Source organism: Rhizobium leguminosarum (assembly GCF_004123835.1).
Taxonomy (GTDB): Bacteria; Pseudomonadota; Alphaproteobacteria; order Rhizobiales; family Rhizobiaceae; genus Rhizobium; species Rhizobium leguminosarum_M.
Genome location: NZ_MZMU01000024.1, coordinates 1 through 225278, shown reverse-complemented (window position 1 = coordinate 225278; position 225278 = coordinate 1). Strand labels below are relative to the sequence as shown.

The following is a 225278-nucleotide window of genomic DNA, read 5'->3' as shown; positions in this document are numbered from 1 at the left end:
GAAGGAGGCGTAGTTGATGCTCATAGATACCCTTTAGCAGCGTCCTTGGTTTCAGCCCCGTCCATCGTCGAAAAGATTGACAAAATTTATAGTTAGGTGAGATTGCACCAACACAACGCGCGGTCACAATGCCAAGTCCCTTCCTATATTCGACAAATCCATGGTTTGCTTTGGAAGTCTCTCGGAGGTATCGAAATGGAGAAACATATGCATGGTGCAGTGAATATTTCTCCTCGGCGGATCAGGCGATTGGTACAGCGGCTAGTTTGATAGCGGCGTCGTCAGATCCCAAGACTATTTATGAGCAACTGGCGCATGCGATTGATACTGACGATGCACACGATGCCAGGATCCGGGGATATAAGAGCACATTCAGAAAGCTGGCTGCAAACTGGCTGGTTGAGGGTTCTATTTCACAATCGTCTTGTGACGAAATTAAAGCATCTTGCCGCTCCCAAAGTTTTAGAATTTGGCGGCCGGTCCTCTACATAATACCAAGGTATCGGGTTGAAGCTCGCCTGCAAGAAGTTCCACTTAGGAAAAGGGCTGGGCAAGGTATGGAGTATATTCTTCCTTCGCTCGACTTGGGCGAGATCGACGTGATCGAACTTCCCCGACTGGGGCGAAGATGATGGATTTCGAAAGCCTAACGAACCTAAGCAGACTGCAAGCGCAGGGCTTTTTAGCGCGTGCAGGACTTTATCTTTCGAGTGACGGTACGAATCCTGCTGCGAAGTCGGTTCTTGATAACGAAGAAAATATGCGCGCCGAACTTTTATCGTCTTTGCGTCAAAGAGCGCGCAGCCGTCTCGGCAACGCCAGGCTTGAGGAGGTCGATAAGCTAGTTGAAGAGTGGATTGACGAACAGATTGAGGCTGTCAGTGAAAAGCCCGATGAGGAGGCTGCTCTCGAGCGCCTTACCCGTGACGGTGTATTGCCCTTGGACGCATATACTCTGGAATTCGGAGAGCAGTACCTTCGGAGTCAAGCGAGATTCTCTATTGATGATAGAGCACTCGTAGCAGAAGCCACGCGACACCCTGATTTTGAAGAACAATTTCAAAACCCTAATGGCAGTGTGTCCCTCGTAGGGAAGTGGGTAAACACGGGCACACCTGACGCCTTCTTTTTGATAGCGACTCTGACGCTCGCAGATAGAAAGAGTTCAGTTATTGGTAGTTGGAGGCTTTATCCGGGAGACGTATCATTTTTGCACGTTCATTCGCTTCCAGATGCACTAGAACGATTTGCCCTAGCATTTGGAGTAGATTTCCAAATGGGGACGGAGCGTGGCAAATTCATCCGGCATGCCTATTTACCGGTCGGGTCAAAAATATCCATCGCGCATTCGGATGAGGTTGAGGTTTCAAGCATCGCCCGCTTCGATCAGCCATCCAATTCGACTGAAATATATTTTGCTTTTTCGGTAAACATTGATCGATATCGGAAGATGCTCCAACGAAGGACCAAACGACACCAACAGCGTAACGAACGAAATTAGCCTGCTCCATTGCTTTTTTGGCTGAGCAGAAGCACGTCTTTGGCTCGTCAGCTTCATGCATTGTGACCTGGGATATATCGACCTGGAGCAGAGGACTTTGTAAACCATCGACAACCCATTCGGCACGTGGTTGTCACCCATGTCTTAGGTACGCTCTGATACTTATGTCTTCGGGACAATTTGGAAAACTGGAGCGGGCGAAGGGATTCGAACCCTCGACCCCAACCTTGGCAAGGTTGTGCTCTACCCCTGAGCTACACCCGCTCAATCCGCATCGGTCCGGGGTAGTTGTTGGACCGTGGGCGCCGCCTCGCGGCGACCGGCGCTATATGGCCTAACGGGTTTTCAAATGCAACAGAGAAATGACGGGGAGGCGAAGAAAAATTCTGGTGTTCGCAGACGCCCGGCGGAAAGGCCGCAAATGCGGGGCAAAGCGTCGGTCGCAAAGATTGCCAAACGATGTGGACCGACTTAATCAGGACGCCTCGCTTTTTTCCCTTCCTGTCCAATGGATTGCCCCATGTCCGAAAATGCCCCGAAGACAAGAGAAGAATTGTTTGCCTTTCTCGATGGCCTCGGCATTGCCCATAAGACGATGGACCATGCGCCGGTCTTCACTGTCGCCGAATCGGTGGCCCTGCGCGACGAGATCCCCGGCGGCCACACCAAGAATCTTTTCATCAAGGACAAGAAGGACAGGTATTTTCTGCTGACCGTCGAGGAAAATGCTGCCGTCGACCTCAAGCAGGTGCATAATGCCATCGGCGGGTCCGGCCGGGTTTCCTTCGGCAGGCCGGAGAAACTGATGGAGTATCTCGGCGTCGTTCCGGGTGCGGTGACGGCCTTCGGCGCGATCAACGATACTGCGGAGAATGTCACCTTCGTGCTCGATGCCGAGCTGATGGCGCACGAGATCGTCAACTGCCATCCGCTATCCAATGATGCGACGACCTCGATTGCGAGCAGCGACCTTATCCGTTTCATGGAAGCGACGGGACATAAGCCGCTTGTCTTGAAAGTGACGTCCTGACATACGATTTTAGCGCTAAAGCGCGTCGCGATCTTTTAGATTCGCTTGCCGCGCTTTAGTCTTTGGTTTTGCGCGTGTCTTTATCGCAAAACCGCCACACAGTTTTGCGCGACATGCTTTAGCAAAGACGCCGGCAGGATCGGCGCGGCGGGAGATACCTATGAGCGGCAGCGACAACCCCTATAACGGTTCCTTCGGAAATCAGATGACGGCGACGACAAGCTTTAGTGCTGCGCCGGAACCCGCGGCTGCGGCCGGCAGCTACATCACGGAGACGACGACCGCGAATTTCGCCAAGGACGTCATCGAGGAATCGCGCAAGCAGCCGGTGCTGGTCGATTTCTGGGCGCCCTGGTGCGGTCCGTGCAAGCAGCTGACGCCGGTATTGGAAAAGGTGATCAACGAAGCCAAGGGCCGCGTCCGGCTGGTCAAGATGAACATCGACGATCATCCCTCGATCGCCGGCCAGCTCGGCATCCAGTCGATCCCCGCTGTCATCGCCTTCGTCAACGGCCGTCCTGCCGACGGTTTCATGGGCGCGGTGCCGGAAAGCCAGATCCAGCAGTTCATCGACCGGATCGCCGGTCCGGCCGGCGCCGACGAGGCGGCCGAAATCGAAGCCGTGCTTGCGGAAGCGGCGGAACTGCTTGCCGCCGGCAATATCAACGAGGCCGCTCAACTCTACGGCGCCGTGATGCAGGCCGATCCCGAGAATGCCAAGGCGCTTGCCGGCATGGCCGAATGCATGATCGCTGCCAACCAGCATCAGCGGGCACGCGAAATTCTGACGGAATTGCCGGAAGAGCTGGCGAAAGACGCCGGCATCCAGGCCGTGCTGATGAAGCTTGAGCAGATCGAGGAGGCCCGCAAGCTCGGCGATCCTGTTGCGCTCGAGCGCGAACTGGCCGCCAATCCCGACGATCACGAGGCACGGATCAAGCTTGCCAAGATCCGCAATGTCGAAGGCCGGCGCGACGAGGCCGCCGACCATCTGCTGCTGATCATGCGCAAGGACCGCGCCTTCGACGATGATGGCGCCCGCCGCCAGCTGTTGCAGTTCTTCGAGGTCTGGGGCTTCAAGGATCCGGCGACGGTTGCAGCACGCCGCAAGCTTTCGGCGATGCTGTTCTCGTAGGGCGCACCGCGGACGGTCTATCGCATTGAATCCGGGCATGATCCTTTCCGAAAACCGATTCCGATTTTCGGGGTATTCGCCACTGCATAATTCCTTAAATCGGAATCGATTTAAGGATTAAATTATGCAGCGATTCAAAGTGTTACAGCGTGTTTTGCGCGTCTAAAAAGACGCGCGGCGCTGTAAGTTCGAGCATCTGCCCTTGCGTTTTCGGACGAGGGCACCACATTCTCGTCAGGACGGGCAAGCCCGTTACAAGAATGCGGGACGGTTTCATGCAAGTCGGGAATGCCAGATACCTGAAGCCGGGCGATCTGCCTGATTCAATCGCTGTCTTCCCCCTGACCGGCGCCCTTCTCCTGCCGGCCGGGCAGCTTCCCCTCAACATTTTCGAGCCGCGCTATCTGGCGATGCTGGATGCGGCCCTGACCGGAAACCGGCTGATCGGCATGGTGCAGCCGGCACTCGGCGAACACGAGGACAAGGGCGGCGAGCCCAACCTTGCCGCTGTCGGTTGCCTCGGCCGCATCACCTCCTTCGCCGAGACCGGCGACGGGCGCTATATCGTATCGCTGACCGGCGTCTGCCGCTTCCGGTTGCTGGAGGAGAAATCGACCAGCGATCCCTTCCGCATCTTCCGGATCGCCCCGTTCATCGCCGATCTCTCGGCCGCAAACGAGGAGGAGGCGGTCGACCGCGCAGCGCTTCTCACCGCCTTCAAGGCCTATCTCGATGCCAACAAGCTGGAGGCAGACTGGGAGAGCGTCGAGCGGGCGAGCAATCTGACGCTCGTCAATTCGCTGGCGATGATGTCGCCCTTCGGGCCGGCCGAAAAACAGGCGCTGCTGGAGGCGCCCGACCTGAAGACGCGGGCCGAGACGCTGATCGCCATTACCGAAATCGTACTGGCGCGCGTCTTCGGTGACTCGGACACGGTTCTGCAGTAGACTTCAGCGATGGACGAAAAACTCAGCCGCGTCGATCCAAAGCTGCTCGATCTCCTGGTCTGCCCGCTCTCCAAGGGCCGGCTTTCCTATGATCGCGAGCAGAATGAGCTCGTGTCGGAAAAGGCGCGGCTTGCCTATCCGATCCGCGACGGCATTCCGATCATGCTGGTGTCCGAGGCCCGCCGCCTCGACGACTAAAACGCGTCGCGGTTTTCCGTCCGGAATTGCGTAAGAACAAAGGTTAAATCGTCTGGCCGGCAAGCAGGCGCGGATTGTCCTTTGCCGTCGTTCCGGCCGCCTGGCCGATGAAGAAAGATTTGAGACGCGGCAGCCGGTCGACGATGCCGAGGCCGACGTCGCGGGCGATGCGGATCGGCGTCGAGTCGTTGGAGAAGAGCCGGTTCAGCACGTCCGTCGTCACCCCCATGCGGAAAGTGTCGAAGCGCCGCCAGGTCTGGTAGCGCTCGAGAATGTTGATCGAGCCGATATCGAGGCCGAGGCGGTCGGCCTCGACCACGGTTTCGGCGAGTGCCGCCACATCCTTGAAGCCGAGATTGAGGCCCTGACCCGAAATCGGGTGGATGCCGTGGGCGGCATCGCCGGCCAGCGCGAAACGCGGCGCGACGAAGGAACGCGCCAGCGTCAGGCCGAGCGGGAAGGCGCGCTTGTCGCCGATGACTTTCAGGCTCCCAAGCTTGTGGCCGAAGCGGCGTTCGAGCTCTTCCTCGAAGATCAGGTCGTCGGCGGCGACCAGCCGGTTGGCATCCGGCGTGCGCTCCGTCCAGACGAGCGAGGAGCGGTTGTTCTTGAGCGGCAGGATGGCGAAGGGGCCGGCCGGCAGGAAATGTTCCTCGGCGCAGCCGTCATGCGGCCGCTCGTGTTCGACGGTCGCAACGATGCCGGACTGGCCGTAGTCCCAGGTGACGGTCCTGATGCCGGCGAGATCGCGCAATTTTGAGCGCACGCCGTCGCAGGCAACCAGCAGGCGGGTTTCCAGCGCGCTGCCGTCCGAAAGCGTGACGGTGACATGGGTGTCATGGGTCTTCAGCTCCGTGGCGCCGAGCCCATGGCGGATATCGATGCCGAGCCGGTCGCAGGCGCCGCGCAGTGCTGCGACCATGGCAACATTCGGGACCATGTGGGCGAAGGGCCGGCCCTCGGCCACTTCGCCGTCGAAGGTCAGAAAAACCGGACGCACCGGATCGGAGGTCTTGGAGTCGGTGACGATCATTTTGGTGATCGGCTGGGCTTCCGGCTCGATCTCGTTCCAGATGCCGAAGACCTCGAGCATCTTCGCCGCCGCCGCGATGATGGCGGAAGCGCGCGTATCATTTTTCCAGACATGCTCGGGGGCCGCCTCGACGACGGCGACATTCAGATGCGGCGCGGCCTGTTTGACCGCGACAGCGGCGGAAAGGCCGACGTACCCCCCGCCCACAACCAGCATGTCCAGCATCGCGCCGCTCCCGTACCTTGTGCCTCAGATGTGCTCTATATAGATCATCGCAACTTCACTTCCTACCGCTGGGAGACATAGAAAATGACGGGCGAAACGACCGGGCCTTCGGCGATGGAGACGCTGCTTTCGACGCTCGACCTGGAGCCGATCGAGGTCGACATCTTCCGCGGCCGCAGCCCCAAGGTCGGCTGGCAGCGGGTCTTCGGCGGCCAGGTGATCGGCCAGGCGCTGATGGCGGCGCAGCGCACCATCGAGGGCGAGCGTTTCGTCCATTCGCTGCATGCTTATTTCATGCGTCCCGGCGATCCCTCGGTGCCGATCATCTACCAGGCGGAGCGCATCCGTGATGGATCGAGCTTCAACACGCGGCGTGTCGTCGCGATCCAGCACGGCAAGGCGATCTTCGCTCTGTCGGCCTCCTTTCAGGTGGAGGAGCCAGGCTTCGAGCACCAGATCGCGATGCCTGAGGTCGAGATGCCGGAGGCGCTGCTCGGCGAGCAGCAGATCAAGGAACAGTATCTCGCGCACGCGCCGGAGGCGATCCGAAAATACTGGCAGCGTGAGCGGCCGATCGAGATTCGGCCCGTCTCGCTGACGCATTATTTTTCCGACAGGAAGCTCGATCCGAAGCAGGACGTCTGGGTGCGCGCCACCGGTCCGGTTCCCGACGACCGGCTCTATCAGGCGGCGGTGCTTGCCTATCTTTCGGACATGACGCTGCTCGATACGTCGCTCTATGCGCACGGAACGTCCATCTTCGACCAGAGCCTGCAGGTGGCGAGCCTCGATCATTCCATGTGGTTCCACAGACCCTGCAAGCTCGACGACTGGCTGCTTTATACGCAGGATAGTCCGTCGGCTTCAGGCGCCAGAGGATTAACCCGGGGTAGCTTGTTTACACGATCGGGTAGCCTGATCGCATCGGTCGCGCAGGAAGGCCTGATTCGGAAAAAGGCAAATGAATAAAAAGTGTGCAACTTTGTAAATTTGCGCGTTATTTGTGCGCTTATTGGCCGATCATTTGCCTGTTTATTGGCACTCTTTATTATAACCTTTATTTTTCAATAACTTACGACCTGCCTTGAATCTGGCACGCCCCTTGAATGTGTATTGGCCGGTCGCTGTTCAGGAACGTCAGCGGCAAGGAGAGTCGGCTCCGCGCCGAGGATAACGAAGGATGGGAAACCAGATGAAAATTGTGATGGCCATTATCAAGCCGTTCAAGCTCGATGAGGTCCGCGAAGCCCTTACGGCGATCGGTATTCAGGGGCTGACCGTAACCGAGGTGAAGGGCTACGGGCGCCAGAAGGGGCACACCGAAATCTATCGCGGCACCGAATATGCAGTCAGCTTCCTGCCGAAGCTCAAGATCGAAATCGCGGTTGCATCGGAACTCGTCGACAGGGCGGTCGAGGCCATTGCGGCATCGGCCAAGACCGGCCAGATCGGTGACGGCAAGATCTTCGTCTATTCGATCGACCATGCCGTGCGCATCCGTACGGGCGAAACCGATTCAGAAGCGCTGTAAGAACGGCAGATCAAGGAGCTTTTTCCAATGTCAATTTCGAAGTTTTCTTCCACCTTTGCGCGTCTTTGCGCAGCTTCAGCCGCCCTTCTGGCGCCGGCCGTCGCTTTCGCGCAGGAGGCTGCCCCAGCCGCGACCGCCGCTGCTGCTCCTGCTCTCATCATGGACAAGGGTGACAATACCTGGATGCTCGTCTCTTCGGCGCTCGTCCTGCTGATGACCATCCCCGGCCTTGCGCTTTTCTACGGCGGTCTCGTCCGCGCCAAGAACATGCTCTCGGTGCTGATGCAGGTCTTCATGATCACGGCCGTCGTGGCGCTGATCTGGGTGACCTACGGCTATTCGCTCGCCTTCACCGACGGCGGCTCGCTGAACAGCTTCGTCGGCGGCTTCTCCAAGGCGTTCCTCGCCGGCGTCAACACCTCGTCGCTCGTCGAAACCTTCTCGAAGGGCGTCGCCATTCCGGAATACACCTTCATCGTGTTCCAGATGACCTTCGCCTGCATCACGCCAGGCCTGATCGTCGGCGCATTCGCCGAGCGCATCAAGTTCTCGGCTGTCATGCTCTTCGTCGTGCTCTGGGTCACCTTCATCTACTTCCCGATGGCACACATGGTCTGGTTCTGGGGCGGTCCGAGCTCCTACACTTCGCCGGCTGGCCTGATCTTCTCCTATGGCGCAATCGACTTTGCCGGCGGCACGGTCGTTCACATCAATGCCGGTATCGCGGGCCTCGTCGGCGCCATCATGCTCGGCAAGCGCACGGGCTATAAGAAGGAAATCATGGCTCCGCACTCGATGACGCTGACCATGGTCGGCGCCTCGCTGCTCTGGGTCGGCTGGTTCGGCTTCAATGCCGGCTCCAACCTCGAAGCCAATGCCTACGCTTCTCTCGCCATGATCAACACCTTCGTCGCAGCGGCTGCCGCCGCTGTGTCCTGGTGCATCGTTGAAACCCTCACCCGCGGCAAGGCTTCCATGCTGGGTGGTGCTTCCGGCGCCGTCGCCGGTCTCGTCGCCATCACCCCGGCGGCAGGCTTTGCCGGCCCGATGGGCTCGATCGTTCTCGGCCTCCTCGTTTCGCCGGCCTGCTACTTCTTCGTCGATGTCGTGAAGAACAAGTTCAACTACGACGACAGCCTCGATGTCTTCGGCGTCCATTGCGTCGGCGGCATCATCGGCGCTCTCGGCACCGGTATCCTGGTCAACCCGGCGCTCGGCGGTGCAGGCATCGTCGATTATTCGACCGCCGATTTCGCAGCCTCCTATGCCGGCACGGCAACCCAGGTCTGGAACCAGGCCAAGGGCGTGCTGACGACGCTGCTGTGGTCGGGCATCGGCTCGGCGATCCTCTACAAGATCGTCGACGTCGTCATCGGCCTGCGTGTCACCGTTGAAGCCGAACGCGAAGGTCTCGACCTTTCGACCCACGGCGAAGCCGCCTACCACTCTTCCTGATCACAGGGTTTGCGGCGCCCGGCAGAAGGGCGCCGCTTCACAGCCCGTCGCGGCCTATTTAACCATAGACCGCATTTGGCCCGAACCTTTCAAGGTTCGGGCTTTTTTCATTTCCCGGTTCGGAACGCACGTCCAGGCATGCATGGTTAACATCGCTTTAACCCGGCTCTGATTAGGTAGAGCGGACGCATTTTGGCATGGCGAAGCTTCGGCGATTCGCCTGCCCAGGCATTGGACGGGTTAGACACATGGCAAGAAGCACGTCGCCGGCGATGGATGGCCGTCCGGATCGGTTCTCCTTCTCGGCATTCATGCTGCGGCAGATCCAGGCGCTCATCGGCTTTGCGATCTTTCTGCTGCTGGCGTTCTGCGTCGCGGCGCTGGCGACATGGAATGTTGCGGATCCGAGCTATTCCTATGCGACCGCCAACCTGCCGACGAATATTCTCGGTTACAGCGGTGCCGCCTTTGCCGATATCGTCATGCAGTTCCTCGGGCTTACCAGCGTCGTTTCGATGCTGCCGATCGTCGCCTGGGCGCTGACGCTGATCTCGGGCCGCCGCTTCAGCCGTATTCCTGCCCGTGCCGGCGCCTGGTTCGGCGGTTCGGTGCTTTCCTGCGCCGTCCTCGGCTGCTTTCCGCCGCCGCTCACCTGGCCGATCCCGAACGGCATCGGCGGTGTCATCGGCGACATGATCCTGCGTTTTCCCGCACTCTTCGTCGGCGCTTATCCGACTGGCACCTTCGCCATGGTCGTCGGCTGCATCTTCGCCGCGCCGACCGCCTGGCTGATGCTCTTTGCATCAGGGCTCGTCGGCCGCAGCGACGCCGACGAGGAGATCGAGGAGGATTACGTCGATACGCGCAGTAGCAAGGCCCGCGTCGTTGGAGACGAGGACGAGGAGGAGGACGAATCCCGCTGGGTCGCTCTCAGCGGCGCCGTGACGCATGCCTGGTACATGAGCCAGGGCCGACTGCGCCGGCTCTTCGGCATGGGGCCGCGCAAGCGGCGCCAGGGCGATTACGAATCACCTTATGATTTCAACGATGACGAGTTCGGCACGCTGAACGAACCCGTCCGCGCCAAGGCGCCGACCGTCCGCGGCGAGCGCATGGAGCCGTCGATGGAACCATCGATGGGGGCAAGGGCGGCTTCGCCGCGGCGCATCGTCTCCGCACCGTCGCTGTCGATCGATGACGACGATGATAATGACGACGACCTGCCCTTCGATACCGATATGCCGCCGCGCCCGGCCGATATCCTGCCCGACGACGATGACGACGACTGGATGATCCGCGCGCCGGCAAAGGCGGCCGGCAAGCCGGAACCCCGCGTCGTCCCCGTGGTCGCGCGTCCGAAGCCCAGTGCCCGCATCGAGCGGGAGGCGCAGGGCTCGTTCATCCGTCCCGAGGGTTTCCAGCTTCCGTCGATGCATCTGCTCGCCGAACCGAAGAATGTGGTGCGCGACTCCACGCTTTCGGCAGATGCACTGGAGCAGAATGCCCGCATGCTCGAAGGCGTGCTCGAAGATTTCGGCGTCAAGGGCGACATCATCCATGTCCGCCCCGGTCCCGTCGTCACGCTCTACGAACTGGAGCCGGCGCCCGGCATCAAGTCGTCGCGCGTCATCGGCCTTGCCGACGACATCGCCCGCTCGATGAGCGCGATTGCCGCGCGCGTCGCCGTCGTGCCCGGCCGCAACGCGATCGGCATCGAATTGCCGAACCAGACGCGCGAGACCGTCTATCTGCGTGAACTCATCGCCTCCCGGGATTTCGAGGGCAGCAAGGCGAAGCTCGCCATGGCGCTCGGCAAGACGATCGGCGGCGAAGCCGTCATTGCCGATCTCGCCAAGATGCCGCATCTGCTCGTCGCCGGCACCACCGGCTCCGGCAAGTCGGTCGCCATCAACACGATGATCCTGTCGCTGCTCTATCGCATGACGCCAGAACAGTGCCGGTTGATCATGATCGACCCGAAGATGCTCGAACTCTCCGTCTATGACGGCATCCCGCACCTGCTTTCGCCTGTCGTCACCGATCCGAAGAAGGCCGTCGTCGCGCTCAAATGGACCGTGCGCGAGATGGAAGAGCGCTACAAGAAGATGTCGAAGATCGGCGTGCGCAATATCGACGGCTTCAACACCCGCGTCGAGCAGGCGCTGTCGAAGGGCGAGGCGATCTCGCGCACGGTGCAGACCGGATTCGACCGCCATACCGGCGAGGCGATGTACGAGACCGAAGAATTCGATCTGCGGCCGATGCCCTATATCGTCGTCATCATCGACGAGATGGCCGACCTGATGATGGTCGCCGGCAAGGACATCGAAGGCGCCGTCCAGCGTCTGGCGCAGATGGCGCGTGCGGCCGGCATCCACGTGATCATGGCGACACAGCGTCCGTCGGTCGACGTCATCACCGGCACGATCAAGGCGAACTTCCCGACCCGCATCTCCTTCCAGGTGACCTCGAAGATCGACAGTCGCACCATCCTCGGCGAACAGGGCGCCGAACAGCTGCTCGGCATGGGCGACATGCTCTATATGGCGGGTGGCGGGCGTATCCAGCGCGTGCACGGTCCGTTCGTTTCGGATGTCGAGGTGGAAGAGATCGTCTCCTACCTGAAGACCCAGGGCTCGCCGCAATATCTCGACGCGATCACCGCCGATGACGACGAAGACGGCGATTACGGCGGTGGCGGCGGCGGTCCGGCCGGCACGTCCAATCTTTCCGAATCGGAAGATCCCTACGACCAGGCGGTCGCCATCGTGCTGCGTGACGGCAAGGCGTCGACCTCCTACGTCCAGCGCCGGCTCGGCATCGGCTACAACCGCGCCGCCTCGCTCGTCGAGCGTATGGAGAAGGAGGGCATCATCGGACCGGCCAACCATGCCGGCAAACGCGAGATTCTCGTTCCGACCGAAGGCGACATCCTCGACCGCTGACATAACAGGCATATATTTCCGATGCAGCCGCTTTTGCGGAAACCTGATAGCATCGAAGCCGTTACCTCTCGCAGGCCGATCGCAACGCCTTGAAGACGCCGCCTTTCGGCAGCATGCAGATCGCATAAAGGAGATTTAGATGAGTCACTCCGATACCTTCCTCTCCGGCCTGACGGTAACGCGCCGCGACCTTCTCGGCGCCTTTGCCGTCGCGGCGATGGCGAGCGCCATTCCCCTCGGTGCTTACGCGCAGGCGGCAGCTCCCGCCTCCGGCACCGCGCAGGCGATCGCCGATCATTTCTCCGGCGTCACGACGATGCAGGGCGAATTCGTGCAGTTCGGTCCGCGCGGCGAGCAGACCGGCGGCAAGTTCTTCATCCAGCGCCCCGGCAAGCTGCGCTTCAACTATGACGATCCGTCGCCGATGCGGGTGATCGCCGACGGCAAGAACGTCGCCATCGGCAATACGAAGCTGAAGACCTGGGATCTCTATCCGCTGTCCAAAACCCCGCTCAGCCTGCTTCTGGCGCAGCGTATCGATCTGTCGGCCGGCATGGTGAAGGGTGTGAAGGAAGAGTCCGACCTGACGACAATCGCGCTCGGCAACAATACGGTGTTCGGAAACTCGACCATCACCATGATGTTCGACCCGAAGACTTACGACCTGCGTCAGTGGACGATCACCGACAATCAGGGCAAGGACACCTCGGTGATGATCTTCAACGTCAAAACCGGCATGCAGTTCGACGATCGCGTCTTCCGCGTGCCCTATGAGACCATTCCAGGCACGCCTCAGTCGCGCGATTGAAACCTTTTCGGTTGATCGCTTGATGCTTTTGCGCGCGTCTAGTTCCTTCGCGCCCGCCTTTGTTTTAAAGCCCTTTCATGAAAGCGCGTCGCGTCGAGCCGGGGTTCGGCCGGCATGCGGGGCATTGGACGCGAGAGGGTATGGGGCATGGGTTTTTCGATCACCACCTGGAACATCAATTCGGTGCGGCTGCGCATGCCCATCGTCGAGCAACTCGTTCTCAAGCACAGGCCCGATATCCTCTGCCTGCAGGAAACCAAGGTGACGAACGAGCTGTTTCCGGCGGCGCCGCTCAGGGCGATGGGCTACAATCACATCATCATCCATGGCCAGAAGGGCTATCATGGCGTGGCGATCGCCTCGCGCATTCCGTTGACCGAGGATCACCGCCAGGATTATTGCGGCGTCGGCGATGCACGCCACATCTCGGCGATCTTCGAGCACGGCAATCGTCGCGTTCGGCTGCACAATTTCTATGTCCCGGCCGGCGGCGACGAGCCGGATCGCACGATCAATCCGAAATTCGGCCACAAACTCGATTTCATCGAAGAGATGAAGCTGCTGAAAGCCAATGGCGAGGCCAACACCTCAGCCATCCTCGTCGGTGACCTCAACATCGCGCCGCTGGAGCATGACGTCTGGTCGCACAAGCAGCTTCTGAAGATCGTCAGCCATACGCCTGTCGAAACCGAGGGGCTGCTCGAGGTGATGAAGCGCGGCGCCTGGCTCGATCTGATGCGCCAGCATGTGCCTGCCAGTGAGAAACTCTACACCTGGTGGAGCTACCGCGCCAAGGATTGGGAGGCCGCCGACCGCGGCCGCCGTCTCGACCATATCTGGTCGTCGTCGGATCTCGGGCCGCATCTCAAGCGAATCGAAATCCTGAAGGAGGCGCGCGGCTGGGACCGGCCCTCCGACCACGTACCGGTCACGGCGCATTTCGATTTCTAGAACGATGCGGTTCAGCTTTTCGTAAAAGCGCAAACCGCTCTACAGGGATCAGCTGAAGCGGTAGAACTGGCTTGCGGCCTTTGCCGCGAGTTCGGCGAGATTATCGCGGATCCGGTTCTCGATCAGCCGGGCTGCGTCCGGATATTCTTCGATCAGCCGGTGGAAGAGAGCGCGAGTGATGCGGATGATGCTGGTATCCTCGCGCGCTACCGCGGTGAACTTGCGCTCCACCAACGTCACCAGCGCCAGCTCGGAAACCAGGGTTCCCGGACCGGCGATCCCCCCTGTCCTCTGCATGCCGTCGCTGCTCGTCGCGCTCAGCTCCAGGCTGCCGCTGAGGATGACATACGCGCTCTCGGCGGGCGAACCCTGGCGAAACAGCATCTGGCCGGCAGCGATCATGCGCCGGTCGGCGCCGAAGGCGATCAACCGCAGCTGATCCTCGTTCATGTCCTTGAACAGAGGAAGCTGCGCGAGCATGTGGATGTCGTCGGTCAGCGCCATGCGGGCTTTTCGCCTTAGAGCAATTCCAGCAGAAGTGCGTCGCGGTTCTGCGTTCAGAATTGCGTGAAAACAAAGAGATAGGGCATTTCCGTGATTCGGAGAAAAACGGAACTGCTCTAGGGTATGATCTTGTAGCCGCCGTTTTCCGTGACGAGGATTTCGGCATTGGAGGGATCGCGCTCGATCTTCTGGCGCAGGCGGTAGACGTGGGTTTCCAGCGTATGCGTCGTCACGCCGGAATTATAGCCCCAGACCTCTTCGAGCAGTATGTCGCGGGTGACGACCTTCTGTTCGGCGCGGTAGAGATAGCGGATGATCGCCGCTTCCTTTTCCGTCAGCCGGATCTTCTGGCCGTTGTCGGTGGTCAGGAGCTTCTGGCTCGGCTTGAAGAGGTAGGGGCCGACGGTGAAGGTCGCGTCCTCGCTCTGCTCATGCTGGCGCAGCTGCACGCGGATGCGCGCGAGCAGCACGGCGAACCGGAAAGGCTTGGTGACATAATCGTTGGCGCCGGCTTCGAGACCGAGGATCGTGTCCGAATCGGTATCGTGGCCGGTCAGCATGATGATCGGCGCCTTGAAACCGCCCTTGCGTAGCAGCTTCACTGCCTCGCGGCCGTCCATATCGGGCAGGCCGACATCCATGATCAGCAGGTCGATCGGCATCGAGCGGGCGGTCGCGACACCTTTGCCGGCGTTGGCTTCCTGCAGAACCGTGAATTCCTCATACAGCGACAATTGCTCCGTCAGCGTCTGTCGAAGGTCATCGTCGTCATCCACCAGAAGAATGGTGCGTGCGGTCATGCCGTTTGCGTCCTCATGTTAAGTCCCCTAGTCCTACGCCAAATTCCTGGTTTGGCAAGGATCGGGCAGCGGGCTGTTGCCGGGTCGGTTTCGATATGATTTCAATCGAAGCCCCAGACAAGGCACGACATGCGAGAAAAATGGAAAAAGCAAGGCAGAGGCGAGGTATGACGCCGTCGACGATCATGGTGCGTCCTGCGCCGGGGCGCAAGAGCCGGGCGATCGTCCGGCTTGGCGCCATCACCGTGCCTGCTGCGATCGGCCGCTCCGGCCGCACCGTGATGAAACGCGAGGGCGACGGCGCCACGCCGATCGCCTCGATGAGGCTGATGTCCGGCTTCCGGCGCGGCGAGCGGAACGGCCGGCTCGTCACTCCGCTTTCCATCCGCCGCATTCGCCCCGACATGCTCTGGTGCGATCAGTCTGACAGTGCCAGCTACAACCGCCTCGTCAGGGCACCGTTCAGCGCAAGTCACGAGGAGATGCGGCGCAGCGACGGGCTCTACGATATCTGCCTGGTGATGGACTGGAACATTTCCTCGCGTGCGCGCAATCGCGGCTCGGCGATCTTCTTCCATCTCATCAGGCCAGGCTACGAGCCGACGGCGGGCTGCGTGGCTGTGAGCCTGCGCGACATGCTCCGCCTGCTGCCGCACATTCGAAAGGGAACGATTGTCCGCGTCCTTTGATTGTCTTCCGGATGCGGCTGCCTATATGTTTCCAGTGACCGAACGCTCCGGCTGAAATGCGTTCCGGGACGTCCGCGCGCGCGGGCGCAAATCATGCCTCGTCCAATTCTTCAAACTCCCGGAGATATATTGTGACCGCTCAACCCATCATCACTTTCCATGACGGACATTCCATTCCGCAGGTCGGCCTCGGCGTCTGGCAGACGCCGCAGGACATTGCCGCTCCCACCGTGCGCACGGCGATCGCCGCCGGCTATCGTCACATCGATACCGCTTCCGGTTACGACAACGAAGAGGGCGTCGGCGAAGGCATCCGCTCTTCCGGCCTCGACCGCAAGGACATCTTCGTCACCACCAAGCTCAGGAATACCGATCAAGGCTATGACAATACGCTGCGCGCCTTCGACGGCAGCCTGAAGAAGCTCGGTTCCGAATATGTCGACCTCTACCTCATTCACTGGCCGTCGCCGCATCGCGGCCTTTATACGGAGACCTGGAAGGCTTTCGCCCGCATCCGGGAAGAGGGCCGCGCCCGCTCGATCGGCGTGTCGAATTTCAATCCTGAACATCTCGAGCGCATCATCGGCGAAACCGGCGTCGTTCCCGTCATCAACCAGATCGAGCTGCATCCCGATTTCCAGCAGAAGGCGGCGCAGGAGGTTCACGAGAAACTGAATATCGTCACGGAATCCTGGAGCCCGCTCGGCCAGGGCAAGTTCATCTCGAACGCTGATATCGGCGAGATCGCCAAAAAGCATCAGAAGACGCCGGCTCAGGTCATCATTCGCTGGCACATCGATACCGGCCTCGTCGTCATCCCGAAATCGGTGACGCCGTCGCGTATCGAAGAGAATTTCCAGGTGTTCGATTTCAAGCTCGATGCCGACGACATGGCCGAGATCGCCAAGCTCGACAGCACCAACGCCCGCATGGGACCGGATCCGATGACGGCAACCTTCTGATCGTCGTCTCGATTTATTGCCAGGCCAATGAAGGGTCGTCCCGCAAAAGACCGCATGCGGTAGCCGTTTTATAAGGCGACCGAGGCGGGCGGCATAAAATGTGAAGCCCACCGATGCGCCGCGGCATCGGTGGGCTTTTGATTGTCATCCGTTTTGACGGATCAGTTCCACTCACGGATATCGACGAAGTGCCCGGCGATCGCGGCTGCGGCGGCCATTGCCGGCGAGACGAGGTGCGTGCGGCCCTTGAAGCCCTGACGGCCCTCGAAGTTGCGGTTCGAGGTCGAAGCGCAGCGTTCGCCCGGCTTCAGGCGGTCGTCGTTCATGGCAAGGCACATCGAGCAGCCCGGCTCGCGCCAGTCGAAACCGGCGGCCTTGAAGATCTTGTCGAGGCCTTCGGCTTCCGCCTGTTCCTTGACGAGGCCGGAGCCCGGCACGATCATCGCGTCGACGGTTGGGGCAACCGTCTTGCCTTCGACGACCTTGGCGACTTCGCGCAGATCCTCGATGCGGCCGTTGGTGCAGGAGCCGATGAAGACGCGGTCGAGCGTGATGTCGGTCATCTTCGTGCCCGGCTTCAGGCCCATATAGTCGAGCGCGCGCCACTTGGATGTGCGCTTGGTTTCGTCCGGAATGTCGTCCGGGTTCGGAACGATGCCCTGAACGGAGATGACATCCTCGGGCGAGGAGCCCCAGGAAACGATCGGCGGCAGGCTGGCGGCATCGAGCACGACGACGCGGTCGTAGTGAGCGCCCTCGTCGGTCTGCAGCGTCTTCCAGTAGGCGATCGCCTGTTCCAGTGCCTCGCCCTTCGGTGCACGCGGCTTGCCCTTGATGTATTCGAAGGTCTTTTCGTCAGGGGCGATCAAGCCGGCGCGGGCACCGCCTTCGATTGTCATGTTGCAGATGGTCATGCGGCCTTCCATCGACAGCGCGCGGATCGCTTCGCCGGCAAATTCGATGACGTGGCCGGTGCCGCCGGCCGTGCCGATCTCGCCGATGATGGCAAGGATGATGTCCTTGGCGGTAACATGCGGCGGAAGCAGGCCGTCGACCCGCACCAGCATGTTCTTCGCCTTCTTCTGGATCAGCGTCTGGGTCGCCAGCACATGCTCGACCTCAGAAGTGCCGATGCCGTGCGCCAGCGCGCCGAAGGCGCCGTGCGTCGAGGTGTGGCTGTCGCCGCAGACGATGGTCATGCCGGGCAGGGTGAAGCCCTGTTCCGGACCGACAATGTGGACGATGCCCTGGCGCTTGTCGCTTGCCGAATAATATTCGACGCCGAATTCGGCGGCATTGGTGGCCAGCGCTTCCACCTGGATCCGGCTTTCCTCGTTCTTGATGCCGAGATGGCGGTCGGGCGAGGTCGGAACGTTGTGGTCGACGACGGCGAGCGTCTTTTCCGGCGCGCGAACCTTGCGGCCGGTCATGCGCAGGCCTTCGAACGCCTGCGGCGAGGTCACTTCGTGGACCAGGTGGCGGTCGATGTAGAGAAGACAGGTGCCGTCTGCCTGTTCGTCGACCAGATGATCGTCCCAGATCTTGTCGTAGAGGGTACGCGGTGCGCTCATGGCGTTAAGTCCGTTTTTCTAAAGCTTTTGGAAAATCGAGAAATGGCAGATCAGGCTCCGCCGGCCGTCATTCGATCAACGAAGTCGGCTGTTGAGCGCACCGGACACGCACGCAAAAAACCGCGCCGGCAGGCGATAATGGTCCTGCAGCACGAAAATATGCGCACCAATGCATCTGAACTTGGATTCCATGGCCCTGCATATAGCGATTTTTCGCGGCGGCTTCAATTTGAATCATCAGCAGACGCTCTGCGGCCTCTCAGCGGCGCGGCGGCTATTGATCGCTTACCGCGACTTCATCCATTTCTCCGTCCGCCGCAGCGCCAGCGACAGGCCGATCGTCAGGATCAGATAGATATAGGTGACGATCGAATAGGTCTCGAAGAAGCGGAAGGAGCCGGCGGCATAGACCTTGCCCATCTGGGTGATGTCGGCGACGCCGAGCACGGAGACGAGCGAACTGTCTTTCACCATCGAGACGAAATCGTTGGAGAGCGGCGGGAAGATCACGCGGATCGCCTGCGGGAAGACGACGGAGCGAAAGCGCCGATAGCGCGACAGGCCAAGCGCCTTGGCCGCCTCAATCTGGCCGAGATCGACCGACTGGAAACCGGCCCGGAAGATTTCGGCGATGAAGGAGGAATAACCGACCGTCAGCGCGATGATCGCTCGCCACATCAGCGACAGATCGCGCACCAGGATGGGCTCGGCCACGCCGGATGTCACCAGCGGTGAAATCAGGAAATTATAGCCTGCAACCAGAGCCGGCGCGCCGACGAAGGCGACGTAGAACAGCAGCACGAGGATCGGTATGCCGCGGATGATCTCGATGTAGAATCGCGCAATCTGACGCAACACCTGGCTGTCGGCCATGCCAAGCAGGCAGATGCCGAGACCGAGCACGGTGGCGAGCACGAAGGCGACCAGCGTGACGAAGACGGTGATGCCGACACCGTTGACAACGGTGCGGAAGACCTGGGCGTATATATCGTTGGCGACGATGACGGCGGCAAGCACGATGCCGATCGTGACAAGGGCGACCAGCCACCAGGGATAGTCGTCCTTGACGTGTCTGTCGGGAGATGGTCGCAGGGCCATCAATAGTTGCTCGGCGTCATTCGCCCATCTTGTAGTCGAGGAACCACTTCTTGTTCAGCCCATCCAGCGTGCCGTCGGCTTTGAGTGCGGCGATGGCGGCATTGACCGGGGCGACAAGGTCGGACCCTTTCGGGAAGATGAAGCCGAAATCCTCGGTGCCGAGCGGTTCGCCGATCAGCTTCAAGGCGCCGTTCGAGGCATCGACATAACCTTTGCCGGCAGTGCCGTCGGTCAGCACGACGTCGACGTCGCCGGCCTTCAGGGCCTGGACGGTGGCGCCGAAGGTTTCGAAGAGTTTGATGCGCGGGTTCTGCTCGTTGCCATCCAGCACTTCATAGACGGCGGTGTAGAAGGGCGTGGTGCCGGGCTGCGCGCCGACCAGGCCATCCTTGAATTCGCCAAAGGACTTGGCATCGGTGAAGCGGTTCTCGTCGCCGCGCACCAGCATGAACTGCTGAGAGCGCATATAGGGATCGGAGAAATCCACTTTCTGCTTGCGGTCTTCCTTGATGGTGATGCCGGTCATGCCGATGTTGTACTGGCCGTCGGACACGGCCTGGATCATCGCGTCCCAGCTGGTGTTCTGGTATTCGACCTTGAAATTCAGCCGCTTGGCGATCTCGTTCATCGCATCATATTCCCAGCCGATCGCCTTGCCGGATTTCGGATCGACGAATTGCAGCGGCGGATAGGCATTCTCGGTGACGACGACGACGCTCTTGCCGCCGAGATCGGGCAGCTCGGCGGCCGATGCGGCGAGGGGTAGAAGAGCAAGGGCGGCGAAGCTCGCAAGAACGGTACGGCGAAACAACATTGAACGGTTCCCCAAAATTGAACGGCAAAAACTGTCACGGAAGGCCTGCCGAAGGCAAGGCCGCCCACTGCGTGCCCGAGCAAAAAATAGAAAAGGCGACCCGAAGGCCGCCTTTCCAAGCAAAGAATTTTGCGTAGCGCAGATCTTATTCTGCTGCCGGTTCCGCTGCAGCGGCGGCTGCTTCTGCGGCGGCCTTTTCAGCAGCGGCCTTGGCTTCCGCAGCTTCTGCTGCTGCCTTCTCGGCGGCGAGCGCCTGGGCGGCTGCAACCTTTTCAGCTTCGATGCGTGCCTTTTCCTCGGCAATGGCGGCGCGCTCGGCGTCGTTGAGCTTGCGGGCGCGGACGCCGGTGTCTTCAACGATACGGGCAGACTTGCCGCGACGGTCGCGCAGGTAATAGAGCTTGGCGCGACGGACCTTACCGCGGCGAACGACGTCGACGCTTTCGATCATCGGCGAGTAGACCGGGAATACGCGCTCGACGCCTTCGCCGTAGGAGATCTTGCGGACCGTGAAGTTTTCCTGCAGGCCGCCGCCGGAGCGGGCGATGCAGACGCCTTCATAGGCCTGAACGCGGGTACGGGTGCCTTCCGTGACCTTCACGTTGACGCGGACGGTGTCGCCCGGGGAAAATTCGGGAAGCGTGCGCTTGGCTTCGATCTTGGCGGCCTGTTCGGCCTCAAGCTGCTGAATGATGTTCATCGTCTTAACCTTTGGTTCTTCTGAAACAGCCAGAGCGCTCGACACTGATCCTTCGGAACTGGCCTCAGGACTTTGCCCGTCAAGGGCGGGAGCGGATTCGCCATTCTTTGTTTGCTGGCAGACGGGGATAAACCCCATTTCCGCGTGCGCCAATACACGAAAGGCCAGGGCTTGTCATCCCTTGGACGGCATTTTTGTGAAAAGGGCTGCGAAATCAGCCGTTTTTCTCGCTTTACAGCGCCGTGCGTCGTTTTCAGCCGCGCAAAGGACGCTGTAACATTTTGAATCTACGCATCGTGCTTTGCGAAATTCGATCCCGATTTTCCGGGCGATGGGCTAGCCTTTTTCCAGCAGATCTGGCCGCCGCTCCCGCGTCAGCCGCACGGCTTCCTGATGCCGCCACTTTTCGATGGCGCCGTGGTTGCCCGAGGTGAGGATCGAGGGGATTTCCCAGCCTTCCCATTCCTGCGGCCGGGTATAATGCGGATGTTCCAGCAGTCCGCCTTCGAAGCTTTCGTGCAGGCCGGAAAGAACGTTGCCCATGACACCAGGCAGGATGCGAATAATCGCATCGAGCACGACCAGCGCCGCCGGCTCGCCGCCTGATAGGACGTAGTCGCCGATCGAGACTTCTTCCAGTCCGCGCGCCTCGATCACCCGCTGGTCGACGCCCTCGAAGCGGCCGCAGACGATGATGACGCCGTCGCCCGCCGCGAGCTCGCGCACACGCTCCTGCCTCAGCGGCCGGCCGCGCGGGCTCATCAGCAGCCGCGGGCGGGTATCGTTTTCTGAGGCGCTGTCGATTGCGCGGGCGAGAATGTCTGGTTTCAGCACCATGCCGGCGCCGCCGCCGGCGGGAGTGTCGTCGACTGTGCGGTGTCTATCGGTGGCGAAGTCGCGAATCTGTACCGTGTCCAGCGACCATTGCCCCCGCTCCATCGCCTTGCCGGCGAGCGAGAAGCCCAGATGCCCCGGAAACATTTCCGGATAAAGTGTCAGCACGCTCGCCCGGAAAGCCATGGCGTCACTTCTTCTTTTTCGGCTTGTCCGCGGTGAATTTCGAAAGCTCTTCGGGATCGTCGGCCAGACCCGCCGCCAGCGGATCGATCAGCAGCGTGCCGGCCTCGAGGTCGATCTCCAGCACCGAGGCTTCCGAGAAGGGGATCAGCACCGGGCGTTTGCCCGGACCTTTGAGTTCCAGCAGGTCGCCGGCGCCGAAATCGAAGACGCCGGTGACGGTGCCATAGCTGACACCCTTGTCGTCGCGCGCCTCGAGCCCCTCGAGATCGGCATAGTAGAACTCGTCTTCGTCCAGCTCCTCGTCCGGCAGGTTGTCCCGCTCGATATAGAGTTCAAGCCCGTTCAGAGCCTCGGCGGCATTGCGGTCGTTGACGCCGCGGAAACGGACGACGACGACATTCTTCATCTCGCGGATTTCGAGGACTTCGAAGCTGCGGCCATCCATGCTGTGCAGATGGCCGTAATCGCCAAGCGCGCCGGGATCGGCCGTATAGGCCTTGGCGCGCACCTCGCCCCGGAGGCCCTGCGCGCCACCGATCGTCGCCATCAGAACGGGGTTTTCAAGCTTGGTCATGGGTTCCTTCATGTGAAGCCGAAAGACAGGTTTCTCATAAACGAAGTGCGTGCGATTGGAAACGAAAACGGGCGGCATGTCGCCATGCCGCCCGCTCTAAGGAAAGTCGCGATTATTCCGCGGCGTCGGCAGCAGCAGCGGCGTCGGCAACCTTCTGAGCCTTTTCGGCGGCGCGTTCCTGGGCGCGCTTGCCAGGCTTTGCCTTGACCGGGTTGTTCTTGACTTCGCGCTTGGCAACGCCGGCCTCATCGAGGAAGCGCAGAACGCGGTCGGTCGGCTGGGCGCCGTGTTCGATCCAGTGCTTGATGCGCTCGGCGTTCAGCTGAACGCGCTTCTCATCGTCCTTGGCAAGCATCGGGTTCCAGGAACCGAGGTTTTCGAGGAAGCGGCCGTCACGCGGGCTGCGCGCATCAGCGAGAACGACGTGGTAGTACGGGCGCTTCTTGGAACCACCGCGGGCGAGACGAATTTTCAGTGCCATGTTCTTTACTCCTTGGGCTTTTCTTGACCGCTTTCTTGAGCGGTACGGTTATCGGGCTGCAGCGCTCTGTTCAGCGTGATCCGCAGCGATCTGCTCATGATGCCGGATGACTTCCTTTATGACGAAGTTCAGGAACTTCTCGGCGAAATCCGGGTCCAGATTGGCGTCTTTCGCCAGCTGGCGAAGGCGTTCGATCTGGTATTCCTCGCGCGCCGGGTCGGCCGGCGGCAAATTGTATTTGGCCTTCAGCACGCCGACCTCTTTGGTGCAGCGGAAGCGTTCGGCCAGCATGTGCACGAGAGCGGCATCGATATTGTCGATCGACTGACGATAGCTCGCGAGCTGGGCTTTGACGTTTGGATCAATCATGGGGCAAGCGATCCTTTCACTTCTTCTTCGGCAATCCGGGCAATCCCGGGAAACCACCGCCAAGGCCCGGCAGCTTGGCGCCGCCGAGGCCCGACAAACCACCCGGCAGACCGCCGAGACCGGGCATACCCCCACCCGGCTTTCCAAGCCCCGCCGCTTCCGCCTGCTTCTGCAAGGCCTCGAGCTGTCGGGGATCGATATTCGAGAGATCGGGCATGCCGCCACCCATGCCGCCCATGCCGCCGCCGAGCCCCATCTTGCCGGCAAGGCCGCCCATCATCTGCTTCATCATGCCGCCTTTGCCCTTGCCGCCCATCATCTTCATCATGTCCGCCATCTGGCGGTGCATCTTCAGAAGCTTGTTGATGGCGGCGGCATCGGTGCCGGAGCCGGCAGCGATGCGCTTCTTGCGCGAATGCTTGAGCAGGTCGGGATTGGTGCGCTCGGCCTTGGTCATCGACTGGATGATGGCGATCTGGCGGCCGAAAAGCTTGTCGTCGAGGCCGGCTGCGGCCATCTTGTCCTTCATGCCGGCCATGCCGGGCATCATGCCCATGATGCCGCCCATGCCGCCCATCTTCTGCATCTGGCGCAGCTGGTCGGCGAGGTCGTCGAGGTCGAACTTGCCCTTGGCCATCTTGGCGGCCATGGCGGCCGCCTTCTCGGCGTCGATGTTCTCCGCCGCGCGCTCGACGAGCGAGACGATGTCGCCCATGCCGAGGATGCGGTCGGCGATGCGGCGGGGATGGAATTCCTCCAGCTCGCTCATCTTCTCGCCGACGCCGATCAGCTTGATCGGCTTGCCGGTGACGGCGCGCATCGAAAGGGCGGCACCGCCGCGGCCATCGCCGTCCATGCGGGTCAGCACCAGACCGGTGATGCCGACACGTTCGTCGAAACTGCGGGCGAGGTTGACGGCGTCCTGACCGGTGAGGCTGTCGGCGACCAGCAGGATTTCATGCGGGTTCGAGCGCTTCTTGATGTCGGCCATCTCGACCATCAAGGGCTCGTCAATATGCGTGCGGCCGGCGGTATCGAGGATGACGACGTCGTGGCCGCCGAGCTTTGCCGCCTGGACGGCGCGGGCGGCGATATCGGTCGGCGACTGGCCTGATATGATGGGCAGCGTGTCGATATTGGCCTGCGCACCGAGCTGGCGAAGCTGCTCCTGGGCTGCCGGACGGCGCGTGTCGAGCGATGCCATCAGCACCTTCTTCTTTTCGCGCGTCGACAGGCGATGGGCGATCTTGGCCGACGTCGTCGTCTTGCCGGAGCCCTGCAGGCCGACCATCATGACGACGACCGGGGCCGGGGCATGCAGGTCGATGCCGACGCCTTCGCCACCCAGCATCTCGATCAGTTCGTCATGCACGATCTTGACGACCATCTGGCCGGGCTTGATCGACTTCAGGATCTCGGCGCCGACGGCCTTTTCACGCACGCGGTCGGTGAAGGAACGCACGACGTCGAGCGCGACGTCGGCCTCCAGCAACGCACGGCGAACCTCGCGCAGCGCTGCGGAAACATCGGCTTCCGAAAGCGCGCCACGGCCTGTCAGTCCATTCAGAATGGATCCAAGACGGTCCTGGAGGTTTTCAAACATCGGCTCTTCCTTGATACGTTTCGGGCGGGTTCTTACCTGCCCGGAAACGTCGTGCTTTTCCTTGACGAAAACAAGACGCAAAGCCAAAAAGCACCCGAGGGCGCATCGCGCTGTCGGGTGTTGACCTCCGGGATCTCAGGTCCCGGTCGGCGGCTCGGAGTCATGTGGCTCGTCGCGGATTGGGCGCGATAAACAGGAAAGCCGCGCGAAAGTCAAGGCGATGCGGACAAATGACCGCATGACGGACTTCTCAGAAGCCGTATCACCTAGTGGTTGCAGCCAAAGTACATATTCAAACAAACCGATGTATCAGCCTGAGTAGTCCGCCATACTTCCAGCTTTTGCCGATAATTATTCCAGTCGGGGCCCGAATTCGCTGTCAACGCCAGTTGCAAATTATTCGGCTTATGATTCTACTTTCTACTTAAGTGCGTCCTGTAAAATGATTCGTGAATATCCTTGATGCCGAATGAATCGGCGGAGATATCGAATGCTAAATGCTGATATTGAGAGCTGGGCGCTGGCGCGGGCCCATCATATTGTCCTGAACGAAGGCCTGAATCTTGCGAAGGCGGCACAGGATCTGGATCGCAAGCGGTCCCGTTCGCTGGTCTACGAGCTGAGAAAGGTCATCACCGCAGCTATTGTCGAAGCCCATGCTGCGTCCTTCGATCCCGACGGGGCACAGCGGTAAAAGCCGAACTGCCTCGAAAGGGTCGGCAGACCGCACGCCTGTCCGGCACCCACCCACTGGTAATTCCTTCGCATTTCCGCCATATACACCGGAAAGACAGACGGAATGGTACCATGAGCGCAACGGTCGAATTCGCGAGGATGAACGGGCTTGGCAACAAGATCCTGGTCGTCGATATGCGCGGCCGGCCGGATAAGGTGACGCCGGCGGCGGCGGTCGCGCTCAATGCCGATCCGCAGACTGAGTTCGATCAGATCATGGCGATCCATGATCCGAAGGCCGAAGGCACCGATGCCTTCATCGATATCCTGAATTCAGATGGCTCGAAGGCGCAGGCCTGCGGCAACGGCACGCGCTGCGTCGTGCAGGCGCTTGCCGCCGAGACCGGCAAGAAGGCCTTCACCTTCCAGACGGTTGCCGGCATCCTGAATGCCGTCGAGCACGAGGACGGGACGATCTCCGTCGATATGGGCCGGCCGGTCTTCGATTGGGACAAGATCCCGCTGGCGGAAGAATTCCACGACACCAGCCGCATCGAGTTGCAGATCGGCCCGATCGACAATCCGGTGCTGCATTCGCCTTCGGCAATGTCGATGGGCAATCCGCATGCGATCTTCTGGGTGGACAGGGACGTGATGTCCTATGATCTCGCCCGCTTCGGACCGTTGCTCGAAAACCACCCTATGTTTCCCGAGCGCGCCAATATCACGCTGGCGCAAGTGACCTCGCCGACATCGGTGACGACGCGCACCTGGGAGCGCGGCGCGGGACTGACGCTTGCCTGCGGCTCGGCTGCCTGTTCCGCCGCCGTCAGTGCTGCGCGCACCGGCCGCACCGGCCGCAAGGTGACGATCAATGTGGCAAGCGCCAAGCCGCCGGCCACGCTTTCCATCGAATGGCGCGAGCGCGACGATCATGTCATCATGACCGGCCCGGCCGAATGGGAATGGTCGGGCAGGGTCGATCCTTCGACCGGTCTCTGGTCGCGCGATGGTACCCGAGAGGCGGAGGCGCAGTGAGCGGCATCGAGGTCATTACCTTCGGCTGCCGCCTCAACACATATGAATCCGAAGTGATGAAGGCGCAGGCTGAAAAGGCCGGGCTCAACAACGCCATCCTGGTCAATACCTGTGCCGTGACCGGCGAGGCCGTGCGCCAGGCTCGCCAGGCGATCCGGCGGGCACGGCGGGACAATCCGCATGCCCGCATCATCGTCACCGGCTGCGCCGCGCAGACGGAAAAGCAGACTTTCGCGGCGATGGCAGAGGTCGATGCCGTGCTCGGCAACGAGGAGAAGCTGACGAGCGCTTCTTATCGCAGCCTGCCGGATTTCGGCGTTTCGGCCGAAGAGAAGCTCCGCGTCAACGACATCATGAGCGTCAAGGCGACGGCGCCGCAGATGGTCAGGCATATCGACGGCCATGTGCGCGCCTTCATCCAGGTGCAGAATGGCTGCGACCATCGCTGCACTTTCTGCATCATTCCCTATGGCCGCGGCAATTCCCGCTCCGTACCGATGGGAGCCGTCGTCGATCAGGCCCGCAAGCTCGTCGACGGCGGTTATTGCGAGATCGTGCTGACCGGCGTCGATGCCACCAGCTATGGCGGCGATCTGCCGGGCACCCCGACGCTCGGGCTTTTGGCGAAGACGCTGCTGAAACAGATCCCCGATATCCGCCGCCTGCGGCTTTCCTCGATCGACAGCATCGAGGCCGATGCCCATCTGATGGATCTCATCGCAGACGAGCCACGTTTCATGCCGCATCTGCATCTTTCGCTGCAGCATGGCGACGACATGATCTTGAAGCGCATGAAGCGCCGGCATTTACGCGCCGATGCGTTGCGTTTCATCGAGGATGCGCGCCGCCTCCGCCCCGAGATGAGCTTCGGCGCCGATATGATTGCCGGCTTTCCCACCGAAACCGAAGAGATGTTCGAGAATGCCGTGAGGCTGGCCGAAGATGCTGGCATCGCCCATCTGCATGTCTTCCCCTACAGTCCGCGTCCCGGCACGCCCGCCGCCCGCATGCCGCAGCTCGACCGGCCGCTGGTCAAGGATCGCGCCGCAAGGCTGCGCGCCGCTGGACATAGGCTGCATCAATCCCATCTCGATGGGATGATCGGAACCCGGCAATGGCTGCTTGTTGAAAACAATGGCCTGGCGCATACGGAGAACTTCACGCTGGTCGCTGCCCCCGGCCTCCGTCCCGGCGAACTTGTGCCGGTCACGATCACCGGCCACAATGGCAAACATCTCGACATGCAATTGACGGCCGCAGCCGCGGCCTGACTTTCACGGAATCCCCATGGCGCTCAGTTTCATCAAAAAGGTCTTCACCTTCGGCAAGCCGGCTGAAGAACCTGTGCCTGCGGCCGTGGAAAGAGAGCTGGAGCGGCGTTCGCGCGACGAAGATCTGCCGGTTGCCGACGATCCGGTGCTGGCCGAGGAAATGGATACGGCCGGCGGGCCGGCCGCCGATATTGACGAGGGCGGGGTCGAAGCACCGGTTGCTGACGATGATGTCGAATCCTCAATGCTGCCAGCTGCGGACCAGCTGAGCGATATGGGTGTCGTACCGCTTTCATTGCTGGAAGCCGAGGCGGCAGCGGAGGTGGAGGCTGAAAGCCAGACGGTCGCCGAACCCGTTACGGAAATACCCGCTTCTGTCCCTCCGGAACATTTCCCCGACGAGGCGGGAGATTCTCTGGAGACCGGAGCGCTAGAACAGCCGGCTGACCTCGAAGAGATCGTCGAAAAGCTTCCGGAAGAGATTCCGACTGAGCCGGAAGAGTTTCCAGCTGAGGATGATGCAGGGCTGGATTCGCCCTCCCAGCCAATCTCCCCATCTGTGGGGGAGATGCCCGGCAGGGCAGAGGGGGGTAGCCCCGCGGCAGAACCGGAGAGTGGCTCTCCCATCCTCCCCAAAGGCTTCGCCACCGGCCCGAAGGTCGTCGAGCCGGAGCCGGTTGCCCTGCAGCTGAGGCTCAGCTGGTTCCAGCGTCTCCGTAACGGCCTTGCACGCACATCCTCGCAACTGACCAACCAGATCACCGCGCTCTTTACCAAGCGCAAGCTCGATGACGAGACGCTGCAGGATCTTGAGGATCTGCTCATCCAGGCCGATCTCGGCGTCGAGACCGCGATGCGCGTCACCGATACGCTCTCTTCCGAACGCTACGGCAAGGATGTCACCGGCGAGGATGTCAGCCGGATCATGGCGTCCGAAATCGCCAAGGTCCTGAAGCCGGTCGCCAAGCCGCTGCAGCTCGACCTCTCGCACAAGCCGCATGTCATCCTCGTCGTCGGCGTCAACGGCACCGGCAAGACCACGACGATCGGCAAGCTTGCGGCAAAGCTTTCCGGCGCTGGGCTGAAGGTGATGCTGGCTGCCGGCGATACTTTCCGTGCGGCGGCGATCGAGCAGCTGAAAATCTGGGCCGACCGGACGAAATCCGAATTCATCGGCACCAGGCTCGGCGCCGATGCCGCCGGCCTTGCCTATGATGCCTTCGAACAGGCAAAGGCGAAAAAATGCGACGTGCTGATCGTCGATACCGCTGGCCGCCTGCAGAACAAGGCAGAGCTGATGGCCGAGCTCGAGAAGATCGTGCGCGTGCTCGGCAAACTGGATCCCGATGCACCGCATACCGTGCTGCAGACGCTCGATGCCACGACCGGGCAGAACGCGCTCAGCCAGGTCGAGATCTTCCGCAACGTCGCCGGCGTCAACGGGCTGATCATGACCAAGCTCGACGGCACGGCGCGCGGCGGCATCCTTGTCGCCATCTCCGCCAAGCACAAGCTGCCGGTCTATTTCATCGGCGTCGGCGAGGGCGTCGAGGATCTGGAACCGTTCGAGGCCGAGGATTTTGCCCATGCCATTGCCGGACTTGGGCAATGATGCCACAGATATGCCGCCGAAAGCCTGCAGGCCACGGCCGGAAACAGGTTTCCAGGAAAACAGGTTTGAAGAACGCATGAGCACCGAAAGCGATATTACCCCGTCTGCTGCCGACCGGCATCATCCGCTGCTGAAACTGGCGCTGGAACTCGGGCCGCTGATGATCTTCTTCTTCGCCAATCTGCGTGGCCAGTGGCTGGTGGAGACGTTTCCTGCTCTTTCCGAATTGGGCGGACCGCTGTTCGTCGCGACCGGCCTCTTCATGGCGGCGACGATCATCTCGCTGATCGTTTCGAAGATCGTGCTCGGCCATCTGCCGATCATGCCCTTCGTCTCCGGCATTGTCGTCGTCATCTTCGGCTCGCTGTCGATCTGGCTGCAGAACGAGACTTTCATCAAGATGAAGCCTACCATCGTCAACGCGCTCTTCGGGGTGGCGCTGCTCGGCGGGCTGGCCTTCGGCAAGTCGCTGCTCGGCTATGTCTTCAACGCCGCGTTCCAGCTCGACGCCGAGGGCTGGCGCAAGCTCACCATCCGCTGGGGCATCTTCTTTCTTTTCCTTGCCGTGCTGAACGAAGTCGTCTGGCGCAATTTTTCCGACGGTACCTGGGTCGCCTTCAAGGTCTGGGGCACGATGCCGATCACCATCATCTTCACGCTGGCGCAGATGCCGCTGGTGCTGAAACATAGCGTCAAGCTGGAAACGGAAGGCGAGAAGTGAGCGCTGTCGACGTAGAGTCTCGCGTAAGACACCAGAACTTCTGGTTTGTCGCCTGCCTTGCGGTGCTGATCATTCAGATCGCTGCCGAATTTATGATGGGCCGCGTACCGATCTGCGCCTGCGGTTATGTCAAACTGTGGGAGGGTGGGGTCAATACCAGCGGCAATTCGCAGCATCTGTCGGATTGGTACACGCCGTCGCACATCATCCACGGATTCCTGTTTTACGGCCTCGCGCATCTCATCCTGCGCCGCAAGCCGCTGGCGGCAAAGCTGCTGCTGGCGCTCGTCATCGAATCCGGCTGGGAGCTGCTCGAAAACTCCCCTCTCATCATCGACCGTTACCGTACGGCGACGATCGCGCTCGATTATTACGGCGACAGCATCCTGAATTCGGCGATGGACACCGTCTTCATGTGCGTCGGCTTCTTCTTCGCGCGTCGCGCACCGGTGGCGCTCACGGTTGCGATCGCCATCTTCTTCGAGATTTTCACCGGCTACATAATCCGCGACAACCTGACGCTCAATGTTGTGATGCTGATCTGGCCGGTGGAGGCGATCAAAGTCTGGCAGGGCGGGGTGTAGGGTTTCTTTGTTCTAACTTTTGTGGATCACTCAGTCAGGAAGCCGGCTTCCCGAGCGCCTTTTCCATCGCAGGAAAAAGCCCTTCCTTCAGGCTGATATCGTCGAAGGGGCCGACGCGCTTGTAGAGGATCGTGCCGTCTGGCCCGACCAGATAACTTTCCGGAATGCCGTAGACACCCCAATCGATCGCTGCCTTACCGTTCGGATCGATGCCGATCGCCCGAAAGGGGTTGCCGAGTTCGCCGAGGAAACGCAGGGCGTTGTCGCTCTGGTCCTTGTAATTGATGGCGACGATGTTCAGCCGTCCGTCTTTTGCCAGCTCTTTTAATAGCGGATGTTCGTCCCGGCAGGGGAGGCACCATGAGGCGAAGACGTTGACGAGGGTCAACTTGCCCTTGATTGCGACATCGGTCAGCGCCGGCAGGTTGGCGCCGTCGAGCGGCGGCAGGTTGAGCGCCGGCGCCTTGGTGCCGATCAGGGCGGAGGGAATTTCGGCGATATTCTTGCCATGGAAATCCTGGTCGTAGAGCATCTTTGCGGCCGTGGCCGCAATACCGCCGAAGACGACGAGCGGCAGCAGCGCCAATGCGTAGCGGCTCAGCCCTCGCGGCTTGGCGGCGGTGTTTTCGGGCGTGTCGTTCATTCGCCATCCCCCACACTGTCCTTGGGGCGCGCCGAACGGCGGCGGATGCCGGCAGCCTCAAGGGCTGCAAGTTCGCTGCGGCGGGCGCGGCCATCGGCCCAGGTCCAGACCGTGACGGCGATCGTCACCAGGGCTGCAAAGCCATAGGAGGCGTAGACGTAGAAGGCATGCGTCACGATTATTCCTCCCGGCTCGCCATGCGGGCGGCAAGACGGCGCTGGGCGGCAATGCGGCGGCGCCAGATCTCGTTCCTCATCGCCATGATGTGCAGCGTGAAGAAGAGCAGAGTGAAGGCGATCGCCATGACGAAGAGCGGCCGCAGGAATTCCGGATCGATCGCCGGGCCGTCGAGGCGCAGCACGCTTGCCGATTGGTGCAGCGTGTTCCACCACTCGACCGAGAATTTGATGATCGGGATGTTGACGAAGCCGACGAGGATGAGCACGGCGCTGACGCGCGCCGCCTTCGACGGATCGTCGATGGCGCGGCTGAGCGCGATCAGCCCGAGATACATCAGGAAGAGGACGAAGACGGAGGTCAGCCGCGCATCCCAGACCCACCAGGTGCCCCACATCGGCTTGCCCCAGAGCGAACCGGTGACGAGTGCGAGCAGGGTAAAGGCGGCGCCGAGCGGGGCTGCGGCCTTGGCGGAGACATCGGCCAGCGGATGGCGCCAGACCAGCGTACCGATCGCCGAGACGCTCATGATTGTATAGCACATCATCGAAAGCCAGGCCGAAGGCACATGCACATACATGATGCGCACGGTCTCGCCCTGCTGGTAATCGCCTTCGGTGGCGAAGCTCAGATAGAGGCCGACCGCGAAACAGAGGGCGGTGATGCCGGCCAGCCACGGAATGGCGCGCGCCGCCAGCGTCAGAAACCGCGTCGGGTTGGCGAGATCACTGAATTTGCTGATGGCAAGGCTCGTTTCGCTCATGTCCGCTTCCTTACCTTGATCCGGCTTTTCCCGCAATCGAATGGCCCATCAATCCGCTGTGTTTCGCAGCGCCAGGGCGGCTGCTGCCGGGCCGATGACGGCGAAGAAGAGTGTCAGCGCAATGAGGATCAGGAAGGGCGGCAGGAAGGGGGCGGGATCCTCGACTGCGGCATAGGTGGCGCTGACGCCGAAGATCAGCACCGGAATGGTCAGCGGCAGCACGAGGATCGAGACCAGCAAGCCGCCGCGGGGCAGCGCCACGGCAACGGCAGCACCGACGGCGCCGATGAAGGTGATGGCGGGCGAGCCGACCAGCAGCGTCAGCATGGTCGCGCCGATTGCCGTCTCGTCCATGTTCATGAAGAGGCCGAGCAGCGGCGAGGCGATGACGAGCGGCAGGCTGGTGGCCGTCCAGTGGGCGAAGCATTTGACCAGCACCGTCAGGACGAGCGGTGTTTCCTGCATCAGCATCAGGTCGAGCGATCCGTCATCGCGCTCGGCCTGGAACAGGCGGTCGAGGCCGAGAAGGGCGGCGAGCAGCGCGCCGATCCAGACAATGGCGGGCCCGATGCGCGCCAGCAGCTTGAGATCGGGACCGACGCCGAAGGGAATGACGGCGACGATGGTCAGAAAGAACAGCACGCCTATCAGCGCGCCGCCGCCGGCGAGAATCGAGAGCTTCAGGTCACGGAGGAAGAGGGCGGTCATGCGGGGCGGCTCTCTGCATGTGCGGTTAACGGGGTAGCTACGTCGAGAAGCATCAACCCCAAATCCCCGCATCCACGCCGGCAAAGCCCGTCATCTTCAATTCCTGCGAATTCCTCAGCCCCAACGGTTGGTGCGTCGCCACCAGCACGATGCCGCCCTTTGCCAGATGCGCCGCGATCAAATCGGCAAGCAGCCGGTCGGCGCTGGCATCGAGTGCCGCTGTGGGTTCGTCGAGGATCCAGACGGGGCGGTGGGCGACGAGCAGTTTGGCGAAGGCGAATCGCCGCTGCTGGCCGGCGGAGAGATAACCGAAGGGAAGGTGGGTGATGCCGGAAAGGCCGACCGCTTCGGCGGCGTCCTCGACGGCAAGGCCGGCGTCGCCGCCTGTATTGCCGAGAAAGGCGCGCCAGAAATCGAGGTTTTCTGCAACCGTAAGTTCATTCTTCATCGCATTTCTATGGCCGAGGTAGTGGCTTACTTCGCCGGCATGTCCGTCTGCCCCGCTCTCTCCATCGTGGAAGATGACGGTGCCTTTTTCCGGCCTCAGCAGGCCGGCGGCCACACGCAACAAAGTGGACTTTCCCGATCCATTTCTACCGGTCAGCACAAGCGCCTCGCCGGCTGCCAAGTGAAAGGAAATGTTAACGAAAATGAGTTCCTCACCGCGCCTTGCAGCCAGATTTTCGGCGGTGAGATGCATGCGTCGGCTCTTTCCTGGTTTCGGCTTGCTGCGGGGTCAAAAAATGTCCGATTTTGACTGTGCTCGGGTATGGCAAGTTTTTAGGAAATTATCTATAAGACCTGCAACCACGCCAGCGGTCGGCGTGAATTTCATCCTTGCGCCGAACTTGGAGCGTCTGTTCCACGTGCGGACAGCGGAAATGGCCGTACCCGCATCCTGATGTGCATTAAGTGCATAGGCGTTCGCACGACTGTGTTGGCTATCAGAAACGGGGTATCTCGTGTCTAAATCTCTTGACAGTTTCAATTGTCGTTCCACGCTTTCCGTCAACGGGAAGGACTATGTCTATTACAGCCTGCCCAAGGCTGAGGCAAACGGTCTGGCCGGCGTGTCGAAGCTTCCCTATTCGATGAAGGTGCTGCTCGAAAACCTGCTGCGCTTCGAAGACGGCCAGTCGGTCACCAAGGAGCACATCCTGGCCGTTGCCGAATGGCTGAACAATAAGGGTGCGGTCGAAAACGAAATCGCCTATCGCCCGGCGCGCGTGCTGATGCAGGACTTCACCGGCGTTCCCGCCGTCGTCGATCTTGCCGCCATGCGCGACGCGATGGTGTCGCTTGGCGGCGATCCCGAGAAGATCAACCCGCTCGTTCCCGTCGATCTCGTCATCGACCACTCCGTCATCGTCGACGAATTCGGCACGCCGCAGGCTTTCGCCAGGAATGTGGAGCTGGAATACCAGCGCAACGGCGAGCGCTACCGCTTCCTGAAGTGGGGCCAGCAGGCCTTCAAGAATTTCCGCGTCGTGCCTCCCGGCACCGGTATCTGTCATCAGGTCAATCTCGAATATCTCGGCCAGACCGTCTGGACCAAGGAAGAAGACGGCGAGACGATCGCCTATCCGGATACCTGCGTCGGCACCGACAGCCACACGACGATGATCAACGGTCTCGGCGTTCTCGGCTGGGGTGTGGGCGGTATCGAAGCGGAAGCTGCGATGCTCGGCCAGCCGGTCTCGATGCTGCTGCCCGAAGTCATCGGCTTCAAGCTGACCGGCAAGCTCAAGGAAGGCGTCACGGCGACCGACCTCGTTCTCACCGTCGTGCAGATGCTGCGCAAGAAGGGCGTCGTTTCGAAGTTCGTCGAATTCTTCGGCCCCGGCATGGACAACATGCCGCTCGCCGACCGCGCGACGATCGGCAATATGGGTCCGGAATACGGCGCCACCTGCGGCTTTTTCCCGGTCGACGGCGAAACCATCAATTACCTCACTATGTCCGGCCGCACGCATGACCGGATCGCCCTCGTCGAAGCCTATTCGAAGGCGCAAGGCATGTGGCGTGACGGCGACGGTTCCGAGCTCGTCTTCACCGATACGCTGGAACTCGATCTTAGCGACGTCGTGCCGTCGATGGCCGGCCCGAAGCGTCCGGAAGGCCGCATTTCGTTGGAGAACATCGCGACCGGTTTTGCCGGCTCTATGGATGCCGACTACAAGAAGCCCGGCCAGCTGAACAACCGCTATGCGGTTGAAGGCACCGACTTCGATCTCGGCCACGGCGACGTGGCGATCGCGGCCATCACGTCGTGCACCAACACCTCCAACCCGTCAGTGCTGATCGCCGCTGGCCTTCTTGCCCGCAACGCCGTTGCCAAGGGCCTGAAGACGAAGCCGTGGGTGAAGACCTCGCTGGCACCTGGAAGCCAAGTCGTCGGCGAATATCTCGCCAAGTCGGGCCTGCAGGCCGATCTCGACAAGCTTGGCTTCAACCTCGTCGGCTTCGGCTGCACCACCTGCATCGGCAATTCCGGCCCGCTGCCGGCACCGATCTCGAAGACGATCAACGACAAGGGCCTTATCGTTTCCGGCGTTCTCTCCGGCAACCGCAACTTCGAAGGCCGCATCTCGCCCGACGTGCAGGCGAACTACCTCGCATCCCCGCCGCTCGTCGTCGCTTACGCGCTCGCCGGCACGGTGCAGATGGATCTGACCAAGGAGCCGATCGGCGAGGACCAGAGCGGCAATCCTGTTTATCTCAAGGACATCTGGCCGACCTCTAAGGAAGTCCAGGAATTCATCCTGAAATACGTGACCCGCGAACTCTACGAAAGCAAATATGCCGATGTCTTCAAGGGCGACGTCAACTGGCAGGCCGTCCAGATCCCGCCGGGTCAGACCTATGCCTGGGACGACAATTCGACCTATGTGCAGAACCCGCCCTACTTCGTCGGCATGGGCAAAAAGGGTTCCGGCGTCTCCGACATCAAGGGCGCCCGCGTTCTCGGCCTGTTCGGCGACAAGATCACCACCGACCACATTTCGCCGGCCGGTTCGATCAAGGCGGCATCGCCGGCCGGCGCCTATCTCATCGACCACGACGTCGCCGTTGCCGACTTCAACCAGTACGGCACGCGCCGCGGCAACCATGAAGTGATGATGCGCGGCACCTTCGCCAATATCCGCATCCGCAACCATATGCTCGGTCCGAACGGTAAGGAAGGTGGCTACACCATCCACTACCCGTCGAAGGAAGAGACTTCGATCTACGACGCCGCGATGCAGTACAAGCAGGAAGGCGTGCCGCTCGTCATCTTCGCCGGTGTCGAATACGGCAACGGCTCCTCGCGCGACTGGGCTGCCAAGGGCACCAACCTGCTCGGCGTCAAGGCGGTGGTCGCCCAGTCCTTCGAGCGCATCCATCGCTCGAACCTGGTCGGCATGGGCATCATCCCCTTCGTCTTCGAAGAGGGCACGACCTGGCAGAGCCTCGGCCTCAAGGGCGACGAACTCGTCACCATCGAAGGTCTGGAAAAGATCAAGCCGCGCGAGAAGAAGATCGCCAGGATCACCTATGGCGACGGCACCGTGAAGGAGGTTCCGCTGCTGTCGCGCGTCGATACGCTCGACGAGGTGATCTACCTCAACAATGGCGGCATCCTGCAGACGGTTCTGCGCGATCTCGCTGCCTGATTTTCAGAGCATGATGCCGAAAAGTGTGAGCGGTTTTCGGACGACATCATGCTCTTCTTCTTTTATGTAGATCCGGATTCAGATTTTAGGCCGGGTCGGCCTAAAATCATCCGGATCTAAGAGACTCACACGATAATCGCCGCCGGAGAGCAGTTTTCCGGCGGCTTTTCTTTGCGGCGACAGTATTTTAACGGGGCTCACGATGATTTGTTTTACGCAAGTTCCTGTCGAGCTACGTCTCACCCGTTCGTGACTTTTCGTTTGGACCCGGAAGGATTATTCGTACGTTCATATGTCAGGGCCCCCGGTTCAAACATGCCGTCGGCGCTGAAAAAGAGGTGCAGGTGAATGTCCCCCCGTTTTTTGATTCCGCTGATCGCCGGCGTTGTTCTCTCAGGCCCGCTGCAGGCCGAAGACGGCACGCCGAAAGGTGTCGTCGAACTCTTCACGTCGCAGGGCTGCTCCTCCTGTCCTCCCGCTGATGCCGCTTTCCGCAAGCTGGTGAACCAGGGCGATGTCATCGCGCTCGCCTATCATGTCGATTACTGGAACTATCTCGGCTGGGCCGATACGCTGAGCTCCAAGGAAAACACCGAGCGGCAGTATGGCTATGCCAAGACGATGGGCCGCAGCAACGTCTACACGCCGCAGGCCATCGTCAATGGACGCGACCATCTGGCCGGCGCCGATCTGAATGGCATCAACAGCAAGATCGACACCTATAGCAGCGAAGGCAACGGGCTGACCGTTCCGATCAGTGCCGCGATGCGCGGCGACGAGCTGGAGATCAAGATCGGCGCGGGACAGGGCAAAGCCAATGTCGTGATGGTCTATTTCGATAAGGAAAAGACGATCGACGTCGAAAAAGGCGAGAACAGCGGCCAGAAGCTCTCCTATCTGCACAGCGTCACCAATGTCGAAACCGTCGGCATGTGGGATGGCAAGGCAACCAGTCTGACGCTGCCGGCCAGCGTCCTGCAGCGGCCGCAGCTCGAGGGCTGCGCCATCCTGCTGCAATCGGCGACCGCAGACGGCGATCCGGCTGCGATCCTTGGCGCGACCGTGGTGATGGCTGGCAAAAATATCTGAGATTCCATCCGGTTTCGGATGAAGTGCCGGGCGGCCCGGCTGAGCGTATTCGGGGCTGGGGTTAAGGTCGATACGCTCCGCCGGGCCCTTTGGCGCGCTGGCGCCAAACCCGAATTCATAAATCTCCTGCAAATGAGGCGCTGTTTTGACTGAAATGCGGCGCTGCCGAGAAAGCGTTGACCTGTCCAGCGCATCATACTTTCCGAAAATCGAACCCAACTTTCGCAAGGCATGATGCGCTGACTCGAAGTGCTAAAGCGTCCTTGCGCGAGAGACGTGCGGCGGAATGTGACGGCCGGCACTCTTGCAATTTGCGGCGGCTCGGGCAAACTGTCACCCTCCTGTCACATGTGGAGGCCTTGTGAGACTGATGACAGATCAGCCGGATTTGCGACACGGCGAAAGCCGTTCCGTCGACCACAGTTCCTCAGTCGTCGTCGATCTCAGGGAATACAAACAAAGCAAGGACCCGCTTCCGGTGACCTTCCACCGGCGCGAACTGGACGCGATCCTCTGGATCTACGGCCGGATGGTCGGTGATGGTGAATGGCGCGACTACGCCATCGATCACCTGAAGGACAGGGCGGTCTTTTCCGTTTTCAAGCGTTCCGGCGAAATGCCGCTCTTCCGCATCGAGAAAAACCCGAAGCTCGCCGCCAAGCAGGGCGCCTATTCCGTGATCAGCGTCAACGGCACGATCCTGAAGCGCGGTCACGAGCTGAACCAGGTGCTGAAGGTCTTCGACAAGGCCCTGAAGCTCGTCGACAAGTAAGCCGAATCAACCAGTAAACAGCGTGCCGGGATAGGCTGACGGGTCCGGATCGGTGCTCATGCCTTCGCCGAGGACGCGCTGCATGAACATCGTATCCAGCCAGCGGCCGTGCTTGTAGCCGGTGCCCTTCATCAGACCAACCTCCTCGAAGCCGGCCGTGCGATGGAGCGCGATCGATGCGGGACTGGCGCCACCGATGACGGCCGCCATCTGACGAAAGCCGAGGGTGGTGCAGCGGATGATCAGTTCGGCGAGCAGCGCCTTGCCGATGCCGTGGCCGCGGGCTTGCGGCGCCAGATAAATCGAATCCTCGACCAGCCAGCGATAGGCAGGACGCGTGCGGAAGGCCGAGGCATAGGCGTAGCCGAGCAAGGCCCCGTCCGTGCCGATGGCTGCGATATAGGGATACTGGCTGACGATGGCCGCAAAACGTTGCGCCATCTCGGCCTCGGAGGGCGGGACGATCTCATAGCTGGCGACGCCGTTCAGGACCGATTCGCGATAGATATCGGCAATGGCGGGAATATCGGCGTTCGAAGCATCGCGCAGGAGGAAGGACATTTCAGCAGCATATCCATAAGGGCGGCAAGGGCTTTCTAAAACCATTCCGTGAAAGCCTACGCAACAAAAAAGGCGGCCGAAGCCGCCTTTTCGATCTCAGTCGGTCCTGCTTATTTACGGTTGCCCATGAACTGCAGCAGGAACATGAAGAGGTTGATAAAGTCGAGATAGAGCGTCAGCGCACCCATGATCGCCTTGCGACCGGCCACGGCGACGTCATCGGCTTCCAGGTACAATTCCTTGATCCGCTGCGTATCGTAGGCGGTGAGGCCTGCGAAGATCAGCACGCCGAGCACCGAGATCGCGAACTGCACGGCAGACGATGCCAGGAAGATGTTGACGATCGAGGCGATGATCAGGCCGAACAGACCCATGATCAGGAACGAGCCCATCGCCGACAGGTCACGCTTCGTCGTGTAGCCGTAAAGCGACAGCGCGCCGAAGGAGGCAGCGGTGACGAAGAAGGTCTGAACGACGCTCTGGCCCGTGTAGATCAGGAAGATCGACGAGAGCGACAGGCCGACGAGCGCGGCGTAGACCGCAAAGGTCGTCTGGGCGGCGGCCACCGTCATGCTATTGATCCGGAAGCTCAGGAAGAACACCAGAGCCAGCGGCGCCAGAATGACCACCCACTTCAGCGGGCTCACATAGATCGCCTGACCGAAAGCGGTCAGCTCACCATTGGCGAAGGCGAATTGGAACGACAGATATGCGGCCACCCCGGTGATCGCCAGACCCAGCGCCATCAGGTTGTAGACCTTGAGCATATAAGCGCGCAGGCCTTGATCAATCATCTCGCCGGTCTGAGCGCGGCTTTGATAGTTACGAAGATCAGCCATAGTTTCCTCTTACAAGCTCCGATGGAGATACGGTGTCGGGGTTTTCGACCCGGGCGCCGCTGCGGAGCTCCAGCATGCCTGTGGATAATATGAGGCTTTCGCGCATCGCAAACAAGAGGCTTGCAAAGGCTCGGCTGGTTAAATCGCCGTAAGGTGAAGGGTTTGGGTGCCGCTGGCCGGTCAAAGCTCGCGCAAGACGGGGGCCGCCTTCTGCCCAAGGATGCGCCAGGTGCCGATAAGACCGATGCCGACGGTGAGGACGAGCGCGGTCACCAGCGTCAGTCCCGCCACGTCGGGCAGAAAGGCCGAGGGCAGGCGCATGATGCGGGCGACGATGAACCAGGCGGCGGCGCTGCCAGCGATCAGCGCGAAGATCGCGGTCGCCAGCCCAAGGATCAGATATTCGTAGCTGAAGGCGCGGATCAGCATGGCGCGCGTGGCGCCGAGCGTCTTCAACACCACCGCGTCGTGGGTGCGCGCCCGGTTTCCGGCGGCAAGCGCGCCGGCAAGGACGAGGATCGAGGCGATGAGGGCAACCGAGGCTGCGGCGCGGATCGCGGTCGCAAGCTGTGCGACCAGCTGGTTGACGATATCGATCGCGTCCTTGACGCGCACACTGGTAATCGTCGGATAGGTGTTGGTGACGGATTTCAGGATCGCCGCATCTTCGGCCGGTGTCGAAGAGGGATCGGTCAGCGTCGCGAGCCACGCATGCGGGGCGCCGCGGAAGGTATTCGGCGAGAAGACCATGACGAAATTGATCGACAGCGATTCCCACTCGACGCGGCGCAGATTGGCGATCTTCGCCGTGATGTTGCGGCCGAGCACGTTGACGGTCACCGTATCGCCGATCTTGAGGCCGAGCTCATGCGCCTCTTCCGAGGAGAAGGAGACGAGCGGCTCGCCGCTGTAATCCTTGTCCCACCATTTGCCTTCGGTGACGGCGGCGTTCTCCGGCAGGGTTTGGGCATAGGTGATGCCGCGATCGCCGTTCAGCACCCAGCGGCCGGCTGCCGGCACGTTCATCTTGGTGACGTCCTCGCCGTTGAAGGCGATGATCCGGCCGCGCAGCATCGGCACTTCGACGAGCTTGCCCTGGGGCGCTTGGCCCTGGACGAGATCGCGGAAGGCACCGACCTCGGCGCTCTGGATATCGACGAAGAAGAAGTTCGGCGCACCCTCGTTCATGCGGCCGGTCAGCTGCTGGCGCAGGTTCCCGTCGATCAGGGTCAGCGTCACCAGCAATGCCAGGCCAAGGCCGAGCGAGAGCACGACCGAGGGCGTCAGTGCGCCGGGGCGGTGGATGTTGCCGATCGCAAGCCGCAGCGCCGGCGAATTGACGCGCGGGCTGCGGCGCGCGAGCCAGGCGATCAGGGCGGCGACGAGGCGCAGGACGACGAAGGCGAAGACGATCGCGCCGACGAAGACGACGGCGATGAAGCGGTCATAGGCGGTGAGGATGGCAAGGCCGGCAAGGGCGGCCATGAACAGGGCGGCAAGCAGGATGTAGGGCCAGGAGGGCAGGTGGCGGGCCTCGAAGCCCTGCTCGCGGAAGAGTGCGGTCGCCGGCACTTCGCGGGCATGGCCGAGCGGCAGGATGGCGAAGGCGAGCGTCGTCAGAATGCCGAAGAGCGTGGCAAGCAGCAGGGCGCCGGGATAAAGGGTCGGCGCGGTCGAGACCGGCAGGAAATGTGCCAGGAATTGCGCGGCGAGCATCGGCGACAGGGCGCCGATGACGAGGCCGATCAGGATGCCACCGAGAGCGATGATGGCGATCTGGAAAAGATAGATCAGAACGACGACCTGCGCCGGCGCGCCGAGACATTTGAAGGTGGCGATGGTGGTGCGCTTGGCATCGAGGAAGGCGCGCACCGCATTGGCGACACCGACGCCGCCGACGATCAGCGCGGTGAGGCCGACCAGCGTCAGGAACTGCGAGAAGCGGGTGATGTTTTCGGTGAGCGAGGGCGCGGCGCGGTCGCTGGTGCGGATCGCCCAGCCGGCGGAGGGAAACTCCTTGGAGGCGCGCGCCTGGATGCCCGACATCGCGCCCTTGTCGTCCAGCCGGATCTTATAGGCATGTTCGACCAGGCTTCCGGTCTGGATCAGCCCGGAGGCTTGGAGCGCCTGGCGGCTGACGAGCAGACGCGGCGCAAAGCCAAAACCTTCCGACAGTGCATCCGGCTCGGTTTTCATCGTGCCGGTGATGCTGAGCTTGACGTTGCCGAGCAGCAATTCGTCGCCGACCGCAAGCCCGAGCCGATCGAGAAGCAGTGGGGCTGCGACCGCACCATAGGTGCCGCTTTGGCCCGAAAGCAGAGCTGCAAGCGGATAGTCCGGCTCGGCGACGAACTTGCCGTAGAGCGGGTAGGCGTCATCGACGGCCTTGACCTCGACCAGCGCCTGATCGGAACCGTCGGGCTTGCGGGCCATCGAGCGCAGGCCTGTTGACAGCGAAACGGTGCCGAGGCCTTCGAGGAAACCTATTTCCTGAGGTGTGGCTTCGCGGTTGTTGAGTTCGAAGCGGACGTCGCCGGCCAGCAGTTCCTGTCCCTGCGAGGCGATCGTGTCGGTGATCGACTGCGAAACGGAATTGACGGCGGCAATCGCGCCGGTGCCGAGCGCGATGCAGGCAAGGAAGATATAGAAGCCGCGGATGCCGCCGCGCAGCTCGCGCAGCGCCAGGCGAAAAGCGAGCGAGACGCGTGGCGTGATGATCCTCATGCGATCGCCGCTTCGCTGCGGCGGGCGGCGCTGTCGCCTTCGATCCTGCCGGAGCGGACGCGAATCTGGCGCGAGCATCGGTTTGCAAGCGAGACGTCGTGGGTGACGAGAAGTAGGGTCGTGCCGCGTTCGGCCTGCTTGGAGAACAGAAGGTCGGCGATCTGGCGGCCGGTCTCGGTGTCGAGATTGCCGGTCGGCTCGTCGGCGATCAGCAGGGCAGGCGAGGGGGCGAGCGCCCTGGCAATCGCCACGCGCTGCTGTTCACCGCCGGAAAGCTGACCGGGATAGTGGTTCAGCCGTTCGCCGAGGCCGACCGATTTCAGCTCGCGATGAGCGATCTCGAAGGCGTTGGCGACATTGGCGAGCTCGAGCGGCACGGCGACGTTTTCCAGCGCCGTCATGTTGGCGATCAGGTGAAAAGACTGGAAGACGATGCCGATGTTGCGGCCGCGGAAATCGGCGACCTGGTCCTCGCTGAGGCTATGGAGCGGCGTGTCATTGATGTTGATCTCGCCGCTGTCGAGCCTTTCCAGCCCGGCAAGCACCATCAGCAGGGTGGATTTGCCGGAACCGGAAGGGCCGACGATGCCGACGGATTCGCCGGCCGCAATATCGAGATCGATGCCCTTCAGCACATGGACGGAGGCGGCTGCGCTGCCAAGGGTCAGATCGGCGCCCTTCAACTCGATAATGGTTTTTGCCAACAGAAATCGCCCTATATAAGTCGGTAATCGAAAGGCCGCATAACGGCACTTCGCCAATCTAGGGAAGCTAGCATGAGATTTAAAGTTGCCGCCCTTCAATTCACCGTCATCGCCGTCTCGCTGATCCTTGCCACTGCAGCCAATGCCCGGACGATCAATCTCGTCGGTTTTGGGGATAGTTTGATGGCGGGCTATCAATTGCCGCTCGGCGACGGCTTTCCGGAAAAGCTGCAGGCGGCCCTGAAGGCGAAGGGGCTCGATGTCACCATCGCCAATGCCGGGGTCTCCGGCGACACGACGACAGGGGGCCTTGCACGCATCGACTGGTCGGTACCCGACGGCACCGATGGGGTCATTCTCGAACTGGGCGCCAATGATGCGTTGCGTGGTATCCCGCCGGAGGAGAGCGAGAAGAATCTCGATCAGATGATTACCCGGCTAAAGGAGCGCGGGATTGCCGTGCTGCTCGCCGGTATCATAGCGCCGCCGAACATGGGAGCGGATTATGCCGCACGATTCAACCCGATCTATCAGAAGCTTTCGGAAAAACATGGGCTTCCCCTCTATGCCTTCTTCCTCGACGGCGTCGCGCTGGAGGCTGAGTTGAAGCTCGAAGACGGCATGCATCCAAATGCGAGAGGTGTCGACGTCATGGTCGAAAAGATGGAGCCTGCTGTCACAAATTTCGTCGAAGCGATTTCTTCTGTGAAGAATTAGGGGCTTGCGCGGTTGTTGATTGCATGATTCCGTGTGAGCACCTGCAAAAGATTCGGGGAGTGCTCGTGATGCCGAGACTGTTTACCGCCCTCGAAATTCCGCGCAATGCGGCGATGAGTCTTTCATTGCTGCGCGGTGGCCTCCCCGGAGCACGATGGATCGATGTGGAGAATTACCACATCACCCTGCGCTTCATCGGTGATGTCGATGGCCGGACGGCCGATGAAATCGTTGAACGCCTCGACCGGATCGACCGACCGGAATTCCAGTTCCGCCTCGAAGGCATCGGTTCGTTCGGATCGAAGAAGCCGCACTCGGTTTGGGCCGGCGTCTCGCAATCGCCTGAAATGCATGCGCTGCAGGGCGAGATCGAGCGCATCTGCCAGCGCATCGGCCTGCCGCCCGATCCCCGCAAATTCATGCCGCATGTAACGCTGGCGCGGCTCAAGTCCTCGCGGCTCGATGATGTCGTGCAATATCTGGCGGGGCGCGGTAACTTCCATACTTCAACGTTCACCGCGCCGCGCTTCGTGCTGCTTTCGTCGCGCGAATCGGTCGGTGGCGGGCCTTACCTCACCGAGGAAGTATTCCCGCTGCACGAGGCGCGCTCGACGCCCAGCGTTTCGAGCAGGCTGCTGCAGCCGGTCAAGAGCCTGGTGTAGACCAGCTCGAAACCACCTGGGCCGCCATAATAGGGATGGGGGATATCCTCTCCGGTTCCCAGCGCGATATCACCAAAGAGACGGATATTCGCCCCAGGCGGTGCGCTCTTGCTAAGAGCCGCCAGGTTGTCGCGGTCCATGGCGAGGATCAGATCGAAATCCCTGAAATCCCTCGGCTGGACGCGGCGGGCGCGCTGTCCCGATATGTCGATGCCGTGACTTTTCGCGGTGGCGATCGAACGCCGGTCGGGCGGCTCGCCTTCATGCCAGCCGCCGGTGCCGGCGGAATCGACCGTAAAACCGCCGGTCAAGCCTGCCTTGGCGACGAGATGGCCAAAAATTCCCTCCGCGAGCGGAGAACGGCATATATTGCCCATGCAAACGAAGAGGATGCTGATGCGTTTCATCGGTAACCTGTCGACAGAGAAGAGGACCATGGCATGAAACGGGAAAGACTGGAACGGGCGGCGGCCGAGGCGGAACTGGCCGAGCTTGCAGGCTGGGCGCTCAATGATGCGAGTTCTTCGATATCGAAGACGTTCAAGTTCGCAAATTTCATCGAGGCTTTCGGCTTCATGACGGAGGCAGCACTTGCGGCCGAGAAGCTCAACCACCATCCCGAATGGTTCAATGTCTATTCCAGGGTGGATGTGACGCTGAACACGCATGATGCCGGCGGGCTGACGGAGCTGGATTTCAAGCTCGCCAAAGCCATGGAGAAGGCTGCGGCGCGCCGTATCGATTGAAAGCGGGGCCGATTGAAAGCCGAAGCGCCATCACCATATGTTCGCTTGGACGAAAGGGATGCAGGGATGGACGAGGTCAAATTCGGGGAAATCCTCTTGCCGGGCGACGAGGACACCCAGAGCCGGCGCGAGAAAACCGTAAGGCAGAAATTCTGGCCGACGTTCCGGCGGGCGGTGCGGCAGATCCCGTTCTCGCGCGATGTCGTCGCCGGTTTCTATTGTGCGCTCGATTCGCAGACGCCAACGAAGGTGCGCGGCGTGCTGCTTGCGGCACTCGCCTATTTCGTCATGCCGGTCGACATGATCCCGGATATTTTCGCCGTCATCGGCTTTTCCGACGACATCGCCGTGCTTTCGGCGGCCTTCGCCATGGTGCGCGGCCACATCCGGCCGAGCCACTACGAAGCGGCCGACCGCGTTCTCGCCGATCGGCCGGAAGAAGCGATGAAGACGATTTAACGCGTGTCGCGTCCAACCGGGATGCGACCGCTTGTTTCATGCGTGTCGTCCTCCCAAAACCGCTGCACACTTTTGGGCGACATTGCATCAGGCGATTTCGCGTTCCAGCACCTTGCGGAGCTTGCCGAAGGCAAGCCGGATACGTGACTTCACCGTGCCGAGCGGCAGCCCGGTTGATTCGGCGATCTCCGAATGCGATTGACCGAGGAAGAAGGCGGCGCGCAGCATGTCGCGCTGTTCCTCCGGCAATTGACCGACGGCGGCGCGTATCTTGGCGTCGCGATCGTCATTGGCGATGATTTCTTCCGCGCCGATATCGGCCGGCGGCTGCAGGGCCGGATCAGTCTCATCGAAGACGCGGGTATTGGCGCGGCGCTGCATGTCGATGCGGCGGTTGCGGGCAATGCGGAAAAGCCAGGTCGAGAGGGAAGATCGCGTGGCATCGTAGAGCTCTGCCTTGTGCCAAAGAACGATCATGATCTCCTGGACCAGTTCCTCGGCCTCGCCTGATGTCATCCTCTGGCGCATCAGCCAGGCCTTCAGGCGGGGTGCGAAATAGTCGAACAGGATGGAAAAGGCCTGCTGGTCGCGATCGTCCGCGACGGCCTTCGCGAGGGCAGCGAAACGCTGTCTTTCCTCGGCATCCATATCTCCTCACCAGCCCCCTGCGGCAATAATTTCGTCCCGGATTTCCAAGTCTTACTGAGGTACAACGGATTTTGGAAAGGTCAAACTCTTGCCTGAATCTTTGTGTCTTAAATTCAGCCGAACGGACGGCCAGTGCCATCGGGGCACGGTGTCGCGGCCGATACCGTCAAAGGGACGAAAATTGACACTCGAGCTGAAATGACACAGGCAGATACAAATCGCAGCTATTGTTGACCATTTGGTAACCTGAATTAAGTCAAAATAAAGCAGATCGTGATTATGCGGCGCCCGCTATGATCGCTTCGGGCCTTGAATCGCAAGAACCGGCAGGAATCCATGTTTGTAAAAAGTATCGTATCCGCTCTCGCACTCACCCTCGTCATGGCCGGAGTTGCGACAGCGCAGCAGGCCGCGCCGAACCGCATCCAGCAGTTCCAGGCATGGGGCGCCTACTCCTACAAGTCGGGCAACAGCACCGTCTGCTACGTGCTGTCCGTTCCGACGGCAAAGCAGCCGGCAAGCGTCGACCACGGCGACAATTTCTTCATCGTCTCGCAGCGTCCGGGCCAGAACATCTCCTACGAACCGCAGGCGATGATGGGCTACACGGTCAAGGAAAATTCGAAGATCAACGTCGTCATCGACAACAAGACCTTCGTGATGTTCACCAAGGACAAGGCCGGCTGGGTCGAGAATGCGGCGCAGGAGCCAGCCCTCGTCGCGGCGATGAAGACCGGTCATTCGATGACGGTCAATGCCGTTTCGCGCAAGGGCACCGGCACCTCCTACAGCTATTCGCTCTCGGGCATCTCGGCTGCGCTGAAGCAGATCGAAACCTGCAAGTAAGCGGTCCTTTAGGCCGAAGAGTTTCATGGGCCGGCCTTGCGCCGGCCCATGCCGTTTCCATCTATGGTGACGCGCGGGCAAAATGATGCTAAAGCCGGCGCCAACAGCGGACAGATCGCGATTTCAGTCGCCGTTCCGCCATTCAACTTCTGCCGATGTGCTGTCATGCGCCCGCAGGTCTTCCGGCTTACCGCTGAAGTCCGCGGGGTTGCGAGGAGCAGCCACATGTTTGAAATCGGGATGAATGCCTATGTCCGTCATGGATGCGATCGTTGTCACCAAGCCGCAGGCGCGCACGTCCGCTAACCTCGAGAAGCCTTCCCTGATCGGGCTGTCGCGCGAGGAGATGGGGGCGGCACTCCGGGAAAAGGGTGTGGCCGAGAAGCAGATCAAGATGCGCGTCTCGCAGCTGTGGAACTGGATCTATGTGCGCGGCGTCTCCGACTTCGACCATATGACGAATGTCGCCAAGGACATGCGGGAGATGCTGAAGCAGCATTTCACCATCGCACGTCCCGAGATCGTCGAGGAGCAGGTTTCGAACGACGGCACGCGCAAATGGCTGCTGCGCTTTCCGCCGCGGGGCGCCGGGCGTCCCGTCGAGATCGAGGCCGTCTACATTCCGGAAGAGGGCCGCGGCACGCTCTGTATCTCAAGCCAGGTCGGCTGCACGCTCACCTGTTCCTTCTGTCATACCGGGACACAGCGTCTGGTGCGCAACCTGACGGCGGAAGAAATTCTTTCACAGCTGCTGCTCGCCCGCGACCGGCTTGGGGACTTTCCGGACCGTGAGGCGCCGCAGGGTACGATCATGCCTGCCGAGGGCCGCAAGGTCAGCAACATCGTCATGATGGGCATGGGTGAGCCGCTCTATAACTTCGATGCCGTCAAGCAGGCATTGCTGATCGCCACGGATGGTGACGGCCTGTCGCTGTCCAGGCGCCGCGTGACGCTTTCCACCTCTGGCGTCGTGCCGGAGATCTTCCGCACCGGCGAGGAGATCGGCGTCATGCTGGCGATTTCGCTGCATGCGGTGCGCGACGATCTGCGCGACATTCTGGTGCCGATCAACAAGAAGTACCCGCTGAAGGAGCTGATCGAAGCCTGCCGGACCTATCCGGGCCTTTCGAACGCGCGGCGCATCACCTTCGAATATGTGATGCTGAAGGATGTCAACGACAGCCTGGAAGACGCCAAGGGGCTGATCAAGCTCTTGAAGGGCGTGCCGGCGAAGATCAACCTCATTCCGTTCAATCCCTGGCCCGGCACCAATTATCAGTGTTCCGACTGGGAGCAGATCGAGAAGTTTGCCGATTTCATCAATTCGGCAGGTTATGCCTCGCCGATCCGCACGCCGCGCGGCCGCGACATTCTTGCCGCCTGCGGCCAGCTGAAATCGGAATCGGAACGCATGCGCAAGACCGAACGTCTGGCCTTCGAGGCGATGATGATCGCCAATCACGGCGCCGACGACTGATCAGCAAGTTTGATCCTCGCTACAATTCTCCGCGATTGATTTCAGGGGGCGCTTTTCCTAAAAGTGCCCCCAAAATCATTCAGGAGGATCCCCATGCGCCCGATTTTGCTCGCTCTTGCTGCCACTTTGGCCCTTTCCCTGCCCGCGAAGGCTGATGACGTCACCGTCGCCGTGACGGCGATCGTCGAACATCCGGCGCTGGATGCGGCGCGCAAGGGTGTTCTCGATGCGCTGACGGCTGCGGGCTACAAGGAAGGGGAGAACCTGAAATTCGTGTTCGAATCGGCGCAGGGCAATCCGGCGACGGCAGCCCAGATTGCCCGCCAGTTCGCCGGCGACGAGCCCAATGTCATCGTGCCGATCTCGACGCCCTCGGCCCAGGCCGTCGTCTCCTCGACGCGTGACATTCCTGTCGTTTTCACGGCCGTCTCCGATCCGCTCGGCGCCCAGCTCGTCAAGAATATGGACAAGCCGGGCGGCAATGTCACCGGGCTTTCCGACATGTCGCCGGTCGGCGAGCATCTAGCGCTGATCAAGGAAATCCTGCCTGATGTGAAAAGCATCGGCTATCTCTACAATTCCGGCGAGGCGAATTCCGTTTCGCTGCTCGCCGTGTTGAAGACTGAAGCCGAAAAGGCTGGCCTGAAGGTGGTCGAATCGGCCGCCACCAAGTCGGCCGAGGTCCAGGGTGCTGCACGCGCGCTCGTCGGCCGCGCAGATGCGATCTACATTCCGACCGACAACACGATCATCTCCGCGCTTGAAGGCGCTGTCGCGGTTGCCGAAGAGAGCAAGCTGCCGCTCTTTACCGCCGATACGGATTCGGTTTCACGCGGCTCGATCGCTGCCCTCGGCTTCAACTATTATGATGTCGGCAAGCAGACCGGCGAGATCGTCGTGCGTGTGCTGAAGGGCGAGAACCCGGGCGACATCGCGGTCAAGACTGCCGCCGGCAGCGACCTCGTCGTCAACAAGGCGGCGGCCGTGAAGATGGGGGTTACGCTGCCGCAGAGCGTGCTTTCCCGCGCTACCAAAGTCATCGAATAAACAGGGCGACTGCTGCAGTCGCTGATCGAGTTTGCAGCCGCTCCCGTTCCACACGGGGGCGGCTGATAGTATTAAAAGCCTGATGTTTCGCGCAGGGCGCGGAGCGGAAACGGATAGAAGAGGGGCGGAAGCCTTGAGCCAAATCGCATTCTGGGGGGCCGTCGAACTCGGACTGGTCTATTCCTTCGTCGCCCTTGGGGTCTATCTCGCCTTCCGTGTTCTGGATTTCCCCGACCTGACGGTCGATGGCTCCTTTCCGCTTGGTGCGGCGGTGACGGCCGTGCTGATCATTGCCGGCGTCAATGCCTGGCTTGCGGCTCTGATCGCCATGGTGGCCGGTGCCGCCGCGGGCATGGTGACGGCACTGCTCAATGTGCGCTTCAAGATCCTCAATTTGCTCGCCTCGATCCTGACGATGATCGCACTGTTTTCCGTCAATCTGCGCGTGATGGGCAAACCCAATGTCGCCCTCATCAATGCCGACACGATGATCAGCCCGTTCTTCGGCCATGGCCTTCGCGATTTCTACGTGCGGCCGCTCTTCGTCGGTGTTCTTGTCGTCATCGCGCTCATCCTGGTCTGGCGTTTCCTCGAGAGTGATGCGGGACTGGCAATGCGGGCGACTGGCGCCAATGCAAGGATGGCGCGGGCCCAGGGCGTCGATACCAGCCGGCAGATCTATCTCGGCATGGCGATCTCGAATGCGCTGGTGGCGCTCGGCGGCGCGCTGTTTGCCCAGACAAACGGCTTTGCCGATGTCACCTCGGGCGTCGGCACGATCGTCGTCGGGCTTGCTGCCGTCATCATCGGCGAGACGCTGCTCGGGCGACGCGGTCTGCTGATTGCGTTGATCGGCTGCGTGCTCGGATCGATCCTCTATCGCATCGCGATCCAGCTGGCGCTTTCGAGCGACGTCATCGGCCTGCAGGCGTCCGACCTCAATTTCGTCACCGCCGTGCTGGTGACCGTGGCGCTCATCCTTCCCCGTTTGCGCGGAGGTGCCGCGTCGTGATCAACCTCAAGAACATCAAGGTCGTTTTCGGGCGCGGCACGCCGCTGCAGAAGCAGGCGCTCTCGGGCGTCAGCCTGACGATCGAGGAAGGCTCCTTCGTAACCGTCATCGGTTCCAACGGCGCCGGCAAATCGACGCTGCTCGGCGTGCTCGCCGGCGATGTGCTGGCAAGCGAGGGGCAGGTGCTGATCGGCAATGCAGACGTCACGCGCAAGACGACGGCGGCGCGCGCCGGGCTCGTCGCCCGTGTCTTTCAGGACCCGTTGACCGGAAGCTGCGGTGCCTTGTCGATCGAGGAGAACCTGGCGCTTGCGGCGCGCCGCGGCGAACGGCGCGGGCTTGCTTCGGCGCTTGGCGCAAAACGGCGCGACCATTTTCGAGAGAGGATCGCCGAGCTCAATCTCGGGCTCGAGAACCGCATGAAGGACCGCATGGACCTGCTCTCCGGTGGCCAGCGGCAGGCGGTCTCGCTCGTCATGGCGACGCTGGCGGGCTCGGAAGTGCTGCTGCTCGACGAACATACGGCGGCGCTTGACCCCGGCATGGCGGAATTCATCATGGGCCTGACCCAGAAGATCGTTTCCGAGCGCAAGCTGACGACGCTGATGGTGACGCATTCGATGCGCCAGGCGCTCGATTATGGCCACCGCACCGTGATGCTGCATGGCGGCGAGATCGTGCTCGATGTCGCCGGCGACAGCCGCAAGACGTTGCAGGTCGAGGACCTGATCGCGATGTTCCGCAAGATGCGCGGCCAGACGCTGGATGACGATGCCTTGCTGATCGGTTAGCGGGCAGCTGATCGTTTCACGACCCGCGGGCGGATCGACCAACCGACCGCGGGCGAATTGCTGCTGAAACACGAATGGCGCTGCGATCCAAATATCAGATCCTCTGCTGAAAGAAGATGATATCGGTGATCACATGCCGCTCGTCCTCAGAGGCCAGCCGGACCGTCATCAAGAGCAGACTTCCACCAGCACGCGATGGCCGTACTGGTTGAGCCATTCCGGCTGGCACTGATCCGGGTAATAGTCGTCATCGCCGAAGAACAGACGATTTCTATCATGGAAGGCGAAACGGCCGTCGCGGTGTCCGCCAAAATGATGCGCTCCGAAGCCGCGATGGGCGAAATTGCCGCCGCCCATATGCGCACCACCGCCGAAGTGGCCGCCGTCATGCGAGAAACCGCCACCGCCATGGCCTCCGCCGCCGTGAGCTAAGGCAGGTGTTGTCGCTGTAAGGGACGTGGCGGCAAACGTCAGCGCAACAACTCCTGCTGTTATGATATTGCGGAACGTAATCATGGACTTATCCTTTCAAGGTAGCTCCTCGTGAGCCGTAAAGGATATGTGGGCAGCGAAGGTGGCGTGGCCTAGCCACAATTGGCGACTTACGATCATATGTTGATCACAAGTAATCGCGCGAAAGGCATGGAATAATTTTGGACGACGACGAAATTCGCGGCCACTCCCTGCTCCGGCGTGGCGTCTCGCGAATGTTGGTGTCGTTGGCGGCGGATCGTGTCACGACCGCGGGCGGATCGATAAGCCAACCGCGGGCGGTTTGCTTCGCAACCGCGGCTATCTCGCCTGGGTGAGCAGGATCTTCGCGGCAAAGATCGAGAAGACGCCGGCGAAGGTATAGTCCATGCCGCGCAACACCTTCCTGTTGTTCTGCAGCCAGGAGGCCAGCCAGTCGGCGGCAAAGACGACGCTGGCGTTGACCGGCATGCCGATCAGGATGAAGCAGAAGCCGAGGAAAAGCAGCTTGTGTGTCACGGCGGGATCACCGGCGCTGACGAATTGCGGCAGGAAGGTCATGAAGAAGATGATGACCTTGGGGTTCAGAAGATTGACCCAGAAGCCCGACGAGATGTTCGAAAGGGCGGTGCCCTTCTGCTCCTCGACCTTGGCGACTGTGAGCTTCGAACCGAAGCGGATCGCCTGCACCGCCAGCCAGAGCAGATAGGCGGCACCCCCGGTCTTCAGGATCAGGAAGGCGGTCGGCGAGGCGGTGATCAGCGCCGAAATGCCGAAAGCGACCAGCATGGTGTGGACGACGATGCCGAGGCTGGTGCCGACGACAACGAAGAGCGCTGCCTTTTTGCCCTGGGCCAGCGCGCGGCTGATCGACAGCGTCATATCGGGGCCTGGGGTCGCCGCGAGCAGCAGCGTCGCGGCGGCAAAGGCGAGAAGGGTCGGCAGGCTGGGCAGGAAGTCCATGACACACTCTGAAAGCCGGAAAGGATCTGGGGATCTCTTACCCGGCTTTCAGAAAATTACCAATCAAACCTTCTAGATTCGAATGATTTTAGGCCTGATCGGCCTAAATCATTCGAATCCAAGTCAGAGAAGTAGAGCATGATGTTACCCGAAAACCGCGCACACTTTTCGGCATCATGCTCTGGTGCCGATTACTTCTGTTCGAGAAACGCCTTGAACTTGTCAGCATAGTCCTTGTGCCAGCGTGACAGCGGCGGTCGGTTCTCGATGATATCGCCGGCCGCCCAGGCCATCCGGCGTTCGTCGACCGGACGCGCCACGTCATTGTCAGGGCACAAAATATAGAAATCGCCGCGTTCCAGGCTTTCGACCATGAAATCGACCGTCTGCTCGGCGGTCCAGGCGGCGGCCGGTTTTTCAGCGCGGTCGCCCTTGGTGAGGCCGGTGAAGACGAAGCCGGGGATCAGAAGATGGGCGGAGATCTTTCCGCCTTCGGTGTTGCGAAGCTCATGCTGCAATGCTTCGGTGAAGACTTTCACGCCAGCCTTGGAGATGTTGTAGGCGGGGTTGCCGGGCGGCGTGGTGATGCCCTGCTTGGAGCCGGTGTTGATGATCAGGCCCGGCTCGCCATGCGACAGCATCTTCGGGCCGAAGGTGCGGGTGCCGTTGATCACGCCCATCAGGTTGACGGCGAAGATATTGTCCCAGTTCGCCTGCGGGCTGAAGATCGAGGTTTCCGGGCCGATGCCGGCATTGTTCATCAGCACGTGCACACGGCCGAAACGCTGGAGTACGGCGCGCTCGAGCGCCTCCAGGGATTCCTTGACTGCGACGTCGGTCTCGACCGCCATCACATTTTCCTCGCCGGCAATGGCCTTGAGTTCGTTGGCGGCGTCGGCCAGCCGATCGCCGCCGAGATCGGCGATGGCGACGCTCATGCCGCGTCCGGCGAAATATTTCGCCGCGGCAAGGCCGATGCCGGAGGCGCCTCCGGTGATGACGGCAACATTGGATGTCTTGAAAATGTCTTGAATATTCGTCACGGGGCAGCCTCTCCTCGAGCATTTGCGGACGCTGGCGAATATGGGCTCCGCTTTCGCGCTGTCAAACGCTATCGACACCATCACCGTCGCACTTGGCCTTGCGTCACGCGCCAATCTCGCTAAAAGTGCCGCGACACCGGGTTTTGCCGGCCTTTTATGCAACGGACCTCATCATCATGGCATCATACAAAGACGTGAAGAAAGTCGTTCTCGCCTATTCCGGCGGCCTCGACACCTCGATCATCCTGAAGTGGCTGCAGACGGAGCTCGGCGCCGAAGTCGTCACCTTCACCGCCGATCTCGGCCAGGGCGAAGAGCTGGAGCCGGCGCGCAAGAAGGCCGAGATGCTCGGCATCAAGGAGATCTATATCGAGGATGTGCGCGAGGAATTCGTGCGCGATTTCGTCTTCCCGATGTTCCGTGCCAATGCCGTCTACGAAGGCGTCTACCTACTCGGCACCTCGATCGCCCGTCCGTTGATTTCCAAGCATCTGATCGATATCGCCAAGAAGACCGGCGCCGATGCGATCGCCCACGGCGCGACCGGCAAGGGCAACGACCAGGTCCGTTTCGAACTGTCCGCCTATGCCTTGAACCCCGACATCAAGATCATCGCGCCGTGGCGCGACTGGGCGTTCAAGAGCCGCACCGATCTGCTGGCCTTTGCCGAACAACATCAGATCCCTGTTGCCAAGGACAAGATGGGCGAGGCGCCGTTCTCCGTCGACGCCAACCTTCTGCATTCCTCTTCCGAAGGCAAGGTTCTCGAAGACCCCTCCCAGGAGGCGCCTGAATATGTGCATATGCGCACGATCTCCCCGGAAGCCGCACCCGACAAGGCAACGACCATCAAGGTCGGCTTCGAAAAGGGTGATGCGGTTTCGATCAACGGCGTGCGCATGAGCCCGGCGACGCTCTTGGCGACACTCAACAATTACGGCCGCGACAACGGCATCGGCCGTCTCGATCTGGTCGAGAACCGCTTTGTCGGCATGAAGTCGCGCGGCGTCTACGAAACTCCAGGCGGCACGATCCTGCTCTCGGCGCACCGCGCCATCGAATCGATCACGCTCGACCGCGGTGCTGCCCATCTCAAGGACGACATCATGCCGCGTTACGCCGAGCTGATCTATTACGGTTTCTGGTTCTCGCCGGAGCGCGAGATGCTGCAGGCGTTGATCGACAAGAGCCAGGAGCATGTCGAAGGCGAAGTGACGCTGAAGCTCTACAAGGGCAATGTCATGGTCATCGGCCGCGAAAGCGACAAGTCGCTCTATTCCGACAAGCTCGTCACTTTCGAGGACGATCAGGGCGCCTACGACCAGAAGGATGCGGCCGGCTTCATCAAGCTCAATGCGCTGCGCCTGCGCACGCTCGCCAAGCGCAACCTCGTGAAGTAATCACGGTTCGCCTTCGAACCGGAATGAGCCCGCCGGCATTGCCGCGCGGGCTTTTTCGTGGGGTGAGGTAGCAAACGCCACCAAACTCTTAGAGCGTTCCGGATGGCCGGATTGCACCAACAACGGACATCGGCTCGGCTTGGATAGACGACCGCTAGGGGGCCAGCGGCTTTCGGTGCCGCGACTTTCGAAAGTCGCCATTGCGACATTGCTGTCTCCAGCGGGGTCGGAATTCTGTCCAGGGATTCGCGCCGGGGACGCCTCGAGGGGCGTCCCGATGGCGCATCTGGTTATCCCAATCGTCGCCGTTCAGCGGCCACCCATGACGGACACCATCGGCTGTCCGGTGCCCCAATCCTTGTAGAAAATCTGCGCGCCGTCTTTCGTCTTCTGTCGTATCGATGATGCGCATGTGACCAAAGATCTTCAGACGCTGCCGGTGCGCATAGTCCATCAGGAACAGTGAGACGCGGTCATTCGCGCGCACATTGCCCGTAGTGATGTATTGCAGGTTACCGCGAAAATCCGCAAAGCCCAGTGTCGATACATCGACGGTGGTGAGAAAGCCCGCGGGCCCGCCACGGTATTGGACATAGGGCCATCCGGTGTCCGAGACACTGCCGAGATAGAAACCATCGCGCGCCCTGATGAAGGCCGTTTCCGACGGACCGAGGCGCTGGCTCTGCCGAGTATTGGCGGCGTGGCCGCGCGCCTATCTGCGCCCACTGCGCCGCGCTGCCATAGTGTTCCTGCGTTGCCGCGACGGAGGCCGTCGTGGCGATACTGAGATATCTGGTGCTCATACCGTTTCTACCCTCGCGACTGCCGGAGCGGACTTCAGTTCTGTAGGGCCCAGTCCGCCACTTGCCAGCGCATCTGCCCGCGGTCGGCGACGACACGGCCGAGCCCTGGGAAGGGCATGTGCGTGGCGGCGATGAGCGCGCCTTCCGAAGCGGCGCGAGAAAAAAAGCGGTCGCGCATCGCTTTGGCCGCTGCAGGGTCCTGCTCGAACAGGAAGAACACATCGGTCGCCCCGGGATGCACGACCGGAAAGATCATATCCGAAACCATGATGAGGCTCTGCCCGTCATCTTCGACCCGCACGCCGATATGGCCGGGTGTATGGCCGGTAAGGTCGACAATTGAGACGCCCTGCACAATCTCACGCTCACCGTCAATCGCCTGGAGTTTCGGGTAGAGGCGCACGACCTCCTCCGCCATCTTGAAGCTGGTCTGCAGATAATCGGGCGCGCCGCTGCGCTTGGCCGGATCAGTCCAATGGGTGACGTCGCGGCGATCTATATAGAGTTCCGCCTTGGGGTAGTTGTTCTTGCCTCCGAGAATCAGACCGCCCATGTGGTCCTGATGCATATGCGTCACGATCACCGCGTCGATCTGGTCGCGCTGCAGGCCGAGCGCGGCGAGCGCCTGCGGCAATTGCCCGGTTTGCCCGATCGAGCCTGCCGCACCGGCATCGATCAGGATGCGGCGCTCGCCATCCTCGACGAGATACTGGTTGAAAAGGAACCGCACCCCACTCGGCCGGGCGGTGAACTGCGCGACTGCCGCCTGTTCGACCTCCGCCGCGGTGCGCCCCGGAAAATAACCATAGGGCATATCGGCATACCCATCCGTCAACGCCGTCACCGTAAAGCGACCGATGCGGATCTGCGCGAGCGGCGTAACGCTCACCGGCGCGTTGGCGGTATCCTGCGTCGCGGCAAACGCAGACGCGCCTCCAATCATTCTTCCGCCGAAGAGGCTCCCCCCGAGGAGGCCGAGAGGGAGAGCGCTTGTAAAGGCACGACGCGAAAGTTGGGGCATGACGTCTTTCCTGATCATTGGCAATACGGGAGCCGGGCAGCGCCCTTGGACGACGTGAAAGCTATGATATCCACAAACAATAGGGTATCCTACCATTTTTGGAACTTTCCTCTCAGTTTGCGGAAGGATTGGATGGATCGTTTTGAAGCGATGTCGGTACTGCTGGCGGTGGTCGATGCCGGCAGCCTTTCTGCCGGGGCGCGGCGACTGCATGCACCGCTCGCCACGGTCAGCCGCAAGGTCGCCGATCTCGAAAAGCACCTTGGTGTGCGCTTGGTCCTGCGCACCCGCCGCGGCCTCGCCGTGACGGAGGAGGGGCGCGCCTTCGTCGCCGCGTCACGTCGCATTCTGGAGGAACTGGACGCGGCGGAGCGGCAGGCCAACGGCGATTATGGCGCGCTGCGTGGCGGGCTGCACGTGACCGCACCGATTGCCTTCGGCGAGCGCCATCTGCTGCCAATTGCGCTGGAATTCCTGAAGGAGCAACCCGATATCAACCTGCGCCTGACCCTGGTCGATCGGCAGCTAAGTCTGGCGGATGAGCACGTCGATGTGGCCCTGCGGATCGGGCATCTCGCGGACAGCGCGCTTATCGCAACGCGCGTGGGCACCGTCCGCCGGGTGATCTGCGCGAGCCCCGACTATCTCGCCCGCCGAGGAGTGCCTCGTCAGCCGGATGACCTCGCCCAGCACGACGGCATAAGTTTCCAGGGCTTCGCGACCGCGCCTGAATGGCGCTACCGCCGGGATGGCGCGGCCTTTGCCGTCGAGCCGCGCTCCAAACTCGCGGTCAACACGACGGAGGCTGCCATTCAGGCTGCGCTGGCCGGTATCGGCATTATCCGCGTTCTGTCTTACCAGATCTCCGATCAGTTGCGCTCCGGCGCGCTGCAGGAATTGCTGACGGAGTTCGCACCGGAACCGCTGCCGGTGAACGTTGTCCATGGACCAGTCGACCCCCTGCCGCTGAAGGTGCGGTGCTTCCTCGACTGGATCAGGCCCCGCCTACGCGCGCGGATGGCTTACTAGCGTCCCCGCTATCCAGGCGCACCTCCGTTGATGGCGGTCAAGTACACCGTGCGAATGCTGCAAGGTAGCTCGCCTTCCCTAAGCACCTAACATGGCGGCTTTCCAGAAAGATCCAAAGCGTTCTCTAGGACTGCAACGAGGGCGCAGAACTGCCGTTGATTGGAGGTGGGAACATAATCTTCGGACAGGCAGCGGAAATAATTTCCGGGAAGGCGCAATGGTCCCCCAGGTTCTGAGCTCTGGCCTGATGGCATGGGGACTTGTACCTTCGGTGCTTCAAGAAGACATTCAGCATTGCTGCCACAGGCCCCGGAGCGGACCCCGCAGCCTGCACGTCGGCTGCTCTTGTCGATCGATCTGCGATGTATTTCACATGTGATATTGGTTATTGTCCTGGGGCTGTGAGCGGTTTCATTAAGCGATCGTTCACGTATTCAGAAGCCTGTGCGTTTGCGTCCGGAGATTCGGCCGTGCTTTCATATTCCTTTGGTCCGTATGTGCTTGTGCCAGAGCGGCAGTCGCTGATGCGTGATCAAACGACCGTTCGTGTCGGTAGCCGCGCGCTCGAAATTTTGGCAGCGCTGATCGAGCGTCCGGGCGAACTGGTGGGCAAGGCTGAGCTTGTGTCGCGCGCCTGGCCGGATACCTTCGTCGAGGAAAGCAATCTGAAGGTGAACGTTGCAGCTCTTCGTCGGGCGCTCGGCGATGCTCCGGACGGCACGCAATACATAGCGACAGTGAGCGGTCGGGGCTATCGTTTCGTCTTTCCCGTAAGTGTTTCCGGGCAGAGTGACGCTTCCGCGACGGCGAGGTCTCAGGATGCCCGTGCGCATAACCTGCCGGTTCCAACAACCCGTTTAGTGGGAAGAGACCATTCTGTTGATGCGATCCGCCGCACTCTTGAGGCATCGCGCCTCCTGACGATCGTTGGCCCGGGTGGCGTTGGCAAGACGAGGCTGGCTCTCGCAATCGCTGGTCGACTGACCGCGGCCTTTGAGCATGGAGTATGGTTCGTTGATCTGGCGGCCGTGAACGACGCAACGCTCGTACCGACGTCGATCGCAACGGCGATGGGGTTGAGGGTCCACTCGGCAAACATCAAGGCGGCGATCGCCGCCTTCGCGGCCGACCGGGAGTTCATGCTTGTCCTCGACAATTGTGAACATGTTATCGAATCGGTGGCCGCCTGCACAGAAACGTTGCTGGCCGCTGCAGCAAGGGTGCGTATTCTCGCCACAAGCCGCGAACCGATACGGGTTCCCGGGGAGCAGGTCTATCGCCTGCCGCCGCTCGATGCACCGCCCGAGATGTCCAGACTGTCCGCGGCCGAGGCTTTGACGTTCCCTGCAGTCGAGCTCTTCGTCGAGCGCGCAGCCGGAAGTTGCGACGATTTCATGCTCAACGACGGGAATGCGCCGGTCGTGGCCGAGATCTGCCGCAGGCTCGACGGGTTGGCCCTTGCGATCGAACTCGCCGCGCCTCGACTGGATGCGTTCAGCGCAAGCGAGCTTCTTGGTTTTCTTGCCGAACAATCTCATGTGCTGAGCGATAGGCGGTGCGGCGACTCCCGTCACCACACCTTGGCAGCGACGCTGGGCTGGAGTTATGGCCTGCTCGCCGAGCCTGAACGCGTTCTGCTGCGACGCCTCTCGGTTTTTGCCGGCGCCTTCAGTATCGAATCCGCCTGCGCCGTAGCGGTCGACAGGGGGCGCGCCCGCTCCGATTGCATTCACGCCGTCGCGAACCTCGTTGCGAAATCGCTTGTGTCGACAGAACGAGGAGAATTCGGGACGCAGTATAGATTGCTCGATACAACCCGCACATACGTGCAGCAGAAACTGGCCGAAAGCGGCGAAGACGACAGCCTGCGCCATCGCCACGCCGAACACCTCCTCGAACTCGCCAAACGCGCCGAGGCCGAATGGAAAATCCGACCGACGGCCCACTGGCTCGCCGACTATGGGCGAAAGATGGATGATATCCGCAGTGCCTTGCGCTGGGCGCTTTCCGGGAACCGCAATGCTGCCCTCGGCGTGGCGCTCACGGTCGCCGCTCTCCCGTTCTGGGAACATCTTTCACTCATGGAGGAGTGCCGCGCGGCGGTGGAAATCGCGCTCAGCAGCCGCTTCACAAAACTTCGAAATGCAGGTGACGATATGAAGCTGCAGTTTGCATATGGCACGGCGCTGCTTCACACCCGCGGCCCGCTGCTGGAGGTCCAGGCAGCTTGGACCAAAGCGCTGGGCTGCGCAGAGTCGCTCCGCGACACCGACTACCGGCTCAGATGCCTCTGGGGATTGTGCGACTATTTCACATGGACGGGCGACCATCGCTCGGCCCTTGCGATGGCGGAAAAGTTCAGAGTGCTGGCAACGGATCGTGGCGACGTCGATGCCCGCAATAATGTCGACAGGCAGACGGGAACCGCTCTGCGGTACCTGGGCGAGCTTGCTGAGGCGCAGCGTCACCTCGAACGAATGATCGCCCGATACATTCCTCCTGTGGCTCGCTCGGACATCGCGCGGTTTCAGTTGGACCCGCGATCGGCGGCGCGTGGAACTCTTGCGAACGTCACCTGGCTGCAGGGGCATCCAGAAAAGGCGGTTGCCATGGCGCAGCGTCAATTGGAAGAGGCGCGGGCGGCGCAGCACGCCCTCGCGCTCTGCAATGCCGTGGTCCACACGACCTGCCCCATCGCGCTACTGACGGGAGACCTCGCCGCCGCGGAGCGCCTGCTTGTCGGCATCGAAGCACATGTCGCGGAACACGCGATGACAGTTTGGAGTGCCATGAGCCGATGCCTACGCGCGGAGTGGCTCCTGCAGAGTGGCGATGCATCGGGACTGCCAATGTTGAGAAGCGCGCTCGATGAGCTTCTTGCGGTGCATTTCCGCATGCGGTGCCCATTCTACATGGGCATTTATGCTGCGGCTCTGGGAACGCGTGGAGACGTTGATGCAGGGAGAACCGCCATCGACGAGGCAATCGCACTTTCGGCATCAACTGGCGAGACTTGGTGCATGCCGGAACTGTTGCGCATAAAGGCGGATTTGTTGAGCAAGGAAAGCACCCACCGGACGGCAGAAGCCGCCGAAGCACTTTATATGCAAGCACTCGATCTGGCGCGGCGCCAGGGCGCGCTGTCATGGGAACTGCGGGCAGCAACGGCTCTGGCCGATCATTGGCTTCGGACGGATCAAGGCGCAAAGGCTGCCGGAGTTCTGGCGCCGGTCTACCGACGTTTCAAAGACGGGTTCGCCACCTGCGATCTTCTCAAGGCGCGCACGCTTCTCAATGGTTTGGGAGACGCCGGCAAGAGACGCGTTGCCACCGCCTCCTACGCTCCGTAGCGGTAACACATCTAGTCCCGAGCAGTAAGCGATCGCGTTCGACGATCCAGGATCAGCAACACCGGTGCGATCACGGCAATGCCTGCAAAGATCGAGAAGGCCTTGAAATAGCTGGCGCCATCGGCCGCTGCGATATGTAGCAAGGCCGGTCCGAGACCTGCGCCAAACGTCAAAGCCATGTAATTGATCCCGAAGAGCTTGCCGAAGCTTCGCATCCCGAAGCGTTTCGCCAGAAGATAGCCGATCGCGTCGCCCTCCGCTCCAGTGGCGAGGCCGAAAAAGACGGCGCTGACATAGACCGGGATCAGGCCATCGGAATTCAACAGAACAAGATGGCCGACAACGGGTGACAGAAAGGCCAGGCTGGTCAATGGGACGGGAGGAAATCGATCAAGCAAGGCCCCGAAACCGAGACGCATGACAATGAAGGACACACCCACAAAGCTCATGACCAAGGCCGCCGTTGCCGGATCGGCTCCGCGATCCGCTAGCACGACAGGGAGTGAGATAGACCCGGCCGCAGCGGCGAAGTAGTTGAGAAAGAACGCGCCCAGCATCAACCAGAAGCTTGCCGTTTCCACCGCTTGGCGAACAGTGTGGCCCTCGCCCCCTGCGCGGTCGGGTCGCTGAAGCACGGGTGGATCACGAATAACGAAAAGCGCGACGGGAAGCGTGACCGCCATCGATATCAGACCGGCTGCCATGAAGGCAAAGCGCCAGCCCCACTCGGAAATCAGGAATGCAAGGAACGGAGGAACCGTTGCGATCCCAAGCCCCACGAAGGAAAGCATGACACCCAGTGCGAGACCGCGTCGCGCGGAGAACCATCCGACCACCACATAGGTGTAGGGCACGCCGGTCTGCGCGGCACCCACAAGGCTTGCCACGGCGACGGCCACGATGAATGTGGTCAGATTCTGCGATGCAATTCCGACCCCGATCAGGCCGATCGCCATCGACACGGATGATACGGCAAGCACCCGGCGCGGACCGAACCGATCCGTCAACGCCCCTACTACAGGCGACATAAGACCGTTTACGATGGCTATCGGTGCGACGACCGCCGCCACCACGGTCCGATCCCAGCCGGTATCCGCGGTGATTGGCACGATGAAAACGCTAAAGCCATAGATCAGCACGATCCCGATGCTGAAATACATCCCCGCGCCGGACCCCAGCACGATTGCAATCCGTCTGGCCCGCCCCGCTGTCGTGTCCATTTCCATGTGAACCCTTGTTGGCGCCGGTCGGGGGCCGCAGTCCGCTTGCAGCAAGACACCAGGTTGTCGGCATCGTGCTTAGCGGATCGCTGCTCGATTCACCAAATTTCACCGATCTTAACGCCCCTCGCAAGTGCTGGAGCGCTAATATTCGGGCAGTCACCCCCCGAACAACAGGAGGCATCGATGTCTCGCGAGCAAAGACCAGATAACCAACCGGACGACCCGAAGCGCCGCGCCATCCTTCGCGCCGCCGGAGGAGTTGCGATCGGCGGAATTACCGGTGCCCTCTCGGTCAACGCAACTGCGTCCGCGCAAGAAACGTCCGTCGCAACCCGCGATTCAAATTCGCTCGGTGCCCGGCTCCAGGGCGTACAGCATTTCGGCTTGACCGTGCAGAACATGGAACGCGCGTTCGAATTTTACACGGCCGTACTCGGTGGGACCGAAGTCTTTCGCCATGGAGACTTTCAAGGCGACGCCGTGCAGAACACGCTGCTTGCCGACCAGGAAATCTTGGCCAATCAGCTCGGCGTCAATCCGCGGACAATCGGCGTGCCCGATCTGAGGGGCGGCGCTCAACGGCTCGATGTGCGATTCATCCAGTTCGACAACGTCGTGATCGAACTCCTGCAGTATCGCGATGCCGACCAACCGATGGGCGGCCCCAAGGCTTTCGCTGAACCCGTGGAGCACATGAGCCCGGCATTTCCCCGCATGATGCACATCTGCTTCTACGTCCGGGACGATGTCGACTTCAACCAGTTCATCGCCGATCTCGAGGCGGAGTCCGCGCAGCGCGGCATGACGCAGGTGCGGGCAAATCGCATCATACGTGTTTCGACTGAAGACGAACGAAAGGAGGCCCCCCAGAGCGCCAACACCAATAAGGTGACCGTTGCGCCATCGGACGGCTGGGAACTGATCTATTGCAAGGGGCCGGAGGGGGAGCAACTAGAATTCGTGAAGGCGCTTGGACCCGTGAAAAAGCGGTTTGCCGATGCATTGGCGGCGCATCTGCAACTTGCAAGCGCGAAGTAAGCGCAAAAGGCATCAGCATCACTTTGCAAGCCAGCACCCGGATTTGGCCAGCGGGCCATCTTACCGCGCTTGGCAAGATAAGGAGAAACGACATGATCACAACGCTGCGGCTGCAGGCTTCGGCTATTCTGCTCGGGGGCCTGCTCGCGGGACCCGTTCTCCAAACGGAAGCGCTCGCACAGGAAGGCCCGGCCCAGGGCTATGCCAAAATTGCAAGCGGGGCCTATTCGGTTGTTGCCGAGGTCCGTGCCAAACCGGGCAAGGAGGCCGAACTACGGGCCGTCACGCTTCCTCTCATTGACCTTGTCCGCAGCGATCCCGCAAACCTCGTCTATTTTCTTCAGGAGAATCGTGAGATCCCCGGACACTTCATCTTCTACGAGATATTCGCCAACGAAGCCGACTTTGAGGCTCATAACGCCATGCCATATGTGAAGGAGTGGTTTGCCAAGCTGCCCGAACTCGCCGATGGCGGAGTGAAAGTGATGCGAATGCAGATCCTCGCGCCGGCTGGCGACTAGCACACTTCCCACGAAACTAGACGTCGGCGAACGAGGGCCATCGCGGATTGCTCGGAGAAGAACACGCCGCGCCGCAGGCGCCGCTTTTGCACACGACACCATCAAGCCAAGAAGGAGCTGCGAGATGAGACTCAAGGGCAAGGTTGCATTGGTCACAGGAGCCGCAGGTGGTATCGGTTTCGCAGTCGCGGATCTGTTCAATAGCGAGGGCGCCATCGTCGTCGCCGGCGACATCAAGCCGTCCGAAAAACTATATCCCGACGCAGTCGAAGCAATGACGCTTGATGTGACCAGCGAAGAGCAATGGGCAACGGTCGTTGCCGCGATCGTCAGGAAACATGGCCGACTTGACGTGCTTGTAAACAATGCCGGCATTATCGCCTACGAGCCGCTCGACAAGCTGGAGATGAAGGACTGGCTGAAGATGATCGCCGTCGACCAGACTGGTGTCTTCCTCGGCATGCGGGAAGCAATTCGCGTCATGCGCAAGCAGCAAGCAGGTTCGATCGTCAACATCTCCTCGATCTGGGGCAGTGCAGCGGTTGCGGGTGCGCATTCCTACCATGCCGCCAAAGGTGCTGTCCGCAACATGTCGAAAAACGCGGCGATGACGTACGTATCCGACGGGATCCGGGTCAACTCCGTGCATCCGGGCTTCGTACACACGCCGCTGACGGATGCACAGGCGCCAGAGCTCAATGAAGCTGTCATCGCGGCAACCCCGATGAAGCGCGGTGGCAGGTCGATCGAGATCGCCTATGGCTGCCTGTATCTAGCTTCCGAGGAGGCAAGCTACGTTACCGGCGTCGAGTTGAACATCGACGGCGGTTACCTTGCCCAGTAGCGCAAGAGACATGCGGGTCATCGCGGACGGCTCTGTCTTGCGAGCCGCAGAAGAAGCGGCAGCGGTGCGCCGAGATCAGTCAGACAACTTGATCCTGACCGGGATCCTTGTTCCCTCCATTTTTCGGGAGCGTCTTGGGGCAAGAGTCGGGAACGAATCCATACGCGCAGTCGTGCGCGTCAGCAGTGAATGTCTGCTTTCGATTCCGTTAGCGCAAACGCCAATGACTGGATTGAGGGCGCAAGGCCGCCATCTCTTCGACAACGAAAAAAGTCCGCTACGAGCCGAAAGCCGCCGCCAGGTAGCGCTTGCTACCTTACCTAATCCCGCATTTCATTGCAGTGCAACTACCCTTGACGGATGGCCGTGATCGCTTAGTCTGCTGTCATCATCCTCCGGAGCATTTCCATGACGCAGTCTTTGCTCTTCGGCGCCTTTCTGGCGGCGCTCTTTTACGTGCTCATTCCGGGACCCGCCTTTCTACAACTGCTCGGCATCGGCGCGGGGCAGGGCCGCAAGGCCGGCGCCCTCTTTATGATGGGGCATCTGGTCGGGGACCTCATCTGGTCGTCGCTGGCGCTGATCGCGATCGTCGGCGCAAAAACGATCGGAACCTTCGTCTTCGACCTGCTCGGCCTTGCCTGCGGTTTCTACCTCGCCTGGATCGGCTGGAGCGCCGTCAATGCCAAGCCGAAAGCGGAGGGGCAGGCGCTTGTTGTGGTCGAGCGGCCGTTTCGCCGCGGTCTGATCTTCGGCGTCACCAATCCGAAGGGTTATCCGGTGGCGCTCGCCACCTTCACCGCACTCGTTGCAGGCTCGGCCGGCGCGCTCGATTTCGAGGCGTTGCCGGTGCTGCTCGTCGTGTCGTTCGTCGGTTTCGTGACTGCCGACATCATCCTGATCGGCATCATCGGCGCCGGTACGGTGCGGCGCTTCTATCGTGCCCATGAGCGGTTGATCGTGCGCTGCTCGGGCGTGCTTTTCATGGGATTTGCCGCGCAGGCGCTCTGGCACGCAACGCCCGGCCTGCTCGGCTGGCGCAAGGCCTGACCTAGATTTTCGGCATCATGGTCCGATCAGCCATCCAGGAAATTGACGATCGATTTCAACGTCTGGACCTCATTGGGATCGCCGATCGACATGGCGATCTGCAGCTGATTCTTGTAATAGTCGAGGAAATTGAAGCTGGTGCCGTCGGTGACGCTGGAGAGATCGATGATGTTGCCGAGCGGATCGATCGCATGCATCGGTAGCGGTTCGGAGATCGCGGCGTAGGTATTCTGATCGATCAGGCCGCTGTCGAAACTCTGGCGTGCGTAATTGCGCAGCTCTCCAGGGCTGACCGCGGTGAAATCCGGGCCTTCGCCAACATCGTCTTCGATCTGGAACGAGGCCAAGGCGGGAGCTCTGGTCTCGATTTCAATATCAGAGGTCTTCGAACTTTTTGCGTTATTAGGATTGTTCTTAAAAAGCAAACTCTGAGAAGACCGCACAGAAAAAATTTCCATGGCGCATGTCCCCTTACAAGAAGAACATCAGAAAACTAGCGCCTGCGCGTGATTCGCGTCAATCGTTAACGATTGGTTAATTTTCACGTATCAATTGTTGTCCACCAGAATTGGCAGGCGCCCGCCAAATTTGGCAGGCGGGGCAAAAGGTCCTTCCCGGCAACATACCAATTCTACGACAGCCCTCCTATATTGACGATCCATCTGCATGCCAAAAGGAATTCTCCGATGCCTTCTCCACATGACTTTAATTCGGCGCTGGTGACCTGGGACGGTCTTCACGGCCTGCCGCGTTTCGATGCTGTTGATGACGGTGATTTTGCCGCCGCCTTCGAAGCCGCGCTTGCCGCGCATGAAAGGGAGATCGACGAGATCGCCGGAAACGGCGATGCGCCGACATTCGACAATACGGTCGTGGCGCTGGAGATTGCCGGCGACGCGCTGTCGCGTGTCTCCGCGCTGTTCTGGAACAAGGCGGGCGCGCATACCAATGATGTGATCCAGGCTCTGGAGCGGGAGATCTCGCCGAAGATGTCGCGCCACTATTCGAAGATCGGGATGAATGCAGCGCTTTTTGCCCGCATCGACACGCTCTGGGAGAACCGCGAGAGCCTTGGCCTGACGCTCGAACAGACACGCGTGCTGGAACGCCACTGGAAAGGCTTCGTCAAATCGGGCGCCAAGCTTGATAAGGCCGAGCAGGAAAAACTCGCGGCGATCGATGAAAAGCTTGCCGGCCTCGGGACGCAGTTCGGCCAGAACGTGCTGGCCGACGAAAAGGCCTGGGCACTGGTCCTTTCGGACAGCGCCGAGCTCGAGGGCCTGCCGGAATTCCTTCGCGACGCGATGGCGGCAGCAGCGCGCGAACGCGGCGAAGAGGGCAAATATGCGGTGACGCTGTCACGCTCGATCATCGAGCCCTTCCTCACCTTCTCGGAGCGCCGCGATCTGCGCGAGCAGGCTTTCAAGGCGTGGGTGGCGCGCGGCGAAAATGACGGTGAGACGGACAATCGCGCCGTCGTCAGGGAAACGCTGGCGCTGCGCCACCAAGTGGCGACACTGCTCGGCTACGGCAATTTCGCCGAGCTGAAGCTCGACAACACGATGGCGAAGACGGCGGATGCGGTGAACGGCCTGCTCAAGGCCGTCTGGGCGCGGGCGGTGAAACGCGCCGGCGAGGAGGAGGCCGATATTGCGGCGCTGATCACCGAGGAAGGCCGGAACCACGAGGTGATGCCCTGGGACTGGCGCCACTATGCCGAAAAGATCCGGGCGCGGAAGTTCGATTTCTCCGAGGCCGAGCTCAAGCCTTATCTGCAGCTCGAGAAGATCATCGAAGCCTGCTTCGACGTGGCCGGCCGGCTGTTCGGCATCTGGGCCGTCGAGAAGAAGGGCGTGGCCGCCTATCACCCGGATGTCAGGGTGTTCGAAATCAGGGACCGCGAGGACAAGCTCGTCGCCCTGTTCCTTGGCGATTATTTCGCCCGCAGCTCGAAACGCTCAGGCGCCTGGATGAGCTCGCTGCAATCGCAGCACAGGCTGGAGCTGAAGAACGGCCGCCACGGTGAATTGCCGATCATCTATAATGTCTGCAACTTCGCCAAGCCGGCGGAAGGCAAGCCGGCGCTGCTGTCGCTCGACGATGCCCGCACGCTATTCCACGAATTCGGCCATGCGCTTCACGGCATGCTTTCGAACGTCACCTATCCCTCGGTTGCGGGCACCGGCGTCTCGCGCGATTTCGTCGAGCTGCCGTCGCAGCTTTATGAGCACTGGCTGACGGTGCCCGATATTCTGAAGCGCTATGCCGTGCATGTCGAAACCGGCGAGCCGATGCCGCAGGCCCTGCTCGAGAAGGTGCTTGCAGCCCGCACTTTCAACGCCGGCTTCAATACGGTCGAGTTCACTTCGTCGGCACTGGTCGACATGGCGTTTCACACGAGAACAACCGTCGAAGACCCGATGGCGGTGCAGGGCGAGGTGCTGGCCGAGATCGGCATGCCGAAGTCGATCGTCATGCGCCATGCGACGCCGCACTTCCAGCACATCTTCTCCGGCGGATATTCGGCCGGCTATTACTCCTACATGTGGTCGGAGGTGCTCGACGCCGATGCCTTTGCCGCCTTCGAGGAGACGGGAGACGCCTTCAACGGAGAGATGGCGCGCAAGCTCAAAGAGAATATCTATTCCGTCGGCGGTTCGGTTGATCCGGAAGACGCCTACAAGGCGTTCCGCGGCAAGCTGCCGAGCCCGGATGCGATGCTCGTCAAAAAGGGACTTTCGACCTTCGAGCAATTGACAGGCAGCGACGCCTAAGACAATTTGATGACACGCTATGATGCGGCGGGGCGACAGCCTTGCCGCAGCTTTTGCGCGTTCCCCCCTTTCGCAACCGCAAAAAAAACTGTATGGACGCCCCAAACTAATAGGCGCGCCCTCTAGAGCGTGCGCCCCAGCCTCAGAGATTTCACATATGTCACTTCGCAATATCGCGATCATCGCGCACGTTGACCATGGCAAAACGACCCTGGTGGATGAGCTTCTCAAGCAGTCCGGCTCGTTCCGCGAAAATCAGCGTGTCGCTGAACGCGTGATGGACTCGAACGATCTCGAAAAAGAACGCGGCATCACCATTCTCGCCAAGGCGACCTCGGTGGAATGGAAGGGTGTCCGCATCAACATCGTCGACACCCCCGGCCACGCCGACTTTGGCGGTGAAGTCGAGCGCATTCTCTCGATGGTGGATGGCGCGATCGTTCTCGTCGACTCCTCTGAAGGCCCGATGCCGCAGACGAAGTTCGTTGTCTCCAAGGCGTTGAAGGTCGGTCTTCGTCCGATTGTCGCGATCAACAAGATCGACCGTCCTGATGGCCGCCACGAAGAAGTCATCAACGAAGTCTTCGATCTTTTCGCCAACCTCGACGCGACCGACGAGCAGCTCGACTTCCCGATCCTCTACGGTTCCGGTCGCGACGGCTGGATGAACGTCAATCCGGAAGGTCCGAAGGATCAGGGTCTTACGCCGCTTCTCGACCTGGTGCTCAAGCATGTTCCGGAGCCGACCGTCCACGAAGGTCCGTTCACGATGATCGGCACGATCCTCGAAGCCAACCCCTTCCTCGGCCGCATCATCACCGGCCGTATCAATTCCGGTTCCATCAAGCCGAACCAGGCCGTGAAGGTTCTCCACGCCGACGGCAAGACGATCGAAACCGGCCGTATTTCCAAGATCCTCGCCTTCCGCGGCATCGAGCGCACGGCAATCGACGAAGCGCATCAGGGCGATATTATCGCGATTGCCGGCCTTTCCAAGGGCACGGTTGCCGACACCTTCTGCGATCCTTCGATCACCGAGCCGCTGCAGGCGCAGCCGATCGATCCGCCGACTGTGACCATGTCCTTCATCGTCAACGATAGCCCGCTGGCCGGCACCGAAGGCGACAAGGTGACGAGCCGCGTCATCCGCGACCGTCTCTTCAAGGAAGCGGAAGGCAACGTCGCCCTGAAGATCGAAGAAGCCGAAGGCAAGGATTCGTTCTACGTATCCGGCCGTGGCGAACTTCAGCTCGCCGTTCTCATCGAAACCATGCGTCGCGAAGGCTTCGAGCTTGCCGTGTCGCGTCCGCGCGTCGTGATGCACAAGGATGAAAGCGGCCAGCTTCTGGAGCCGGTCGAAGAAGTCGTCATCGACGTCGACGAAGAACATTCCGGTGTCGTCGTGCAGAAGATGTCCGAGCGCAAGGCCGAAATGGTCGAGCTGCGTCCGTCGGGCGGTAACCGTCTCCGCCTGCGTTTCTACGCACCGACCCGTGGCCTGATCGGCTACCAGTCGGAGCTGCTGACGGATACGCGCGGCACGGCGATCATGAACCGCCTGTTCCACGACTATCAGCCCTACAAGGGTGTGATCGGTGGCCGCGTCAACGGCGTGCTGCTCGCCAACGCTCCCGGCGAAGCTGTCGCCTATGCGATGTTCAACTTGGAAGATCGCGGCCCGATGATCATCGAGCCGGGCGAAAAGGTCTATGCCGGCATGATCATCGGCATCCATTCGCGCGACAACGACCTTGAAGTCAACGTCCTGAAGGGCAAGCAGCTCACCAACATCCGCGCCGCCGGCAAGGACGAAGCGGTGAAGCTGACGCCGCCGATCCGCATGACGCTTGATCGCGCGCTCTCCTGGATCCAGGATGACGAGCTGATGGAAGTGACACCGAAGAATATTCGTCTGCGCAAGATGTATCTCGACGCAAACGATCGCAAGCGTTTCGAAAAGACGAAGGCGGCGCTCTGAGAGCCTAGAGCGCGTCGCAATCTTTCAGAAATCCTTAGAAACCCCGGCCTTCGCGCCGGGGTTTTTTATTGTGCGCCGCGTCGATTCCATCTTGTGACAATCGTTAAAAAAGCGTTAACTTTTGATCATCGTCCACATATCAAGTCTGTGGGCAATCGATCACAATGCCTTTGTGCATATGGTTAGTTGCCTTCGGCGGGACCAGAGTAAACGTTATGAAGACGTTGTCGATCGATGTCCGGCGGGCCGAGCCGCAAGATGCCCGAGCCATATCGGAAACACACAGGCTTGCCTGGCAACACACCTATGCGGGCATCATTCCGCATCGCGCACTGACGCAGATGATCGAGCGGCGCGGCGAAAGCTGGTGGCGCAAGGCGACGCGGGGACCCGCAACGCTGCTGGTTCTCGATGTTGCCGGAACGGTCGCCGGCTATGCGACGCTCGGCCTCAACCGCGCCCGCGCTCTGCCGCAGGAAGGCGAGATTTACGAGCTTTACCTTCGCCCCGAGTATCAGGGCATCGGCCTCGGCAGAATGCTGTTCGGCGAGGCGCGCCGGCTGTTGAAGTCGCTCGGCTGCAACGGGCTGGTCGTCTGGTGCCTCGAGGATAACGAGACCGCCAGCCACTTCTACCGCAATCATGGCGGTGTCGATTTCTGCGAAGGCATGGAAAGTTTCGACCACAGGCAATTGAAGAAGATCGGCTTCATCTGGAGCTGAACGGTCTACGCACAATTCAAAGTGCTGCAGCGCCCTTTGGTGTCCGAAAAGACGTGCGGTGCTGGAGTCAGCGGTCGCCTATCTCCTATTAGAAACTTTTGATGTGAATGTGACCCGGTGCAGTCAAGCATTGGTGCTGTGCCATGTTGCGTTGCCACATGAAACTGATTATCTGGCTGCCAGCACATTCAACCTCGCGGGAGTTTCTTATGCGCATCGACGCCATTTCAATCGGTAATAATCCACCTGAGGACGTCAACGTTATCGTCGAGGTTCCGGTCGGCGGTCATCCCATCAAGTATGAGATGGACAAGGAAGCCGGCACGCTGGTGGTCGATCGTTTCCTCTATACGCCGATGACCTATCCGGGCAATTATGGTTTCGTGCCGCACACGCTGTCGGAAGATGGCGACCCGATCGACGTCCTGATCGCCAGCACCCGCCCGCTGGTTCCCGGCTGCGTCATCAACGTGCGTCCGATCGGCGTCCTGAAGATGGAAGACAATTCCGGCAAGGACGAGAAGATCATCGCCGTGCCGTCGCCGAAGCTGACGCTGCGCTATGAGAAGGTGAAGGATTACACCGATCTTCCCGAGATCACGCTGAAGCAGATCGAGCACTTCTTCGAGCACTACAAGGATCTGGAGCCTGGCAAGTGGGTGAAGATCTTCGGCTGGGGCGACTCCAAGGAAGCCGGCGAACTCATCCTCGAAGCCGTCGAGCGCGCCAAGAAGACGAAAGGCTGATTGTTCAGCCTAAAGATATCTCGAGCTTTTTTACCAAATCCTCCGGATCGCCGTCGATCCGGAGGATTTTTTTGCGCGCGGTCTCACCCGAGACGAGACTGACGCTTGATTTGGGAACGCCAAGTGATCCGGCGACGAGCAGGATGAGGGCCTTGTTGGCCTTGCCTTTCTCGGGCACGGCGGTGACGCGAACCTTCAGATGCGGATCGCCTTCACCGTCAGCCTCGACGCCATCGATTGCGTCACGCCCGCCATTTGGCGTCAACCGTATGGCGAGGCGGACATGGTCGTCAAATTGCTTCCAGGGACGGTTCAAATGCGAACGCCGAAGAGCGGCGCGATGCTGGTGGCCAGCAGCATCCGGATGAAGAAGATTATCAACAGCAGAATGATCGGCGAAATATCAATGCCCCCGAGATTGGGCAGCAGGCGGCGGATCGGACGTAGAACAGGCTCGGTGACGTTGTACAGGAACATCCCGATCTGATTGACGAACTGGTTGTTGGAATTGATGACGTTGAATGCGAAGAGCCACGAGAAAATAGCGCTGGCAATCAAAATCCAAATATAAATTTGCAAAGCTAAATCAATGGTTGCCAACAGCGCATACATCGTCATCTCCAAATCGTTGTTGACAGACATGTAGACATTGGCGACTAAACGGGCAAGTGCCGTGTGGAAACGCGCGGTGAATCATGTTTAACGGGCGGCTTTGCAGCTATTTCGGCGCCCGTCTCCTCGGAAAACCTCCATGTCGTTTTCGCCCACCGGAGACCGTTTTGCCGCGTTCCGGCATTCGTCCTACACGCGGTTCTTCTTCGCGCGCTTCCTGCTTTCCTTCTCGCAGCAGATCGTCAGCGTCGCCGTCGGCTGGCAGATGTACGACCAGACGGGCAGCGCGATCTATCTCGGCTTAATCGGTCTCGTGCAGTTCCTGCCGTCGCTGCTGCTCATCCTCGTCACCGGTTCGGTAGCCGATCGGTACAATCGCCGGGCGATCGCGGCCCTCTGCTCGATGGTGAGCGCGCTCTGTACGCTGGCGCTGCTGGTTATGACTTTAATGGGAACCTTTACGCCGCTGCCTGTCTTCGCGGTGCTTTTGATCTTCGGCATCGAGCGCGCCTTCATGTCGCCGGCGGTACAGTCGCTGGCGCCCAATCTCGTGCCGGAGGAGGTACTCTCCAATGCGATCGCCTGGAATTCGTCGTCCTGGCAGCTCGCGGCAATCACCGGGCCGGTGCTCGGCGGTCTGCTCTACGGTGTCAGTGCGCCGACTGCCTATACGGTAGCGGTGATCTTTTCCGTGCTCGGTGCCGCCCTTCTCTACATGATCCCGAAACCTGTGCAGAAGACTTCGGGCGAGACCAAGAGCTGGGCGATGATCCTCGGCGGCTTCAGTTTCATCCGAGCTGAAAAGGTGGTGCTCGGGGCGATCTCGCTCGATCTCTTCGCCGTGCTGCTCGGCGGGGCCACGGCGCTGATGCCGATTTTTGCGCGCGATATCCTCACCCTCGGTCCCTGGGGCCTCGGACTGCTGCGCGCCGCACCCGGACTTGGCGCCATCGTCATGGCGATCTTCCTTGCTGCCTATCCGCTCAAATATCGCGCCGGCATCTACATGTTCATCGGCGTCGCCCTGTTCGGTGTCGGAACGATCATCTTCGGCATATCGACCAATACCGAGGTCTCGATCGCGGCGCTGGCGCTGATGGGGGCGGCCGACATGGTGTCGGTCTATGTGCGCGAGAGCCTGATTGCGCTCTGGACGCCGGATCAGCTGCGCGGCCGCGTCAATGCGGTCAACATGGTCTTCGTCGGCGCTTCTAACGAACTCGGGGAATTCAGGGCGGGCACGATGGCGGCGATCTTCGGCGCGGTGCCGGCGGTCGTCATCGGTGGGGTCGGGACGCTTGTCGTGGCGGCGATCTGGGCGTCGAGTTTCCCCAAATTGCGCCGGATCGATACGCTCGACGCGCCTACCCCAGCGCAATCGATTTAAGGATTAGAGCCTTTCCTGGTCAGCTTGAACCATTCTGTTGGCTCAAACGGAGTCGGATGGTCGACCGGCCGGCGCGTCGTAGCCCAGCTCTACGGCCAAGCCGGCCGGTCGATCAGCCGGCCCGTTTCAGCCAACCTCCCGCAGATTTGCGTGGCAAATCTGCAAGACTTAAAATCGCCGGACGCACTTGTCGCTTCGCATGGCGAAGCGGTGCGGCCGGTGGGCCGGGCATCTTTCCGCCAGGATCAGAGGCGATCGGCTCGGACGTACCAAGAGGTATGCCTTTCGCCAATCGCCTCTGCCCTAACGAAAACCTGCTCCGGCAGAATGCTTCAATCTGACCAGGAAAGGCTCTAAGCGCGAAGAGCGATAGAGGACGCCGCCTTCGCCGTCTTTCCTTCGAAGACGATGTCGAGGAATTCGGTCAGCCAGGCTTTCAGCGGCGCGTCGAACAGCATGCGGCCTTCGAGATGTTCGCGGCCCTGCTGGGCATTCGGCAGGATGAAGCGATGGGCGCCATGCACGACCCAGCGATGCATCATCACCCGGGTCAGTTCGGCATGGAATTGCAGGCCCCAGGCGTTGCCCTCGTAGCGGAAGGCCTGGTTGGGATAGGCATCGCCTTCGGCCAGCAGGTCGGCGCCGCGCGGCAGCTCGAAGCCCTCGCGGTGGAAATGATAGACCATCTTCGGCCAGTGCATCAGCAGGCGGCCCTTCTCGGTCGGGTGCAGCGGATACCAGCCGATCTCCGTCGAGCCGTCGGCATTCGACTGCACCTTGCCGCCGAGATGACGGACCAGCATCTGCGCGCCAAGGCAGATACCGAGATAGGGGCGCTTTTCCCGGAGCGGAATGTCGATCCAGTCGATCTCCTTCTTGACGAAGTCATCGGGATCATTGGCACTCATAGGCCCGCCGAAGACGACGGCGCCGGCATGGTCTTTCAGTGTTGTCGGAAGGGGCTGGCCCAGAACCGGGCGACGGATATCGAGGCGGTAGCCCTTTTCGACGAGCAACTGGCCGACGCGGCCGGGGCTCGACCGCTCCTGATGCAGGACGATGAGGATCGGGCGCCCGTCGCGGTTCGGGTTTTGCTCAGTCGGCATCATCTTGCGCAACCTGGACATCCGTCACCCTGGCGGCGGCCTCCTGCCGCTTCTGGATGCGCTCGCGCGAGGAGACGCCGAGCAGATCGGCGATACGCCAGATCACATGGTCTTCCATCTCGCTGCGTTCGCCATCGGCATAGACGATGTCCCAGAGGATGCCGATCAGCTCCAGCCGTTGCTCGGTATTGAGATGGCGCTTCAGGTCGGCGGTGAAGCGATAATAGTCGACGGCGGAGCTTTCGGCCTCGAGGCCGGCGGCCATCAGAGCATCGAGCTGCTTGCCGTCGAGCGCATACTGCTCCTTCAGGAGCTTGCGCAGCCGTTTCTTCTCGCTGGCTTTGATCTGGCCGTCGGCCTCCATGACCTGCATGCAGAGCGCTGCCACTGTGATGCGCGGATCATCAGGGGCAAAACCTTTCTTCGGGTGGTCGGCGGTGAGATTCTGGAAGAATGCCTGAAAGCGTTCGAACATGCGGTTTTCGTTCCATTTCAGAAAAGACGGAGCCGTGTCTTGGGTTCCGGTTCCACCCTGGGATCGCGAACGCCGGGATCATCCGGCAGTCCGCCAAAGAAAGGTTTCGCCTCGCTCGGCGCCGGCGCTTTATCGCTCACGGCCGGTTCGGCGGGTTTCGGTTTTGCCGATGCCGGTGCTGGTGCCGGCGTGGGGCGCACAGCCTCGGCAATCGTCGCGGCGCGTTCCAACTCAATGATGCGATGGTCGTTGACCGGGCTTTCCGGCCTGACGTCACGCAGCGGCGGCAATGTCTTCAAAGCCGTTTCGATCGAGGCTGGCGCCGAACCGTCTTCGAGTGCACCCTCGATCTGGCCGAAGGGCGCCTTCCATTCGAAGGCGTCGAGACGGCCGGTCACCGGCGACACCGGCAGCCACTTGTCGGATACGAAGCCGTCTGCCACCCAGGCCGGATCGCGCGGCGCCTTGAGCGCCTGGGCCAGCCAATGGCGCACGCGGCCCTGGTCTCCGGTCTCGGCTTCTTCGATGTCGGCCAACAGCAGGTACGCGGCTTCACGCGGCTGCATGCGCGCCGCTGCCTCCGCCTTCGCGCGAGCCTTGGCGAATTCCTGCGCGTCGAGGGCTGCCTGGGCGACGACGAGAAGCGATTCGACGTTGTTCGGGCGCTGCCCTTCCAGCCGTTCGGCGCGCTTCAGCCGGTCGAGCGTGGAATCGCCGCTGCGGGCCCTGACATAGGCTTGGCCGATCTCAGGATGAGGTGCCGATTTCCATGCCTGTTCGAGGATCGAGGCGGCCTTGCGCACGCCGCCTTCGCGAAACAGCGCCTTTGCGGCGATGAGGGCGGCCGGAATGAAATCGGCGGCAAGCTTCAGCGCCTGCAGAGCGTCGTCGCGGGCACCCGTCGGGTTGCTTTCCAGCTTCTCGCCGGCGCGCGCCGTCAGGAGCACGGCGTGCAAACGGTTGGCTTCGGCCTTTTCGACGACGCGGGCGGCCTTCTGCTGTTCGAGCAGGCGGATCGCATCGTCCCAGCGGCCGGCCTGGCTGCGATATTCGAGCGTCGCCTGTGCGGCCCAGGGAAGATATGGCGCGTTGTCGGCAGCCTTTTCGGCATATTGGCGGGCGGCCTCGTTGGCCCCGAGACGGCGGGCTTCCAGATAGAGGCCGCGCAGGCCGAGTTCGCGCGTCTCGGGATCGTTGGCCATGGCCTCGAACTTGGCGCGCGCCTCATCATGGCGACCTTCGATCAGGGCGGCCTGGGCCTCGAGCAGGTTGATCAGCGGTTCCTGATCGGCGCGGATGAGGCCACGCGAGCGGGCGGCCATCTTGCGGGCAAGCAGCGCATTGCCGGCGCCGGCGGCGATCAGGCCGGTCGACAGCGCCTGATACCCGCGGTCCCGCTTACGGGCGCGGAAATAACGCGTCACCGAATACGGCGAGGTCCAGACCAGGCGGACGAACCACCAGGCGATCATCACGGCGGCCACGAGGGCGATGATCGCGCTGGCGGCGACGATCAGCTTCGTCTGGTAGATCTGACCCTCCCAGATCAGCGAGAGGTCACCGGGACGATCGGCGAGCCAGGAGAAGCCATAGGCGAGAAGCAGCACGAAGAGGGCGAAGACGACAAGGCGGATCAGCATGGTCTTATCCTTCCTTGCCGGTGCCGGAAACCGCTTTCGACAGCGCCCCGCCGACCAGCTCCTCGACGCGAATGCGGGCTTCGAGCGATTGCTTGAAGGCGGCGGACGCCTGTTTGCCGAGAGCCGGCAGGTTGTTCCATTCGGCGGAGGCGCCGGGCAGGTCGCCGCTTTTCACCTTGTCCTCCATACGGGCGGCAATGGCTTCGACGCTTTCGCCCTCGATATTGCCGACGGGACGGACGCTCACCAGCGACTTGGCGCTCGACATTAGCCGGTCCGACCAGCTTTGGTTCGGGTCCGGCTGGTTGACGGCTTCGACGATCGCGGTGGCGACATCGGGAACCTCGCCCACCAGCTCGGTGCGTGAGGGAATGCCGGTCTCGGCAAAGGCTTTGAGGTCGGCGACGGCTGGATCGTCGGGCGCGACGCCGGCGAAAGTGTCGAGTTCGGCCAGGAACGGGCCACCGCGATCGATCGCCGCCTTCAGGGCGGCAGCGGCGATCGCCCGGGCAACGGCGACGTCCTCGCGCGGCTCGTTCAGCTTCTTTTCGGCCTCTTCGAGGCGCTTGCTGATATCGGCGCCGCTCGTCGTCTGCTGCTCGGATGACTGGGCAAGCGTCGAGCGCAGCTGGTCGACCTGACCGGTCAGTTCCGCAATCTTCTGGTTGAGTGCATCGACATTGACAGGATCGGCCGGCGTGTCGGCCGCGGGAGCCCTTGCAGCCGTTTCCAGCGCAGCGACGCGTTTCGCAAGCTCACCGTCATCCGTGCTCGCCGGATTGGCGGCAAGGTTGGCGACGGCCTGTTTCAGGCCGTCGATCTCACCGGCAAGATCGGCAGTCTCCGGCGAGGTCGTCTGCGGCGCAGAGGAGCCCGGGAGGTAACCGGCATACTGGATGGCGCCGGCGCCAAGCAGCGCTACGAGGCCGCCGAAGATGCCGGCGGCAATCAGACCCGAGGTGCCGGCGCTCTTCGGCGCGGGCTGTTCAGGAGGAGGAGGGGTAAAGGAGGGTTGCGGGGCTACCGGTTCCTCTTCCGGCACATCCGTTCCAGGCTCGTCTTCATGTTCGGCATGCGACGCAGCTTCGGATTCGGGCGGCAGGCCGACATCGGCAGCGGCGGTCCCGTCGGCATCGCCGGTTTCGTTGTCTAACGGTTTTTCTGTATCGGCTGCAGCGGCAAATTCCTGTGCATCGAGGTCGATCGTGACCGGCTCGTCGGCGCTCTTCGAATGGCGTGGCGGGTTTCCCGATACCATGAGGTCCTCTTTATTCTGCATTGCAACGAAACTAGACAGTGATGCCAGTTAAGGGAAGAGGTTAGATCAAATTTGGGCGGTTAGAGCCTTCAAAGGAGCGACAAAAGGCTTTTCTCATCCGGCATCGGCGAAATCACTACGTTTTTTCGGAGTGCCGCCGGAACGCCCTCCGCCACCGCCTCGCTGAGGCAGAAAAGGCAGATTTCGCTGTGTTCCGGCACAGCGGATCGCAGTTTCGGCACGCGAAAGAAATCCTCGGCCGTCTGCCGGGAATAGAAGAGTATGGCCTCAGGGCGAGACCTTGAGAAAATCGCTTCGATCTCGGCCGGGCCGGGAACGACCGGCTGCATGCGATAGCATTCGGTGACGGAAAAACGGATGCTGCGTTCGCGCAATCCTGCTTCGAAGGTTTCGGCGCGCGGCATGCCGGCAAGATAGAGTAACCCGTCGGTTCCTCGCGCCGCGACGAGATCGGCGAGATCACGGCCGTTGCCCTGGGATGAGGCGACGGATCGGAAGCCAAGGCTGCGCGCCTCTTCCGCCGTCGTTTCCCCCACTGCAAAAAGCAGGCGGGCAAGATGCGGACGAAGTTTCTCCCCGAGAGCGGAGAGGACCCTGATGGCTTCGGCGCTGGTCACGGCGATTGCGCCGCTGGTGGTTGCAAGCGCGGCTAGGGCGGCGGCGCTGTCGTGCAGCGGCTGACGCAGCGGCAGCAGCAGCGGCTCGTGGCCCATATCGCGCAAACGTTGTGCGGTTCTAGTCGCCGAATGCGCGGGGCGGGTGACGAGCACACGCATGGCCGCTTCAGTGCCAGTCGTCGAAAAAGGCGCTGCCGGCTCTGGCACGTACGTCCTGGCCGGCGCGGGTGCCGAGCGCTGCCGCATCGCGGCGGTGGCCGTCGGTCGTCACCGCATGCTGGCTGCGGCCGTCGGGGGTGATGATGAGGCCGGAGAACCGGATCAGGTCGCCTTCGCAGACGGCATAACCGCCGATCGGCGTGCGGCAGGAGCCGTCGAGTGCGGCGAGGAAGGCGCGTTCGCAGGAGACGGTGTCGAAAGTCGGCGAGTCGTTGACCGGCGCCAGCAGATCGTCGACCCTGGCATCGCCGATGCGGCTTTCGATGCAGATCGCTCCCTGCGCCGGCGCCGGCGGGAAGGTGTCGGGATCGAGGATATCGGTCAGCACGTCGACCTTGCCGAGGCGTTTCAGGCCGGCAAGCGCCAGCAGGGTCGCATCCACCTCGCCCGCTTCGAGCTTGCGCAGGCGCGTTTCAACCAGGCCGCGGAAGGTGATGACGTTGATATCCGGCCGCATGCGGCGGATCAGTGCCTGGCGGCGGAGCGAGGATGAACCGACGGTGGCGCCATGCGGCAGGTCGATCAGTTTGCGCGCGGTGCGGCCGATGACGGCGTCGCGGATATCTTCACGCGGCAGGTAGGCGGAGAGATAAAGCCCCTCGGGCAGCTTCGTCGCCATATCCTTGGCGGAATGCACGGCGAAATCGAGCTCGCCGGCGGTAAGCTTCTGTTCAAGTTCCTCGGTGAACAGGCCCTTGCCGCCGATCTCGGAAAGCGATCGGTCGGTGATACGGTCGCCCTTGGTCGTCAGCACGACGATCTCGAACATGTCCTCGGGCAGATGATGCGCCGCCATCAGCCTGTCGCGGGCCTCATGCGCCTGGGCAAGCGCCAGCGGGCTGCCCCGCGTGCCGATCCGGAAAGGTTTTGTTTGCATCCGCTCTATTCCGTTGTTACCGGAGTTCTCGTAAACGGGTTTCCATCCCATCGCAATCAACGAACAGGCTCTATGGTTCCCTTTCTGCGCATCCTTGGCATCGAAACGAGCTGCGACGAGACCGCCGCCGCGGTTGTCGAGCGCGATGCGGAGGGGCATTCCAACGTGCTGTCGGACGTCGTGCTTTCCCAGCTCGACGAGCATAGCGCCTACGGCGGCGTGGTGCCAGAGATCGCCGCACGCGCCCATGTCGAAGCGCTGGACGAGCTGATCGAGGAAGCGCTGAAGCGCGCCAATGTGTCGCTCAACGATGTCGACGCCATCGCCGCCACGTCGGGGCCGGGGCTGATCGGCGGGCTGCTGGTGGGGTTGATGACCGGCAAGGCGATCGCCAGAGCCGCCGGCAAGCCGCTCTATGCGATCAACCATCTCGAGGGCCATGCGTTGACGGCGCGGCTGACGGACGGGCTTTCATTTCCCTATCTGATGCTGCTCGTCTCCGGCGGCCATACCCAGCTCATCCTGGTGCGTGGTGTCGGGCAGTACGAGCGCTGGGGCACGACGATCGACGATGCGCTGGGCGAAGCCTTCGACAAGACGGCAAAGCTGCTCGGCCTGCCCTATCCCGGCGGCCCGGCGGTGGAGCGGATGGCGCAGGCCGGCAATCCCGATCGCTTCGACTTTCCGCGGCCGCTGGTCGGCGAGGCAAGGCTCGACTTTTCCTTCTCCGGCCTGAAGACAGCGGTGCGACAGGCGGCGCAGGATATCGCGCCGCTTAGCGATCAGGACGTGGCGGATATCTGCGCCTCGTTTCAGAAGGCGGTTTCGCGGACGCTGAAGGACCGTATCGGCCGCGGCCTGCAGCGGTTCAAGACGGAGTTTCCGACGACATTCCCTGCTACTGGCCCTGCTACTGGCGAAAAGCCGGCGCTCGTCGTTGCCGGCGGTGTCGCCGCCAATCTCGAACTGCGCGGCACGCTGCAGGCGCTGTGCGACAAGAATGGCTTCCGCTTCGTCGCGCCGCCGCTCAGGCTTTGCACCGATAATGCCGTGATGATCGCCTGGGCGGGATTGGAGCGGATGGCGACCGGTGCCGCGCCGGATACGCTCGACGTGCAGCCGCGTTCGCGCTGGCCGCTCGATTCCAATGCGGAAACGCTGATCGGTTTCGGAAAACGAGGGGCCAAGGCATGAGCGAAAACATCGCCGTCGTCGGATCGGGGGCTTTCGGCACGGCGCTTGCCGCCGTCATCGCGCTTGCCGGCCGCAGCGCCGTGACACTTGTCGGGCGTAATCCGTCACTGATTGCCGATCTGAAGGCGGAACGGCTGCATGATGCGGTGCTGCCCGGAATTCTCCTGCCCGATGCGCTGGAATTTTCCGCCGAGGCGGATGCGATCGCTGGTGCCTCCATCGTGCTTTTTGCAATGCCGTCGCAGGCGCAGGCCGATGCGGCGCGGCAATACGGTCCTTATCTTTCCAAGGATGCTGTCGTCGTTACCTGTGCCAAGGGTATCGAACGGGCGACCGGCAATCTTTTGACCGACATGCTGGAACGGGAACTGCCGGACCATCCCGTCGCCGTCCTCTCCGGCCCGGGTTTTGCCGCCGATATCGCCAAGGGCCTGCCGACGGCTATGGCGATTGCCGCAGCCGACATGGAAATCGCGGAACGGCTCGCTCAGGCGATTTCCGGGCGGACCTTCCGGCTCTACGCTTCCAACGACCGGATCGGCGTGCAGCTCGGCGGCGCGCTGAAGAATGTGCTGGCGATCGCTTGCGGCATCGTCGAAGGCCGTGGCATCGGCGATTCCGCGCGTGCGGCGCTGATTGCGCGCGGTCTTGCCGAGATGTCGCGTTTCGTCGTCGCCCAGGGCGGGCAGGCGGATACGGTGCGCGGGCTTTCCGGCCTCGGCGATCTGGTGCTGACGGCAACGAGCCATCAATCGCGAAACCTGCGCTTCGGCATCGCGCTCGGGCGCGACGAAAAGACCGATCCCCTGCAGGGTGCGCTGGTGGAAGGCGCGTTTGCCGCCTCCGTCGCCTCGCGGCTTGCGGCGGAATTGAAGGTCAGCATGCCGATCACCGATGCCGTTTCCGCCATCATCGACGGCAGGCTCGATATCGCAGAGGCGATAGAGCAGCTGATGACGCGTCCGATCACCACCGAATAGGAGACAGACATGCTTTTCGCCCTTCTTTGCAAGGACAAACCGGGACATCTGAACGTGCGCATGGATACGCGTCCGACGCATATCGAGTATCTGAACAAGCTGAATGCGGAGGGCACGCTGAAGATCGCCGGCCCGTTTCTCGATGACGACGGCAAGCCCTGCGGCAGCCTGATCATCGTCGAAGCGGAATCGAAAGAGGCGGCGCGTGCGCTTGCCGATGCCGATCCCTATGCCGAGGCCGGGCTGTTCGAAAGCGTCGACGTGAAGGCCTATAACTGGGTCTTCAACAAACCGGAGGCGTGAGCATGGCGCATTGGCTCTATAAATCCGAACCCGCCTCCTGGTCGTGGGAGCAGCAGAAGGCTGCCGGCGAAAAGGGCACGGAATGGACCGGCGTCCGCAACTATCTGGCGCGCAACAATATGCGGGCGATGCAGATCGGCGACAAAGGCTTCTTCTATCATTCCAATGACGGGCTGGAGATCGTCGGCATCGTCGAAGTCTGCGCCCTGTCGCATCCCGATTCTTCCGCCAAGGGTGATCCGAAGTGGGATTGCGTCGATATCCGCGCCGTCATGGACGTGCCGAAGCCGGTGACGTTGAAGGACGTCAAGGCGAGCGAGAAGCTTGCCAAGATGGCGCTCGTCACCTCGATGCGGCTTTCGGTGCAGCCGGTGACCGAGGAAGAATATCTCGAAGTCTGCCGCATGGGCGGATTGGACAATCCGCCGCGTTGAAGACCGATCCGCAAGCCTTCATCCGCGCCAATACCAGCCTGATGCCGCCGCCGCATGTGCCGGAGATTTCGCTCTATCTGGCGAGCGAGGCGCATGAGCTCTGGTTGAAGACCGAGGAGGAGTTGGAGGCGATCGGCCTGCCGCCGCCCTTCTGGGCTTTTGCCTGGGCAGGCGGGCAGGGACTGGCGCGCTACATTCTCGATCATCCGGAAACGGTGCGCGGCAAGCGCGTGCTTGATTTCGCCAGCGGTTCCGGCCTTGTCGGCATTGCGGCTGTGATGGCCGGCGCCCGGGAAGTCACGGCCGCCGATATCGATCCCTGGACGGAAGCCGCAGTCCGGCTGAATGCCGCAGCCAACCGCGTTTCGCTCGGATTTACCGGCGCCGATCTGATCGGGCAGGCCGTCGATGCGGATATCGTGCTTGCCGGCGACGTCTTCTACGACCGCACTTTCGCCGATGCGCTCGTTCCCTGGTTCGCCAAGCTGGCAGCCGACGGCAGGTGGGTGCTGGTCGGAGACCCCGGACGCAGTTACCTGCCGCGGGATCGGCTGGAATTCTGCGCGGTTTATGAGGTGCCTGTAACGCGGGCGCTGGAGGATAGCGAAATCAAGAAGACGACGGTGTGGCGCTTCGCTCCTTAGGTCGGATCGACATTCAGGTTTCGATCATTCGCGATCGCCCGGACCAAAAGACGTCAGCCGGCGATCAAAGCTGTTTCATACACCATCGTCGCGGCGGCTAGATCGGCCAACGCCGTTCCGACTGCCTTGTAGAGAGTGATCTCATCGTTGGACGTCCGCGCTGGAATATCCCGGCGACACAGCTCGTCAAGTGTCGCACGCACTGCATCCGTAGAAATGACGCCGGCCCTGATCGGCTGAACCAGATCGCCTGCTTCGTGAAGAGCTTCGTGAGTGTCGATATAGACCGATGAGCGCCGAAGCGCCTCGTCATCGGCCTCGCGCATCGCCGGGGTGAAGCCGCCGATCAGATCGACATGGGTGCCCGGCCGCAGCCATTCGCCCCGGATAAGCGGTGCTGTCGCCAGCGTCGCCGCGCTGACGATATCGGCTTGCCGCGCCGCGGTTTCCAGATCCGTGACGGCAGTGGCCTGGAGCCCCTTTTGCCGGAGGCTCTGCGCCAGCCGTTCCGCACTGGCGGGATCGATATCCCAGATATCGACATGCGTGATCGGCCGGACGGCGCGGTAGGCATCGGGGATGAGGCTCGCGACGCGGCCTGCGCCGATCACCAGCAGACGGCGTGCGTCTTTTCGAGCAAGATAGTCCGCGGCAAGGGCTGATGCCGCTACCGTGCGGCGCGTGGTGATCGTGTTTCCGTCAAGTAGCGCAAGCTGCATCCCGGTCCGACCATCATAGAGCATGTAAGTCGAGGTCAAACCGGGAATGCCGCGCACCGTATTGCCGGGAAAGACGGTGACGATCTTGATGCCAAGGTAGCGCTCCGACCGGTGCGTTTCATGCCAGGCAGGCATCAGAAGCAGCGTCGCATCCGGCTCGCCGCTATTGGCTATCGTGTGGTGATGCCGTACCGGCACAACGCAGCCTTCGGCAAATGCTTGCCGCAGGGTCGCGACCAGCGTGCCGAATGGTAGGAGCTCGCCCGTTGTCCGGGCATCGAGAATACGGATTTGGGTGTCGGTCATTGAAGCGATCTCTCAGGAAGTTCTGACTGCTGGATAAAGCGAGTTCTGTGTGATTGAACGAGAGCCGCGTCGCCGCTGCGCGGCGCACCAGCTTTTCAACCGGCATCGGCCCTTTGGACACTCTGTTGCGATCGGAATGCGGAGCTACTCGGCACCGCTCAGCCAAACGCCGCTTTCTTCTCCAGAATTCTGGCGTATTGCGTCAGCGGATAGCACAGGGCGAAGAAGATCACCGCGACGAGACCGTAGACCTTGAAAGGTTCGAAGGTCGCGTTGTTGATGGCGTTCGCGGTTTTCAGCAGTTCGTCGAAGCCGAGGATCGAGGCCAGTGCGGTGCTCTTGATCAACTGGACCAAGAACCCGACAGTCGGCGCGCGCGTGATCCGGAAAGCCTGCGGCAGGATGACAAGGCGAAGTTCGAGGAGACGATGCAAGCCCAGGCTGGCTGCGGCGTCCCATTGCCCGCGCGGCACCGCCTCGACGCCGCTCCGCCAGATTTCGGCAAGATAAGCGCTGGCGTAGAATGTCAGGCCGCAGACGGCGGCGGTCCATGACTCAATCCGGAAGCCGAGCATCGGCAGGCCGAAGAACATCAGAAACAGCTGCATGAGGAGCGGGGTTCCCTGAAACAGGGCAATGTAGCCGGACGCGAAGCTGCGCGGCCAGCGCGTTTTCGATATGCGTGCAGACAGGATCGCCAGGCCAACGATGGCGCCGCCGGCAAAGGCTGCGAGCGAAAGCATAAGGGTCCAGCGTGTCGCGAAGACAAGATTGCGCAGAATGTCCCAGAAGGTGAACTCAATCATGCCAGACCGGCTCCCAGAAAACGGCGCTTCCCGGCGAAAAGGAGCCGGCGAAGTGCGGCGGACATCGAAAGGTAGATCAACGTCGCCACCAGATAGGTCTCGAAGGAGCGGAAGGTGCGCGACTGAAGCAGATCGGCCTCCTGCGCCAGCTCGCGGACGGATATTTGCGAAACAACCGCCGATTCCAGCATCATGATGATGATCTGGCTCGTCAGCGCCGGAAAGATGATGGCGATCGCTTGCGGCAGGATGATCTTGAAGAACACCAGCCGAGGCCTGAGGCCGAGTGCCTGCGCCGCCTCTTTCTGGCCTCTCGGTATGGCGTCGAGCCCGGCCCCGACCACCTCGATCGTGTAGGCCGCCATGTTGAGGGTCATGGCAAGGACGGCGGCAGTGATCGGATCGAGGCGAATGCCGAGGCTAGGTAAGCCAAAGAAGATGAAGAACAGCTGCACCAGGAATGGCGTGTTGCGCATGATTTCCACATACAGGCCGACAGCCTTGCGCAACCATGGATAAGGCCCCCGGCGCGCAGCCGCGCCGAGAACACTGAGAACGATCCCGAGGACCGATGTGGAGACCGTCAGTGCAAGCGTCGTGCCTGCGCCATAAGCCAGAGCTCCCATTCCGTCCCAAAGCCAATTGAAATCGAGGCTGTATCTCATCGCTTGTCCTTTGGAGCCGGATGATCCGGGCCGGGCCGGCCCGAAATCTCGATCCGCCTCTCAACCAAAGAATTGAAGCATGATGCCACCGCAATCGCTTGCAGTTTTCGGCATCATGCCCTGGTGAGTAGGAGGCCGTCTTCGTCAGTCCTTCAGGTTTTCAGGGTTGAGCGGCGCTTTCAGCCAGCTCTTCGAGCTTGCGTCGAGCGAACCATCGGCGATCATTGCGGCGACGCTGTCATTGACAGCCTTCTTCAGGCCTTCCTCGCCCTTGCGGAGCGCGATGTGCGAGGGGGAGCTGAGGAGCTGGAATTTCTGCTCCGGCTTCAGTTCGTCCTGTCGTGCCAGAACCTGCGCACCAACATCGTTGCCGACCACCATCAACTGGGTCTGGCCGGATATGAAGGCCTGGATGACCGAATTATAGTTCTCGAAACGCTGGATCGCAGCCGAGCCGGGGGCGACGGCCGTCAGCGACGTGTCTTCGAGCGTCCCACGATTGACGGCAACGGTCTTGTCGGCGAGGTCTTCCTTGCCACTTACCTTCAGCGCAGCCGGGCCGATAACGGCGATGTAGTAGGGGGCGTACGCGGCGGCAAAATCGATAACCTCTGCACGCTCCTTCGAATAGCCGACGCTCATCAGCAGGTCGACACGGTCGTCGTTCAGGTAGGCGATCCTGTTCTGGCCAGTAACGCTCACGAGATTGAGTTTCACGCCGAGCCCGTCGGCGATCTTCTGGGCGACGTCGACGTCATAGCCCTTGATGCTCATATCGGCGCTTGCCGAAGAGAAGGGCGGGAAATCGGAGAAGATGCCGATGTTGATCTCGCCTGCGGCCTTGATATCGGCAAGTTCGTCGGCCTGCGCGGCCCCTGCCAGGATGCCGAACACGGCAATTGCCGCGGTGGCGGTGTAGCGCAATTTCATAAGAGCAGTCATGTCGTTCCCCTTTTTGAGACGTGTTGTGCGACAGGTGATGGATGGCAGCGGGCACGAGGCACGCTGCCGTTGTGGAGCTGGTTCTCAGGTCACCTTTGTCCTGACCGCGGGACTGAACATCGCGAGGCACAGGAGTTCGAAAAGGACCTGCGCGGCGATCTGCGCGGTGTTGGTGGTGTTGTCGTATTGCGGCGCGATTTCCACGACGTCGCCACCGACGAGGTTGATGCCCTTGAAGCCGCGCAGCAGGGTTAGGGCCTCCCTCGGCTGAAGCCCGCCCACTTCTGGCGTGCCGGTTCCCGGAGCGAAGGCCGGATCGAGGCTGTCCACATCGAAACTGAGATAGGTCGGACCGGCGCCGACAACCTCCAGAGCCTTTGCGATCACGGCCTTGAGCCCCATCTCCGCCACCTCTTCCGCGTGGATGACGGTCATGCCGGAGGCAAAGGAGAACTCCCAGAGATATTCGGCGCCGCCGCGGATGCCGATCTGGATCGTACGCTTCGGATCGAGCACGCCCGCCAGAACCGCCTCGCGGAAGGGCGCGCCGTGGTGGAACTTGGAGCCCTCATAGGGACCAGCTGTGTCGCAATGAGCGTCGATGTGGATCATGCCTACCGGCCGGCTGGCCGCCAGGCCCTTGAGAATGGCGCCGGAGATCGAATGGTCGCCGCCGACCGACAGCGGGATAACCCCGGTTGCCGCGATCATCCGGTAGCAGGCCCCGATGTCGGCATGGCACTCGGCCAGGCCGAACCGGCTGCGCATCGGCACGTCGCCGACATCGGCGACCTTTAGCCCTCCCATCGGCGCGACACGCAGAACATGCTCGTAGGGGCCTATACGCTCGACAGCCCGGACGGCTCGCGGCCCCAGCCGCGCGCCGGCGCGATTGGTGACGCCGAGGTCCATCGGCACGCCGATCAGAGCCACGTCAAGCGCCTCGAGCACCTCGGGCCGCAAGCCGTTCTCGATGAAACGGGCGTCCAGAAAGGTCGCAGGATCGGCGAAGGGCCATTTGCGGCTGTCGCCGTCCTTGAATACGCTCGCCGCCACGGCGCGGAAGTGCGGATCTTCCATCTCCCCGCCTGCAGCGCTGCCGAAGCGCTTTCTCAAGTCTTCCAGAAAATCCCGGTCAATGGTCAAGGCAGGCTCCCACGGTCTTGATGCTGACATCATCATCAGCGCCGCCCGCTTCTCTTGGAACCGCGAAAATTCGAGAGGGGATATAACGATTCTTGATAGACCAGGTCTGCCGAGGCTCCGCGATGCGGCTAGCGCGTCCATCGGTATATTCAGAAAACTTTATAACCCGGCGAGAATTTCCCACTACCGCGGTTGGCAACCTCCAAGCAGTCTGCCGACGTCGTGACACTCGGTGCCTTCAGACATGTCGTTCTAGAGCTCGTCAGTGGCGACCGCATAATCTCGGCTTGCCCGAACCGTCCAGACATAGCCTTCGCTCGCGGGCAGGAGATCAGTGTTTCCATTCCGCCCGAGGCATGCGTTCTCTTCGCACGATAAGCTGGCATTGATGGGGCCGCAGCCTGCACTGCGCCCGGGGGCTAAGGGTCACCAGTTGCCGGAAGGACATGGTTCGTCCAATATCCACTTACGGGCAGAGAGGCCCTCGGCTCTCGAGCGCCACAAAGTATGGAATGCGGCTTCTGATGCTTGATCTTGATTCCTATCTGCTTCGTGCATTTCTGACCGTCGCGGAAATCGGCACCGTCAATGGAGCAGCCGTCAAGCTGAACAGAACACAGGCGGCCGTGAGCATGCAGATCCGCAAGCTGGAGGAGCTTGTCGGCGTTACGCTGTTTTCGCGTTCGTCAAAGGGCCTCGAGCTTACGAGTCATGGGCAGATCATGCTGGCTTATGCCCGCGAAATGGTCGCCCTCAGCGACGAGGTCGGGAAAAGGCTGACAGGCAAGATGATCGAGGACCGCATTCGCCTCGGCGTCGTTGAGGACTTCGCAGCCGGCCACCTGATTGACATCCTTAGTGCCTTCAGAGCCCAGAACCCGAAGGTCGAGATCGACATCATCGTCGAGCCGAATCGCCGCCTCGCCAGCCTGTTTGAAGACAGGAAGCTGGATCTCGTGGTTTGCGACATCACCTGCCTCTCGCGAAAACCGACCCTGATCTGGACCGAATATTTGATGTGGACGGTCAGATCCGACTTCGTGGTGGATGCCGAAAAACCGCTTCCCATCATCATGTTCGAGGAGGAGTGTCCCTGGACGCTTCCGACGATTGCGGCTCTGTCCCAGCGGAACATCAAGTGGAAGACGGCGTGCGTCGCATCGACGCTGGTCGCCATGGCGACCGCGGTTCGCGTCGGTATCGGTATCGCACCAATGATGCTCACGACGAAACCGGAGGGCTGCCGGACACTTGACCGATCGGCGGATCTGCCCGGTCCGGTGCGCATCGAGATCGGTCTGTATGCTCAGTCCGAGACGGCCGAAGGCGCGCGCTATCTTGTGGACTTCATTTCGCGGCATACGGCCATATTGTCCAGCTAGAGCATGATGCCGAAAAGTGTGATCGGTTTTCGGACGACGTCCTGCTCTAGGAGCGTTCAGCTTCCATTATATCGGGTCAATTTAATTCCCTCTACCGGAGTGGTCAGCGAAGCCCCACAGTGATCGGATGAAGGGTCGACGGCCCAATCTCGAGCATTCATGGAAGTCTGCGAATACGATGATGGGGCAAGCCAAAGTTGACGAAACTCTCCTCGCGGATGCCGCCTATCTGCCCGGCCAGGTCGCAAACCTGACGAGGGGAGCGAGCGTGACGGCGCAGACCAACGAAATACTGGAGCGCATCAATGACATGCTGCTGCGCGAAGGTACCGACAAGTCAGAAATCATTCTCGCCAACATCTGGCTCAGGGATCTTGCCTCATTCGAGGAAATGAACAGAGCCTGGGATGCTTGGATGCCGGATAGCGGAACGCCACGGCGGGCGACGTTTGAGGACAATAATCTCCCGCCGATGTGCGCCATCCGTATTGACGTAGCCGCGTCGCGAAAGAGTGGGGCCGGGCACATTTGAGCCGCCTGTGTTCGTCATCGTGCCCTAAAGCGCGTCGCAATCTTTCAAATTCGCTCCTCGCGCTTTAGGTCTTTGTTCTCACGCATGTCGTTGTCGCAAAACCGCTGCACACTTTTGCGCGACATGCTCTAAGGCCGGATGACGCAGACATTGGCCTCATAGTCGCAGGGATCGTCCTGCACGGCGACGTCGATGACCTTTGCTTTCGGTGCTAGCAGCTCCGACCGTGCTGTGGGATAGCCATAGCTGTCGCCGCCGACATAGGTTCCGCCATCGGCCTGATAGACGTAAGACGTGCCGGCATAAGTGTCGCCACCACCACCCCGCGCCTGGGGTACGACGACGATGAGATTGTTGCGGGCGACGCGATTGGTCGCCGGCGATGAAAACTGTTTCAGGAACGGCATCCGTTCTTTGCGGTTCCGATATCGATAGGCGTTGTCGAAACGGACGCCGCGATCGCGCCAGCCGATACGTTCGCCGAGGAGTAATCCGCCGTGGAAAGCGTGACGATGGCCGGGAAAGCGATGATCGTTGCGGCGGTCGCCGGCTTCGGCGGGAAGTGCAGTAAGCACGGACAGGGCAAGCAGGGCGACTGCGGACAGACTGCGAAACATGGGTGGCCGGCCTCCGGAATTCTGATCCCTAACAAATCGTTAACGCCAGATTGCGCCAAAAGCCGAAGCTTGTCTATTCAGGTCGGACAACCGGCACAAAATTTGAGCGGAAAGGGCCAGTTTTGTTAGCCCGCAAACTTCCCGGTAACGCGAATCGATTAAATTAAAAGCAGACAGCGATTGTGCTTGTCGTCGGCGTTCCCGGTGATTAAACGTCGCAATTGATGCAACGCACACAGAGAATTTTGTCATTCGTGTGGTTGACTGAGCATGCTCCGAAATCCGGGAGCGCAGAGAAGCCGCCGCGAGGTTCTGATGGCGAACGTGACAAATAACCGGCCCCTATCGCCGCATCTGCAAATCTACAAACCTATTCCCACCATGGTCATGTCCATCGTCCACCGCATTACCGGTGGCGCGCTCTATGTCGGCACGCTGCTCGTCGCCTGGTGGCTGATCGCGGCGGCAAGCGGCCAGGGCTCCTACGACTGGGCCAACTGGGTGCTCGGCAGCCTTCTCGGCAAGCTCGTGCTTCTCGGCTATACTTGGGCGCTGATGCACCACATGCTCGGCGGCTTCCGCCACTTCATGTGGGATCTCGGCTATGGCTTCGGGAAGGAATTCTCGACCAAGCTCGCGATCGCCAACATCATCGGGTCGCTCTGTCTGACCGTGCTGGTCTGGGTGGTCGGCTTCCTCATTCGCTTCTGAAGGTCCTCTCATGGATATGCGCACCCCCCTCGGCAAGGTTCGCGGGCTCGGCTCCGCCAAGGACGGCACGGATCATTTCTGGCGCCAGCGGCTGACGGCCGTCGCCAATGTTCCGCTCATCCTCTTCTTCGTCATCTTCATGCTCGCCTATGCCGGCGCGCCCTATGCGGATGTGGTTCGCGCCTTGTCGAACCCCTTCGTCGCGGTCGTCATGGGGCTGATGGTGATCTCGGGCGTCATCCACATGAAGCTCGGCATGCAGGTCATCATCGAGGATTACGTGCATGGCGAGTTCGGCAAGATCGTTCTCCTGATGCTGAACACGTTCTTTGCGACCCTGATTGCCGGCCTCTGTCTCTTCGCCATTCTGAAAATCGCATTCGTAGGATAAGCTGACATGGCACCGACTTCACCCGCCCAGAATGGCAAGGCCTACAAGTATGTCGATCACTCCTACGACGTGATCGTCGTCGGCGCCGGCGGCGCCGGGCTGCGCGCCACGCTCGGCATGGCCGAGCAGGGTTTCCGCACGGCCTGCATCACCAAGGTATTCCCGACCCGCTCGCATACGGTCGCGGCCCAGGGCGGCATCGCCGCTTCGCTGCGCAACATGACACCGGATAGCTGGCAGTGGCACCTCTATGACACCGTCAAGGGTTCCGACTGGCTCGGCGACGTCGACGCCATGCAGTATCTCACCATGGAAGCGCCGAAGGCGGTCTATGAGCTCGAGCATTACGGCGTGCCGTTCTCGCGCAACGAGGAAGGCAAGATCTATCAGCGCCCGTTCGGCGGCCATATGCAGAATTACGGCGAAGGCCCGCCGGTACAGCGCACCTGTGCCGTTGCCGACCGTACCGGCCACGCCATCCTGCATACGCTCTACGGCCAGTCGCTGCGCAACAATGCCGAATTCTTCATCGAGTATTTCGCGCTCGACCTGATCATGTCGGAAGACGGCAGCCGCTGCACCGGCGTCGTCGCCTGGTGCCTCGATGACGGCACGATCCATCGCTTCGCCGCCAAGATGGTGGTGCTGGCGACCGGCGGCTACGGCCGCGCCTATTTCTCGGCAACATCAGCCCATACCTGCACCGGCGACGGCGGCGGCATGGTGGCGCGTGCCGGCCTGCCGCTGCAGGACATGGAATTCGTCCAGTTTCACCCGACCGGCATCTACGGTTCGGGCTGTCTGATCACCGAAGGCGCGCGCGGCGAAGGCGGTTACCTCGTCAACTCCGAGGGTGAGCGCTTCATGGAACGTTACGCCCCTTCGGCCAAGGATCTTGCTTCGCGCGACGTCGTTTCGCGCTGCATGACACTGGAAATCCGCGAGGGCCGCGGTGTCGGCAAGGCGAAGGACCACATCTTCCTGCATCTCGATCATCTCGATCCGGCCGTTCTTCATGAACGCCTGCCGGGGATTTCCGAGAGTGCCAAGATCTTCGCCGGCGTCGACGTCACGCGCGAGCCGATCCCGGTTCTGCCGACCGTTCACTACAATATGGGCGGCATTCCCACGAATTATTGGGGCGAAGTGCTGAACGCCGACGGTGCCAATCCGGAACGGATCATCCCCGGCCTGATGGCTGTGGGTGAAGCTGGCTGTGCCTCGGTGCATGGCGCCAACCGTCTCGGCTCCAACTCGCTGATCGACCTCGTGGTCTTCGGCCGGGCCGCGGCGATCCGCGCCGGCGAGGTCATCGACCGCGCAGCGCCGATCCCGCATCTCAACGTCGCAGCCTGCGACCAGATCATGGACCGTTTCGACGATCTTCGTCATGCCAGCGGCGGCACGCCGACGGCGGAACTGCGCGAGAAGATGCAGCGCGCCATGCAGGAAGACGCCGCCGTCTTCCGCACGCAGGAATCGCTGGAATCCGGTTGCCAGCGTATCTCGGCAATCTGGGGCGAGATGAAGGACATCAAGGTCACCGACCGTTCGATGATCTGGAACTCGGATCTGGTCGAGACGCTGGAGTTGCAGAACCTGATGGCCAACGCCATCACGACGATCTACGGCGCCGAGGCCCGCAAGGAGAGCCGCGGTTCGCATGCACGCGAAGACTATACCGAGGGTGCATTCGCCGGTCGCGACGACGTCAACTGGCGCAAACACACGCTCGCCTGGGTGAACGAGGCAGGCGACGTGAAACTCGATTACCGGCCGGTCCACACCGAGCTCATTGCCGAAGGCATCGATCCGCACAAGATCGAGCCGAAGGCGCGTGTATACTGATCTCAAGAGGAACCGGACATGGTTGAACTCGCTCTCCCCAAGAATTCTCAGATGCGCGAAGGCAAGGTCTGGCCGAAGCCGGCGGGTGCCAAGAACACCCGCGAATTCCGCGTCTACCGCTGGAGCCCGGATGACGGTCAGAACCCGTCTATCGATACCTTCTATATCGATATCGACGATTGCGGGCCGATGGTGCTCGACGGTCTGCTCTACATCAAGAACAAGATCGATCCGACGCTGACGCTGCGCCGCTCCTGTCGCGAGGGCATCTGCGGCTCCTGCGCGATGAATATCGACGGCACGAACACGCTCGCCTGCACCAAGGGCCTCGACGATATCAAGGGCGCGGTGAAGATCTATCCGCTGCCGCATCTGCCCGTCGTCAAGGATCTGGTTCCAGACCTCACCAACTTCTATGCCCAGCATCGTTCGATCGAGCCGTGGCTGAAGACGGTGTCGCCGGCGCCGGCCAAGGAATGGAAGCAGAGCCACGAGGACCGGCAGAAGCTGGACGGCCTCTATGAATGCATCCTCTGCGCCTGCTGCTCGACCTCCTGTCCGAGCTACTGGTGGAACGGCGACCGTTATCTCGGTCCGGCCGTTCTGCTGCAGGCCTATCGCTGGCTGATCGATTCCAGAGACGAGGCGACCGGCGAGCGCCTCGACAATCTCGAGGATCCGTTCCGCCTCTATCGCTGCCACACGATCATGAACTGTGCGCAGACCTGCCCGAAGGGCCTCAACCCGGCCAAAGCGATCGCCGAAATCAAGAAGATGATGGTCGAGCGCCGGGTTTGATCAGCATGCATGCCGATGGCGGAATGACGGCTTCAATCCCGAAGCCGTCACCGAAATCTGCTCGCGGCTCCTCAGTGGTGCGCGGATAGGCAGCCGATCGGCCTGCACAACTCTCTGTAGCGCTAGTCCGAGACATTACGCGGGTTCGAGCGCGATCCGGACAGAGATGAACGCGCGCAACACCTTGCTGACAAATTCTATGTGCAGGAAGTTTTGCAGCGGGACAGTTGAACTGTATCGTTTTTCGGTTAGTTGTTGTCACGGGCAATTTATGCAGCACGACTTGATTAACCAAAGCGAGTTACGATAATCGGACTTGTCTCACGCCCGTTTCTCTACGGCGATAGCCGAATTCAGGAGTATGATGATGCAGTTGCGATATGCGATGACAGGTCTGGTGGTGGTTCTGTCGCTAGCCGGTTGTCAGCGTACGGCATATGATTACAGCTCCAACGCCAGTGCCGGCCCGGCGCCGTTGACGGCGCAGCCGGTGCCCTCGGTGCAGGGTGGGCAGCTTCCACCGCCGACCGGCAGCTCGCAATTTCCGGCCGCGCCGACGACGACGGCACCGATGCCGGGCGCTCAGCCCGGCGCAATGGCCGCGAATGCGCTCGATATCACCAAGGAATCGATGGTCGGAAGCTGGCGTGTCAACGGCAGCTGCGACATGTTCCTGACGCTGACCAATCTCGGCAGCGGTTCGCGCGGCGGAACGCGTGGCTGCGTCGGCGAGCTGACGGCGATGGGCTCCTGGGAGGTCGCCGGCAAGCAGGTGCTGCTCAAGGACCGCTCGGGCAACCAGCTCGGAAGCGTCTACAAGACGGCCGACAACCGCTTCGAGGGACAGACGAGCACAGGCCAGTCGATCAGTCTCAGCCGGTAAATGTTCCGGCGGGTCTGCGCCATTTACTGACAGGCGGATATGCCCTCATGCAACCAATGCCGGATTATGCGCTCAGCGTCTGCGAACAGCTTAAAGCGCTGACCGCATCGGGCGCGCTTCAGGTCGATTCGGCCCAGATGGACGTGGCAAAGAGCCTCGACCGGGTGCTTGCCGGGCTGAAGCAGCGGCGGCCGGCGGCAAAATCGAGCGCGCTCGGCTGGCTGTTTGCCGCCAAGAAGAAATCCGCCGACGGCATCAAGGGGCTTTATATCCACGGTAGCGTCGGGCGCGGCAAGACCATGCTGATGGACATGTTTTTCGCCATGGCACCGTGCAGGAAGAAACGTCGGGCGCATTTCCACGAATTCATGGCGGATGTGCACAACCGGATCGCGGCGCACCGGCTGAAGCTCAAGAACGGCGAGACGAGGCAGGCCGATCCGATGCCGCCGGTCGCCGCAGCGCTCTACGACGAGGCACAACTGCTCTGCTTCGACGAGTTCACGGTCACCGACATCGCCGATGCGATGATCCTGTCGCGGCTGTTCTCCGAGCTTTTCGCGCGCGGATGCGTGCTGGTCGCGACCTCGAACGTCGAGCCCGACAATCTCTACCGGGATGGTCTCAATCGCGGCCTCTTCCTGCCCTTCGTCGCCTTGCTCAAGCAGCATGTCGATGTCGTCACCCTGGATTCGCCGACCGACTACCGGATGGAGAAGCTGAGCAGCCAGCCGGTCTATCTGGTGCCGATCAACGAGCATAACGACATGGCGATGGACGCGTCCTGGACGCAAGCGCTGCATGGGCGCAAGGCGCAGCCGCTGGATATCCCGATGAAGGGGCGCCACATCCATGTGCCGCTCGCCGTCGACCGCATGGCGCGGTTCTCTTTCGCCGATCTTTGCGACAAACCGCTCGGGGCGGTCGACTTCCTGGCCATCGCCGAACGCTTCGATACGGTCTTCCTCGATCACGTTCCGTTGCTCGGGCCGGAAAAGCGGAACCAGATCAAACGGTTCATCATACTTGTCGATACGTTCTACGATCATGCCGTACGGCTTTACATTTCCGCGGCGGCCATGCCGGAGGAACTGCTGCTGCACCGCCGGGGCACCGAGGGCTTCGAATTCGACCGCACGGCATCGCGCCTGTTCGAGATGCGCAGTGCGGAATATCTTGCGCTGCACCATGAAAAACGCGCCGCAGAGTAACAATTTGATGACAGAATACCTTACGTTTACGTAAGAATTTTTGTATCTAAACGATTGAAAACGCTGCATCAAAATTAATGGATTGCCATTTTTGGGCTTTGGGTCTATGCGATTGCGTCATTGGGCGGTGCCTTGCGCGTCCGTTCGACGAATTTGATCGCAAAGGAAACAGCGAAAATGGCGCGTAACAAGATCGCACTCATTGGTTCTGGCATGATTGGTGGCACGCTGGCGCACCTCGCCGGCCTGAAGGAACTGGGCGACATCGTTCTCTTCGACATCGCGGACGGCATTCCCCAGGGCAAGGGTCTCGATATTTCCCAGTCGTCGCCGGTCGAAGGCTTCGACGTCAATCTGACGGGCGCCAGCGACTATTCCGCGATCGAAGGCGCTGATGTCTGCATCGTCACGGCGGGTGTCGCCCGCAAGCCCGGCATGAGCCGCGACGATCTTCTCGGCATCAACCTCAAGGTCATGGAGCAGGTCGGCGCCGGCATCAAGAAGTATGCGCCGAACGCTTTCGTGATTTGCATCACCAATCCGCTCGACGCCATGGTCTGGGCGCTGCAGAAGTTTTCCGGTCTTCCGGCCAACAAGGTCGTCGGCATGGCCGGCGTTCTCGACTCCTCGCGCTTCCGTCTTTTCCTCGCCAAGGAATTCAACGTGTCCGTCCAGGACGTCACGGCCTTCGTTCTCGGCGGCCACGGCGACACGATGGTGCCGCTCGCCCGCTATTCGACGGTCGGTGGCATTCCGCTCACCGATCTCGTCACCATGGGCTGGGTCACCAAGGAGCGCCTCGAAGAGATCATCCAGCGTACCCGTGACGGCGGCGCCGAAATCGTCGGCCTGCTGAAGACTGGCTCGGCTTATTACGCCCCGGCCGCCTCGGCGATCGAGATGGCCGAATCCTACCTCAAGGACAAGAAGCGGGTTCTGCCCTGCGCGGCCCATCTCTCCGGTCAGTACGGCGTCAAGGACATGTATGTCGGCGTTCCCACCGTCATCGGCGCCGGCGGCGTCGAGCGCATCATCGAGATCGATCTCAACAAGACCGAGAAGGAAGCCTTCGACAAGTCCGTCGGCGCCGTCGCCGGTCTCTGCGAAGCCTGCATCAACATCGCGCCTGCCCTCAAGTAGTCGCTGGGCTGAAGTAATCGAAACAGGGATACACCCATGAACATTCATGAATATCAGGCCAAGGCTCTGCTGAAGGGCTATGGCGCGCCGGTTGCCGAAGGTGTGGCTATTCTCAAGGTTGAAGAAGCCGAGGCCGCCGCCAAGTCGCTTCCCGGTCCGCTTTACGTGGTCAAGAGCCAGATCCATGCCGGCGGCCGCGGCAAGGGCAAGTTCAAGGAACTGTCACCGGAAGCCAAGGGCGGCGTGCGTCTCGCCAAGTCGATCGACGAAGTCGTCGCCCATGCCAAGGAAATGCTGGGCAACACGCTGGTGACGGCGCAGACGGGCGAAACCGGCAAGCAGGTCAACCGCCTTTACATCGAAGACGGCGCCGACATTGCTCGCGAGCTCTATTGCTCGCTGCTGGTCGACCGCTCGGTCGGTCGCGTGGCTTTCGTGGTCTCCACCGAAGGCGGCATGGACATCGAAGCTGTCGCCCACGACACGCCTGAGAAGATCCAGACGATCGCCATCGATCCGGAAGCCGGCGTGACGGCTGCCGACGTTGCTGCGATCTCCAAGGCTTTTCAGCTCGAGGGTGCTGCCGCTGAAGACGCCAAGACGCTTTTCCCGATGCTCTACAAGGCCTTCGGCGAGAAGGACATGGCTCTGCTGGAGATCAATCCACTGATCGTCATGAAGGACGGCCATCTGCGCGTCCTCGATGCCAAGATGTCTTTCGATGGCAATGCGCTTTTCCGTCACGACGACGTCAAAGCGCTGCGCGACGAGACCGAAGAAGACACCAAGGAAATCGAGGCCTCGAAGTGGGACCTCGCCTATGTTGCGCTCGACGGCAACATTGGCTGCATGGTCAACGGTGCAGGCCTTGCCATGGCGACCATGGACATCATCAAGCTCTACGGTAAGGAGCCGGCTAACTTCTGCGACGTCGGCGGCGGCGCCGGCAAGGAGAAGGTTGCTGCAGCTTTCAAGATCATCACCGCAGACCCCAAGGTCGAAGGCATTCTCGTCAACATCTTCGGCGGCATCATGAAGTGCGACGTCATTGCCGAGGGCGTGATTGCCGCGGTCAAGGAAGTCGGTCTCAAGGTTCCGCTCGTCGTGCGTCTCGAGGGCACCAATGTCGAGCTCGGCAAGAAGATCCTGAACGAGTCGGGTCTGGCGATCACGGCGGCTGACGACTTGGACGATGCGGCCAAGAAGATCGTCGCGGCGATCAACGGCTAATTTTGAAGGATCTGAAAGAATGTCTATTCTCGTCAATAAAGACACCAAGGTCCTCGTTCAGGGTCTGACCGGCAAGACCGGCACGTTCCACACCGAACAGGCGCTTGCTTACTACGGCACCCAGATGGTCGGTGGTATCCATCCGAAGAAGGGTGGCGAAACCTGGACCGGCGCAAAGGGCGAAAGCCTGCCGATCTTCGCAACCGTTGCCGAAGGCAAGGAAAAGACCGGCGCCAACGCGACCGTCATCTATGTTCCGCCGGCAGGAGCCGCCGACGCGATCATCGAGGCGATCGACGCCGAGATCCCGTTCATCACCTGCATCACCGAAGGTATTCCGGTCATGGACATGGTGCGGGTCAAGGCTCGCCTCGACCGCTCCACGTCGCGCCTGCTCGGTCCGAACTGCCCGGGTATCCTGACGCCGGAAGAATGCAAGATCGGCATCATGCCGGGCTCGATCTTCCGCAAGGGTTCGGTCGGTATCGTTTCCCGCTCGGGCACGCTGACCTATGAAGCCGTGTTCCAGACCTCCAACGAAGGTCTCGGCCAGACGACGGCCGTCGGCATCGGCGGCGACCCGGTCAAGGGCACCGAGTTCATCGACGTCCTGGAAATGTTCCTGGCCGACGAAGCCACCCAGTCGATCATCATGATCGGCGAAATCGGTGGTGCGGCTGAAGAAGACGCAGCCCAGTTCCTCAAGGACGAAGCCAAGAAGGGCCGCAAGAAGCCGATGGCCGGCTTCATTGCCGGCCGTACGGCCCCGAAGGGCCGCACCATGGGCCATGCCGGCGCTGTGGTTTCCGGCGGCAAGGGCGATGCGGAATCGAAGATCGCGGCGATGGAATCGGCGGGCATCAAGGTATCGCCCTCTCCGGCCCGCCTCGGCAAGACGCTGGTTGAAGTCCTCAAGGGCTAAGCCACCTATATAGACCGGGCGGAGGAACGGCATCTGCGCCTTCCGCCCGGCCTCGACAACACGAGACCAGCAGATGCGCCGCGGACAGGCGGCAATCGGAATGCGGCAGCCGGCCATCAAGCCGGCAAATTCATCAAAGTCAGGAGGCGGACGGAAGCGTCCGCATATCACCATGGCACGGCAAGAAGCCAACGAGCAGTTTCAGATCACCTCGTTTCTGGATGGCGCCAACGCTGCCTATATCGAGCAGCTCTACGCGCGGTACGAAGAGGATCCGGCATCGGTCGATGATCAGTGGCGGTCCTTCTTCAAGGCGCTGGAGGAGGATCCCAGCGATGTGAAAAGGGCGGCCAAGGGCGCTTCCTGGCGCAAGAAGAACTGGCCGCTTCAGGCAAGCGGCGATCTGGTATCGGCTCTCGATGGCGACTGGGGCATCGTCGAGAAGGTGATCGAGACCAAGGTCAAGGCCAAGGCCGAAGCTCAGGGCAAGCCTGCCGACAGCACCGAAGTGTTGCAGGCGACGCGCGATTCCGTGCGCGCCATCATGATGATCCGCGCCTACCGCATGCGCGGCCACCTGCATGCCAAGCTCGACCCGCTCGGCATCGCCGCTCCCGTCGACGACTATCGCGAGCTGTCGGCGGAGAATTACGGTTTTACGGCCGCCGATTACGATCGAAAGATCTTCATCGACAACGTGCTCGGCCTGGAATACGCGACCATCCGCGAGATGATCGAAATCCTCGAGCGCACCTATTGCTCGACGCTCGGCGTCGAATTCATGCATATTTCCAATCCTGAAGAGAAGGCCTGGATCCAGGAGCGTATCGAAGGACCGGACAAAGGTGTGGCCTTTACGCCGGAAGGCAAGAAGGCGATCCTTGCCAAGCTCGTCGAAGCCGAAGGCTACGAGCAGTTCCTCGACGTCAAATTCAAGGGCACGAAGCGTTTCGGTCTCGACGGCGGCGAATCGCTGATCCCGGCGCTGGAGCAGATCCTCAAGCGTGGCAGCCAGCTCGGCCTCAAGGAGGCCCTGTTCGGCATGGCTCATCGCGGCCGCCTGAACGTGCTCTCCCAGGTCATGGGCAAGCCGCACCGGGCGATCTTCCACGAGTTCAAGGGCGGCTCGGCCGCTCCCGACGAGGTCGAGGGCTCGGGTGACGTCAAGTACCATCTCGGTGCGTCCTCAGACCGCGAATTCGACGGTAACAAGATCCACGTTTCGCTGACAGCGAACCCGTCGCATCTCGAAATCGTCGACCCTGTCGTCATGGGCAAGGCACGCGCCAAGCAGGATATGAACGCCACCGTCTGGGACGGTGACATCATCCCGCTTTCCGAACGCGCCAAGGTTCTGCCACTGCTGATCCACGGCGACGCGGCCTTTGCCGGTCAGGGTGTCATTGCCGAAATCCTCGGCCTTTCCGGTCTGCGCGGACACCGCGTCGCCGGCACCATGCATGTGATCATCAACAACCAGATCGGCTTCACCACGAACCCGGCCTTCTCGCGCTCGTCGCCCTATCCGTCCGACGTCGCCAAGATGATCGAGGCGCCGATCCTGCACGTCAACGGCGACGATCCGGAAGCGGTCGTTTATGGGGCCAAGATCGCCACCGAATTCCGCATGAAGTTCCACAAGCCTGTGGTGCTCGACCTGTTCTGCTACCGCCGCTACGGCCACAATGAAGGCGACGAACCGTCCTTCACGCAGCCGAAGATGTACAAGGTGATCCGCGCCCACAAGACCGTGCTGCAGCTCTATGCGGCCCGTCTCGTCGCCGAGGGCCTGCTCACCGAAGGTGAAGTCGAGAAGATGAAGGCCGATTGGCGCCTCCATCTCGAGCAGGAGTTCGAAGCCGGCCAGCAGTACAAGCCGAACAAGGCCGACTGGCTGGACGGCGAGTGGTCGGGCCTGCGTACGGCCGACAATGCCGACGAGCAGCGCCGCGGCAAGACCGCCGTGCCGATGAAGACGCTGAAGGATATCGGCCGCAAGCTGTCGGAGATTCCTGCGGGCTTCAATGCGCACCGGACGATCCAGCGCTTCATGGAAAACCGCGCCAACATGATCGCCACCGGCGAGGGGATCGACTGGGCGATGGCCGAAGCGCTCTCGTTCGGCGCGCTCTGCGTCGAAGGCAGCAAGATCCGCCTCTCCGGCCAGGATTGCGAACGCGGCACCTTCTCGCAGCGTCACTCAGTTCTCTATGATCAGGAAACCGAAGAGCGTTACATCCCGCTCGCCAATCTTTCGCCGACGCAGGGTCGCTACGAAGTCATCAATTCGATGCTTTCGGAAGAGGCCGTGCTCGGTTTCGAATATGGCTATTCGCTTGCCCGCCCGAATGCGCTGACGCTCTGGGAAGCCCAGTTCGGCGATTTCGCCAACGGCGCGCAGGTGGTCTTCGACCAGTTCATCTCGTCGGGCGAACGCAAGTGGCTGCGCATGTCGGGCCTCGTCTGCCTGCTGCCGCACGGCTATGAAGGTCAGGGTCCCGAGCACTCCTCGGCCCGCCTCGAGCGTTTCCTTCAGCTTTGCGCGGAAGACAACATGCAGGTCGCCAACGTCACGACGCCGGCGAACTACTTCCACATCCTGCGCCGGCAGCTGAAGCGCGACTTCCGCAAGCCGCTGATCCTGATGACGCCGAAGTCGCTGCTGCGCCACAAGCGGGCGGTCTCGACGCTTGCCGAAATGGCCGGAGAGTCAGCCTTCCATCGCCTGCTCTGGGACGATGCCGAGGTGATCAAGGACGGCCCGATCAAGCTGCAGAAGGACAACAAGATCCGCCGTGTCGTGATGTGCTCCGGCAAGGTCTATTACGATCTTCTCGAGGAGCGTGAAAAGCGCGGCATCGACGACATCTATCTCTTACGTGTCGAGCAGCTCTATCCGTTCCCGGCAAAGGCGCTGATCAACGAGCTGTCACGCTTCCGCAATGCCGAGATGGTCTGGTGCCAGGAAGAGCCGAAGAACATGGGCGCATGGTCGTTCATCGACCCCTTCCTCGAATGGGTGCTCGCCCATATCGACGCGAAGTACCAGCGCGTCCGTTATACCGGCCGTCCGGCCGCCGCCTCGCCGGCGACGGGCCTGATGTCCAAGCATCTGTCGCAGCTCGCCGCATTCCTCGAGGATGCATTGGGCGGTTAAAACAAGGGGGGCGCAATGGCTTATTTCTTTCTGAGACTGCAGCCGCCGCGCCCCACTTTCCCGCATGACGGGACCGGGGAGGAAATGGCGGCGATGAAACGCCATGCCGAATACTGGCATCGGAACGCTCTTGCGGGATCGGCGATCATCGTCGGCCCCGTCTTCGAGGGTGAAGGCGCCTGGGGCATGGCGATCGTCGAGGTCGAGGATCAGGCGGCGGCGCAGGTTCTTGCCGACGGCGATCCGATCATCGCTTCCGGTTTCGGTTTCCGCTTCGATATCCTGCCGATGCCCTCGATCATCTCGCGGCCGCCCGCCGTCTGAAACGCATAAACGAAAACACACGAAATCAGGATCTGAACAATGGCCACAGAAATCCGCGTTCCAACTCTCGGTGAATCCGTCAGCGAGGCAACCGTCGGCACCTGGTTCAAGAAGGTCGGCGACGCCATCAAGGCCGACGAGCCGATTCTCGAGCTTGAAACCGACAAGGTGACCATCGAAGTTCCCGCACCCGCCTCCGGCACGCTTTCGGAAATCGTCGTCGCCGCCGGCGAGACCGTCGGCCTCGGCGCGCTGCTCGGCCAGATCGCCGAAGGCGCTGCCGCTGCTGCCGCGCCGGCTGCCGCTGCACCGGCCGCCGCGCCTGCCCAGCCAGCGCCAGTTGCCGCTGCTGCTGCTGCGTCGTCATCGAGCGCTTCCGTCTCCACCATGCCGCCGGCACCGGCAGCTTCTAAGATGCTTGCCGAAAACAACCTTTCCGCCGATCAGGTCGACGGTAGCGGCAAGCGCGGCCAGGTGCTGAAGGGCGACGTCATCGCCGCCGTCGCCAAGGGTATTTCCGCTCCGGCGGCCGCACCCGCGGCGACGCCTGCCGCCGCGCGCGGCCCGTCGACGGTCGAGGATGCCTCGCGCGAAGAGCGCGTGAAGATGACGCGCCTGCGCCAGACGATCGCCAAGCGCCTCAAGGATGCGCAGAACACCGCCGCCATGCTGACCACCTACAACGAGGTGGACATGAAGGCGGTCATGGACCTGCGCAACAAGTACAAGGATATTTTCGAGAAGAAGCACGGCGTCAAGCTCGGCTTCATGGGCTTCTTCACCAAGGCGGTGACGCATGCGCTGAAGGAATTGCCGGCCGTCAACGCCGAAATCGACGGCACCGACGTCATCTACAAGAACTACTGCCATGTCGGCATGGCTGTCGGCACGGACAAAGGGCTCGTCGTTCCTGTCATCCGCGACGCCGACCAGATGTCGATCGCCGAAATTGAGAAGGAACTCGGCCGTCTTGCCAAGGCAGCCCGTGATGGCTCGCTCTCCATGGCCGACATGCAGGGCGGCACCTTCACCATCACCAATGGCGGCGTCTACGGTTCGCTGATGTCTTCGCCGATCCTCAACGCGCCGCAGTCCGGTATTCTCGGCATGCACAAGATCCAGGAGCGGCCGGTCGCGATCGGCGGCCAGGTGGTCATCCGTCCGATGATGTATCTGGCGCTGTCCTACGATCACCGCATGGTCGACGGCAAGGAAGCGGTCACCTTCCTCGTGCGCGTTAAGGAAAGCCTGGAAGATCCCGAACGTCTGGTTCTCGATCTCTAAGGGAGCGCTTTCGATGCGGAACCAGATCATGCGAGCGGCGCGCCTTCTCCTTTGCGCTGCCGCCGCGCATGTCCCGGCCTCCGCATCGGCCGCCGGCTGGGATATCGGCAAGGCAAGCAGCAATTTCGAGTTGGTGGCGCTCAGCGATGCCGAACTCTCCGGCCGGTCGATCGGCGTCATCCACATGGGCAATGTCGAGCTGACATCGGGGCGCATCGTTGCCGCCGATCCGCTTGCCCAGCCCGACCGTCCGGCGCTCGCAAGAACGGTTGCGCCAGGCGACTATCCGGTGACGCTCTACCAGGCCTTCGGGCGCGTCGCCGCTGCCAGCCTGCGGTTTGCCGAGGGTAAGCCGGATCATTGGGAGCTTGCGGTCCTGCCCGGGCAGGACCCGGCGACGCTGAAGGACGGCGAGATCTTCGGCTACCCCGTCGATGCCGGCCTCGGCTGCTACATGGATGCCGATACGCTTGGTTTGATCGGAGAGCGCGAAGTGCAGGTGCAGGCGCAGAAACCGGATTCCGACGTCAACTATTACGACGACGTGCTGGCGTCGGACCTCGACACCAACAAGGGCATCTATGCGCTGCACCGGCCAGTCGCCGGCAGACGAGGCAATGTCGCGGTGTTCTGGAGCGGCTGGGGCGACGGTTTCTATCCAGTCTTCTGGGGGCTCGACAGGGATGGCCGCGCGCTGGTGCTGCTGACGGATTTCAGCGTTGTCGAGAATGCCGACGGGCGGAAGGAGCCGAAGCTGCAATGAACGGAAGGACCGGGATCACGACGAGACGGACAGGCGTGGCTGCAATCGCAGCCGCCGTGTTTTTCGCCGTTCCGGCGTCCACCTTCGGCGCCGCATGCAAGCAGGAGCAGGCCGTCTACGGCGATCGCGACGGTGCGTATGAATTGCGCTTTGCACCGCTGAATTCTGCATCGGCTGCCGCCAGCAACCAGTTCAAGGTCAGCGCGCTGAAGACACCCGTCGTGATGGACGGTTATGTCATGCCATCGGAAGATCCGGTGCGCGCCATCGGCATCCTGATGTTCAACTGCCCCGAGGGCGACGCGACCGGCGCCGATCTCGATGCCTGCACGGTCTGGCAGGGCGCCGTCTATGGCATAGATGCCGATGGCGAGATGGACAATCTGCAGCCCGAAGGCGCTGCGGCGGCCGAAAAACTCGTGCTCCCCGGTCTTGGTCCCGCCATCCGCGAATCCAGCGCCTGGGGCGAGGGCAAGGCCGTGGTGGCACCCTGGGACGTGCTGACATTTAAGGAGTGTGCGACATGAGCGATACACCAGTTGTTCTCATTACCGGCGGAAGCCGGGGTATCGGCGCTGCAGCTTCACGGCTCGCTGCACGTCAAGGCTGGCGTGTCGCGGTGAACTACGCCGCCAACCGCCAGGCCGCGGATGCCGTCGTGGCCGCGATCGTCGAGGATGGCGGCGAGGCCGTGGCAATCCAGGGCGATGTCGGCAAGGCTGCGGATATCGTCTCGATGTTTACGGCGGTCGACCGGCATTTCGGCCGGCTCGACGGGCTCGTCAACAATGCCGGCATCGTCGATTATCCGCAGCGCGTCGACGAGATGTCGGCAGAGCGGATCGAGCTCATGCTGCGCGTTAATGTGACCGGCTCGATGCTCTGCGCCGCGGAGGCCATACGCCGCATGTCGAGCCGGCATGGCGGACAGGGCGGCGCGATCGTCAATATTTCGTCGATGGCGGCGATCCTCGGTTCGGCGACGCAGTATGTCGATTATGCCGCTTCGAAGGCGGCGATCGACACGTTCACCGTCGGCCTGGCGCGTGAGGTCGCTGCCGAGGGCATCCGCGTGAATGCGATAAGGCCCGGCGTCATCGAAACCGACCTCCATGCCTCCGGCGGTCTGCCGGATCGGCCGCGCGAGCTGGCGCCGTCGATCCCGATGCAGCGCGCGGGCACGCCCGAGGAAGTGGCGGATGCGATCCTCTATCTTCTTTCGCCTTCGGCTTCCTATGTAACCGGCGCGATCCTCAATGTGAGCGGCGGCCGCTAGAACGACAGGGCGAAAAACAGCATGCAGTATATTCTCGAATTCCTCGGCCTGATGGCCGTCTTTTCGATCTTCATCGTCGTGCCGGGCGCCGATTTCGCCGTTATCCTGCGCCAGAGCATCGTGCATGGGCGACGCACCGCCATCATGACCGGGCTCGGCATGGGCTTCTCCCTACTTTTCCATATCAGCTACACCATCCTCGGCCTCGGCCTGATCCTGTCGAAATCACTGATGCTGTTTGCCGCCATCAAATGGGCAGGCGTCGCCTATCTGGTCTATCTCGGCATCAAGTCGTTCCGCGAACCGGGCTTCAAGGTGAGGGATATCGAGGTGACGGCCGAGGACCGCAAGCCGGTCTCGATGCTGAAATGCCTGGGCATGGGCTTCATCACCAATGCGCTGAACCTGAAGCCGGTGCTATTCTTCCTGTCGCTGTTTTCGACGCTCGTGCACCACGACACGCCGGCGCTGATCCAGTTCTCTTACGGCATCGGCATGGCGATGGCGCTGGTCGCCTGGTTTGCCGGCGTCTCCTATTTCTTCACGGTCAATGCGATCCGTGACCGCTTCATCGCCAGCGGCAAATGGTTCAACCGCATCACCGGAGCGGCACTCGTCGGCTTCGGCTTCCGCCTCGCTTTGTCGCGCGCGGCCGATTAAACGAAAAAATCCAAAGGGAAAGAAGCAATGTCCTACGATGTGATCATTATCGGAACCGGCCCGGGCGGCTATGTCTGCGCCGTCAAGGCGGCCCAGCTTGGCCTCAAGGTCGCCGTCGTCGAAAAGCGGGCGACCTATGGCGGCACCTGCCTGAACGTCGGCTGCATTCCATCGAAGGCGCTGCTGCATGCCTCCGAAATGTTCCATCAGGCCGGCCACGGGATGAGCGCGCTCGGTATCGACGTCCCGGCGCCGACGCTCAATCTCGGCAATATGATGGCCCACAAGGATGCGACGGTGAAGTCGAATGTCGACGGCGTCGCCTTCCTCTTCAAAAAGAACAAGATCGATGCCTTCCAGGGTACCGGCAAGATCGTCTCGGCCGGCAAGGTCTCCGTCATCGCCGATGACGGCAAGGTGCAGGAGATCGAAGGCAAGAACATGGTCATCGCCACCGGCTCCGACGTCGCCGGCATTCCCGGTGTGCAGGTCGAAATCGACGAAAAGACCATCATCTCGTCCACCGGCGGCATCGCGCTGGAGAAGGTGCCGGAAACGCTGATCGTCGTCGGCGGCGGCGTCATCGGGCTCGAGCTCGGTTCCGTCTGGTCGCGCCTCGGCGCCAAAGTCACCGTCGTCGAATATCTCGACACCATCCTTGGCGGCATGGACGGCGAAGTCTCCAAGCAATTCCAGCGCATGCTCGCCAAGCAGGGCATCGATTTCAATCTCAGCGCCAAGGTCACCGGCGTCGAAAAGGGCGACAAGGGCGCAAAGGTCACGTTCGAGCCGGTCAAGGGCGGCGACAAGGTGACGCTCGACGCCGAGGTCGTGCTGATCGCCACCGGCCGCAAGCCCTATACAGCGGGCCTCGGCCTCGAGGAAGCCGGTGTTACGCTCGACAATCGCGGCCGTGTCGAGATCGACGGTCACTTCAAGACCAATGTCGACGGCATCTATGCGATCGGCGATGTGGTCAAGGGTCCGATGCTGGCGCACAAGGCGGAAGACGAGGGCGTGGCGCTTGCCGAAATCCTCGCCGGACAGCATGGCCATGTGAACTACGAGGTCATTCCGAGCGTCGTCTATACCCAGCCGGAAATCGCTTCGGTCGGCAAGACCGAGGAAGAGCTGAAGGCGGCAGGCATCGCCTACAAGGTCGGCAAGTTCCCGTTCACGGCGAACGGCCGGGCGCGTGCGATGCTGGCGACCGACGGCTTCGTCAAGATCCTTGCCGACAAGGAAACCGACCGGGTGCTCGGCGGCCATATCGTCGGCTTCGGCGCCGGCGAGATGATCCACGAGATCGCCGTGCTGATGGAGTTCGGCGGTTCGTCGGAAGATCTCGGCCGTACCTGCCACGCGCATCCGACCATATCGGAAGCAGTGAAAGAGGCTGCGCTCGCAACCTTCTTCAAGCCGATCCATATGTAATCTTACATATTCGTAACAAAGCATGCAGCCGCTTGCCGGAAGGCAGGCGGCTGTTTTAGTTGTTGCATATCGTTGAGTTCAGCATCCGTGAAGGTCCAGAAATGCAGCAGCCGTCCATCGTGAGTTACAGCCTGAGCCAGCGTCTTCTTCACTGGGCCGTAGCGCTGCTGATCTTCTTCAACCTGCTGTTTCCCGACGGCATGAATATCTGGCATCGGCTGATGCGCAGAGGCCAGGTACCGACACCGGAGCAGATTTCGTCGGCGAATATCCATGCCTATGTCGGCATCGCCATCCTGCTGCTTGCCGTTCTCAGGCTCGGGCTGCGTTTTACCAAGGGCGTCCCGGACGAGGTCGCACAGGAGCCGGCGATCTTCCGTCTTGCAGCGAGGCTTGCCCATGCCGGCCTCTACATCCTGATCTTCGCGATGCCGCTTTCGGGCATCGCCGCCTACTATTTCGGTATCGATCCCGCCGGTTCGTTCCACGCGGATGTCCTGAAGATCATTCTCTGGGCGCTGATCGCGGCGCATGTCGCCGGCGCCCTCGTCCATCAGTTCCATTGGAAAAGCAATGTTCTGCGCCGCATCACGCTCGGCTGACCGCCGGCGCCCTCAGTTCACCGCAGTCACAGTGAAGCCCTGCTGGCGCAGCAGTTCGATGACACCGTCCTTGCCGGGCAGATGCAGGGCGCCGACGGCCATGAAGACGTTGCCGCTGTCGAGGATGGGCGCTGCGCGCTCGGCCATCACCTTGTTGCGGTCAAGGATGACGCGCTGCTCGAAGGCGGCATAATCGCTGTTTTCGCCTTCTTCCTCCGGTGTCACGGTTTTCAACATCGGCATGGTCATGCCGATGTCGCCGGAAAGGTAAAGGTCGGTCATCGTCTCGACGACATCGCTCATCTTGTCGCCAAGTTCCAGCGTCTGGATCAGGGATTTCAGATGGAATTCGACCGGCAGATCGGCCATGGCCTGGATCTGCTCGGCAAGGGTTTCCAGCCCCTTGACCTGCTTGCCTTCGGCAATGGCATCGGTGGCGATCTTCTGGTCGAGGAACTGCGCGCCTTTTGCCTTGCGGGCGATTTCGCAGGCCGGCAGGGCGACGGCGCTCGAAATCATCCAGGGCCGCATGCGGGAAACGGCGCTGATCGGGATACCGCGCTGCTTGAGGCCGGTTTCGAGACGCTTGTAATCCTCGGGAGAAAGCAGCTTGTCGATCGTCGTGCCGTCGGTGAACATCGTCAGCTCCGGCTTTGCGAGCAGGGCGGCGGTCGCCTTCCGCTCATCGAGGATCTCGTCGGATTCGATGATGATCGTGTCGGCAGCGTCATGGGCTGCCTGGGCGCGCGGCGGCAGGGCAAGCACGCGCGGATCGGTGACATGCATGCTGCCGAGCAGCCACGAGGATGCAAGTCCAGGCTTTTCGATCTTCCAGAAGATGCCCTTGCCGTTCGGCGTGGCATCGGCTTCCTTCAGCGCCTCTGCGTAGCGGGCAGGGTCGTTCTGCTGCAGCTCGACCATCAGGTTGCGGCCGGTGCAGGCGACGTCTTCGGCCGCGGCCGGCCTTGCAGTCAGGAAGGCGGCAAACAAGGCGGCAAGAAGCAGCATGTGAAAGGCTGCGATCAGCCAGAGCAACAGATTGGCCGGCACTGCGAGGTAAGACGTCTGGCGGCCGATTGATGTCGTCATGATGGGTGTTCCGATCACATGCCTTGTGCGTTTCATGCTCTACGCCCGGCTTGCGCATATTCCTTTAAGAGAATGCGTTAACGAAACCTAAAGTGCATCACATCAAATCGGATTCATGGCGATGCACTTTAAATCAACGCATCGTGCTTTCCAAAAATCAATTCCGATTTCCGGGCCGATGCGCTAGGCGCGCGGATGGGCCCGATCATACACCTCGAGCAGCCGCGATGCATCGACGCCGGTATAAACCTGTGTCGTGGAAAGGCTGGCATGGCCGAGCAACTCCTGGATAGTGCGCAGATCACCGCCGCCGGCAAGCAGATGGGTGGCGAAGGAGTGGCGCAGTGCATGCGGTGTCGCCGTCTCCGGCAGGCCGAAGGCGCTGCGCATCTTCTGCATGGTGCGCTGGATGATCGCCGCTTGCAGCTTACCACCGCGGGCGCCGCGAAACAGCGGTTCTCCGCTTTCGAGATGATATGGGCAGAGCGCTCGGTATTTCTCGACGGCGTCGAAGACCACAGACAGCAGCGGCACCAGCCGCGTCTTGTTGCCCTTGCCGGTGATGCGCAGCGTCGTCGCGCCCTTCTGCAGGGCGGCGGGAGTCAGATCCAGCGCTTCGGAGATGCGCAGGCCGCAGCCGTAGAGCAGCGTCATGACAGCGGCGTCGCGCGCAGCAATCCAGGGTTCGTCGTGGAGTTGAGCGTCGTCGCTGACGACGGTGATCGCCTGGGTGTCCGACAGCGGCTTGGGCAGTGATTTCGGCTGCTTCGGCGAGCGCACCGCGCCGGCGCCGGCGGCGTTGACCAGGCCCTTCTTTTCGAGATGGCGCAGCAGCGAGCGAAGACCGGCGAGATTGCGGCCGAGCGATCGGGCACCGGACCCCTGCTTGCGCCGGGCCGCCAGGAAGGCGCGGAAATCAGCGGAGCGCAACTCCCTGATATCGCCAAGCGTCGCCGGGCCGGCGAGATGGCCGGTCAGAAAGGTCAGAAACTGGCGGGTATCGCGCTCGTAGGCGTCGAGCGTGTGCTCGGAAAGACGGCGCTCACTGGCGAGGTTTTCGAGCCATGCGGCCCGTTCCGCCATCAGGCGTTGATCGGCGATAACAAGCAGTTCGTTCACGTTGCTGGCCTTGATTTTGCCTTCAAGTCCGCCAATTTGGAGCAGGAACAGTTATGGAATTGCTAATGCCGGCCAAGCCTTTGTCATCCTTCGATCATATTCTACTGCGATAGCTTATTCCCCATAGACAGGATCTTTCATGGCACGGCGCGATTCCATGACGGCTTTCGGACAGCTCGCGGAAGCGATCGCTCTCGTTTCACAGGGAAAGCCCGGTCATATCGTCGATACGCTGATTGCCGAACGCGGCCAAAGGATCGTGAAAAATCCGCTCTGGCCGGTCATGCGACCATTCCTCTATACGCTGCTGCGTTACAACAAAGCGCTCGAATTCGCCAATGCGGTTGCCAAAATGCCGGGCTTCCAATCGTTCGAATATCTGAGCGACGTGCTGAAGCTCGACATCGGCATCACCCATGGCGAACGCATTCCCGATACCGGCGGCTTCATCCTCGTCAGCAACCATCCGACCGGCATCGCCGACGGCGTTGCCGTGTTCGATCTTTTGAAAACGCGCCGGCCGGACATGATGTTCTTTGCCAATCGCGATGCCATCCGCGTCAATCCGCGGTTTGCCGAGATGATCATTCCCGTCGAATGGCGGGAGGAGCATAAGAGCAAGCTGAAGGCGCGCGAAACGCTGCAGCTGACCAACCATGCGGTGAAGGAAGGCAAGGCGACAGTGCTCTTTCCCTCAGGCCGCATCGCCTATTGGGCGAACGGCCGGCTGAATGAACGTCCGTGGAAGACCTCGGCTGTCGGGCTGGCGCGCAAATACAATCTGCCGATCCTTCCCGTCCATGTGACGGCACGCAATTCCGGCCTGTTCTACTGGTTGGCGAAATGGTCGACGGAACTTCGCGACATGACGGTCTTTCACGAACTGCTGAACAAACGCGGCGACCGCTTCGATTTCGTCATCGGCAATCTCATTCCGGCCGAACAGCTGGACGGCGACCTCAACGAAGTGACGAAGGCGCTGGAGAAACATACGGTGCACGACATGGCGGCCGATGGCGACGCGAGTTTCGTGCCGGTCGGCCTGCCGGTTGCGGCGACGCGCCACGAGATTCCGGTTCCTGCAATCTAACCACCGGCATTGCCATGACAATCGATATCCGCAGGCTCCGCGATCGATTGCCGCGGGAGATCGCAGATCTCGAAAGGGAGGCCCGGCGGGAAGGCTATCGCCATGTCGCCCGCCTTATCGACGAATGGTCGATCGGCGATAACAGGTTCGAACATCACGGCGAAAGGCTGCTTGGCGCCTATGTCGATGACGCGCTCGTCGGCATCGGCGGCATGACCGTCGACTCCGCCATATCAGGGGCGCTGCGCATGCGGCGTTTCTACGTTCGTCCCGCAATGCGCGGGCGCGGCATCGGCCGGATGCTTGCCCTGGCTCTGCTCGACCATGCGCGTTCCTTCTGCACCGTCGTCACCGTTCATGCGGGAAACGATGGTGCGGCGAGGTTTTGGGAGTCGCTCGGGTTTCAGCCTGACGGACGAGATGGACATACCCATCTGCTCGAGCTGCAGCGCCATAGCGATGATCCAGCGACTTCGGATTTGCGCCGGTGTGTCACACCCCGATCTCCTTGAGGCGGATGGCTTGGCGCGCCAGCAAGCGCTCGACATCGGCAATATCGAGCGGCGAGAGCTTGGCGCCCGGCTTGCGCAGGGTGGCGGACTTGATTACGCCGCGCTTGGCAAGCACATATTTGCGCGAGGCAAGACCGATGCCCTGCTGCTGTTCGTAGCGGGCGAGCGGCAGATAGGCATCGAAGATCGCATGGGCGCGATCGGGATTTCCGGCTGCATAGGCCTCGACGACGCCGACCATCATCTCGGGATAACAAAAGCCGGTCATGGCGCCATCGGCGCCGCGGCCCATCTCTTCGGGCAGGAAAAGCCCGCCATTGCCGCAGAGGATGGAGATGCGCCGCATGGCGCCCTTGTCGCTGGCGGCGCGAAGCGCTGAGATCTTCGAAAGACCCGGCCAGTCTTCATGTTTGAGCATGACGCAATTCGGCACCTCGTTGACGATGCGCTCGATGACCTTAGGCGCGATCGTCACATTGGTGGTGAGCGGATAATCCTGCAGCACGAAGGGCGTATCGCCCAGGGCCTCGCCGACCGACTGGTAGAAGGCGAAAGCCTGATCGTCGGTCTTGACGGTCCAGGGTGGCGCGACCATGACACCGGCCGCACCCTCACCCATGACGGCTTCGGCGAGTTCGCTCATCGGCGCAAGCCCTGGCGCCGAAACGCCGACGACGACGGGAAGGCGCCCGTCGAGGCGCTTCAGCACCCGTTCGACGACTGTTCGCGATTCCTCGGCGGTCAGCTTCGGAGCCTCGCCGAGCTGACCAAGCACCGTCAGGCCGGTGACGCCGGCACCCTCATAGAAATCGACCATGCTGTCGATACTGGCGAGATCGAGCGCGCCTTCCTCGGTGAAGGGGGTTACGGCGATCACATAGACGCCCTTGGCATCTTCAGTCAGTCTGGCCATTGGTGCTCTCCAATTCAGCGGCCGAAGAACAGCGCTTCGGCATTTCGAACAAAAATCTTTTCAGCAATCGCGGAGTCGTCGATGGTGGCCTGCATGGTCTCTACCAGCTCAGTGTCATCGGGCATGCCGTCCCACAATTCGGTGTGCGGCCAATCGCTGCCCCAGAGCAGCCTTTCTGCATGGCTGGCGGCAAGAGCGCAGGCGACCTCGGCAAAACCGTTGTAATTCACATCCTTCGTCAGACGATAGGGCGCGGTTACTTTGACGTAGGCCTCGGCTCTGTCCATCAGTCTTTTCAGGGCATCGACATGCAACGATCTCGTCTCTCTGGCAAGCGGAATGAAGCCGAGATGGTCGATAACGATGGGCAGACGGATGCCGGACAGCGTTGCCGCAATATCGGAAAGTTGTTCGGGATTGATCTGCAATTGCAGCGACCAGCCCAGAGGAGCAATGCTTTCCGCCAGTGTCCTCGCGGCGGCGAGCGGGAGGCCGCCCTTGTTGCGCGTATTGATCCGCACGCCGCGCACGCCGAGCCGGTCAAGCCGCTCTATCTGGGTCTCTGTCGTTTCGGGATCGATGACGACAATGCCGCGCAGACGATCTGGATAGGCGGCAAGCGCCTCGAGCAGCACCCTGTTGTCGAGGCCATAGACGCTTGGCTGCACCAATACGCCCTTGGCGATGCCAAGGCTTCCGGAGAATTCGATCCAGTCGGAAATCGTCGCAATGTCAGGCGTGTAGCTGCGTGGGGTGTTGAGCGGAGCGCCGGCGCGAAAGACGTGGAAATGCGTATCCACCGTGCCTTGCGGCAGTGCGGCCCGCGGCAGCCGCGTCAGCGGCCGGCGGGGCAGGCAAAGCGGTGTCTCGATATCAGCGGCGCTCATCGCGCGTCGAGCTCCTCGCTTTGCAGGAAGTCGAAGTCGGCGCCTTCGTCGGCCTGGAGCACGCGCTCCTGATAGAGCTTCGCATAGCCGCGCGACGGCGCAGGGGGCCGATTGACGACATCAAGCATGCGGCGATCGAATTCCGCCTGGTCGATATCGAGATCGATACGCCTGCCCTCGACGTCGAGGCGAATGCGATCGCCGGTGCGGACGATGGCCAGAGGGCCGCCATCGGCCGCCTCAGGGGCGATATGGAGGATGATCGTGCCGAAGGCGGTGCCGCTCATGCGGGCATCGGAAATCCGCACCATGTCCTTCACGCCCAGCCGCGCCAGCTTGCGGGGAATGGGTAGGTAGCCGGCTTCCGGCATTCCGGGCGCACCCTTTGGTCCGGCATTGCGCAGAACCAGAACGTCATCGGCATGGACGTCGAGATCGTCGCTGTCGATGCGCAGCGTCATATCCTCGACGGAATCGAAGACGACGGCGCGTCCGATATGCTGCAGCAGTTCCTTGGAGGCAGCGGATTGTTTGATGACGGCGCCGCGCGGCGCAAGATTGCCGTGCAGGACGGCGATCGTTCCGATCGGCTTCAACGGTTTCTCGACGGTGCGGATGATGGTCTGGCCCGGCTCGTCGACGACATCGTCGATGATCTCGCCGATCGTTCTGCCGTAGACCGTCGGAGCGCTGCCGTCGATTTCATGGCGCACCGCCTTCAACAGAGCCGGGACGCCGCCCGCCTCGTGGAACTGCTCCATATAATGCTGGCCGGAGGGCTGCAGGTCGACGAGCAGGGGAATGCTTCGGCCCAGCCGGTCGAGTTCGGCCATGTCGAGGCGCAGGCCGAGGCGGCCGTTGATTGCGGCAAGATGGACGACGGCATTGGTCGAGCCGCCCATCGCCTGCAGCGCGACGAGACCGTTGCGGATTGCCTGCGGCGTCAGGATAGCGCGCACCGTCGGTGCAGCCTCATCCATGGCGAGACGCGCGGCGACACGGCCCGTCTCCTCGGCGAGGCGAACACGTTCGGATTCGACGGCGGGCGCCGAACCGGCGCGAGGGAGGCAGAGCCCCATGACTTCGGTCAGGTTCGCCATGGTGCTCGCCGTGCCCATCACCGTGCAGGTGCCGATCGAGCTGGCCAGCTTGTTGTTGACCTCGGCGATCTCGGCATCGTCGATCTCTCCGGCGCGGAAGCGTCCCCAGAAGCGGCGGCAATCCGTGCAGGCGCCAAGCCGTTCGCCCTTGTGGTGGCCGACGGCCATTGGCCCGGTCGGCAGGAAGATCGCCGGTATCTCGCTGCTGGCGGCGGCCATGATCTGGGCCGGCAGGGTCTTGTCGCAGCCGCCGATCAGGACGACGGCATCCATCGGCTGGGCGCGGATCATCTCTTCCGTTTCCATCGCCATCAAGTTGCGCAGATACATCGAAGTCGGCGAGGCAAAGCTCTCGTGGATCGAGATGGTTGGAAACACCATGGGCATCGCACCCGTCAGCATCACGCCGCGTTTGGTTGCCTCGATGAGTTGCGGCACATTGCCGTGACAGGGATTGAAATCACTGTAGGTATTGGCGATGCCGACGATCGGACGGTCGAGCGCATCGTCCGAATAACCCATGGCCTTGATGAATGCTTTGCGCAGGAAAAGGGAGAATCCCTGATCGCCATAACTCGTCAGCTTGCGGCGAAGACCGTTCGACAAACCTGTTCCTCCCTCGCCAAATTGATCCATGGCCGTGGTGTCAGCGTAGAGGGATACGGAGGATTGTCAATAAATAAGATGGTGTCACTGTATCGTATTTTTGGATTTCTTCGGCGATCACCATAAAATACAACGGTAATCTCCGCAATTCGTGCTTTCGTCCAGCAATCAGATGATTGGCTTTTGCGAGGAAGCAGGATAGATTATTGATAAAATGGGATTGAATGCGGAGGAAGCGCCATGATGGGAACGGAACGACGGCGTATCGGCATTATCGGTGCCGGCTGGGTCAGTGCCTACCATCTGCCTGCATGGATGCGGCAATCGGAAAGAGCCGAGGTCGTGGCGATTGCCGACCCGTCGCCGAGCGCCGTCGAAGCCCGGCTTGCCGCCTTCGATATCGTGCGCAGCTATGCGAGCGCGCAGGCGATGCTGGATGCCGAGCAGCTCGATGCCGTTGATATCTGCGCGCCGCGGGAGTTTCATGTCGAACTGGTCCGGCTGGCGGCAGCAAAGGACCTCGACATCATCTGCCAGAAACCGCTCGCGCCCTCTTACGGCGAGGCGGTCGACCTGCTGGCAAGCCTTTCCGGCAGGGGCAGGCTGATGATCCACGAGAACTGGCGGTTCCGCGCTTATTATCGGCGGCTGAAGGCGTGGCTCGACGAGGGGCTTGCCGGCGAGATCCGGCAGGTGCAGTTCGAATTCCTGTCCAGCGGCATGATAGCGGATGCTGACGGGAGAAGGCCGGCGCTGATACGCCAGTCGTTCTTCCGGACGCAGCAGCGATTGCTAGTCATGGAAGTCATGATCCATCATCTCGATACGCTGAGATATCTTCTGGGCGAGATGGAGGTGGTCAGTGCCCGGCTTGAGAGGAGCAATCGCGATATCGTCGCGGAGGATGTCGCAAGCGTCGTCCTGCGCCGACTCAGCGACGGCGTTCTCGTCACCATCAATGCCAATCTCGCCGTGCATGGCGCGCCGCTGGCGCCGCGCGATCACCTCCGCATCTTCGGGGCGCGCGGCACGCTTGAACTTAACGGCAATCTGCTCTCGGCTGAGGGTGCGCAGCAGCGCCGGGAGAGCTTCGATCCTGACGAGACCTACCAGGGCGCCTATGACGCGACCATTGCGCATTTCCTCGACAGCCTCGACGGAAGGGTGGCGATGGAGACATCGCCGGGCGATAACATCAAAACGCTTGCTCTTGTCGAGGATATCTATCGCCTGAGCCGGTTCGACCCGGAACGCAATCCACTATAACATGGCCCACCGCCATCAGAGGAGATGACATTGCAGACGCTCAACGAAAGCCGCGAAGACGGCATCGAGCATGATGATCTAAGTATTGCCCGCGCGCTGGAGGAAGACATCATATTCGGGCGGCTCGCGCCCGGAACCCGCCTGACCGAAGACACGCTCCTTGCCCGCTTTCATGTCACGCGCCATTTCGCCCGGCAGGCGATCGTGCAGCTCGAGACGATGGGCATCGTCGTTCGGGAGCGCAACAAAGGAGCGACCGTCCGCTCGCTGACGGCTCGCCAGGTTCAGGAAATCTACGACGTTCGGGAATTGCTGCAACGGCAGGCAGCACTGTGGATAAAGCTGCCGGCACCCGAGGCATTGATCGAGGAACTGCTGGCGCTGCACGAGGAGCATGGCCGGCACGTCGAATCCGGCTATCTCAGGGGTGTGCACGAGGCCAACGACAAGTTCCACCTGACGCTCTTCGGCGCCTGCGGCAATGCCCATCTGGTGCAATCGATCGAGCTCTATATGCGGCTCAGCCTGCCGGTGCGCGCCAATTCAATGTCGAGCAAGGAATCGTTGCGCATCTCGCATGAGCACCACCGGCTGATGATCGAGATGCTGCGTGGTGGGGATAATTGGGTCCTCGCCCAGCTCTGCGTCGACCATCTGCAGCCGAGCAAGAAACGTTATCTTGCCTATGTCAGCGACAATTGACCGGGTCGTTTGAAAGGGAGCGCAATCATTCGATTGCGCTCCCTTCGCCTACCGGCTCACCAATCGAGGCGCAGGAGAGACACGCCTTGACGCGGTAGGGAGACCTTGAGGGCGATCTTGCCGTCATCGACCTTGACCGACGCCTGACCGTCGATCTCGGCGAGCTTTCCCGAGGCTTCCAGTCTGGCATAGTCTTCGCCGGCCGGATTCTGCGGCTTGCCCATCGCTTTCCAGACGCCGAAGGCGTTGGAATGCTCCTCGTCCATCCTGAAGTGCTTGAGCGAGGCGGACTTGTCGCCCCAGCCGTCGAGATTGACCGCGATATTGGCGGACGGCCCGGCTTCATCATCGTCGTGGTAGTGCCAGACGAGAATGGAAACGCCCTTGTCGTCGCGGGTTGCCGCGACGTTCACATCGGGCTTGCCGCGAACGCCATGGCTCATGATATCTTCGATGTCGCGGCGATAATCGCTTTCCGATTCCAGCCATTCGCCGCCGAGTTTGCCGAGCATGCGGAAGCCGTTGAGAACAGCCTTGTCGACGCCGTTGGTGGCAAGATCGCGGAAGCCGTCGAAATAGGGGTGGTCGTCGAAGAGGAAGGCCCAGGTGACCGCGCCTTCGATGTGGATGTTGGCGCGTCGTGCAAGCTCGTAAGTGCGGATCATGCTCTCGACGACATAGACGCCGTAGAGCGGACCGTTGCGATAACCGTTCTGAGGATGGACGCGCGCAGAGCAGGCCGCACAGCCTTCCGGATCGGATTCGCCGATCACCACGGGCAGGTGGCGGAGTTCCGGAAACTCGTTGATGATGGCAAGATTCGTCTCGATGTCGCGGAGCTGTTTGTGCAGGCCCATCCGCACGTGACCCTCGTAGATCACGGGATTGCCCTTGGCGTGGAAGGCGAGGAAATCGATCGGCGACTTGTTGTCGACCACGTGCTTGAGGAAGGCGCGCAGAAAGGTCTGGGCTTTTTCGTTGGCAAAGGCGCCGCAGGTGTGCGGCCCGCCGACACGGGCATTCGGAAGCGCGCGCTTCAAGGCCCTGGCGCTGACATCATACATTTCGCAGAATTGCGGGATGGTGCCGGTCCAATAGTGGCCGTCCGGTTCGTTCCAGACTTCCCACGGCCAGCTGGAAACGACGTCCTCACCATATCTTTCGGCAAGATGGCGCGCCCATGCTTCGATCAGGTCGCCCCATTTCTTCAGGTCGTTTGGCGGGGCCGTCCAGCCGGTGGTGATCGTTGCGTATTTGTCGGCCGGTTCCCATTGGTGGCGATAGGGACCGTCGAAATCGGAGAGCGCTTCGGGCGTGAAGCCGATCTGGATGAGCGGAATGTTGCCGGCTTCGACATAGGCGTCGAAGATCTTGTCGATCACCGTCCAATCATAGACCGGATTGCCGTTCGCATCCTCGGTATAGGCATTGGTCGAACCCCATTTGAGGGCAGGCAGGCCATCGCCGCTGGTTAGAAGATTGTGCGCGCGGATGCGGGGTGGCTCGGGGCTGAGCTCTGTCAGTTCCTTGAGCAGCTTCCTGCCGTGCGGGGAGTAAGTGTAGTTCGGCTCGTCGTATCCGAACCAGTTCCACAAGGGTTCGTATTTGCCGGTTGGCCGGTTGGCGTGAACGGAGATTGTCACGTCATAGGGGCTGCTCATCCTGATGTCCTCTTGAACGGTCATGCCAAAGCCTCCTCCCGAAAGCAGGCGACCTGTCTGGTGATGAAGTGCGGCATCTTGGGAGGGCGCCGCGCTCGCCGCAAAAGCTAAGCCAAATGCTCACTTTGTCAATAATATAAAAAAGCCGATCATCGCCGCGCATCAAAAATGCCTGAAAATGCGCTATTTTTTACAGTTGGCAAAATTATCAGTTGCCGTTTCTCAAAAAATTGTCGATAACTATGGCGTGAGTTCGCCCGCCGCCGAGGAGTGCATGTGTCCCTGCGGCACGTGCAGGCGGGGTTCGCTGGACGCTATCGTCAATTGATTACGGGAAGCGCTCGCCGTGGCGAGTTGAGGAGGAGGAACATCCGATGAAGTTCCGTAAATATGCAGCCATTGCCTTATTGTCGCTCATGGCCCTTCCGGCATTTGCGCAGGATTTCATTGCCGGCATACCGCGCAACGAAACGCTGATCATCCAGGGCACGCCGCAGCAGAATGCCGACTGGTTCAACCTCTGGGCTCCGGGCGGCGGGGCGGCGGCAAACCTCAACGGCCTGCAGCAGCTGACCACCGATACGCTGTGGTTCATCAATCCCGAGGGCGGCAAGGATGCCTGGCAGAATGCGCTGGCCAGCGAACCGCCGAGCTACAACGCCGATTTCACAGAGATGACGGTGAAATTGCGCAAGGGCATCTTCTGGAGCGACGGTGTCGAATTCACCAGCGACGACGTGGTCTATACCGTGCAGACGCAGATCGATCATCCGGGCATGGCCTGGAGCGCGCCCTTCACCGTCAATGTCGCGAGCATCGAAAATCCGGATCCGCAGACGGTCGTCTTCCATCTGAAGAAGCCGAACTCGCGTTTCCATACGCTTTTCACCGTGCGCTGGAATGCCGCCTGGATCATGCCGAAGCACGTCTTCGAGAAAGCCGCGGATCCGCTGTCCTTCAACAACAATCCGCCGGTTTCGCTCGGGCCCTACCAGCTGCAAAGCTATGACAAGGGCGGCAACTGGACGATCTGGAAGTTGCGCGACGACTGGCAGCGCACGTCGATCGGCCTGGCTGCGGCACAACCGCCTGAGGTCAAATACGTCGTCTATCGTGCGGCCGGCAATCCGGAAGCTCGCGTCATCGAACAGCGCAACCACAATCTCGACGTCATCAACGACATGGCGCCCGAGGGCATGTTCTCGATCATGCGCGACAGCAAGAGCACGGCCTCCTGGCTGAAGGGCTTTCCTTTCGCGCATCCGGACCCGACGCTGCCTTCCGTTCTCTTCAATACGAAGAAGGCGCCCTTCGACAACAAGGACGTGCGCTGGGCTCTCGCTCTGCTTATCGATATCCGCGAAGTGGCGCTCGGCTCCTACCGCGGCGCCGCCAATATCGCAGCCCTTGCCACGCCACCGACGGGTTCTGCCCCGGACGATTATTACGCACCGATGCAGGACTGGCTGACGAATTTCGAGCTCGACACGGGGTCCCGCAAGATCAAGCCCTACGATCCGAACATCTCAGGCCAGATCGCCAATATGGTGCGCAGCCAATGGGCCGATCAGATCCCGACCGATCCGGCCAAGCTGCAGCGTACATTCGGCTTCGGCTGGTGGAAAAAGGACGTTGAGGCTGCGACCGAGCTGTTGCAGAAGGCAGGCTTCAAGAAAAGCGGCCGCCAGTGGGTGAAGCCTGACGGCACGCCCTTTGCGATCCGCCTGCAGGTGGAAGGCGATGCCATCCCGACGCTTGCCCGCGCCGGCACGGTGATTGCCCAGCAATGGACACAAGCCGGCATCGCGACCAAGGTCGATGTCGCCGGCCCGACCAATGGCCAACGCCTCAGCACCGGCGACTTCGAGGCGGCGATCTACTGGAGCATCGAGACCTGGGGCGGTCATCCCGACCTCTCCTTCTTCCTCGACAGCTATCATTCGGAGTTCATCAAGCCGGTCGGGCAGATCCAGCCGCCGCGCAATCTGCAGCGCTGGCAGGATCCGCGTCTCGACCAGATCATCGAGCGCAATCGGTCGATCGCCTTCGATTCGCCCGATGTCGCCAAGCTCGGCCAGGACTTCCTGAAGCTTGCCGTCGAGGAAATGCCGATGATCCCGCTGATGGCCTACAACAAGTTCGCACCGCTCGATACGACCTACTGGACCAACTATCCGAGCGCCGACAATCCCTATTCGGCCTCGGGTCCGAACTGGTCGAACATTCGCTACATGGTGGTCGGGCTGAAGGCCAATCCGGATGCGCCGAAGCCTTGATCGAGGCACAACAAAGGAAACAGCCGGCCGCCGGCTGTTTCCGTTCTGCTATTGAAGGGTCGATGTCATGAACGGCTTTCTGATCTATGCGGCAAAACGCTTTCTGCAATTTCTCTTCGTGGTCTTCACCGGCATCACGCTGGCCTTCCTGATCGCGCATTTTTCGCCGGTCGATCCGATCGAGCAGACCGTGTCGCTGTTGACGAGCTTCGGCTCCACCGATCCGCAGGCCGTCGAAATCCTTCGCGAATCGCTGCGTGAACTCTACGGCACCGGCGGCCCGCTGCTGGAGCAGTATTTCACCTTCTGGGGCCGCGTCCTGACCGGCGATTTCGGCCCGTCTCTCTCCTCTTTCCCGACCCCCGTCATGACCGTTATCGGCCGGGCGCTGCCCTGGACCGTCGGGCTTCTGACGCTCGCAACGATCATTTCCTGGATCATCGGCAATTTTCTCGGTGCGCTTGCCGGTTACTTCCGCAGCAGCAAGCTGCTGAAGGTTGCCGGCATCCTCATCATGGCGCTACAGCCGATCCCGACCTACATCATCGGCCTCAGCCTGGTGATCCTCTTCGGTTTCATCTGGCCGATCCTGCCGATCAGCGACGGCGCGCAGGTCAATCTGGCGCCCGCCTTCAACTGGGCCTTCATCAGCTCGGTGATCGAACACGGCATCCTGCCGGCCCTGACCCTCGTGCTCGTCGGCATCGGCGGCTGGTTCATCTCGATGCGCTCGCTGGTTTCCAACATCGTCACCGACGACCACGTCGTCTATGCCGAACTTGGCGGGGTGCGCTCGCGCAGCATCTTTTCGCAATATGTGGCGCGCAATGCCATGCTGCCGCAGGTCACCGGCCTGGCACTCAGTCTCGGCAACGTCTTCGGCGGCGCCGTCATCGTCGAATTCGTCTTCAATTATCCCGGGATTGGCAAGCTTCTGATCTCCGGCATTTATTCCGGCGATTACAGCCTCGTGCTCGGTGTCACCACAATCGCCATCATCGCGGTTGCCGCCGCGGTCTTCGTGATCGACATCATCTATCCGCTGATCGATCCACGCGTGAAACTGGGGTAATCCGTGATGTTCAAAGTCCTCAGAGACCTGCTGCGCTACAACAAGGAGTTCCTGCTCGGAACCATCCTGATCTCTATCATTCTGGCGCTGATCGTGGCGTCGTTCTTCTCGCCCTATGACGAGAATGCCATCTATGTCGTCGCGCCCGACATGCCGCCTTCGGCCGAATTCTGGCTCGGCACCACCTCGCGCGGTCAGGAGGTTTTCTGGCAGATCGCCGCCTCGATGCGCAATACGCTGTTCTTCGGCATCATCGTCGCCTTCGTCAGCCGCATCATCGCCATCGCCGTCGGCCTGATCTCCGGCTATATCGGTGGGCGGACCGACCAGATCATCATGGCGGTCAACGATACGCTCGGCGCACTGCCGAACATTCCGATCCTGCTGCTTCTGGTCTTCGTGCTCCGCGACCAGATGACGTGGTTCATGCTGGCGATCACCGCAGCGCTGCTCGGATGGACACATGACAGCCGCCTGATCCGTTCCGTCGCCCTGTCTCTCCGTCAGCGGGAATTCACCCGGCACGCGGTCTTCTCGGGCATGCGCACACCGCAGATCCTCATCCGCGAACACCTACCCTATGTCATGCCGATCGTCTTCTTCACGACGATGAACAACATGATCTGGGCGATCGGTCTCGAAGTGACGCTCTCGGTGCTCGGATTTTCCGACATCAACCGGCCGACGATCGGCGGCATGATCTACTGGGCCAATGCGCATTCCGCGATGGTATCGGGCATATGGTGGTGGGTCGCCTTTCCGATGCTCTTCGTCGTCATCCTCTTCCTCGGCCTGTTCATGCTCGCCATGTCGGTGAACGAATATATCGACCCGCGCTCGCGGCTCGCCCGCATGGGAGCTTGAGGAGATGCAGAACCTGATGAGGACGCAGCCTTTGACCCTTGCCGAAAACACCATGGACGCACTGACGATCGACGGGCTGAAATGCTATTACGTCAACGACTATTTCGGTGTGCGGCGGGAAATCCGCGCCGTCGACGATATCAGCCTGACCATCCGCAGGAACGAGATCTACGGTATTGCCGGCGAATCCTCGAGCGGCAAGACATCGTTGATCAAGACGCTGGCCGGCGCCATCCGCCCGCCGATGCGCGTCGTCGGCGGAACGGTGAAATTCAATTTTGCCGACGGGCCGATCGATGTCTATGGCGAACCGGCGAAGATGAAGGCGGCACGCTGGCGTCACCTTTCCTACATCATGCAGGGCTCGATGAACGTGCTGAACCCGGTCAGGAGGGTCAAACACGCCTTCACCGATTTCGCCTCCCGCCATATGAACCTCGATCCCGCCGCCTTCCGGGCGCGCGTCGAGGCGCATCTTGCCAGGCTGCATCTGGATCCGCATGTGCTCGAGGCCTTTCCGCATCAGCTTTCGGGCGGCATGCGCCAACGTCTGACGATTGCTCTCGCCACTGTCTGCGAGCCGGAATTCATCATCGCCGACGAGCCGACGACGGCGCTCGACGTGCTCGTGCAGCAGGACGTTCTGGCGCTGATCAAGGAAGTGCAGGCCCGCATGCAGTCCTCGGTCATCTTCGTGACCCACGACATGTCGGTGCATGCCGCCATCACCGACCGGCTTGCCATCATGTATGCGGGACGGCTGGCGGAGGAGGGGCCGACGCAGGCGATCTTCGACAATCCCCAGCACCCCTACACCGTCCACCTGATCGGCAGCCTGCCGCGCATCGGCGACGTCTCGACGCGAAAGAGCCTCAGGGGCAAGCCGCCGGCACTTTCGGATCCGCCTTCGGGATGCCGTTTCCATCCGCGCTGTCCGATCGCGATCGACAAATGCGCGCGTGAAGTGCCGGCCATGCTGCCGAGCGCGACGGGAGGGCGGGTCGCATGCTTCCGTGCCGGGGAGTACCAGATCCAATGAGCAGCCATTTCCTTCTCGAACTCGACCATGTGACCAAGCTCTTTCCGATCGGCGGTTTCTTCTCGCGCGAAAAGATGAAGGCGGTCGACGATGTCAGCTTTGCGCTTACCGCCGACAAGCCCGAGATATTCACGATCGTCGGCGAATCCGGCTCCGGAAAATCGACGCTGGCGAAAATGATCCTCGGCAGCGAAAAGGCCGATCGGGGCAGCATTCATTTCGACGGTACGGATGTGAGGGCGGTGCGTTCCCGTAGGGATCGCGAGGCTTTCATGGCCAAGGTCCAGCCGGTCTTTCAAAATCCGTTCGAAGCTTTCAATCCGCTGACGCGGATCGACGAGTATCTGCTGGCCACCGCCCATCGCTTCAAGGGAGCAAGGAGCCGCGCTGAAAAGGAGGCGCTTGCCGACATTGCCCTCCAACGCGTCGGCCTGTCGATGGCGGAGATAAAAGGCCGCTTCTCGCACGAGCTTTCAGGCGGTCAATTGCAGCGCATCGCCGTCGCCCGTGCGCTGATACCCGAGCCGAAGCTGATCGTGGCGGACGAGCCGGTCTCGATGGTCGACGCATCGCTTCGCATGTCGATCGTCAATCTCTTCCGGGATCTGCGTGACGCTCTCAACGTCTCGATCGTCTACATCACCCATGACCTTGCGACCGCCTATTACATTTCCGACCGCGTGGTGATCATGCGCAAGGGCGTGGTGGTGGAGAGCGGCGATGCCAGGGACGTGCTGGAACATCCGAAACACGCCTATTCGATCGCGTTGAAGAACGCTGTTCTGCCGCCCGATCCTCGTGAGGCATCGGCGATCCTGCGCCTGCGGCAACGCAATGCCGGGACAAGTGAAGCCACTTCCGACAGTGGCGACCGCCTTGCCAAGTGAAGCGCAATTTCTGAGCTTCATCCTTTAAATCGTCGCGACGACCCGGAACGCGTCGCTCCGTCTTTGCGGTTCCAATTCGATCGATTTGCGGGCATGGTCTCGCGCGATGAGCACAGATTCGTCCGATCTCTTTGGCGCGCTTTTCGAGGCACCGCCCGCGAACCGAACGGTTCCCGTGCTGGTGCCGATGCCGGCGCCGAAACCCTATTCCTATTCGGTGCCGGATGGCATGGCGGTCGAGCCCGGCTCGGTCGTGCAGGTGCCGCTCGGTCCGCGGCAGGTGATCGGCGTCGTCTGGGACGGCGGCGAGGACGGCGTCGATCCGAAGAAGCTTCGGCCGATCAGCCATGTCTTCGACTGCCCGCCGCTTTCGAGCGAGATGCGGGATTTCATCGATTGGGTGGCGACCTATACGCTCTCGCCGCCCGGCCTCGTCGCGCGCATGGCGCTCCGGGCGCCGAACGCCTTCGAGCCGGAACCGATGGTGGAAGGGTTGAAGCTCGTCGGCGGCGAACCGGAGCGGATGACGCCGGCGCGCGCCCGGGTGCTTGATACCGCCTCCGACGGCTTTTCATGGACACGCAGCGGCCTTGCCCATGCGGCGGGTGTCTCGACGAGTGTCGTCGATGGGCTGATCACGCTCGGCATCTTCGAGACTGTATTCCTGCCGCCGCCGCCGGTCGTTGCGATGCCGGATCCGGATTTTGCCGCCGCACGTCTCGAAGGGCCGCAGAAGCAGGCGGCCGAAGAGATCGTTTCCGATGTCGGCAAGGGCGAATTTTCGGTGTCGCTGATCGACGGGGTGACCGGCTCCGGCAAGACGGAAGTCTATTTCGAGGCTATTGCCGAGACGCTGAAACGCGGCAAGCAGGTGCTGATCCTGCTGCCGGAGATCGCGCTGACGGCCAGTTTTATGGAGCGCTTCCAGGACCGCTTTGGGGCAAAGCCTGCCGAATGGCATTCCGATCTTGCGCCGCGCATGCGCGAAAAGGTCTGGCGCCAGGCGGTGACCGGCGAAGTGCGCGTCGTGGCGGGCGCCCGCTCTGCGCTCTTCCTGCCCTTCGAGGATCTCGGCCTGATCATTGTCGACGAGGAACACGATCCCGCTTACAAGCAGGAGGATCGCGTCTTCTACAATGCTCGCGACATGGCCGTCGTGCGCGGCCGCATCGGCGATTTTCCCGTCATTCTGGTGTCGGCGACGCCGTCGGTCGAAAGCCAGGTCAACGGGCAGAGCGGGCGCTACAGCACCGTCCACCTGCCGACGCGTTTCGGCGATGCGGCGATGCCGGACCTGCATCTGGTCGATATGCGCAGGCACGCGCCGGAGCGGGGCGGCTTCCTGTCGCCGGTGCTGATCCGGGCGATTGGCAAGACGGTGGAGAAGCGCGAACAGGCGCTGCTCTTTCTCAATCGGCGCGGTTATGCGCCGCTGACGCTCTGCCGGGTCTGCGGCCATCGGTTCCAATGCCCGCAATGTTCGAGCTGGCTGGTGGAGCATCGTTTCCGCAAGCAGCTGCAATGCCATCAATGCGGCCATGCCGAGCGCACGCCGGAGGCGTGCCCGGAATGCGGCACACTCGACCATCTCGTCGCCTGCGGGCCAGGCGTCGAGCGCATCGCCGAGGAGGTCGAACGACATTTTCCGGAGGCGCGGACGATCGTTCTCTCCTCGGATATCATGGGCGGGGTGAAGCGGCTGCGGCTGGAGTTGGAAGCGATCGCCAAGGGCGAAGCCGATATTGTCATCGGCACCCAGCTCGTGGCCAAGGGCCACAATTTTCCGCTGATGACGCTGGTCGGCATCGTCGATGCCGATCTTGGCCTTGCCAATGGCGACCCGCGCGCCGCCGAGCGCACCTTCCAGCTTTTGTCGCAGGTAACGGGCCGGGCCGGGCGCACGGGCCTCAAGAGCCATGGGTTGCTGCAGACCTACCAGCCGCAGCATCCTGTCATGCAGGCAATTGTCTCGGGCGATTCCGACGCCTTCTACGAGCGTGAGATCACCGAACGTGAACGCGCCCTATTGCCGCCCTTCGGCAGGCTCGCCTCGATCATCGTTTCGGCTGAAACCCGCCACGACGCCGAAAACCATGCGCGCGGCATGCGCAACGCCGCACCGCAGGTGTCGGGTATCTCGGTGCTCGGCCCGGCCGAAGCGCCGCTTGCGCTGGTGCGCGGCCGCCACCGCTTCCGTCTTTTGGTCCACGGCCGGCGGAACTCGGACATGCAGGGGTTCCTGCGGGCGATGCTGTCGCAATCGCCCAAGGAGCGCGGATCGGTGCAGGTGCAGCTGGATATCGATCCGCAGAGTTTTCTCTGAATGATGACGCCGCCATTCCCTCCTTTTTCCGCCCATGCCATAAAACACTGATTCATCCGGGTGATTTGGGGCTGATGCATGGAGTTTTACTTTCCGACCGAGCTTGGCGAACAGCTTGCCTTTTGCTCCGCCGCTTTCACGGCACTCGCCGGCTTCATCATGATGTTCGCGCCGGGCCATACTTTCCGTCTTCTCGGTCTGCAAGCGCAGGAGGGGCGGCCGGAAGGTTTTGGCGAGGGACGCTCGATGGGTGGTTTCTATCTCGGTTTCGGGCTGTCGGCGATCATGCTCGCCCAGGACTGGATCTATATGGCGCTCGGCGCCTCCTTCGCCATGGCTGCCTTTGCCCGTGTCATCTCGATCCTGTCCGATAAGGGGAGTAATCTCGTCAACTATTTACTCCTGGTTGTGCAGATCGCTTTGGCCGCGCTACCGCTGCTCTACGTTTTCGGCTTCACCCAGACGTGACTCTCGCTGCCGGCAGACGGCTTCTTCGGCCTGCTTTCAGGCCATTGCGCGATTTTGCAGACAGAAATTCATGTGAAAGGCGTATTCGGGCATTACGCGTGTTGCGAGTCCGAACATCCTATGTTAGACGGACCCCGAATTTCGGAAGAAGCAAGAGGCTTCTCTTGTGATTTCTGGGGGAAATCAAAACGAATTCAAGATCATAGGTTCGGCGCCCGCCGAGAGCCGGATTTTGGGTTGAAATCAGGGAAATTTGTGCCAGTGGCAGACACGTCCCAGCTTACTTCTGGTGTTGCCGAGCGCTATGCCTCGTCGCTTTTCGAACTGGCGCTCGAGCAGGGCGTCGTCGACAGCGTAACCGCCGATCTTGACCGTTTCCAGGCGATGCTGGATGAGAGCGCCGATCTGAAGCGCTTCGTTGCAAGCCCGGTTTTTTCCGCTGAAGACCAGCTGAAGGCGATCGTCGCCATCAGCGAGAAGGCTGGCATCAGCGGTTTCTTCGCCAATTTCCTGAAGGTCGTGGCGCGCAACCGCCGCCTGTTTGCCCTGCCGGGCATGATCAAGGCCTTCCGCATCATCGCCGCGAACCATCGCGGTGAAATCTCCGCCGAGGTCACCTCGGCGCATGCGCTTTCGCAAGCGCAGGAAACCGAATTGAAGGTGGCACTCAAGAGCGTTACCGGCAAAGACGTGACGATTGCCGTCACGGTTGATCCGTCAATTCTTGGTGGTCTGATCGTGAAGGTCGGGTCCCGTCAGATTGATACGTCTCTTCGTACCAAACTCTCTACCCTTAAGCTCGCATTGAAAGAGGTTGGCTGATGGATATCCGCGCCGCGGAAATTTCCGCAATTCTCAAAGACCAGATTAAAAATTTCGGCAAAGAGGCAGAAGTCTCGGAAGTCGGCCAGGTTCTCTCCGTCGGTGACGGTATCGCTCGTGTCTATGGTCTGGACAATGTCCAGGCCGGTGAGATGGTCGAGTTCCCGGGCGGCATCCGCGGCATGGCGCTGAACCTCGAATCCGACAATGTCGGCGTCGTCATCTTCGGCTCCGACCGCGACATCAAGGAAGGCGACACCGTCAAGCGGACCGGCGCCATCGTTGACGTTCCGGTTGGTCCGGAACTGCTCGGCCGCGTCGTCGACGCGCTCGGCAATCCGATCGACGGCAAGGGCCCGATCAACGCAACGCGCCGTTCGCGCGTCGACGTCAAGGCTCCCGGCATCATTCCGCGCAAGTCGGTTCATGAGCCGATGTCGACCGGCCTCAAGGCCATCGACGCGCTGATCCCGGTCGGCCGCGGCCAGCGCGAGCTGGTCATCGGTGACCGCCAGACCGGCAAGACCGCGATCCTTCTCGATGCCTTCCTCAACCAGAAGGCCATTCACGACAACGGTCCGGAAGGCGAAAAGCTTTACTGCGTCTACGTCGCCGTCGGTCAGAAGCGTTCGACCGTCGCCCAGTTCGTCAAGGTGCTCGAAGAGCGCGGCGCACTGAAGTATTCGATCATCGTTGCCGCCACCGCTTCCGATCCGGCGCCGATGCAGTTCCTGGCTCCGTTTGCCGGCTGCGCTATGGGCGAATATTTCCGTGACAACGGCATGCATGCGCTGATCGGCTACGACGACCTGTCCAAGCAGGCCGTGTCCTACCGCCAGATGTCGCTGCTGCTGCGCCGCCCGCCGGGCCGCGAGGCCTATCCGGGCGACGTTTTCTACCTGCACTCGCGCCTGCTCGAGCGCGCTGCGAAAATGAACGACGACAAGGGCGCCGGTTCGCTGACCGCTCTGCCGGTCATCGAAACGCAGGGCAACGACGTGTCGGCCTTCATTCCGACCAACGTGATCTCGATCACCGACGGCCAGATCTTCCTTGAAACCGACCTGTTCTACCAGGGTATCCGCCCGGCCGTGAACGTCGGTCTGTCGGTTTCCCGCGTCGGCTCGTCGGCGCAGATCAAGGCGATGAAGCAGGTTGCCGGCTCGATCAAGGGCGAGCTCGCCCAGTATCGCGAAATGGCCGCCTTCGCCCAGTTCGGTTCGGACCTCGACGCTGCGACGCAGCGCCTGCTGAACCGTGGTGCACGCCTGACCGAACTCCTGAAGCAGCCGCAGTTCTCGCCGCTGAAGACGGAAGAGCAGGTCGCGGTGATCTTTGCAGGCGTCAACGGCTATCTCGACAAGCTGCCGGTCGCTTCGGTCGGCAAGTTCGAGCAGGGCTTCCTCTCATATCTGCGTTCGGAAGGCTCCGCCATCCTCGACGCGATCCGCACGGAAAAGGCAATCAGCGACGATACCAAGGGCAAGCTCACCGCTGCTCTCGATAGCTTCGCAAAGTCTTTCTCGTAATCAGGCCCTAAGTTAGGACGGATCACGGATGCCTTCACTTAAGGATCTGAAAAACCGGATCGCCTCCGTCAAGGCGACGCAGAAGATCACCAAGGCGATGAAAATGGTCGCCGCGGCGAAGCTTCGGCGTGCGCAGGAGGCGGCCGAGGCCGCCCGGCCTTATTCGCAGCGCATGGGTGCGGTTCTGGCGAACATCGCCAAGGCCGTCACCGATGCCGACGGCGCACCGACGCTGATGACCGGCACTGGCCAGGACAAGGTCCATCTGCTGGTGGTGTGCACGGCCGAACGTGGTCTTTGCGGCGGTTTCAACTCGCAGATCGCACGCTTTGCACGCGAACATGTCCGCAAGCTACTTGCCGAAGGCAAGACGGTGAAGATCTTCACCGTCGGCAAGAAGGGGCACGACATCCTTCGCCGCGAATTCGCCTCGCTCATCATCGAGCGCAAGGAATTGCGCGACGTCAAGCGCGTCGGCTTCGAGAATGCGGACCAGATCGGCAAGCGCATCATCGAGATGTATGCTGCCGGCGAGTTCGACGTCTGCACGCTGTTCTATTCCGAGTTCAAGTCGGTGATCAGCCAGATTCCAACGGCGCAGCAGCTCATCCCGGCTTCAACGGGAGCTGTGCAGACCGAAGATGCCGCACATGCAGGCGCCGTCTACGAATACGAGCCGGATCCGGCATCGATCCTCGAAGATCTGATCCCGCGCAACATCTCAGTCCAGATCTTCCGGGCGCTCCTTGAGAACGTCGCAGGCGAGATGGGCGCCAAGATGAGCGCTATGGACAATGCGACGCGTAATGCCGGTGAGATGATCAACAAGCTGACGCTGAGCTACAACCGCCAGCGTCAGGCGCAGATCACCAAGGAACTCATTGAAATCATTTCGGGCGCGGAAGCGCTCTGAGGCTAGGAAAAGAGGGTCAGAAAATGGCTGAGGCAGCTACCCCCAAGATCGGCTCTGTCGGCAGAGTCACCCAGGTTATCGGCGCCGTCGTCGACGTTGCTTTCGAAGGCGAACTGCCGAAGATCCTGAACGCGCTGGAAACCAGCAACAACGGCAACCGCCTGGTTCTCGAAGTTGCGCAGCACCTTGGCGAAAACGTCGTTCGTACCATCGCGATGGACTCGAGCGAAGGTCTCGTCCGCGGCCAGGAAGTCGCCGATACCGGCGCGCCGATCATGGTTCCGGTCGGTAACGAAACGCTCGGCCGCATCATGAACGTCATCGGCGAGCCGGTCGACGAAGCCGGTCCGCTGGTCACCGCTCACAAGCGCGCCATCCACCAGGATGCGCCGTCCTATGTCGAGCAGTCGACGGAATCGCAGATCCTCGTCACCGGCATCAAGGTCGTCGATCTTCTGGCTCCCTATGCACGCGGCGGCAAGATCGGCCTCTTCGGCGGCGCCGGCGTTGGCAAGACCGTTCTGATCATGGAACTGATCAACAACGTCGCCAAGGCGCATGGTGGTTACTCGGTTTTCGCAGGTGTCGGTGAACGCACCCGCGAAGGCAACGACCTCTACCACGAAATGATCGAATCGAACGTCAACAAGCATGGCGGCGGCGAAGGCTCGAAGGCGGCACTTGTTTACGGTCAGATGAACGAACCGCCGGGCGCCCGCGCCCGCGTCGCTCTGACCGGCCTGACGGTCGCCGAACACTTCCGCGACCAGGGCCAGGACGTTCTGTTCTTCGTCGACAACATCTTCCGCTTCACGCAGGCAGGTTCCGAAGTGTCGGCTCTGCTCGGCCGCATCCCGTCGGCCGTCGGTTATCAGCCGACGCTCGCAACCGACATGGGCCAGATGCAGGAGCGCATCACCACGACGACGACCGGCTCGATCACCTCGGTTCAGGCCATTTACGTTCCGGCCGACGACTTGACCGACCCGGCGCCGGCGACCTCGTTCGCTCACCTTGATGCAACGACGGTTCTGTCGCGCTCGATCGCTGAAAAGGGCATCTACCCGGCGGTCGATCCGCTCGACTCCACGTCGCGCATGCTCGATCCGCTGGTCGTCGGTGAAGAACATTACGACGTCGCCCGTAAGGTCCAGTCGACGCTGCAGCGCTACAAGGCCCTGCAGGACATCATCGCGATCCTTGGCATGGACGAACTGTCCGAAGAGGACAAGATTGCTGTCGCCCGCGCCCGCAAGATCGAGCGTTTCCTGTCGCAGCCGTTCTTCGTCGCCGAAGTCTTCACCGGCTCGCCGGGCAAGCTGGTTGCTCTCGAAGACACGATCAAGGGCTTCAAGGGCCTCGTCAACGGCGAATACGATCATCTGCCGGAGGCTGCCTTCTACATGGTTGGCTCGATGGAAGAAGCGGTCGAAAAGGCCAAGAAGCTCGCAGCTGCTTAATGAGCGATGCGCTAGACGAGATATTCTGCTGCGACTCCCTGAAAGGGGTCGTGGCGGATCTTCCGGAACCAGCAGCGCCGACCGTCTATCGCGCCGATAATGGCGTGCTGATGATGGTGGTGGGTCTGGTCCAGAGCGAGGAAGGCCTCGGTTATCTCGACCAAGCGATAATGCACTGCCCGTTCTGCGGGACTAAATTGCAAGATGCGAAAGCCATAGCCGAGAAGGTAAGTCACTGATGGCTGACAATTTCAACTTTGAGCTCGTTTCGCCGGAGCGTCTGCTGCTGTCGGAGATGGTGACCGAGGTCGTCATCCCTGCGACTGAAGGCGAGATGACGGTCATGGCAAACCATGCGCCGACGATGACGACGATCAAGCCGGGTGTCGTGAGCGTGCGTTCGGCCTCCGGCAAGAAGCAGGACTACGTCGTTTTCGGCGGTTTTGCCGATATCCTGCCGACCGGCTGCACATTGCTTGCCGAATCCGCGGTTCCGGTCGAGGAACTGCACAAGGACGAGCTGACGCGTCGCATCGAGGCCGCCCGCAAGGAACTCGAACATGCCGAGCTGCACGAGCACAAGTCGAAGCTCGAACACTTCATCATGGAACTGACGCACCTGCGCGGCGTCGTTCAACAGGACTGATCGCAATCGAAATCATTGCGATGATGAAAGGCGGCTGCAACAGCCGCCTTTTTTGTGTTTGTTCAGCTGTCGGGGATACGGCGGGCTATGTCCATCGGACGGTCTGAAATGAAGACGCGGGGCCGATATGGCCGCTTTGCCGGATCGGTCTCAGAAGCCGGTGCCGCCGCGCAGCTCGATGACGACGGTCTTGAACAGAATCTTCAGGTCGAGCAGCAGGCTGAAATTCCTGACATAATAGATATCGCAGGCGATGCGAGCGCGGGCTTCCAGCGGTCGTGCCGTCGGGCCGCGCCAGCCGCGTGTCTGCGCAAGGCCGGTGATGCCGGGGCGCATGATGTGGCGATGGTGGTAGTCCGGCACCAGTTCCTCGTAGAGCTGGCCGGCTGCCCGCATATTGATGGCGTGGCAGCGCGGGCCGACCAGTGACATCTCACCTCTGAGGACGTTGAAAAGCTGCGGCAGCTCGTCGATATTAGTCTTGCGGAGCACCGCGCCGATGCCTGTCACCCGGCTGTCGCCCTTGACGGTCTGTTGAATGCCGCTCGGATCACAAGCCTCCGCGCGCATCGACCGGAACTTGAAGACCGTGATCTTCCGGCCGTTCAGCCCCCAGCGGATCTGGCGGAAAAACACCGGACCGCCATCGTCGAGTTTGATGAAAAGAGCGATTGCCAGAAAAAGCGGCGCCAGCACGGCGAGGGCGCTGACTGAGGCGACGATGTCGATCAACCGCTTCACGCCCAGTCGTACCGCCATCTTTCGTTCGACAACGGAAAAGCTATCCGGCTGGCGAATGTTGGAGTTCGCTATAACCAGGGTCTTGGTTTTGTCCTGACGCTGAGACGGATCGAAGCTTGAATTCGTCTTCGAAGTAAAAGCATTCATTACGCAAGGTCCACAAGTTTAGATGCGGTACTGAACAACAAGGAGACAGATACATGGTCACGTATCGTTTGTCATCGGTATAAATAGGAATTTAGTAACCCTAAAGACGCCAAAAATGGGAGTATTCCGCGTTAACCTTAATGCCTGTAGTTGCGCTTATCGGAACTTTATACTTTGAAAGGAGTAGCCCGATTGGATTGACGAGATGTCAGCCGGTTTCCGAAATGGATCGCCGGCTTTTCCAGCAGCGCGTAGCTGAGGGTTGCGACCAGAAGGATGAGCGCTGCCGCCAGTCCGCAAGACTGCAGCCAGCCGGTCACGACATTTTCCGAGGAAACGCCGAACGAGCCCGGGTCGAGCCTCTTGATCAATATCAGGATGATCTCCTGCCAAATATAGATGCCGAAGGAGATCTTTGCGATGTAGCGGACAGGAGCGTTGTCGAGCAGCCTGCCCAGCCGTTGCGAATGGCTGAGCGAAACGAGCGCCGTTGCGACCGCCAATGGAAAGACCGGAAAGCCATAGGGGATTTCCAGCCAGCCGTAAGCTTCGGCGGAGCCGCCAGGCGATATGACGAGGCGGTAGGCGGCAGTGGCGAGGCCGAGGAGCGCTGCGGCATCGAACCAGGAGGAGCGCCTTGCGGGGAGCATGACCTCGACGCCGGCGGCAAGCGCGCCGAGCGCGAAGACGGCGAAGAAGCCGATCGGATTATATCGCGGCATCCACTCCTTCGCCCCGCCCCGCAGACCGTACTGCCAGCCGCGTTCGATGTCGTCGAGCGGAAAGAGGGTCAGGATCAGCACATGGGCAAGGAGTACGCCCGTGATGACGCAAAGCCATGCGAAGCGAGCGAGGAACGGGCGACGCCTCAGGAGCGGCAAACGAAACAGCAGGAAGAAGCAGACCGGCAGGAGTACATAACTGGTGACCTCGAAGGGAATGGACCAGAGTGGCCCGTCGGCCTCGACAGGAAAAAAGGTGCGCCAATGCCACTGGCTCATGAACAGCAGCCCGGAGACGTAGCGGAGCACAAGCTCAGGCGTCAGCGGCAAGGCAAGCAGCGTCAGGCTGAGCGCGAAGCCGACGGTGGCGGCGAACCAGAAGCCCGGAGCGATGCGCGCCGCCCTGCGGATCGTGTAATGCCGGAGGCTCGGCATGTCGCTGCCCGCGTCGAGCGCGCGCCAGAAGGGATGGGCGAGCAGAAAGCCGCTGAGCACGAAGAAGACTGCGACGCCGAAATTGCCGAAGCGGAGGATGTTTGCGGCCGGTCCGAGTTCGTCGGGGATTCTGCGCATATCCAGCCGCAGCGCGAAGTGGTGGGCGAGCACCAGCAGACAGGCCGTCGCGCGCAGAAAGTCCGCTCCGGCCAGTCTCTCCTGTTGTCGCATCCTGCCTCCCCACCTTGCCCAGAGCATGATGCCGAAAAGTGTGAGCGGTTTTCGGACGACATCATGCTCCACTTCTTTGATTTAGATACGGATTCAGGTCTTAGGCCGGATCGGCCCAAGATCTGAATCCGTATCTGGGATTTTGCAGCGGAAAGCCGCGACGGGCAAGGCAGGCGTTGGGCTCAGTCGAGAAGTTCGTTGGTATAATAGGTGGAAAAGTCCGGCTTCTCCTTGAGTGCGGCGCCATTGGCATCGACCAGAATGCCGTTCTCGAGCAGGAAGCCGCCGAGGGCCTCGGCCTTTGCCGGATCGAGCGTACCGATCACGCCGGCCTCGGATTTCAGGAAGTGCCCCTCGATCAATGCCTTCTGAGAAGCCTTTACAAGTTCCGCATTCATCAGTGCGCCGTTGCTTCCAGAGATCAGCAGGTCGCAGGCTTCGTCGGGATGGTCGACGGAGTAGGCATAACCCTTTCGTGTTGCCTGGATGAAGGCGCGGGCGTGTTCCCGACTTGCGGAGAGATAGGCGTCGCTGGAGACGATGACCGTCGTCTGCTCGTCGGGAATGCCATAATCGGAATAGTGGAAGCGGCCAATCTTCCGGTTTTCCAGTTCGGCGGCGATGCCTTCCCAGGTGTAGATCTCCAGCGTGAAATCGATCGAGCCATTGTCCAGCGCCTCGTAAGCGGAGGTGCCGAGGGTGACGGTCTTGACGTCGCCTTTGCCGCCGTCATTGCGGATCATCGCGGAGATCAGCGCGCTCTCCCAGGTGCCGCCAAAGCCGCCATAGGTCTTGCCGTCGAGGTCTTTCGGGCTCTTGATGTCGTCGCGTCCGCCCTTGAAGATCAGGCGTGCGGTTTCCGTCTGGACGACGCCGTAGACCATCTTCACGTCACCGCCGCCAGCGCGCTGCGTGAGGGTCTCGATCTCGCTGCTGATGCCGAAATCGGCAACGCCGTTCGACACCAGCGTTCCGGCGCTGGTATCGGTGAAGGGAAGAATCTCGACATCGAGCCCGGCATCGGCATAGAAGCCCTTCGCCTTGGCGACATAGATGCCGATATGGTTGGTGTTGGGTGTCCAGTCGAGCGCGATGCGAACCTTTGCGGGCGCCGATTGGGCGAAGGCCGGGCGGCCGGCGAGGCTTGTCGCGATGGCGGCGAAGATCGTCTGGCGACGGGTGAGAAGCAGCATGGTGACCTCCTCAGGTCTCTAGAGCATGATGCCGAAAAGTGTGAGCGGTTTTCGGACGACATCATGCTCTAACTCTTTAAATTAGAACAGGATTCAGATTTTAGGCCGGCCGGCCTAAAATCATCCTGTTCTAGCGGATGAAGCAGGGTTTGCAGGATTTCGGTTTCGATCGCCTGGGCCGCCGGCGAGCCGAGATCGGCAATGCTTCTCGGACGGGGCAGGGGAACGCGGAATTCGCGGATGATACGCGCCGGACGGGCCGAAAGCACGTAGATCCGGTCGGAGAGGAACACGGCCTCGCGAACATCATGGGTGATCAGCAGCGCCGTCCAGCGGTGTTCGGTCCACATGCCCTGCAGCCATTCCTGGATCTGCGTACGCGTCAGCGCGTCGAGCGCGCCGAAAGGTTCGTCGAGCAGCAGCATGTCCTGGGTCTGGACAACGGTGCGCAGCAGCGCGGCGCGCTGGCGCATGCCGCCGGACAGTTCGGAGGGATAGTGGTGTTCGAAGCCGGCAAGGCCGAAGCTCTCGAACAAAGGCGCCACAGTGGCGCGGGCCGCGCGACGGCTCATGCCTTTCACCTCGAGACCGAGTGCCGCATTGTCGATGATCCGGCGCCAGGGCATCAGCGCATCGCGCTGCGGCATGAAGGCGAAGGAATGCGGCGCCTGTTCCAGCGGCGCGCCCTTGAAAAGCATCGTGCCGGTATCGGGGCGCAGAGCCTGTGTCAGCAGTCGCAGCACCGTCGATTTTCCGGAACCGGAGGGGCCGACGATCGATACGAACTCGCCGTCTGCGACGGTGAGCGAAATATCGCCCAGCACCTTCATGCCGTCGAAGGACTTCGAGATGTGGCGCAGTTCAACCATTCCATCGCTCATCGGCGCTGCTCCCCGGATGGTTGCCAGGGCATGACGAGGCGCTGGATCATCAGCGTCGCTCCGAAGAGGCAGAGTGTCAGCACGGCGCTGACGACGACGGCGGCGAGCACGAGATCGGGACGGAAATTGTTTTTGGCGTTGAGGATATAGATGCCGAGGCCGCGGGCGGCACCGGCATATTCGGCAAAGATCGCGCCGACAACGGCATAGGTGATCGAGATTCTGAGGCCGGCGAAAAAGTAAGGCAGGGAGGAGGGAAGCCGTGCCAGGCGGAAAATGCGCCAGCGGCTCGCCTTCATCGAATTCAGCAATTCGGCGATGTCGCGGTCGGTTGATTCATAGCCCTGCAGCAAGGCGACGAGCAGCGGGAAGAAGGTGACGAGCGCCACCAGCAGCACCTTCGGCAACAGGCCGAAGCCGAACCAAAGGACGACGAGGGGCGCGATCGCCACCAGCGGCAGGGTCTGGCTGGCGATGAAGATCGGCAGCAATGCCCGGCGCATGAAGGGCACGAAATCCATGAGGATCGAGGCGGCGAAGGCGAAGGCAAGCGACAGGGCGAAACCACCGAGTGTCGCGCCAAGCGTCGGCCAGGTGTTGGCAATCAGCGCCTCGCGGTTCAGCCAGCCCTGGATGACGATGCGCGAAGGCGCCGGCAGGATGGAAGGTTTGATGCCGGAAAGATCGACATAGAGTTCCCATGCCGCCAAGAAGACGCAGCCGGCGAGCAAGGCGGGTATGCCCCGGTAGAGAGCGGTGCGGAGCGCGGCAAGGCGCGATTCCGATGGTTGCGATGGTGTCATCAGCGTTCGATTTCAGGCTTTCGTCGGGCTATTCGCGGAAACCGTGATGTCGAGGGTCACATGTCCCGCGGGGTCGCCGAAGCGAAAGAAGGCCTCACGAATGGTGGCGAAGACCGCGCCGGCGTCGCCACCGAGCCTGGTGCAGAAATTCTTGGCGCGGTCGAAGGTGCCGGAGCGCTTCAGGAAGTCGATGCAGCCGTAGATCTCGTCCATATGGGTACCGGTTCCCATGACGTAGAGCGAGAATTGCGCAACGGTCGGCTGTCCGGTCTCGGCGGTGGTTTCAACGGCGGCAAGTGCGGCTGTTATACGCTCGGCAAGCGGCTCCGCCTGACCGAGGGAAGGGTTGACGCCGCAGATGGCGTCGTCGGGCTCGCCGGGGCAGCCGCGTGAAATGGCAGCGGACAGCACGCAATGCTCGCCGGTCTTTGCTGCAGCGACGAAAAGATCGTGCATGGCGGCGAAGAGAATGTCAGGCGGGCCGACCAGCAGCGTGGAGATGTCATCGGTCTCGATGCGCAGCCGGTCGCGATAGGGATCGAGCGCCTTGACGGCATCGAGAATGATGCCGACGAAATTGTCGGACATCGGGTAGAGTGACACTTGTGCGCCTGAGAACATCTGAACCTCGCTCCGCTGGCATTACCCAGATCAGCTTTGAAGGGTCCAGAGGCTTGCGCCTCACATCTCAGCCCCGGCAATACGGAGCTCCCCTGTTATTTGCGCGGAAACTATCACCGGGGTTTTCTCCCCGCAACCGCAAAATTGCGAACCCGTCCGTGCGGTCGGAATGAACCGGATGTGACGGAAAACACCCGGGCGGAGGATCTGCCCGGGTGTTCCCAAAGGTTCCGTACCTGCCGGGAACGGAACCGGAGCCCTTCGTCTCAAGCGGCGATATCGGCGTAGGGATGATCGCCGCGCGCGGCAATGAGCGCCCGCGTCCACCATTCCAGCCGCGCCATCATCCGGTCGAGCGTGTGCAGAGCGTCGCTCGGATCGTGAAGCCGTCCGGCGACGTCGAAGCGGCTCCATGGCGCGGAAAAGCTGACCGAATCGCGGATGGTGACGGCGTGGAGTTCGGCAAAGACCAGTCGCAACTGTTCGACGGCGCGCAGGCCACCGGAAATGCCGCCATAGGAAACAAAGGCGACCGGCTTGCCCTGCCAGGGCTCGAAAAACAGATCGATGGTCGATTTCAACGCGGCGGTGAAGCTGTGATTGTATTCCGGCGTGACGATGATGAAGGCGTCGGCCATGCCGAGCCGCCCGGCGAGCCTGTCGATTTCGGGGTGCGCCATGTCACGGTCGGCCGGCAGCGCAAAATCCAGCGGATCGATGATGTCGATATCGAATTGCGGGAAGCGGACGAGTTCGTGCGTCAGCCATTTGACCACCCGGTCGCAGATGCGGCCCTTTCTCGTGCTTCCGTAGATCACCGCCAGCCTGATGGATGTTTTCATGCGTCGCTCCTTCTCGCGATTGGGCTTTACGATTGCTGGAGCAAGGCTTATAAAACCTCAACTAATCTTGAGGTCAAGAGGCGATGAATACGATTCCCGCAACGCCGCTCGGCAAGCTCCTGACAGTCGGCGACGTGGCGGAACGCAGCGGCCTTGCCGTCTCGGCGCTGCATTTTTACGAAACCAAAGGGCTGATCTCGAGCATTCGCTCCCGCGGCAACCAGCGCCGCTACGGACGCGACGTGCTTCGCCGGCTCGGCATCATCAAGGTGGCGCAGCGCGTCGGCATTCCGCTTTCGGAAATCCAGGCGGCGTTCGAGTCCCTGCCGCAGGGGCGCACGCCGACCGTCGCCGATTGGCAGACGCTGTCGGCGCTGTGGAAGGATAATCTCGACGCGCGAATCAGGCGGCTTAGCCTGCTGCGCGACCGTTTGACCGGCTGCATCGGCTGCGGCTGCCTGTCGATCGAAAGCTGTCCGTTGCGCAATCCCTGCGACCGGCTCGGCAAGGAAGGGCCGGGTGCGCGGCTTCTCGAAGCCGAAGGCTAGTCTTCGTTGGAAGGTGACGTCTTCCCAGAAAGATCGATGCGCGCCTTCCTTTCGGTCGGCACGCTCATATGTTAAGGGCGAATGACGCAACCGGCGGCACTGTCCGCGAGGAGGACGGCTTCGTGTTCCATCCCAGACTGTTCGAAAATCGCAATGTCGTGGTGACTGGCGCCGGCCGCGGCATCGGCCTTGAAGTGGCCCGGCAGTTCCTGGACTGCGGCGCGAAGGTGATCGTCCATACCGGGCGCAAGCCGGGACGCGACCTGCCGGATTTCCTGCTGACGGCTGAATCCGAAAGACGGGCGCTGCTGCTTAATGCCGATTTCTCCGCAATCGGTGGGGCAGCGAAATTTGCCGAGGATGCTCTCGCCTTCTTCGATAAGGTCGATGTGCTCGTCAACAATGCCGGCACCATGCTTGGCCGTTTTCCCGCTGCCACGCTCACTGACGCAGAATATGAGGCGATCGTGCGGCTCAACCAGACATCGGTCGTGGCGCTGACCCGGGCGCTGTTGCCGGCATTGAAGGCGGCTGAAGGCGCTGCCATCGTCAACACGGTTTCGATTTCGGCGCTGACCGGCGGCAGCCCCGGTTCCTCGATCTATTCGGCCTCGAAAGCCTTCGTTGCGACCTATTCCAAGGCGCTTGCCCGTGAGCTGGCACCGGACGGAATCCGCGTCAATTGCGTGTCGCCAGGAACGATCGAGACGGATTTCCATGAGCGCTATTCCTCCCGCGAAAAGCTGGAGCAGACAAGAAAATCCATCCCCCTGCAGCGGCTCGGCACGGCGGAGGATTGTGCTCCCGCCTATCTGTTCCTGGCCGCTCCTGCCCTCTCGGGTTACATCACCGGACAGGTGATCGAGATCAATGGCGGTCAGCTTATCTGCTGATTTACTTGGACCTTTTTTGGCATTTCTTCATTTTGACCAATTCGCTTCTGCGAATATGCTATTGTGCTGATCTACCTCATTGCCGTCCTTCCGAGATACCGAATGCCGTTGCCCAAACCCAAGCCGGGGATGACCGGCCACGAATTGCACACACTCGCTGGAAAAGCCCATGAAGCGAGCGACCTGCTGAAAGCGCTAGCGCACCAGACCCGGCTTCTGATCCTCTGCATACTGGCGAACGAGGAGCGGACGGTGAGTGAAATCGAAAATATCCTCGGCATACAGCAGGCAATGGTCTCGCAGCAACTGGCGCGGTTAAGGCTCGAAGGCCTGGTCCATACGCGCCGTCAGGGCAGGCTGGTCTATTACAGCATCGGCAATGTCAGCGTGCTTGCCTTCCTCGAATCGCTGTTCGATCTTTTTCCGGCTGCAGAAAACAGTTAGAGCATGATGCCGAAAAGTGTGCGCGGTTTATCGGACGACATCATGCTCTATTTCTTTGATTTAGATCAGGATTCAGATTTTAGGCCGATCGGGCCTAAAATCATCCTGATCTAGCGATCGCCCTTGCGCAGCACGGCTGCTGCGTCAAAGATGAACTGACCCGGATGATGTCACGCCGGATCGGGAGACCGGATGATCGACAAGCTGGAATTCTTCATCGCCCTTGCCAATGAAAAGCATTTTGGCCGCGCTGCGGAGGAGTGCGGGATTTCGCAGCCGACGCTTTCGGCGGCCATCCGGCAGCTCGAGGATCAGCTCGGCGTCATGCTGGTGCAGCGCGGTTCACGGTTCCAGGGGCTGACGCCCGAGGGGCAGCGTGTGCTCGAATGGGCCCGGCGCATCGTCGGCGATGCCCGCACCATGCGCGAAGAGATGCGCGCCGCGCGCCGCGGTCTTTCCGGCCACATCCGCCTCGCCGCTATTCCGACCGCGCTCGCCATGCTTTCGCGCATCACCACACCGTTTCAGGAGAGGCATCCCGGCGTGACGTTTTCGATCGTCTCGCGGAATTCGCTGCAGGTGCTGAGCATGCTCGAAAACCTCGAAATCGATGCCGGTATCACCTATCTCGAAAACGAACCGCTCGGCCGCGTCACCACCGTTCCCCTTTATGCCGAGCGCTATAATCTGATCACGGCTGCCGGCAGCCCGTTATCCGATCGCGACAACGTGACCTGGCGGGAGATCGGCGATCTTCGGCTTTGTCTATTGACTGCCGACATGCAGAACCGTCGGATCATCAACCGGCACTTGATGGAAGCAGGCGCCACGGCACATCCGACGCTCGAATCCAACTCGATGATCGTGTTGTTCTCGCATGTCAGGACCGGACGCTGGGCGAGCATCATGCCGCGCAACGTTGCAAAATCCTTCGGATTTCCAGTGGAAATCCGCATGATCCCGATCGTCGAGCCGGAGGCGCATCATCTGGTCGGCCTTGTTGCGCCTTATCGCGAGCCCTTCACGCCGCTTGTGTCGGCCTTGCTGCATGAAGCGAGAGTGCTCGTGCAAGATGAAGAACTTTGATAGAGAAAACCTATCAAGCAACGAGATAGCTTTATTGATCGCCGGCTGCTTCCCTGAAATGGTGGTTACGGAATAGCACTCGGCTGGGGAGGCCCGCTATTTCGCAACGAGCAAGCCGCTGGGAGGGCTGCCTTATGACCATTCATATCGCCGAAGGCGATATTGCAGCGCGCACCCGAGCCATCGTCGCCGATCTTCGCTTTCTCGAAGGACCGCTGCTTCCCATTTTGAACGAGGTTCAACAAGAATTCGGCTATGTGCCGCAGGAAGCCATGCCCGTTATCGCGGAGGAATTGAACCTCTCGCGCGCGGAGGTGCATGGCGTGGTGACCTTCTATCACGACTATCGCGACCATCCCGCCGGCAGGCACGTGCTGAAGCTCTGTCGCGCCGAAGCCTGTCAGTCGATGGGCGGCGATGCGCTGGCCGAACGCGTCAAGGCGCTGCTCGGCATCGATTTTCATCAGACGACGCTCGATGGCAGCGTGACGCTGGAGCCAGTCTACTGTCTCGGGCTCTGCGCCTGCGCGCCGGCGGCGATGCTCGACGGCGAGGTCTATGGCCGGGTCGACGATCGGATGGCGGCGGAACTCGTCGCGGAGGCACGCCGATGACGGTCAGGATATATGTTCCGCGCGATGCCGCAGCGCTGGCGCTCGGGGCCGAAAAGGTGGCAAAGGCGATTGCCCAGGAGATCGCCGCCCGCGGCTTCGATGCCGAGATCGTGCGCAACGGCTCGCGCGGAATGTTCTGGCTGGAGCCGCTGGTCGAGGTCGAGGTTGCCGGCAAGCGCATCGGCTATGGACCGGTGAAGTCAGAGGATGTGCCTGATCTGTTCGATGCCGGGATGATTGATGGAGGCGAGCATCGGCTCTGTCTCGGGGAGGTTGAAGACCTCCCGTTCCTCAAGGAACAGACCCGCCTGACCTTCGCCCGCTGCGGCGTCACCGATCCACTTTCGCTTGGCGATTACGAGGCGCATGGCGGTCTTGCCGGCCTTCGCCGCGCCGTTTCGATGACATCAGCCGATATCGTCAAGGAAGTCACCGATTCCGGCCTGCGCGGACGCGGCGGCGCCGGCTTTCCCACAGGCATCAAGTGGAAGACCGTTCTCGATGCCGTCGGCGAACGCAAATATATCGTCTGCAATGCCGATGAGGGCGACAGCGGCACCTTCGCCGACCGGATGATCATGGAGGGCGATCCCTTCGTGTTGATCGAAGGCATGGCGATATCAGGGCTCGCCACCGGGGCGACCAAGGGTTTCGTCTATACGCGTTCGGAATATCCGCATGCGATCGCGGTGATGACCGAGGCCGTCGGCCTCGCGCGCCAGGCCGGCATTCTCGGACTATCGGTGCTCGGATCCGGCCGCGCCTTCGATATCGAGGTGCGCATCGGCGCCGGCGCTTATGTCTGCGGCGAGGAGACGGCGCTGCTGAACAGTCTCGAGGGCAAGCGCGGCGTCGTGCGTGCCAAGCCGCCGCTGCCGGCGCATAAGGGGCTGTTTAACTGTCCGACCGTCATCAACAATGTGATCTCGCTGGCTTCAGTGCCCGTCATCATGGAAAAGGGTGCGGCCTTCTATCGCGATTTCGGCATGGGCCGCTCACGTGGCACCATCCCGCTGCAGATTGCCGGCAATGTCAGATATGGCGGCCTCTATGAAACGGCCTTCGGTCTTTCGCTCGGAGATATCGTCGACAGGATCGGTGGCGGTACAGTGACGGGACGGCCGGTCAAGGCCGTTCAGGTCGGCGGACCGCTCGGCGCCTATTTCCCGCGGGCGCTGTTCGACACACCCTTCGACTACGAATCCTTCGCTGCCAAGGACGGGCTGATCGGCCATGCCGGCATCGTCGTCTTCGACGACACGGCCGATATGCTGAAGCAGGCGCGTTTCGCGATGGAATTCTGTGCCGTCGAAAGCTGCGGCAAGTGCACGCCCTGCCGCATCGGCTCGACGCGCGGCGTGGAGACGGCCGACAAGATCGCTCACGGGATCGAGCCGGAGAAGAACCGGGTGCTGCTTGCCGATCTCTGCAACACGATGAAATTCGGCTCGCTCTGTGCGCTGGGTGGGTTCACGCCCTATCCTGTCATGAGCGCCATGACGCATTTCCCGGAGGATTTTTCGCCGGCACCTCTTGTGGAGGCGGCGGAATGACGCGTTTTTCATGGAACGCCTGCGCTGACCTCACCATCTCAAGCAAGGAGACCAATCATGTCTCTCATCCATGAAATCGACTACGGCACCCCCGCTTCGAAATCCGAGGCCATGGTGACGCTCACCATCGACGGACAGCAGATCAGCGTGCCGGAGGGCACCTCGATCATGCGCGCCTCGATGGAGGCCGGCATCAAGGTGCCGAAGCTCTGTGCCACCGATATGGTCGATGCTTTCGGCTCCTGCCGGCTCTGCCTCGTCGAGATCGATGGCCGCAACGGCACGCCCTCCTCCTGCACGACGCCGGTGGCGGCAAACATGGTGGTGCACACGCAGACGGGGCGATTGAAGGATATCCGCCGCGGCGTGATGGAACTCTATATCTCCGACCATCCGCTCGACTGTCTCACCTGCGCGGCCAACGGCGATTGCGAATTGCAGGACATGGCGGGCGCCGTCGGCCTGCGCGATGTGCGCTACGGCTATGAGGGTGACAACCACGTCAAGGCGCGCAGCAATGGCGACATCAATCTGAAATGGATGCCGAAGGACGAGTCCAATCCCTATTTCACCTATGATCCCTCCAAATGCATCGTCTGTTCGCGCTGCGTGCGCGCCTGCGAAGAAGTGCAGGGAACCTTCGCGCTGACGATCGAGGGGCGCGGTTTCGGTTCGCGGGTTTCGCCCGGCATGCACGAGAACTTCATCGAATCCGAATGCGTCTCCTGCGGCGCCTGTGTCCAGGCCTGCCCGACGGCAACGCTGACGGAGAAGTCGGTAATCCAGATCGGCCAGCCGGAGCATTCGGCCGTGACGACCTGCGCCTATTGCGGCGTCGGCTGTTCTTTCAAGGCGGAAATGCGCGGCGAGGAACTGGTGCGCATGGTGCCGTGGAAGGACGGTCAGGCCAATCGCGGCCATTCCTGCGTCAAGGGCCGCTTCGCCTATGGCTACTCCACCCACAAGGACCGCATCCTCAATCCGATGATCCGCGAAAAAGTCAGCGATCCCTGGCGGGAAGTGAGCTGGGATGAGGCCTTCGCGCATGTGGCGCTGGAGTTCCGCCGCATCCAGTATCAATACGGCCGCGAGGCGATTGGCGGCATCACCTCGTCGCGCTGCACCAATGAGGAAACGTATCTGGTGCAGAAGCTGATCCGCGCCGGTTTCGGCAACAACAATGTCGATACCTGCGCCCGTGTCTGCCATTCACCGACGGGTTACGGCCTCGGCCAGACCTTCGGCACGTCGGCGGGCACGCAGGATTTCGACAGCGTCGAGCATTCCGACGTCGTCATCGTCATCGGCGCCAATCCGACCGACGGACATCCGGTGTTCGGCTCGCGGCTGAAGAAGCGGCTGCGCCAAGGGGCCAAGCTCATCGTCATCGATCCGCGCCGCACCGATATCGTCCGCTCGCCGCATATCGAGGCCTCCTATCACCTGCCGCTGAAGCCCGGCACCAATGTCGCGGTCATGACGGCGCTGGCGCATGTGATCGTCGCCGAAGGGCTTTTTGACGAGGCGTTCATCCGCGAGCGCTGCGACTGGTCGGAGTTTGAGGATTGGGCGGCCTTCGTCGCCGAACCGCAGCACAGTCCCGAAGAGACCGAGATCTTCACCGGCGTGCCGGCGGCGGATCTGCGCGGCGCGGCGCGGCTCTATGCCAAGGGCGGCAATGGCGCGATCTACTATGGCCTCGGCGTTACCGAACACAGCCAGGGCTCGACCACGGTGATCGCGATCGCCAACCTGGCGATGGCGACCGGCAATATCGGCCGTCCCGGCGTCGGCGTGAACCCGCTGCGCGGCCAGAACAATGTGCAGGGCTCCTGCGACATGGGTTCCTTTCCGCATGAATTGCCGGGCTACCGACACATTTCCGACGATGCGACGCGCGATATCTTCGAAAAGCTCTGGGGCGTGAAGCTCAACAACGAGCCGGGCCTGCGTATTCCGAACATGCTGGATGCGGCAGTCGACGGCACCTTCAAAGGCATCTACATCCAGGGCGAAGACATCCTCCAGTCCGATCCCGATACCAAACATGTCGCGGCCGGGCTTGCGGCGATGGAATGCGTCGTCGTGCAGGACCTGTTCCTCAACGAGACCGCCAATTACGCCCATGTCTTCCTGCCGGGCTCGACCTTCCTCGAGAAGGACGGCACCTTCACCAATGCGGAGCGACGCATCAATCGCGTGCGTAAAGTGATGTCGCCGCGCAACGGCTATGGCGACTGGGAAGTGACGCAGAAGCTTGCCCAGGCGATGGGGCTCGACTGGAATTACAGCCATCCGTCGGAGATCATGGACGAGATCGCCGCGACGACCCCGAGCTTCGCGATGGTCTCCTACGACTATCTCGAAAAAATGGGCTCGGTGCAGTGGCCCTGCAACGAGAAGAACCCGCTCGGCTCGCCGATCATGCATGTCAACGGCTTCGTGCGCGGCAAGGGCAAGTTCATCCGCACCGAATATGTGGCGACCGACGAGCGTACCGGTCCGCGCTTCCCGCTGCTTCTCACCACCGGCCGCATCCTCAGCCAGTACAATGTCGGGGCACAGACGCGGCGGACGGAGAATGTCGCCTGGCATGCGGAGGACCGGCTGGAAATCCATCCGCACGATGCCGAGCAGCGTGGCGTTCGCGACGGCGACTGGGTGAAGCTCGGCAGCCGCTCCGGCGACACGACGCTGAGGGCGCTGATCACCGATCGCGTCGCGCCGGGTGTCGTCTATACGACCTTCCATCATCCAACGACGCAGGCGAACGTCATCACCACCGATTTCTCCGACTGGGCGACGAACTGCCCGGAATATAAGGTGACGGCGGTGCAGGTCTCGCCCTCCAACGGGCCGAGCGAATGGCAACTCGAATATGACGAGCAGGCGCGGCAATCGCGCCGCATCGCCGGCAAGCTCGAGGCTGCGGAGTGACGATGCGAGGGCGGCTCTGTAAACAGGAACGCGCATCATGACCTTCACCGCCACCGCCCATGCCCCCGAAACCGCCCGCCGCAACGGCATTATGCACACCGGTTCGCGCATCGTGCCGGAAGAGGTGCCGATCGCCTTTTCCTATGGCGGCAGCTCGCATGCGGTGATGATGGCGACGCCTGATGATCTCGAGGATTTTGCCGTCGGCTTCAGCCTGACCGAAGGGATCATCACCGGGCCGGCGGAGATATCGGGCATCGAGGTCGTCGAGGGCGAGCAAGGGATCGATGTGCAGGTGAGCCTGGTCGACGACGTCGCCGATCGGCTGCGGGCACGACGCCGCAGCATGGCGGGACCGGTCGGCTGCGGGCTCTGCGGCATCGAATCGATCGAACAGGCGGTACGGCCGGTGCCGGATGTCTCGACATCGCCGCTGGCGCTGTCGCATGCGGATATCGTTCGCGCCGTTTCGCTTCTGAACGAGGCGCAGCCGCTGCACCGTGAGACGCGGGCGGTGCATGGCGCCGGGTTCTATCTTCCCGGCAGGGGGTTGATTGCCGTGCGCGAAGATGTCGGCCGGCACAATGCGCTGGACAAGCTCTGCGGCGCCGTTATCGGCGCTAGTGAAAGAGGCGGGGACGGTGCCGTTGTCGTCACCAGCCGGCTCTCCGTCGAAATGGTGCAGAAGGCAGCGATCCTCGGCAGCCCGGTGCTCATCGCCATTTCGGCGCCAACGGCTCTCGCTATCCGCACGGCCGAAGAAGCCGGCATGACGCTCGTCGCGCTGGTGCGTGGCGAGGATTTCGAGATTTTCACCCACCCGCACCGCATCTCGCCCGGAAGCATTGCCGATGTCGCATGATACCAAGACCAAGCTCGTCTATATGGCAAACCAGATCGCCACCTTCTTCAAGAGCCAGCCGGAAAGCGAGGCCGCCCAGGGGGTCGCCACCCATATCAACAAATTCTGGGACCCGCGCATGCGGCGGCAATTGTTCGAAATTCTGGAGAATGAGGAGAACGGCCTGGACGCGCTCGTGCTTCAGGCCGTTCCTCTTATCCGAAAGCCGGAGCCGGTAACACACTAAAGCGCGTTCCTCGCGCTTTAGGTCTTTATTTCAATACTTAAGTCCCAGAAACCAGGATCGGTCCATGCAGGAGAGGAAGCAGGAGCAACCTGCCTACGCATGTGCCGGTGGCAGTAAAAGCTGAAATCAAACCAGATTTGAATCAAGGAGGAGTTTTCATGACTGCAGCGGAAACACGTACAGACGGGGCGTTGGCGGGCCTAGGCCTGCTCGATCGGGAAAGGATCGTCGCAAGGCCCGGGTTCAATCGGTGGCTGGTGCCGCCGGCAGCGCTCGCCATCCATCTCTGCATCGGCATGGCCTATGGTTTCAGCGTGTTCTGGCTGCCGCTTTCCAAGTCGCTCGGGATCACGGCCTCGACGGCCTGCCCCGATCTGACACTCGCCTCGGCGCTGTTCACCACGACCTGCGACTGGCGCGTTGCCGACCTCGGCTGGATCTATACGTTGTTCTTCGTTCTGCTTGGTTCGTCCGCCGCCATCTGGGGCGGCTGGCTCGAGCGGGCCGGTCCGCGCAAGGCGGGCGTCGTTTCTGCCTGCTGCTGGTGCGGCGGCATCATCCTCGCCGCGATCGGCGTCATCACCCATCAGCTCTGGATGATGTGGCTGGGTGCCGGCGTCATCGGCGGCATCGGTCTCGGCCTCGGTTACATCTCGCCGGTCTCGACGCTGATCAAGTGGTTTCCCGACCGGCGCGGCATGGCGACCGGTATGGCGATCATGGGCTTCGGCGGCGGTGCGATGATCGGCGCCCCATTGGCCAACCTGCTGATGAATACCTTCAAGACCGACAGTTCGGTCGGCGTCTGGCAGACCTTCATCGTCATGGCGGTGATCTATTTCGTCTTCATGATGGGCGGCGCCTTCGGCTATCGCATTCCGCCGGCCGGCTGGCGTCCCGAGGGTTGGACGCCGCCTGCAGCCAAGAGCACGATGATCACCACCAAACATGTGCACCTGCGCGATGCCCACAGGACCAAACAGTTCTGGCTGATCTGGGCGGTGCTTTGCCTCAACGTTTCGGCCGGTATCGGCGTTATCGGCATGGCCTCGCCAATGCTGCAGGAAATCTTCGCCGGCTCGCTGATCGGCCTGCCGGATGTCGGCTTCGCCCAGCTCGACGCCGGCCAGAAGGCATTGATCGCCACGATCGCTGCCGGTTTTGCCGGCCTGCTGTCGCTCTTCAATATCGGCGGGCGGTTCTTCTGGGCGTCGCTGTCTGACAAGATCGGCCGCAAGAATACTTATTATTGCTTCTTCCTCCTCGGCATCGTGCTTTATGCGCTGGCACCCACTTTCGCGGGCATGGGCAACAAGGCGCTGTTCGTTCTCTCCTTCGGCATCATCCTGTCGATGTACGGCGGCGGCTTCGCGACGATCCCGGCCTATCTTGCCGATATTTTCGGCACGCAGTTCGTCGGCGCCATCCACGGCCGGCTGCTGACGGCCTGGGCAACGGCCGGCATCGTCGGGCCCGTCGTCGTCAACTATATCCGCGAAGCGCAGATCGCCGCCGGCGTTGCGCCCGGGCCAACCCTCTATACCGGCACCATGTATATCCTCGCCGGCATGCTGGCACTGGGGCTCATCGCCAATGCGCTGATCAGGCCGCTTTCGGACAAGTGGTTCATGTCCGATGACCAGGTCGCCGCGCTGCAGGCGAAGTCGGCGGCGGTCAATGCCGGCCCGACGGGTTCCTTCGGCATCGGCACAGGCGGGCTGGACGCCAAGGCGATGCTTGCCTGGGCCGTCGTCGGCATTCCGCTGCTCTGGGGTGTCTGGGTGACGCTGAGGGCAACCTTCGCGCTGTTCGGATAAGCAAAAGTGCCGCCTCGCGGCGGCACAACCAATCCAGTGAGGCTGTCGTTTTCCCGCAGCCTGCTGCTTGTTCCGCAATAAAAAACCGCCCGTTGCCGGGCGGTTTTCGAATATCCGAATTGTATCGACCGGATCAGGCGGCCAGTTCATCCGTCTCGTTTTCCTTGAACATCTTGGCGAGGTTCAGGAAGCAGATCATGCCATTCTCCGAGGCGATGATGCCTTCGCAATAGGCGCGGTCGAAGGAGGCGGTCACTTCAGGCACCGGCTGGACCTGGCTGGACGAGATGGTGAGAATATCCGAGACGCGGTCGACGAGCATACCGATGACCATGCTGTGAACCTCGGCGACGACGATGGCGCTGCGCTCATTGGCGACCGTGCTCTTCATGCCGAGCTTGAAAGCAAGATCGATGATCGGGATCACCGAGCCGCGCAGGTTCATGACACCGATGACATCGGCCGGTGCATGCGGGATCGGCGTCGACGGCGCCCAGCCGCGGATTTCGCGGATGGTCGTGGTCTTGACGCAAAATTCCTGGTCATGCAGTCGGAAGGCAATAATTTCGAGCGTATCGCCGCTGAAGTTAGTCGAATTGATCGTGGCCATTAGAATTCTTCCCAACTATCGTAAGCCAGGGCAGAAGCGGATGCGCCACCATTGGCGCGGACAAGCTTTGCCTTCATACCACGCGATGGCTTTGCGCTCGGCGAAGCATCGTTACGGTTATCGATGACTTTAGCGAAAGAGTGTTGCCCAAATCTAAATTGAAAGACGAGATTGAGAAGGTTTTTAAGCTTCGGATGAAGGCGAGGCAGTTTGCTGCCGATCTCCTCCAGCCGATATTTTTGCAGCAATTCAAAGTGCTACAGCGTCCTTTGCGCGTCTAAAAAGACGTGTGGCGCTGCAGTCGGGATTCTAAAGAAGAATTTCGCCGATTTACTCAGCTTATCGTCTTTTCGATCTGCGAGACCGCCCAATCGACCTGCTCTCTTGATATGACCAGCGGCGGAGCGAGGCGAATCGTGTGGTCGTGGGTGTCCTTGGCGAGAAGGCCGCGCTCCTTCAGCGCATGGCAATATTGCCGTGCGCCGCCGGCTTCGGGTTCCAGCTCGATGGCCATCATCAGGCCGCGGCCGCGCACGTCCCTGACGATATTCGAGCGGATCGACCTGAGGCCTTCGAGGAAGTAGTCGCCCATAACAGCGGCGTTCTCGATCATGCCCTCTTCCGTCAGCACCTTGAGTGCTGCGCGCGCCACTGCGCAGGCGAGCGGATTGCCGCCGAAGGTCGAGCCGTGCTGGCCGGGCTTCAGCACGCCCAGAACTTCGGAATTCGAAAGCACGGCCGACACCGGATAGAAACCGCCGGACAGCGCCTTGCCGATCAGCGTCACGTCGGCCTCGATGCCTTCGTGTTCCTCGGCCAGCAGCTTGCCGGTACGGCCGAGGCCGGTCTGGATCTCGTCGAGGATGAGGATGACGTTGTTTGCCGTGCAAAGCTCGCGGATGCGGGTGAAATAACCCGCTGGCGGGATGATGACGCCGGCTTCGCCCTGGATCGGCTCGATCAGGGCGGCCACGGTATTGGCGTTGATTGCGGCGGCGAAAGCCTCGGCATCGCCGAAGGGAATGATGCGGAAACCTGATGTGTAGGGGCCGAAACCGCTGCGGGCGTCAGGATCTGTCGAGAAACTGATGATGCTCAGCGTCCGGCCATGGAAATTATCGGCGCAGACGATGATCTCCGCCTTGCCCTCCGGTACGCCCTTGACCTCGTAGCCCCATTTGCGCACCGCCTTGATGGCGGTCTCCACCGCTTCGGCACCGGAATTCATCGGCAGGATCTTGTGCGATCCGGTGAGAGCGGCGAGCTCTTCGTAGAGATAGGCGAGCTGATCATTGCGGAAGGCGCGGGAGGTGAGTGTCAGCCTGCCCGCCTGCTCGACCATGGCGGCGAGAATCTTCGGATGACAATGGCCTTGGTTGACGGCGGAATAGGCCGAGAGGCAATCGAGATAACGGTTGCCGTCGGTATCCCAGACATAAACACCTTCGCCACGCGTCAGCACCACGTCGAGCGGCTTGTAATTATGGGCGCCGAGCCGTTGTTCCGTGGCGATCAGTTTTTCCGAAGTGTTCATGGCCGTTCTCCCACTAATCTTGTTTCAACACATGTCGTTTTCGCAAAACCGCTGCACACTTTTGCTCGACATGCTCTTATGCGGCGCGTGTCGGGCGATCGAAGATGCGGCGGCCGAACAGGCTTGCCGTCAGCTCCACCAGGATGCGGGCGCTCTTGCCGCGATCGTCGAGAAAGGGATTGAGCTCGACGAGATCGAGCGACGAGACGAGGCCGCTGTCCGAAAGCATCTCCATCACCAGATGGGCCTCGCGAAAGGTTGCGCCGCCAGGCACCGTCGTGCCGACGCCGGGGGCAATCTCGGGATCGAGGAAATCGAGGTCGAGGCTCACATGCAGCAGGCCGTTCGCCTTGGTAACGACATCGAGGATCTCACGCATGATGGCGCCGATGCCCTGCTCGTCGATCGCGCGCATGTCGAAGACGTTGACGCCGTGTTCGTGGATTTCCTCGCGCTCGCGCGCATCGACCGAACGGATGCCCACTTGGAAGACATTCTTCGGATCGACGAAGGGGCGGTCCTTCGGCAGGATCTCGGCGAACTCCGCCTCGCCGCAGAAGAAGGCGACCGGCATGCCGTGAATATTGCCGGAGGGCGAGGTGGCCGGGGAATTGAAATCGGCATGGGCGTCGAGCCAGAGCACGAAGAGCGGGCGGTCTTTGCTGGCGGCATAACGGGCCATGCCGGAGACGCTGCCCATGGAAAGGCTGTGGTCGCCGCCAAGAATCAGCGGAAAACGGCCGGAGGCGGCGACGTCGTGGACGCTGCTTTCGAGGGCGCGCGTGAAGGCGCCGACGATCCTCAGATTGTGGGCTTTCGGATGGTTCGGCAGATCCATCGCCGGCACGATGCGCAGATCGCCGAGATCGGCGACGTCATGGCCAAGCTCGATCAGCGTCTGGTCGACGCCGGCAATGCGCAGGGCTGCGGGGCCCATGGCAGCGCCTCTGCGGCCGGAGCCTTCTTCCAGCGGCGCGCCGATGAGGGTGACAGATCGCGATTGGGCATTCATGTGGAGGGCTCCGTGTTGAGGCCTGTTTCGGCCGATAGTGGGATAAAGGCCTGGCGGCAAAAAGATGGAAAAGTGTCAGAAATTGACTATGATTGCGCAGATTGATAAACCTATTTTGACAAAGTGATCAGCGTGGATGATCTCGACACCGAACTTCTGAGTGCGCTTCGCCATAACGCCCGGATTTCCGTCTCTTCGCTTGCGGCGATGACCGGCGCATCACGGGCGACGGTCGCTGCCCGGATCGACCGGCTGGTCGCCAGCGGCACGATCGTCGGCTTCACCATCCGCACCGGTCATGAGACGCGCTCCGCCGGCGTGCGCGCCATCGTCATGATCGAGGTGCTCGGCAAGCTCGCCGACAGGGTGGCCGATCAGCTGCGGGGCCTGCCGCAGGTGCGCGCGCTGCACAGCACCAACGGCAAATGGGATTTCGTCGCCGAGCTCGAGGATCGCGACCTTGCCGCCTTCGACGAGACACTGCGCCGCATCCGGCTGATCAACGGCATCAATTCGACCGAGACCAACATCCTTCTCAAGACCAGCAAGACCGGTTTCTAAGCCGGCTTAAAGCTTGTGCATGCTGTCCTCAAACTGCTGCACAGCTTCGGGCGAGATGCATCAGTATTCCCGTTCGTAGACAATGCCGGCTTCGCCCTCACCGTTGCCACCGGCCCCTCCGCGCAGCTTGACGCCGCGGCCGACATCGAGGTTGATCACCGCCTTGGCGCCGGCCGAACCGCCCTGCTGCAATTCGAAATAGGTGCGGTCATTGAGATAGCGGCCGACGCTGACGCTCGTCTGGCCCTTGGAATCGGTGCTGACGTCGAAATCGTCGACGCCGAGCTGGTTGCGCAGGCCTTCGAAAAGCGAGGTGGAGCGGTTGCCGGCCAGCTGACTGACGGCGTCGGCGAGCTGGGCGATCTGCACCGGCGAGAGCTTCGACATCGACTGGCCGAAGATCAGCTGCGCCAGCACCTCGTCCTGTGGCAACTGGGGTGAGGAGGAAAAGGTGATCGCCGGGTCGGTGGCGAGGCCCGCGACGTCGACGGTCAGCGTCGTCGAGCCGGAGGCCGAGGTCGCTTCCATATCGAGCGCCGGCGTCAGATCACCGACAAAGGTGATCCTGCTCTTGTCGGAGAAATCCAGACGGCGGTTGAGAATGGTCATGCGGCCGCGGCGCATGGTGAAACCGCCGGTCACGATGGGTGCAGCCGCCGTTCCGCGGATCGTCACCAAGCCGCCAAGCTCGGCATCGATGCCGCGGCCGCGCACGAAGATATGCGAGGGCGCGTCGATTTCGAGATCCAGCGTGATCACGGAGGATTTCTCGCCGGGTTTCCGCTCGCCGTCATCGCGTAGCTGCGCAATGACCGCCCGCGGCGCATTCTTGTGCCGGATGTCGATTTCTCTCAGCGAGGTCGGCAATTTTTCCGGGACCGTGATCGAGGTCTTGTCCAGCCGAAGCTTGCCGCTCAGCGTCGCATTCATGATCGGCCCCCGCAGGCCGACCGTGCCATTGACGGTCGAGACGACAAGGGTTCCATCGACATAGACCGCCTTGTCGAGCTTGATCGAAATATCGGCGGGAAAACCGCCCGCCGGCTGGATGCCGATGGTGCCGCTGGCGGAAATCGTGCCGCCGCCGCCAAGGTTGCCGCTGAGGCGCGATATCACGGCCTGGCTGCCATTGAAGGTCACGGTCGCCGTCAGATTGTTGACGGCCATATTGCGCCGGACGTCGACGAGCTTGGCGCCATTGGTCGAGACCGTGCCGTTGATGACGGGTGCTGCGGCCGTCCCGCCGATCTGCAGGTTGACGGTGGCGACGCCGTCGGCGACGAAGCCCTGTTGCGCAAGCGGGGCGCCGAGCACAGCGAAAGGAAGATTGCCTGTGAAGCGCATGTCCATGGCGCGATTGCCTGAAATCACCACGCTGCCGCCGCCCTTCAGCGACATGCCGGCGTCACCGGCAAGGCTGGTGTCGACTGTCAGCCTGTTTCCGGCAAGTTTGCCCGATGCGCCGATGGTGAACGGCGAAAGGCCGGCACCTTTTGTCTGGCTCGTCGCCGCGTTCTTCCAGTCGACCTTGAAGTCGACGGAGGGCGCCGATAGCGCGCCGGTGGCCTTTGCGGTCGCTGAGACCGCACCCTCAGCGGCAAGACCGGGAACGAAGCCGTTGGCGATGCCGGCCGGAACATTGGTGGCGTTCGCCGTGACGTCGACCGAGCGGATCGACGTACCGGCGATGGCAAGATTGCCGGCAGCTTTCAGCGCGATGCCGCCGCCGCCAGTAAGGTTGGCGTCGAAATCCAGGCTGTCACCGGCGTATTTTCCCGTCGCCGCCAGCGCAAGGCGGGACAGGCCGGCAGCCTTGGTGTGGTTGGTCGCGGCATCTTTCCAGTTGAGCTTGAAATCGACGATCGGATTTGCCGGCGTTCCCGACGTCACGGCGCTTGCCGAAAGCGTGCCTTCGGCACCGAGACCGGGAACGAAGGCATTTGCGATATTTGCCGGCAGCGCCGGAATATCGGCATTGATCGAAAGGTCCCGGATGGCCGTTCCCGCGATCGTGACGCCGCCCGTCGCCTTGGCCAACACGCCGTCCTTGCCGGCGAGATTGGCGTCGAAATCGACCCTGTCATTGGCGAACTTGCCGGAAGCTGCAGCACTCAGGCCCGAAAGGCCGCTGCTCTTGGTCTGGGCGGTCGCAGCGTTCTTCCAGTCGAGCTTGAAATCGACCGCCGGCTTCGGAAGCGCGCCGGAAGCGGATGCCGTTCCCGAGACGGTGCCTTCGGCGGCAAGACCCGGGACGAAGCCGTTGGCGAGGCCTGCCGGAAGGTTGGCGAGATCGGCCTTGACGTCGAGGTTGCGGACCGACGTGCCTGAAATCGCAACATTGCCGGCGGCCTTCAGCGAGAGGCCGTCCTGGCCGGCGAGATTGGCATCGAAATCGAGCCGGTTATCAGCGAAGCGTCCCGATGCGGCAAGTGTGAGGCCCGAGAGGCGAGCGCTTCTGGTCTGGCTGGTCGCAGCATCCATCCAGTCGAGCTTGAAGTCGGTTTTCGGTGCGGCGGGTGTCCCGGCGGCGGACAGGGTGCCGGAAATCGTGCCGCCGGCCGCCAGATCGGGAACGAAGGCATTTGCGAGACTGGCCGGGAGCTTGGCGATCTCGGCATCGACCTTGATGCTGTCGATCGCCGTACCGGCCAATGCGACATTGCCCGTGGCATTCAGCGAGAGGTCTTTATCGCCGCTGACTGCCGCATTGAAATCAAGCTTGTTGTCGGCAAATTTTCCCGATGCGGTCACGCCGAGCGCGGCAAGGCCGGCACGTTTGGTGTGGCTCGTCGCAGCATCTTTCCAATTGAGATCGAAATTGGCGGTCGGGGCGGAAAGAGAGCCGCTGGCCGAGACCGTTCCAGAGATCGCGCCGTCGGCGGCGAGATCGGGGACGAAGCTGTTTGCGATATTTGCAGGGATATTTGCCAGCGCGGCGTCGACCTTGACGTTGCCGACCGTCGTGCCGGTGACGGCGATATTGCCGTTAGCCTTCAGCGAGACGCCGTTGGCGCCGCCGATCACTGTATCGAAATCGAGCTTGTTGTCGGTGAATTTTCCGGATGCCTTCAGGCCAAGATTCGCAAGGCCGGCGCGTTTCGTCTGGCTCGTCGCAGCGTTTTTCCAATTGAGATCGAAATTGGCAGTGGGAGCAGCGAGCGAGCCGGAGGCCGCTACCCTTCCTGAGATCGTCCCTTCGGCGGCGAGATCGGCGACGAAGCTGTTTGCGATGCTTGCGGGGACATTTGCCAGCGCGGCGTCGACCTTGACGTTGCCGATCGTCGTGCCGGTGATGGCGACATTGCCGTTTGCTTTCAGCGAGAGGCTGTTGGCGCCGCCGATCACTGTATCGAAATCGAGCTTGTTGTCGGTGAATTTTCCGGATGCCTTCAGGCCAAGATTCGTAAGGCCGGCGCGTTTCGTCTGGCTCGTCGCGGCATTCTTCCAATCGAGATCGAAATTGGCAGTGGGTGCAGCGAGGGAGCCGGAGGCCGCCACTTTTCCTGTAATCGTGCCTTCGGCAGCGAGATCGGGAACGAAACCATTGGCGATACGGGCAGGCAAGTTGAGGATATCGGCGTTGACATCCAGCACCGGTGCCTTCGGGTCGGCGAGCGCGACATTGCCGGCGGCCTTGAGCGAGAGGCCGTCATTGCTGCCGACCGTCGTGTCGAAATCGAGCTTGTTATCGGCGAATTTGCCGCCGGCGGTGATGCCGAGCGGTGCCAGGCCCGCCCCCTTGGTCTGGCCGGTCGTCGCATCCTTCCAGTCGAGCTTGAAGTCGGCGACCGGTGCTGCCGGCGTTCCCGTCACGGCAATCGTTCCGGAGATCGTGCCGCCGGCTGACAGGTTCGGCACGAAACCGTTGGCGAGCGCTGCCGGCAGCTCGCGGATGTCTGCATCGATCTTCAGCGTTTCGCCGGCAGAACCGGTAACGGTCACCGAGCCGGTACCGGTTTTCAGCATCAGTGCGTTCAGGCTGGCGGCACCGCCGCCGATGGCGACCTGCGTCGGTGCGGCAAGCTCGATCGGGATATTGCGGGGGCTTGCCGAGAAGCGATCAAGGTTCAGGTGCATCGTGCCGCCCGCCGCTTCGATATTGCCGGTGGCCAGCACGGGATTGCCGTCATAGGCAGCGTCGAGATCGAAATCGGTATGGTCTTGCTGCTTGGTAAACCTAAGCGAAAGGCCGGCGAGCCTGTTCGTTCCGGCACTCACCTCCTCGGCCTTGACCGTGCCGTTTGCCGCAAGGGCTTTGAGATCGCTGACCGTGACATCGATATCCGGCTTGACGATGGCAAGCGTATCACGGCGGATCGCGCCGCCGGTCGCAAGCAGCTTGAGCGCAATCCTGCCGCTGTCGCTGCTGACGCCGAGCGACCCCTTGAGATCGCCTTCGGCCTTCTGTCCGCCGAGTGCGGCGAGCAGGCCGACATTGGGGAAATCGAAGGTCAGTGCGCCTGTCGGCTCCAGGGAGGGCGAGAATTCAACGTTGCCGGTCAGCCGGTTGCCGCCGATATCGGCGGTCAACGCCGGAATGCTCGTCTTGCCGTCCTGCGAGCGGATGTCCCCGTTGATGCCGATCGGCTGGCCGTCGATCGTGCCGGTGGCGGCGATCCTGCCCTGCGGGGCCTTGGGATCGGCGAGACCCGACAGGTCGATATTGAGGTTGCCGAGCACGCGGTCGGCCATTTCAAGGCTGGGCGCCTTGAGATTGGCCGTCACGGAAATTGCCGGGAGTTCACCTCCCACTCTCAATGCATAGCCCGCCCCACCGCTGGCGCCGGGGATGAGCTTGCCGATATCAGGCAGCCGGCCGGAGAGATCGGCGTTCAACATCCCGCCGTCGAGCGCGACGTTGCCGGCGGCTTCGAGCGTGCCGGACTTCAGGACGAGGTTGGATAGCGCGAATTTTGACGGGATGGTGCCGACCACCTGGCTCTCGAGCGAGATCGGCCCGTCGAACCTGTCTGTTGCCGCAGCCGGCAGGGCTGCCGGCTCGATGGTGAGCTTGAGGTTGCCGGTCAGGGCCTGGTCCGTCAGCCGATAGGAGCCGTTGAGGCCGCCGTTGATATTGGCGCTCTCGACGGTGGTGCCGTTGAAGCCGATACCACTGGGCGAGATCTGCAGCGGCGAGGCGATGGTGATCGGGCCTTGGACCGCACGATTGAGGTTCGGCTCGGCAAAGGTCGCGTCGCCGGCAACAAGGCGCAGCTGGACGCTGCCGGAACGGGCGGCGAGATTGAAGGCGTCGCTCTTGGCCGTCAGCTTGACGTTGCCGATATCGGCCTGCGGCAGGGTTGCGGTGTCGAGCGAGCCGCTGACGTTCAGTCGGGCGGCTTGCGCATCGCCTGTTAGTGCCAGGTTGAGGCCTGATATAAGGAAGCGCGCTTCGCCTTCGGCGAGCGGCCAGCGGAAATCGACAGGCCCCGACGTGCCGAGCAGATTGGCGTTCAGGCTGTTGTTGCCGGCCGGATCGAGGGTGCCCGAGGCGGCGATTACGACGCTGCCGGTGGCGATATTGCCGGTCTGGATATCGATCTTGCCGTGATTGTCGAAGGTGGTGGCAAGATCGATATTGGTCTGGCCGGCAAAAAGCGGCCGGAATGCCGATGGAAGCAGGGAGCCCAGGTCACCGCCACCCTTGAGGTCGAGGTGGTGCAGCCCGTCTTCCGTAATCTGATGCCGGGCTTCGATTGCGGCGCGCTGCTGCCCGTCGAGGGCAGCCTGCAATTTGCCTTTCCAATCGGATATCGGCCCCTGGCCATCGAGATCGATGTTGACGGCCGGGCTGTCCGGCAGGCCGAGAAAGCCTGCCAGCAGTCCGCCCTTCGGCTCGGACAGCTGTGCCTTCAGCCGCAGCCGGTTTTCGGCTGGCGCAAAAGCGATATCGGCGGCAAGCCGCGCATCCGGAACCGCGTGACGGCTGACATTGACGACGGCCTCGCCGCCATCGCCGTTCGCCGAAAGGCTGCCTTCGGCGGCGAGCGCAAAGGCGCGGCCGGCAAGCGGTGCGGCAAGTTTGATATCGGGCAGCGCGACGCGGTCTATATCGACCTTGATCGGAAGGCTGAATCCGCCGGAATTTTCGGCCTCGGGCCGTGAGGGCAGGGTGCGCACCGGCTTGCGCAGCACGTTGATCGCTTCGATCTCGAAGCGTTTGGCATGCAAGGTTCCGGTCAGCAGCGCAAGCGGATTCCAGTCGATCGCGACGCCGTGAATTTCCGCAAAGACGCCCCTGGTGTCGGAAATGGAGATCTCGGCGGCGCGAAGCCCGCCGGTCAAAAGGCCTTGCGGTTCGCGAACCTCGATCGTCATGTCGCGATTGGACAGCGTGGAGGCTATCTTTTCGGTGACGATGCGGGCGCCAAAACTGGTGAAGCCGAAGATCGCCAGTGCCACGACCGCGAGAATAAAGGTGGCGCCGACGACATAGCCGGTGAGCCGTACGATCCAGTTGACGATTTTTGTCAGCGTTTGCATCGGCGCGGACACTACCCCGTTTTCATGACGGCCCACAGATCGGAAAACACGAGCGGAATCGGCAATCCTAGAAGGATTGGCCGATACCGGCGTAGATTCCGTAATCTGTGCCATCTTCGTACTTGTTCAGCGGCATGGCAAAATCAAGCCGCAGCGGGCCGAAAGGCGTTGCATATCGTATTCCGGCGCCGGCGCCGGCGCGGATATCGGAAAAACCCGGAAAGGTGCTGTCCGATACGGTGCCGACATCGATGAAGGGCACGATGCCGATCGTATCGGTGATCTTGATGCGGGCCTCCAGCGAACCGGTCACATAGGAACGGCCGCCGGTGGGATCGCCATCGTCGTTATAGGGCGAGATTTCCTGATAGCTGTATCCGCGCACGGAGCCGCCGCCGCCGGCAAAGAAGCGCTGCGTGGCGGGAATATCCCCAATGCTATCGCCGCCGATCAGGACGCCGGCGGCAACCTTGCCGGCAAGCACCACGCCGTCTTCCTGTCCGAACGGCAGATAGCCGGAGATCGAGCCCTCGAATGCTGCATAGGGCGTGGCGTTGAAGATCTCGTAGCCGGGCTTAGCCGAGAGCGTCGCGCGATAACCCTCCGTCGGGTTGAACTTGTCGTCACGTGCGTCGCGATCATATTGGATCGGCAAGGTGAAGGTCAGATAGTCGTTCGTGCCGAAGGCGTCGTCGTCGCGCTCCCAGCTGACCTCGCCGCTCGCCGAGACGGTGTCCTGGTCGGTCAGTTCGTAGGAAAGGCCGAGCGAGGCGGTGACGAGCGTGGCGTTATAGGCATCCGGATTTTCGGTCTTGGCGACGATGCCGGCCTTCAGCGTGGCGGCGGGAAAGAAGGCGCCGGGTTTGGTGAAGAGGATGCCGGCGGAATAGTCGAGGCTGCCGACATCAGTCGTTTCGCCAAGCCGCGAGACCGCTCCCTCGATCCTCAGCGTTTCGGCTTCGCCAAAAAGGTTGCGGTGGCCCCAATAGCCCTGAACACCGAAGCCGTCGGTGGTGGAATATTGCGCGCCGACGCCGAAGTAGCGCCTCTTGCCCTCGGAAACCTCGATCGTCATCGGCAAGGTGCCGTCCGATGCCAATGCGTCTCCTTGGTGAATGGTGACGCTCGAAAAGACACCGAGGGCGCGAAGGCGCTCGCCGGCTTTCTTCAGCGTTTCCGGGGAATAGGCTTCGCCCTTGTTCAGCCGGGAATAACGCTGGATGAAAGCTGGCTTGACAGTCTTCTCGCCGGTGACGCCGACATCGCCGATCGGAGCGATGGGGCCTCCCTCGGCAGCAAGGACGATATCGACGGTATCGCTGTTATGATCGGCGACGACCTTGCGTTCGGTCAACTTGGCGAAGGGTCGGCCTTCGCTCTTCAATTGTTCGACGATCTTGTCGCCGGCTCTGATGATGGCGAGCGAGCCGGCCTGCGCGCCCGGGGCGAGATCGTAATCAGCGGGATTATGGTTTGCGGCATCGCCGCCGAACTGGACCTCCCTGACCTTGAAAACGGGGCCGGGAGCAATGGCGACAGTGACGGGGATCGGCCCGGACCGGTCGAATGTCGGATTGGGCGGCAAGTCGTCAATATTCTTGCCGTCGATGGTGATCGTCACCAGGCCGCCATAACGGGCCTTTTCATACAGAGTGGCGATCAGCCGTTCCCGGTCGTCGCGCGCCTTGACGACGATGCCAAGATCGCCGGAAACCGGCAGCTTCTGGTCGCTGACGAGACGGGAACTGTTTTCCAGCGCTTCTTTCAGGTCGGGATCGGCGGTATCGGCTTTGAGGTCGACCTGGTAGCGCACCGGATCGGGCACCTGTTCGCCTTCGTCTTCCTCTTTGCCGAAAATGGTGATGCCGAAAAGCTTGAAGGCGTAAGCGTCGCCGATCAGCACCGGTGAGAACGCAGCTGCCGCTGCGACCACCATCATGGTGCCTGTTCGCCGATACGCATTACCTGTTTTCGGGCCTGTCCCTCTGATCCGCATCCGCCGCTTTTGGTTATGTCTACATTGAAGCTTCGTTGCCCAGCCATGAACAGCTTAGCGACAAAATCGCGCGGGGTGTACCATTTTAAATTGCCAACGCGCTAATTTAGCACAAAAAATCCCGGACCTGTGTCCGGGATTTCCTGAATTTGCCGGTTTAGAGTGCTCTCAGCGCGGGCAACTATCGATGTAGCGGCGGCCGTAGCGGTCGCGATAGTAGCACTGGCCGGGCTGCTCGGCGACGCTGCCGATGAGGGCGCCGGACACGCCGCCGATAGCAGCGCCGACTGCCGCGCCGCGAACATTGCCGGTGACTGCGCCACCGATAACGGCACCTGATGCAGCGCCGATGCCGGCGCCCTGCTGCGTCGGCGTGCAGCTTGCGATCGACAGGCCGATCAATGCGAGTATGACAGCTTTCTTCATCTTTTCTCTCCGAGGTTGTTGCCCAGCGGGCAAAGGCCGTCCCTTTTTATTTTTTGTCAGGCTAGACCGAAAACTATGTCGGAAGAAAGGGTTGTCCACCGCTGCGCTGATTTTTTTGCGATACGGCTGTTGTAGCCTTTTGCACGGCCCGCAAACTTCGCTGCTTTCTGCCGGATCAATTTGAATGATCGCGGCTGGCATATTTTTTATCTGGAATCATTCAAAAATCTGGGCCTTTTGCCGCAGTTGATGTTAAAGCAAAGGGTAAGCATTGACGCGCGGACGTCCAGTCATCAAGAACATCCGCGCGATACTGGAGCATATGATGGATTTCGAAGCGTTTTTCAAAAACGAACTGGACGGGCTTCATACCGAGGGCCGTTACCGCGTTTTTGCCGATCTCGAGCGTCACCGCGGCAATTTTCCCCGCGCGACGCGTTACACCGCGGATGGCCAAAAGGAAGTCACGGTCTGGTGCTCCAACGACTATCTCGGCATGGGCCAGCATCCGAAGGTGATCGAGGCAATGAAGAACGCCATCGACCACTGTGGCGCGGGTGCGGGAGGCACCCGGAATATTTCTGGCACCAACCACCATCACGTCATGCTCGAGCGTGAGCTCGCCGATCTGCACGGCAAGGAAGCAGCGCTGATCTTTACGTCGGGCTATGTCTCCAACTGGGCGGCGCTTGGCACGCTCGGCGCCAAGATCCCCGGCCTCATTATCTTCTCCGACGCGCTGAACCATGCCTCGATGATCGAAGGCATCCGCTATGCCAAGTGCGAAAAGGTGATCTGGAAGCACAATGACGTCGCCGATCTCGAAGCCAAGCTCAAGGCCGCCGATCCGAAGGCGCCGAAGCTGATCGCCTTCGAGAGTGTTTATTCGATGGATGGCGATATCGCTCCGATCAAGGAGATTTGCGATCTCGCCGACAAATATGGCGCGATGACCTATCTCGATGAAGTGCATGGCGTCGGCATGTATGGCCCGCGCGGCGGCGGCATCGCCGAGCGCGAAGGGCTGATGGACCGGCTGACGGTGATCGAGGGCACGCTCGGCAAGGCTTTCGGGGTGATGGGCGGCTATATCGCCGCTTCCACGGCACTTTGCGATTTCATCCGCTCGTTTGCCTCCGGCTTCATCTTCACCACGGCGCTGCCGCCGGCGCTTGCCGCCGGCGCCGTCGCCTCGATCCAGCACCTGAAGGTCAGCCAGTTCGAACGCGCCCGCCATCAGGATCGTGTCCGCAAGCTGAGAGCGCTGCTCGACCAGCGCGGCATTCCCCATATGCCCAATCCGAGCCATATCGTGCCGGTGTTGGTCGGCGATGCGGCCAAGTGCAAGTGGATCTCCGATCTGCTGCTCGACAATTGCGGCGTCTATGTCCAGCCGATCAACTATCCCACAGTGCCGAAGAAGACCGAGCGTCTGCGCATCACGCCAACGCCGCTGCATTCCGACGCCGATATCGCCCATCTGGTCGAGGCGCTGCATTCGCTCTGGTCGCGTTGCGCGCTCGCAAGACACGTCGCCTGATTTTTCGATGATCGCGCGGTTCGAACCGTAGTTCAGGGCCTCCACCGGAGGCTCTGACAGCGATCGGTCTTGCTCCCGCAAGACGCTGCAACAACCTCCCTTTGCCCGTTCAAGATCATCCGCTCTGCGCTTGGCCTTAGCACCGGCGACACATCGCAATCGGCCTGACCGATGCGTATGGATCTTTCCCTGTGGTTGTCTCCTGCCGCAACTGCGTTGCCAATCCGAGCTTAGGTGAGAAAACCTTTTCTCACTTGACATGATGGTTGGTAAAAGCTTTTCTCAGATCACTTCAGAAGGAGGACGTTCTGAACATATCGGGAGGAAAAAGAGGCAGGATCACCATCCACGAGGTGGCGGCTGCTGCTGCGGTGAGCATCTCGACGGCGTCAAAAGCTCTCAACGATACCGGCCGGATGGGGTCGGAAACGCGCGAACGGGTGAAACGGATCGCCGCCGAAATCGGATACCGGCCGAATGCGCTGGCGAGAGGTCTTCTCAGCAAACGCAGCTTCACCATCGGGCTGCTGACGAACGATACCTACGGCCGTTTCACGCTGCCGGTTATGGCGGGTATCTCGGACGCTCTCGTCGACCACGGCGTTTCGGTCTTCCTGTGCGCCATCGAAGACGATCCGGCGCTCGCCCAGATCCATGTCGACGCAATGCTGGACAAACAGGTCGACGGCATTATCGCGACGGGAAAACGCCTGGATCGGCGCCTGCCCGTCGATCTTTCGAATTTGCATGTGCCTGTCGTCTACGCATTCACGGAGGGGACGCAGAACAGTGTCACCTTCCGTTCGGACGACGAACAGGGTGCGAGACTGGCTGTGGAATGGCTGATGAAGATCGGCCGCCGGCGGGTCGCGCATGTCACCGGGCCGCAGGAGTTCTTCTCGGTGCGGGAGCGTGCCGGCGCCTATCACGAGGTGGCAGGTCACCGCGAGCCGGTGCTCTACGGCGTCTGGTCGGAAAGCTGGGGGCATGACGCGGTCGAGCAGCTTTGGAAGAGGTCGGGAGAAAAACCGGATGCACTCTTCTGCGGCAATGACCAGATCGCCCGAGGTGCTGTGGATGCGTTGCGCGAGCGCGGCGTCAAGGTGCCGCAGGACGTCTCGGTCATCGGCTTCGACAATTGGGAGATTGTCGCGGCCCAGACGCGGCCGCCGCTGACGACGGTGGACATGGAACTGAAGGAGCTCGGGCGGCAAGCTGGATTGACGGTGCTTGCGCTTGCGGAAGGACGGCCTGTCGACCCGGGAGTGAGGAAATTGCCGTGCCGGCTGATCGTTCGGCAGTCATGCGGGGGTAAAGCCCCCCGGGAATGAGAACACGAGAATGAGCAAAGGCGCGAGGAGATGCGCCATATCGGGAGGAGTGTCATGATCAAGCGTCTATTGGCGGCGACCAGCATCGCTACCTTGTGCCTGTTTTCGGCCGCGTCAGCCGCCGAGAATGTCGAAATGTGGGTTCGTACGGGGATCGGCGACGCCTTCAAGAAGGTCGTCGAAGCCTATAATTCCGGTCACGAGAACAAGGTCGTGATGACCGAGGTGCCGTTCTCCGAACTCGTGCAGAAATATGCGACGGCGATCGCCGGCGGACAGGCGCCGGACGCCCTGTCGATGGATCTGATCTATAACCCGGCCTTTGCCGCGGCCGGCCAGCTCGAAGACCTGACGGACTGGGCAAAATCCCTGCCCTATTTCAACTCGCTTTCGCCATCGCATGTTCGCCTCGGCACCTATCAGGACCGGATCTACGGCCTGCCGCTTTCGGTCGAGACCTCCGTCTTTGCCTGGAACAAGGATCTCTACAAGAAGGCCGGTCTCGACCCGGAAAAGGCACCGGCGAACTGGGACGAAATTACCGCCAATGCCGAGAAGATCCGGGCGCTGGGTGACGATACCTACGGCTTCTATTTCTCCGGCGGCGGCTGCGGCGGCTGCATGATCTTCACATTCACGCCGCTGGTCTGGGGTGCCGGCGTCGATATCCTGTCGGCCGACAGCAAGACGGCAACGCTCGATACGCCTCAGATGCGCAAGGCCGTCGATGTCTACCGCAACATGGTCAAGAAGGACCTCGTGCCGGCGGGAGCCGCCAGCGACAACGGCGCGAACTTCCTGACCTTCACCAGCGGCAAGATCGGCCAGCAAAGCCTCGGCGCCTTTGCCATCGGCACGCTGGTGACCGAGCATCCCGATATCAACTTCGGCGTAACCCTCATTCCTGGCGTCGACGGGAAGCCTTCGTCCTTTGCCGGCGGCGACAACTTCGTGATCACCAAGGGCACGAAGAAGATCGACGCGGTGAAGGAGTTCCTCGAATATGTTTATTCGATGGATGGCCAGAAGATCATGGCGAAGTATGGCAGCCTGCCGACGCGCGGCGATATCGCCGACAAGGTGCTTGAAGGCCTCGATCCGCGCATGCAGGTCGGCCTGAAGGCGATCGGTGTGGCCAAGACCCCCTATACGCTGCAGTTCAACGACCTGATCAACAGCGCCAACGGGCCATGGGCAAGCTTCACCAACGCCGCGATCTTCGGCGAAGACGTCGACGGCGCGTTTTCGAGCGCCCAATCGGAAATGCAATCGATCATCGATAGCGGCCAGTAGACTCTCCCCCGGCCGCGGCCGGGGAGCGGTGGCAGCTTCCCGGCCAATCTCACTCGACAGATGCGGAGCGTTTTGATGACCGGTTCCGGTTCAGAGATTCTATTGCCTCGGCGCAGGCGACGGCGCAGATCGAACTGGCGTGGCCTCGTCTACATCGCGCCGGCCATGGCGCTGGTCATCGTCTTCTTTATCATGCCGGTTCTCTTCACCGGATGGATGAGCCTGCACAACTGGCCGCTGATGGGAGCGTCCCGCTGGATCGGCTTCAACAATTATTTCCGCATGGCCAACGATACCCGTTTCATGACGGCACTGAATTTCACGGCCTATTACACCGTGATCGTCACCATCGCGATCTTTGCGATCGCCTTTCCGCTGGCAATCTTCGTCGAAAAGGAACGGCAGTTCGTCGGCGCCTACCGGACGATCATCTTCCTGCCCGTCGTGGTCGGCCTTGCGACCGCCTCGCTGCTGTGGGTCTGGCTCGCCAATGTCGATAGCGGCTTCATCGGCCCGGCCTTGAAGGCGCTCGGCCTGGTCGAAAAGAGTCCCAACCTGCTTGCGACCTTCGACACCGCCTTTCTGACGATCGTGGTGATGGTCGTCTGGAAGATCGCAGGCTTCACCATGATCATTCTTTTGACCGGGCTTCAGGCCATTCCGTCCGAGCTGACGGAGGCTGCCCGCATCGACGGCGCCGGCCGCTGGCAGCGTTTCCGGCATCTGACGCTGCCGCTGATGCGCAAGACGATTGCGCTGGCGCTGATCGTCTCCGTCACCGGTTCGATCCTCGCTTTCGACCAGTTCTACATCATGACGTCAGGCGGACCGCAGAACAAGATGATCTCGGTGGTCTACTACATCTTCAATCAGTCCTTCGTGTCGTTCAATCTCGGTTATGGCGCAGCACTCTCGATCGTGCTTCTCGCCATCCTGATGGCGATCAGCATCGTGCAGCTCTGGCTGCTTCGCGTCGGGGAGGAGCGTCCATGACCACCTCAAGGGAACGCCGCGCGCGCAAGGCCATCCGGACGAAGTCGGCCTATCATCTGACCGGCATCGCTATCTCGATCTTCTTTCTCGCCCCCTTCGTGATCACGCTGTTGTCGTCCTTCCGGCATGGCACGGAGGCCAGCCTGCCGCCCCTGCCGCCATGGCCGACCTCCGGCGTCAGCATTGATTCCTACGCGCTGCTCGATACGTTCGGTGCCGGCATCTGGCGGCACATGATCAATTCGCTGTTCGTTTCGGTCGCCACCGTGGTGCTGACCGTCGCCGTCAGTCTGCTCGCCGGCTACGGCTTCTCGCGCTACCGGTTCCCGATGAAGAATGCGCTTTTCGTGCTGATCATCGCGACACTGATGATCCCGTTCCAGTCGATCCTGACGCCGCTCTTCATCATCCTTGCAAAGCTCGGCCTCAACAATTCGCTGCTTGGGCTGACGCTGGTCTATGTGACGCTGCAACTGCCCTTCTCGGTGTTCATGATGCGCAACGCCTTCGATGCCGTGCCGAAGGAGATCGAAGAGGCCGCGCGCATCGACGGCGCGCGCGACCTCAGGCTCTTGGTCCGGGTTCTTCTGCCGCTGGTGCTTCCCGGCGTCGCGACGGTCGCGATCTTTGCCTTCCTCAATGCCTGGAACGAGTTTCTCGCCGCACTCGTGCTGCTCTCCAGCAATGAGAAATACACCCTGCCGGTGCTGATGACGGCGGTTCGCGCCGGACGGCTCGGCGCCATCAATTGGGGAGCGGTCCAGGCCGGTGTCGTCGTCATGACGATCCCCTGCCTGATCGTCTTCCTGCTCCTGCAACGCTACTACATGCGCGGGCTGATGGCCGGCGCGGTGAAATGATCTTAGAGAAAGTGGAGCCCATGACCAAGCCAAGCAATGACCGCCAGTTTCGTCCCGTCGCCGTTCCCAATGTGGAACTCGGCGGCTTCTGGGGCAAATGGCAGGACGCCGTCTGCAATTCCACTGCCGAGACCCTGCTCGACCGCTGCGTCGAGGCCGGTATGCTCAAGGCGATCGACGTCAGCCAGCCGAGCCCGGGGGTCGTCATTCCCATTCAGCCATGGGGCGGGACGACGCAGATGTTCTGGGATTCCGACCTCGGCAAGTCGATCGAAACGATCGCCTATTCGCTCTATCGCCGACCGAACCCGAAGCTCGAGGCGCGCGCCGACGAGATCATCGACATGTATGAGAAGCTGCAGGACGAGGACGGCTATCTGAACGCCTGGTTCCAGCGCGTCGAGCCGAACCGCCGCTGGACCAATCTGCGCGACCATCATGAGCTCTATTGCGCCGGCCATCTCATGGAAGCTGCGGTTGCCTATTATCAGGCGACCGGCAAACGCAAGCTGCTCGACATCATGTGCCGCTATGCCGATTACATGATCAAGATTTTCGGCCATGGCGAAGGCCAGATATCAGGCTATTGTGGCCACGAGGAAGTCGAGCTCGCGCTGGTCAAGCTCGCCCGCGTGACCGGAGAGAAGAAATATCTAGAGCTATCGAAATACTTCATCGACGAACGCGGCACCGAACCGCATTTCTTCACCGCCGAGGCAAGCCGCGATGGCCGCGATGTCTCTGAGTACCACCAGAAAACCTATGAATACGCGCAGGCGCACCAGCCGGTGCGCGCGCAGACAAAGGTCGTCGGCCACGCGGTGCGCGCCATGTACCTCTATTCGGGCATGGCCGACATCGCCACCGAATACAAGGACGATAGCCTGACGGCAGCGCTGGAAACGCTCTGGGACGATCTGACGACCAAGCAGATGTATATCACCGGCGGCATCGGGCCGGCTGCCTCCAACGAAGGCTTTACCGATTACTTCGATCTGCCGAACGATACCGCTTATGCGGAGACCTGTGCCTCGGTAGGCTTGGTATTCTGGGCGAGCCGCATGCTCGGCCGCGGTCCGGATCGGCGCTATGCCGACATCATGGAGCAGGCGCTTTACAACGGTGCACTGCCGGGGCTTTCGACGGACGGCAAGACGTTCTTCTATGACAATCCGCTCGAAAGTGCCGGCAAGCACCACCGGTGGAAGTGGCACCATTGCCCCTGCTGCCCGCCGAACATCGCCCGGCTGGTGACCTCGATCGGCTCCTACATGTACGCCGTTTCGGATAATGAGATCGCCGTGCACCTCTATGGCGAAAGCACCGCGCGGCTGAAGCTGGCCAACGGCGCCGAGGCGGAACTCGAGCAGACCACCAACTATCCGTGGGAGGGCGCGGTCGTCTTTACAACCAGGCTGGAAAAACCGGCGCGGTTTGCTCTGTCGCTGCGCATTCCGGACTGGGCCGAAGGCGCAACTCTCAGCGTCAATGGAGAAATGCTCGATCTCAACGCCAATATGCGCGACGGATATGCCAGGATCGATCGTGAGTGGGCCGCGGGCGATCGTGTCGCCCTCTACCTGCCGCTGGCGCTTCGGCCGCAATATGCCAACCCGAAGGTGCGCCAGGATGCCGGCCGCGTCGCATTGATGCGCGGCCCGTTGGTCTATTGCGTCGAAACCACGGACAATGGCGAAGACCTCAACGCCATCGTCCTGCCGCGTGAGCTCTCCACAGCCGAAACCGTCGTGCTGAAGGATCTCAACGATGCCGTCGCCATCGATCTCAAGGTCGAGCGCGAGGAAACATCGAGCTGGGGAACAGCGCTCTACCGCAAGGCGCCGGCCGAAAGGCAGGTCGCCACCGCGCGTTTCGTGCCCTATCATCTCTGGGACAACCGCGCGCCCGGAGAGATGCTCGTCTGGGTCCAGTCGGACAGATAGGTCTTTTTGGGGATGACCAACGGTATGGGTAACAAGAGCGTCGTGCTCCAGGACGTGCGAAAAAGCTATGGCAATCTGCAGGTGGTTCACGGGATCGACCTGACGATCGCAGAGGGCGAATTCGTCGTCTTCGTCGGCCCTTCCGGCTGCGGGAAATCGACGCTTCTTCGCATGATTGCCGGCCTGGAGGACGTGACCGACGGGGAGGTCGAGATCAAGGGACGTATCGTCACCGATCTCGATCCATCCGAACGCGGCATCGCCATGGTGTTTCAGTCCTACGCGCTCTATCCGCATATGAGCGTGCGCGACAATCTGGCCTTCGGGTTGAAGATGGCGCGCACGAATGCTGCGGAGATAGAGACCCGCGTCAAGGCCGCTTCCGCGATCCTGAAAATCGACCATCTTCTCGACCGGCGGCCGGGACAGCTTTCCGGCGGCCAGCGGCAGCGTGTGGCGATCGGCCGGGCGATCGTGCGCAAGCCCGACGTCTTCCTGTTCGATGAGCCGCTGTCCAATCTCGATGCCGAACTGCGCGTTTCCATGCGCATCGAGATCGCCCGCCTCCATCGCGAACTCGGCAACACGATGATCTATGTCACGCACGACCAGACGGAAGCGATGACGCTTGCCGACAAGATCGTCGTGCTACGCGACGGCCGCGTCGAACAGGCGGGAACGCCACGGGAAATCTACGAGAATCCCTCCAATACCTTCGTGGCGGGCTTCATCGGCTCGCCGAGGATGAACCTGCTCAATGCCCGTTGGGGTGAGGGCGGCCTGGTCGAAGTCGCCGGCCGGCAGATCGAAAGCGGCCTGCCGCCGGCGGACAGGCCGGTTGGTGGCGCAGTGACGCTCGGCCTGCGGCCGGAGCATCTGAAGGTGGCCTCCGATCTATCGGGCAGCCTGACGGCCAGGGTCGATTTTTCGGAATATCTCGGGGGAACGCAATACCTCTATTGCCAGCTTGCCGATGGCCAGTCACTCACCGTCGAGCATCGGTCACCGGTCAGTATCGCGGCGGGCGAGCAAGTGAGCCTGCTGTTTGAACCGTCGGATTGCAGATTGTTCGACGAGGGTGGGAACCGGTTGCGCTAATCGCGACCGCCAGGATCACAGACGGGCGACCACTCGGCGATCGCCCCGTTGGAACCTCACTCGGCAATCGCTAGTGTCATGAGCTCCGCCGCCCTTTGCCGGGCTTCCCTGTCGGCGGCGAAGACATCGTCCATGCCGGAAGCCGGCGGCAGGCCGGCCAGATCGTCCATGACCCTCTCGGTGACCTCGGCCATGGCGAGGAAGGAGAGCTGCCCTTCGATGAAGGCTTCGAGCGCCACTTCCTTGGCGCCGTTCAGCACCGCGCCCTGAACACCGCCGCGCGTCATCGCCAGGCGCGCGAGCCGCAGTGCTGGAAACCGCACCTCATCCGGCGCCTCGAAATCCAGCCTGGCGAGCTTGGCGAAATCCAGCCGCTCGACCGGCAGGTTCGGCCGGCGCGGAAAGGACAGGGCATAACCGATGGCGGTGCGCATGTCGGGCGCGCCGAGCTGCGCCAGCACCGACCCATCGGAATAGCCGACCATGGAGTGGATGATCGATTGCGGATGGAAGATGACCTCGATCTGTTCGGGTCTGAGGCTGAAAAGGTGCCGGGCTTCGATCATCTCCAGCGCCTTGTTGAACATCGAGGCACTGTCGATGGAGATCTTCAATCCCATCGACCAGTTCGGATGGGCGCGGGCGGTTTCCACCGTCACATCCGCCATGTCACGCAGCGAGACAGTTCGGAAGGGGCCACCCGACGCCGTCAGGATAACCCGCTCGACGGCGTGGCGCTGGTTCTCTTCCAGAACCTGGAAAATCGCGTTGTGCTCACTGTCGACCGGAAGCAGCCTGCCGCCGCCCGCCCGGATCGCTGCGATAAAGAGATCGCCGGCCGATACCAGGCATTCCTTGTTGGCAAGGGCGATATCGGCGCCGCGGCGGGCCGCGGCAAGGGTCGGCGCCAGGCCTGCAGTGCCGACGATTGCCGCCATCACCCAGTCAACTTCCCGGTCCGCGGCTTCCATCAGCCCGGATTTTCCCGAAGCGACCGCGATGCCGGTGCCGGAAAGTTCGCTCTTCAGTGATTCGTAATGGCGGTCGTTTGCCGTCACCGCCAGCCGCGCGCCTGATAATTTCGCTTGCCGGGCCAGCAATTCGACGTTGCCGCTGCCGGTCAGCACGGAGATTTCGAAGTTCTCCCGTCCGCCCAGGTGATCGACGACATTGAGTGTATTCTGGCCGATCGAACCGGTCGAACCGAAGATGCTGAGGCGCCGCGGCGCGCTTTTGCCGGTCATCATATGGAATTTCGCGCAAAATTTCTCTCGTAGGCTCAGGCTCTACTAGGCTTTGGAGGGGGCGGCAAGTGTGCGGTGCAGCAGATTTCAACCCCTGAGGGGTTTACAGAGCAGCGGCCGGATGTGATCCTTATAACATTGCTGGCGGATTCGGTTCCGCCGCGGCCGGTGATGGCCGCATGGCAAGTCGGGGCGCTGCGGCGTCCATCGAAGAACAGGCACTCAGTGCCGCCGGCCTTTCGGCCATACATTAAATCGAGGATGAAACCGGGATGGGCGGCTTGGCCGTGATCCCTCGTCGCGTTCGTTGAGAACGCTTTCATATGCGCTGCTGCCGACTTCCGCGCAGCATCCCTGTGGCAGGTCAAAACGTTTTTACCTTCATGACGACATTCAAATTAGCATGCATCCTTTTCGCCATCCTGCCCTCGCTCACCGCCGCAGCGCGGGCGGACGACCTGCTGATCTGGTCGCCGGCCAAGCTTTCGGACCGGTCCTATAAGGCGACGGTGGGTTTCCGCCTGCCGGCGGAATGGGAAACGAGCGCTGGCGCTGACATCGCGCTGGCCTCGACCAAAGGCGGAGCGCTCCTGCCCGATTCCGAACAGGCAATGCTTTGGGGCAGGATCACCAGGACGAGTGTTACCCCGGCAGGCCGGTCACAGCGGGGTGCCAGCGTCAGCGTCGATACGCTGCGCGGCAGCGGCGCGCTGACCCTCAGCCGCTCGCGCAGCTGGATCCTGTCCGATTCGCTCGACATGCAATCGAGCCGATCCATCAGCGTGCAATATGACGCGGTCGAGGCCCGGCAGGCGTCGGTAACGGCAACGCAGGCGCTGAAGCTGGTTCATCCCTGGACGGGAACCGCGCTTTCGGCAGGGACAGGCGTCAGCAATGCCAGCGGCGACTTCTCGAGCACGGTGGGGGTCAGCCAGACCATTCTGCCGAACCTCAATCTCGATGCCTCGGTCAGCAATCCATTTTCGGGAGGTGAGGCGGGCAGCGTCAATCTCCGCTATCGCGTCAACTGGTAGCGGGGGCTGAACCAAACTCCGCCGATCAGCGTTTCCTACGAAGCTTTCACGGAGGAACGGATCATGGTTTTCAAGGAGCAGACATTTCACGGGCTCGAACCCGAGATGGAAATGGAGATCGCCAATCGTGCGGCGGTCGAATCGGCTGTCGCCAATGCGCTGGCGATTGCCGGCGGCATCGATGCGTCGGATGTCGAGGTGACGATGGAGAACGATCAGATCGTGCTGAGCGGCACGGTTGGCACGGTGGGCGAAATTGAACGGGCAACCGCGGTCGCCAAGGCGGTCGAGGGCGTGGACACGGTGCAGAACCGGATCCTGCTTGGGGGATCGTCGCTCGACGGCCCCACGTTAATCAACGGGGCCGCTCCGAGCTCTACCGGGCGAGGACTATTTCCACATCGTCGCCGATAAGCCGATCAACCGGCGAAGCGTTCGACGAGGAAGGACGAGCCGGCCAGACGATCCGTTTTCTGCGCGGCGACCGACCCCTGCGGCTGGTAGGCGATGGCAAGCAGCACGGCGCTGACGGCGACATAGGCGATGGCCAAAAGAGTCATCTTGATACGCATGATGAATACTCCTGTTCCACACTAAACGCGGCTGATATTGCCAAGTTCCTCATCTGCGAGATCTGGGCGAGATCAAATGGAAAAAGCCCGGCCGATAGGATCAGCCGGGCTTTCCTGCATAAGGTGCCTTAGCGGCAGATTCGGGTTTCCTTGACGACCGTATGGCCGTGACGGCGGATTTTTTCCGTCTTGGTGAAGCAATCCTGGGAGACGTGGCGCGGCCTCGTGTGATGGCGGTAATAGGGCCGTTCCGCGTGGCGGTAATTGGGGCGCGCGTCATCCGTGGTGATCGTCACACTTGCCGCCTGGGACGGCATTGCGGAAAAGATGGACGCAGCAGTGAGCGTGCAGGCAAGGATAATCTGTTTCATGACGAGCCTCTCTTTCTGAGTTGGTCATTCTGGGTTGGTCATTCTGGGTTGGTCAGGGCATCAACTCACCGGAAGCGCCGTCGGTTCAATCACATAGAGTTACCGATTGTGTCGACGGCAGAAACCTTTCCGGCCGCGGATCGTTAGCGCTGGGGGATAGCCGGAGGCATCGATCATGGGACCGATTGCAAGGATCATCACCATCGTCGCCGGGCTTGCCGCCGGCACGGTGTTTTCGCAGGCGCCGGAATTTGCGCAGCAATATCGCCAGCGGATCGGCGGGGCGATCGACGAATTGCGCGTCATCGTCGAGGATTTCAACCGCCAAGCCGCCGAGCACCATCTCGATCGCCAGCAGGCGCTGAACACCTACGCGCAATCATCCGACGATTTCCTGCGCGACCGCGGCGTTTCGATGCAGAGCACGATCACGCGCTACGAAACGCTGCTCTCGCAGCAGCTCCACCTCGGCACCGCCGCACCCGTCGCCAAGCCCTTCGTTCTGATGCGGAATGCCGATGACGTCGTTTTCGCCAATACCTGGCGCGACTTCGTACCCGGCGTGCCCGTCAGCTTTGCCGGTCTCGTCTGGGGCGCGATTGGATTTCTCGGCGGCTGGGTCGTGGCTGCACTGCTGGGATTGGGTGCGTGGCGGGTCACGAGGACGCGGCGAGTCCATCGTCAGGTGCGGTGAACCAATCGGTGGCGAACGTGGCACCGGCCCCGGAACGTAATGATATCAGCCAAGCTTTGCGCTGAAATGACCCCCGCCAAACTTCGGCGGGGGTCATCGATCCCCTCAGGGAACCGAACCATATATTGATCGTCACCAGGAGATGGCGAGGGCCAGCAATTGAAGTCGGAGTAGAGCAGCCCGGTAGCTCGCTTGGCTCGTAGCCAAGAGGCCTAAGGTTCAAATCGTCCCTCCGCAACCAACTACAACCCGTCACCTTAACCGGTCGGCGGGGTTTTCTATCTCGCCTCGCTTGTCCTCACGCGGTTGCGCCTCTTATATGCTCCCGAAGAGCGAACAGAGGGCATCTAATGAACGACAATGAAGAAGCGGTAACGGTTCTTAAGCTCGATATCGAACTGAACTTGACCGGCCCAATGCAGGCCTTGGTGAACAAGCAGGCGGCTGCTCTGCTCCGATCCGTGGCTGACCGGCTTGAAAAGGATGACCTCCAGGACGGATTTGAAGAGATCAACGACGAGAACGGCAACCAGATCGGAGAGATCTACGTCGACTACTCGGACATGATCACTTACTAGTCGCAATTCAGCACAGTCTGATGGCCAAAGCGACGGCTCGTGACCGGCAAAAACGCTGCGGTCCACCACGCTAATGCTCCTCGCCGCCACTGGCCTCTCGATTATCCGCTGCAGGGCCAGTTCCTCTTCGATGTCAAACAATCCGGTCCGCAGCGCGTTTACCACTTGATCGCTCACTCCGGCATTCAAGGCGCCGGCGTCGCAGTGGTCACGGGTGATATGTGGCTAGGGTCTGCTCGAATGGCTGGCACAGACGATGATCGACGAGGCGAAGGTGAGGGGGAAGACGACTTTCGCCCAAGACCAGGCCTTGCACATCATCTGCAAGGCCATCTGGCTCGCCTACCTCGTCTTGTTCGCAACGCTCTCGCATGGTGCGTCTATCTCGCTCTGGTGGCGCTGACGTTCGGTCTGGCATCTCTACCAGGATGGTGGCCGTTATGAGCGGGAAGATCGAGCGCGGCACGCTGCTGGTCATTTGCGTCTGCGTTGTACTCGCGCTGATATGGATGTTCTGGCCGTGATCCGACCCCTGCCGCGTGACGACATGATCGAAGACACCGGCATCCGCTTCGAACCCGCCCATGATCTTCTCGAATGGCGCGGTCATCGAGGAGGCTTTAAGCCTTATCGGGGAAGTAGGGGAATGGTCGCTGCCTCGTGCCCTGCTTTCGCAGTCCTTGGGCGTACGTCCGAAACGTCGCGACCTAACCGTAAGATAGCCAAACGCTTCCCTGAAACAAGGCGATGGGAAGGGCAATTCCTTTCCGACCTGGGACTGAGGAAGCCGGAGTTCGATGATGCTGCTCTTATGAAAACAAGCAACATGTTGCATGGCATGTTACACGGATTAGCCGTGTCCTCAGGGGAACACCGGCAAATGCAGGGAATCCCAATGCAACACGAGTGCGACACGGAGGCAGGCAATTATAGATCTGCGTGATTGAAAAGACTGGTGATCCCGGCGCGATTCGAACGCGCGACCCCCAGATTAGGAATCTGGTGCTCTATCCTGCTGAGCTACGGGACCACTGGAGTGCCATGCATACAAAAGGCTTGGCGCGAAGCCAAGCCTTAATTGTTGCTAGAGCATGTCGCGCAAAAGTGTGCAGCGGTTTTGCGCCAAGGACATGCGGAAAACAAAGACCCAAAGTGCGGCAAGCGAATCTGAAAGATCGCGACGCGCTTTAGAGACCGAGGCGTTGTTCGGCAAGGCGGACCCAGTAGGAGATGCCGTGAGCGATGGCTTCGTCGTTGAAGTCGTAGGCGGGGTTGTGGAGGCCGGCGCTGTCGCCGTTGCCGATGAAGATGAAGGCGCCGGGACGGGCGTTCAGCATGTAGGAGAAATCCTCGCCGCCCATCATCGGGTCGATCTCGGCGTTGACGTTCGCCTCGCCGGCGATGGCGCTGGCGGTGGCGACCGCGTGCTCGGTCTCATCCGGGTGGTTGACGGTGACGGGATAGTTGCGGTGGAAGCTGATTTCAGCCTCGGCGCCGTGGGCTGCGACCAGGCCCTCGATGATCTGCCGGAACCGCGTCTCGGCGAGCGTGCGCACCTCGGGGTCGAGGGTACGGACCGTACCGGCGAAGGTCGCATCGTTCGGAATGACGTTATGGGCAAAACCGGCATTGAACTTGGTCACCGAGACGACGAGCGAGCGTAGTGGATCGGCGCTGCGCGAAGCGATCATCTGCAGATTGGCGACGATCTGGGCGCCGATGGCGATCGGGTCGATCGTCCGATGCGGCTGGGCGGCGTGGCCGCCGCGGCCCTTGACGGTGACGGTGAATTCATCGGTCGCCGCCATGATGGCGCCCTTGCGGGTGGCGAACTGGCCGACCGGCAGGCCCGGCAGGTTGTGCATGCCGTAGACCTCTTCGATATCGAAGCGCTCCATCATGCCGTCCTTGACCATCAGATTGCCGCCGCCGCCGCCTTCTTCGGCGGGCTGGAAGATGACGGCGACATTGCCGTTGAAGTTGCGGGTCTCGGCCAGATATTTCGCGGCGCCGAGCAGCATGGCGGTGTGGCCGTCATGGCCGCAGGCATGCATCTTGCCCGGCGTCTTCGAAGCCCAGGGCTTCCCGGTGATTTCGGTGAGCGGCAGGGCGTCCATGTCGGCGCGCAGGCCGACCGTGCGGGAGTCTTCGCCCTTGCCCTTGATCAGGCCGACGACACCGGTGCGGCCGATGCCGGTGACGATCTCGTCGACGCCGAATTCCTTGAGTTTTTCGGCGACGAAGGCGGCCGTGTTTTCCACCGCGAAGAGGAGTTCGGGCCGGGCGTGGATGTGGCGGCGCCATTCGGCGACCTCGTCCTGCAACTCCGCGGCTCTGTTCAAAATCGGCATATCGGCGTTCCTGTTATGAAATCTCGACAATCTTTCATCGCATCACAAGGGTGTGAGGCTCACGGAAATTACTTAGTCAATGACCTTTGCCATGTCATAGCCATATAGGCTAAATAGGGGAAGATTTCGAGATTTTCCTGATATCTGAAGGACGAACCGTGCCGACGAGCCACTTCCGTTTGTTTGCTGCCTTGCGGCCGCTTTCTTTCGTGTCAGCGGCGACTGCCGTTTTTCTGGCCTCCGTTCCGCTGGCCCAGGCCAATCCGCACATTCTCGTCGATGTACAGACCGGCCGCGTGCTCGAGCATGAAGAAGCCTTCCGCAAATGGTATCCGGCCTCGCTGACCAAACTGATGACCGTCTATACCGTGTTCGACGCGATCCGCGCCGGTCAGATCAGCCTCGATACGCCGGTCGTCATCAGCAAACGCGCCGCCGCGCAGCCGGCCGCCAAGATGTATTTCAAGCCGGGCCAGAAACTGACGCTCGACAGCGCATTGAAGATCCTGCTGGTGAAGTCGGCCAACGACGTGGCGGTCGCGGTCGCCGAAGCCATCGGCGGCACGCAGGAAGGCTTCGTGACGCGGATGAACGGCGAGGCACTGAAGCTCGGCATGACGGATTCGCACTTCGTCAATCCGAACGGCTTGCCCGGCAAGGGCCAGTATACGACGGCACGCGACCTTGCGGTGCTGACGGTGGCGCTGCGCCGCGATTTTCCGCAATATTCCGGCTATTTCTCGCTGGAAGGGTTCACCAATGGCCAGCAGAACGTGCCGAACCTCAACATGCTGATCGGCCGTTTTGCCGGCGCGGACGGCATGAAGACCGGCTTCATCTGTGCCTCGGGCTTCAACCAGATCGGTTCGGCGACGCGCAACGGCCGCACGCTGGTCTCCGTCGTGCTCGGCACCGACAGCCTTGCAGCCCGCGCCGATGCGACGGCGAATCTTTTGCAGAAGGGCTTCACCACCCAGCCTGCCAGCAACGACACATTGGGTTCGCTGAGACCCTATGGGTCGGGACAGGACCAGGTGACCGACATCAGTGCCGATATCTGCAGCGCCAAGGGCGCCAAGGTGCGCAGCGAAACGCGCGACGAAGTCGGCCGCATGAAGGTGCAGTCACCCTATATCCAGCCGATGGACCACGATCCGCAATTCGTCTTTGCCGGCCTCATTCCGGGCCAGGATCCGCAGCCGGCCGCGCAGCCGGAAAAAATGGCGCGGGGCGATACCGCTGGAGCGATCGCCAATGTGCCGGTGCCGATGCCGCGCCCAACATCCTTCTAAGCTTTAAGGTAAAAAGACATGAGCGCGCTCAACGACAGGATTCCGGTCACCATCCTGACCGGCTTTCTCGGCGCCGGCAAATCGACGCTGCTCAACCGCGTCCTCAAAGATCCGGTGATGAAGGATGCGGCCGTCATCATCAACGAATTCGGCGATGTCGGCATCGACCACCTGCTGGTCGAAAGTTCCGGCGACTCGATCATCGAGCTGTCCGATGGCTGCCTCTGCTGCACCGTGCGCGGTGAGCTTGTCGATACGCTGGCGAACCTGATGGACGCGGTGCAGACGGGCCGCGTCAAGCCGGTCAAGCGCGTCGTCATCGAGACGACGGGCCTTGCCAATCCTTCACCGGTCATGCAGGCGATCATGGGAAATCCCGTCATCGCCACGAATTTCGAGCTTGACGGCGTCGTCACCGTCGTGGACGCGGTGAATGGGCTGCAGACGCTCGACAATCACGAGGAAGCGCGCAAGCAGGCGGCAGTCGCCGACCGGTTGATCGTCTCGAAAAAGGCGATGGCCGAGGCGACGGATGGGCTGGAAAAGCGGCTGCGGGCGCTCAATCCGCGTGCCGTGATGATGGATGCCGACAGCGCCGAGGCGGGCAGCGCCGCGGTGCTGGTCAACGGGCTCTACGATCCGGCGACGAAGATCGCCGATGTCGGCCGCTGGCTGCAGGACGAGGATGCACATGGTCACCACCATCATGATCATCATGGTCATGCGGATCAGGACCCGCATGACGTCAATCGTCACGATGCCTCGATCCGCTCTTTCTCGATCATCGAGGAAAAGCCGATCGATCCGATGGCGCTCGAGATGTTCATCGATCTTCTGCGTTCGGCCCATGGCGAGAAGCTGTTGAGGATGAAGGCGATCGTGTCCGTTTCCGACCGGCCGGATCGACCGCTGGTGCTGCATGGGGTGCAGAGCATTTTCCATCCGCCGGTGCGGCTTCCCGCCTGGCCGGGGGAAGACCGGCGCACGCGCATGGTGCTGATCACCCGGGATCTGCCGGAAGCCTTCGTGAAGGATCTCTTCGATGCCTTCCTCGGCAAGCCGCGCATCGATATGCCCGATCGTGCGGCGCTGTCGGACAATCCGCTCGCCATCCCCGGCATGCGGATTTAAACCGTTGATTTTTGTTGTGGCGCGATCTTCTTCAGGTCTTGCGTTTAAGGATACTTGAAAGCCACTTGGCCTGCTGGCCGCTGAGAAGGCTGCGATAGCGCTCCTGGCTTGCCGCCAGATGGGCGCGCATGGCGGCGCGGGCGGCTTCCGGGTCCCCGGCAGAAATCGCCTTCAAAATCGCCAAATGCTCGCGCTGCAGGCCTTCCTGATAGTCACGCGACAGCGTGCTATCTGTACCCCAAGGCGAGGCGACGTCGCAGGGGATGGCCCGCATGCCAAGCGCATCGAGAACTTCGACATAATATGAATTATTGGTGGCAGCCGCGATTTCCCGGTGGAAGGCGAAGTCGCTCTTGCCGGTTGCTTCGCCGCGCTCGAGCAGCCGGTCGAATTCGAAGAATGCTTCCTGAATCTGCGCTTCCTGAGCCGCATTGCGCCGTAGCGCAGCAAGCCCTGCGCTCTCGATTTCCAGCCCCATGCGCACCTCGATTATGTTGAGTGCATGGGAAACCTTGTTGCCGACATCGGCGCTGATCGAACCGAAGGCAATCGTCGGATGGTTCTTGACGAAGACGCCGGCGCCTTGCCGCGCCTCGACGAGGCCGTCGGCGGCAAGGGTTGCAATCGCCTCACGGACAACGGTGCGGCTGACGCCGAAGAGTTCGCCCATCCGGGTCTCCGTCGGCAGCTTTTGGCCGGGCGCGTACACTCCGGACACGACCTGAGCGCGGATGGCCGAAACGACGCCTTCGGAAAGTTTAGGCCTTCGCTCGACCCTGAAGTCTACGGCTGTGTCGGTCGCCATCTCGCACTCCTATTTGAACACGCTCGGCAGCCACAGCGAAATCGCCGGGATGTAAGTGACCAGCCCGAGCACCACAATGCCCGCACCGTAGAACGGCCAGATCGAGCGCATGGCCTCCCAGACAGTGATCTTGCCGACTGCACAAGCCACGAATTGCACCGCGCCGACTGGAGGCGTGTTCAGCCCGATGCCGAAATTCAGGATCATGATCACGCCGAAATGCACCGGGTCGACACCGTAAGCCTGCGCAACCGGCAGGAAGATCGGCGTGCAGATAATGATGGTCGGCCCCATGTCCATAAACGTGCCGAGCACAAGCATGAGGACATTGAGCAGGAGCAGCACCGTCAGCGGATCGTCGGCGACGCTCTTCATCCAGATCACCAGCGAGGCAGGCACCTTGAGGAAGGCCATCAACCAGGAGAAGGCGGCGGCTGTGCCGATAATCAAAAGCACCATTGCCGTCGTGCGCACGGCGCCCTGCGTGGCGTGAACGAAGTCTCTCCAGCTCATCTGCCGGTAGACCAGGAGAGTTATCAGCAGCGCGTAGAGCACCGCGATGCAAGAGCTTTCCGTCGCAGTGAAGATGCCGGACCTCACCCCGCCGAAGATGATGGCGATCAGCAGAAGCCCGGGGAGTGCGACGGCGAGCAAATGAGCCACCATGACGAAGCCGGGAAAGGGCTCCGTCGGATAGCCGCGCGAGCGCGCAACGATGTAGGCGGTCACCATGAGCGCGACCGCGAGCAATAGTCCGGGTAACACGCCGGCGGTGAACAGGTCGGCGATGGATATCTTGCCGCCGGCAGAGATCGAATAGATGATCATGTTGTGGGAGGGCGGCAGGAGCAGCGCGATCAGCGCTGCCATCGAAGTGACGTTCACCGCATAATCGGCGCCATAGCCGCGCTGCTTCATCTGCGGGATCATCAGGCCGCCGACGGCTGCGGCTTCTGCCACCGCCGAACCGGAGATGCCGCCGAACAGCGTGGCTGTGACGATGTTGACCTGGCCGAGGCCGCCGCGCACGTGGCCGACCAGTGATGCGGCGAAGGCGACGATGCGGCTGGCGATGCCGCCGCGCACCATCAGATCGCCGGCGTAGATGAAGAAGGGGATGGCGAGGAGCGAAAATACGCTCATGCCGGAATTCAGCCGCTGGAAGATGACCAGCGGCGGCAGGCCCATGTAGAGCACCGTGGCGAAGCTGGCGACGCCGAGGCAGAAGGCGATCGGCGTGCCTATCAGCATCAGGGTGGTGAAAACACCGAACAGGATCCAGAGTTCCATCGCGCTAGACCTTCAATTTGACGTTCGGATCGGCATTGATGTTTTCGATCTCGACGGCGATTTCCGCCGGCAGAATCTCATCCAGCGCATCGTCAATCGGTTCGCCGGCGAGGCGGAGCACGATGCGCTCCAGCGAGAAGATCACGGCAAGCACGCCGCCGCCTGCGAGCGGCAGATAGTCAAACGCGCCGGAAATACCCAGCGACGGCAAGGTGGTGTTCCAGGTCAGGCTCATGAGCGCGCCGCCGTACCAGATCATGCCGGCGCCGAAGGCGAGAATGACGACGTCCGAGATCATGCGCAGGACGCGCTTGCCGGATTTCGGCAGGACATAAAGCAGCACGTCGAAACCAAGATGATTATTCTCCCGGATGCCGACGGCGGCGCCGAGGAAGATGAACCAGCTCATCAGCATGACCGAGCCCGGCTCCGTCCAACTCGGCGAGTCGTTCAGCACATAGCGGCAAAATACCTGCCAGGCGACAAAGACCGTCATCAGCACCAAGCCGGCGCCCGCGAGCCAAAGGGCGGCGTTGCTCAGGCGTGTCAGAAAATTGACGACGGGTGTCAGGTTGTTCGACATAAGGGCCTCGTCGAAATTGGGCGCTCACTCTCCCTTGGCGGGAGGAAACGAGAAAGATGTGCACGAAGCGGCGGGTGAACCGGGGTGGCGATACCTGTCCACCCCGATAACCGACGCCGCTTTCCGCAAAAAGGAAGGCAAGCTGTGGCTATTGCACAGCCTTTACATCCTCGACCATCTTCTTCAGCACGTCGTCTTTCACGTGCTTTTCATAAACCGGGGCCATGGCGTCGATGAACCCCTGCTTGTCCGGCATGGTGATCTGGGCGCCGAGCTTTTCGACATTGGTGCGCGATTCAGTGACCTTGGCTGACCACAGCTCGCGCTGCTTGGCGACGCTGTCCTTGGCTGCCTGTTTGAAGACCGCCTGATCCTCCGGCGTCAGCTTGTCGAACGCCGCCTTGTTCATGACGAACACCTCCGGCAGGATCGTATGCTCGTCCAGCGAGTAGTTCTTTGCCACTTCGGCGTGCTTGGCGGTGTCGTAGCTCGGGAAGTTGTTTTCCGCGCCGTCGATAACGCCCGTTTCGATCCCCGAGTAGACTTCTCCATAGGGCATCGGCGTGGCATTGGCGCCGAGGGCCGCCACCATGTCGACGAAGATATCGGACTGGATAACGCGGAACTTCAGACCTTTCATATCGGCAACTGAATTGATCGGCTTCGTTTTGTTGTAGAACGAGCGCGCGCCGGCATCGTAGAAGGCAAGCACCACCAGACCGGCCGGTTCGAACGCCTTCTTGATCTGCTCGCCGATGGCGCCGTCCATGACCTTGTGCATGTGCTCTTCCGAACGGAAGATATAGGGCAGAGCCGGAACGATCGATTCCTTCACAGTGCCGTTGAAGGGCGCCATTGACACACGATTCAGCTCGATTACGCCGGAGCGCACCTGCTCGATCGTGTCTTTCTCCTCGCCGAGCTGGGCGGAATGATACACTTCGAGGGAATAGCGGCCCTGCGTGCGCTCCTTCAACAGCTCGCCGAAATATTTGACGCCCTCGACTGTGGGATAGCCGTCCGGATGAGTATCGGACGATTTCAGCACCGTTTGAGCGGTGGCCGCGCCGCTCATGAATGAGGCGGCAACCATAAGCCCGGCCGCAAGTCTAACGAAATTTTTCATGCTCTCCTCCCGTTTTGCATGACGATTAATTCTCAGAGTCGGTATCCCCGGCTTTGCGACTTAGAGGAAGGTCCTCTGCACGCTTCGCCTCCTTCCAGCGACATTTCCACAACCGGGCACTGATGGTCCGGCACGAAAGGCTGCGCGAGTTGGAAGAGGCTCATCGAGACATACCAACATGGCTCAGCGTGCCCATCGGGTCCGATGGAGCAGCTGCTTACCTCTACACGCGAACACTGTCGCTCTTCTCGTGGAAACAGAAGACTTGGATCGATAGCCTCCTCTAGTCTTGCCGTTCCTCCGACCGGCTCACTATGGCTAGAACCTGTAAAGTATAATGTCAACATACAAAAGCTGTGTAGTTGTATGATGAATTTTTCGCGGTGGCTTGGTCTATTTACACTGACGTGCTCGGCGGATCGCTAGTCCCATGCCTTGGGTTGGCAGAGATGTGCACCGCAAAAATCTAGGGTCGGATACCTAAGCGTATCGCGATCTTTCAGATTTGCTCATCGCGTTTCAGGTCTATGTTTTTACGCATCTCGTCATCAGTTTTGCGCGACGCGCTTCAGCGCTTGCGGATCAGGAAGCGGTGGCCGCTTTCGGTCTTTTCCGTCTCGACCAGTTCGTGGCCGTCCTCATTGCAGAAATGCGGCATATCGATCACGGCCAGCGGATCGGTGGTGTCGACGCGAATGAGCGTGCCGCTCGCCATGGCGGCGAGCTTCTTGCGTGTCTTGATCACGGGGAATGGGCATTTCAGGCCGCGAAGATCGTAGAGAACGGGGTTCAAGCCGTTCAGTTCCTCGCCCAGAATTTCCAGAACGGCTTCTTTGCCGTGGCTTCCGCCGTTTCCTGCGGTTCGGGCGCCGCAAAGGCCAGCGGGTTCTGCATCGGCACCGGCACGACCGCAGGTGTCGCGGCCGCGACTGCCATTGCCGGCGGCTGGGTAGGTGCTGCAGGCGTGGCGCCCGGCGCGGACTTGGCGGCGAGGCCCTGCGCGGTGCGCTTGGCCATCATGTCTTCGAGTTCGGCGACCTTGACCATGCGGCCGGCTTCCAGCGAGGTGCCGGTCGGGGCGTAAGCAAGTTCGCGGCCCTTGCGCAGCTTGGCGACCACGGCCTTGCGCTCGGCTTCCGTGGGATCGTACCAGGCCATGCCGTCAAATTTGCTCATCGCCTTGGCATAATCGGTATCGTAGCTCTTGCCGTAGGAGGCGAGGGCGGCCGTCAGTGCCGGCGGCGTCGACATAGCAGGGCACTTGCCGGCGGCGTTGAAGGTGCCGCCGTCGGTTGCCTGCTGATTGAAGACGTATTTCTTCTCGCAGACATTCACCTCAGGCGGGCGCTTCGTCACTTCGAAATTGTCGTAGCCGACCTTCAGCATCTTCCAGAAGTCGTAACTGCTGTCGAGGCGATGCTTGACCATGTTTTCCGCCGTCATACGGAATGGGAAAGCCTGCAGCTGCACCGTCGCCTGGCCGCCCTTGAAAGCGTCGCGGGCAAACGCGTAGATCTCCAGCACCTGCTGGTCGGTCATCGAATAGCAGCCGGAGGACGAGCAGGCGCCGTGGATCATCAGATCGGAACCGGTGCGGCCGTTCGCCGCGTCGTAGCGGTTCGGGAAGCCGGTGTTGATCGCCAGATAATATTTGGAATTGGGGTTCAGGTTGGCGCGCGTCAGGTCGTAGAAACCTTCCGGCGCCTGCCGGTCGCCGGTCTTTACCTTCGGACCGAGACGGCCGGACCAGGCGCAGATTTTGTAATCGGCGATCTTGTCGAAACGGTTGTCGGTCTTCGCCTTCCAGATCTCCATGGCACCTTCTTCCTTGAAGATGCGGATCATGATCGGCGAATTGCGGTCCATGCCCTTGGCGGACATCTGCGCGAGGATATGGCTGGGAAGCGGCTGCTCGACCTTGTTCTTGACCTTGGAAAGATCGACCTGCGCGGTTTCCAACGCGTCATTGCAGCCGGACAGAGCCAGCGCCATGAGGGAAATATAGGCAAAATGACGTATGCGCATCCAAACTAGCCCATAAAGATAATGCGACCCGGTCCGCCTATGGAATCCGGGCATCAGAAGGAATCATAGGCGGCTTATACTTTATAAATCCTTACCAGCCTATGACGTGCCTGGAATATCCCCGCAAGCGCGAATGCTACAGATAACATCAATGTGGCCAAGATTTGGCCCCAATCGGCGAAGAGCCGAATGTCCGTTAGAGATTGCGGCCCATGGCGAGGAATTTCTGGCGGCGGTCGTTGCGCAGCTGCTCGCCGGAGCGGGATGCCATTTCGGCCAGAGCATTGGCGATCACGTCACCGGTTGCGGCTATCACGCTGTCGGGATCGCGATGCGCGCCGCCGAGCGGCTCGGAAATGATGCCGTCGATGACGCCGAGCGTTTTCAGGTCCTCGGCGGTGATCTTCATGTTGGTCGCCGCTTCCCGGGCGCGGGTGGAATCGCGCCAGAGGATGGAGGCGGCCCCTTCCGGTGAGATGACGCTGTAGATCGAATGCTCGAGCATGTAGACCTTATTGCCGGTGGCGATGGCGATGGCGCCGCCCGAGCCGCCTTCGCCGATGACGACGGAGACCAGCGGAACCTTGACGCCGAGACACATTTCCGTCGAGCGGGCGATCGCCTCGGCCTGGCCGCGCTCTTCGGCGCCGACGCCGGGATAGGCGCCTGCCGTATCCACCAGCGAAATCACCGGCAGGCCGAAACGATCGGCCATTTCAAGAATGCGGATCGCCTTGCGGTAGCCTTCCGGGCGCGGGCTGCCGAAATTGTGCTTCAGGCGGCTCTTGGTGTCGTTGCCCTTTTCCTGGCCGATGACGGCGACCGGCTGGCCGCGGAAACGGGCAAGGCCCGCCTGGATCGCGGCATCCTCGGAAAATTTGCGGTCGCCGGCGAGCAGCGTGAATTCCTGGAACAGCGTCTTGGCGTAATCGACGAAATGCGGGCGCTGCGGATGGCGGGCGACCTGCGTCTTCTGCCAGGGATTGAGCTTGGAATAGATTTCGACGATCGCCTCGCGGACGCGAACCTCCAGCCGGCCGATCTCATCGGTAGTGTCGATGCTCTCGTCTTCCGTTGCGAGCTTCTTCAGCTCGATGATCTTGCCTTCGAGGTCGGAGATCGGCTTTTCGAAGTCGAGATAATTGTGCATGAGGTGCGTTTCCGTTCCTTGTGCCCGGGGCGTTTTCCTGGCTCCGCCCCATGTCGCCGGTCCTATTCGTGCTTTTTCGCCTGTTTGGCAAGGGGGTGATGCGTCTGGACAAGCTGCTGCAGCCTCTCTTCGAGGACATGTGTGTAGATCTGCGTGGTCGAAATGTCCGAATGGCCGAGGAGTTCCTGCACGACACGCAGATCGGCGCCGTTGGCCAGCAGGTGGCTGGCAAAGGCGTGACGCATGACATGCGGCGAGATCAGCGACGGCGTCAGGCCGGCGCGGATCGCCAGGTTCTTGAGGTCGCGGGCGAAAACCTGGCGCGGCAGGTATCCCTCCTTCGAGGCGGCGGGAAACAGCCAGGGGCTTTCCTGCGGTTCCTTCGCCGCTGCATTTTCGGCCGCCAGCAGGCGCCCGTAGGATTTCAGGGCTGATATCGCCGATTGCGACAGCGGCACCAGCCGCTCCTTGTTGCCCTTGCCGCGGATCATCAGGAAACGGCCCTCCTGATCGAGCACGCGGGCGGGAAGCGAAACGAGTTCGCTGACACGCATTCCGGTGGCATAGAGCAGTTCCAGCAGCGCCAGCATGCGCAGGCGCTGCAGCTGGCCTGGAGCCGCATCCTCTGCCTCGGCCTCCGCTTGCGAAAGCAGCCTGCCGACCTCTTCGACGCCCATCGTCTTCGGCAGCGGACGGCCCTTCTTCGGCGCGTCGAGTATGCCTGTGGGGTCGTCGGTCCTCAGGCCCTCGGCATAGAGGAACTTGTAGAACTGCCGCATGGCGGCAAGCCGGCGCGCCTGGGACGAGGGTTTGAAGCCCTTTCGGGCGAGCGAGGAGAGATAGGCGGCGAGATCGGCGGAGGCGGCTTCGGTGAGCCGTATGCTGCGCTCCGTCAGGAAGGAGCGGACGTCGTCGAGATCGCGCTCATAGGATTGCAGCGTATTGGCGGCAGCACCCCGTTCGGCGCTCATCATCTCCAGGAAGGATTCCACATGGACGCGGCCGAGATCCACCATGCCGGTCACTTCCTGGTCGTGTCGATCGTGCCCGTCGCGGGCGGATTGACCCGCTCGGACGGAATGCGGATCGTGACGTCGCGCTGCTGCGGCTCCACGAAGGTCACAAGCGCCAGCATCGCTCCGTAGACCGTCCCGGCGAGGATCGCGCAGACGAACAGGAAACGGAACAGGGTCGGCATCAGGTAACTCCTTCATGCTCGCTTCTGTTATAAGAAGCCTATCTGCAAGTGCAAGAAGCGGTATTCAAGCCATGATTCCCTTGCCTGCGACTTGACGCTACACCTGCATTTGTCGATACGGTTTGCAAACAAAGTGTGAATGGACCGATGAGTGAACCACTGCTGACCGTTGCTGACAGCTTGAAAGACAGAGCTCGCGCCGCGCTCGGTTCACGCAATCTCATCCTTGTCGGCCTGATGGGCGCCGGCAAATCCTCTGTCGGGCGCATCGTCGCCAGCCAGCTCGCCATTCCCTTCATCGACAGTGATCTCGAGATCGAGCGGGTGTCGCGCATGACGATCGCCGAGCTTTTCGCCGCCTATGGCGAGCAGGAGTTCCGGGCGCTGGAAGCGCGGGTGATCAAGCGGCTGCTGAAGAGCGGGCCGCGTGTCGTCTCCACCGGAGGCGGCGCCTTCATCAACGACCGGACGCGCAAGCATATCAAGAAGGGCGGCCTTTCCGTCTGGCTGAAGGCCGATCTCGACGTGCTGTGGGACCGGGTCGCCAAGCGCGACACGCGGCCGCTGCTCAAGACCGAAAATCCGAAGCAGACGCTCGAGGGCCTGATGAATGCGCGTTATCCGATCTACGCGCAGGCCGATCTCACCGTGCTTTCGCGCGACGTGCGCAAGGAAATCATGGCCGACGAGGTCTTAAAGGCCGTGATCGAAGCTCAGAAGGAAAGTGCAGCGTCATGAATGCGATAACCTCCGCCTCCGCCATCCGAACGGTGCATGTGCCGCTCGGCGAGCGCGCCTACGACATCCTGATCGGGCCGGGGTTGATTGCGCAGGCCGGCGCCGAGATCGCCTCCCGGCTCAAGGGCCGCAAGGCGGCTGTTGTCACCGACGAAAATGTCGCTCCGCTCTATCTCAAGGCGCTCGTCGCAAGTCTGGATGAAGCGGGTATCGTTTCGGCTGAGGTCGTCCTGCCGGCCGGCGAGAAGACCAAGAGCTTCGAACATCTGATGACGGCCTGCGACAAGGTGCTCGAAGCCCGCGTCGAGCGCAACGATTACGTCATCGCGCTCGGTGGCGGCGTCATCGGCGATCTTTCGGGATTTGCGGCCGGCATCGTCCGCCGCGGCGTGCGCTTCGTCCAGGTGCCGACCTCGCTTCTGTCGCAGGTCGATTCCTCCGTCGGCGGCAAGACCGGCATCAATTCCCGCCACGGCAAGAATCTGATCGGCGTCTTCCATCAGCCGGATCTGGTTCTGGCCGATACGGACGTGCTGAATTCGCTGAGCGCGCGCGAATTCCGCGCAGGGTACGCCGAGGTCGCGAAATACGGGCTGATCGACAAGCCGGATTTCTTTGCCTGGCTGGAAGCGAACTGGAAGGCGGTTTTTACCGGCGGCTCCGCGCGCATCGAGGCGATTGCTGCGAGCTGCCAGGCGAAGGCCGATGTCGTCGTTGCCGACGAGCGCGAGAACGGTCAGCGGGCGCTGCTCAATCTCGGCCATACCTTCGGTCATGCGCTGGAAGCGGCGACCGCCTATGACAGCTCCCGCCTCGTGCATGGCGAGGGCGTTTCGATCGGCATGGTGCTGGCGCATGAATTCTCCGCACGGATGAACCTTGCAAGCCCCGACGATGCGCGCCGCGTCGAGCGGCATCTGAAGGAGGTCGGCCTGCCGACCCGCATGTCCGACATTCCGGGCGAACTGCCCCCAGCCGAAACGCTGATGGACGCGATCGCCCAGGACAAGAAGGTCAAGAGCGGCAAGCTCACCTTCATCCTGACGCGCGGCATCGGCCAGTCCTTCGTCGCCGACGACGTTCCGGCGTCCGAAGTGATCAGCTTTCTCCGGGAAAAACACGCCTGATGTCGGTCGAAGGCGCTCTGGCATTTCTTGCGACATACTGGCCGGAGATCCTTTCGATCACGGCGCTGGTGCTCATGTCCGCCTTCTTTTCCGGCTCCGAAACTGCGTTGACCGCCGTTTCGCGCAGCCGTGTCCATACGCTCGAGGTCAACGGCGACGAACGCGCCGGCCTCGTCCGGCAGCTGATCGAGCGGCGCGACCGACTGATCGGCGCGCTGCTCATCGGCAACAATCTCGCTAACATCCTGTCCTCCTCGATCGCCACCAGCCTCTTCCTCGGGCTGTTCGGCAGTTCCGGCGTGGCGCTTGCGACGCTTGCAATGACCGTCATACTGGTCATCTTCGCGGAAGTGCTGCCGAAAAGCTGGGCGATTTCGGCGCCTGAGCGCTTCGCACTCACCATCGCGCTGCCGGCCAAGCTCTTCGTTGCCGTCGTCGGCCCGGTTTCCTCCTTCGTCAATGCGATCGTGCGGCAGATTCTTTCACTGTTCGGCATCAATCTCTCACGAGAGACATCGATGCTGACGGCGCATGAGGAGCTGCGCGGCGCCGTCGATCTGCTGCACCGCGAGGGATCGGTGGTGAAGGCCGACCGCGACCGGCTCGGCGGCGTGCTCGATCTCAGCGAGCTGGAATTGTCCGACATCATGGTCCACCGCACCGCGATGCGGGCGATCAACGCCGACGATCCGCCGGAAGCGGTGGTGCGCGTCATCCTTGAAAGCCCCTATACGCGCATGCCGTTGTGGCGCGGCACGATCGACAACATCATCGGCGTCGTCCACGCCAAGGATCTGCTGCGGGCGCTTGCCGAGCCGAACATGGAGCCGCAGTACCTCGATATCGGGAAGATCGCGCAGAAGCCGTGGTTCGTACCCGACAGCACCAACCTCGAGGACCAGCTCAACGCCTTCCTGCGGCGCAAGCAGCATTTCGCCGTCGTCGTCGACGAATATGGCGAGGTGCAGGGCATCGTCACGCTGGAGGATATTCTCGAGGAAATCGTCGGCGACATTTCCGACGAGCACGATATCGAGATACAGGGCGTGCGTCAGGAGGCCGACGGTTCCGTCGTCGTCGACGGCGGCGTGCCGATCCGCGACCTGAACCGGGCGCTCGACTGGAACCTGCCCGACGAGGAGGCGACGACGATCGCCGGCCTCGTCATCCATGAATCGATGACCATCCCGGAAGAGCGTCAGGCCTTCACTTTCTACGGCAAGCGTTTCGTCGTCATGAAGCGGGAGAAGAACCGCATCACCAAGCTGCGCATCCGCCCGGCCGGGGAAGACGGCGCAAAGCCCAGCTGATTCCAGTCATTCAAATTGTTACAGCGTCCTTTTGCGCGTCTGAAAAGACGCGCGGCGCTGTAGGATTGCGGGCCGCCAATGCCTATATAGGCTTTGGTGCCGCTACCAGCGGGTCGGTTCGCCGGGTGCTGCCGGTTCGACCGCCAGCGCATGCAGGCCGGCATCGAGCTCCGGTTTCAACAGGTCGGTGATCGCCCGGTGGCGCGCCAGCCGCGACATGCCGGAGAATTTTCCGGAAACGATCCTCACTCGCATATGGGTTTCGCCGGTGCCGGTGATATCAGGCTGGTGGCCGGCATGCAGATGGCTTTCGTCGATGACGCTTACGCGTTCGGGCGCGAAGGCTTCGACAAGTTTTTCTTCGATGCGGGTTCGCAGGGTCATCATCCGGTCTTGCTGGTTCGCGAAAAGGGTACCTACCAAGCCAGCAACATTCCTGTTTGTCAATTCTTGTTGTCGCTTCGCGACAGCCCCATAATTAGCGCCGTCATGAGACTTGATTCCAAATATTTCGATCGCATCCGAACACGCCGCAAACGCGAGCCAGAGACAGAGCAGGCGCCGCCTACCTGTCAGTGGGACGGGTGCGACAAGAAGGGGGCGCATCGCGCTCCCGTCGGCCGCAATGCGGAAGGCCAGTTCTTTTTGTTCTGCTTCGAGCACGTCAAGGAATACAACAAGGGCTACAATTATTTCTCCGGTCTTTCGGACGGCGAGATCGCGCGTTACCAGAAAGAGGCGATCACCGGTCACCGGCCGACATGGACGGTCGGCGTCAACAAGGCGGCAAAAGACAGTCCGCTGCATTCGGAGATCCGCTCCGGCGCCTATACGCGTGTTCGCGATCCCTTCGGCTTCGTCAAGGAAGGCGGCAAGGGCAGCGGGCCGCGTTTTCCGCAGGCGCGCAAGCTGAAATCGCTCGAAACCAAGGCCTTCGAAACGATGGGCCTCGACGCCAATGCGACGTCGGCGGAGATCAAGAGCCGCTACAAGGAACTGGTGAAGAAACACCATCCGGATGCCAATGGCGGCGACCGCGGCTCGGAGGAGCGTTTCCGCGCCGTCATCCAGGCCTATCAATTGTTGAAGCAGAACGGTTTTTGTTAATTCCCGTCCTTGCTCTTGGGCTTCAATCGGGTATGGTCCAAATCGGCTGAGGCCGCAGGCAAACGCGGCTCATATTTGTGCGTTTTCCCGACATCGCCTCCGCCGACCTTCCGGACGCGGCGTTTCTTGTCCGGGACTCTTTCAAGAATGCTCGCACGCGGTCATTATCCCGCCGAGGTTTCGTTTCAGTCCCGGAGAAGCATCGCCGACGTTCCGACCTGGACGGGCGCGGAATAAAAAAACGCGGCGTCACGGTTGCGACATGGCCTGAGACAGTATGGCCGGGTGGCATCACCCGCCTTGGAGACATGATGAGCAAGATCGACCTTGATATTTCCGAACTGCCCGATACCACCGTTTCGGTTCGCGAGGCCTTCGGCATCGATTCCGACATCCGCGTTCCCGCCTACAGCAAGGGCGACGCCTATGTGCCGGACCTCGATACCGACTACCTGTTCGACCGCGACACGACGCTCGCCATTCTCGCAGGCTTCGCCCATAACCGCCGCGTGATGATTTCCGGTTATCACGGCACGGGCAAGTCCTCGCATATCGAGCAGGTGGCGGCGCGGCTCAACTGGCCTTGCGTGCGCATCAACCTCGACAGCCATGTCAGCCGTATCGATCTCGTCGGCAAGGATGCGATCGTCGTCAAGGACGGGCTGCAGATCACCGAGTTCAAGGACGGCATCCTGCCCTGGGCCTACCAGCACAATGTCGCGCTGGTTTTCGACGAATATGATGCCGGTCGCCCCGATGTGATGTTCGTCATCCAGCGCGTGCTCGAATCCTCCGGCCGCCTGACGTTGCTCGACCAGAGCCGCGTCATTCGGCCGCACCCGGCCTTCCGCCTGTTTGCGACTGCGAACACGATCGGCCTCGGTGACACGACCGGCCTCTATCACGGCACGCAGCAGATCAACCAGGCGCAGATGGACCGCTGGTCGATCGTCACCACGCTGAACTACCTGCCGCATGATCACGAAGTGAATATCGTCGCCGCCAAGGTGAAGAGCTTCGGCAATGACAAGAACGGCCGCGAGACGGTTTCGAAGATGGTGCGCGTCGCCGACCTGACGCGCGCTGCTTTCATGAACGGTGATCTCTCGACCGTCATGAGCCCGCGCACGGTCATCACCTGGGCCGAAAACGCTGAGATCTTCGGCGATCTCGCCTTCGCCTTCCGCGTCACCTTCCTCAACAAGTGCGATGAGTTGGAACGCCCGTTGGTCGCTGAGCACTATCAGCGCGCCTTCGGCGTCGAGCTGAAGGAAAGTGCCGCCAACATCGTTCTCGGGGCTTGAGACCGACCGATCATGGCAGCTCGCGGTGACAATTCGAAAGCAAAGCCCGGCGCGCCTGTCGACGTCGAGCCATTGCGCCGGGCCATAACCGGCTGCGTGCGCTCGATCGCCGGCGACGGCGATGTCGAGGTGACCTTCGCCAATGAACGGCCGGGGATGACCGGCGAGCGCATTCGGCTGCCGGAACTTTCCAAGCGGCCGACAGCGCATGAGCTGGCGGTCACCCGTGGTCTCGGCGATTCGATGGCGCTGCGGCTCGCCTGCCATGACGAGAAGGTGCATGCGACGATGGCGCCGCAGGGCTCGGACGCCCGGGCGATCTTCGACGTGGTCGAGCAGGCGCGCGTCGAATCGATCGGCGCGCTGCGCATGGAGGGCATGGCGTCGAACCTGCGCTCCATGACGGAAGAGAAATATTCCAAGGCGAATTTCACCGGCATCGAGCGCCAGGAAGACGCACCGGTCGGCGAAGCGGTTGCGATGATGGTGCGCGAAAAGCTGACCGGCCACCGCCCGCCGGCCTCTGCCGGCAAGGTGCTTGATCTCTGGCGCGGCTTCATCGAGGACAAGGCAGGGCCTGAACTCGACAACCTGTCGAACGCGATCAACGACCAGCAGGCCTTCGCCAAGGTCATCCGCAACATGCTGTCGGCCATGGAAATGGCCGAGGAGTACGGCGACGACGACAGCGACGCCGACAATGACGACCAGTCGGAGCAGGAAGACCAGCCAAGCGGCGACGAACAGGACCAGGACGAGGTCGACGAGGATGCCGGCACCGATGCCGCCCCCGTCGAGGACAGTGAAGTCGCCGACGAGCAGATGGAGGAAGGCGAGACCGAAGGCGCCGAAATCTCCGACGACGACATGATGGAAGAGGGTGAGGACGATTCGGAAACGCCGGGCGAGACCCGCCGGCCGAATACGCCTTTCGCCGATTTCAACGAAAAGGTCGATTATCACGTCTTTACCGAAGAGTTCGACGAGATCATCACCGCCGAGGAGCTTTGCGACACCGCCGAACTGGAGCGCCTGCGCGCCTTCCTCGACAAGCAGCTGGCGCATCTGCAAGGTGCGGTCGGTCGTCTCGCCAACCGGCTGCAGCGCCGGCTGATGGCGCAGCAGAACCGCTCCTGGGATTTCGACCTGGAAGAGGGCTATCTCGATCCGGCCCGGCTGCAGCGTATCATCATCGATCCGATGCAGGCGCTCTCCTTCAAGATGGAGCGCGACACCCAGTTCCGCGATACCGTCGTCACCCTGCTCATCGACAATTCCGGCTCGATGCGCGGCCGGCCGATCACGGTTGCCGCCACCTGCGCCGACATTCTCGCCCGCACGCTGGAGCGCTGCGGCGTCAAGGTCGAGATCCTGGGCTTTACGACCAAAGCCTGGAAGGGCGGGCAGGCACGCGAAAGCTGGCTTGCCGGCGGCAAGCCGCAGACGCCAGGCCGCCTCAACGACCTGCGTCACATCATCTACAAGTCGGCCGACGCGCCGTGGCGGCGCGCGCGCGCCAATCTCGGGCTGATGATGCGCGAGGGCCTGCTCAAGGAAAATATCGACGGCGAGGCGCTGATCTGGGCGCATAATCGCCTGCTCGCGCGCCGCGAGCAGCGCCGCATCCTGATGATGATCTCGGACGGCGCGCCGGTGGACGATTCGACGCTGTCGGTCAATCCGGGCAATTATCTCGAGCGGCACCTGCGCGCCGTCATCGAACAGATCGAGACGCGCTCGCCTGTCGAACTGCTGGCGATCGGCATCGGCCACGACGTGACGCGCTACTATCGCCGCGCCGTGACGATCGTCGATGCGGACGAGCTTGCCGGTGCGATGACCGAGCAGCTTGCCTCGTTGTTCGAAGACCAATCCGTCCAGCCGCGCGGCGGCCGGATACGCCGTGCCGGCTGACGCCGCTGGAAGAATGATGGTCAAGCGCCTCTGCCGTGCGGCGTCGATCGCTCTCTGCATCGCAGCCGGCGCTTCCTCGTCATGGGCCGGCGACGACGTGCTGGTCATTAGCCGGCAAATCTCCGATTTCAGGAGTGGCTCTTCGGAGACGCAATTCGGTTCGCTGGAATTTCTCGGCGGGCTGGAAATGGTCTCCAGCAGAGCGCTATTCGGCTCGCTCTCCTCCATCCGTTTCCGGCCGGACCAAAAACATTTCGTCGTCGTGCTCGATACCGGCCAGTGGCTGACCGGCAGCATCGAGCGCGACGTCAAGGGCAGGCTTTCCGGCCTTTCGGATGTCGAGATCACGCCGATGAAGAACGGTGCCGGGGTGAGCTTCGAAGGCAAGGGACATATGGATGCCGAGGGCCTGGCGCTCGATGGCGACCGGATCCTGGTCTCCTTCGAGCAGGCTCATCGCGTCGATGTCTATCCCGATCCTGGCTTTGCCGGCTCGGGAGCGATCGCCGCCCTGCCGATCCTCATCCCGCGAAAGATGCTGGACGACAACCGCGGCATCGAAACCATCACCGTGGCGCCGGCATCCAGCCCGCTGCGGGGCGGCGTGGTCATCGTCTCCGAACGCGGTCTCGACAGTGACGGCAATCGGTTGGCAGCCATTCTCAGCGGGCCGCTGAAAGGCCGTTTCTCGGTTAAGCGGGACGGCAGCTTCGACATCACCGACGGTGCCTTCCTGCCGAACGGCGACCTGCTGCTGCTGGAGCGCCGCTTCAACATGGCCGAAGGCATCGGTATGCGTCTTCGGCGCATCAAGGGCGCCGACATCAGGCCCGGCGCCGTCGTTGACGGCGAATTGCTGCTGGAAGGTAATTTCAACTCGCAGATCGACAATATGGAAGGGCTCGATGCTTTCCAAGCCGCCGACGGCACGACCCATATCATTCTGGTGTCGGACGACAATCATTCGATCCTGCAGCGCAATCTGATGCTGGAATTTCGGCTTTCGGAAGAGGCCGCGTGGTCAGCGCCGAATTCCCGGAAGCGGAATTGATTCTAGCCATCGGCCCGAAAATCGGAATCGATTTTCGGAAAGCACGATGCCTAGATTCAAAATGTTAGAGCGTCCTTTGTGCGTCCGAAAGGACGCACGGCGCTCTAAAGCGCGTCGCGATCTTTCAGATTCGCTTGTCGCGCCCTAGGTCTTTGTTTTTACGCATGTCGTTGTCGCAAAACCGCTGCACACTTTTGCGCGACATGCTCTAGGCGTCAGACTGATGTCATATGCCTCGGCTATCCCCCGCGGCATCGGGAAAGCAGCCTTCGGAGGGAAATTCATGGTGCATATCCATGTCATGGGCGCGTCCGGTTCCGGCACGACATCGCTCGGCCGTGCGCTTGCCGAAAAGCTCGATATCGCCCATCTCGACACCGACGATTTCTTCTGGTTGCCGACCGATCCGCCGTTCACGATGCCGAGGGATGCCGACGAGCGCATTGGGCTGCTCCTCGATGAGGTGGCGCGGCACGAAGGCTAGATTCTCTCCGGATCGGCGCTCAAATGGGGAAGGCCGATTGAGCCGCTCTACGATCTGATCGTGTTCCTCAGGATCGACCCGGAACTTCGAATGGCGCGCATCCTTGCGCGGGAGATTGCCCGATACGGAAACAGGATCGGGCCCGGCGGCGACATGGAAGTTAAAAGCGGGGAATTCCTGGAATGGGCGGCCAGCTACGATACGGCCGGTCCCGAACGCCGCAGCCTTGCGGCACATGAGCAATGGCTGGAAACACAGACAGCGCCGGTGCTGCGGCTCGATTCATCGCTAGGTATCGACGATCTGACGGCAGAGATGCTGCTGCATCCGGCCATCGCCGCCGGCGCGGTCCGGCGGCGTCTGTAACTTCAATTAGCTGGCGCGAGCAGCCTGCATCGGCCGCAGCACACTCATCAGCGCGCCATAAGGCAGCAGCATGACGAGGCCGACGATCATCTTCACGGCGAAATCGCCGATCGCCCAGGAAATCCAGCGCGGAGCCTCGGTGGCCAAGACGCCGAGGACGGGGGCTGCTTCCAGCGCGAAGGGATCGTTCGGGCCGAGGAAGACGAAGAATGCGGCGAAGGACAGCGAGAAGAACATCACCGTATCGAGCGCCGAGCCGATCAGCGAGCCGACCAGCGGCGCGCGCCACCAGGCCTGGCGGCGAAGGCGGTTGAAGACGGCGATATCGAGCAGTTGGCCGGCGAGATAGGCCGAGCCGGAGGCGATGGCGATGCGCGGCACCGAGGTGAAGAAGGAGAGCGTCACGCCGACGACGAAGCCGGCAAAGACGACCTTGCGGGCTGCCTGCGGGCCGAACTGGCGGTTGGTCAGATCGGTGATCAGGAAGGCGATCGGATAGGAGAAAGCGCCCCAGGTCAGGATGTCGGCAAGGTTGATGCCGGCGACTTCGGCGTTCAGCGGAAACTGGACGAGGAAGTTGGAGGCGACGACGACGAGCGTCATCAGCGCGACATAGGCGATGGTATAGCGGGTCTTCAGCATTTTTTTATCCTGGGTGATGCCACCAGTTGGAGGAGCAAACCGGCAAAGCAAAAGGCTTGTCCGGTATTATCCGTTCAAGCCTTTTGAAGCCGTATGAAAGAAGGGCAGAAGCTTACGCAGCAGCGGCTTCAGCGGTCTTCTTGGCGATCTGACGGCGCAGCAGGCGCGCGCGCATCGACAGTTCGTTTTCGCTGGCCTTCAGCAGGAAGGCATCGAGGCCGCCACGATGCTCGACGGAGCGAAGAGCGGCAGCCGAAACGCGAAGACGATAACGCTGGTTGAGAGCGTCGGAAATCAGCGTTACCTGGCACAGGTTCGGCAGGAACCGGCGCTTGGTCTTGTTGTTGGCATGGCTGACATTGTTACCAGTCAGGACGGCCTTGCCGGTCAATTCGCACACGCGGGACATGGAACACCTATTCTTGTTTTTCTCGGGCCATCGAATTGCTATTCCCGGCAAAGCCAGGCGCGCAATCCAACGGGCATGATTGGAAAGTTGCGGTTCTATAGTCAGACAGGCTGCTCGCGTCAAGCCAAACCTTGGCCTTTCCCGCAATTCTGTCAAAAAGCTGCTGTTTTCTTCCCTTCACGGCAGGAGTATAGAGCGCTCAGCAAGGGCCTGCCAGCGCGCAGCAAGACAAGGCTTTTTTCCATGGCTCATTCGGGCAGACGGATTTTCATTTCGGCCATCGCCGCACTTCTTGCCATACCGGCATCGGCCGCCGAAATCCAGCATCGGACGGAATACCGGGTGGCGCTCGCCGGGCTGCCGATCGCGCGCGCCGCGTTCCTGACGCAGATCGAGGACGATCACAGCTACAAGATCGCCGGCGACATCAATTCCGCCGGTCTTGCCGATCTCGTCACGACGATTTCGGCCAGGACCAGCGTCACCGGCGTCGTGCGCAAGAACAGGCTGCAGGCCTTGAAATATTCGCTCTACTACAAGAGCGGCAAGAGGAAGGCCCGCGTCTACGAGGTCAGCTACCGCAACGGCAACATCATCTCGGCGACGACGACACCGATGCCGAAGCGTCCGAAGAACTGGATCGACGTCACGCCGCGCGACATGCGCTCGGTGCTCGATCCGATCTCCGGCCTAGTGTTCACCGGCGATACCAAGGTCTGCTCGCAGACGCTGCCGATCTTCGACGGCGAGACGCGCATGGATCTGGTGCTGTCGCCGAAGGGCGACGAGGATTTTTCGACTAATGGCTTCAAAGGCAAGGCTATTGTCTGCGGCGTGCGCTTCGTGCCGCGCTCGGGCTACAAGAAGGGCCGCAAGGATATTGACTATCTCAGCAAGAGCAACCGCATGGAAATCTGGTTTGCCAAGTCGGACGCGGCAAATGTATACGCTCCTGTCTATGTGCGCATTCCAACCGAATATGGAATGGTGACGATCACTGCCGTCAAATACGGCAGCAACAGCTGACGGGGCTTCTGCCTCCGTGAAGGGGGACAGGTGAAGCTTCGCGCGACGTTGATCGGCTTTACGGCCATTCTGATGTGGTCGTTCCTGGCGTTGTTCACGGCCGCCTCCGGCAAGATGCCGCCGTTCCAGCTTTCGGCCGTCTGCTTTGCGATCGGCAGCATTCCCGGCCTCGTCGTGCTTACCCTCAATCCCTCGCGGCTGGCGCTGCTGAAGCAGCCGGCCAAGGTCTGGATAACGGGTATTTCAGGACTGTTCGGCTATCACTTCCTTTATTTTACCGCGCTCCGGAACGCGCCGGCAGTGGAGGCGGGGCTGATCGCCTATCTCTGGCCACTGCTGATCGTCGTCGGTTCGGCGCTGCTGCCGGGCGAACGGCTGCGCTGGTATCATGTGGCAGGTGCGCTTGCCGGTCTTTGCGGCACCTTCCTGATCGTTAGCCGCAACGGCATAGATTTCGACGGCGCCTATGCCATTGGTTACGGCGCTGCCTTTCTCTGCGCCTTCACATGGTCCGGCTATTCGCTGGTGACGCGGCGTTTCGACGCCGTCTCCACGGATGTCGTCACCGGCTTCTGCCTTGCGACCTCCATCCTGTCGCTCTTCTGCCATCTCGGCCTTGAGACGACCGTCTGGCCGGAAACGGTTTTCGAATGGGTCGCCGTCGCCGGGCTCGGGCTCTTTCCGGTCGGTGCCGCCTTCTACGCGTGGGATTACGGCGTCAAGAACGGCGATATCCAGATTCTCGGCGCGGCAAGTTATGCAGCACCTCTGCTTTCGACGCTTATTCTGGTGCTGTTCGGATTTGCCGAGCCGAGCTGGCGCATTGCTCTCGCCTGCCTACTCGTCACCGGCGGGGCGGTGCTGGCTGCCCAAGAGATGTTCCGCCGCAAAGTTCCGGCGCAGTCCGCGGCGGCAGAATAGCCTCAGCTGCTGGGTTTCCAACCGGGTGGGGCTATCTCGAAGCTCGAGAATTCGAAGCCGGGTGAGACGGTGCAGCCGACCAAAGTGAAATCGCCGAGGGTTTCGGCCGATTGCCACCAATTGGCGGGAATGAGTGCTTGCGGCCGCTCGCCGGCAGGAAGATTCGTTCCGAGCGTCAGGGTCTCGCTTGCCGTTCCGTCTTCCGACCGGTGCAGCGAAAGCGGCGCGCCGGCATAATAATGCCAGACCTCGGCCGCGTCATGGACACGATGCCAGTGCGAACGTTGCCCACTGGCCAGCAGATAATAGATCGCCGTCGAATGGCCGCGTTCTCCGCCCGCCGTATCGCGGAATGTCTGCACGTACCAGCCACCTTCGGGATGCGGCTGCATGCCGAGTTCGCGGATGATGTCCTCAGGCGACATCAGAAATGGTCCTTGCGCTTGCGGATCTCTGCAAAGACTTCCTCGTTGGTCTTGCCTTCCATCAGCAGATTGCGGCGGATCGCCGGATCGGCGGCGCGCAGAAACGGGTTGGTTTCCTTTTCCAGCCCCAGCGTCGTCGGGATGGTGAATTTGCCGTCGGCGCGCAAGGCCTCGATCTCGGCGGCGCGGTTCTTCAGTCGCTCATTGTCGGGATCGACGGTCAGCGCGAAGCGGGCATTGGACAATGTGTATTCATGGCCGAAATAGATGGCGGTCTCATCGGGCAGCACGGCGAGTTTCTGCAGGGAGTGCCACATATCGGCGGCCGGTCGTTCGAACAACCGGCCGCAGCCGAGCGCAAACAGCGTGTCGGCGGCAAAGAGCAGCTTGTCATCGACGAAGTGATAGCAGATGTGGCCGGCGGTGTGGCCGGGCGTCTCGATGACGTTGACCGTGTGATCGCCGAAAAGGAAGCTGTCGCCATCGGCCATCGTCCGATCGAGGCCGGGAATGGCAATGGCCTCGTTGATCGGGCCGATGATCTCGCAGCCGAACTGTTCCTTCAGCGCCAGGTTGGCAGTGACATGGTCGGTGTGATGATGAGTGGTGAAGATATGGGTGATTTTCCAGCCGCGACGTGTCGCCGCTTCCAGGATCGGCGCCTCCTCCGGCGCATCGATCGCCGCGGTAAAGCCTGTCTCCGGATCGTGCACGAGAACGCCGAAATTGTCGGTGCGGCAGAGAAAAACGTCTAATTCCAAAGGTTTCATCGTTCAATAATCCCTTATCCCAGGAGTCTCGCGGAAATGTAGAGGTTCCGGCCTTGAAGTCCAACCGCCCGCTGATAACATTTGTCGCAATGCACGCCGATATCGTCGACTTACGCCAGTTCTATCATTCCGAGCTCGGACGTCTTGCCGAGCAGTCGATCGCCATGGCGCTGTCCTCGCTCTGGGTGCGGCTGCCGCAGGAGCGTCTGGTCGGTCTCGGTTATGCCGTGCCCTTCCTCGACCGCTTCCAGGCCGATACCGAGCGCACCTTCGCCTTCATGCCGGCCGGGCAGGGCGCGGTGAACTGGCCGATGGGCTCGCTCTCGACGACGGCGCTGATTTTCGACGAGGAACTGCCGCTGCCGGATTCCTCGATTGACCGTGTGCTGATGGTGCATTCGCTGGAATTCGCCGAAAGCCCGCGCGAGACGCTGAAGGAGCTCTGGCGGGTGCTGGCGCCGGGCGGACGGCTGGTCATCGTCGTGCCGAACCGGCGCGGCGTCTGGGCACGTATGGAGCATACGCCCTTCGGTTCGGGCCGGCCCTATTCCCGCGGTCAGTTGACAAATCTGCTGCGCGAGACGAATTTCACGCCGGGCGCGACGGCTGAAGCGCTGTTCTTCCCGCCCTCGAAGCTCAGAACCATCCTGCGCCTGCGGCGCGCCTTCGAGCGGATCGGCCGAACGCTGTGGCCGGCCTTCTCGGGCGTCATCATCGTCGAAGCGCAGAAGCGGCTCTATCAAGGGCTGCCGGTTGCGGCGCGGGCCTCCCGCCGCGTCTTCGTGCCGGTTCTCGCACCTCATGGCGTGCCGACCACACGCAACAGCTGATGCCGAGCCGGCGGTCTCCAACTGCTTGTGTCACGCCCATGGCTCTCGACAACAATCGCATTCCGCTTTAATGCCACTTGGTGTTTTTCAGCCCGGATTTCCGGCAATTCCAAGGTCGAACCCATGAGCGTTGAGATGAGCAAGCCCGTTCCGCGTCCCGGTATTCTCGATATCGCAGCCTATGTGCCGGGCAAGGAACATGCGCCGGGTGTTGCCCGTGTCTACAAGCTCTCGTCCAACGAAACGCCGCTCGGCGCCAGCCCGAAGGCAATCGAGGCCTTCAAGACGGTTGCCGACAATCTGGGGCGTTATCCCGACGGGCAGGCGATCGAACTGCGCGAGGCGATCGCCGCCGTGCACGGTCTCAATCCGGCAAACATCCTCTGCGGCAACGGTTCGGACGAGCTGCTCGGCCTGCTCTGCCATGTCTATCTCGGCGCCGGCGACGAGGGCATCATCACCGAGCACGGCTTCCTCGTCTACAAGATCCAGATCCTGGGCGCAGGCGCCACGCCTGTCGTCGTCAAGGAGAAGGACTATACCGTCGATGTCGATGCGATCCTTGCCGCGGTGACGGAGAAGACGAAGATCGTCTTCATCGCCAATCCCGGCAATCCGACCGGCACCTATGTTTCCGTTAGCGAGATCCGCCGCCTGCAGGCCGGACTGCCGAAACATGTCGTCCTGGTGCTCGATGCGGCTTACGCCGAATATGTGCGCCGCAACGATTATGAAGCCGGCATCGAGGTCGTATCCTCCAATGCCAACGTGGTGATGACCCGCACCTTCTCGAAGGCCTATGGTCTTGCGGCGCTGCGCGTCGGTTGGATGTATGCGCCCGCCGAGATCGTCAACGCGCTGAACCGTGTGCGCGCGCCGTTCAACTTGAACGCACCGGCAATCGCCGCCGCCGCCGCTGCCATCCGCGATCAGGCCTTCATCCAGCAGGCCGTCTCCTTCAACCAGATGTGGGTGGAGACGCTTACCCAGGCGCTCGAAGCGATCGGGCTGAAGGTGACGCCGTCCGTCGCCAATTTCGTCCTCATCCATTTCCCCGAGATCGACGGTAAGCGCGCCGCGGATGCCGACGATTTGCTGACGAGCCGCGGTTACATCCTGCGCGCCGTGCGCGGTTATGGCTTCGCCAATGCGCTGCGCATGAGCATTGGCCCCGAGGAGGCCAATCGCGGCGTGATTGCCGCGCTCACCGAATTCATGGGTCATCAGCCATGAGCGTGCAGTTCGATCGCATCGCGCTGATCGGCATCGGCCTGATCGGCTCTTCGCTCGCCTATGACATCAGGCGGCTTGGCCTTGCGAGGGAGATCGTCGTCGCCACACGCAGCCCCGATACGCTGAAGCGCGCGGAAGAGCTCGGTCTCGGCGACCGCTACACGACATCGTCGCAGGATGCCGTCACGGATGCCGATCTGGTGATCGTCTCGGTGCCGGTCGGCGCTTCGGAAAGTGTGGCGAAGGAGATCTCGGTAAACCTGAAGCCCGGGGCGATCGTTACCGATGTCGGTTCGACAAAGGCTTCTGTCATTGCGCAGATGCTGCCGCATATGCCTGATAATGTGCATTTTATCCCAGGCCATCCGCTGGCCGGCACCGAAAAATCCGGCCCGGATGCCGGCTTTCCCGGCCTCTTCGAAGGCCGCTGGTGCATCTTCACGCCGGTCGCTGGCACCGACGAGGTGGCGTTGAAGCGGCTGCGCAGCTTCTGGGAAGCGCTGGGCTCGAAGGTCGACGAGATGGATGCCGAGCATCACGACAAGGTGCTCGCCATCGTCTCGCATCTGCCGCATATCATCGCCTACAATATCGTCGGCACGGCCGACGATCTGGAGACGGTGACGGAATCGGAAGTCATCAAATATTCCGCCTCCGGCTTTCGCGATTTCACCCGCCTTGCCGCCTCCGACCCGACGATGTGGCGCGACGTCTGCCTGCATAACCGCGATGCGATCCTCGAAATGCTGGCGCGCTTCTCGGAGGATCTCGCCTATCTGCAGCGCGCGATCCGCTGGGGCGAGGGCGACAAGATTTTCGAACTCTTCACCCGCACGCGCGCTATCCGCCGTTCGATCGTCCAGGCCGGCCAGGATGTCGACGCGCCGGATTTCGGCCGCCACGCGCTAGACAAGAAGTAACCGCCGCGATGGTGGAGGTGGCAAGCGCCGACCAGGCGGATATCGACTGGCTGGTGCGCGAGGATGCCAGCGCCGGTGAGGCATGGGTATCGCGCTGCGTCGCGCTTGGAGAATATCTGGTTGCCAGGAAGGCCGGCGAGATTGTCGGTTTCCTCCGCTTCTCCCGCTTCTGGGGCAGGGTTCCCTATATGGAAATGATCCGCGTCCTGCCCGGCCACCGCCGGTCGGGCGTTGGAACGGCGCTGTTTCTCGCCTGGGAAGACGCCATGCGCGGCGACGGCGCCCGCCTGCTGATGACGTCGAGCGAATGCGACGAAAGCCGGCCTCAGGACTGGCATCGCCGCAATGGATTTTTCGAAACCGGCACGATCGAATTGCCCGGCCTGCAATCGGTCCCAGAAGTCTTCTTCATCAAGCGCATAGCCTAAAGCGCATCGCGTCGAACCGGAATCATGCAAGGCGCTTCAGGCCCTTTTCCTATTTCCTATGCATCCCGTTATCCCAAAACCGCTGGACACTTTTGGGCGAGATGCATCAGATCGGCGGAATCCGGCCGAGCGGGATGAAACCGCTAACGGTGGCATTGCCGCGATTGACGACGAGATCGACAGAGACCTTGTCGCCGCCGCCGGCAAGCGACTTCAAGAGCTTCGTTGCCGTGTTGACGGTCGAGGCGATATCCGGAAAGGCCTGTTTCAGGCTGTCGCCCCAGGGGCCGAGCTGTTCGATCTCCAGCTTGAATTTTCCCGAGAGCAGACCCTGTTCGTCAAAGGAGAAGGGGCCGGTCAGCGTCATCACCTTGCCATCGCCGATGTCGGCGACGATGCGGCGGAGTTCACCGGTGGCGCCATTGAGGCCGTTCGGATCACTGCCGTCGATCAGGCCGGCCTTGCCGGCGACGGTCAGATCGATGCTGGCAGACAATTTCGGGAAGATCTGCGGCCAGTCCTTGATCGCCGTGTTGGCGTCCTGCACGGAGATCGCGCCGTCGAGATCGGCGCCGTTCTGGCGCAGATGAATTTCGGTGCGAGCGGCATCGAAGCTCATGGTCTGGCCGGTGTAGGAGGAGACGGCCATCGCCTTCAGACCCTCGATGACGGTCGAGCTGCGGTCGATGCCCTGCAGCCTGGTTGCAAGACTCGCCTGCAGGTTCGTCCATTGGGCCGAGATCGAAAGGCCGTTGCTGGTGCGGATTTCGGCCGGCGAATCGAGTTCCCAGACAATATCGCCGGGTGCATAGACCTGGGCTGCCGAGCGCAGCGCGCCGAAGGTAGCGGAAACGCCGTTGACATTGTCGTCGACGTCGATCTTGGAGCAGAACAGGCCGATACGGAAGGGATAGCCGCGGAATTCGATATCGGAGCATTCGCCGCTGACGCCTGCCTGGTCGCGGGGCGCGATCGCTTTCAGCACCGTGGTCTTCAGCGCCGACGCCGCATAGAACCAGCCGCCGGTATAAAGCGCGATCACCAGGAGGACGCCTCCACCCAGCAACCAGAATTTCTTGCCGCTGCCGGATTGGCTGCTGCCGGATTGGCTTGACGCTGCCATGATGTTCTCCAATGGTGAATCGCAAATGTGATTCCGGTCTGGCGTGCGATATGGACGAATTTTGGGTATTTGGCTACGGTTCGCTGATGTGGAATCCGGGCTTCGAGTTCTTGGAGCGGGCGGAGGCCCTGGTCTACGGCTACAGGCGTTCGCTCTGCGTCCGCTCCTTTGTCCATCGCGGCACCCACGACAATCCGGGCCTGGTTCTCGGCCTCGACAGGGGTGGCGCCTGCCGCGGCATGGCTTTCCGCATTTCGCCGGAAAAATGGGATGAGGTGATTGATTATCTCCGCGCCCGCGAACTGGTCACTAATGTCTACCTGGAGCGCCGGGTGCGGCTGCAGCTGGCCGGCCGGCGCCGGGTGGAGGCGGTCGCCTACATCATCGACCGCGAGCATGAACAATATGCCGGCGCGCTCGATGCGCTTGCGGCGGCACGGGTGGTGAACGAAGCAAAAGGCCAGTCTGGTCCGAATGATGCCTATGTCTTCAACACACTTACGCATCTGAAGCAGATGGGAATTCGCGACCATTGGCTGGAGCAGGTCGTCAACGAAGTGAAGCGGCTGCGCGCCGCCTGATCTCAGCCAGTTGCCGCGTTCAATTTGCGCAGCTCGCCCAGTCTGTCGACCGCCGTCGGCGGGAGCGGCAGATGCGGATTTTGCGCGACGGTTTCGAGCAGAAGCTCGTCGCTTGCCCGCTCCGATACCTCGATCAGATGGGCGAAAAAGGCGTCCGGATCCATTCCCGGCATGATCGGCGGCAGGATCCTCACCTTGAAATGGCCGGGATAACGACGAATGCTCCGCCGCGGCCAGAAGAGGCCGGGATGCATGGCGACCGGCACGACGGGGAGGTCAAGGTCGCGGTACATGCGGGCGATGCCGTATTTATAGAGCGGCTCCGCGCCCGGCGGGCGGCGGGTGCCCTCGGGATAGATGATGAGCTGGCGGCCGGTCGAAAGCTCTTCCTTCGTGCGTTTCAGCACTTCCACCATCACCTTGCCGCGGGCGCCGCGATCGACCGGGATCATGCGCTGTTTCTTCGCATACCAGCCGAAGAGCGGAATCCACATCAGTTCGCGCTTCAGGATGTAGACCGGGTCCCTCAGCCAGGGCAGCAGTGCGTAGGTATCCCAGAAGGACTGATGCTTCGGCGCCAGGATGTAACTGCCGTCAGGCAGGTTCTCCAGGCCCTCGATCTCGAAGGTGGTGCCGACGATGACCCGCATCAGCCAGTGGTTGGAGCGCGCCCAGTTCTTCGGGATCGCATAGGCGATCTTGCGCGACACGACGAAATAGTAGGGCGAGAGCACGATCATCCGGATAATGAGGTTGGCGTAGAAGATCGTGTTGAAGAGAACGGAACGCAGGGCGATCATGAAACTTTCCCGAGGCATGCTCACGCGACCGGCCTACACGATATTGCCCGCCATAAAAAGCGTTTGATGACGCCCTGATGTAAAAGCCCAGAGCAATTCCAGCAAAAGTGCACAGTGGTTTTGCGTCCGGAATTGCGCAAAACAAGAAGATAGAGCGTCCGTAGCGCGTTCTATCGGACGCGCGGTGCTCTATTCTCGGCCGGACGCACTTGCCGAGCGCAACCCGGTGTGGCGGCCGAAGCCGGTGATGTTGCGGGCGCCGGTCAGCAGCACTTTTACATATTCGGCCAGCATGACGCGCATCGCATTCGGATCGGTGAACCAGTTGCGGCTCTTCAAATCCGAGTTGACCACGGGATAAGCGATGAACTCGATGTCGGGATCGACATAGGAGAGCTCGGCGAGGCTTCGCGGCATGTGGTAGTTGTTGGTGACGATAAGAACGCTGCGGTATCCCTTGGCGTGGATCCAGTTCGAAGCTTCCTCGGCATTGCCGATCGTGTCGATCGCATCGTAGCCGATATCGACACAGCAGGAGAAGAGATCGGCCGAACCCTGCGTCATCTTGCGGATCTGCGCCGGTGTCGTCGTCGGGTGGACTCCGGAAATGAGCAAGCGCTTGCCGGCACCTTTCTGCAGCAGCTCCACGGCCTGGTCGATGCGCTGGTAGCCGCCCGTCAGGACCACGATCGCATCCGCTTTCGGCTCGGCCGGCGGCTTCAGCGTCGTCACGGAATCGGCGAAACGCAGAAAACCGCCGAACACCAAGGCGATTGCCAGCAAGCAGGCAAAGCCGCCCCAGCGCAGCAGGCGGCGGATCGGCCCGCGCCGCGGCGGCAAACCTGCCGGGCGATCAAGCCCAGGGTCCTGATGAATCGGGTTGGGTGTCGTATGTCCCATCGTCATGAATCGTGATTATACGCTGATTGCGGCGCGGAACAGACGCTTTCATGGCAAAACGGCACGGTCACAATCAACTTCCGATGCCGTCGGTGCGTGTCGGGTCCGAGCGTAGCGTATCGATTTCGTAGATCGTCCGCATGACGGTCAGCCGCGCGGTGAAAGTGGTCAGGAGCGCGATGACGATCATCGTCGCGAAGATGCCGGCATAACCGAGCACGCCGACGGAAAAGGTGCCGAAGAGCGCGGTCGCCTGGTCCGTTTCGGGAGTGGCGAGGGTGCGGCTCTGCCAGAAACCGGCGGTGGCGAAGAAGAGCGCGGCAAGCGCGCTGCCGATCGCCGAGCCCTTGAGGCTGATCTTCAGGAAATGCTTCTGGAATTCGGTGGCGACGAAGGAGCTTTCGGCGCCGACGAAATGCAGCACCTCGACGACGTGCCGATTGCCCGACAACGCGCCGCGCGTGGCGAAGACGACGGTGAGCACCATCGCCGTGAAAACCAAGAGCAGGATGCCGGTGCCGATCATCACCGTCGTGCGCGCCATGGACACCAGCCGGTCGACCCAGGTGCGGTGATCGTCGAGGGTAGCCTGCGGAATGCTGTCCTTCAGCAGCGCCCGCATCGAATCGAAATCCGGTGGATTGCTCTCGTCGATGGTGATGATGACGAGGCGGGGAACGGGCAGATCCTTGAGATCGAGACCGGGGCCGAGCCACGGTTCGAGCAGCCGTGCGGTCGCCGCCTCGTCGACGATCTGGCCGCTCTTGGTGCCGACGAAGGTCAACGCCAGGTCGCGCGCCTGCGTCAGCGCCTTTTCCATGTCGAGATTGTCGTCCGGCTTGATCTGGATGGTGATCTCGCGCGAGATCTGGCTCTCCCAGCTTGCCGCCGTCGAGCGCACCATGCTGACGCCGCCGAGCGTCAGGCAGGCGAGAAAGGCCATGATCGATATCACCACCATCAAGGCGCTGCCCTGGATGTTGGAAGGCGGCAGGATCGGCGCGGTCGGACGCACGCGCAATTCCGGCCGCTTCTGCTGGGTCTTGGCAGACGCCTTCTCGGGGTTTCTGGACGGGGGCTCAGTCATAGATATCGAGATGCCCCTCTGAGAGGATCATTCGGCGGGCTTCCACCTGCTCCATCAACGCCAAGTCATGCGTGGCGATCACGACCGCCGTGCCGAGGCGGTTCAGCTCGAGGAAAAGGTTGAGCAGGCGCTTGGCCATCGGCGGGTCGACATTGCCGGTCGGTTCGTCGGCCAGCAGCACTTCCGGCCGGTCCATCAGCGCCCGGGCGATTGCGGCGCGCTGCTTCTCGCCGCCGGAGAGTACGGGCGGCAGCACGTTGATGCGTTCGCCGAGGCCGACCCATTTCAAAAGTTCCAGGACGTCGGTCTTGTAGGAGCTCTCATCCTTGCCACGCACCCGCAAGGGCAAAGCGACATTCTCATAGGTGGTGAGATGGTCGAGGAGGCGGAAATCCTGGAAGACGATGCCGACGCGGCGGCGCAGAAGCGGCAGTTCGGGGCGGGGAATTTCGGAAATATCGCGCCCGAACATACGGATCAACCCGCGCGTCGGCTGCAGCGACATGAAAAGCATCCGCAGCAGCGACGTCTTGCCGGCGCCCGATGGGCCAGTCAGGAACTGAAAGGATTTCTTCGGAATGTCGAAGGTCAGGTCCCGGAGGATTTCCGGGCCCATGCCATAACGCAAACCGACATTCTCGAAATGGATCAACGGGCAGCTCAGTCTGTTGTGGGTTTCACCGCACGACTTGTTAACCAACACCGTTAACAGCCGGTAAATTTTGCTGGAAAGACGCCCGTTTGATGGCGATCTTTGCGAAGCATTAACCATTAAAATTTACGACTGAGCAGGATTCGTTTCAATGCCAAGATTTCCCCTGGCAGCGAAACCATGTGGACATCTGCGAGGCAGCCACCATGGAAGCATCCTCCTTCAGTCGCCGGACGCCGGGCCAGGCCTATGATTTCCTGCCGCCGGAACCCGCCAACCGTCGGTACCGCTCGGCGCGTCCTGCCGATATCTCCGACGCCGAATTCGTCACCCTCGGCAAAGTTCGGCCCAGGGAATTCAATGCAAGGACCTATAACGACAACCGCAAGCGCATGGCTGCCGCAAACGCCGCACAGCCGCCGCTCATGCCGGCAATGGCTGCTTCCGTTCTGCAGACCGTGGAATCCTGGCTGCAGCGCGCTTCGATGCGGAGCTTCGCAGCGCTGGTGCTGGCGCTCGTCGTGCTCGTCTTCGGGCTTGCGGGTGGTTTTTCCGGCCTTTCCGGCGAGCGAGCCACTTCCGGCGCATCGCTGCATTTCACCCATGTCACAGTGACGCCGCGTGATGCGAACGGCATGCGCGTGCTCGTCATCAACGGCATCATCGAAAACGACAGCGGCACGACGCAGACGGTGCATCCGATCCGTGCCGATCTCGTGACCGACGAGCGGCTGACCGCAAGCATCGTCATCAACCCGCCGGCCGATGTGATCTATGGCGGCCAGAGCCGGGGCTTCTCGGCTCGCGTCCAGCATGCCGGCGGAAAAATGCCGGAGGTCCGTCTTTCCTTCCTGCCACAGACGTAACAGGACATGGGATGGGGCCGACTTTCGCGCCACGGTCGCGCCAATCCCGTTAATTTCATGGCCGGCGAGGCTGTTTCAGGCTCGCATATGTGCTAACGGCTTACCCTTCTTTTCATGGAGCAAGCCCTTATGCCTGTCGTGCGCGGAAAAAACATCGAGCCGCTCTTCACCGCCGAGCAGATCGCCGAGCGCAATCATTCGATGGCGCGGGAGATCGCCAACGGCCCGACCAACGACCTGCTCGTCATTGCCGTGCTCAAGGGGTCCTTCATCTTCGCCGCCGACCTGATCCGCGCCCTGCATGATAGCGGGCTTGCCCCGGAGGTCGAGTTCATCACGCTGTCGAGTTACGGCATCGGCACGGTTTCGCAGGGTGTGCGCATCGTCAAGGATATCGACAGCGACGTGCATGGCCGCGACGTCCTGCTGATCGACGATATCCTCGAATCCGGCCGGACGCTGCTCTTTGCCAAGGAACTGCTCTTCGAACGTGGCGCGCGCAACGTCACGATCGCCGTGCTGCTCGACAAGCGCGTCAAGCGCAAGGAAAAGCTGGAGGCCGACTATGTCGGCTTCGAATGCCCTGACTATTTTGTCGTCGGCTACGGCATGGATGTCGCCTATGCCTTTCGCGAACTGCCCTTTGTCGGCGTGGTTACCGGGGACGCCTGAGCTGTTGCCTTCAAGACGGGTTGTTAACCATCTCGTCCATCGCTTCGTCATCTTTACCGATCGAAAAGGAAAGTCTGGTGATTTCCGTCGCGGGGCTGATACGGAGCGATGCACATATGGCAAGAATTCTGATTACGGAAGACGAGGACTCCCTGCGGTCCTTCGTGGCCCGAGCCCTGCGGCTTGATGGCCACGAGACCGATGAGGCGGCCGATGGGGCCGAGGGCTTGGAGAAGCTCAAGGACGGGGTCTACGATCTGCTGCTTTCAGATATCCGCATGCCCGTGATGGACGGCATTGAACTCGCCCATCAGGCAAAAGACGCTTTTCCAGGTCTGAAGATCCTGCTGATGACCGGTTACGCCGAACAGCGCGAGCGGGCCGACGATCTTGCCGAAAAGATCATCGACGTCGTCGCCAAGCCATTCGCGCTTCCCGATATCCGCAAGGCAGTCGCCCGAGCGCTTGTCGCTTAGAGCAAGGATGTCCGACAAGCGTAGTTTGGGGCGAATCATGCTCCATTTCTTTGATTGAAATCACGATTCAGATGCTAGAGTGGCTCAGCTTTGATCGAAGCGCAGAACCGCTCTAGCTTTTTGTTTTTACGCAATTCCGGACGGAAAACCGCTATGCACTTTTCCTGGAACTGCTCTAGGCCGGTTCGGCCCTGGAATGATCTTGTTCTGACGCGCCTGCTGTCCATCGCGTTGCGGTGAATGGCCTACTGAATGTCCAGCAGCCGCTCGAGATAACGCCGTTCCATTTCCTGCGGCGGATTGTTGCCGAGCTTTTCGCGAATCGCGTCCAGGATTTCTCGTGCCCGCTGAACGTCGATTTCATCAGGCACCTTCACGTCATCGCCGAAATCAGGTCCCTGGGTCCGGCGTGGCCGGCCGAGTGGGTCGCGGCCGTTCTGGTCGCCCTGGCCCACCTGGCCGTTTGGACCTTGACCCTGCTGGCCCTGCTGCGCCTGCATCATCTGGTTCATCATGTCGCGGGCGCCCTGGCGAAGCGCTTCGAGCGCGCGGCCCTGGCCCTCGACGGCCGGTTGGCCGCGGCCCTGGCCGAGTTCACGGCCGGCACCTTCCATTTCGCGTTGCGCCTGGCCAAAGCCCGGGCCGGGCTTCATGCCCATCTCGCCGAGGCTCTTCTGCAATTCGCCGAGCTGCTTGCCGAGCGCATCCTGCTGAGCGCGCAGCTGTTTCAGCGCCTCGCGCAGCTGCTCGGCCGTCATCTGGTCGGAGGGCTGCTCACCTTCCTTGCCTTGCTGGCCCTGCTGCTGATCCTGGGGCTCGCCATTCTCTCCCGGGTTCATCTCGTCGAGCAGCGGGTCGTTCTCGCCCATGTCAGGCTCGCCGCGCTGCATGCGGTCCCTGAGCTGCTGATCGAGCCGGAAGGTCTGTTCCATCAGCTTCTGCTGGTCGCGCAGGATCTCGCCGAGCTTGTCCATCTGTTTGCGGGCTTCGCTGTTTTCCTGGCCCTGCTGACCGCGCTGCGGACGGCCCGCCTGCAGGTTGTTCATCATCCGCTGCAATTCCGACAGCATCTGCTGGGCCGCGTCACGATTGCCGGAGCGGGCGAGATTCTCGATCTGGTCCATCATCCGTTCCAGATCCTGCTGGCGCAGGATATTCTGCGCATTCTGGTTCGGCTGCATCGGCGCGTTCTGCATGCGTTGGGCGAGCTCGGTCATATAGTCCTGCATCGCCTTGCGCAGCTCGTCCATCAGCTTCTTGATCTCCGCGTCGGGGGCGTTGCGGTCCAACGCGTCGGCAAGCTTCTGCTGGGCTTCGCGCAGCTTGCGCTCGGCCAGCGAGAGATCACCGTCCTCCATGCCGAGGGCGATCTCCCAGAGATATTGGGCCGTATCCTTCAGCGCATCCTCGCCCTTTGCGAGCTTCATGCGCGTCAAGGCGGATTCGAGCAGCAGGTAGTTGGTAAGCTTGGGGATCGTCTCCTCGGGACGGATGGTCAGCGCCTCGTTCAGCGCGATTGCCTGCGGCATCTTGCGGGTATCGAGCGCGAAGACCTGCCGCTCCTCGGCGACGGCCGCGGCAAGCGGCTCGTTGAAGGGCCGCGACGGCAGCACCATCTCATGCGGCGGGCTGCGTCCGGTCTGGCCGGCGGCATCCTTGGCGACGAGGGTGACGCGCACGCGCTTGCCGGCAAGCGGATGTTCGGTCAGGTTCCGGCTGGTCACGCCCTTGGCGTCGCGGGCGTTGCGGCGGGGGATATCCAGCCGGTATTCCGGCAGCGGATAGAGCGGCGTTGCCGTCGGGTCGGCTTCGACGGGAACGATCTCCGCATGCGCCTCCTGGACGCCGTAATCGTCCTTGACGGTGAAACCGATTTCGAGCGCCCCGTTGACGCTGGGCTTCGGCAAACCGTCAAAGGCAATCTCCGGCGCCTTGTCGGGAAGCACGTCGAAGCTCCAGCGGCGGCCGTTGACCTCGAGTGCACCATTCTCCTGAAGCTTCATCATATGCGTCTGCGCGACGAGAGCCTGGCTGGCCGGTGCCGCCGTCTGCTGCTCGCTAGCTGATGCCGCCGTCTGCTGCGGTTTGGTATCCGCCTGCACGGCAATATCCTGGGCCTCGCCGTTCGCCTTGCGGAACACGACCTTTTCGGCCGTCTTTCCGCCGCTGACGCGGACAGTGAGGCCTGAAAACTGCGGAATGCCGATCGGCGCCTGCTCGCTGCCGTCAGCTGTCAGGTAAACCGGTGCGCGGCCGGTATAGGAAGGCGGCGTCACCCAGGCGTCGATGCGCACCGCCGGATCGCTGACCACCGGCTCGGGTGCTGCCTGCAATGCGTCGCGGATCGAACCGCCGTTGATCGACAGCGAATAACCGAAGGCAGTGACAAGCAGCAGCGCCGGGACGGCGCGCAGCGCGAAACGGTCATGCGCGGCAATATCAGGCCGCGGCAGTCCGGCATCGAGCGCTGCGATCTTTTCGGCCATGCGCGTCTGGTGCTCGCGCCAGAGCGCCCGGCCGAAGGGCGTATCGAAGGCCGGCTCGTCTTCCTGGACGGTGACCGGCTGGTGCGGCAGGCCGTTGCGCTCTTCCAGCATGCGGTCGGCTTCTGCGACTTTCGGCCAGCGCAGGGTGCGGAAGGGGAGGAGCGAGACGAGAAAAGCGGCAGCAAAGGCGATGAGCAGCAGGATGCGCAGCCAGTCCGGCACGCTGCGGAAGAGGCCGAACCAGGAAGCGCAGAGATAAAAGGCGATGACGGACAGTACCGGCATCAAAGGCGGCAGCAGCTGCTCGAAAAACAGCACGATGCGCGCCAACAGACGTTTCGTCGTCACCAGCCGGGCAAGCGACGGACGGAACGCAAATGCACCTTTCTTCTGCCGCGAGGGGCTTGTCATCGGTCCGGTCTCCGCGATCTGGCGTTCTGGAACAGAGGGCGCTTCCGGCGATTGCGGGGCAATACGCTCATGAACGAAAGGATAACACTCTTTGTGGCGAAGGCGAGGGCGAGCGGCCGGTAATACCGGCTTTTCACGTTTATTCGCCAAAAAGTGATGGCTTGTTCAGTCGAGCCAGGCCGGAACGGAGTCGAGGCTGATCAGTTCGGCATAGGTTCTGCGCGGGCGAATCGTATGAAAATCGCTGCCCCTGACCAGAACTTCGGGCACCAGCAGGCGGCTGTTATAAGTGCCGGCCTGGACCGCGCCGTAGGCGCCGGCAGTGCTGACGGCCATCAGGTCGCCGGGCTTCGGCATCGCCATCTCGCGGTCGAGCGCCAGATAATCGCCGGTCTCGCAGACGGGACCGACCACGTCGGCGCGGATGCGGGGCGCGTTTGCCGCCGAAATCGTCACGGGGCGGATCTCGTGAAAGGCCTCGTAGAGCGTCGGGCGGATGAGATCGTTCATCGCGCCGTCGACGATGACGAAGGTCTTTTCGCCGCCATCCTTCACATAGAGGACTTCGGTCACGAGGATGCCGGCATTGCCGACGATCAGGCGTCCGGGTTCGGTGATGATCTTGCAGTCCAGGCCGCGCAGCTGATTCTTGACGATTGCCGCATAGGCATCCGGCAGCGGCGGCGGATTATTGTCATCCTTGTAGGGAATGCCGAGGCCGCCGCCGATATCGACGTGGTGGATGGAGTGGCCGTCGGCGCGCAGCGTCGCCACAAGATCGTGCAGCAGTTTGAAGGCATCGTCGAAGGGTTGCAATTCGGTGATCTGGCTGCCGATATGCATGTCGATGCCGGTGACCTCGATGCCCGGCAGCCTGGCGGCATGGGCATAGATGGCGCGGGCGCGCTCCCAGGAGATGCCGAACTTGTTTTCCTTCTTGCCGGTCGAGATCTTGGAATGCGTCTTTGCATCGACATCAGGATTGATGCGGAAGGAGACCGGCGCTTTCTTGCCCGCGCTGACGGCACGCTGGTTGAGGATCTCAAGCTCGGGCTCGGATTCGACGTTGAAGCAGTAGATACCGGCCTCGAGGGCGAAATCCATCTCGGACGGCGTCTTGCCGACACCTGAGAACATGATGCGGTTTGGCGGAATGCCGGCGGCAAGCGCGCGGCGCAGCTCGCCCTCCGAGACGACGTCGATGCCGGCGCCGAGGCGGCCCAGTGTCTTCAGCACCGCCTGGTTCGAATTCGCCTTCATCGCATAGCAGACCATGGAGTCCATGTCGGCGAAAGCTTCCGAAAAGACGCGGTAGTGGCGCTCCAGCGTTGCGGTGGAATAGACGTAGAACGGCGTGCCGACCGCCTTGGCGATCTCGGGAACGGGGACGTTCTCGGCATGAAGGACACCGTCACGGTATTCGAAATGGTTCACGGGTTTGTGCCTTAAAGAAGGGGATCGAGAAGGAAGGGCTTGTCGACGGTTCCCGGCCGTTTCGTCGGCTTGGAAACGTCGCCTCCCTTGGTTGCCGCAGCGCTCGGCGGATCGAGGTCGCCCTTGCGCCCGCATCCGGCAACGGCAAGGCCGATGACGGCGAAAACCGCCGTCAGGCGGACGAGGTGCGGCAAGCTCTTCATGGATATCCTCTTCTGCGGCATTTGATGGCATCATTCATATCGAACGATGGACATCTTCATAGCGAAGTTTATCCGCCTTGTGCACCCTGATTGTTGGCGGTCTTTGCGCACCCCGCAGAAGGGCGCGGCGGCTTTTCGCCACGCCTGGTATCTCTTAGTTGCGGGCGCGCCAGAAGGCGATCTGCCTGCGCACTTCGGACGGTGCCGTGCCGCCGAAGCTCTTGCGGCTGGCGACCGAGGCTTCGACCGTCAGCACGTCGTAGACCTTGTCGGTGATGTCGGAATGGATCGCCTGTAGCTCGGAGAGTGGCAGTTCGGCAAGGTCGCAGCCCTTGCTTTCGGCGAGTGCTACGGCGCGGCCGGTCACGTGATGGGCGTCGCGGAAGGGGAGGCCCGCTTCGCGCACCAGCCAGTCGGCAAGATCGGTCGCCGTCGAATAGCCGGAGCCGGCCGCCGCCTTCATGCGCGCGGTGTTGACGGTCATGTCGCGCACCATGCCGGTCATGGCGGCAATTGCCAGTTCCAGGCTCTCGGCTGCGTCGAAGACCTGTTCCTTGTCTTCCTGCATGTCCTTGGAATAGGCGAGCGGCAGGCCCTTCATGATCGTCAGCAGCGCCACCAGCGAGCCGTTGATCCGGCCGGTCTTGGCGCGCACCAGTTCGGCGGCATCCGGGTTCTTCTTCTGAGGCATGATCGACGAGCCGGTCGAGAAGGCGTCGGAAAGGCGCACGAAACCGAATTGCGGGGTCGACCAGATGACGATCTCTTCCGCCAGACGCGACAGGTGCATGCCCGCAATTGCTGCGATCGACAGGAATTCTATGGCGAAATCGCGGTCGGAGACCGTATCGATGGAGTTGCGGGTCGGCTCGCGGAAACCGAGGGCCCTGGCCGTCATGTGGCGGTCGATCGGATAGCCGGTGCCGGCAAGTGCGGCGGCACCGATCGGGCTTTCATCCAGATGCTCGATGGCGTGGCGCACGCGCGAGCGATCGCGGCCGAACATTTCGACATAGGCCATGCAGTGATGGCCGAAGGTAACGGGCTGGGCGGTCTGCAGATGGGTGAAGCCCGGCATGACGCTTTCGGCATGTTCTTCGGCGCGATCGAGGAAGGCCGCGATCAGGCCGGTCAGCATCCGCTCGGTTTTCTGCAGCTCTTCCTTCACCCAGAGACGGAAGTCGAGCGCCACCTGATCGTTGCGCGAGCGGGCAGTGTGCAGGCGGCCGGCCGCCGGTCCGATCAGCGTCGCCAGGCGTGCTTCGACATTCATATGGATGTCTTCGAGCTGACGCGAGAATTCGAAATTGCCACTTTCGATTTCTGACAGGATCGTGTTTAGCCCGTGAACGATCTTGTCCTTATCTTCGGCGGAAATAATCCCCTGATGGGCAAGCATTGTCGCATGGGCGATGGAACCGCGAATATCCTGCGCGAATAGCTTCTTGTCGAAACCGATCGAGGCATTTATCTCCTCCATGATCGCGTCCGGGCCGGAGGCGAAGCGCCCACCCCACATTTGGTTGGAGGATTTGGTGTCCGTGTTGTTCTCGGCCATTGAAGATGCCCGTCCTGGAGAATGAAATGACGACGAAAAAACCCTTCGGCCTGCCGTCCGGAAAATTGATCGCAATCGCCGCCGTAGCAGGTGTCGTTGCAGGTGCGGCAGCGGTATACGTGAAGGAGACGGGGATTGGCAATGGGATCGGCAGCAGCGCTTCGGCCGAATGCTCGCTGGCGAAGGAGCGTGCTGCCAATCTGGCGCCGCTGATGAAGGGGCAGGTGGCCGCCATGGTTGCCGCCACCGAGCCGCGCAAGCTGACGGCGGTTTCCTTCAACGGGCCGGACGGCAAGCCCCTGACGCTCGATCATTTCGCCGGCAAGACCGTGCTTCTCAATCTCTGGGCGACATGGTGCGTCCCCTGCCGCGAGGAGATGCCGGCGCTGAACGCGCTCGAGAAGGAGATGGGCAGCGACCGGTTCCAGGTCGTGCCGGTCAATATCGACACCGGCGACGACGAGAAGCCGAAGACTTTCCTGGCCGAGACCGGCGTCGATGCGCTGCAGTTTTACCGCGACAATACGATCGGCGTCTTCAACAGCCTGAAGAAGGAAGGCCTTGCCTTCGGCCTTCCGGTGACGCTACTGCTCAACGACAAGGGCTGCCTGATCTCCGCCATGAACGGCCCGGCCGCCTGGGATAGCGAAGACGCCAAGGCGTTGATCAAGGGTGCGATCGGGTCGTAACGACGTTGATCAGGAGTCCCCATCTCCTCTCATGAGGAAGACGCCTGCGATTCCGATAAGGACGCAGCATTGCAGCAGGAACATGGGTGTTTCGGTCGACATGGCATTTCCTCCCGTTCCCGGCAAGGAAAGCATTTCGCGGGCGTTCGGTCCATTCGCCCTTTCTGGTGATGGTCTGCTTACCGCGTCGGGACCGGCACTTCCCCGCGATAGTCATAGAAGCCGCGGCCGGACTTGCGGCCGAGCCAGCCGGCCTCGACATATTTTACCAGCAGCGGGCAGGGGCGGTATTTCGAGTCCGCCAGGCCGTCATGCAGCACCTGCATGATCGAGAGGCAGGTGTCGAGGCCGATGAAATCGGCAAGCTGCAGCGGTCCCATCGGATGATTGGCGCCGAGCTTCATCGCCGTATCGATGGCGTCGACCGTGCCGACGCCTTCATAGAGCGTGTAGATCGCTTCGTTGATCATCGGCAGCAGGATGCGGTTGACGATGAAGGCCGGGAAATCCTCGGCGACGGTGATGGTCTTTTCCAGCGTGCCGACGAATTCCTTGGCGGCGGAAAAGGTCTTCTCGTCGGTCGCGATGCCGCGCACCAGTTCGACCAGCTTCATCACCGGCACCGGGTTCATGAAATGTATGCCCATGAAGCGTTCGGGGCGGTCGGTGGCGGCAGCAAGCCGGGTGATGGAAAGGGAAGACGTGTTGGTGGCAAGCAGCGCTTCCGGCTTCAGGACCGGACAGACCTGGGTATAGATCTTGCGCTTGACCGTTTCATCCTCGGTCGCGGCCTCGATGACGAGATCGGAGGGGGCGAGGTCATTGACATCGGACGAGCCTGATATGAGCGACAAGGTCGACTTGCGTTCCTCTTCGGTCATCTTGCCGTTCGTCACCAGGCGGGCCAGGTTGCCGTTGATGGTGGCAAGGCCGGATTCGATGCGGTCCTGCGAGAGATCGTAGATGTGAACCCTGTAACCTGCGGCGGCCGAAACATGCGCGATGCCGCAACCCATCTGGCCGGCACCGATAATACCAATATTCTTCAACACCGCATTCATCTCCAAACCCCGCACGGCATTCGCCCCCGCGCCGCCGCATTTTTCTAGCAATACTGCCGGACGAAGGATCGCCCGGCAGCAGTAGTAGCCCGATAAAAGATAATTTTCCAGTCATTCGCACGTGCGAAAGAAAAGCATTTGACGCTGTCAGAGCGCCTTTTGCAATTCCGGCAGGGCGTCGAAGAGATCGGCGACCAGTCCGTAGTCGGCGACCTGGAAGATCGGCGCCTCCTCGTCCTTGTTGATGGCGACGATGACCTTCGAATCCTTCATGCCGGCCAGATGCTGGATGGCGCCTGAAATGCCGCAGGCAATGTAGAGCTGCGGCGCCACAACCTTGCCGGTCTGGCCGACCTGCCAGTCGTTCGGCGCATAGCCGGCATCGACGGCAGCACGGCTGGCGCCGACGGCAGCGCCGAGCTTGTCGGCGAGCGGCAGGATGACCTCCCGGAACTTCTCCGCCGAGCCGAGCGCCCGGCCGCCGGAGATGATGATCTTGGCCGAGGTCAGTTCCGGCCGGTCGGAGGCCGACAGCGCATCGGCGACGAAGGTCGAAAGCCCCGGATCGGAAACCGCCGGGATCGCCTCGATCGGCGCGGAGCCGCCGTCCGGTGCGGAGGCAAAGGAAGCGGTGCGCACGGTGATCACCTTTTTCGCATCGCTCGCCTGCACCGTCTGAATGGCATTGCCGGCATAGATGGGCCGCTTGAAGGTATCGGCAGAGATCACCTCGATGATCTCCGAGACCTGGGCGACATCGAGCAGGGCTGCCACGCGCGGCAGCACGTTTTTGCCGACCGAGGTGGCGGCGGAGATGATCGTGTCGTAGCTGGCGGAGAGCGAGACGATCAGATCGGCCAGCGGTTCGGCCAGATTGTTGGCGAGTTCGTCGCTTTCGGCGAGCAGCACCTTGGAGACGCCGGCAAGCTTGGCGG

The 225278-nt window shown here is 61.5% G+C and carries 218 protein-coding genes, 2 tRNA genes, 5 pseudogenes and 1 riboswitch; of the genes and pseudogenes, 129 read left to right on the top strand and 96 right to left on the bottom strand.

What is annotated here, in order from left to right; all coding sequences use genetic code 11:
• Window positions 1–628: 628 nt before the first annotated feature.
• Complete coding sequence (locus B5P46_RS30810; protein WP_129422035.1) at window positions 629–1501, top strand: hypothetical protein; 873 nt, start codon at window positions 629–631, stop codon at window positions 1499–1501.
• 189 nt (window positions 1502–1690) lie between these two features.
• Here the strand turns inward: B5P46_RS30810 and B5P46_RS30805 are convergent.
• Window positions 1691–1765 (bottom strand) — tRNA-Gly (locus B5P46_RS30805).
• Between the two features lie 256 nt (window positions 1766–2021).
• Between B5P46_RS30805 and B5P46_RS30800 the strand changes: the two genes are divergently transcribed.
• From B5P46_RS30800 to B5P46_RS30785, 4 genes are all read left to right on the top strand, one after another.
• A complete protein-coding gene (locus B5P46_RS30800) occupies window positions 2022–2531 on the top strand; it encodes a prolyl-tRNA synthetase associated domain-containing protein (RefSeq protein ID WP_129422034.1) in 510 nt (169 codons plus the stop codon).
• A gap of 160 nt (window positions 2532–2691) precedes the next feature.
• A complete protein-coding gene (gene trxA, locus B5P46_RS30795) occupies window positions 2692–3666 on the top strand; it encodes a thioredoxin (protein ID WP_129422033.1) in 975 nt (324 codons plus the stop codon).
• 260 nt (window positions 3667–3926) lie between these two features.
• On the top strand, window positions 3927–4613 hold the full coding sequence (locus tag B5P46_RS30790) for an LON peptidase substrate-binding domain-containing protein (RefSeq protein WP_206735433.1): 687 nt from the start codon (window positions 3927–3929) through the stop codon (window positions 4611–4613).
• Between the two features lie 9 nt (window positions 4614–4622).
• Window positions 4623–4811, top strand: a complete 189-nt coding sequence (locus B5P46_RS30785) for a Trm112 family protein (RefSeq protein ID WP_017966162.1) — start codon at window positions 4623–4625, stop codon at window positions 4809–4811.
• A 43-nt stretch (window positions 4812–4854) separates the two neighbouring features.
• Here the strand turns inward: B5P46_RS30785 and B5P46_RS30780 are convergent, their stop codons facing one another.
• Window positions 4855–6069, bottom strand: coding sequence for a ubiquinone biosynthesis hydroxylase (locus tag B5P46_RS30780; RefSeq protein WP_129422031.1), 1215 nt, complete (start codon window positions 6067–6069; stop codon window positions 4855–4857).
• Between the two features lie 84 nt (window positions 6070–6153).
• Here B5P46_RS30780 and tesB point away from each other — a divergent pair, with 84 nt between their 5' ends.
• From tesB to B5P46_RS30750, 6 genes are all read left to right on the top strand, one after another.
• Window positions 6154–7038: an acyl-CoA thioesterase II gene (tesB, locus tag B5P46_RS30775; RefSeq protein WP_129422030.1), complete on the top strand. Its 885-nt coding sequence runs from the start codon at window positions 6154–6156 to the stop codon at window positions 7036–7038.
• A gap of 211 nt (window positions 7039–7249) precedes the next feature.
• Window positions 7250–7600: a P-II family nitrogen regulator gene (locus B5P46_RS30770; protein ID WP_003543684.1), complete on the top strand. Its 351-nt coding sequence runs from the start codon at window positions 7250–7252 to the stop codon at window positions 7598–7600.
• Between the two features lie 27 nt (window positions 7601–7627).
• The gene (locus B5P46_RS30765; protein WP_129422029.1) at window positions 7628–9055 is read left to right on the top strand and encodes an ammonium transporter; all 1428 of its coding nucleotides are present in this window, start codon (window positions 7628–7630) and stop codon (window positions 9053–9055) included.
• A gap of 248 nt (window positions 9056–9303) precedes the next feature.
• Window positions 9304–12000 carry a DNA translocase FtsK gene (locus B5P46_RS30760; RefSeq protein ID WP_129422028.1) on the top strand — a complete coding sequence of 899 codons (2697 nt, stop codon included), beginning with the start codon at window positions 9304–9306 and terminating at the stop codon, window positions 11998–12000.
• A gap of 139 nt (window positions 12001–12139) precedes the next feature.
• Complete coding sequence (locus B5P46_RS30755) at window positions 12140–12808, top strand: outer membrane lipoprotein carrier protein LolA (RefSeq protein ID WP_129422027.1); 669 nt, start codon at window positions 12140–12142, stop codon at window positions 12806–12808.
• Window positions 12809–12955: 147 nt separating this feature from the next.
• Window positions 12956–13759 carry an exodeoxyribonuclease III gene (locus B5P46_RS30750; RefSeq protein WP_028757778.1) on the top strand — a complete coding sequence of 268 codons (804 nt, stop codon included), beginning with the start codon at window positions 12956–12958 and terminating at the stop codon, window positions 13757–13759.
• 48 nt (window positions 13760–13807) lie between these two features.
• On the opposite strand, the gene B5P46_RS30745 is transcribed toward B5P46_RS30750, so the two are convergent.
• Together B5P46_RS30745 and B5P46_RS30740 are read right to left on the bottom strand one after the other, a co-directional pair.
• Window positions 13808–14263: a cyclic nucleotide-binding domain-containing protein gene (locus B5P46_RS30745; protein ID WP_018448268.1), complete on the bottom strand. Its 456-nt coding sequence runs from the start codon at window positions 14261–14263 to the stop codon at window positions 13808–13810.
• Window positions 14264–14379: 116 nt separating this feature from the next.
• Window positions 14380–15063 carry a response regulator transcription factor gene (locus tag B5P46_RS30740; RefSeq protein WP_027666953.1) on the bottom strand — a complete coding sequence of 228 codons (684 nt, stop codon included), beginning with the start codon at window positions 15061–15063 and terminating at the stop codon, window positions 14380–14382.
• Between the two features lie 167 nt (window positions 15064–15230).
• On the opposite strand from B5P46_RS30740, the gene B5P46_RS30735 reads away from it, so the two are divergent.
• Window positions 15231–15752: a L,D-transpeptidase family protein gene (locus tag B5P46_RS30735; protein WP_129422026.1), complete on the top strand. Its 522-nt coding sequence runs from the start codon at window positions 15231–15233 to the stop codon at window positions 15750–15752.
• 131 nt (window positions 15753–15883) lie between these two features.
• Window positions 15884–16714 (top strand): aldo/keto reductase, encoded by an 831-nt coding sequence (locus B5P46_RS30730; RefSeq protein WP_129422025.1) that lies wholly within the window; start codon window positions 15884–15886, stop codon window positions 16712–16714.
• A 161-nt stretch (window positions 16715–16875) separates the two neighbouring features.
• On the opposite strand, the gene leuC is transcribed toward B5P46_RS30730, so the two are convergent.
• The 9 genes from leuC to ffh form a co-directional block, all read right to left on the bottom strand.
• Window positions 16876–18285, bottom strand: a complete 1410-nt coding sequence (gene leuC / locus B5P46_RS30725; RefSeq protein ID WP_027666950.1) for a 3-isopropylmalate dehydratase large subunit — start codon at window positions 18283–18285, stop codon at window positions 16876–16878.
• A 285-nt stretch (window positions 18286–18570) separates the two neighbouring features.
• Entirely contained in the window at window positions 18571–19383 is an 813-nt protein-coding gene (locus tag B5P46_RS30715; protein WP_129422024.1) for an amino acid ABC transporter permease, read from the bottom strand.
• Between the two features lie 16 nt (window positions 19384–19399).
• Window positions 19400–20197, bottom strand: coding sequence for a basic amino acid ABC transporter substrate-binding protein (locus B5P46_RS30710; protein WP_129422023.1), 798 nt, complete (start codon window positions 20195–20197; stop codon window positions 19400–19402).
• A 145-nt stretch (window positions 20198–20342) separates the two neighbouring features.
• On the bottom strand, window positions 20343–20897 hold the full coding sequence (gene rplS, locus B5P46_RS30705; protein ID WP_003582945.1) for a 50S ribosomal protein L19: 555 nt from the start codon (window positions 20895–20897) through the stop codon (window positions 20343–20345).
• A 336-nt stretch (window positions 20898–21233) separates the two neighbouring features.
• Window positions 21234–21917: a tRNA (guanosine(37)-N1)-methyltransferase TrmD gene (trmD, locus tag B5P46_RS30700; protein ID WP_129422022.1), complete on the bottom strand. Its 684-nt coding sequence runs from the start codon at window positions 21915–21917 to the stop codon at window positions 21234–21236.
• 4 nt (window positions 21918–21921) lie between these two features.
• Window positions 21922–22491: a ribosome maturation factor RimM gene (gene rimM / locus B5P46_RS30695; protein ID WP_129422021.1), complete on the bottom strand. Its 570-nt coding sequence runs from the start codon at window positions 22489–22491 to the stop codon at window positions 21922–21924.
• A 112-nt stretch (window positions 22492–22603) separates the two neighbouring features.
• Window positions 22604–22972, bottom strand: a complete 369-nt coding sequence (rpsP, locus tag B5P46_RS30690) for a 30S ribosomal protein S16 (RefSeq protein WP_017989737.1) — start codon at window positions 22970–22972, stop codon at window positions 22604–22606.
• 48 nt (window positions 22973–23020) lie between these two features.
• Window positions 23021–23341 carry a chorismate mutase gene (locus tag B5P46_RS30685; protein ID WP_129422020.1) on the bottom strand — a complete coding sequence of 107 codons (321 nt, stop codon included), beginning with the start codon at window positions 23339–23341 and terminating at the stop codon, window positions 23021–23023.
• Between the two features lie 16 nt (window positions 23342–23357).
• On the bottom strand, window positions 23358–24944 hold the full coding sequence (gene ffh / locus B5P46_RS30680) for a signal recognition particle protein (RefSeq protein ID WP_018481790.1): 1587 nt from the start codon (window positions 24942–24944) through the stop codon (window positions 23358–23360).
• 469 nt (window positions 24945–25413) lie between these two features.
• Between ffh and B5P46_RS30670 the strand changes: the two genes are divergently transcribed.
• From B5P46_RS30670 to B5P46_RS30645, 6 genes are all read left to right on the top strand, one after another.
• A complete protein-coding gene (locus tag B5P46_RS30670; protein ID WP_017962453.1) occupies window positions 25414–25638 on the top strand; it encodes a hypothetical protein in 225 nt (74 codons plus the stop codon).
• A 113-nt stretch (window positions 25639–25751) separates the two neighbouring features.
• Window positions 25752–26657, top strand: a complete 906-nt coding sequence (dapF, locus tag B5P46_RS30665) for a diaminopimelate epimerase (RefSeq protein ID WP_129422019.1) — start codon at window positions 25752–25754, stop codon at window positions 26655–26657.
• A complete protein-coding gene (gene mtaB / locus B5P46_RS30660) occupies window positions 26654–27928 on the top strand; it encodes a tRNA (N(6)-L-threonylcarbamoyladenosine(37)-C(2))-methylthiotransferase MtaB (RefSeq protein WP_129422018.1) in 1275 nt (424 codons plus the stop codon). The genes dapF and mtaB overlap by 4 nt, the downstream gene beginning before the upstream one ends.
• 16 nt (window positions 27929–27944) lie before the next feature.
• Window positions 27945–29540, top strand: a complete 1596-nt coding sequence (gene ftsY / locus B5P46_RS30655; protein ID WP_129422017.1) for a signal recognition particle-docking protein FtsY — start codon at window positions 27945–27947, stop codon at window positions 29538–29540.
• A 76-nt stretch (window positions 29541–29616) separates the two neighbouring features.
• Window positions 29617–30261 carry a septation protein A gene (locus tag B5P46_RS30650; protein WP_129422016.1) on the top strand — a complete coding sequence of 215 codons (645 nt, stop codon included), beginning with the start codon at window positions 29617–29619 and terminating at the stop codon, window positions 30259–30261.
• Window positions 30258–30845: a DUF2585 domain-containing protein gene (locus B5P46_RS30645; RefSeq protein WP_129422015.1), complete on the top strand. Its 588-nt coding sequence runs from the start codon at window positions 30258–30260 to the stop codon at window positions 30843–30845. Before B5P46_RS30650 ends, B5P46_RS30645 begins: the two co-directional genes overlap by 4 nt.
• Before the next feature lie 34 nt (window positions 30846–30879).
• Here B5P46_RS30645 and B5P46_RS30640 read toward each other — a convergent pair whose 3' ends face one another.
• The 5 genes from B5P46_RS30640 to ccmA are packed head-to-tail and all read right to left on the bottom strand — an operon-like array spanning window position 30880 to window position 33836.
• A complete protein-coding gene (locus B5P46_RS30640) occupies window positions 30880–31488 on the bottom strand; it encodes a DsbE family thiol:disulfide interchange protein (protein ID WP_129422014.1) in 609 nt (202 codons plus the stop codon).
• Window positions 31485–31664, bottom strand: a complete 180-nt coding sequence (gene ccmD, locus B5P46_RS30635; protein ID WP_129422013.1) for a heme exporter protein CcmD — start codon at window positions 31662–31664, stop codon at window positions 31485–31487. The genes B5P46_RS30640 and ccmD overlap by 4 nt, the downstream gene beginning before the upstream one ends.
• A gap of 2 nt (window positions 31665–31666) precedes the next feature.
• Window positions 31667–32428 (bottom strand): heme ABC transporter permease, encoded by a 762-nt coding sequence (locus tag B5P46_RS30630; RefSeq protein ID WP_129422012.1) that lies wholly within the window; start codon window positions 32426–32428, stop codon window positions 31667–31669.
• 48 nt (window positions 32429–32476) lie between these two features.
• On the bottom strand, window positions 32477–33136 hold the full coding sequence (gene ccmB / locus B5P46_RS30625; protein ID WP_129422011.1) for a heme exporter protein CcmB: 660 nt from the start codon (window positions 33134–33136) through the stop codon (window positions 32477–32479).
• Window positions 33137–33188: 52 nt separating this feature from the next.
• Window positions 33189–33836, bottom strand: coding sequence for a heme ABC exporter ATP-binding protein CcmA (gene ccmA, locus B5P46_RS30620; protein ID WP_129422010.1), 648 nt, complete (start codon window positions 33834–33836; stop codon window positions 33189–33191).
• 262 nt (window positions 33837–34098) lie between these two features.
• On the opposite strand from ccmA, the gene acnA reads away from it, so the two are divergent.
• The 3 genes from acnA to B5P46_RS30605 all read left to right on the top strand — a co-directional run bounded on the left by acnA (window position 34099) and on the right by B5P46_RS30605 (window position 38650).
• Window positions 34099–36789 (top strand): aconitate hydratase AcnA, encoded by a 2691-nt coding sequence (acnA, locus tag B5P46_RS30615; RefSeq protein WP_129422009.1) that lies wholly within the window; start codon window positions 34099–34101, stop codon window positions 36787–36789.
• A gap of 348 nt (window positions 36790–37137) precedes the next feature.
• Window positions 37138–37878 carry a DUF1223 domain-containing protein gene (locus tag B5P46_RS30610; protein ID WP_129422008.1) on the top strand — a complete coding sequence of 247 codons (741 nt, stop codon included), beginning with the start codon at window positions 37138–37140 and terminating at the stop codon, window positions 37876–37878.
• A gap of 370 nt (window positions 37879–38248) precedes the next feature.
• Entirely contained in the window at window positions 38249–38650 is a 402-nt protein-coding gene (locus tag B5P46_RS30605) for a DUF2794 domain-containing protein (protein WP_129422205.1), read from the top strand.
• Window positions 38651–38656: 6 nt separating this feature from the next.
• On the opposite strand, the gene B5P46_RS30600 is transcribed toward B5P46_RS30605, so the two are convergent.
• The 4 genes from B5P46_RS30600 to B5P46_RS30585 form a co-directional block, all read right to left on the bottom strand.
• Window positions 38657–39211 carry a GNAT family N-acetyltransferase gene (locus tag B5P46_RS30600; RefSeq protein WP_129422007.1) on the bottom strand — a complete coding sequence of 185 codons (555 nt, stop codon included), beginning with the start codon at window positions 39209–39211 and terminating at the stop codon, window positions 38657–38659.
• A gap of 110 nt (window positions 39212–39321) precedes the next feature.
• Window positions 39322–40050, bottom strand: a complete 729-nt coding sequence (locus B5P46_RS30595) for a Bax inhibitor-1/YccA family protein (RefSeq protein WP_129422006.1) — start codon at window positions 40048–40050, stop codon at window positions 39322–39324.
• A 180-nt stretch (window positions 40051–40230) separates the two neighbouring features.
• Window positions 40231–42774 carry an ABC transporter permease gene (locus B5P46_RS30590; RefSeq protein ID WP_129422005.1) on the bottom strand — a complete coding sequence of 848 codons (2544 nt, stop codon included), beginning with the start codon at window positions 42772–42774 and terminating at the stop codon, window positions 40231–40233.
• Complete coding sequence (locus B5P46_RS30585; protein ID WP_129422004.1) at window positions 42771–43478, bottom strand: ABC transporter ATP-binding protein; 708 nt, start codon at window positions 43476–43478, stop codon at window positions 42771–42773. The genes B5P46_RS30590 and B5P46_RS30585 overlap by 4 nt, the downstream gene beginning before the upstream one ends.
• A gap of 72 nt (window positions 43479–43550) precedes the next feature.
• Here B5P46_RS30585 and B5P46_RS30580 point away from each other — a divergent pair, with 72 nt between their 5' ends.
• Complete coding sequence (locus B5P46_RS30580; RefSeq protein WP_129422003.1) at window positions 43551–44195, top strand: arylesterase; 645 nt, start codon at window positions 43551–43553, stop codon at window positions 44193–44195.
• A gap of 68 nt (window positions 44196–44263) precedes the next feature.
• The gene (gene thpR / locus B5P46_RS30575) at window positions 44264–44857 is read left to right on the top strand and encodes an RNA 2',3'-cyclic phosphodiesterase (RefSeq protein WP_129422002.1); all 594 of its coding nucleotides are present in this window, start codon (window positions 44264–44266) and stop codon (window positions 44855–44857) included.
• On the opposite strand, the gene B5P46_RS30570 is transcribed toward thpR, so the two are convergent.
• Window positions 44764–45264 (bottom strand): low molecular weight protein-tyrosine-phosphatase, encoded by a 501-nt coding sequence (locus B5P46_RS30570; protein ID WP_129422001.1) that lies wholly within the window; start codon window positions 45262–45264, stop codon window positions 44764–44766. The two genes, thpR and B5P46_RS30570, sit on opposite strands and share 94 nt — an antisense overlap.
• Before the next feature lie 33 nt (window positions 45265–45297).
• On the opposite strand from B5P46_RS30570, the gene B5P46_RS30565 reads away from it, so the two are divergent.
• Both B5P46_RS30565 and B5P46_RS30560 read left to right on the top strand, forming a co-directional pair.
• Window positions 45298–45603: a 4a-hydroxytetrahydrobiopterin dehydratase gene (locus tag B5P46_RS30565; protein WP_129422000.1), complete on the top strand. Its 306-nt coding sequence runs from the start codon at window positions 45298–45300 to the stop codon at window positions 45601–45603.
• 66 nt (window positions 45604–45669) lie between these two features.
• Window positions 45670–46062, top strand: a complete 393-nt coding sequence (locus B5P46_RS30560) for a YkvA family protein (RefSeq protein ID WP_129421999.1) — start codon at window positions 45670–45672, stop codon at window positions 46060–46062.
• An 87-nt stretch (window positions 46063–46149) separates the two neighbouring features.
• Here B5P46_RS30560 and B5P46_RS30555 read toward each other — a convergent pair whose 3' ends face one another.
• Window positions 46150–46710, bottom strand: coding sequence for a sigma-70 family RNA polymerase sigma factor (locus tag B5P46_RS30555; protein ID WP_129421998.1), 561 nt, complete (start codon window positions 46708–46710; stop codon window positions 46150–46152).
• A 336-nt stretch (window positions 46711–47046) separates the two neighbouring features.
• Here B5P46_RS30555 and B5P46_RS30550 point away from each other — a divergent pair, with 336 nt between their 5' ends.
• The 5 genes from B5P46_RS30550 to B5P46_RS30530 all read left to right on the top strand — a co-directional run bounded on the left by B5P46_RS30550 (window position 47047) and on the right by B5P46_RS30530 (window position 51883).
• Window positions 47047–47556 (top strand): invasion associated locus B family protein, encoded by a 510-nt coding sequence (locus tag B5P46_RS30550; protein ID WP_017962430.1) that lies wholly within the window; start codon window positions 47047–47049, stop codon window positions 47554–47556.
• A 250-nt stretch (window positions 47557–47806) separates the two neighbouring features.
• Window positions 47807–49033, top strand: a complete 1227-nt coding sequence (rlmN, locus tag B5P46_RS30545; RefSeq protein WP_129421997.1) for a 23S rRNA (adenine(2503)-C(2))-methyltransferase RlmN — start codon at window positions 47807–47809, stop codon at window positions 49031–49033.
• A gap of 93 nt (window positions 49034–49126) precedes the next feature.
• On the top strand, window positions 49127–50080 hold the full coding sequence (locus B5P46_RS30540) for an ABC transporter substrate-binding protein (RefSeq protein ID WP_129421996.1): 954 nt from the start codon (window positions 49127–49129) through the stop codon (window positions 50078–50080).
• Between the two features lie 133 nt (window positions 50081–50213).
• Complete coding sequence (locus B5P46_RS30535; RefSeq protein ID WP_129421995.1) at window positions 50214–51092, top strand: ABC transporter permease; 879 nt, start codon at window positions 50214–50216, stop codon at window positions 51090–51092.
• Complete coding sequence (locus B5P46_RS30530; RefSeq protein WP_129421994.1) at window positions 51089–51883, top strand: ABC transporter ATP-binding protein; 795 nt, start codon at window positions 51089–51091, stop codon at window positions 51881–51883. Before B5P46_RS30535 ends, B5P46_RS30530 begins: the two co-directional genes overlap by 4 nt.
• Before the next feature lie 168 nt (window positions 51884–52051).
• On the opposite strand, the gene B5P46_RS30525 is transcribed toward B5P46_RS30530, so the two are convergent.
• The 3 genes from B5P46_RS30525 to B5P46_RS30515 all read right to left on the bottom strand — a co-directional run bounded on the left by B5P46_RS30525 (window position 52052) and on the right by B5P46_RS30515 (window position 54360).
• Entirely contained in the window at window positions 52052–52399 is a 348-nt protein-coding gene (locus tag B5P46_RS30525) for a hypothetical protein (protein ID WP_129421993.1), read from the bottom strand.
• 276 nt (window positions 52400–52675) lie between these two features.
• On the bottom strand, window positions 52676–53317 hold the full coding sequence (locus B5P46_RS30520) for a LysE family translocator (RefSeq protein WP_129421992.1): 642 nt from the start codon (window positions 53315–53317) through the stop codon (window positions 52676–52678).
• Between the two features lie 191 nt (window positions 53318–53508).
• Entirely contained in the window at window positions 53509–54360 is an 852-nt protein-coding gene (locus B5P46_RS30515; RefSeq protein ID WP_129421991.1) for an SDR family NAD(P)-dependent oxidoreductase, read from the bottom strand.
• A gap of 176 nt (window positions 54361–54536) precedes the next feature.
• On the opposite strand from B5P46_RS30515, the gene B5P46_RS30510 reads away from it, so the two are divergent.
• Window positions 54537–55760, top strand: coding sequence for an argininosuccinate synthase (locus B5P46_RS30510; protein WP_129421990.1), 1224 nt, complete (start codon window positions 54537–54539; stop codon window positions 55758–55760).
• A gap of 283 nt (window positions 55761–56043) precedes the next feature.
• Here B5P46_RS30510 and B5P46_RS35215 read toward each other — a convergent pair.
• The 3 genes and pseudogenes from B5P46_RS35215 to B5P46_RS30495 all read right to left on the bottom strand — a co-directional run.
• Window positions 56044–56180: pseudogene (locus B5P46_RS35215) on the bottom strand (alpha/beta fold hydrolase); the annotation flags it as partial.
• Window positions 56146–56563 (bottom strand): annotated as a pseudogene (locus B5P46_RS34730) (pyridoxamine 5'-phosphate oxidase family protein); the annotation flags it as partial. The pseudogenes B5P46_RS34730 and B5P46_RS35215, both read right to left, overlap by 35 nt.
• Window positions 56564–56597: 34 nt before the next feature.
• The gene (locus B5P46_RS30495; protein ID WP_129421989.1) at window positions 56598–57584 is read right to left on the bottom strand and encodes an MBL fold metallo-hydrolase; all 987 of its coding nucleotides are present in this window, start codon (window positions 57582–57584) and stop codon (window positions 56598–56600) included.
• 132 nt (window positions 57585–57716) lie between these two features.
• Here B5P46_RS30495 and B5P46_RS30490 point away from each other — a divergent pair, with 132 nt between their 5' ends.
• Together B5P46_RS30490 and B5P46_RS30485 are read left to right on the top strand one after the other, a co-directional pair.
• A complete protein-coding gene (locus tag B5P46_RS30490; RefSeq protein WP_245456332.1) occupies window positions 57717–58613 on the top strand; it encodes a LysR family transcriptional regulator in 897 nt (298 codons plus the stop codon).
• A gap of 524 nt (window positions 58614–59137) precedes the next feature.
• Window positions 59138–61963: an ATP-binding protein gene (locus tag B5P46_RS30485; protein ID WP_245456330.1), complete on the top strand. Its 2826-nt coding sequence runs from the start codon at window positions 59138–59140 to the stop codon at window positions 61961–61963.
• A gap of 11 nt (window positions 61964–61974) precedes the next feature.
• On the opposite strand, the gene B5P46_RS30480 is transcribed toward B5P46_RS30485, so the two are convergent.
• Entirely contained in the window at window positions 61975–63189 is a 1215-nt protein-coding gene (locus B5P46_RS30480) for an MFS transporter (protein WP_245456328.1), read from the bottom strand.
• A 180-nt stretch (window positions 63190–63369) separates the two neighbouring features.
• Here B5P46_RS30480 and B5P46_RS30475 point away from each other — a divergent pair, with 180 nt between their 5' ends.
• The 4 genes from B5P46_RS30475 to B5P46_RS30460 all read left to right on the top strand — a co-directional run bounded on the left by B5P46_RS30475 (window position 63370) and on the right by B5P46_RS30460 (window position 66639).
• Entirely contained in the window at window positions 63370–64224 is an 855-nt protein-coding gene (locus tag B5P46_RS30475) for a VOC family protein (protein WP_129421987.1), read from the top strand.
• Between the two features lie 92 nt (window positions 64225–64316).
• The gene (locus B5P46_RS30470) at window positions 64317–64745 is read left to right on the top strand and encodes a putative quinol monooxygenase (protein ID WP_114431353.1); all 429 of its coding nucleotides are present in this window, start codon (window positions 64317–64319) and stop codon (window positions 64743–64745) included.
• 124 nt (window positions 64746–64869) lie between these two features.
• Entirely contained in the window at window positions 64870–65589 is a 720-nt protein-coding gene (locus tag B5P46_RS30465) for an SDR family NAD(P)-dependent oxidoreductase (RefSeq protein WP_114431352.1), read from the top strand.
• Window positions 65590–65997: 408 nt separating this feature from the next.
• Window positions 65998–66639: a LysE family translocator gene (locus B5P46_RS30460; RefSeq protein WP_011653872.1), complete on the top strand. Its 642-nt coding sequence runs from the start codon at window positions 65998–66000 to the stop codon at window positions 66637–66639.
• Between the two features lie 26 nt (window positions 66640–66665).
• Here the strand turns inward: B5P46_RS30460 and B5P46_RS30455 are convergent, their stop codons facing one another.
• Window positions 66666–67097, bottom strand: coding sequence for a hypothetical protein (locus B5P46_RS30455; protein ID WP_129421986.1), 432 nt, complete (start codon window positions 67095–67097; stop codon window positions 66666–66668).
• A gap of 228 nt (window positions 67098–67325) precedes the next feature.
• Between B5P46_RS30455 and B5P46_RS30450 the strand changes: the two genes are divergently transcribed.
• The 4 genes from B5P46_RS30450 to ppa all read left to right on the top strand — a co-directional run bounded on the left by B5P46_RS30450 (window position 67326) and on the right by ppa (window position 72859).
• Window positions 67326–69413 carry a M3 family metallopeptidase gene (locus B5P46_RS30450; protein WP_129421985.1) on the top strand — a complete coding sequence of 696 codons (2088 nt, stop codon included), beginning with the start codon at window positions 67326–67328 and terminating at the stop codon, window positions 69411–69413.
• Window positions 69414–69570: 157 nt separating this feature from the next.
• Complete coding sequence (gene typA / locus B5P46_RS30445) at window positions 69571–71391, top strand: translational GTPase TypA (protein ID WP_129421984.1); 1821 nt, start codon at window positions 69571–69573, stop codon at window positions 71389–71391.
• 215 nt (window positions 71392–71606) lie between these two features.
• Window positions 71607–72113 carry a GNAT family N-acetyltransferase gene (locus B5P46_RS30440; RefSeq protein WP_003543622.1) on the top strand — a complete coding sequence of 169 codons (507 nt, stop codon included), beginning with the start codon at window positions 71607–71609 and terminating at the stop codon, window positions 72111–72113.
• 209 nt (window positions 72114–72322) lie between these two features.
• Window positions 72323–72859: an inorganic diphosphatase gene (gene ppa, locus B5P46_RS30435; protein ID WP_112906684.1), complete on the top strand. Its 537-nt coding sequence runs from the start codon at window positions 72323–72325 to the stop codon at window positions 72857–72859.
• A 4-nt stretch (window positions 72860–72863) separates the two neighbouring features.
• Here the strand turns inward: ppa and B5P46_RS30430 are convergent, their stop codons facing one another.
• A complete protein-coding gene (locus B5P46_RS30430) occupies window positions 72864–73175 on the bottom strand; it encodes a DUF167 domain-containing protein (RefSeq protein ID WP_129421983.1) in 312 nt (103 codons plus the stop codon).
• Window positions 73172–73501: a YggT family protein gene (locus B5P46_RS30425; protein ID WP_129421982.1), complete on the bottom strand. Its 330-nt coding sequence runs from the start codon at window positions 73499–73501 to the stop codon at window positions 73172–73174. Before B5P46_RS30425 ends, B5P46_RS30430 begins: the two co-directional genes overlap by 4 nt.
• Window positions 73502–73610: 109 nt before the next feature.
• On the opposite strand from B5P46_RS30425, the gene B5P46_RS30420 reads away from it, so the two are divergent.
• The gene (locus tag B5P46_RS30420) at window positions 73611–74858 is read left to right on the top strand and encodes an MFS transporter (RefSeq protein ID WP_129421981.1); all 1248 of its coding nucleotides are present in this window, start codon (window positions 73611–73613) and stop codon (window positions 74856–74858) included.
• Between the two features lie 353 nt (window positions 74859–75211).
• Here the strand turns inward: B5P46_RS30420 and B5P46_RS30410 are convergent, their stop codons facing one another.
• From B5P46_RS30410 to hemC, 6 genes are all read right to left on the bottom strand, one after another.
• Window positions 75212–75985 carry a glutamine amidotransferase gene (locus B5P46_RS30410; protein ID WP_129421980.1) on the bottom strand — a complete coding sequence of 258 codons (774 nt, stop codon included), beginning with the start codon at window positions 75983–75985 and terminating at the stop codon, window positions 75212–75214.
• Window positions 75954–76439 (bottom strand): TerB family tellurite resistance protein, encoded by a 486-nt coding sequence (locus tag B5P46_RS30405; protein WP_129421979.1) that lies wholly within the window; start codon window positions 76437–76439, stop codon window positions 75954–75956. Before B5P46_RS30405 ends, B5P46_RS30410 begins: the two co-directional genes overlap by 32 nt.
• 17 nt (window positions 76440–76456) lie before the next feature.
• Entirely contained in the window at window positions 76457–78079 is a 1623-nt protein-coding gene (locus tag B5P46_RS30400; RefSeq protein WP_129421978.1) for a heme biosynthesis protein HemY, read from the bottom strand.
• A 4-nt stretch (window positions 78080–78083) separates the two neighbouring features.
• Window positions 78084–79358, bottom strand: coding sequence for a COG4223 family protein (locus B5P46_RS30395; RefSeq protein WP_206735432.1), 1275 nt, complete (start codon window positions 79356–79358; stop codon window positions 78084–78086).
• Between the two features lie 68 nt (window positions 79359–79426).
• The gene (locus tag B5P46_RS30390) at window positions 79427–80134 is read right to left on the bottom strand and encodes a uroporphyrinogen-III synthase (RefSeq protein WP_129421976.1); all 708 of its coding nucleotides are present in this window, start codon (window positions 80132–80134) and stop codon (window positions 79427–79429) included.
• Window positions 80135–80141: 7 nt separating this feature from the next.
• The gene (hemC, locus tag B5P46_RS30385) at window positions 80142–81071 is read right to left on the bottom strand and encodes a hydroxymethylbilane synthase (protein WP_129421975.1); all 930 of its coding nucleotides are present in this window, start codon (window positions 81069–81071) and stop codon (window positions 80142–80144) included.
• Between the two features lie 72 nt (window positions 81072–81143).
• On the opposite strand from hemC, the gene tsaD reads away from it, so the two are divergent.
• Genes tsaD through B5P46_RS30360 form a run of 5 tightly spaced genes read left to right on the top strand, consistent with a single transcriptional unit; the run spans window position 81144 to window position 84626 of the window.
• Window positions 81144–82265 carry a tRNA (adenosine(37)-N6)-threonylcarbamoyltransferase complex transferase subunit TsaD gene (gene tsaD, locus B5P46_RS30380; protein WP_129421974.1) on the top strand — a complete coding sequence of 374 codons (1122 nt, stop codon included), beginning with the start codon at window positions 81144–81146 and terminating at the stop codon, window positions 82263–82265.
• Entirely contained in the window at window positions 82262–83245 is a 984-nt protein-coding gene (locus B5P46_RS30375) for an NAD(P)H-dependent glycerol-3-phosphate dehydrogenase (protein WP_129421973.1), read from the top strand. Before tsaD ends, B5P46_RS30375 begins: the two co-directional genes overlap by 4 nt.
• A gap of 9 nt (window positions 83246–83254) precedes the next feature.
• Window positions 83255–83548 carry a YciI-like protein gene (locus tag B5P46_RS30370; RefSeq protein WP_129421972.1) on the top strand — a complete coding sequence of 98 codons (294 nt, stop codon included), beginning with the start codon at window positions 83255–83257 and terminating at the stop codon, window positions 83546–83548.
• Between the two features lie 2 nt (window positions 83549–83550).
• Entirely contained in the window at window positions 83551–83982 is a 432-nt protein-coding gene (locus tag B5P46_RS30365; RefSeq protein WP_003543603.1) for an EVE domain-containing protein, read from the top strand.
• Window positions 83979–84626 (top strand): class I SAM-dependent methyltransferase, encoded by a 648-nt coding sequence (locus B5P46_RS30360; RefSeq protein WP_129421971.1) that lies wholly within the window; start codon window positions 83979–83981, stop codon window positions 84624–84626. The genes B5P46_RS30365 and B5P46_RS30360 overlap by 4 nt, the downstream gene beginning before the upstream one ends.
• A 53-nt stretch (window positions 84627–84679) precedes the next feature.
• On the opposite strand, the gene B5P46_RS30355 is transcribed toward B5P46_RS30360, so the two are convergent.
• The 5 genes from B5P46_RS30355 to speB form a co-directional block, all read right to left on the bottom strand.
• The gene (locus B5P46_RS30355; protein ID WP_129421970.1) at window positions 84680–85651 is read right to left on the bottom strand and encodes an ornithine cyclodeaminase family protein; all 972 of its coding nucleotides are present in this window, start codon (window positions 85649–85651) and stop codon (window positions 84680–84682) included.
• 158 nt (window positions 85652–85809) lie between these two features.
• Entirely contained in the window at window positions 85810–86457 is a 648-nt protein-coding gene (locus B5P46_RS30350; RefSeq protein WP_027689407.1) for an amino acid ABC transporter permease, read from the bottom strand.
• Window positions 86454–87122: an amino acid ABC transporter permease gene (locus tag B5P46_RS30345; protein ID WP_129421969.1), complete on the bottom strand. Its 669-nt coding sequence runs from the start codon at window positions 87120–87122 to the stop codon at window positions 86454–86456. The genes B5P46_RS30350 and B5P46_RS30345 overlap by 4 nt, the downstream gene beginning before the upstream one ends.
• A gap of 144 nt (window positions 87123–87266) precedes the next feature.
• The gene (locus B5P46_RS30340) at window positions 87267–88064 is read right to left on the bottom strand and encodes a transporter substrate-binding domain-containing protein (RefSeq protein WP_129421968.1); all 798 of its coding nucleotides are present in this window, start codon (window positions 88062–88064) and stop codon (window positions 87267–87269) included.
• A gap of 84 nt (window positions 88065–88148) precedes the next feature.
• Window positions 88149–89210, bottom strand: coding sequence for an agmatinase (gene speB / locus B5P46_RS30335; protein WP_206735431.1), 1062 nt, complete (start codon window positions 89208–89210; stop codon window positions 88149–88151).
• A gap of 210 nt (window positions 89211–89420) precedes the next feature.
• Here speB and B5P46_RS30330 point away from each other — a divergent pair.
• From B5P46_RS30330 to B5P46_RS30320, 3 genes and pseudogenes are all read left to right on the top strand, one after another.
• Window positions 89421–89588, top strand: a pseudogene (locus tag B5P46_RS30330) (TOBE domain-containing protein); the annotation flags it as partial.
• A gap of 134 nt (window positions 89589–89722) precedes the next feature.
• Window positions 89723–90592 (top strand): LysR family transcriptional regulator, encoded by an 870-nt coding sequence (locus tag B5P46_RS30325; protein WP_206735430.1) that lies wholly within the window; start codon window positions 89723–89725, stop codon window positions 90590–90592.
• Window positions 90593–90770: 178 nt separating this feature from the next.
• On the top strand, window positions 90771–91124 hold the full coding sequence (locus tag B5P46_RS30320) for a RidA family protein (protein ID WP_129421965.1): 354 nt from the start codon (window positions 90771–90773) through the stop codon (window positions 91122–91124).
• A 128-nt stretch (window positions 91125–91252) separates the two neighbouring features.
• Here the strand turns inward: B5P46_RS30320 and B5P46_RS30315 are convergent, their stop codons facing one another.
• Window positions 91253–91741, bottom strand: coding sequence for a hypothetical protein (locus tag B5P46_RS30315; RefSeq protein WP_129421964.1), 489 nt, complete (start codon window positions 91739–91741; stop codon window positions 91253–91255).
• Window positions 91742–92056: 315 nt separating this feature from the next.
• On the opposite strand from B5P46_RS30315, the gene sdhC reads away from it, so the two are divergent.
• The 18 genes from sdhC (at window position 92057) to B5P46_RS30220 (ending at window position 110375) form a co-directional block, all read left to right on the top strand.
• Window positions 92057–92452, top strand: a complete 396-nt coding sequence (sdhC, locus tag B5P46_RS30310; RefSeq protein WP_129421963.1) for a succinate dehydrogenase, cytochrome b556 subunit — start codon at window positions 92057–92059, stop codon at window positions 92450–92452.
• A gap of 10 nt (window positions 92453–92462) precedes the next feature.
• Entirely contained in the window at window positions 92463–92843 is a 381-nt protein-coding gene (gene sdhD, locus B5P46_RS30305) for a succinate dehydrogenase, hydrophobic membrane anchor protein (protein WP_129421962.1), read from the top strand.
• A 6-nt stretch (window positions 92844–92849) separates the two neighbouring features.
• Window positions 92850–94691: a succinate dehydrogenase flavoprotein subunit gene (sdhA, locus tag B5P46_RS30300; RefSeq protein ID WP_129421961.1), complete on the top strand. Its 1842-nt coding sequence runs from the start codon at window positions 92850–92852 to the stop codon at window positions 94689–94691.
• A gap of 18 nt (window positions 94692–94709) precedes the next feature.
• On the top strand, window positions 94710–95489 hold the full coding sequence (locus tag B5P46_RS30295) for a succinate dehydrogenase iron-sulfur subunit (protein WP_017989667.1): 780 nt from the start codon (window positions 94710–94712) through the stop codon (window positions 95487–95489).
• A 367-nt stretch (window positions 95490–95856) separates the two neighbouring features.
• The gene (locus B5P46_RS30285; protein WP_003543526.1) at window positions 95857–96372 is read left to right on the top strand and encodes a protease inhibitor Inh/omp19 family protein; all 516 of its coding nucleotides are present in this window, start codon (window positions 95857–95859) and stop codon (window positions 96370–96372) included.
• 47 nt (window positions 96373–96419) lie between these two features.
• Window positions 96420–97583, top strand: a complete 1164-nt coding sequence (zapE, locus tag B5P46_RS30280) for a cell division protein ZapE (protein ID WP_129421960.1) — start codon at window positions 96420–96422, stop codon at window positions 97581–97583.
• A gap of 177 nt (window positions 97584–97760) precedes the next feature.
• Window positions 97761–98723 carry a malate dehydrogenase gene (mdh, locus tag B5P46_RS30275; protein WP_003543522.1) on the top strand — a complete coding sequence of 321 codons (963 nt, stop codon included), beginning with the start codon at window positions 97761–97763 and terminating at the stop codon, window positions 98721–98723.
• A 36-nt stretch (window positions 98724–98759) separates the two neighbouring features.
• The gene (gene sucC / locus B5P46_RS30270) at window positions 98760–99953 is read left to right on the top strand and encodes an ADP-forming succinate--CoA ligase subunit beta (RefSeq protein ID WP_129421959.1); all 1194 of its coding nucleotides are present in this window, start codon (window positions 98760–98762) and stop codon (window positions 99951–99953) included.
• Between the two features lie 19 nt (window positions 99954–99972).
• Window positions 99973–100875: a succinate--CoA ligase subunit alpha gene (gene sucD, locus B5P46_RS30265; RefSeq protein ID WP_129421958.1), complete on the top strand. Its 903-nt coding sequence runs from the start codon at window positions 99973–99975 to the stop codon at window positions 100873–100875.
• A 172-nt stretch (window positions 100876–101047) separates the two neighbouring features.
• Complete coding sequence (locus B5P46_RS30260) at window positions 101048–104032, top strand: 2-oxoglutarate dehydrogenase E1 component (protein WP_129421957.1); 2985 nt, start codon at window positions 101048–101050, stop codon at window positions 104030–104032.
• A gap of 15 nt (window positions 104033–104047) precedes the next feature.
• Window positions 104048–104356 carry a YciI family protein gene (locus tag B5P46_RS30255; RefSeq protein WP_011653809.1) on the top strand — a complete coding sequence of 103 codons (309 nt, stop codon included), beginning with the start codon at window positions 104048–104050 and terminating at the stop codon, window positions 104354–104356.
• A gap of 39 nt (window positions 104357–104395) precedes the next feature.
• Window positions 104396–105640, top strand: a complete 1245-nt coding sequence (gene odhB, locus B5P46_RS30250; protein ID WP_129421956.1) for a 2-oxoglutarate dehydrogenase complex dihydrolipoyllysine-residue succinyltransferase — start codon at window positions 104396–104398, stop codon at window positions 105638–105640.
• A 13-nt stretch (window positions 105641–105653) separates the two neighbouring features.
• A complete protein-coding gene (locus B5P46_RS30245; RefSeq protein ID WP_129421955.1) occupies window positions 105654–106403 on the top strand; it encodes a DUF4241 domain-containing protein in 750 nt (249 codons plus the stop codon).
• A complete protein-coding gene (locus B5P46_RS30240) occupies window positions 106400–106930 on the top strand; it encodes a hypothetical protein (protein ID WP_129421954.1) in 531 nt (176 codons plus the stop codon). The genes B5P46_RS30245 and B5P46_RS30240 overlap by 4 nt, the downstream gene beginning before the upstream one ends.
• Window positions 106927–107679, top strand: a complete 753-nt coding sequence (locus B5P46_RS30235; RefSeq protein ID WP_129421953.1) for an SDR family oxidoreductase — start codon at window positions 106927–106929, stop codon at window positions 107677–107679. Before B5P46_RS30240 ends, B5P46_RS30235 begins: the two co-directional genes overlap by 4 nt.
• Before the next feature lie 21 nt (window positions 107680–107700).
• Complete coding sequence (locus tag B5P46_RS30230) at window positions 107701–108339, top strand: LysE family transporter (protein ID WP_129421952.1); 639 nt, start codon at window positions 107701–107703, stop codon at window positions 108337–108339.
• 27 nt (window positions 108340–108366) lie between these two features.
• The gene (gene lpdA / locus B5P46_RS30225; protein WP_129421951.1) at window positions 108367–109773 is read left to right on the top strand and encodes a dihydrolipoyl dehydrogenase; all 1407 of its coding nucleotides are present in this window, start codon (window positions 108367–108369) and stop codon (window positions 109771–109773) included.
• A gap of 101 nt (window positions 109774–109874) precedes the next feature.
• Window positions 109875–110375 carry a cytochrome b gene (locus B5P46_RS30220; RefSeq protein WP_129421950.1) on the top strand — a complete coding sequence of 167 codons (501 nt, stop codon included), beginning with the start codon at window positions 109875–109877 and terminating at the stop codon, window positions 110373–110375.
• A 12-nt stretch (window positions 110376–110387) separates the two neighbouring features.
• Here the strand turns inward: B5P46_RS30220 and B5P46_RS30215 are convergent, their stop codons facing one another.
• Complete coding sequence (locus B5P46_RS30215; RefSeq protein ID WP_129421949.1) at window positions 110388–111464, bottom strand: TraB/GumN family protein; 1077 nt, start codon at window positions 111462–111464, stop codon at window positions 110388–110390.
• Window positions 111465–111647: 183 nt separating this feature from the next.
• Window positions 111648–112583: a tyrosine recombinase XerC gene (locus B5P46_RS30210; protein WP_129421948.1), complete on the bottom strand. Its 936-nt coding sequence runs from the start codon at window positions 112581–112583 to the stop codon at window positions 111648–111650.
• Window positions 112584–112722: 139 nt separating this feature from the next.
• On the opposite strand from B5P46_RS30210, the gene B5P46_RS30205 reads away from it, so the two are divergent.
• On the top strand, window positions 112723–113673 hold the full coding sequence (locus tag B5P46_RS30205; RefSeq protein ID WP_129421947.1) for a GNAT family N-acetyltransferase: 951 nt from the start codon (window positions 112723–112725) through the stop codon (window positions 113671–113673).
• Between the two features lie 14 nt (window positions 113674–113687).
• Window positions 113688–114185, top strand: a complete 498-nt coding sequence (locus B5P46_RS30200) for a GNAT family N-acetyltransferase (protein WP_129421946.1) — start codon at window positions 113688–113690, stop codon at window positions 114183–114185.
• Here B5P46_RS30200 and B5P46_RS30195 read toward each other — a convergent pair.
• From B5P46_RS30195 to B5P46_RS30185, 3 genes are read right to left on the bottom strand one after another with little or no spacing between them, the layout of a single operon-like run.
• Complete coding sequence (locus tag B5P46_RS30195) at window positions 114166–115098, bottom strand: dihydrodipicolinate synthase family protein (RefSeq protein WP_129421945.1); 933 nt, start codon at window positions 115096–115098, stop codon at window positions 114166–114168. The two genes, B5P46_RS30200 and B5P46_RS30195, sit on opposite strands and share 20 nt — an antisense overlap.
• 14 nt (window positions 115099–115112) lie before the next feature.
• Complete coding sequence (locus B5P46_RS30190) at window positions 115113–115985, bottom strand: amidohydrolase family protein (RefSeq protein WP_129421944.1); 873 nt, start codon at window positions 115983–115985, stop codon at window positions 115113–115115.
• Window positions 115982–117691 carry an IlvD/Edd family dehydratase gene (locus B5P46_RS30185; protein ID WP_129421943.1) on the bottom strand — a complete coding sequence of 570 codons (1710 nt, stop codon included), beginning with the start codon at window positions 117689–117691 and terminating at the stop codon, window positions 115982–115984. The genes B5P46_RS30190 and B5P46_RS30185 overlap by 4 nt, the downstream gene beginning before the upstream one ends.
• Window positions 117692–117931: 240 nt before the next feature.
• Here B5P46_RS30185 and B5P46_RS30180 point away from each other — a divergent pair, with 240 nt between their 5' ends.
• Both B5P46_RS30180 and B5P46_RS30175 read left to right on the top strand, forming a co-directional pair.
• Entirely contained in the window at window positions 117932–118957 is a 1026-nt protein-coding gene (locus B5P46_RS30180; RefSeq protein ID WP_129421942.1) for a Gfo/Idh/MocA family protein, read from the top strand.
• A gap of 30 nt (window positions 118958–118987) precedes the next feature.
• The gene (locus B5P46_RS30175) at window positions 118988–119659 is read left to right on the top strand and encodes a GntR family transcriptional regulator (protein WP_129421941.1); all 672 of its coding nucleotides are present in this window, start codon (window positions 118988–118990) and stop codon (window positions 119657–119659) included.
• A gap of 56 nt (window positions 119660–119715) precedes the next feature.
• On the opposite strand, the gene B5P46_RS30170 is transcribed toward B5P46_RS30175, so the two are convergent.
• A complete protein-coding gene (locus tag B5P46_RS30170; protein ID WP_129421940.1) occupies window positions 119716–121344 on the bottom strand; it encodes a GH39 family glycosyl hydrolase in 1629 nt (542 codons plus the stop codon).
• Between the two features lie 350 nt (window positions 121345–121694).
• Between B5P46_RS30170 and B5P46_RS30165 the strand changes: the two genes are divergently transcribed.
• The 13 genes from B5P46_RS30165 to B5P46_RS30105 all read left to right on the top strand — a co-directional run bounded on the left by B5P46_RS30165 (window position 121695) and on the right by B5P46_RS30105 (window position 135619).
• Window positions 121695–123596 (top strand): ABC transporter substrate-binding protein, encoded by a 1902-nt coding sequence (locus B5P46_RS30165; RefSeq protein WP_129421939.1) that lies wholly within the window; start codon window positions 121695–121697, stop codon window positions 123594–123596.
• Between the two features lie 67 nt (window positions 123597–123663).
• The gene (locus B5P46_RS30160) at window positions 123664–124668 is read left to right on the top strand and encodes an ABC transporter permease (RefSeq protein WP_129421938.1); all 1005 of its coding nucleotides are present in this window, start codon (window positions 123664–123666) and stop codon (window positions 124666–124668) included.
• Between the two features lie 6 nt (window positions 124669–124674).
• Window positions 124675–125532, top strand: a complete 858-nt coding sequence (locus tag B5P46_RS30155; RefSeq protein WP_017995361.1) for an ABC transporter permease — start codon at window positions 124675–124677, stop codon at window positions 125530–125532.
• Between the two features lie 4 nt (window positions 125533–125536).
• Window positions 125537–126571 carry an ABC transporter ATP-binding protein gene (locus tag B5P46_RS30150; RefSeq protein ID WP_129421937.1) on the top strand — a complete coding sequence of 345 codons (1035 nt, stop codon included), beginning with the start codon at window positions 125537–125539 and terminating at the stop codon, window positions 126569–126571.
• Window positions 126568–127458, top strand: a complete 891-nt coding sequence (locus B5P46_RS30145; protein WP_129421936.1) for an ABC transporter ATP-binding protein — start codon at window positions 126568–126570, stop codon at window positions 127456–127458. The genes B5P46_RS30150 and B5P46_RS30145 overlap by 4 nt, the downstream gene beginning before the upstream one ends.
• Window positions 127459–127564: 106 nt before the next feature.
• A complete protein-coding gene (locus B5P46_RS30140) occupies window positions 127565–129781 on the top strand; it encodes a primosomal protein N' (RefSeq protein WP_129421935.1) in 2217 nt (738 codons plus the stop codon).
• Window positions 129782–129859: 78 nt separating this feature from the next.
• Window positions 129860–130249 (top strand): hypothetical protein, encoded by a 390-nt coding sequence (locus B5P46_RS30135; RefSeq protein WP_012759252.1) that lies wholly within the window; start codon window positions 129860–129862, stop codon window positions 130247–130249.
• Window positions 130250–130504: 255 nt separating this feature from the next.
• Window positions 130505–131071 (top strand): F0F1 ATP synthase subunit delta, encoded by a 567-nt coding sequence (locus B5P46_RS30130; RefSeq protein ID WP_206735439.1) that lies wholly within the window; start codon window positions 130505–130507, stop codon window positions 131069–131071.
• Window positions 131071–132600, top strand: a complete 1530-nt coding sequence (gene atpA, locus B5P46_RS30125; RefSeq protein WP_003589851.1) for a F0F1 ATP synthase subunit alpha — start codon at window positions 131071–131073, stop codon at window positions 132598–132600. Before B5P46_RS30130 ends, atpA begins: the two co-directional genes overlap by 1 nt.
• Before the next feature lie 28 nt (window positions 132601–132628).
• On the top strand, window positions 132629–133513 hold the full coding sequence (locus B5P46_RS30120) for a F0F1 ATP synthase subunit gamma (RefSeq protein ID WP_025396266.1): 885 nt from the start codon (window positions 132629–132631) through the stop codon (window positions 133511–133513).
• A gap of 23 nt (window positions 133514–133536) precedes the next feature.
• The gene (atpD, locus tag B5P46_RS30115) at window positions 133537–134973 is read left to right on the top strand and encodes a F0F1 ATP synthase subunit beta (protein ID WP_129421934.1); all 1437 of its coding nucleotides are present in this window, start codon (window positions 133537–133539) and stop codon (window positions 134971–134973) included.
• Window positions 134973–135212, top strand: a complete 240-nt coding sequence (locus B5P46_RS30110) for a hypothetical protein (RefSeq protein ID WP_003543462.1) — start codon at window positions 134973–134975, stop codon at window positions 135210–135212. The genes atpD and B5P46_RS30110 overlap by 1 nt, the downstream gene beginning before the upstream one ends.
• Window positions 135212–135619 (top strand): F0F1 ATP synthase subunit epsilon, encoded by a 408-nt coding sequence (locus B5P46_RS30105; RefSeq protein ID WP_012759246.1) that lies wholly within the window; start codon window positions 135212–135214, stop codon window positions 135617–135619. The genes B5P46_RS30110 and B5P46_RS30105 overlap by 1 nt, the downstream gene beginning before the upstream one ends.
• Window positions 135620–135769: 150 nt before the next feature.
• Here B5P46_RS30105 and B5P46_RS30100 read toward each other — a convergent pair whose 3' ends face one another.
• From B5P46_RS30100 to B5P46_RS30070, 7 genes are all read right to left on the bottom strand, one after another.
• Complete coding sequence (locus B5P46_RS30100; RefSeq protein WP_129421933.1) at window positions 135770–136507, bottom strand: sugar transferase; 738 nt, start codon at window positions 136505–136507, stop codon at window positions 135770–135772.
• Between the two features lie 167 nt (window positions 136508–136674).
• Window positions 136675–137895, bottom strand: coding sequence for an acyltransferase family protein (locus tag B5P46_RS30095; RefSeq protein WP_129421932.1), 1221 nt, complete (start codon window positions 137893–137895; stop codon window positions 136675–136677).
• 182 nt (window positions 137896–138077) lie between these two features.
• Entirely contained in the window at window positions 138078–139088 is a 1011-nt protein-coding gene (locus B5P46_RS30090; protein WP_129421931.1) for an ABC transporter substrate-binding protein, read from the bottom strand.
• Between the two features lie 68 nt (window positions 139089–139156).
• Window positions 139157–139969 carry an ABC transporter ATP-binding protein gene (locus B5P46_RS30085; RefSeq protein WP_129421930.1) on the bottom strand — a complete coding sequence of 271 codons (813 nt, stop codon included), beginning with the start codon at window positions 139967–139969 and terminating at the stop codon, window positions 139157–139159.
• A complete protein-coding gene (locus B5P46_RS30080; RefSeq protein ID WP_129421929.1) occupies window positions 139966–140772 on the bottom strand; it encodes an ABC transporter permease in 807 nt (268 codons plus the stop codon). The genes B5P46_RS30085 and B5P46_RS30080 overlap by 4 nt, the downstream gene beginning before the upstream one ends.
• A 12-nt stretch (window positions 140773–140784) precedes the next feature.
• Entirely contained in the window at window positions 140785–141393 is a 609-nt protein-coding gene (locus B5P46_RS30075) for a YkoF family thiamine/hydroxymethylpyrimidine-binding protein (RefSeq protein ID WP_129421928.1), read from the bottom strand.
• Window positions 141384–141497, bottom strand: a riboswitch (TPP riboswitch). (Overlaps the previous gene by 10 nt.)
• 162 nt (window positions 141498–141659) lie before the next feature.
• Window positions 141660–142235, bottom strand: a complete 576-nt coding sequence (locus tag B5P46_RS30070; protein WP_129421927.1) for an NADPH-dependent FMN reductase — start codon at window positions 142233–142235, stop codon at window positions 141660–141662.
• An 83-nt stretch (window positions 142236–142318) separates the two neighbouring features.
• Here B5P46_RS30070 and soxR point away from each other — a divergent pair, with 83 nt between their 5' ends.
• From soxR to B5P46_RS30020, 10 genes are all read left to right on the top strand, one after another.
• Window positions 142319–142783, top strand: coding sequence for a redox-sensitive transcriptional activator SoxR (gene soxR / locus B5P46_RS30065; protein ID WP_129421926.1), 465 nt, complete (start codon window positions 142319–142321; stop codon window positions 142781–142783).
• A gap of 122 nt (window positions 142784–142905) precedes the next feature.
• Window positions 142906–143676, top strand: coding sequence for an SDR family NAD(P)-dependent oxidoreductase (locus B5P46_RS30060; RefSeq protein ID WP_129421925.1), 771 nt, complete (start codon window positions 142906–142908; stop codon window positions 143674–143676).
• A 102-nt stretch (window positions 143677–143778) separates the two neighbouring features.
• Window positions 143779–144120: an ArsR/SmtB family transcription factor gene (locus tag B5P46_RS30055; RefSeq protein WP_129421924.1), complete on the top strand. Its 342-nt coding sequence runs from the start codon at window positions 143779–143781 to the stop codon at window positions 144118–144120.
• 192 nt (window positions 144121–144312) lie between these two features.
• Window positions 144313–145206, top strand: coding sequence for a LysR family transcriptional regulator (locus B5P46_RS30050; protein WP_129421923.1), 894 nt, complete (start codon window positions 144313–144315; stop codon window positions 145204–145206).
• Between the two features lie 134 nt (window positions 145207–145340).
• A complete protein-coding gene (locus B5P46_RS30045; RefSeq protein WP_129421922.1) occupies window positions 145341–145820 on the top strand; it encodes a formate dehydrogenase subunit gamma in 480 nt (159 codons plus the stop codon).
• Complete coding sequence (locus B5P46_RS30040; protein WP_129421921.1) at window positions 145817–147373, top strand: formate dehydrogenase beta subunit; 1557 nt, start codon at window positions 145817–145819, stop codon at window positions 147371–147373. Before B5P46_RS30045 ends, B5P46_RS30040 begins: the two co-directional genes overlap by 4 nt.
• A 57-nt stretch (window positions 147374–147430) precedes the next feature.
• Window positions 147431–150310 (top strand): formate dehydrogenase subunit alpha, encoded by a 2880-nt coding sequence (gene fdhF, locus B5P46_RS30035; RefSeq protein ID WP_129421920.1) that lies wholly within the window; start codon window positions 147431–147433, stop codon window positions 150308–150310.
• A 37-nt stretch (window positions 150311–150347) separates the two neighbouring features.
• Window positions 150348–151172 carry a formate dehydrogenase accessory sulfurtransferase FdhD gene (gene fdhD / locus B5P46_RS30030; protein WP_129421919.1) on the top strand — a complete coding sequence of 275 codons (825 nt, stop codon included), beginning with the start codon at window positions 150348–150350 and terminating at the stop codon, window positions 151170–151172.
• Window positions 151162–151398 carry a formate dehydrogenase subunit delta gene (locus B5P46_RS30025; RefSeq protein WP_018448151.1) on the top strand — a complete coding sequence of 79 codons (237 nt, stop codon included), beginning with the start codon at window positions 151162–151164 and terminating at the stop codon, window positions 151396–151398. The genes fdhD and B5P46_RS30025 overlap by 11 nt, the downstream gene beginning before the upstream one ends.
• Before the next feature lie 158 nt (window positions 151399–151556).
• Entirely contained in the window at window positions 151557–153215 is a 1659-nt protein-coding gene (locus B5P46_RS30020; protein ID WP_129421918.1) for an OFA family MFS transporter, read from the top strand.
• A 133-nt stretch (window positions 153216–153348) separates the two neighbouring features.
• On the opposite strand, the gene B5P46_RS30015 is transcribed toward B5P46_RS30020, so the two are convergent.
• The 3 genes from B5P46_RS30015 to rocF all read right to left on the bottom strand — a co-directional run bounded on the left by B5P46_RS30015 (window position 153349) and on the right by rocF (window position 156371).
• Window positions 153349–153825, bottom strand: coding sequence for a chemotaxis protein CheW (locus B5P46_RS30015; RefSeq protein WP_003543427.1), 477 nt, complete (start codon window positions 153823–153825; stop codon window positions 153349–153351).
• A gap of 334 nt (window positions 153826–154159) precedes the next feature.
• Window positions 154160–155359 carry an ornithine--oxo-acid transaminase gene (gene rocD, locus B5P46_RS30005; RefSeq protein ID WP_129421917.1) on the bottom strand — a complete coding sequence of 400 codons (1200 nt, stop codon included), beginning with the start codon at window positions 155357–155359 and terminating at the stop codon, window positions 154160–154162.
• Window positions 155360–155435: 76 nt separating this feature from the next.
• Entirely contained in the window at window positions 155436–156371 is a 936-nt protein-coding gene (rocF, locus tag B5P46_RS30000) for an arginase (protein ID WP_129421916.1), read from the bottom strand.
• 123 nt (window positions 156372–156494) lie between these two features.
• Here rocF and B5P46_RS29995 point away from each other — a divergent pair, with 123 nt between their 5' ends.
• The gene (locus B5P46_RS29995) at window positions 156495–156932 is read left to right on the top strand and encodes an Lrp/AsnC family transcriptional regulator (RefSeq protein WP_171376692.1); all 438 of its coding nucleotides are present in this window, start codon (window positions 156495–156497) and stop codon (window positions 156930–156932) included.
• Window positions 156933–156992: 60 nt separating this feature from the next.
• Here the strand turns inward: B5P46_RS29995 and B5P46_RS29990 are convergent, their stop codons facing one another.
• From B5P46_RS29990 to B5P46_RS29980, 3 genes are all read right to left on the bottom strand, one after another.
• Entirely contained in the window at window positions 156993–163415 is a 6423-nt protein-coding gene (locus tag B5P46_RS29990; protein WP_129421915.1) for a translocation/assembly module TamB domain-containing protein, read from the bottom strand.
• 67 nt (window positions 163416–163482) lie between these two features.
• Window positions 163483–165411, bottom strand: a complete 1929-nt coding sequence (locus B5P46_RS29985; RefSeq protein WP_206735429.1) for an autotransporter assembly complex protein TamA — start codon at window positions 165409–165411, stop codon at window positions 163483–163485.
• A gap of 168 nt (window positions 165412–165579) precedes the next feature.
• Window positions 165580–165837, bottom strand: coding sequence for a YMGG-like glycine zipper-containing protein (locus B5P46_RS29980; protein WP_129421914.1), 258 nt, complete (start codon window positions 165835–165837; stop codon window positions 165580–165582).
• A gap of 325 nt (window positions 165838–166162) precedes the next feature.
• Between B5P46_RS29980 and hemA the strand changes: the two genes are divergently transcribed.
• From hemA to B5P46_RS29945, 7 genes are all read left to right on the top strand, one after another.
• Window positions 166163–167377 (top strand): 5-aminolevulinate synthase, encoded by a 1215-nt coding sequence (gene hemA, locus B5P46_RS29975; RefSeq protein ID WP_129422200.1) that lies wholly within the window; start codon window positions 166163–166165, stop codon window positions 167375–167377.
• Window positions 167378–167730: 353 nt separating this feature from the next.
• Window positions 167731–168708 (top strand): LacI family DNA-binding transcriptional regulator, encoded by a 978-nt coding sequence (locus B5P46_RS29970; protein WP_129422199.1) that lies wholly within the window; start codon window positions 167731–167733, stop codon window positions 168706–168708.
• A gap of 54 nt (window positions 168709–168762) precedes the next feature.
• Complete coding sequence (locus tag B5P46_RS29965) at window positions 168763–170001, top strand: ABC transporter substrate-binding protein (protein ID WP_129421913.1); 1239 nt, start codon at window positions 168763–168765, stop codon at window positions 169999–170001.
• A 75-nt stretch (window positions 170002–170076) separates the two neighbouring features.
• Window positions 170077–170994: a carbohydrate ABC transporter permease gene (locus B5P46_RS29960; RefSeq protein ID WP_129421912.1), complete on the top strand. Its 918-nt coding sequence runs from the start codon at window positions 170077–170079 to the stop codon at window positions 170992–170994.
• Entirely contained in the window at window positions 170991–171854 is an 864-nt protein-coding gene (locus B5P46_RS29955) for a carbohydrate ABC transporter permease (protein WP_072640387.1), read from the top strand. Before B5P46_RS29960 ends, B5P46_RS29955 begins: the two co-directional genes overlap by 4 nt.
• 20 nt (window positions 171855–171874) lie before the next feature.
• Window positions 171875–173797: a glycoside hydrolase family 127 protein gene (locus B5P46_RS29950; RefSeq protein WP_129421911.1), complete on the top strand. Its 1923-nt coding sequence runs from the start codon at window positions 171875–171877 to the stop codon at window positions 173795–173797.
• Between the two features lie 24 nt (window positions 173798–173821).
• A complete protein-coding gene (locus tag B5P46_RS29945; RefSeq protein ID WP_206735428.1) occupies window positions 173822–174895 on the top strand; it encodes an ABC transporter ATP-binding protein in 1074 nt (357 codons plus the stop codon).
• Window positions 174896–174951: 56 nt separating this feature from the next.
• Here B5P46_RS29945 and dxr read toward each other — a convergent pair whose 3' ends face one another.
• The gene (gene dxr, locus B5P46_RS29940; RefSeq protein WP_129421909.1) at window positions 174952–176142 is read right to left on the bottom strand and encodes a 1-deoxy-D-xylulose-5-phosphate reductoisomerase; all 1191 of its coding nucleotides are present in this window, start codon (window positions 176140–176142) and stop codon (window positions 174952–174954) included.
• A 380-nt stretch (window positions 176143–176522) separates the two neighbouring features.
• On the opposite strand from dxr, the gene B5P46_RS29935 reads away from it, so the two are divergent.
• Complete coding sequence (locus B5P46_RS29935) at window positions 176523–177173, top strand: hypothetical protein (protein ID WP_129421908.1); 651 nt, start codon at window positions 176523–176525, stop codon at window positions 177171–177173.
• A 63-nt stretch (window positions 177174–177236) separates the two neighbouring features.
• Window positions 177237–177518 (top strand): annotated as a pseudogene (locus B5P46_RS29930) (BON domain-containing protein); the annotation flags it as partial.
• A gap of 74 nt (window positions 177519–177592) precedes the next feature.
• Here the strand turns inward: B5P46_RS29930 and B5P46_RS34655 are convergent.
• Both B5P46_RS34655 and B5P46_RS29925 read right to left on the bottom strand, forming a co-directional pair.
• A complete protein-coding gene (locus tag B5P46_RS34655; protein WP_164986582.1) occupies window positions 177593–177745 on the bottom strand; it encodes a hypothetical protein in 153 nt (50 codons plus the stop codon).
• A gap of 128 nt (window positions 177746–177873) precedes the next feature.
• The gene (locus tag B5P46_RS29925) at window positions 177874–178116 is read right to left on the bottom strand and encodes a hypothetical protein (protein WP_129421907.1); all 243 of its coding nucleotides are present in this window, start codon (window positions 178114–178116) and stop codon (window positions 177874–177876) included.
• A 175-nt stretch (window positions 178117–178291) separates the two neighbouring features.
• Here B5P46_RS29925 and B5P46_RS29920 point away from each other — a divergent pair, with 175 nt between their 5' ends.
• Window positions 178292–178810, top strand: a complete 519-nt coding sequence (locus tag B5P46_RS29920; RefSeq protein ID WP_129421906.1) for a DUF2937 family protein — start codon at window positions 178292–178294, stop codon at window positions 178808–178810.
• A 350-nt stretch (window positions 178811–179160) separates the two neighbouring features.
• Window positions 179161–179388 carry a hypothetical protein gene (locus B5P46_RS29910; protein ID WP_129421905.1) on the top strand — a complete coding sequence of 76 codons (228 nt, stop codon included), beginning with the start codon at window positions 179161–179163 and terminating at the stop codon, window positions 179386–179388.
• A gap of 208 nt (window positions 179389–179596) precedes the next feature.
• On the opposite strand, the gene B5P46_RS34650 is transcribed toward B5P46_RS29910, so the two are convergent.
• The 3 genes from B5P46_RS34650 to B5P46_RS29895 form a co-directional block, all read right to left on the bottom strand.
• A complete protein-coding gene (locus B5P46_RS34650; protein ID WP_164986580.1) occupies window positions 179597–179998 on the bottom strand; it encodes a hypothetical protein in 402 nt (133 codons plus the stop codon).
• Window positions 179999–180341: 343 nt separating this feature from the next.
• A tRNA-Arg gene (locus B5P46_RS29900) sits at window positions 180342–180418 on the bottom strand.
• Between the two features lie 157 nt (window positions 180419–180575).
• Window positions 180576–181739 (bottom strand): M20 aminoacylase family protein, encoded by a 1164-nt coding sequence (locus B5P46_RS29895; RefSeq protein WP_129421903.1) that lies wholly within the window; start codon window positions 181737–181739, stop codon window positions 180576–180578.
• Between the two features lie 158 nt (window positions 181740–181897).
• On the opposite strand from B5P46_RS29895, the gene B5P46_RS29890 reads away from it, so the two are divergent.
• Entirely contained in the window at window positions 181898–183031 is a 1134-nt protein-coding gene (locus B5P46_RS29890; RefSeq protein WP_129421902.1) for a D-alanyl-D-alanine carboxypeptidase family protein, read from the top strand.
• A gap of 18 nt (window positions 183032–183049) precedes the next feature.
• On the top strand, window positions 183050–184162 hold the full coding sequence (locus B5P46_RS29885; RefSeq protein ID WP_129421901.1) for a CobW family GTP-binding protein: 1113 nt from the start codon (window positions 183050–183052) through the stop codon (window positions 184160–184162).
• A 31-nt stretch (window positions 184163–184193) separates the two neighbouring features.
• Here the strand turns inward: B5P46_RS29885 and B5P46_RS29880 are convergent, their stop codons facing one another.
• The 9 genes from B5P46_RS29880 to B5P46_RS29840 form a co-directional block, all read right to left on the bottom strand.
• Window positions 184194–184967, bottom strand: a complete 774-nt coding sequence (locus tag B5P46_RS29880) for a FadR/GntR family transcriptional regulator (protein ID WP_129421900.1) — start codon at window positions 184965–184967, stop codon at window positions 184194–184196.
• Window positions 184968–184976: 9 nt separating this feature from the next.
• On the bottom strand, window positions 184977–186257 hold the full coding sequence (locus tag B5P46_RS29875; RefSeq protein WP_129421899.1) for a TRAP transporter large permease: 1281 nt from the start codon (window positions 186255–186257) through the stop codon (window positions 184977–184979).
• 4 nt (window positions 186258–186261) lie between these two features.
• A complete protein-coding gene (locus tag B5P46_RS29870; RefSeq protein ID WP_129421898.1) occupies window positions 186262–186840 on the bottom strand; it encodes a TRAP transporter small permease in 579 nt (192 codons plus the stop codon).
• Between the two features lie 148 nt (window positions 186841–186988).
• Window positions 186989–187966: a TRAP transporter substrate-binding protein gene (locus B5P46_RS29865; protein ID WP_129421897.1), complete on the bottom strand. Its 978-nt coding sequence runs from the start codon at window positions 187964–187966 to the stop codon at window positions 186989–186991.
• Between the two features lie 568 nt (window positions 187967–188534).
• Window positions 188535–188759 carry a sulfurtransferase TusA family protein gene (locus B5P46_RS29860; protein WP_011653739.1) on the bottom strand — a complete coding sequence of 75 codons (225 nt, stop codon included), beginning with the start codon at window positions 188757–188759 and terminating at the stop codon, window positions 188535–188537.
• 5 nt (window positions 188760–188764) lie between these two features.
• Window positions 188765–189991 (bottom strand): L,D-transpeptidase family protein, encoded by a 1227-nt coding sequence (locus B5P46_RS29855; protein ID WP_129421896.1) that lies wholly within the window; start codon window positions 189989–189991, stop codon window positions 188765–188767.
• A gap of 196 nt (window positions 189992–190187) precedes the next feature.
• Window positions 190188–191141, bottom strand: a complete 954-nt coding sequence (locus tag B5P46_RS29850) for an acetyl-CoA carboxylase carboxyltransferase subunit alpha (protein WP_129421895.1) — start codon at window positions 191139–191141, stop codon at window positions 190188–190190.
• Window positions 191142–191203: 62 nt separating this feature from the next.
• On the bottom strand, window positions 191204–192157 hold the full coding sequence (gene xerD / locus B5P46_RS29845) for a site-specific tyrosine recombinase XerD (protein ID WP_129421894.1): 954 nt from the start codon (window positions 192155–192157) through the stop codon (window positions 191204–191206).
• Between the two features lie 5 nt (window positions 192158–192162).
• The gene (locus B5P46_RS29840) at window positions 192163–192339 is read right to left on the bottom strand and encodes a hypothetical protein (RefSeq protein ID WP_027666815.1); all 177 of its coding nucleotides are present in this window, start codon (window positions 192337–192339) and stop codon (window positions 192163–192165) included.
• A 147-nt stretch (window positions 192340–192486) separates the two neighbouring features.
• Between B5P46_RS29840 and B5P46_RS29835 the strand changes: the two genes are divergently transcribed.
• The 3 genes from B5P46_RS29835 to B5P46_RS29825 are packed head-to-tail and all read left to right on the top strand — an operon-like array spanning window position 192487 to window position 195514.
• On the top strand, window positions 192487–193077 hold the full coding sequence (locus B5P46_RS29835) for a shikimate kinase (RefSeq protein ID WP_065281446.1): 591 nt from the start codon (window positions 192487–192489) through the stop codon (window positions 193075–193077).
• Window positions 193074–194204, top strand: a complete 1131-nt coding sequence (gene aroB / locus B5P46_RS29830; protein WP_129421893.1) for a 3-dehydroquinate synthase — start codon at window positions 193074–193076, stop codon at window positions 194202–194204. The genes B5P46_RS29835 and aroB overlap by 4 nt, the downstream gene beginning before the upstream one ends.
• Window positions 194204–195514 (top strand): HlyC/CorC family transporter, encoded by a 1311-nt coding sequence (locus B5P46_RS29825; protein WP_129421892.1) that lies wholly within the window; start codon window positions 194204–194206, stop codon window positions 195512–195514. The genes aroB and B5P46_RS29825 overlap by 1 nt, the downstream gene beginning before the upstream one ends.
• Window positions 195515–195616: 102 nt before the next feature.
• Here the strand turns inward: B5P46_RS29825 and B5P46_RS29820 are convergent, their stop codons facing one another.
• Window positions 195617–195901 carry a BolA family protein gene (locus B5P46_RS29820; RefSeq protein WP_206735427.1) on the bottom strand — a complete coding sequence of 95 codons (285 nt, stop codon included), beginning with the start codon at window positions 195899–195901 and terminating at the stop codon, window positions 195617–195619.
• Window positions 195902–196003: 102 nt separating this feature from the next.
• On the opposite strand from B5P46_RS29820, the gene B5P46_RS29815 reads away from it, so the two are divergent.
• The 5 genes and pseudogenes from B5P46_RS29815 (at window position 196004) to B5P46_RS29790 (ending at window position 201740) form a co-directional block, all read left to right on the top strand.
• Window positions 196004–196621 carry a J domain-containing protein gene (locus tag B5P46_RS29815; protein WP_011653732.1) on the top strand — a complete coding sequence of 206 codons (618 nt, stop codon included), beginning with the start codon at window positions 196004–196006 and terminating at the stop codon, window positions 196619–196621.
• Window positions 196622–196932: 311 nt separating this feature from the next.
• Window positions 196933–197925 (top strand): cobaltochelatase subunit CobS, encoded by a 993-nt coding sequence (gene cobS / locus B5P46_RS29810; RefSeq protein WP_027682639.1) that lies wholly within the window; start codon window positions 196933–196935, stop codon window positions 197923–197925.
• Between the two features lie 12 nt (window positions 197926–197937).
• Window positions 197938–199839 (top strand): cobaltochelatase subunit CobT, encoded by a 1902-nt coding sequence (gene cobT, locus B5P46_RS29805; protein ID WP_129421891.1) that lies wholly within the window; start codon window positions 197938–197940, stop codon window positions 199837–199839.
• Window positions 199840–199852: 13 nt separating this feature from the next.
• Window positions 199853–200890, top strand: coding sequence for an esterase-like activity of phytase family protein (locus B5P46_RS29800; RefSeq protein ID WP_129421890.1), 1038 nt, complete (start codon window positions 199853–199855; stop codon window positions 200888–200890).
• A 283-nt stretch (window positions 200891–201173) separates the two neighbouring features.
• Window positions 201174–201740, top strand: a pseudogene (locus B5P46_RS29790) (adenylate kinase).
• 6 nt (window positions 201741–201746) lie between these two features.
• Here B5P46_RS29790 and B5P46_RS29785 read toward each other — a convergent pair.
• Together B5P46_RS29785 and rpmB are read right to left on the bottom strand one after the other, a co-directional pair.
• Window positions 201747–202382, bottom strand: a complete 636-nt coding sequence (locus B5P46_RS29785; protein ID WP_129421889.1) for a VUT family protein — start codon at window positions 202380–202382, stop codon at window positions 201747–201749.
• A gap of 112 nt (window positions 202383–202494) precedes the next feature.
• The gene (rpmB, locus tag B5P46_RS29780) at window positions 202495–202791 is read right to left on the bottom strand and encodes a 50S ribosomal protein L28 (RefSeq protein WP_018243798.1); all 297 of its coding nucleotides are present in this window, start codon (window positions 202789–202791) and stop codon (window positions 202495–202497) included.
• Window positions 202792–203034: 243 nt separating this feature from the next.
• Between rpmB and B5P46_RS29775 the strand changes: the two genes are divergently transcribed.
• Window positions 203035–203817: a DUF3108 domain-containing protein gene (locus B5P46_RS29775; protein ID WP_129421888.1), complete on the top strand. Its 783-nt coding sequence runs from the start codon at window positions 203035–203037 to the stop codon at window positions 203815–203817.
• A 30-nt stretch (window positions 203818–203847) separates the two neighbouring features.
• Window positions 203848–204738 (top strand): aromatic amino acid exporter YddG, encoded by an 891-nt coding sequence (gene yddG, locus B5P46_RS29770; protein ID WP_129421887.1) that lies wholly within the window; start codon window positions 203848–203850, stop codon window positions 204736–204738.
• A gap of 2 nt (window positions 204739–204740) precedes the next feature.
• Here the strand turns inward: yddG and B5P46_RS29765 are convergent, their stop codons facing one another.
• Window positions 204741–205163, bottom strand: a complete 423-nt coding sequence (locus B5P46_RS29765) for a cupin domain-containing protein (RefSeq protein WP_129421886.1) — start codon at window positions 205161–205163, stop codon at window positions 204741–204743.
• Window positions 205163–205933, bottom strand: a complete 771-nt coding sequence (gene gloB / locus B5P46_RS29760; RefSeq protein ID WP_129421885.1) for a hydroxyacylglutathione hydrolase — start codon at window positions 205931–205933, stop codon at window positions 205163–205165. The genes B5P46_RS29765 and gloB overlap by 1 nt, the downstream gene beginning before the upstream one ends.
• A 53-nt stretch (window positions 205934–205986) precedes the next feature.
• Here gloB and B5P46_RS29755 point away from each other — a divergent pair, with 53 nt between their 5' ends.
• From B5P46_RS29755 to B5P46_RS29740, 4 genes are all read left to right on the top strand, one after another.
• Complete coding sequence (locus tag B5P46_RS29755; RefSeq protein WP_129421884.1) at window positions 205987–206763, top strand: class I SAM-dependent methyltransferase; 777 nt, start codon at window positions 205987–205989, stop codon at window positions 206761–206763.
• Between the two features lie 135 nt (window positions 206764–206898).
• On the top strand, window positions 206899–207996 hold the full coding sequence (gene hisC / locus B5P46_RS29750) for a histidinol-phosphate transaminase (protein ID WP_206735426.1): 1098 nt from the start codon (window positions 206899–206901) through the stop codon (window positions 207994–207996).
• Window positions 207993–208916: a prephenate/arogenate dehydrogenase family protein gene (locus B5P46_RS29745; protein WP_129421882.1), complete on the top strand. Its 924-nt coding sequence runs from the start codon at window positions 207993–207995 to the stop codon at window positions 208914–208916. The genes hisC and B5P46_RS29745 overlap by 4 nt, the downstream gene beginning before the upstream one ends.
• Window positions 208917–208924: 8 nt before the next feature.
• Window positions 208925–209344 (top strand): GNAT family N-acetyltransferase, encoded by a 420-nt coding sequence (locus B5P46_RS29740; protein ID WP_129421881.1) that lies wholly within the window; start codon window positions 208925–208927, stop codon window positions 209342–209344.
• Window positions 209345–209450: 106 nt separating this feature from the next.
• Here B5P46_RS29740 and B5P46_RS29735 read toward each other — a convergent pair whose 3' ends face one another.
• A complete protein-coding gene (locus tag B5P46_RS29735; protein WP_129421880.1) occupies window positions 209451–210467 on the bottom strand; it encodes a DUF2125 domain-containing protein in 1017 nt (338 codons plus the stop codon).
• A 50-nt stretch (window positions 210468–210517) separates the two neighbouring features.
• On the opposite strand from B5P46_RS29735, the gene B5P46_RS29730 reads away from it, so the two are divergent.
• A complete protein-coding gene (locus tag B5P46_RS29730) occupies window positions 210518–211048 on the top strand; it encodes a gamma-glutamylcyclotransferase (RefSeq protein WP_129421879.1) in 531 nt (176 codons plus the stop codon).
• Window positions 211049–211050: 2 nt separating this feature from the next.
• Here the strand turns inward: B5P46_RS29730 and B5P46_RS29725 are convergent, their stop codons facing one another.
• The 4 genes from B5P46_RS29725 to ftsE form a co-directional block, all read right to left on the bottom strand.
• On the bottom strand, window positions 211051–211848 hold the full coding sequence (locus B5P46_RS29725; RefSeq protein ID WP_129421878.1) for a lysophospholipid acyltransferase family protein: 798 nt from the start codon (window positions 211846–211848) through the stop codon (window positions 211051–211053).
• Window positions 211849–212037: 189 nt separating this feature from the next.
• Window positions 212038–212754, bottom strand: a complete 717-nt coding sequence (locus B5P46_RS29720) for a YdcF family protein (RefSeq protein ID WP_129421877.1) — start codon at window positions 212752–212754, stop codon at window positions 212038–212040.
• A gap of 67 nt (window positions 212755–212821) precedes the next feature.
• A complete protein-coding gene (locus tag B5P46_RS29715; RefSeq protein ID WP_129421876.1) occupies window positions 212822–213835 on the bottom strand; it encodes a cell division protein FtsX in 1014 nt (337 codons plus the stop codon).
• Window positions 213828–214487: a cell division ATP-binding protein FtsE gene (gene ftsE, locus B5P46_RS29710; RefSeq protein WP_003543317.1), complete on the bottom strand. Its 660-nt coding sequence runs from the start codon at window positions 214485–214487 to the stop codon at window positions 213828–213830. The genes B5P46_RS29715 and ftsE overlap by 8 nt, the downstream gene beginning before the upstream one ends.
• Window positions 214488–214693: 206 nt before the next feature.
• Between ftsE and B5P46_RS29705 the strand changes: the two genes are divergently transcribed.
• The 3 genes from B5P46_RS29705 (at window position 214694) to B5P46_RS29695 (ending at window position 216501) form a co-directional block, all read left to right on the top strand.
• Entirely contained in the window at window positions 214694–215353 is a 660-nt protein-coding gene (locus B5P46_RS29705; protein WP_129421875.1) for a hypothetical protein, read from the top strand.
• A gap of 129 nt (window positions 215354–215482) precedes the next feature.
• Entirely contained in the window at window positions 215483–216025 is a 543-nt protein-coding gene (hpt, locus tag B5P46_RS29700) for a hypoxanthine phosphoribosyltransferase (protein ID WP_129421874.1), read from the top strand.
• Window positions 216026–216141: 116 nt separating this feature from the next.
• Entirely contained in the window at window positions 216142–216501 is a 360-nt protein-coding gene (locus tag B5P46_RS29695; RefSeq protein WP_003543311.1) for a response regulator, read from the top strand.
• Between the two features lie 245 nt (window positions 216502–216746).
• Here B5P46_RS29695 and B5P46_RS29690 read toward each other — a convergent pair whose 3' ends face one another.
• The 4 genes from B5P46_RS29690 to argH all read right to left on the bottom strand — a co-directional run bounded on the left by B5P46_RS29690 (window position 216747) and on the right by argH (window position 222593).
• Window positions 216747–219398 (bottom strand): TIGR02302 family protein, encoded by a 2652-nt coding sequence (locus tag B5P46_RS29690; RefSeq protein WP_129421873.1) that lies wholly within the window; start codon window positions 219396–219398, stop codon window positions 216747–216749.
• Window positions 219399–219563: 165 nt separating this feature from the next.
• A complete protein-coding gene (gene lysA / locus B5P46_RS29685; protein WP_129421872.1) occupies window positions 219564–220832 on the bottom strand; it encodes a diaminopimelate decarboxylase in 1269 nt (422 codons plus the stop codon).
• An 11-nt stretch (window positions 220833–220843) separates the two neighbouring features.
• Window positions 220844–221056 carry an LPS translocon maturation chaperone LptM gene (gene lptM / locus B5P46_RS29680; protein ID WP_129421871.1) on the bottom strand — a complete coding sequence of 71 codons (213 nt, stop codon included), beginning with the start codon at window positions 221054–221056 and terminating at the stop codon, window positions 220844–220846.
• Between the two features lie 133 nt (window positions 221057–221189).
• Window positions 221190–222593 (bottom strand): argininosuccinate lyase, encoded by a 1404-nt coding sequence (argH, locus tag B5P46_RS29675; protein WP_129421870.1) that lies wholly within the window; start codon window positions 222591–222593, stop codon window positions 221190–221192.
• 26 nt (window positions 222594–222619) lie between these two features.
• Here argH and tlpA point away from each other — a divergent pair, with 26 nt between their 5' ends.
• Window positions 222620–223282 carry a thiol:disulfide interchange protein TlpA gene (tlpA, locus tag B5P46_RS29670; protein ID WP_129421869.1) on the top strand — a complete coding sequence of 221 codons (663 nt, stop codon included), beginning with the start codon at window positions 222620–222622 and terminating at the stop codon, window positions 223280–223282.
• A gap of 179 nt (window positions 223283–223461) precedes the next feature.
• Here the strand turns inward: tlpA and B5P46_RS29665 are convergent, their stop codons facing one another.
• Window positions 223462–224343, bottom strand: a complete 882-nt coding sequence (locus B5P46_RS29665; RefSeq protein WP_017966357.1) for a 3-hydroxybutyryl-CoA dehydrogenase — start codon at window positions 224341–224343, stop codon at window positions 223462–223464.
• A 147-nt stretch (window positions 224344–224490) separates the two neighbouring features.
• Window positions 224491–225278: electron transfer flavoprotein subunit alpha/FixB family protein (locus B5P46_RS29660; protein ID WP_164986578.1), on the bottom strand; the 788-nt coding region annotated here is incomplete at its 5' end.

What these genes read in the sequence shown, in the direction of transcription:
- B5P46_RS30810 (WP_129422035.1), top strand. Translation starts at nt 629, where the DNA reads ATGATGGATTTCGAAAGCCTAACGAACCTAAGCAGACTGCAAGCGCAG.
- B5P46_RS30800 (WP_129422034.1), top strand. Translation starts at nt 2,022, where the DNA reads ATGTCCGAAAATGCCCCGAAGACAAGAGAAGAATTGTTTGCCTTTCTC.
- trxA (WP_129422033.1), top strand. Translation starts at nt 2,692, where the DNA reads ATGAGCGGCAGCGACAACCCCTATAACGGTTCCTTCGGAAATCAGATG.
- B5P46_RS30790 (WP_206735433.1), top strand. Translation starts at nt 3,927, where the DNA reads ATGCGGGACGGTTTCATGCAAGTCGGGAATGCCAGATACCTGAAGCCG.
- B5P46_RS30785 (WP_017966162.1), top strand. Translation starts at nt 4,623, where the DNA reads ATGGACGAAAAACTCAGCCGCGTCGATCCAAAGCTGCTCGATCTCCTG.
- B5P46_RS30780 (WP_129422031.1), bottom strand. Translation starts at nt 6,069, where the DNA reads ATGCTGGACATGCTGGTTGTGGGCGGGGGGTACGTCGGCCTTTCCGCC.
- tesB (WP_129422030.1), top strand. Translation starts at nt 6,154, where the DNA reads ATGACGGGCGAAACGACCGGGCCTTCGGCGATGGAGACGCTGCTTTCG.
- B5P46_RS30770 (WP_003543684.1), top strand. Translation starts at nt 7,250, where the DNA reads ATGGGAAACCAGATGAAAATTGTGATGGCCATTATCAAGCCGTTCAAG.
- B5P46_RS30765 (WP_129422029.1), top strand. Translation starts at nt 7,628, where the DNA reads ATGTCAATTTCGAAGTTTTCTTCCACCTTTGCGCGTCTTTGCGCAGCT.
- B5P46_RS30760 (WP_129422028.1), top strand. Translation starts at nt 9,304, where the DNA reads ATGGCAAGAAGCACGTCGCCGGCGATGGATGGCCGTCCGGATCGGTTC.
- B5P46_RS30755 (WP_129422027.1), top strand. Translation starts at nt 12,140, where the DNA reads ATGAGTCACTCCGATACCTTCCTCTCCGGCCTGACGGTAACGCGCCGC.
- B5P46_RS30750 (WP_028757778.1), top strand. Translation starts at nt 12,956, where the DNA reads ATGGGTTTTTCGATCACCACCTGGAACATCAATTCGGTGCGGCTGCGC.
- B5P46_RS30745 (WP_018448268.1), bottom strand. Translation starts at nt 14,263, where the DNA reads ATGGCGCTGACCGACGACATCCACATGCTCGCGCAGCTTCCTCTGTTC.
- B5P46_RS30740 (WP_027666953.1), bottom strand. Translation starts at nt 15,063, where the DNA reads ATGACCGCACGCACCATTCTTCTGGTGGATGACGACGATGACCTTCGA.
- B5P46_RS30735 (WP_129422026.1), top strand. Translation starts at nt 15,231, where the DNA reads ATGACGCCGTCGACGATCATGGTGCGTCCTGCGCCGGGGCGCAAGAGC.
- leuC (WP_027666950.1), bottom strand. Translation starts at nt 18,285, where the DNA reads ATGAGCGCACCGCGTACCCTCTACGACAAGATCTGGGACGATCATCTG.
- B5P46_RS30715 (WP_129422024.1), bottom strand. Translation starts at nt 19,383, where the DNA reads ATGGCCCTGCGACCATCTCCCGACAGACACGTCAAGGACGACTATCCC.
- B5P46_RS30710 (WP_129422023.1), bottom strand. Translation starts at nt 20,197, where the DNA reads ATGTTGTTTCGCCGTACCGTTCTTGCGAGCTTCGCCGCCCTTGCTCTT.
- rplS (WP_003582945.1), bottom strand. Translation starts at nt 20,897, where the DNA reads ATGAACATCATTCAGCAGCTTGAGGCCGAACAGGCCGCCAAGATCGAA.
- trmD (WP_129422022.1), bottom strand. Translation starts at nt 21,917, where the DNA reads ATGGCTTTCCGGGCGAGCGTGCTGACACTTTATCCGGAAATGTTTCCG.
- rimM (WP_129422021.1), bottom strand. Translation starts at nt 22,491, where the DNA reads ATGACCAAGCTTGAAAACCCCGTTCTGATGGCGACGATCGGTGGCGCG.
- rpsP (WP_017989737.1), bottom strand. Translation starts at nt 22,972, where the DNA reads ATGGCACTGAAAATTCGTCTCGCCCGCGGTGGTTCCAAGAAGCGCCCG.
- B5P46_RS30685 (WP_129422020.1), bottom strand. Translation starts at nt 23,341, where the DNA reads ATGATTGATCCAAACGTCAAAGCCCAGCTCGCGAGCTATCGTCAGTCG.
- ffh (WP_018481790.1), bottom strand. Translation starts at nt 24,944, where the DNA reads ATGTTTGAAAACCTCCAGGACCGTCTTGGATCCATTCTGAATGGACTG.
- B5P46_RS30670 (WP_017962453.1), top strand. Translation starts at nt 25,414, where the DNA reads ATGAATCGGCGGAGATATCGAATGCTAAATGCTGATATTGAGAGCTGG.
- dapF (WP_129422019.1), top strand. Translation starts at nt 25,752, where the DNA reads ATGAGCGCAACGGTCGAATTCGCGAGGATGAACGGGCTTGGCAACAAG.
- ftsY (WP_129422017.1), top strand. Translation starts at nt 27,945, where the DNA reads ATGGCGCTCAGTTTCATCAAAAAGGTCTTCACCTTCGGCAAGCCGGCT.
- B5P46_RS30650 (WP_129422016.1), top strand. Translation starts at nt 29,617, where the DNA reads ATGAGCACCGAAAGCGATATTACCCCGTCTGCTGCCGACCGGCATCAT.
- B5P46_RS30640 (WP_129422014.1), bottom strand. Translation starts at nt 31,488, where the DNA reads ATGAACGACACGCCCGAAAACACCGCCGCCAAGCCGCGAGGGCTGAGC.
- B5P46_RS30630 (WP_129422012.1), bottom strand. Translation starts at nt 32,428, where the DNA reads ATGAGCGAAACGAGCCTTGCCATCAGCAAATTCAGTGATCTCGCCAAC.
- ccmB (WP_129422011.1), bottom strand. Translation starts at nt 33,136, where the DNA reads ATGACCGCCCTCTTCCTCCGTGACCTGAAGCTCTCGATTCTCGCCGGC.
- ccmA (WP_129422010.1), bottom strand. Translation starts at nt 33,836, where the DNA reads ATGCATCTCACCGCCGAAAATCTGGCTGCAAGGCGCGGTGAGGAACTC.
- B5P46_RS30610 (WP_129422008.1), top strand. Translation starts at nt 37,138, where the DNA reads ATGTCCCCCCGTTTTTTGATTCCGCTGATCGCCGGCGTTGTTCTCTCA.
- B5P46_RS30605 (WP_129422205.1), top strand. Translation starts at nt 38,249, where the DNA reads ATGACAGATCAGCCGGATTTGCGACACGGCGAAAGCCGTTCCGTCGAC.
- B5P46_RS30600 (WP_129422007.1), bottom strand. Translation starts at nt 39,211, where the DNA reads ATGTCCTTCCTCCTGCGCGATGCTTCGAACGCCGATATTCCCGCCATT.
- B5P46_RS30595 (WP_129422006.1), bottom strand. Translation starts at nt 40,050, where the DNA reads ATGGCTGATCTTCGTAACTATCAAAGCCGCGCTCAGACCGGCGAGATG.
- B5P46_RS30590 (WP_129422005.1), bottom strand. Translation starts at nt 42,774, where the DNA reads ATGAGGATCATCACGCCACGCGTCTCGCTCGCTTTTCGCCTGGCGCTG.
- B5P46_RS30580 (WP_129422003.1), top strand. Translation starts at nt 43,551, where the DNA reads ATGAGATTTAAAGTTGCCGCCCTTCAATTCACCGTCATCGCCGTCTCG.
- thpR (WP_129422002.1), top strand. Translation starts at nt 44,264, where the DNA reads ATGCCGAGACTGTTTACCGCCCTCGAAATTCCGCGCAATGCGGCGATG.
- B5P46_RS30570 (WP_129422001.1), bottom strand. Translation starts at nt 45,264, where the DNA reads ATGAAACGCATCAGCATCCTCTTCGTTTGCATGGGCAATATATGCCGT.
- B5P46_RS30565 (WP_129422000.1), top strand. Translation starts at nt 45,298, where the DNA reads ATGAAACGGGAAAGACTGGAACGGGCGGCGGCCGAGGCGGAACTGGCC.
- B5P46_RS30560 (WP_129421999.1), top strand. Translation starts at nt 45,670, where the DNA reads ATGGACGAGGTCAAATTCGGGGAAATCCTCTTGCCGGGCGACGAGGAC.
- B5P46_RS30555 (WP_129421998.1), bottom strand. Translation starts at nt 46,710, where the DNA reads ATGGATGCCGAGGAAAGACAGCGTTTCGCTGCCCTCGCGAAGGCCGTC.
- B5P46_RS30550 (WP_017962430.1), top strand. Translation starts at nt 47,047, where the DNA reads ATGTTTGTAAAAAGTATCGTATCCGCTCTCGCACTCACCCTCGTCATG.
- rlmN (WP_129421997.1), top strand. Translation starts at nt 47,807, where the DNA reads ATGTCCGTCATGGATGCGATCGTTGTCACCAAGCCGCAGGCGCGCACG.
- B5P46_RS30540 (WP_129421996.1), top strand. Translation starts at nt 49,127, where the DNA reads ATGCGCCCGATTTTGCTCGCTCTTGCTGCCACTTTGGCCCTTTCCCTG.
- B5P46_RS30525 (WP_129421993.1), bottom strand. Translation starts at nt 52,399, where the DNA reads ATGATTACGTTCCGCAATATCATAACAGCAGGAGTTGTTGCGCTGACG.
- B5P46_RS30520 (WP_129421992.1), bottom strand. Translation starts at nt 53,317, where the DNA reads ATGGACTTCCTGCCCAGCCTGCCGACCCTTCTCGCCTTTGCCGCCGCG.
- B5P46_RS30510 (WP_129421990.1), top strand. Translation starts at nt 54,537, where the DNA reads ATGGCATCATACAAAGACGTGAAGAAAGTCGTTCTCGCCTATTCCGGC.
- B5P46_RS30495 (WP_129421989.1), bottom strand. Translation starts at nt 57,584, where the DNA reads ATGCCCCAACTTTCGCGTCGTGCCTTTACAAGCGCTCTCCCTCTCGGC.
- B5P46_RS30490 (WP_245456332.1), top strand. Translation starts at nt 57,717, where the DNA reads ATGGATCGTTTTGAAGCGATGTCGGTACTGCTGGCGGTGGTCGATGCC.
- B5P46_RS30485 (WP_245456330.1), top strand. Translation starts at nt 59,138, where the DNA reads ATGCGTGATCAAACGACCGTTCGTGTCGGTAGCCGCGCGCTCGAAATT.
- B5P46_RS30480 (WP_245456328.1), bottom strand. Translation starts at nt 63,189, where the DNA reads ATGGAAATGGACACGACAGCGGGGCGGGCCAGACGGATTGCAATCGTG.
- B5P46_RS30475 (WP_129421987.1), top strand. Translation starts at nt 63,370, where the DNA reads ATGTCTCGCGAGCAAAGACCAGATAACCAACCGGACGACCCGAAGCGC.
- B5P46_RS30470 (WP_114431353.1), top strand. Translation starts at nt 64,317, where the DNA reads ATGATCACAACGCTGCGGCTGCAGGCTTCGGCTATTCTGCTCGGGGGC.
- B5P46_RS30465 (WP_114431352.1), top strand. Translation starts at nt 64,870, where the DNA reads ATGAGACTCAAGGGCAAGGTTGCATTGGTCACAGGAGCCGCAGGTGGT.
- B5P46_RS30460 (WP_011653872.1), top strand. Translation starts at nt 65,998, where the DNA reads ATGACGCAGTCTTTGCTCTTCGGCGCCTTTCTGGCGGCGCTCTTTTAC.
- B5P46_RS30455 (WP_129421986.1), bottom strand. Translation starts at nt 67,097, where the DNA reads ATGGAAATTTTTTCTGTGCGGTCTTCTCAGAGTTTGCTTTTTAAGAAC.
- B5P46_RS30450 (WP_129421985.1), top strand. Translation starts at nt 67,326, where the DNA reads ATGCCTTCTCCACATGACTTTAATTCGGCGCTGGTGACCTGGGACGGT.
- typA (WP_129421984.1), top strand. Translation starts at nt 69,571, where the DNA reads ATGTCACTTCGCAATATCGCGATCATCGCGCACGTTGACCATGGCAAA.
- B5P46_RS30440 (WP_003543622.1), top strand. Translation starts at nt 71,607, where the DNA reads ATGAAGACGTTGTCGATCGATGTCCGGCGGGCCGAGCCGCAAGATGCC.
- ppa (WP_112906684.1), top strand. Translation starts at nt 72,323, where the DNA reads ATGCGCATCGACGCCATTTCAATCGGTAATAATCCACCTGAGGACGTC.
- B5P46_RS30425 (WP_129421982.1), bottom strand. Translation starts at nt 73,501, where the DNA reads ATGTCTGTCAACAACGATTTGGAGATGACGATGTATGCGCTGTTGGCA.
- B5P46_RS30420 (WP_129421981.1), top strand. Translation starts at nt 73,611, where the DNA reads ATGTCGTTTTCGCCCACCGGAGACCGTTTTGCCGCGTTCCGGCATTCG.
- B5P46_RS30410 (WP_129421980.1), bottom strand. Translation starts at nt 75,985, where the DNA reads ATGTCCAGGTTGCGCAAGATGATGCCGACTGAGCAAAACCCGAACCGC.
- B5P46_RS30405 (WP_129421979.1), bottom strand. Translation starts at nt 76,439, where the DNA reads ATGTTCGAACGCTTTCAGGCATTCTTCCAGAATCTCACCGCCGACCAC.
- B5P46_RS30400 (WP_129421978.1), bottom strand. Translation starts at nt 78,079, where the DNA reads ATGCTGATCCGCCTTGTCGTCTTCGCCCTCTTCGTGCTGCTTCTCGCC.
- B5P46_RS30395 (WP_206735432.1), bottom strand. Translation starts at nt 79,358, where the DNA reads ATGCAGAATAAAGAGGACCTCATGGTATCGGGAAACCCGCCACGCCAT.
- B5P46_RS30390 (WP_129421976.1), bottom strand. Translation starts at nt 80,134, where the DNA reads ATGCGTGTGCTCGTCACCCGCCCCGCGCATTCGGCGACTAGAACCGCA.
- hemC (WP_129421975.1), bottom strand. Translation starts at nt 81,071, where the DNA reads ATGCAAACAAAACCTTTCCGGATCGGCACGCGGGGCAGCCCGCTGGCG.
- tsaD (WP_129421974.1), top strand. Translation starts at nt 81,144, where the DNA reads ATGGTTCCCTTTCTGCGCATCCTTGGCATCGAAACGAGCTGCGACGAG.
- B5P46_RS30375 (WP_129421973.1), top strand. Translation starts at nt 82,262, where the DNA reads ATGAGCGAAAACATCGCCGTCGTCGGATCGGGGGCTTTCGGCACGGCG.
- B5P46_RS30370 (WP_129421972.1), top strand. Translation starts at nt 83,255, where the DNA reads ATGCTTTTCGCCCTTCTTTGCAAGGACAAACCGGGACATCTGAACGTG.
- B5P46_RS30365 (WP_003543603.1), top strand. Translation starts at nt 83,551, where the DNA reads ATGGCGCATTGGCTCTATAAATCCGAACCCGCCTCCTGGTCGTGGGAG.
- B5P46_RS30355 (WP_129421970.1), bottom strand. Translation starts at nt 85,651, where the DNA reads ATGACCGACACCCAAATCCGTATTCTCGATGCCCGGACAACGGGCGAG.
- B5P46_RS30350 (WP_027689407.1), bottom strand. Translation starts at nt 86,457, where the DNA reads ATGATTGAGTTCACCTTCTGGGACATTCTGCGCAATCTTGTCTTCGCG.
- B5P46_RS30345 (WP_129421969.1), bottom strand. Translation starts at nt 87,122, where the DNA reads ATGAGATACAGCCTCGATTTCAATTGGCTTTGGGACGGAATGGGAGCT.
- B5P46_RS30340 (WP_129421968.1), bottom strand. Translation starts at nt 88,064, where the DNA reads ATGACTGCTCTTATGAAATTGCGCTACACCGCCACCGCGGCAATTGCC.
- B5P46_RS30325 (WP_206735430.1), top strand. Translation starts at nt 89,723, where the DNA reads ATGCGGCTTCTGATGCTTGATCTTGATTCCTATCTGCTTCGTGCATTT.
- B5P46_RS30320 (WP_129421965.1), top strand. Translation starts at nt 90,771, where the DNA reads ATGATGGGGCAAGCCAAAGTTGACGAAACTCTCCTCGCGGATGCCGCC.
- B5P46_RS30315 (WP_129421964.1), bottom strand. Translation starts at nt 91,741, where the DNA reads ATGTTTCGCAGTCTGTCCGCAGTCGCCCTGCTTGCCCTGTCCGTGCTT.
- sdhC (WP_129421963.1), top strand. Translation starts at nt 92,057, where the DNA reads ATGGCGAACGTGACAAATAACCGGCCCCTATCGCCGCATCTGCAAATC.
- sdhD (WP_129421962.1), top strand. Translation starts at nt 92,463, where the DNA reads ATGGATATGCGCACCCCCCTCGGCAAGGTTCGCGGGCTCGGCTCCGCC.
- sdhA (WP_129421961.1), top strand. Translation starts at nt 92,850, where the DNA reads ATGGCACCGACTTCACCCGCCCAGAATGGCAAGGCCTACAAGTATGTC.
- B5P46_RS30295 (WP_017989667.1), top strand. Translation starts at nt 94,710, where the DNA reads ATGGTTGAACTCGCTCTCCCCAAGAATTCTCAGATGCGCGAAGGCAAG.
- B5P46_RS30285 (WP_003543526.1), top strand. Translation starts at nt 95,857, where the DNA reads ATGCAGTTGCGATATGCGATGACAGGTCTGGTGGTGGTTCTGTCGCTA.
- zapE (WP_129421960.1), top strand. Translation starts at nt 96,420, where the DNA reads ATGCAACCAATGCCGGATTATGCGCTCAGCGTCTGCGAACAGCTTAAA.
- mdh (WP_003543522.1), top strand. Translation starts at nt 97,761, where the DNA reads ATGGCGCGTAACAAGATCGCACTCATTGGTTCTGGCATGATTGGTGGC.
- sucC (WP_129421959.1), top strand. Translation starts at nt 98,760, where the DNA reads ATGAACATTCATGAATATCAGGCCAAGGCTCTGCTGAAGGGCTATGGC.
- sucD (WP_129421958.1), top strand. Translation starts at nt 99,973, where the DNA reads ATGTCTATTCTCGTCAATAAAGACACCAAGGTCCTCGTTCAGGGTCTG.
- B5P46_RS30260 (WP_129421957.1), top strand. Translation starts at nt 101,048, where the DNA reads ATGGCACGGCAAGAAGCCAACGAGCAGTTTCAGATCACCTCGTTTCTG.
- B5P46_RS30255 (WP_011653809.1), top strand. Translation starts at nt 104,048, where the DNA reads ATGGCTTATTTCTTTCTGAGACTGCAGCCGCCGCGCCCCACTTTCCCG.
- odhB (WP_129421956.1), top strand. Translation starts at nt 104,396, where the DNA reads ATGGCCACAGAAATCCGCGTTCCAACTCTCGGTGAATCCGTCAGCGAG.
- B5P46_RS30245 (WP_129421955.1), top strand. Translation starts at nt 105,654, where the DNA reads ATGCGGAACCAGATCATGCGAGCGGCGCGCCTTCTCCTTTGCGCTGCC.
- B5P46_RS30240 (WP_129421954.1), top strand. Translation starts at nt 106,400, where the DNA reads ATGAACGGAAGGACCGGGATCACGACGAGACGGACAGGCGTGGCTGCA.
- B5P46_RS30235 (WP_129421953.1), top strand. Translation starts at nt 106,927, where the DNA reads ATGAGCGATACACCAGTTGTTCTCATTACCGGCGGAAGCCGGGGTATC.
- B5P46_RS30230 (WP_129421952.1), top strand. Translation starts at nt 107,701, where the DNA reads ATGCAGTATATTCTCGAATTCCTCGGCCTGATGGCCGTCTTTTCGATC.
- lpdA (WP_129421951.1), top strand. Translation starts at nt 108,367, where the DNA reads ATGTCCTACGATGTGATCATTATCGGAACCGGCCCGGGCGGCTATGTC.
- B5P46_RS30220 (WP_129421950.1), top strand. Translation starts at nt 109,875, where the DNA reads ATGCAGCAGCCGTCCATCGTGAGTTACAGCCTGAGCCAGCGTCTTCTT.
- B5P46_RS30215 (WP_129421949.1), bottom strand. Translation starts at nt 111,464, where the DNA reads ATGACGACATCAATCGGCCGCCAGACGTCTTACCTCGCAGTGCCGGCC.
- B5P46_RS30205 (WP_129421947.1), top strand. Translation starts at nt 112,723, where the DNA reads ATGGCACGGCGCGATTCCATGACGGCTTTCGGACAGCTCGCGGAAGCG.
- B5P46_RS30200 (WP_129421946.1), top strand. Translation starts at nt 113,688, where the DNA reads ATGACAATCGATATCCGCAGGCTCCGCGATCGATTGCCGCGGGAGATC.
- B5P46_RS30195 (WP_129421945.1), bottom strand. Translation starts at nt 115,098, where the DNA reads ATGGCCAGACTGACTGAAGATGCCAAGGGCGTCTATGTGATCGCCGTA.
- B5P46_RS30190 (WP_129421944.1), bottom strand. Translation starts at nt 115,985, where the DNA reads ATGAGCGCCGCTGATATCGAGACACCGCTTTGCCTGCCCCGCCGGCCG.
- B5P46_RS30180 (WP_129421942.1), top strand. Translation starts at nt 117,932, where the DNA reads ATGATGGGAACGGAACGACGGCGTATCGGCATTATCGGTGCCGGCTGG.
- B5P46_RS30170 (WP_129421940.1), bottom strand. Translation starts at nt 121,344, where the DNA reads ATGACCGTTCAAGAGGACATCAGGATGAGCAGCCCCTATGACGTGACA.
- B5P46_RS30165 (WP_129421939.1), top strand. Translation starts at nt 121,695, where the DNA reads ATGAAGTTCCGTAAATATGCAGCCATTGCCTTATTGTCGCTCATGGCC.
- B5P46_RS30160 (WP_129421938.1), top strand. Translation starts at nt 123,664, where the DNA reads ATGAACGGCTTTCTGATCTATGCGGCAAAACGCTTTCTGCAATTTCTC.
- B5P46_RS30155 (WP_017995361.1), top strand. Translation starts at nt 124,675, where the DNA reads ATGTTCAAAGTCCTCAGAGACCTGCTGCGCTACAACAAGGAGTTCCTG.
- B5P46_RS30150 (WP_129421937.1), top strand. Translation starts at nt 125,537, where the DNA reads ATGCAGAACCTGATGAGGACGCAGCCTTTGACCCTTGCCGAAAACACC.
- B5P46_RS30145 (WP_129421936.1), top strand. Translation starts at nt 126,568, where the DNA reads ATGAGCAGCCATTTCCTTCTCGAACTCGACCATGTGACCAAGCTCTTT.
- B5P46_RS30140 (WP_129421935.1), top strand. Translation starts at nt 127,565, where the DNA reads ATGAGCACAGATTCGTCCGATCTCTTTGGCGCGCTTTTCGAGGCACCG.
- B5P46_RS30135 (WP_012759252.1), top strand. Translation starts at nt 129,860, where the DNA reads ATGGAGTTTTACTTTCCGACCGAGCTTGGCGAACAGCTTGCCTTTTGC.
- atpA (WP_003589851.1), top strand. Translation starts at nt 131,071, where the DNA reads ATGGATATCCGCGCCGCGGAAATTTCCGCAATTCTCAAAGACCAGATT.
- B5P46_RS30120 (WP_025396266.1), top strand. Translation starts at nt 132,629, where the DNA reads ATGCCTTCACTTAAGGATCTGAAAAACCGGATCGCCTCCGTCAAGGCG.
- atpD (WP_129421934.1), top strand. Translation starts at nt 133,537, where the DNA reads ATGGCTGAGGCAGCTACCCCCAAGATCGGCTCTGTCGGCAGAGTCACC.
- B5P46_RS30110 (WP_003543462.1), top strand. Translation starts at nt 134,973, where the DNA reads ATGAGCGATGCGCTAGACGAGATATTCTGCTGCGACTCCCTGAAAGGG.
- B5P46_RS30105 (WP_012759246.1), top strand. Translation starts at nt 135,212, where the DNA reads ATGGCTGACAATTTCAACTTTGAGCTCGTTTCGCCGGAGCGTCTGCTG.
- B5P46_RS30100 (WP_129421933.1), bottom strand. Translation starts at nt 136,507, where the DNA reads ATGAATGCTTTTACTTCGAAGACGAATTCAAGCTTCGATCCGTCTCAG.
- B5P46_RS30095 (WP_129421932.1), bottom strand. Translation starts at nt 137,895, where the DNA reads ATGCGACAACAGGAGAGACTGGCCGGAGCGGACTTTCTGCGCGCGACG.
- B5P46_RS30090 (WP_129421931.1), bottom strand. Translation starts at nt 139,088, where the DNA reads ATGCTGCTTCTCACCCGTCGCCAGACGATCTTCGCCGCCATCGCGACA.
- B5P46_RS30085 (WP_129421930.1), bottom strand. Translation starts at nt 139,969, where the DNA reads ATGAGCGATGGAATGGTTGAACTGCGCCACATCTCGAAGTCCTTCGAC.
- B5P46_RS30080 (WP_129421929.1), bottom strand. Translation starts at nt 140,772, where the DNA reads ATGACACCATCGCAACCATCGGAATCGCGCCTTGCCGCGCTCCGCACC.
- B5P46_RS30075 (WP_129421928.1), bottom strand. Translation starts at nt 141,393, where the DNA reads ATGTTCTCAGGCGCACAAGTGTCACTCTACCCGATGTCCGACAATTTC.
- B5P46_RS30070 (WP_129421927.1), bottom strand. Translation starts at nt 142,235, where the DNA reads ATGAAAACATCCATCAGGCTGGCGGTGATCTACGGAAGCACGAGAAAG.
- soxR (WP_129421926.1), top strand. Translation starts at nt 142,319, where the DNA reads ATGAATACGATTCCCGCAACGCCGCTCGGCAAGCTCCTGACAGTCGGC.
- B5P46_RS30055 (WP_129421924.1), top strand. Translation starts at nt 143,779, where the DNA reads ATGCCGTTGCCCAAACCCAAGCCGGGGATGACCGGCCACGAATTGCAC.
- B5P46_RS30050 (WP_129421923.1), top strand. Translation starts at nt 144,313, where the DNA reads ATGATCGACAAGCTGGAATTCTTCATCGCCCTTGCCAATGAAAAGCAT.
- B5P46_RS30045 (WP_129421922.1), top strand. Translation starts at nt 145,341, where the DNA reads ATGACCATTCATATCGCCGAAGGCGATATTGCAGCGCGCACCCGAGCC.
- B5P46_RS30040 (WP_129421921.1), top strand. Translation starts at nt 145,817, where the DNA reads ATGACGGTCAGGATATATGTTCCGCGCGATGCCGCAGCGCTGGCGCTC.
- fdhF (WP_129421920.1), top strand. Translation starts at nt 147,431, where the DNA reads ATGTCTCTCATCCATGAAATCGACTACGGCACCCCCGCTTCGAAATCC.
- fdhD (WP_129421919.1), top strand. Translation starts at nt 150,348, where the DNA reads ATGACCTTCACCGCCACCGCCCATGCCCCCGAAACCGCCCGCCGCAAC.
- B5P46_RS30025 (WP_018448151.1), top strand. Translation starts at nt 151,162, where the DNA reads ATGTCGCATGATACCAAGACCAAGCTCGTCTATATGGCAAACCAGATC.
- B5P46_RS30020 (WP_129421918.1), top strand. Translation starts at nt 151,557, where the DNA reads ATGACTGCAGCGGAAACACGTACAGACGGGGCGTTGGCGGGCCTAGGC.
- B5P46_RS30015 (WP_003543427.1), bottom strand. Translation starts at nt 153,825, where the DNA reads ATGGCCACGATCAATTCGACTAACTTCAGCGGCGATACGCTCGAAATT.
- rocD (WP_129421917.1), bottom strand. Translation starts at nt 155,359, where the DNA reads ATGAACACTTCGGAAAAACTGATCGCCACGGAACAACGGCTCGGCGCC.
- rocF (WP_129421916.1), bottom strand. Translation starts at nt 156,371, where the DNA reads ATGAATGCCCAATCGCGATCTGTCACCCTCATCGGCGCGCCGCTGGAA.
- B5P46_RS29990 (WP_129421915.1), bottom strand. Translation starts at nt 163,415, where the DNA reads ATGCAAACGCTGACAAAAATCGTCAACTGGATCGTACGGCTCACCGGC.
- B5P46_RS29985 (WP_206735429.1), bottom strand. Translation starts at nt 165,411, where the DNA reads ATGCGGATCAGAGGGACAGGCCCGAAAACAGGTAATGCGTATCGGCGA.
- B5P46_RS29980 (WP_129421914.1), bottom strand. Translation starts at nt 165,837, where the DNA reads ATGAAGAAAGCTGTCATACTCGCATTGATCGGCCTGTCGATCGCAAGC.
- hemA (WP_129422200.1), top strand. Translation starts at nt 166,163, where the DNA reads ATGGATTTCGAAGCGTTTTTCAAAAACGAACTGGACGGGCTTCATACC.
- B5P46_RS29965 (WP_129421913.1), top strand. Translation starts at nt 168,763, where the DNA reads ATGATCAAGCGTCTATTGGCGGCGACCAGCATCGCTACCTTGTGCCTG.
- B5P46_RS29960 (WP_129421912.1), top strand. Translation starts at nt 170,077, where the DNA reads ATGACCGGTTCCGGTTCAGAGATTCTATTGCCTCGGCGCAGGCGACGG.
- B5P46_RS29955 (WP_072640387.1), top strand. Translation starts at nt 170,991, where the DNA reads ATGACCACCTCAAGGGAACGCCGCGCGCGCAAGGCCATCCGGACGAAG.
- B5P46_RS29950 (WP_129421911.1), top strand. Translation starts at nt 171,875, where the DNA reads ATGACCAAGCCAAGCAATGACCGCCAGTTTCGTCCCGTCGCCGTTCCC.
- B5P46_RS29945 (WP_206735428.1), top strand. Translation starts at nt 173,822, where the DNA reads ATGGGTAACAAGAGCGTCGTGCTCCAGGACGTGCGAAAAAGCTATGGC.
- dxr (WP_129421909.1), bottom strand. Translation starts at nt 176,142, where the DNA reads ATGATGACCGGCAAAAGCGCGCCGCGGCGCCTCAGCATCTTCGGTTCG.
- B5P46_RS29935 (WP_129421908.1), top strand. Translation starts at nt 176,523, where the DNA reads ATGACGACATTCAAATTAGCATGCATCCTTTTCGCCATCCTGCCCTCG.
- B5P46_RS34655 (WP_164986582.1), bottom strand. Translation starts at nt 177,745, where the DNA reads ATGCGTATCAAGATGACTCTTTTGGCCATCGCCTATGTCGCCGTCAGC.
- B5P46_RS29925 (WP_129421907.1), bottom strand. Translation starts at nt 178,116, where the DNA reads ATGAAACAGATTATCCTTGCCTGCACGCTCACTGCTGCGTCCATCTTT.
- B5P46_RS29920 (WP_129421906.1), top strand. Translation starts at nt 178,292, where the DNA reads ATGGGACCGATTGCAAGGATCATCACCATCGTCGCCGGGCTTGCCGCC.
- B5P46_RS29910 (WP_129421905.1), top strand. Translation starts at nt 179,161, where the DNA reads ATGAACGACAATGAAGAAGCGGTAACGGTTCTTAAGCTCGATATCGAA.
- B5P46_RS34650 (WP_164986580.1), bottom strand. Translation starts at nt 179,998, where the DNA reads ATGACCGCGCCATTCGAGAAGATCATGGGCGGGTTCGAAGCGGATGCC.
- B5P46_RS29895 (WP_129421903.1), bottom strand. Translation starts at nt 181,739, where the DNA reads ATGCCGATTTTGAACAGAGCCGCGGAGTTGCAGGACGAGGTCGCCGAA.
- B5P46_RS29885 (WP_129421901.1), top strand. Translation starts at nt 183,050, where the DNA reads ATGAGCGCGCTCAACGACAGGATTCCGGTCACCATCCTGACCGGCTTT.
- B5P46_RS29880 (WP_129421900.1), bottom strand. Translation starts at nt 184,967, where the DNA reads ATGGCGACCGACACAGCCGTAGACTTCAGGGTCGAGCGAAGGCCTAAA.
- B5P46_RS29875 (WP_129421899.1), bottom strand. Translation starts at nt 186,257, where the DNA reads ATGGAACTCTGGATCCTGTTCGGTGTTTTCACCACCCTGATGCTGATA.
- B5P46_RS29870 (WP_129421898.1), bottom strand. Translation starts at nt 186,840, where the DNA reads ATGTCGAACAACCTGACACCCGTCGTCAATTTTCTGACACGCCTGAGC.
- B5P46_RS29865 (WP_129421897.1), bottom strand. Translation starts at nt 187,966, where the DNA reads ATGAAAAATTTCGTTAGACTTGCGGCCGGGCTTATGGTTGCCGCCTCA.
- B5P46_RS29855 (WP_129421896.1), bottom strand. Translation starts at nt 189,991, where the DNA reads ATGCGCATACGTCATTTTGCCTATATTTCCCTCATGGCGCTGGCTCTG.
- B5P46_RS29850 (WP_129421895.1), bottom strand. Translation starts at nt 191,141, where the DNA reads ATGCACAATTATCTCGACTTCGAAAAGCCGATCTCCGACCTCGAAGGC.
- xerD (WP_129421894.1), bottom strand. Translation starts at nt 192,157, where the DNA reads ATGGTGGATCTCGGCCGCGTCCATGTGGAATCCTTCCTGGAGATGATG.
- B5P46_RS29840 (WP_027666815.1), bottom strand. Translation starts at nt 192,339, where the DNA reads ATGCCGACCCTGTTCCGTTTCCTGTTCGTCTGCGCGATCCTCGCCGGG.
- B5P46_RS29835 (WP_065281446.1), top strand. Translation starts at nt 192,487, where the DNA reads ATGAGTGAACCACTGCTGACCGTTGCTGACAGCTTGAAAGACAGAGCT.
- aroB (WP_129421893.1), top strand. Translation starts at nt 193,074, where the DNA reads ATGAATGCGATAACCTCCGCCTCCGCCATCCGAACGGTGCATGTGCCG.
- B5P46_RS29825 (WP_129421892.1), top strand. Translation starts at nt 194,204, where the DNA reads ATGTCGGTCGAAGGCGCTCTGGCATTTCTTGCGACATACTGGCCGGAG.
- B5P46_RS29820 (WP_206735427.1), bottom strand. Translation starts at nt 195,901, where the DNA reads ATGATGACCCTGCGAACCCGCATCGAAGAAAAACTTGTCGAAGCCTTC.
- B5P46_RS29815 (WP_011653732.1), top strand. Translation starts at nt 196,004, where the DNA reads ATGAGACTTGATTCCAAATATTTCGATCGCATCCGAACACGCCGCAAA.
- cobS (WP_027682639.1), top strand. Translation starts at nt 196,933, where the DNA reads ATGAGCAAGATCGACCTTGATATTTCCGAACTGCCCGATACCACCGTT.
- cobT (WP_129421891.1), top strand. Translation starts at nt 197,938, where the DNA reads ATGGCAGCTCGCGGTGACAATTCGAAAGCAAAGCCCGGCGCGCCTGTC.
- B5P46_RS29800 (WP_129421890.1), top strand. Translation starts at nt 199,853, where the DNA reads ATGATGGTCAAGCGCCTCTGCCGTGCGGCGTCGATCGCTCTCTGCATC.
- B5P46_RS29785 (WP_129421889.1), bottom strand. Translation starts at nt 202,382, where the DNA reads ATGCTGAAGACCCGCTATACCATCGCCTATGTCGCGCTGATGACGCTC.
- rpmB (WP_018243798.1), bottom strand. Translation starts at nt 202,791, where the DNA reads ATGTCCCGCGTGTGCGAATTGACCGGCAAGGCCGTCCTGACTGGTAAC.
- B5P46_RS29775 (WP_129421888.1), top strand. Translation starts at nt 203,035, where the DNA reads ATGGCTCATTCGGGCAGACGGATTTTCATTTCGGCCATCGCCGCACTT.
- B5P46_RS29765 (WP_129421886.1), bottom strand. Translation starts at nt 205,163, where the DNA reads ATGTCGCCTGAGGACATCATCCGCGAACTCGGCATGCAGCCGCATCCC.
- gloB (WP_129421885.1), bottom strand. Translation starts at nt 205,933, where the DNA reads ATGAAACCTTTGGAATTAGACGTTTTTCTCTGCCGCACCGACAATTTC.
- hisC (WP_206735426.1), top strand. Translation starts at nt 206,899, where the DNA reads ATGAGCAAGCCCGTTCCGCGTCCCGGTATTCTCGATATCGCAGCCTAT.
- B5P46_RS29745 (WP_129421882.1), top strand. Translation starts at nt 207,993, where the DNA reads ATGAGCGTGCAGTTCGATCGCATCGCGCTGATCGGCATCGGCCTGATC.
- B5P46_RS29740 (WP_129421881.1), top strand. Translation starts at nt 208,925, where the DNA reads ATGGTGGAGGTGGCAAGCGCCGACCAGGCGGATATCGACTGGCTGGTG.
- B5P46_RS29735 (WP_129421880.1), bottom strand. Translation starts at nt 210,467, where the DNA reads ATGGCAGCGTCAAGCCAATCCGGCAGCAGCCAATCCGGCAGCGGCAAG.
- B5P46_RS29730 (WP_129421879.1), top strand. Translation starts at nt 210,518, where the DNA reads ATGGACGAATTTTGGGTATTTGGCTACGGTTCGCTGATGTGGAATCCG.
- B5P46_RS29725 (WP_129421878.1), bottom strand. Translation starts at nt 211,848, where the DNA reads ATGATCGCCCTGCGTTCCGTTCTCTTCAACACGATCTTCTACGCCAAC.
- B5P46_RS29720 (WP_129421877.1), bottom strand. Translation starts at nt 212,754, where the DNA reads ATGACGATGGGACATACGACACCCAACCCGATTCATCAGGACCCTGGG.
- B5P46_RS29715 (WP_129421876.1), bottom strand. Translation starts at nt 213,835, where the DNA reads ATGACTGAGCCCCCGTCCAGAAACCCCGAGAAGGCGTCTGCCAAGACC.
- B5P46_RS29705 (WP_129421875.1), top strand. Translation starts at nt 214,694, where the DNA reads ATGGAAGCATCCTCCTTCAGTCGCCGGACGCCGGGCCAGGCCTATGAT.
- hpt (WP_129421874.1), top strand. Translation starts at nt 215,483, where the DNA reads ATGCCTGTCGTGCGCGGAAAAAACATCGAGCCGCTCTTCACCGCCGAG.
- B5P46_RS29695 (WP_003543311.1), top strand. Translation starts at nt 216,142, where the DNA reads ATGGCAAGAATTCTGATTACGGAAGACGAGGACTCCCTGCGGTCCTTC.
- B5P46_RS29690 (WP_129421873.1), bottom strand. Translation starts at nt 219,398, where the DNA reads ATGACAAGCCCCTCGCGGCAGAAGAAAGGTGCATTTGCGTTCCGTCCG.
- lptM (WP_129421871.1), bottom strand. Translation starts at nt 221,056, where the DNA reads ATGCCGCAGAAGAGGATATCCATGAAGAGCTTGCCGCACCTCGTCCGC.
- argH (WP_129421870.1), bottom strand. Translation starts at nt 222,593, where the DNA reads ATGGCCGAGAACAACACGGACACCAAATCCTCCAACCAAATGTGGGGT.
- tlpA (WP_129421869.1), top strand. Translation starts at nt 222,620, where the DNA reads ATGACGACGAAAAAACCCTTCGGCCTGCCGTCCGGAAAATTGATCGCA.
- B5P46_RS29665 (WP_017966357.1), bottom strand. Translation starts at nt 224,343, where the DNA reads ATGAATGCGGTGTTGAAGAATATTGGTATTATCGGTGCCGGCCAGATG.